The sequence below is a fragment of the Clostridium sp. C1 genome (assembly GCF_018223625.1).
Classification (GTDB): domain Bacteria; phylum Bacillota_I; class Bacilli_A; order Erysipelotrichales; family Coprobacillaceae; genus Allocoprobacillus.
Window position 1 is genome coordinate 1,438,574 of record NZ_CP073631.1, and the last position, 230,686, is coordinate 1,669,259.

A 230,686-nucleotide genomic window follows, 5' to 3' on the forward strand; every position below is an offset into this window, starting at 1 on the left:
ATTTGCCTTATTTGTCGCAAACCGCATAGACCAGCCACAATCCGCACACTTGACAAGCCCTGCAAATATCGGCGTTGCTTTTTCCTTTGTCTGTCTACGCCTTGATTTTATCTGTTCCTGCACACGATAGAATACTTCTTTGTCAATAATCGGCTCATGCGTGTTTTCTACTCGAAACCATTCACTTTCGGGTTTTCGTACTTTCTTCTTGCTTTTGAAAGAAATAGTTGACTGTCGATTATGAACGCTGTTGCCGATATAGACTTCACTTTTTAAAATTGCCTTAACATGAGCAATCGTCCATTCATAACGCTTGCTGTCGGGCTTTCCCTCAAAGATATGTGCAAAAGTACCATACCTTGTAAAATTCAGCCAAGACGCTGTCGGAACTTTTTCTTCTCGCAGTACCTTTGTGATTTTGGCACTACCGTAACCTTGATAGGCTAGGGAGAAGATTTTTTCAACAATCCATTTTGTTTCCTCATCAACCAGCAGTTTTCCTTTGATGTCGGGGTGTTTCTTATATCCTAACGGAGCATAAGCCCCATAATACGCACCCTCTGCAAATTTTGTCTTAAATGCAGATTTCACTTTACGGCTTGTATCTCTTGCCACCCATTCATTGATGATATTCTTAAATGGTGCAATCTCACTTTCGCCTTTTTCGCTGTCTACACCGTCGTCAATCGCTATGTAACGGACATTATGGCTGGGAAAATACAATTCTGTATATTGTCCTGTCATAATATAATTTCTGCCAAGTCGGGAAAGGTCTTTCGTTACAACACAGTTGATTTTTCCTGCCTCTATATCGATAAAGTCCGTATAATTGTGTAAAAGTAAAAAGGCCATATAACAGTCCTTTTACGGTACAATGTTTTTAACGACAAAAACATACCCAGGAGGACTTTTACATGACCCAAGTACATTTTACACTGAAAAGCGAAGAGATTCAAAGCATTATTGAATATTCTGTAAAGGATGACGTTTCTAAAAATATTTTAACAACGGTATTTAATCAACTAATGGAAAATCAACGAACAGAATATATTCAAGCAAAAGAATATGAACGAACAGAAAACCGACAAAGTCAACGAAATGGCTATTATGAGCGCAGCTTTACGACACGTGTAGGCACGCTAGAATTAAAAGTACCCAGAACACGTGATGGCCATTTTTCACCCACAGTGTTTGAACGTTATCAACGAAACGAAAAAGCCCTCATGGCTTCAATGTTGGAAATGTATGTATCAGGCGTTTCAACTCGTAAAGTATCAAAAATTGTGGAAGAACTTTGTGGTAAATCCGTCTCTAAGTCCTTCGTTTCTAGCTTAACAGAACAGCTAGAACCTATGGTTAACGAGTGGCAGAATCGTTTATTATCAGAAAAAAATTATCCTTACTTAATGACCGATGTACTCTATATAAAAGTACGAGAAGAAAATCGAGTACTCTCAAAAAGCTGTCATATAGCGATTGGAATAACCAAAGATGGCGACCGTGAAATTATCGGCTTCATGTTTCAAAGTGGCGAAAGCGAAGAGACCTGGACAACATTTTTTGAATACCTAAAAGAACGCGGTTTACAAGGTACGGAACTCGTTATTTCTGATGCGCACAAAGGATTAGTCTCTGCCATTAGAAAATCCTTCACCAACGTAAGTTGGCAAAGATGCCAAGTTCACTTCCTAAGAAATATCTTTACCACCATTCCTAAAAAAAATTCAAAATCTTTCAGAGAAGCTGTTAAAGGAATTTTTAAGTTCACAGATATTAACTTAGCGCGTGAGGCTAAAAATCGATTGATTCATGATTATATCGATCAACCAAAATATTCAAAAGCTTGCGCATCATTGGATGATGGATTCGAAGACGCCTTTCAATATACCGTACAAGGAAATTCCCACAATCGACTAAAGAGTACCAATCTAATTGAACGACTGAATCAAGAAGTACGCAGAAGAGAAAAGATTATTCGCATCTTCCCCAATCAAACATCAGCCAATCGCTTAATTGGAGCCGTTCTTATGGACCTACATGATGAATGGATTTATTCTTCAAGAAAATACATCAATTTTGATAAGTAGAAATGGTAAAAACATTGTATAGCATTTTACACAGGAGTCTGGACTTGACTCACTTCCTTTATTATTTTTCATTTTTTTAAACTATTTAATACTAATGTCTTTTATAATAGCTTTTCATATATTATATAATCAATCTTTATAAGTCCTTTTATAAATTTCTTTTCTACCATTTTCGATAAATTCCTGTTTAATATTTTTAATTCCATAAACAATAGTTTCAATAGGATAATATTCTTCAACTATATCTTGATATTCTTTTGCTTTCTCAATATCTATATTTCCATACATTCTTAATATATCTTCTCCAAAATTTGTTCCTATTTCTTCTTCACTATCTTCAAGTAAGTATATAAAATCACAATATTCATCTATAATTCCAGAATCTCCAAAATCAATTATTCCAGTTAATCTATTATTGCCATCTAACAATAGATGATTACAACTAAAATCATTATGGCATAAACACTTTTTACCCTCAAAAACTGTTGTTGCATTTAGTCTTTCCATAAAACTTTCTATATAATCTTTTTCTATATCAGTTAAATCATTATAAATAGTTTCACGCAACAATATATACTCTTCTAATACATTTTGTTTATTATCAATAGTACATTCACTAATATCTGTATAATCTAAACCGTGCATTTGTCTTAAAAAACTGGCAATATCTCGTTTTAACAAATTTTGTTCTTCTTCTGACATAGTAGAATAAATTTCTGGTGTTAAAAAAGTTCCTTTAATTTCTTTATAACCTAGTATAGATAATTCATCACTAATATACGAATATTCAATATTAGGAATTTTTACATTAGTTTCTAAATTTGTATTTAAAAAATTATATATTGCTTTTTCTTTTGCATAACCTTTTTTCTTATTAGTACTAAATTTTGTTTTAAAAATGTATTCATTATTAACTAAATATGCCACACTATCATAACCACTACCGATTATTTCAATACTATCTACTTTGAAATTATCAAAGTAATGCTCAATTAAATATTTCATTGCCTTAACATTTGTGGCATTATCATCATATCTATATTCCATTAAATAACAATCTTCTTTTTTGCCCTCGTGTAATTCATGTTCTGGCAAATCTTCAATAATTCTAAAACCAGATTTTTGGTATGCCCTTATTGCTCTTGGATTATTTTTATGAGGGTCTAAAATAACTGCATTAGCATTTCTTTCTTTTTTCAAAAATTCAAAAATCAATTTAATATATCTTGTACCAATTCCTTTACTCCAATAATTTGGCTCTCCTATAAATTGATCCATACCATAGACTATCTCATCAGTTTTTGGATAATGATAATCAGTATATAACTCATCATACATTTTATATATTTGTCCATATCCAATAGGAACATTGTTATATTCAATAATTACTCTAAAAACTTCATCTTCCCAAGGCTCTGTATAATGTTTTTTTAATGATTCTAATGTATATTTTTTATCTCTACCACCATAAAATTCTAATACTCTTTCATCAGTTAACCATTTTAACATCAAAGGAAAATCATCATCTATTAAAGTTCTTATACATATTTCATTTTCAACTATATTCATTTATTTATCACCTTTTTCATAATCATATACATATACTATTTCATCTTTATAATCATTTTTACCACCTAATTTTTCATATACATGGCAAGCTCTAGGATTACCTTTATCAGTTATTAAAAACATTTCAGAACAACCAATCTCTTTAGAATATTCCTTAATAAAAGATAATAATTTTGAACCATAACCTTTGTCTTGATAGTTAGGTAACATTCCTATTGAGTGTAAATAAAACATTGTTTTTCCATCAGGTCTTAAAAGTGTATAGCAATATGCAAATCCTATAATTTTATTATTTTCTTTAGCTATAAACCCAAATGAACTGGTATCATTAAGAAATCCTTTTAAATTATCAATATCAAAAACCATATTATCATCAATTAAAACTTCTTCCATAAACTCAGTCAAGTCCAGACTCCTGTGTAAAATGCTATACAATGTTTTTACCATTTCTACTTATCAAAATTGATGTATTTTCTTGAAGAATAAATCCATTCATCATGTAGGTCCATAAGAACGGCTCCAATTAAGCGATTGGCTGATGTTTGATTGGGGAAGATGCGAATAATCTTTTCTCTTCTGCGTACTTCTTGATTCAGTCGTTCAATTAGATTGGTACTCTTTAGTCGATTGTGGGAATTTCCTTGTACGGTATATTGAAAGGCGTCTTCGAATCCATCATCCAATGATGCGCAAGCTTTTGAATATTTTGGTTGATCGATATAATCATGAATCAATCGATTTTTAGCCTCACGCGCTAAGTTAATATCTGTGAACTTAAAAATTCCTTTAACAGCTTCTCTGAAAGATTTTGAATTTTTTTTAGGAATGGTGGTAAAGATATTTCTTAGGAAGTGAACTTGGCATCTTTGCCAACTTACGTTGGTGAAGGATTTTCTAATGGCAGAGACTAATCCTTTGTGCGCATCAGAAATAACGAGTTCCGTACCTTGTAAACCGCGTTCTTTTAGGTATTCAAAAAATGTTGTCCAGGTCTCTTCGCTTTCGCCACTTTGAATCATGAAGCCGATAATTTCACGGTCGCCATCTTTGGTTATTCCAATCGCTATATGACAGCTTTTTGAGAGTACTCGATTTTCTTCTCGTACTTTTATATAGAGTACATCGGTCATTAAGTAAGGATAATTTTTTTCTGATAATAAACGATTCTGCCACTCGTTAACCATAGGTTCTAGCTGTTCTGTTAAGCTAGAAACGAAGGACTTAGAGACGGATTTACCACAAAGTTCTTCCACAATTTTTGATACTTTACGAGTTGAAACGCCTGATACATACATTTCCAACATTGAAGCCATGAGGGCTTTTTCGTTTCGTTGATAACGTTCAAACACTGTGGGTGAAAAATGGCCATCACGTGTTCTGGGTACTTTTAATTCTAGCGTGCCTACACGTGTCGTAAAGCTGCGCTCATAATAGCCATTTCGTTGACTTTGTCGGTTTTCTGTTCGTTCATATTCTTTTGCTTGAATATATTCTGTTCGTTGATTTTCCATTAGTTGATTAAATACCGTTGTTAAAATATTTTTAGAAACGTCATCCTTTACAGAATATTCAATAATGCTTTGAATCTCTTCGCTTTTCAGTGTAAAATGTACTTGGGTCATGTAAAAGTCCTCCTGGGTATGTTTTTGTCGTTAAAAACATTGTACCGTAAAAGGACTGTTATATGGCCTTTTTACTTTTACACAATTATACGGACTTTATCTCTATATCTTCAATCATTCTCTGGAAACTCGGTCTTTCAAAATTTGTTCCCGACCAGCCGTCATCAATATACTCATCAATCACATTCAAATGATGTTCTTTTGCATATAGACGCAACATACTTCTTTGTGTGGTAATGCTGGAACTTTCGCCCTGTAATTCATCATCTCGGCTTAACCTAAGATAAAGTGCAGTATTGTAAATCTGTTGTTTCATTGTCAGTTATCCTCCTTTATAACTAACCCGTGTTTACAATACCTGCTTGCAAGTAAAGTATAACACGGGTACTTTTTGTCATTCAATCTATTTCTTACAACTGCACCGATTTTATGCGATTGTCTGCTTTGCTTTTTCCAGCATAACATCCGTCAGAAGTTCTTCCATTGTCTTTCCCTTTTCGGAAAAATGCTCTTTTACAACAATCTTTGTTTTTCCTCTGTTGCCAATGCCACGCTTATTATCTGTCTTTTCCTGCCTTGTTTTTACAATATCAGCAATAACACATACCCCCTTTCTGTAAAAATCTTTTCTAAGCAATTCAACGGCTTTTGTCATAGCCCACAGGAGTTCCACCTCTGCATAGTTCTTATGTAGCCGTACCCATTGCGTGCGACGCTCTGAACGCTCAAGCTGTGGCTGTACGGGAGTATCATTATCAGACAGGACAGGTCATGGCGGTAGGAAAGGACAAGTTTCTTACAGGAACACAGATAAGGCTCGCTCACTTTAGCAGGGAAAAGGTCATGGCGTATCTGTTTCAACGGCTCGCTGTCTGTCAAACGTATTAAATTGCTTTATTCAGTTGTCAAAGAACATGAAAGAAGAAAATCGTCTTTCCTAATATACCGCGTTGGAAAAGAGCAGAAGCGTAACCAATCTTCAAAACTTTTCTCTTTTCCTGCACCATATAGGGAAAGAAAGTGTCATTCTGCTAAGTTGGTGATGAAAAAATCTGATTTTCTTTTCACACCCTAACTACCCATGCAACACTATTACTACCAACTATGGAATGAAAGATTTTCTTTGCTCCATATAGGGAACGGAAACTACGGATTGTTAAGTTGAAATTGAAAATCGTTTCTTCTTTCACATCATATAGGGACAGCAACCACCGATTTAATGACCTGTTTTCAAAAAAAGTCAGATTTCCTTTCCTTGCACCATATCTGTACGCAAGTAACCGTTTTGTTGCAGATTTTTTGAAGAAATTAAAAAATACCGTCATTCCCTTGTGGAACAGCGGTATCTTTCTCAATCATATCTGCTATGTCTGTTGTCATTTGTTTGATTTTTAATTCCTGCTTTTCTGTTAGTCTTGTATGTCTGTCGATTTCTTCCAGATAATTTGCCCCTGTTTTCTTTTCAATCTCTTTTATCATCAATAAAGAGGGCATTACCTGTCTTTCTAACCAGCGTTTTGTTTTATCCATATTGACTGCGACAGGTGTCATAACAAATGGAAGTGAAGTCATTACATTATCTAAAAATATATCCCATAAAATATAATCGGGAAAATCTATCTGTGTGAGAATAAGGTTCGCTATGGTCTGTTCGGGATTTCTTGAAAAAACAAATTGTTCTATCGTTTGTCCTGCTTTTTCATTTTTCAAACGAATTTCAAAGCGGTTCTTAATGTCTGTTTTTATGCCTTTGCTTTTTTGTTCCTTTTCTTTTTCATATAGGCAAAAGTAGATAGAACTATTCTTTGAACCGATATAAAAAGTTTTTGCAGTATCTCCATTTGTACCCGATAATTTTCCGCTGTCTACTGCTTCATGGGTTCTTGAACGTTTCCATACCTTGTTGGCATAATAGCGTTCTCTTAGAATTTCTATATCCAGCAATCCACCCATATCATTGACTGCCAAATCTATGCGTTTAAAAACACCTTGATAATCTATACAACAGCTTAAAAAGCAATACCAGTCTATCCCTCTTGCCTGTAAAACATATTCCAAGTTCCGACACCCCATACCTCTTAATTCCAATAAAACACCCATAGAACTATCTTTAGAAGCATTTACACTAATATCCCCATAGACATACTGTTCTTCATAACCATACATTCCATAATCTTCATGGATAAAATATTCGCTCTTCATTGCCAGTATATTTTTTATAATTTCCAATGCGTCTGTGGTAGGAAAACGAACACGCAGATAGTCAATCGTTAAAGTGAAAAGCTGAGTACAATTACAATAATCAAGATAATGCAAAAGTATATGTTTCATTTCTTTACTGGCTTTTGTTTTTCCGTTTTCAATTTCATTTAAGTTCTGCCTGCTGATTTGTAGTTCCTGTGCCAGTCGTGATTGCGAGTAATCACAGGCATTTCTCTTTTGCTTTAATGTTTCAATAAATTTTATATCATTCATGCTTTATTCCTCCAATCAAAAAAAGGCATATACTCATAGGAGCATACACCTTGTATCTTATATTTATTTTCTATTGATATGCTGTTTTAGACCTGTCGGGTAGAAAAAATAGGGTGTGAAGTGAAATAAGTTCTTATAACCTTATAAATCGTTGCATATCAGCAGTTTTGTATTTGTTTTTGCTCTTGTCTTTTGTAATAGTACCCCCCTGTTAGATAACGGGGGCTTTGAACGGCTCGCAAGCTCGCCGAACCGCCGAAGCGAACCGCCCCCTTGCAAGCATGGCGGAAAAATCTTAAGGATTTTCCCGCCAACGTGGTCGGATCGCTCCGTCGGTTTAACAGCTTTTCTGTTTCTCTCTAGTTATCTACGCATATAAATCAAATCGGTTATTCCGTTATAAGTCTGTGTTTTACAAAGCCTTAACTTTATTTCCCTGTCTATGTTGCCCAAAAGACGAACCCCATTTCCTAACAGAGTAGGAATAACAGAAATGTAATATTTATCAATCATATTTTTGCTTACCAACTGCTGAACAAGATTTGCTCCGCCACAAATCCAAATATCCTTTCCTGCTTCTTGTTTTAGCCGTTCCAATAATAAAACAGGATTTTCACTTGTAAAATGAATTTGTTGGGAAGAATTGCACTCTTTATGTGTTAATACATAAGTTGTAAATTTATTATATACCCATTCTTGCGGAGAAAGTTCAGTAACAACCTGATGAGAAGTATTCCACCCCATTAAGACAGTATCTATATCTTTGGTAAATTCTGTATAAGTGTCGATGTTTTCATTGTCATTTCCATGACCATTTAGCCAAGCTACTCCACCATTACCGTCCGCAATATATCCGTCAAGGCTCATGGCAATAAATAAAACTACTTTTCTCATTTTTTCTCTTTTATAAATACAAACAGGAATTTATTTCTCTTTTTTACTCATAAGGGAACAACTGATTGCTACAAATAAACCCATTAAAATCCATGGAAATGCTGCTCTTATAAAATCACTAACCATACTTTATTCCTCCTTAAATTCCAATTTCCTTAGTTCTACAAACTGAAATTTTTGCCTATGAATGTATCTTGTTCTTTATACGCAAACAGGCTTCTGTGTGCATAATCCAATGTCTTGAAAATGGCATTTGAATTAGTCCACAAATATCTTTATTACACCAATAATCAATCAGCCAAATTGCTTTTTCATTGTCGTTTACTACATTCAACGATTCTAAGTATCCTTTTCTTTCTTTCGGTATTTTTCTTTTCAATTCATCATAAGATAACCGTTCAAGCATTTTCTCAGTGCTTTCCCATACTTCGAAAATATATAAATATAATTCTTCCAGATTAAGCTGTTTTGAAAAGTCTGCAATCTGCTGTTTCATGAGTTCATTTCCTGTTGTAATGATAGGTGAATTGATACGCTCTTGATAATTGCCTGCAAAAAATACTTGTTCATCTTCATTTATCACTGTATGCACAACTATATCTTCAATGCGGAAAATATGCCAAATAGAATAAGCAATCGTCTTACTATGATAACCATCAGCGTTTATGAAGGGGATTGAGTTAAAATCTTCTCTGCATAATTCTTCTTTGAAAGATACTAAGGTTTGTATTAACTGACTTCGTAAAGTAAGTAAAGTATCAATACCCCTCTTATAAGTATCTTTCTTTTTTATTTGTGCCTGCATTGTTTTATTAAGTTCAGACCATTCCTTATTCATATTCAATCCTCTCTCAAATTCTGATTTTATCGCCCCATACAAACTGGAATTTGTCTTACAACAATTTATATATGCATAAAAAGCAATATATTTATGAAAACACCCTAAATCCAAAATTTACTCAATTCATTTTTTCCTTACATAAAATGTTCTCGTATATTTCACTTCCTCACCAAGTGTTTCCCCTATCAAAACTTCAAAATCATTGATATCAAATTCTGGAAAGAATGTATCTCCATCTTCAATATTTAAATCTACTTCTGTGATATACATTTTATCTACTATTTGCAAAGCTTCCTTAAATAGTCCATATCCACCAGATATGTATACATCTCGTCCTTTAGCCAATAATAATGCATCTTCTAATGATTTAACTGAAACTAAATTATCTCCTTGATACTCTGTTGTGGTGGAAACAACAATATTCATTCTATTAGGCAACGGATGACCGATTTCTTCATAAGACTTTCGCCCCATAATAACCACATTACCCGTTGTTAACTCTCTAAATTGCTTTTGTTCTCCCTTTATTTTCCATGGTATATTACCATTCTTGCCTATAACATTATTCTTTGACCTCGCAACAATCAAACCTATCATCTATTTCATCCTCCATAATATGATGTCGTACCTGTGATTCCATCAAGTGCACCACATCTTAACAAACTCAAAATTATCTCGAACTAACCAGCTCGACAAATTCCTTTTTTGTCTTCATCTGCATTATATCATATTGTTATAAGCATTGCCATTTCTTTTCTGCTTTTGAAAAGTTACTTATCAGCCTATGTTTTGTAAAGGGTGATATTCAGCATTTCTCACGCAACAAGCCCTTGACAAACCATAGACTAATAAGTTTTAAGGTAATCAAGCAGAAATGAAATAGTCTGCTGTTTCACGGCAACAAAAAAGAGATACCAACACACTTATGTAGTATCTCTTAGTCTAGTAGCAATATTCTTTTGTTTGCAAGCAGGTAAACATGGGCTGTTTCTTAATATCTTTTTGTTTGGGAAACACCGGTTTCCCATCTGGATACTGTTCTACTAGATACATTTAGTGTTTCTGCTAACACTTCCTGAGTTATATTTTTTTCTTTACGCAGTGTTTTCAAAAACTGACCTATTTTTTTCTGATCCATTCACTATACCTCCTCTATCAACAGATTAAGCTAACAGTATGTATATTTACACGACATAAAGTGAGAAAATGTCATATTTTTCAATCCGACATAGTTGTCTAGATTAGATAAAGAATAAATTCCTAAATTATAATAAAATGATGTTTATTATAAAATCATTAAACTTTTTTTCTTTGAATCAATAAGTTAATACCTAACACAAATACAAAAGCTCCTAGTAGAATAAAGAATGACCATATAAAATTCCAATATATTGAATTCACGTCAAACATCCATAATAGAAGTTTATTCCAAAATTCTAAACCAGTTGCAATAGCAAATAAATCAAATAGTAAATATGAACCACCAAATAAATAAATCCATCTCCACCAGTAGTTATTATGTAAATTACGGAAGAATGTAATTATTCCTAATATACAAAGAATAATTAGTATTCCTGATAATATAAAATAAAACAATCCTTTATTTTCTAATATACCTATCCAAAAAGAAGCATAGGAGTTTCTATCAATTAATCCCCATATCCTATGCATATGAAACAGACCAAATGCGATAAAAAACCAAGGCTCCCAAGCTAATATTATCTTTTTCATTTTCAACCTCCAAAGCGTACTTGTTATTAAACTATAATATATTAAACAAGATACTATTATAGAATTTAATATATTTATCTTTTGACAACCATTTTATATATGCCAGAGATAAGTGAAAAGCATCCCAATAAACCGATTATAATTCTCCATGTCACACTATGAACACTTGTTATAATATATGGGGAAAATATGGCAAATAAAATTATAATCAATCCAATTATCACTAATATAATGTTAGATTTAAACATGCTATCATCTCCTTAATTCTAATTCTTAATATACAACATCACAATTAATTTAGATTTTAAAATTAACTACATCTTAACTATTTTTTTAACTGTGTTCGCTGTTCTTATCGTTAACTTAGAACTAATATCTGCACTTGCTGTCTTAGCCCACCAATTTGTTTTTTGATAATCTTTACGACTAAAAGACCAGAATATCACATTCTTATATTCCTGTATCCTTTCTAATTCTTTGTTAGGTTCACCAATCTCGTCATATACATCTGCAAATCTTGCTGGAGGTATGATAAAGATTAGATTATCATAGATTTCTTTATTTTTATCCCCCCACCATTCAGGTGCATTGTTTAATATTTCTTCTAGCTGTTCTCTTAATAGAACAAAAACTGGTATGTCTAAATCAAAGTGTTCTTTTATCATTTTTTCAATCATGCTTGTTAATTTCATTATATCCTCATCAGCACTTGAAAAAATAACATTGCCACTATTAAGATATGTTTTTACTTCTATAAATTTAAGATTTTCAAAGCCATTTTTTAACTCCACCATTGGGACTTTATTTTTTCCACTTATATTAATTCCTCTTAAAAATGCTATATATCTTTTCATTTTCTGCAATCTCCTTAAGATTATATAATATATAACTACACATTTAGGATTTATCTTACTTATCCTTGAAATCATCTCTGCCTGGTAACGCTAATAAAAACGAAATAACAACGATAGAAAGAGTTGTAGCTGAAACAGATGACATATAATAATCTACTATTTTTAATCCGAAACTGGTTGCAATAGTATCTAAAGTTAAATACAAGATAAGTGCATCTAGCTTACTTATTCTTTCAAGTTCATATAGCGCTTTTGGTAATGCACCGGCTATCAAATTTAACGGGAACGACATTATTGTTGCTATTATGAAAAATAGTATAATACTACCAATAGACTCATATTGAAATCCAAACAACTTCATTACAGTACCACTTACTAATGCAATAATTGATAGCATTCCTATAAAAATCGTTCCACAGATTATGGATGTTATAATTTTTTCTTTATTATCAATCCAAAACTTTTTCAAATATTTTCACACCTCTCCTTAAACTTACTTGAAACAATAACTTAAGATTTGTTTTTTTTGATTAAAGCTCCTATTCCTAAACCAATACATAAGCCTATACTTATTCCAAAACATATACAGACAGGAATATTATCAGTAAGCACTCCTATAATCACTCCTAATGATGTTCCAATACACATTCCTATTGACATTCCCTCTAACATATATGTTTTTGTTTCATCTTTAATTTCTTGCTGATTAACTTTTTTATTTTTCATAATATTTTCCCACTTTCAAATTTCATTTTTTGCTCTACAACTTAGGATTTACTTATATCTATTCCTATAAAAGTGTCAATATATATCCGTCTATCAGAGCAATTAGCAAATACATAATAAAGGCTCTGATAAACGCTTCTATATGCTTTTTCGGATTTTGATACAATTCCTTTTCTGGTATTTTTCTTAAACGAACACGCTTTGTATTCCGCCACCATAAAAGGTCTACAATAAATAAGTCAAAGATATTCAATCCCTGTCCTATAATACATAAACAAAGAAAATTATGTGTGAAGCCATTTTCTTTGATAAACAACCCTAATATAAATAGTACGAACAGAAATAACAGAAAATTGGATATAAATGTAACCACTTTATTGCTTTCCTTAAATTTTCCTTGATATTCTGCAATACTCTTTATTCGATTTTGCACTTCATCTGGATAAGATGAATAGCTTTTTAAATTTTTGTTATCTGTACCTGTTCCCCAAAAACATATTAGAAAAAACGCGATACATAAAATTACGGTTTCGATTATTATAATCATTCTGTTTCACTCCAAATTCCAATTTAACGCTGATATTTCATAGGTGTATATCTCATACCATCAGATAATTGCTCAGTATTCGTGTCTACAAATCCCAATTTATGATAAACAGGAACTGCATATGGGGAAGAGTTAACTGTTATGACTTCTTTTTGACTATTTTCTAGAAGATATTCCCACAACTTTCTACCAATACCTTGTCTTTGATATTGAGCCTCAACAAAGAAACAACAAATATGTTTTCGATTTTCATTTGTGGCAATAACTCCTTTTAACTTCTGATTGTCATATGCTCCCCAGAATTCCAAAGTATTAATTATCTCTTTGTTTTCAATAAAATCTTTAAATGACTGAATACCTTCATCAGAATAATCCGGTGCTTCAAACTGTAAAAATGTTGTCCAAATAAGATCAATAGCATTATCCATTTGAGCTTGATCTATTTTTTTGATTTCCATACAATTCACTCCCTCTGATTTTCGTTTATCTCAAACAAGCATTTACAAATTTCATAGGTACATTCATGCGTTCTGCTACTTGTTCTGGTGTCATTCCACTATTTAAGAAACGCTTGCATACAACTTTTAGGTTTTCTCCAACTTCGATAACATGCTTATCTGGATCATAGAATCGAACTACACGTTGTCCCCATGAATGTTCTGTAACAGGATGTACATATTCAATGTCGCATTCCTTTAATTTATCAATAAACTTATCAAAATTATCTTCTTCAAAATAAATTTCAAAATTATTACCTCCAAAGGAAATTTCACTTTTACTGATAAATTCTTTATATGTTTCAACTGTCTGTAAAGCCAAACCACCAGTTAAAGTTTTATTTGCTCCAAAATCCATAATAACATGAAGTCCAAAGACCTTTTTATAAAACTCAACTGATTTATCTATATCAGTGACTACCAACATTGGATTCTTTAATTTCATTTTCATTTCCTCCTTTAATAGCATGTACTTGATATAATTATTATCCCATTATAAAAAATGTTTTACAATAATTAACTATATTCATGCTTATGTTTTTCTTCTAAACAAAATCAGTTCTAACAAAACGAACTAATCCTATTACTTTAACCGGTATTTCTTCAACTTCCTGCATTGTGAAGAATTTTGATTCATATTTAGGATTAGCTGCTTCTAAAATCATAAGCTCATTTTTAAAATAAACCTTTTTTATAGTTGCTTCATCGCCAATCATCACTACTGCGATTCTTCCAGATTCAACTGTACTGCAGCTTTGCACATAAACCAAATCTCCATCATAAATGTGTGCACCTTCCATGGAATCACCAACTACACGCAAAAAATAATCTCCTTTTTGAGCATCAGCTTGCCCTAGCTCTATATATCCCTCAATATCCTGCTCAGCCCAAAGATCGTAGCCCGCTTTTACATTTCCTAAAATAGGTTTGATTCGATTTGTTTCTTCGATGACTTCTTCAATATCACAATCTAAGACTTTAGATAATTTTTGAATTGTTGTTTTCTTTAATTTTGTGCTTTCTCCACTTATCCAACGATAATATGTAGATAAAGACACTCCTACTTCTTCTGCTACTTCTGCATGACTTAAATTATTCTGTATCTCATATTGAACTAATAATTCTTTTAAAATCATATACATCACTCCACATTACAATAATATCAGAAATAAATGGATTTTGATAACTTTAATGATAAATTAAATAAGAAATTCCCAAATCTATATTGTTTTAGAAATCATAATAGATATAATATGAACTCACAAAGGAGTGATACAAATGAGTAAAATTTATTTATGCATTGATCTTAAGTCCTTCTACGCCTCCGTAGAATGTGTGGAGAGAGATTTAGATCCATTTAAAATTAATCTGGTCGTTGCTGATCCTACTCGAGGTGGTGGTGCTATTACTTTAGCAGCTACACCTGCTATTAAACGATTAGGAGTACCTAGCCGTGGAAGAATATTTGAAATTCCAAAAAATATCGAATATATCATTGCCCCGCCAAGAATGAAACTGTATATGGAATATTCTGCTAAGATTTATAAAATATTTTTAAAGTATATTTCAAGTAACGATATCCATGTATATTCAATCGATGAATCATTTTTAGATATAACACCTTATTTATCGTTATATTGCATGAATCCAAAACAGATAGCAAAAATGATCATTGATGATATCTATAATACAACAGGTATAACTGCAACCTGCGGTATTGGAACGAATTTATTTTTAGCCAAGATTGCATTGGATATCACTGCAAAACACTCTAAAGATAATATGGGTTATCTAGACGAAGATCTTTATAAACAACTACTATGGCATCATACACCACTTACGGATTTTTGGATGGTTGGTCCAGGAACTTCAAATCGTTTAGCAATGCTAGGAATTAACGATATGTATGGAATTGCTCATTATCCTGAAAAAATATTATACAAACTCTTTGGAGTTAACGCTGAATATTTGATTGATCATGCCTGGGGAAGAGAACCAGTAGAAATATCTGACATCAAAGCTTACAAGCCAAAAGCAAATTCAATATCCAATAGTCAAATTCTTTTTGAAGATTATAATTATAAAGACGCTTACCTTATTATGAAAGAAATGGTAGAAACAAATGTATTATCCCTAACAGAAAAACACCTAGTTACTAATCACATCAGTCTATTTATTGGTTACTCAAAAAATGTAATCTCACCTTCAAGAGGAAGTTGCAAAATCACCGTTACAACAAATTCATATAGACTCCTACTGGAAGAATTCAAACGATTATATAAACGTGTTGTCAATCCCAATTATCCAATAAGACAAATTGTCATCAGTTTTGGGAATGTTATCAATGAAGCATATGAACAATACGATCTATTTACAGATATAGAGGATATTGAAAAAGAGAAAAGAGTACAGGAAGCTCTTGTAGAAATTAAAGCAAAATTCGGTAAGAATTCAGTTCTTAAAGGTATGAACTACTTAGAGAAAGCTACTGCAAGAAAAAGAAATGGTCTGGTTGGTGGACATAATGCATAATGAAAAAAACAATATAAAAAGAGCTCATATCTTCCAATCGTTCGATGCCCTTAAAGGATTTCGAGAAATATTAAGGGAACAGGAAAGAATTGTTGTGCCAAAAAAAATATTAAGCGAAGATGACCTTGATATTCTTGATCGAAAAATTCATTGCGTTCGTCCTGGCATGATAATTACAGTTATTTACTATGACAAGGGACAATACGTTCAACTAGAGGGAAGAGTTATCAAGATTAATCTAGATACAAAGGTCTTACAGATAGTTAAATCAAAAATCAATCTGAAATCAATTGTAGATATCAGAGGAAATGATAATCTAGAAGATCAATTATAAAAGGCACTTTATTTCAGTGCCTTTTATAATTTGCTTGAAAACAGACATTAATATGAAAATTTAAAGCGATGATCCTCCTTATAAGGTTTTCTTGACGGATTACCTTCAACTCTATATATTTTTTTATTTTTAACATCATAGACTACGGACCATACAGTATCTGCACCTTTCCTTCTATCATACTGACACATAAATCCATGCTTTCCAGATAATATATTAAAAATAAGTTCCATTGATAAATCGTTATTTTTTAATGACTGATGAGCAATTTGATTTCTTAATGATGAATTCCAGTCATCAATATTATGTTCATTATACTTTTTCATTGGTAAAGAATTAAAGTTATTAGCTGTAGCAACGAAACTTTCATTATCCAAAGGATAAATGACCTCAACATTTTGACTATTACATTCTACTATCGCAATATTTCCTAAAACATCTGCTATTGTTATTGTTTGATTAGAAGCAATGGGAACTGACTTTATAAATTGAATAGCTTCCTGTAATGTTTGACATTTTTCTAAAATATAACGAACAATCATTCCTGCATTCATTCCCAGCATGATATTCTGTGGATAAATAAAAGTCATTCCTACTGCTAAGCCGTATTCATTGATACCATCTTCCATTTCAACAAACGCTGTCGTATTTCCATTAAATGAGTAGCAATTATCTAAATTATACAAACAGTTCATATAAAGTTTCTCTAATTCAACTAAAAAATCACTGTTTCTTCCTAAGATAATTTGATTTTTATCACTGATTGCCATACACGTACATTTATTATTGAATTCAAAACAGTACATACTCAATAAAAAAGTGAGCATATCTTCATATGACGTTTGCTGTCCATCAGCAATCCCTTTTATTTCATCTAGAATTTCTGGATAATATTTTTCATAAATAGGTATACATTTTTGAGTATACACCTTTCTTTCTTCACTGATAACAAATGTATGCTGATTCGCAATAATTTTATTATTTTTTCTTAATAAAGTTCCCCAACGAAAACCACAATCATAGTGACTACCTTTGAATTTTCCATGATACATTTTATTTTTCCTCCTCGTTTATTTCGAGCAAGATCTTCCTCAATTTCAATCTTAATTGAATAAAAATTTTATGTCAATGAATTAAAATTTATATTGAAATATAGATATTTAAACCCATTATTTAGTCTACGATATATGCAAAAAAATAAACAAGTATGTTTCAAAAAAACTGCACCTTTTACTAGGCACAGTTTTAATTCATATGTTCAATTAAGATACCTTTTTGTTGAATGAAATATTTAAACAAAATATATGTTCCCCATACACCCCCTACTAGCATTACTTCAAATATTCCTAATATGTGAATCAAATATTTAAAAGTGAAATTCATTAACAACGAAATAAGATGATTGATTCCAAGTAACCAGCAGAGTATTACTGATTGTATAACTAATATTTTTATCATTTCTGTATTATTGCTTCTTAAAGCAATTACAATTGAAACAATAATCGCTATATTCCATAACGAAATTTCACGTTGCCAGCCAACAGACATGCCCCAATCTGTAAATGCTTCTCCTATTTGTGGTAAATATAATTGCCATATACTTGCACCAGTACATGCAACTAGCATAAACATTAAATAGTATCTGCTGATTTTTAGCATCCTCTTTTTTGCCATAACCTTATGCTCCTTTTGGATTACTGACACTTCATTTGACCTATTATTCCTGTACTGAATAATTTGAATACATTAATAAATTCTATCTTCGCTTGTTCAATATCCTCATATTCTATTAGAACATGTCTTAAACAATCTGCTAATACATCTATTATCAATTTTGAATAATGCCCATTTTCTTGCATATGAAAATGTAGCTGTATATGTTCTTGTAATTTTTTTAATAGTTTTTCTTTTCTCTCTAGCAAAGAAGAACTTTCTAAATTCAAAATGATGACGACTTTTTTATCAAGAAAACACCTTAACTCACTTTGTTCAAATAATTCTTCTAGATAATCTGCATACGCCATTGCTTCATCTTTCGTTAGCATATTATCTTTACTATTGTTTATATGCTGATCCATCATATATTCAATATTTTCTAATGTTGGCATAATAATTGTTTGTAATAAGAGTTCCTTGTTTTTAAAATAATGATATATATTTCCGAGGCTAGTATTTGCTTTATATGCAATGACTCTCATTGAAGTGTTCTCGTATCCTTTTTTCATGAATTCATCTGTTGCTACTTCGATAATCCTCTGTTCTATATCTTCTTTTTTTGTTTGCATTTTTATCTCCTCCATATTTATAGAATATGGCAAGGGCAATCATAATACAATAGATAATCATCATAAAAAATCATAAATTAAAATGCGTTCATTTTTCAAAATTATCATTGTTTATATTAAGCATAACCCCATATTAAGGATGTGCTATATTATCTTATTTTCGGCTAAAATTATGCGATATCTACTTGAAACCAATATTGAAAAAACTGTACCTTTTTTACCAGGTACAGTTAAATAATGCCTAATTCTCTTTTTCAAATATCAAATCAATTTTTCTTAAGCATCCTTTCGCATCAATTAGCTTTGGAATGTATCCTACATAGGAATATCCTTTTTCTGCATATTCATTGATGATTTTCTTATAATCAGAAGTCATGAAAAATAATACATCTTTAGCTTCATATTTTAATTCTACATATTCATACTGTTTCATATGATTTCCTCCCTATAAATCTTTTACTAACAATACCTTTTTAGTAAGAACCCAAGATACAATGAAAGCAGCCAGTGATACAACCAAAATGATCACATATGTTGATAAGTGATTTCCTAAAAGAAAGAACAAACCAATGAACACACCGGCAGAAACAGGATAAGCAATAATTGAACCTAGAATACTTTTTGTTTCATCAGCAAGGAAATAGAATGGTAGAATGATTCCGCCTGCAAGCAATGCCATTGCGACACTGACACATACAAATACCATTGCTCCATCGTTGTTTTTGCCAACAACAGTTGAAGCGATATATCCAAAGATGATTCCAAATACTAATCCGATTAAACTTAATCCTAAATAAGAAATGTATTTACTGTCAGCATATGCTCCTCTGGAAATCTTAGTCGTTAGGACTGTTTTGATCCAGCCTGATGTCTTATCCATAGTAATCGTAGTTGCAACGATCATTCCCAATAATACTGTTGCTAATACGGTTAACACCCATGGTGTTGAAAGATAAGATAAGCTTGCTCCAATAATAACAAATACGACTGCTAAGATAAGCAAACTGCTTTTGATAATGTAATAATCTTTTAATAATAAACCTTTCATCTAGTTCGCCCCCTTTACATACATCAGCATGATTTCATCAATATTTGCAGGTATGACCATAGCTTTTGGATATTTCTTTTCTGCTTTCTGTCTGTCAGCTACCAATACCTGCCATTCATAATCCTGTTTTCTATAGGCAATAACTTCTTCCTTGTCCAATGCATCAAATTGAGCTGCACCGCATTTAATAATGCCATATTTTTCTAACAGTTCATCTTTTGGTTTTGAGAAAATGATCTTACCTTCATGAATGAATACAATATAATCAGCTATTTTTTCTAAATCGCTTGTGATATGAGATGAAACCAAAACAGAATGTTCTTCATCCTGGATAAAGTCTAATAGCATGTCTAATATTTCATCTCTAATGATAGGATCTAAACCACTTGTCGCTTCATCAAGGATCAATAGTTTTGAATGATGTGAAAAAGCAACAGATATGGAATATTTCATCTTCATTCCTTTAGAGAAATTCTTGATCTTTTTGTTCATTGGCAATTTGAATTTTGTTAGCATTTTTTCATATGTGTTCATATCCCATGTACTATAGATATTTGCAAACACTTTTCCAAGCTGTTTTGGATTGAGGACATCCGGATAGTTGTTTCCGTCAAACACAACACCGATTTCATCTTTAGAGACTTCATCAATATTGGAACTTCCTAGCATTGTAATCGTTCCACTATCTTTTTTAGTCAAACCTAATATAGAATTAATGGTTGTACTTTTTCCTGCTCCATTTTCACCAATCAATCCTACTATGCTCCCCTCAGGAACGCTAAAAGAAATGTTGTCTAAAGTAAAGTCTTTATAATGTTTTGTAACACCATCAAGTTTTAACGCTAATTTCTCCATAATCTTAATCCTCCTCATATAACAAAGATAATAAAGACTGTAGTTTATCAAGTTTTATTCCACTGACTTTTGCTATTTCTATAGCTTCTGTGAAATGCTCTTCAATCCTTTTTTGTTGCTCCTCTAAATAGAAATCCTGGTTTTGTGCAGATACAAAACATCCTTTTCCAGCGGTTGTTTCAATAAAACCATCTGCTTGAAGAGAATCATATGCTTTCTGTACGGTTAAAACACTAATATGCAATGATTTTGCAAGTCCTCGAATAGAAGGAAGTGCTTCGCCAGCTTTCAGATCTCCGCAAATGATCAGTGCTTTTATTTGTGAAGATATCTGTTCATAGATAGGAACACTCGCATGATTATTTATTAATATTTCCATTCGATCACCATCCTTTTGTATTATACTGTATTACCTCTACAAGTACAGTATAATACTGCGATATACACTTGTCAATAAGTATTTTTAAACAAATTTAAAAAATTACATTTCTCTAACAACACTAAGTATTAAAAAAGATGCACATCAAAGTGCACCTTTCTTAATTCATATATTCGATTGAGATACCTTCATTCTCATTGAACTCGTCTATTTTTTCCTTTGCAAGGTAAGGCTTAAAGAATTACTAAATACCTCTAACCATTTTTCCTTCATCAAAAGCTGTTAGTATATCATGTCCTAGAACACTCATATGCTCGCTAATTGCTTCATTTATATATTTATCATCTTCTACAATTAGAATAGTTGCCTTATATTCAACTCATCTTTAATATTATAATAAAAAATCATGATCTGAACTCCACAAAATGAATTGTGTACAACAGTCATGACTTTTAATTTTATTTTTAAACCATATTATCTTAAAAAGCGTTCCATAGAAATATGAATGCGAAGACACAGCCCCAAGCATTTTTATTTTTATCTGCACAACTTACCATACCATAGATAAATATGAAAGTTACAATCATTTCAAGTATCCCCAAGAATGATGTACTAAATGGATGAAATAAGATACAGATAAATGCACATATTACCGCTCCAAGATTAATTGTGCTAGGATATCTTTGATTGATTACTCTACTGACAATATAATAATTAAATCCTTCAAAAAATCCCCAAAAAGTTCCAACCATAATTAATCCTAATGCTTTACAAACAATATTGCTTGCAAGTATATTATAAGTTATTAAAACAGAAAGTGGCATATATCCATCAAACTGTCTGGAAATAAGTAGATAAATGACATATGGTATAAAGAACAGTACAGATCCGATGATAGCTTTTAGTGCGCCCTTTTTCCTGAGTCCCATTTTTGCAAATGTATCTTTACGAATTATACATACGATTGAACTCCCTAGACCTGCAATTGAAAACTGCATTAATCCAGTTACTATAGTACGAAGTAAAATATGAATTTCATCGTTATTAATAAAGTCGTTAAGATATTTACTTAATGACATATATAAGATAAATCCTGCTAATGTTGTCAACGCTATGATCCAAATATCTGTATCTAGTCTTTTTTTCTACTGTTAATTCTTTTTTCATTGTTACTATCCCCTTATCATCAACAAGGTTTTCAATAAAATACAATAGAATTATTATAATGTTCTAAATTATTTTAATTCTGTACGACGAATAACTGCATAAGAACCAATTCCTAATATTGCTACAATTACAAATAATGTTAGAGCAGGGAATATATAATTAATTGTTCCATCAGTCATAAAGCCCATTGCTTGCATCAAAAATTCCACAATATCCCTAACCAATTCAGCAGAGAATACATATCGGAATAATGCAATAATTAATAGGATCACTCCACCAAAAGCAAGACCTAAATATATTGATACATTCTTTCCCACTCTGTTGATTACAAGAATAATCAGATAAAGTAAACTGCAAAGTACTACATAAAGAAGAAATAGCCATAACCAATTCATAAACAGGTTATCATAACCATACAAACCTCCATATAATGACGAATAATTACTATTGATTAAATGCATCATATTTCCTACTACTGTATCAACGAATGCCATTGTTCCAGATATAAAGCAGAACATTGCAATAGTTGCAATATATATATATTTACGAGTGAATCCATTTTGAATCAGCATTTTAAAGTCTTCCTTAAATCCTAGAACTCCTAATATACTAATATAAACCAATGTATTTAACTCTAAACAATTAGTGCCTACATCTTCAAAAGTTCCCATTACCAATCCGATAGTAATTGTTATTAATCCAACGATAGCATACTGTATAGCATAGAAGATCCAGATATACTTAAATGATGTCATACATTCGTATTGAATAATAGATTTAAGAGTTTTCATATTATTGGTCTCCTTTCTCGGTCAATTTGACAAACAGTTTTTGTAAATTCATGACAGATAGTGATAAATTACCTGTTTTAGGAAGAGGAGTTTTTTCACCTAATACATATGCAATTTTAAGGTTACCTAATTCATCGTATCCGATAACATTTTTATCAGCACAATAAGCATCTACTTCGTGTGCAAGTCCTGATACACTAAATCCTGTTTCCAATAACGAACTTACATTATCTTGAAGAAGTACCTTTCCTTTATCAATTAATACGACTTCCTCAATGATATTAGCTACTTCTTCAATAAGATGTGTCGCTATAATGATAGTTCTCTCGCTATTTTCATAGTCTTTTAATAACAAGTCATAAAACAATTCTCTATGATTCGCATCCAAACCAAGAACCGGTTCATCAAAAATAATATAAGGAACATTCAAAGATAAAGCAACTGTTAATTTGAAGATAGACTGATATCCTTTTGATAATGCCTTGAATTTCTTATTAATATTAAGATTAAATTTGTTTGCTATTTCCATAGCCTTTTCCTTATCAAAATCATCATAAAAGCGATCGATCCATTTAAATAAATCTCTGATTTTTAAATTTGTTTCATACAAATCCGCTTCACTCATGCAGAAGATCTTATCATGAACTTTCATGTTTTCTTTTGCTGGAATATCATCAATAAGAACTTCTCCACTATCAGCAAAGATACGATTGGCAATAATATTGATTAGTGTAGATTTTCCAGCTCCATTTCTTCCTAAAAATCCGTAGATTTTTCCGTGTTCAAATGAAAAGGAAACATTATCGAGTGCGATAACATCTTTATACTGTTTTGTAACATTCTTAATTTGAATTGCTTTCATTGTCATAACCCCTTTCTATGAGTTTAATTATTTCATCTTTAGACATATTCAGTTTGTTCGCTTCTTCTATCAGTGTTGCTATGAACTGATCGTAAAATTGACCCTGTCTTTTTTGTCGGATTTTTTCCACTGCTCCTTCTTTTACAAACATTCCTAAACCTCTTTTCTTATAAATGATTTCATCATCAACAAGTAAATTCATTCCTTTCAAAACAGTATGTGGATTGATATTCAACAACGCAGAAATTTCATTTGTTGATGGAATTTTCGTTTCCTCTGGATATATTCCTGTGAATATTGAATCCTCTAACTGCTCTGCAATCTGAATGAATATAGGTTTTTCTATATTAGTATTTATATTCAACCAACATCACTCCTTTATAGTTTGTTAGTAGAGTAACTAACTACCTTACATCTATAATATAGATGATAATCACAAGGTTGTCAATAATTTTCTTTAATCAGAAAAAATAAAAGTACTATTTATAATAAATTCACTAAATAGATTAATGCGAATAATGGAAAAAATTGTAAAAAATAACATTTTAGGGGCTAAAAGTACATTTTATTATTAAAAAGTATTGGTTATAATGTATTTTGCTTATATTAATTTACAACTTTATCTGATCAAAGCCATTAACGTAGAAGGGAATACTGTTATTGACATCGGACATGAGCTGAATTTCTTTACTGCACAAAGTTGAGGGGGAATTCAGATGCTCACTATCTGCGTCTATGCATATCGGGTTAGTCGCCGACATTGTATTATTATAATTCCATATCTACATGTAATTCAGTGCTGTTGTATTGGATACTCATTTAACGTATATAAATATATCTCTTTTAACTATGAAGAAATTGATAGATTGTTTTCGTACTATTCTATTAATTTCTTCTTTTTTTATGCTCGACCGCCTCCCTCCTCTCTTTGAATTCAAATTCAAAGAGAGGAGAAACAAAATGAATATATTTGATTATAAATGAAGAGATTTTAAAGAAATAAGAACTGATAATAATAAAAAGAAATATTTTGTAAGAATAGGAAATGAATATATAGAAGTGCCGAAAGAAGTATATAGAGTCTACAAAGCGGATTACCTGAGAACATATAGATCTTACAAACGAAAAGAAGATTATGCACATACCACTTATGAAGAAGACCGAACGATAGATAAAGATAAGCATATTTTAGATATGGATCACTACCATATCGAACAAATTGATAAAAAAGAATCAATACATAGTCTATTAGAAGCGATGAAACAATTAGACAAGGAACAGTACTTTATCATTTATTCAATATATTTTAAGGGAGAAACCGAATCATCAGTCGCAAGAAAATTAAATATAACTCAACAAACATTGAACTGGAGAAAGAAAAAAATATTACTTTTTCTTAAAAACATTCTGTTAAAGCCATAAAACTGAAATATCTCCGATTGAGAAGGATATTCTCAGAAAGGAGACCATCTAGATATGGCAAAAACAAAAGTACTTGTGCTTGTTAAAGCAAATCCATCACCATTCGCAAAGGAGGTTCTTCTTTATCAGGAAGAACAAATCATGCAGAGCATTGATTTATCCAATGTAACGATGTGTGGTATCTATCGTTTTATAGGAAAGGAGCTAAATTATAACGCATTCAAAGAAACAAGTATCATTCAGAAAATTAGGACTAGTTCAATAGATCAGGTATTGGTCATTTCAAAAAATGTTATTTCATCTGATATATCAATATGCAATGATTATGAATATTTCTGCAACTACTATGGTGTAGCTTTAGTAGAGATATCTCCCCTTTTTACACTGATTGATGAAATCAATAAGATTTCTAGGTAAATAACCATGAGTTATGACTATAAAAACGAATACAAGAAATGGTATGCCTGGAAAGAAAAGGAAGAAGAACTGTTAAAGGAGCTTAATGTTCCTCAGCATCTTATCGAAGAACTTAGAAAATATGATTATGAACAGTTCAAGGCAGAGAGAAGATATAAAACAAGACATCTTCTCTTTGATGATAACTTTTTTATGAATCGTCCTATCTATGATAAAAAACAGTATTCGTCATTTAAAGATTTGTTAGATGATATTGAAAATGAAGCATTATATGAGCATCTGAAGAATTCTGAAGAAGAGATATTGCAGATCATCATGCTGAAGATACAAGGTTATTCCATCAAAGAGATATCCCAAATAACCGGTCTGACAACCCATCAGATATATAAAAAAATAAAAAAAATTAAAAAAGTTTTATAAAAGTGGCGAAAAATGGCTTCTCAAAACGCATATATAGTGAGGGGGTAATTAATTACTCCTAAATATATAGCTCTTTGAAAACCGAATAACACCTATTGGATACGTTCCCATCCTATGAGCTATTCATTGGATACGCCATGACCAATATGGAAGAATAACTATAAAGCAAACAGTAAAGATATTTATTATAGTATTCTTACCTTAGCGAGCGAACAAATATCTCAGTGTAAAAATGACTGGCAATCATTCAGCCATGACATAGGATGAGGGATCATGATACTCCTGCACTGCAGTTGTGTGAGATACCACACGAAGATGAAATTTCTGTGAAAGATATTAGCCACATCTTGTCCAATAGGACTCCCACGTTTTCGGGTTATCAGGGATAAATAGAAAACACGATGTATAACTAACTGATCCATACTAGATAGCTTCGGCTATCTAGTTCTTACATAAAATACAAGGAGATGATAGAATGCGAAAAATCAAACGTGGTGAAATATACCTTGCCGACTTAGATCCTTGCATTGGTTCAGAGCAAGGTTCTACAAGACCGGTACTAATTATTCAAAACAATAGAGGAAACAAATACAGTCCTACTACTATAGTTGCATGCATAAGTGCTAAATTAGTTGAAAAAGCTCAATTACCAACTCATTATATAATTTCAGAAAATACGGGTGTGAAAACTAAATCACTTGTCATGCTAGAACAGATAAGATCAATCGATCAGTCACGTTTACAAAAATATATTGGTAAAGTGCCTAATCATGTTATGTATCACATAAATAAAAAGATCGTTATCAGTTTAGGACTCAATCAAAAAATAAAAAGAAAAAGAAGAGGTAAATATGGAAAGAAAAATGTTTAATGACTATCCAGATGTTGTCAACGTCACACAGATGAGAGAAATGCTAGGTGGTATGTGTACTCAGGTAGCAACTAAACTTCTCAAGGAAAATAAAATCAAACATATGAAGATAGGCAGAAGATACTACATACCTAAATCTAATATCATTGATTTTATTGAAGCAGAATCAAATAAAGAATAATTATTCGAATTTGTCGAATGTGTAAAATTATATTTTGCACATTCGTTTTTATTTTCTTTAAGTGTTATTCTGTAATCGTGAAATAAATAGAGAGAAGGAGGAAATATGGAAGAAAAAGAATTAGCAGCCGCCTGTCTTAGAACTAAAAGAGATTATTTTCATATAATTCTAAGTTACACTCAAACAGATGGAAAAAGAAAAAACATTTCATTTTCTACAGGACTTAAAGCCCGAGGAAACAAAAGAAAAGCTGAAAATATCTTAAATATGGCAAGAAACAGTTTTGAGATTCCTCAAACTGAAGAAGCTTTAGAAATGGAAAAGAAGAAAATAAAACTACTCATCAAAAAGCAAATCAATGGTACCGAAACCGTCGAGGAAGTAAAACCACTAAATGGGAATGAAAACACAAAGTATAGATCAGAACATAAGAAACCAGTAGCTAATGAACTTCATAAGGATATGCTATTTTCCAGTTATCTGTACTACTGGCTAGAGAATGTTGAAAAATACATGATTGAAGAAAATACTTATGCCACATATTATACTAACATTATATGTAGAATTATTCCTTATTTCGAAAATACTCTTGTCACTTTAGGAGAGCTTTCATCTATTGACATACAGACTTATTATTCAAGATGTCTCGAAGGTTATAAAATTGGAAAGAAAAAATACAGTCCTGTTAAAGCAGCGACTGTCAAAAGAAGACACTCCAATATAAGAAAAGCTTTGCAATATGCCTATGAAATGGAACTTATTCAAAAGAATCCAGCTGATTTTGTAGCATTACCCAAAATTGTAAAATATGAAGGAAACACTTATAAAAAAGATGAGCTTGAAGAACTGTTTGAAATTGTAAAAGACTCAAAAATTGAATTCGCAGTTTTGGTTGCAGCTTTCTATGGATTACGCAGATCAGAAATAGTAGGACTTAAATGGGATGCTATTGATTTTGAAAACAAAACTATCAGTATCAAACATACTGTGACAGAATACACCCTCAAAGGTGAGATGAAACGAAAAGAAAAAGATAGAACAAAGAATAAATCAAGTGTTCGTACACTTCCATTAGTAGAACCATTCGAAAAACTATTGCTGAAACTTCTTGATCAGAGAAGCAAAAACATGAAAATGTTCAAAACTTCCTATTCAAGAAAATATATGGATTATATCTATGTTGATGAAATGGGTGAAAGAATCAAGCCAGGATATGTAACTCAGACATACCAAAAAGTATTGAAAAGAAATAACCTCAAGGTTATTCGTTTCCATGACTTGCGCCACAGCTGTGCTACATTGCTGTACAACAACGGAGTTGATCTCAAAGATATCCAGCATTGGCTAGGACACTCTACGATTACAACAACAGCTAACATCTATACTCATTTTGATTACAGTAGGAAAATTGACTCTGCAAAAATCATGATGAACACATTACAGGGTATAAACAAAAATATTTAAAAAAATTAAATCTATTTTTCAAAATCATGTATTTTAAGCATAAAAAAGAGGTTCGTGTTGGACATTTTCTGCACGAACTCTGCAGAAATGTTGGACATTTTTGAATTTCAGCAAAAAATCAAGTAAAAAGAAACAGTAGAAAAAAGTAAAATAAAGCAATGAAAATTAATCACAAAAATAGTGTTGGACATATCATTGACAAAAAACTAGTTCGCTTTACTATTCATGTAAAGTAAAAAAAACTCTAAAACCCTTATAAATAAAGGCTTTAGAGCAATTAACAAATGGTGCGAGTGACAGGAATCGAACCTGCACGCCAATGGCGCTAGATCCTAAGTCTAGTGCGTCTGCCAGTTCCGCCACACTCGCATTTATTAAGTTTTTCATATATACAGGTAACTAGCGCAGTACATCCTAAGTCTAGCGTGTCTGCCAGTTTCACCACATCCGCATATAAATGGTGACCCGCAGGCGACTCGAACGCCTGACCCTCTGATTAAAAGTCAGATGCTCTACCTACTGAGCTAGCGGGTCAAAAACATGGTGCCGGCTAAAGGACTTGAACCCTCAACCTACTGATTACAAGTCAGTTGCTCTACCAATTGAGCTAAGCCGGCATAAAAAAATGGTGGAGGTTAACGGGCTCGAACCGCTGACCCTCTGCTTGTAAGGCAGATGCTCTCCCAACTGAGCTAAACCTCCATATGGTGACCTGTACGGGATTCGAACCCGTGAATGCATGCGTGAAAGGCATGTGAGTTAACCGTTTCTCCAACAGGCCACAAAAATGGCGCTTGAAGTAGGACTCGAACCTACGACCGATCGGTTAACAGCCGATTGCTCTACCAACTGAGCTATTCAAGCATTTCTTGTTGCTTAAACATAATAGCATATCCATATATCGAATGCAAGTCTTTTTTTCAAAATACAATAAAAAAATATAGAAGTCAAAATGACTTCTATAAGTATTCACCATTTTTACCCCAATTTTCAAATTCTTCAATAGAAAGATATTGTTGTTCTACAGGTATTTTGGTAATACGTTCAACTTCTTTCAACAGTTTTTCAGCAAATTCTTTTTTGTGTGCATATTCTGTTGTATGAAACAATTGACAAGATATTTTCATACATTCCATTTCTTGTCCTCTAAAATACATCACTTGGTTATCTTCTATATGAATCATTAAGTTTTCTTCTTTTTTATGAGGTAAAATAGAAATAAGTTGACCTGCACTTTCTTTGAGTGCTTTTTCTTGATTTAAAGTTAATGTTTTTGTTGTTGTAAAAGTTATAAATGGCATACAATTTCCCTCCCATTTATCAATTATATATGATAACATTCAAAAATAATGACGAACTTTATAACATTTCATATGTTATTTGACCTAATATTTTGACTCCCTCAATAATTTTTTCATCAGTTGGTGTAGAGTAGTTCATTCTAAAACTATGGCATTCTTTTGTATCATCATCTAAAAAAGCATTTCCCGGTACAACAGCCACATTTTTTTCTAATGCCTTTTGAACAAACGATAACATATCAACATGATCAGGCAATGTCACCCATATAAACATTCCACCTGTTGGTATTGTATATTGAACATCAGGATGAAAATGCCTTTTCATTTCATCCAGCATCAAATGACATTTCTTTTTATAAATTTTTGAAATACGATCAATATGTTCATTCATATCATAATCACGAAGATAACGGGCCATAACTTTTTGTGCCCATAAATTAGAATGAACATCACTTGCCTGTTTAGCGACAACCATTTTTTGAATGATGTCACGAGGTGCAATACAACATGCTACACGCATACCTGGTGCAATAATCTTAGAAAGACTGGCAGCATAAATCACCAAACCATCTTCATCTAAAGATTTCATAGAAGGAACAGCTTCTCCTCCAAATCTTAAATCACCATAAGGATTATCCTCTAAAATCAATACACCATATTTTTTGGCCAGTTTTAAAACTGCTCGTCTGACATCCAATGACATAGTCATACCTGTTGGATTTTGAAAATTAGGGATTAAGTACATAAATTTAGGTCTAGGCTCCATTGATAAAGCTGCTTCAAGTTTTTCTAAATCTAACTGTCCATTATGATATGTAATCCCTCTCAACATAGCTCCTAGTGATTTAAAAGCATTTAAAGCACCTAAAAAACTAGGATTTTCACAAACAACAACATCTCCTTCATTGCATAAAATCTTTGCTGCAAACTCCATGATTTGTTGTGACCCTGAAGTAATCAACATCTGATCTCCATCTTTCGTCACTTGCTCATGACGATTAAAAAATGCTGTGGCCTGTTTAATTAATTCCTGATCTCCTTCAGTAATTCCATACTGTAAAACACTGATAGGCTGATTGGCTAATAAATCAGCTGATATTTTTTCAATTTCTTTTACAGGAAAGGCTTCTGTCGAAGGATTTCCACCTGCAAAACTTATCACATCCGGATTCGCTGTTGCTTTTAATATTTCTCTAATCGCTGATGCTTTAACATTTAACATACGATGAGCAAATTGATATTTCATGATTAAAACCCCCTTACCATATGTTTTATTATAAACCAAATTCGTGAGAATAACTAGATATTTATCAAAACAAGAGATATAATAGACTTAGGTGGTGATAAATATGCAGGTTATTGTTGTTGTTTTAAATAAACTTGATTGCTTAGATGATTTGCTTGCGAACTTAAAAAGAGCAGGTGTACGTGGAGGAACTATTATTGAATCAACCGGTATGATTAAAACGATTGATGATTCTGATGAAAGTTATCTTTTAGGATCATTACGTCTATTCCTTGAAAATCCACGTCCAGAAAGCAAAACCATCTTCTTTATTGTTGATGATAGTCAAGTTGATCTTGTCCGTAAAACTGTGGATGATTCAGTTGGAGGTATTGACAATCCAAATACTGGTATCGTTTTTGGACTTCCACTATCATTTGCTGATGGTTTAATGAAAAAATAAAGCTTCGGCTTTATTTTTTTATAAGCCGAAACATTGAATCATAATAAAGATGCAGTTCTTGACAAACTCTTTGATTGAGTTCCATAAGGCGATGATAGTATCGATCATATTCATCAGATAATTCACACATGGCAGGTATCAAAATATCATAATAACCACTATCTCTTAATCTTATTTTCATCTGACGATTTGGATAACTCAATATACGATACCACCATTTTTGTTGTAACTCATAGTTTTTGATAACCATTTGCTTAATGGATTCATAGGCATCTTCTGAGTCTAACAATTGATTTTTATATACATTGACATCATGCCATACTTGTTTCAACTGTTTACGATTCATTCTAGACATCAACATCAACAAACGATAGGAGAAAGGTATTTTGATATGGAAATGATCCCAAAAATCAATCATACAATCATAAGCTTTCTGCTGTTTTTGCGTATGAATACGAATATGGAGATAAGGTAAAAAATGCTCATAAAACATATCAAAGAATGGTTGAGGAATATTATCGGACATGATCTGATATATATCATCCAGTGAAAAAGAATTTTCCATGTTATCACTTTCAATAAAACAATGTAATTGTTTTAAACTTTCTTGTTGATAAGAAAGTTCTTTTTGTCTTTGTTTATAAATCTGTTGAAGATATTCTTTTTTCTTATCAATATCTAAATCTAGTAAATAACGGATATCTGCAATAGAGATAGACCAGCTACGATACATCATAATTTCTTTTAATCTTTGAATATCTTCGTCATTGAATTCACGATATCCATTTTGATTTTTATAAACATGAAGTAACTGTTGTTTTTCATAATAATAAATGGCTTTTTTTGTCACATGACATTGACTGCAAACTTCCTGTATTTTCATATCTCATTTCATCTCCCATTTTCATCATAAACTATCCCCTTAGGTCAATGTCAACAAAAAAAGTATCATTTCTGATACTTTATCCATTTGCTTTTAAATAACGTTTTAAAAATGTTCGTGTACGTTCTTCTTGAGGATGTTCGAAGATTTGTTCAGGTGTTCCTTCTTCTGCAATCACACCCTGATCCATGAAAACAACACGTGTTGATACATCTTTTGCAAATTCCATTTCATGAGTGACAACAATCATTGTCAAACCTTCATCAGCGAGTTCTTTCATAATATTCAAAACATCACCAACCATTTCTGGGTCTAATGCACTTGTTGGTTCATCAAAAAGCAAAACTTCAGGACTCATACATAACGCTCTCGCTATCGCAACCCTTTGTTTTTGCCCACCTGATAATTGTACACTGCTTTTATTTGCAAAAGCACTCATACCCACTTTTTCTAAATATTTGAAAGCCATTTGTTTCGCTTCTTCTTTATTTCTTTTTAAAACCTTGATTTGTCCAATCATACAGTTTTCTAATACTGTTAAATTGTTGAATAAATTAAATCCCTGAAACACCATGCCAACTTTAGAACGATAGGCATTGACATCAAAATGATGACCTAAAATATCTTGTCCATGATATAAAATATGTCCATCATCTAATCGTTCTAATAAGTTAATACAACGTAATAATGTTGATTTTCCACTTCCACTTGAACCAATAATTGTCACAACTTCACCTTTATGTATATCAAAATTGATATCATGCAAAACTTCTAATTGTTTAAATCTTTTCTTTAAATGTTGTACTTGAATAATTGCATCCATAATATCTCCTAACTGCAAAAGTCCTTGCTTTGTTTTTCAGAATTCAATCTTTTTTCGATATAATTTAAAATAAAGGTACTGATTGTTGTTAAAAATAAATAGATTATTGCAGCAATCAAGAAACATTCAATATATTTCATATTTGATCCTGCCACAGATGTTGTTTGAAAATATAATTCTGTTACAGAAATAACATTCAACATAGAACTGTCTTTAATATTGACAATTAACTGATTCCCAATTGATGGAAATGTATTTTTAATGGCTTGTGGGAAAATCACTGATATAAGTGTTTGACTTGTTGTCATTCCTAAACTCTTTGCAGCTTCACTCTGTCCTGCATCAACAGATTGAATACCGGCACGAATGATTTCAGCCATATATGCTCCTGTATTAATAGAAATAATAAACAATCCAGCAACTAAAGGAGTCCAATTGAAAGCAGGCTTTAATAAATAATATAAGAACATGGCTTGAACCATCATTGGTGTTCCTCTAAAAACCCAGATATAAAAACCTGTAATCAGTTTTCCAAAACGTTTAAGTAATTGACTGAATGGAGAATCATAGTCATTGATTTCAATAGCTCTAATACCACCTACAACTAACCCTATAAGAAAACCACAAACTGTCCCAACAATGGCATATAATAAAGTAATTTGAATACCATAAGTAAACAAAGGAATATTTTCAATAAATATTTCCCATGCTTTTACAAAATCAATACTCATAAATTATTCTCCTGCTGGCTGTCTATTCACAGCTTCAGTCATTAATTGTTTTCTTTCTTCTGGAGTAATTTTATCTAAAGATGCCTGTACCTGTTTAAAGAATTCACTATCTCTTGTTCCTTCTTTTAAACCAATAGATACTGTTGTATCACATTCAAAACCTTTTCCTTCATCAAAATGTACAATTGTTAAATCTTTATTGGCTGAAACAACACCTTCAGCAACAGCCATTTCTGCAGTGATTCCATCAACATCTCCCTGTTGTAAAGCAACAACCATTTCAGGATAAGTGGCTTTTGCTGTAGCATGATGAACACCTTTGATCTGATCAATGACATCATCATAATTTGTTCCTTTTTGCCCAACAACATTTTTACCACTGAATTGTTGAATATCTGTAAACTTAGCTTCTTCACCATCTTTACGTACAATCATAATCATACCTTCACTATCATAATATGGTGTTGTAAAATCAATACCTTCTTCTCTTGTTTCATTCGCTGTCATTCCTGCAATAATGGCATCAATTTCTCCAGATTCCAAAGCCACTGATAATCCATCCCATGAAATTTTCTTAATCACCAATTCTTTTCCTAAATCATCAGCAATTCTTTTAGCAATCTGTACATCATAACCATCAGCATAACCAGCATTCCCCAATGATACAGTTGTTTCACTTTCTTGACTTGTCTGCCAGTTAAATGGTGCATAGGAACATTCCATTCCTACCACAAATTGTTCACTCTCAGCTGTTTCCTGTTGTTGACCACCACATCCAAACAACAATGAAACCATCGCCATAGCTATTAAAGTTTTTCCAATCTTTTTCATTTTTATCTCTCCTCTATTCTATTTAAAAATAAAAGTCGTGCTATTAACACGACTATTGATCATATTAATAGCGCCTCTCCACCTCGATGAAGGAGTGTTATAAGTCTTTCCTATAACCCCAAGATAATTATTTGCCAATAACTACCTTTCGGCAATGATTACCTTTCCCATTGTTCACAGTCTGCCAACTCCCAATGGTACTCTGATGCATTGCTGCCTCTAATTCTTTTATTTTCTTTTTTATCCTATACCGTTTTATGATTCATGTCAACGTTTTTTCACATGTTTTCACTTATTTTATGACACACTCATCTGTTTTTCTTCAATCAATTCTTTTAAAACTTGTAAACGTTCAATACTTTCCTGAGTAAAAATGTTCTCTGGATCAGCTGATCCCTCATTTGCCAGCATCACCAACGAAATCCAAATCAAAACATTGTAGATATTAATTTTTTGATGCTCTTTATAATTTTCAATTCGTTCACGAGAAAGCCATTCAATCTCTTTAAGATGATTTTCCACAAAATCATCTAGTTCATTAATATAGGTATATCCCATATAATGAAATCTTTGAACAATACGAGATTGTGAAATCAATTCAGAATCACGTTCAAACTGAAATTGAAATTCTGTATGCAATTTTTCTAAAATATTATTAATACGTGGTGATGTATTGACATATTGAGCTAAAGAATTAGCATTAATATCCGTCTTTAAAACTTTTTCAATATGTACAATTCCTTTATTATATTCATCCACTTCTTTTGCAATCTGTACAAATTCTTCATCTAACAATTCTAATGATGCTGAAAGACGTGTTAATCGTCTACGAATATCTTTAGGAATCTCATATTGTGATTTATATCCTAAACCATGTTCAATTTCAGCCCATGAATGTTGTAATGTTGTACGAATTTGTAATTCAAAGACAATATCCTGATAAGCTGAATACTCTATGAGCTGACATCTTTCATCATTAAATTTAATCAATAAATGTAAAGAATTGTATCCAAAATCAATACGATCATCATAATTCTTTTTTCTTTTATCATTATATTCAACAATATCAAAATTATCCTTAACACATTCATAAATACGATCAACATCATTTTCAAACAAAGTAATGATTCGACATGCAACAACATCAGTAATCTGTGAAATATCCTGATATTTATTCTTGTAAGTAATCTTTTTCATCAAAGCATCTTCACTTTTAATTCTAATAGCCATATTAGAAATACGAAAATGATGCGTTTCAATAATACGTGTAAAAATATCTTCTATATCATGTTTTAAAGAACGATAAACCTCCTGATTATCATGATATTGTTTAATAATCTTCTTTGCAGAGTTATGCATAAAATCACCTCATATTTTGATTATACGCTCTTTATATGAAATATTCATGAACAATAGAAAAAAGAAAAAAATGTGAATCACTCCACATTTTTATCAATATAACTGATAGGTTTTCCTTTGAAATGGAGATAAAGAATACCACCAATACCAACGACCACAAAAACAACCGAAATCAGCTGTGCCATACGAATCGGTCCAAACATCAAACTATCAGTACGTAATCCTTCCACTGGAAAACGAACCAATCCATAAAATAAGAAATAACTAAAGAATTGAATACCAACATGCTTTTGAAAACGACGAATGACAAAAACAATCAAAACAAAAGCCATTAAATTACCAATTGATTCATACAGAAAGGTTGGATGATGATAAGCTCCTTGAATATACATTTGATCAATAATAAATTGAGGAAGATGTAAGGACTGTAAAAATTGTAAACTGACTTCTCCTCCAAAGGCTTCATGGTTGAAAAAATTACCCCATCTACCAAAGGCCTGTGCAATTAATACGCCCGGCATAATTGCATCACCGGCAATGAAAAAGGGAATATCATGCTTTTTAAAGAAATAATAACTATAAATCAGTCCGGCAATAATACCTCCTTGAATAGCCAAACCACCATGCCATATCGCAAAAATCTCTAAAGGCGAAGTGGCATACATTTCATTAAAAGTAAAAATAACGTACCAGATTCTTGCTCCAGCAATACCAATCAACAATAAAGCAAAGAAATAATCAGATAGAATAGATGAAGCATAGCCTAACTGCTTAAAGCGATATTGACCTAGAAAATAGGCAATACAGGCTCCTGTGAGAATACATACCGCATACCATTGAATGTGAATCGGTCCAATGGATACAAACGTTGAAAAATCTTCAAAAAATGTCATGACGATTTATTTTTGATATTATCAAGAATACGATTCACAAATTCTTTACTTGAATCAAATCCAGAATCTTTTAATTGCATATTCATCACAGCAGCTTCAATAATGGCCGACATACTTCTTCCACCAGTGACTGGCACGACAATTTTAGGAATTTGTATTCCTAAGATTTCTTCCATCACATCATCTTCTTCCATCCCAATTCTCGTATATTCACGTGAAGGTAACCAGCGTTCTAACTGAATAATCAAATCAACATTATCCTTTGGTAAAACAGATGCCACCCCAAACATCTTAGAAACATCAATGACACCAATCCCACGTATTTCTAATAAGTTTCGTAAGACTTCTGGTGCACGTCCCACAATACCTTGACCAATATGATAAAGTTCTACAGCATCATCTGCAATTAGAAAATGTCCACGCTTAATTAGTTCTAATGCAATCTCTGATTTCCCAATACCACTATCACCACGAATCACAACACCTTTTCCATAAATATTTAAGAAAACACCATGCATCAATGTTTCAGCAGCTAAAGCTTCATCCAATGTTCCTGTTAAATCAATGGAAACACGTCCTGTCGCCTGTGTTGTTTCAAAAATTGGAAAATTTCTTTTGATGGCTATATTTTTTAATATTTCTGGACATTCATACCCTTTCGCAATAATGATACAAGGTGTTTCATCATTAGCCAGTTTAGAAAAACAAGCTAACTGTGATTCTTTACTCATTTCTTTCACGAAAGAAATCTCTTTTTCACCAAATAATATAATTCTTCTAAAATCAGTGTGCTTGAAAAATCCTGCTAATTCAAAACCAGGACGATTCATTTCTGGCACAAAAACCTCTCTTTCCAACGCTGTTTCATCCCCTGATACTTGATGAAACAAAGTCGGTTTTAATAGATCTTTGATTTTGACTGACTTTCCCATGATTTTCCTCCTATTCCAGAACCATTTTCAAAAAACGTCCTGTATGACTTTTTTGGCAGGCAGCAACTTTTTCTGGTGTACCTGATACAACAATTGTACCACCATTATCGCCACCTTCCAATCCTAAATCAATAATATGATCAGCAACTTTAATCACATCCAGATTATGTTCAATCACAATCACAGTATCGCCCTGATCAACAATACGATTTAAAACTTCAATTAAACGTGCCACATCATGACTATGTAAACCAGTCGTTGGTTCATCTAAAATATAGACCGTTTTTCCTGTAGCTTTCTTTTGTAATTCACTAGCCAGTTTGACACGCTGTGCTTCACCACCGGACAATGTTGTTGCACTTTGTCCTAATTTAATATAACCTAACCCTACATCATAGATTGTTTGTAATTTAGAACGAATACGAGGTAAATTATCAAAGAAAGACAATGAATCCTCAATCGTCATTTCCAAAACATCGTAGATTGTTTTATCCTTATATGTAACTTGTAAAGTTTCTTCATTATAACGCTTACCACCACATTCCTCACATGGAACATAGACATCTGGTAAAAAGTGCATACTGATACGTTTGACCCCGTCACCTTGACAAGCTTCACAACGCCCACCTTTCACATTGAAAGAAAAACGTCCTTTATCATATCCACGCATTTTGGCTTCCGGTGTCTTCGCAAATAATTCACGAATATCATCAAAGACCCCTGTATAAGTGACTGGATTGGAACGTGGTGTACGTCCAATAGGATCTTGTGACACTTCAATCACTTTATCAACATTTTCCAGTCCTAATATTTCTCTATGTTTACCGGGCTTTTCTTTAGAATGATACAATTTGGCACGCATCGCTTTACATAAAATCTCATTAACCAATGTTGACTTTCCACTTCCTGAAACACCTGTCACACAAACAAATTTTCCTAATGGAAATTTCACATTGATATTCTTCAAATTATTTTCCTTAGCCCCTTTGACTTCTACAAATAAGCCATTTCCTTTACGACGTTTTTTAGGAACTGGAATCTTATATTCACCAGAAAGATATTTTCCAGTAATAGAATTGGGATTCTTCATCACTTCTTCTGGGGTTCCAGCAGCCACAACTTCTCCACCATGAACACCTGCTCCCGGACCAATATCAATAATATAATCAGAAGCACGCATCGTATCTTCATCATGTTCAACAACAATCACACTGTTACCTAAATCACGCATATTGCAAAGCGTTTTAATTAACTTTTCATTATCCCTCTGATGTAAACCAATTGATGGTTCATCTAAAACATAAAGAACACCTGTTAAACGTGAACCAATCTGTGTTGCTAAACGAATACGTTGCGCTTCTCCTCCAGACAAACCACCTGCTCGTCTGGATAAAGTCAAATATCCTAAACCGACATCATTTAAGAAAGTCAAGCGATCTTTGATTTCTTTGATGATTAATCTGGCAATATTTGTTTCCGTTTCATTCAGTTTTAAGTTCTGTACAAAGTCCAAAGCTTTTTCAATGGACATATCTGTAAATTCACTGATGTTTAAACCACCTACCTGAACACTTAAAACCTGTTCATTTAAACGTTTACCTTGACATGTCGGACAAGTATGTTCAGCCATAAATGACGCATACCATTCTTTAGACCATGACGATGTTGTTTCTTCATAACGTCTTTGAATCAATGTTTTCACACCTTCAATAGGTTTGGTTGTTTTAGAAACATTACCTGAACTTGATTGTAATGTATATGTAATAGGTTTATCAGAACCATATAAAATAATATCTAATTCTTTCTTACTAAAATCTTTAAGTGGTTTATCTAAATCAATATGATATTCTCGACATAAAACCAGAAATCTCTGCCATTCAATACGATCAGTTCCTACTGATGTCTTAAAATAACGAATACCACCTTGATTAATACTTAATGACCAGTCTGGAATCAATAAATCATTATCAACTTCATTTTTCACACCAATTCCTTTACAATCTGGACAAGCACCTAAAGGGTTATTAAAAGAAAATAAACGTGGTTCTAATTTAGGAACACTAAATCCACAATAAGGACAAGCCAAATGTTGAGAAAAAAGCTTTTCTGTTTTTTCATTCAAGTTTTCAACAATTACTTCTCCCCCTGTTAATTTTAATCCTGTTTCTAAAGAATCAGCCAAACGTGAACGATATCCTTCTTTTTTAATAATACGATCCACCACAACATCAATATTATGTTTTTTATTTTTATCCAAAACAATATCTTCATCTAAAAGACGCATTTCTCCATCCACTTTGACACGCAAAAATCCATCTTTAACAAGCTGTTCAAATAAATCCTTATGCGTTCCTTTTTGATTACGACACATTCTTGCCAAAACTTGTAATTTTGTGCCATCTTCATACTGATCAATGGTATCTACCATCTGCTTAATCGTCTGTGATTCAATCAAAACATGATGAGTTGGACAATAAGCATGACCAACTCTGGCATAAAGGAGTCTTAAATAATCAAAAATCTCTGTCACCGTTCCAACTGTTGAACGTGGATTGTTAGAAGTTGTTTTCTGATCAATCGCAATGGCAGGAGATAAACCATCAATACTATCGACATCCGGTTTTTCAATTCCACCTAAAAATTGTCTGGCATAGGCACTTAAAGATTCTACATAGCGTCTTTGTCCTTCGGCATAAATCGTATCAAAGGCTAAAGAGGTTTTTCCACTCCCTGATAATCCCGTCATAATTACCAATTGATCACGTGGAATTTCAACATTTATATTTTTTAAATTATTTACTCTTGCACCTTTGATAATAATTTTATCTTTGTTCATACTTTTTCAAACTCCTTAATATCTTTTCCTTACTATAACCCTGTAACTGTAAATTATAAGCTTCTTCCAGCATATCTTTAAAACATTGATGATTATGGAAACCATATTCAATCAAATCATGACCATCTATCAAAGCAGGTATCGCCTGGCACCCTAAGCGCTGTTGTTTATCCTGAATAAAAGTCCAAAAAGCATCATATTGTTCTTGGGCAACTTTTCCTCTACCTAACTTATCACAACAGCTGATATAAATCAAATCATTCATTGAAACTTTCCCATCAATTTTCTTTAATAACCTTAAATAAGATATATCTCTGGCTTGATGACGTGACATATTCATTAAATGCATATGATACATAATCATTGTTGAAATATATTGTCTTTCTTTTTTAGAAGTAATCAAAGGCACACCATGAAAAACTTGAACACCTGCTTCATTATGTAATGGCGCATGACCATCACTTGTTGTGACAAGTGGCTTACCAATATCATGTAATAAACATGCCCACATAAACCATAAAGGATGATCAGTTTTTTGCTTGACATGACTAGCTACATCAATGACTAGCATGGTATGCGTAAAGACATCACCTTCAGGATGATAATCTAAGCGTTGATGCGTTGTTGTGAGGGCTTGTAAATAAGGTGGTAAGGCCCCGATTTCTTTTAAAAACTGAAATCCAAGTGAAGGCATGTCTGTCATAAGGATTTGACAATATTCTTGATAAATTCTTTCAACAGACAAATGATCTAACATATGTTGAGAAACCATTTGTCGACAAAGCTCTTTAGTTTGGCTATCGACTTGAAATTGTAGCTTTGCGACAAAACGAGCCACTCTTAAAACACGTAATGGATCTTCAATAAAACGTGAAGCATCAACACAACGGATGATATGATGTTTGATATCATCTAAACCATGACATAAATCAATAATCTTTTTTTGTTGATAATCATACATTAAAGCATTAATCGTTAAATCACGTCTTAAAATGGCTTTTTCTATTGGTAAATTTTGATCAATCATTGTTTCAAAATCTTGATGTTTGACACCTGTTTTCTTTTCTTGACGTGGTAAAGCAAAATCATAATGAGGTAAAGTATCCAATTGAACAATCGCAAAAGACTGACCAAAAGTATTGACTTGCCCATATTTTTGTAAAATATCACAAAGTTGTTGATATGAAATATGATAAACTTCTACATCTATATCATGAAGATCCTGACATCCCAGGACATCATCACGCACTGATCCGCCTACAATATAAACTTGACCACCATGACTTATAATATCATCAAAAACAGTTTTTGCGAGAACATCTATTTTCATGATTTTTCACCTTTAAGTTCTAAAATAATATCTCTTAATTCCATTGCACGTTCAAAGTCAAGAACTTTCGCCGCTTCTTTCATTTCTTTTTCTAAATCATCAATCAATTTCTTTTTCGCCTGTTTTGTCGCTTTCTTACCTTTTTGAAGCAACGATGAAGCTTCCTCCATTGTTTCCTTTCCTTGAATCAAATCATGAATTTCCTTATGAATTGTTTGTGGAATAATATGATGTTCCTTATTATAAGCTTCTTGAATCTGACGACGACGATTGGTTTCATCAATTGCTTTTTGCATAGATTCTGTTATATGATCTCCATACATAATAACCTTTCCATTCGCATTTCTAGCCGCACGACCAATCGTCTGAATCAAAGAACGTTCACTTCTTAAAAAACCTTCTTTATCAGCATCCAAAATACAGACAAGTGAAACTTCTGGCAAATCTAAACCTTCTCTTAATAAGTTGATACCTACTAAAACATCATATTTACCAAGTCTTAAATCTCTTAGAATTTCCGTTCTTTCTAAAGTCTTCGTATCTGAATGTAAATAAGCCACCTTTAACCCTACTTCTTTTAAATAGGCACTTAAATCCTCAGCCATACGTTTTGTCAGTGTTGTAATAAGCACACGTTCATTTTTTTCAATACGTTCATGAATTTCATCAATCAAATCATCAATCTGATTTTTTGTTGGACGAACATCAATAATTGGATCTAATAATCCTGTTGGTCGAATAATCTGTTCAGCATATTCTCCATGAGTTTTTTCTAATTCATAATCACCCGGTGTTGCTGAAACATAGATGACTTGATGAATAATATCTTCAAATTCTTCAAAGCGCAATGGTCGATTATCCAAAGCACTTGGTAAACGAAAACCATATTCAACCAACGTTTCTTTTCGACTGCGATCCCCATTAAACATCCCTCTCACCTGTGGTAACATCACATGACTCTCATCAATAATCATCAAGAAATCATCTGGAAAATAATCAATCAGTGTATAAGGTCGCTGTCCTGCCAGACGTCCATCAATATGACGAGAATAGTTTTCAATACCGGGACACATTCCTACTTCTCTTAACATCTCAATATCATGTCTGGTACGTTGATCAAGACGTTCATATTCCAAAGGTTTCATCGCATCTTTAAAATATTGTAGACGCTCCTTTAATTCCTCTGAAATCGTGTCACAGGCGCGTAACATCTGTTCTTTTTTCGTCACATAACCATATGCTGGATAAATCGTATATGTTTTATAACGTCCTAAAACCTTTCCTGTTAAAGGATCAACCTCACTGATTCCTTCTACTTCATCCCCAAACAGTTCAATACGAATCAACCAGCTTTCTGTATGTCCGGGTACAATTTCAATAACATCTCCACGTACTCTGAAAGTTCCTTTAGACTGTTCAATATCATTTCTTTGATATTGACGATCAACAAGATAAGTCAACAGTTCACGACGATCAATCTCTTGTCCTACACGTAAAGAAAAAATCATTTCACGATATTGTTCTGGATTTCCCAATCCATAAATTGAAGCCACTGAAGCCACAACAATGGTATCCCTTCTTTCTAACAAAGAATTCATTGCTGCGGAACGTAACATTTCAATTTCATAATTTGTCTTTGCATTTTTATCAATATAAGTATCACTTTTAGGAATATAAGCCTCTGGCTGATAAAAATCGAAATTAGAAACAAAATACTCTACACGATTTTCCGGAAAAAACTCTTTCAATTCCGAATACAGCTGCCCTGCCAAAGTTTTATTATGAGCCAGAACCAGTGTCGGTTTATTCACCTGTGCAATCACATTAGAAACGGTAAAAGTTTTTCCCGTTCCTGTTCCCCCTAATAAAACCTGTTCTTTTTTACCAGCTCGTATACCTTCGACAAGTTGCTTAATAGCTGTAGGCTGATCTCCCATTGGAGAGTACTGCGAAACCAATTTAAATTTTTCCATTCTTATCACCTCCTATTGAATCAATTGATTCATTTTTTGTAAATAAGCATCCTCTTTTTCTTGATATAAATGATAAGTTAAAGCACTCAATAAAATAAATCGGTCATTGGTAGAATACACACCATCCTGTGTTAAATGATAATCTTTTTCAAATGCCTGTAAGGCTTTTGTTGTTTGTTTTGAAAAATATCCATCCTGCCGTTCTACAGGATACCCTAATGCTTTCAACATTTCTTGCATATATTGAATATTATCATCAACATCATCATATTGATAAGATGTTGTCATTTCACCAAAATGAAAATCTTGAATACTTGTTGTACTAACCTCATAATCCGGTTTTAACCCTGTTCCATTAATCCATGTCCCATGTGGTGTCAACCATTTTTCATGAGTATATTTTAAAACTGCTGATTGAGAGAGAGTCACCTGTGTTTGCGCAACCCCTTTTCCATAAGTTGTTTCCCCAACCAGAAGATAACCCAAGTTTTCCTTTAATCCAGCACTCAATACTTCTGAAGCACTTGCTGTTTGATCATTGACAAATATATAACCCTGTTCAAAAACATATTTTTCCCGACTTGTCGCTTTATATTCTTTACTCTCTCCATCCTTATCTTCCAAAGAGAAAAGAATCTGCCCTTTAGGTATAAACAAGTCTAAAATTTCTTGTGCCGCATTTAAATAACCACCACTATTATCTCTTAAATCAATAATGATTTTTTCAACATTCTGTGCCTTCATCTCCTGCAAAATCTTTTCTATATTTTCACTTATATTCTCACCAAAAGTCACAATACGCAAATAACCAACTGATTGATGATTGATTGTCATAATGGAAGAAGCAACAGAAGTATCCACATTTTGGCGAACTGCTGTCACTTCATGAATTTTTCCATTTCTCAACAAACGTAACTTGACTTGACTCTGCTTTTCCCCTTGAATCATTTCTTTGACTTTATCAGAACTATATCCTGCAATAGATGTTCCTTCAATATGAGTGATGATATCACCACTTAAAATTCCTGCTTTTTTAGCAGGTGTATCTTGATAAACATCTAAAACAATAGCCCCATCATCAACCATTGTAAAAGTAATACCAATACCTTCAAATGTCCCATTAATAGATGCATTTAAAGATTGTGATTGTTCTAATGATAAATAAGAAGAATAAGGATCTCCTAAAGCTAAAACCATACCACTTAGCATACGTTCCTGCAAACTCATTTTGGAATCACTGGTATCCAAAAAATCACTTTCAATAATTTGAGCAATTTCATTATAAATATCACTCTCATCGTGATGATAACTCATTTGAAAGCCATGTATAAAATAGCCAGCAACTCCACCTATCATTAAACATATGATACACATAAGAACACATATAGGTCCTTTTTTTAATCTTGTTTTCTTTTTTTGATCATACTCAAACTGAAAATCATCCATATTTCCACCTCATTTTCTTATTCTACCATAGATTCATCATTTTTTTAACTCACAAGCCACTATTTTCTTGAAACAAAGAAAAGCAATCCTAAGACTGCTTCTTTAAAAAATTTTGAATACATTGTTGTGTTTCATCACTAATAATATGTTCAATACGACAAGCATCATCTTCAGCTTGTTTATCGCTTACACCAATAGAAATCAAAAAAGCCGTTAAAATCTGATGACGATTATATACTTTTTCTGCAATACGACGTCCTTCATCAGTAAAATCAATATATCCCTTATCATCTACAACAATCAATTGAGATTCTTTTAAAAATTTGATTGCACGTGATACGCTTGGTTTAGAAAAATCCATGGTATGTGCAATATCAATAGAACGGACATATTCATTTTGTTTCTTTAAAATTAAAATCGTTTCTAAATACATTTCACCTGATTCATGCAAGTCCATTTTTGTCACCTCATATCAATTTATATCATTATAGCACAACTCATCAGCCTAATGCTACATCTAATATCATCATGATAACAAAACCAATCGCAAAGCCAATTGTCGCAATATTTGAATGTGTACCTTGTGAACCTTCAGGAATCAGCTCTTCTACAACGACATATGCCATTGCGCCAGCGGAAAAAGATAACAGATAAGGCAAGATCGGCACAAAAAACTGTGACAGGACAATCGTTAATATAGCGCCCATAGGTTCAACAATACCTGATAAAGTACCATACATAAAGGCTTTTCCTTTAGACACTCCTTCACTTTTTAACGGCATAGAAATAATAGCCCCTTCTGGAAAATTCTGTATCGCAATACCCAATGATAAGGCAATTGCTCCAGCAATAGAAACATCACTATTTCCCATCAAGGCTCCTGCAAAAACAACTCCAACTGCCATCCCTTCAGGAAAATTATGCATTGTGACTGCTAAAATTAACATTGTTGTACGTTGCAAGTGAGATTTCTTTCCTTCTACCTGATGATCCAAATGCATATGTGGAATAGTACGATCTAAAAATAATAGAAAGAAAATTCCCAATAAAAAACCAACTGCCGCAGGTATAAAAGATAATTTTCCTAAACTTGCTGACATATCTAAAGCTGGAATCAAAAGTGACCAGACTGAAGCAGCAATCATCACTCCAGAAGCAAATCCCAGCAGAACTTTTTGAACACGATTATCCATTTTTTGTTTCATAAAGAAAACACAGGCCGCACCTAATGTTGTCCCAATAAATGGGATCATAATACCAATCAAAACAGATGTATTCATGTTTTAACACCTCTTTTCTTTAGGCATTATCTTACTATATATCATTTTATCTTTCAAAATATATGATAAAAAATATCTGACATACATTTGTTAAAAGACTCAAATCATCTTTTGACATAAAAAAATCTTGGGAATACAATGTACTCCCAAGAAGTTTCTAAATTATTTAGTTAATTCAGCGAAATATTTAATAGTTCTAACCATGTTAGAAGTATAAGAATTTTCGTTGTCATACCAAGCAACAGTTTGAACTTCAGTAGTTCCGTTATCTAATGCTTTAACCATAGTTTGAGTTGCATCAAATAATGAACCATAAGTCATTCCAATAATATCTGAAGATACTAATGGTTCTTCAGTGTATCCAAATGATGGAGTTACAGCTGCTTTCATAGCTTCGTTAACTTGTTCTACAGTAACTTCACCTTCAACAACTGAAGTTAAGATAGTTGTAGATCCTGTAGGAACAGGTACACGTTGAGCAGAACCGATTAATTTTCCATTTAATTCAGGGATAACTAAACCGATAGCTTTAGCAGCTCCAGTTGAGTTAGGCACGATATTGACTGCAGCAGCACGTGCTCTTCTTAAGTCACCTTTTCTATGAGGTCCATCTAATACCATTTGGTCACCAGTATAAGCATGTACTGTTAACATGATACCAGATTTGATTGGTGCTAATTTGTTTAATGCGTTAGCCATAGGTGCTAAACAGTTAGTTGTACAAGATGCAGCTGAAATGATTGTATCATCAGCAGTTAATGTTCCTTCGTTTACACCAAATACAACAGTTGGTAAATCATTTCCAGCTGGTGCAGAAATAACAACTTTTTTAGCTCCTGCATCAATATGAGCTTGAGATTTAGCTTTAGAAGTATAGAAACCTGTACATTCTAATACTACATCTACTCCTAATTCTCCCCAAGGTAATTTAGAAGCATCTGCTTCTTTGTAGATTTCGATTTCTTTTCCATCTACTACGATTGAAGATTCTTTAGCTTCTACTGTATCAGCTAAAGCATATTTACCTTGAGCTGAATCATATTTTAATAAATGTGCTAACATTTTAGGATCTGTTAAGTCGTTGATTGCAACTACTTCATATCCTTCAGCTCCAAACATTTGTCTGAATGCTAGACGTCCAATACGTCCAAAACCGTTAATTGCTACTTTTACTGCCATTTTTATGACATCCTCCTTACTAATAATTTATGTCTATATTATAGTCCACAAACCCAAATAAATCAATAAAAGTTGTACGCTTTATATAAATTTTTTCACAAGAGCGAAAATCTTTTCTTGTTTTTTAACTTTGCTTAACTCTGTATTAACACAAGAAAAAATCAATTTTCTATGAATAATCCAACACAAATTTCTCTATAATGAATTATGGAGGTAACTTTATGCATTTTATACCCACAGTGATATTAAAAAAGAATTCTAAGGAGTATGCCTATGATATTTTTTCCAGATTGCTGGAAGATCGTATTATTATGCTTTGCGGTGAAATCAATGATGAAATGGCCAGTTCTATTGTTAGTCAGCTGTTATATTTAGAATCCCTTGATCAACAGGCTGATATTGATATGTATATTCATTCACCAGGTGGTAGTGTATCAGCTGGATTAGCCATTTTTGATACAATGAACTTTATCAAATGTGATGTGTCAACAATTAGTATTGGTTTAGCAGCAAGTATGGGTGCTTTTTTATTAGCAGCTGGAAAAAAAGGAAAACGTTATGCTTTAGAAAATAGTGAAATCATGATTCATCAACCACTAGGTGGAGCACAAGGTCAAGCCAGTGATATAGAAATTTCTACACGTCATATCTTAAAACAAAAAGACAAATTAAACCGTCTGCTATCGCAAATGACATCTCAATCCTTACGTCGTATCAAAAAAGATACTGATCGTGATTATTTCATGAATGCTTATGATGCTTTAGAATACGGTTTGATTGATGAAGTTTTAAAAAACAATCAAAGTGTTTCACTTTGATTGTTTTTTAATAGAATAGATAAATATCCTTCTCCCATATGCATTTGTTGAATAGGTAAAGCTATTTGATATTGAATTTGATTGTCTTGAAAGATTATATGTGAATCTTTCAAGAATGATTTCAAAAAACTTATAATTGGAAATTGTAAAAACAGGTATTCTATTTTGCCATGAATATTTTTAAAAATAAAACTTTGATTTTCATATTGTATTTGAAAATCACAAACAACATCTACATGATATTGATTATACAATAGAACAGCATTCATCAATAGTTTTTCATCAGCTAATTTGATATGCATTTCCTGCATCACAATATCATATTTTTTAAAAACATCTTTTAAAACAAACGATAACCCTGTTTGTACTTCTTCTTCATTTAAAATCACTTTATCACCCCTACATACTATGCAGGGAATTAAAAAATATGTGTTGCATCTAAAACAGGATACTGACCAAAAAGATCAAAAGCTTGAAAATATTGATTTTCAAGTGGTATCCACTTATTGATAAACATCTCTATTTTTTCTGGATTTCGCTTTAACAAACGTTCTTTTTGTGTATCGGCTGATATTTTTAACACAACTGCATGAGTATAATAAGACTGCAGACTGGGATGCAAAGCATAGCTACCCTCAACAATACAAAAAGGGCAATAAGATTTATGTTCACTCTTTTTCAAAGTCATCGCTTGACAATCAAAGGGCTGATAATCAACATCCTGCTGACAAGAAAGAGGCTTTAAAACAGTTTCTAAAAAACGCTCATAATGAACATTTCCGCCCGATTGCTGTAATCTTTCAGGTGTACGCATTTCTAATGGCAAAAAGAAATCATCCATATGAAAAACTTGCGCATGAAATTTCTGTGCCAAATGATGAGCTAAAGTTGTTTTCCCACTTCCACTCATGCCATCAATAGCTAGTAGAAATGACGATTGTTGAGATAAATCATGAATAAGTTCTTCTAATGTCATTAAATATCCTCCTTTTGATTTTGAGCTTTAACTAATATAAAAGTAGAGAATAAAACAAGAATACAACCAATAATCTTTAATAATGTTAAACTTTCATTCAACCAGACAACCCCCACAACAATGCTTGTGATAGGTTCTAATGTCGATAAAATAGCTGTCAAAGAAGCCCCTAAACAATAAATACCTTTTTGAAGTAAAACAACACCAACTAAAGATGTTAAAACTGCCACAACTCCCGAAAGAATATACGCTTGGATGGGTAATATTGTTATACGTCCAAGTAAGAAAGCCAAAATAAAAATAACAATGGAATTCATCAAAACAAGATAAAAATTAAAAACATACGGACTCATATAACGAATCGAAGAATGGTCCATTCCTACCATATAGTATGCAAAAAAGACACCGGATAAAATTGCTAATAAAGCGCCCATCAAGGATGATGAAGATGAGTCCATAAAACAAAAGATTCCAATAATAGCTAAGACCAGACAACATAATTGTTGTTTATTTAATTTTTGATGATACAAAACAAAATTCATACAAACAACAAAAAGTGGATATAAAAAATGTAAAACCGTAGCACTTCCTACACCAATATATTCATAAGAAGAATATAACATCACAATTGTTAATGTATTACCAAAAAAAACCTACTTTAAAAACATCCAGCCATTGTGATTTATTTAATCGAAAAGATTGCCCTTGATAAACCACAATAATAAAAAAGAGTGGCAATACAAAAAGATGTCTTAAAAAAGCCAGTTGAACACCATTATTCCCCATTGCATAAGTTAATTTTCCAACTGCTGGTGTGATGCCAAATAAAATCGTCGCAATCATTGTAAAAATGATTCCTTTTTGTTTAGTATTCATTAAATAACTCCTTTATTTTGTCTAAATCATGAGTATATGTGAGAGCTAACATCAATAAAACTCTCGCTTTTTGTGGTGTTAATGTATTACCCGGAATACAACAGTGATGGGGATCAAAAACCTCATCATCAAAAACAATTCCTTGTGAAACTCGTGAACAACGTACAAATATAATACCTCGCTTTGATAAGTCCTCAATAGCATGTAACCAGTCTTGACTGTAATTTCCACTTCCTGAACCCGTTAAAATGATTCCCTGATGATTCAAAGCCAAAGAATAAAGAATTTCATGACTTGCACCCGCATAAAAGTAAGCAATTCCTACTGCTGGTAAATCATGATAATCAAATGATGAGAATAAGGAATGTATGGTGTGCTTTTTAAATGTTTTAGAAAAGAAATGAACCTCATGATCTTGCATATAGCCTAAACATCCGAAAGCTTTTTGTTCAAAAGCATCGACTTTATAGTTATTCACCTTTTGGATATCTCTACCAGAAAATATTGTACTTGAAAAAAGTCCCATAACACCTTGATTTCTTGCTTCATCATGAGCAGCCAGACAAACAGCCTGATATAAATTATAAGGTCCATCTGCACTAGTCGCTGTAGCTGGTCGCATCGCCCCTGTAACAACAACAGGTTTAGATGTATGTAAAGTTAAGGTTAAAAAATAAGCCGTTTCATCTAAAGTATCTGTTCCATGAGTGACAACGATACCATCAATATCATCTTGTCTTACAAGTTCATTAATTTTTTGAGATAAAACAAGCCATCGCTGTGGTGTCATTTCATTACTATCAACATTCATTAACTGATATTCTTTAATATGTGCAACTTGATTCAACATGGGAATGGATTGAATAATTTCATTGACATCCATTTCACCTGCATGATAGGCAACAGCTTTTCCTATCTGTCCCCTACCAGCAATTGTTCCTCCTGTTGCTACAATTGCAATTGTTTTCATATTTCCTTCACCCATTGCACATTTTAGCATTTTCTTTTTCATGAAACAACAAAAAAAGCCACCAAACGTGGCTATTCAATCTCCTTAAGTAAATAACTTTGATCTAACAGAGGTTTAAAACTTAAACATGTTTTTTGACTTGTTTTTTGTGAAATCTCTGATAACAAAATAGGAGTATACTCATCATTTAAGACAGTATGAGGATTATCTTTGATTAAATGTAAAATAATCTTTAAATCACCATCTTCAATCACAATATCATGACGATGACAAAGATTCTTTAAAATCTTTAAAGTCATCTGTTGTAGACGATGGTTCAAGCGATAAAAATTCATCATAAGCATTCCTCCTTTTGACGTATATTACAAAATTCTTATATACTTTTCTTATTTAAATATATTATAATAGATTTAAAATATGTATACAATGTACACATATTCATGATTTATACAATATTAGACACATTGGTTCAAACTGTCCAATATTGAAGGAGGGGATTTGAATGAGAACTGAATATCGTAACGCAACACGTTCAAAATTATTAATAAAAAAAGCTTTTATTGATCTTTTAAAAGAAAAACCTGCCAGCAAAGTGACAGTCACTGATATTGTTCATGAAGCCAATATTAGTCGTGGGACATTCTATGCCCATTATTTAGATACAAAGGATTTACTAGAGAGTTTTCAACGTGAATTCATTGAACAGATTTTATATTTTACACGTAAAAATCATAAGCTGACATTAGTTGAACAGCTCAATACATTATTAATGAAAATTTTAGATATTTTAAAGAATGACTATGAAACATACTGTATTTTATCTAATCAGGATTTTACATTTGAATTTTATAATGAAATGAGAGATGCAATGATTCAAGAATTACAACAGGAGTTTTCTCTTTCTCCAGAAACCAAAAGAAGACTTCATATATTCATTGGTGGCTTTATGATGTTATTAAGGGAATGGCTGCAAAAAGGGAATTTTGAATCTATGGATGAGTATGCACAAACATTGTCTACATTGATTACAGAGAATTTGTAGGAGTTTTTTTATGAATAATCAATTAACACAGGGTTCTATTACAAAATCATTAATTTTATTTTCTATTCCTATGATTATAGGAAATTTATTACAACAGTTCTATAATGTTGCTGATACATTTATTGTAGGACAATTTTTAGGTTCTGATGCTTTAGCCGCAGTTGGATCTTCTTTTACTTTAATGACTTTTTTAACATCTATTATTTTAGGATTATGTATGGGAAGTGGTATTTTATTTTCAATGTACTATGGTGGTCAACAAATAGATAAAATGAAAACATCTTTTTTTATTTCTTTTATTGGTATTGCTGTGTTTTCTATTTTATTAGAAATACTTTGTCTACTTTGTATCCACCCTATTCTTCATTTCATGAATATTCCTCAGGATATTTATCAACAAAGCTATGATTATCTTTTTATTATTTTTATTGGTTTCTTTTTTACTTTTCTTTATAACTATTTTGCATCTTTATTAAGAGCTTTAGGTAATTCAAGAGTTCCTCTTTATTTTCTTGCTGTGGCAACTTTAATTAATATCTTTTTAGATGTTTATTTGATTGTATCATTTCATATGGGTGTTGGTGGTGCAGCTCTAGCCACCATTATTGCTCAAGGTGTCAGTGGCTTTGGTATTATGATTTATGTTTTTATAAAACAAAAAGATCTTTTACCAGCACGTCAGCATTGTTATTTTGACTATGATATTTTTATGAAAATTAAAGATTACTCTCTCCTCACATGTATTCAACAATCTGTTATGAATTTTGGTATTTTAATGATTCAGGGATTAGTCAATAGTTTTGGTGTCATCACTATGTCTGCTTTTGCTGCAGCTGTAAAAATTGACTCTTTTGCATATATGCCTGTACAAGATTTTGGTAATGCTTTTTCTACTTTTATCGCTCAAAATCAAGGTGCTCATCAACAACAACGTATTCAAAAAGGATTAAAATCCGCTGTTATTATTTCAGGAATTTTTTGTTTGTTGATTTCATTGATTGTCTATATATTCGCTCCAACATTGATGCTTATTTTTATTCATCCAGAAGAAGTAGAAATTATTCGTCAAGGTGTACAATATTTGCAAATTGAAGGTATGTGTTATTTAGGTATTGGATGTTTATTTTTACTTTATGGTTATTATCGTGGGATTGGAAAACCAGGTATTTCTGTTGTTTTGACAATTGCTTCTTTAGGAACACGTGTTGTTTTAGCTTATGCTTTTGCACCATTATGGGGAACGGTGGCAATTTGGTGGGCCATCCCTATTGGCTGGTTCTTAGCTGATGCTATTGGCATTATTTATGGTATAAAAAAAGAAAATTGGTTAGAGAATCAGCAACAATAAAGAAAGGATTTTTTAAACCCTTTCTTTATTGTTTTTATAGCATGTTATAAGCAACTTAAAGACATCTTGTTCATTATGTATTTGATGAATATGCATACCTATAACCTGTAACATATGTTCATCACATTGTTGAATACGTTTTTTGATTTCCGGTGTCAACTGTCCAAGTACATTTTGCAGTAAATGAAGAATCAACATCTGTTGTCCTTCTCTACGTCCTGTTTTAATTCCTTCTTCTTTCCCCTTTTTTCTACCATCTTCCATTCCTATATGAATGGCATCTTTCCATAATGAATACATTTCCATTTTTCATCTTCCTTTTAACAACTCATTATCCAAAATACCCCATCTTCTTGCAAGTAAAGAATACTTAAACATCATTTCCTTTATCCATATCAGATAAAATCACTATGCAACAACTCACATCAAAAGTTTTAAAACATCTTGTTCATTATGTATTTGATGAATATGCATACCTATAACCTGCAACATATGTTCATCACATTGTTGAATACGTTTTTTGATTTCTGGTGTCAACTGTCCAAGTACATTTTGCAGTAAATTAAGAATCAACATCTGTTGTCCTTCTCTACGCCCTGTTTTAATTCCTTCTTTCATTCCTTCTTTAATTCCTGCTTCACGTCCTGTTTTAATTCCTTCTTCTTTCCCTTTTTTTCTACCATCTTCCATTCCTATATGAATGGCATCCTTCCACAATGAATACATTTCCACTTTTTCTTCACCTTCCTTTTCAATAATTTCAACCAATTCTTCCTGCCCCGTTAAAGTTGCCAATACCTTAGCAACTTCCTTTGTAACAACCATGTTTTGAAGCCCTGCTACATTCTTTTTCCAGATCAATTGTAACCCCTTGATCAGCTGCCTGTTCTCCTGATTTCTAAAAAGATGATAATCCAATTCTTTAAGATCAACAACCTTTATTTTCCAATCATTACCTAGTCTTTTAAGATATTCTGGTGCTTCAATACGATCCATTAATGATGTCAAAGCTTTCCATTTTCCTTCACCATGATACAACACTAAACTTATAACAAGCATGAAACGACAACCTTTTTGATGCTTATCCTGCAAAGCATAATTAAGAGCATCATACAATAAAATTCTCGAAGTCATTGTATAATCTGATTGACTTTGTGCTTCCATGTTAATAAGAACCTGCCAGAATCCTGTATCCCATTTCATTGTGATATCATTTCTTTTTTCGATTGAAAAATGATAATCTGCATAAGTTTTATCATTTTGGTATGGAAACAGGTATGAAGCATCAACGACCTTTTGTCCATCAAAAAATAAAACATTTAAAAAATCAGCAAAATGACCCGGATGTCCAAAAAAATCCCTCATAACATGATCTTTCTTTAAAACAGACATTATTCATGTTCCTCCCTTAGGAAGGTCTATAAAAATTATATCATTTTATTTGCTATAAGTAAATATTTGTAAATTTTTATTTCCCTCCCTAATTTATATATACGCAAAAAAGACTTCATTTTTCTTTTTTTATTTCAAATTTTTTTAATTTATCAAAACAAAAAAAGAAGGAAATTCATTCCTTCTTCATGTTTTAATCTAAATCTTCACCATTAGAAGCAATTACTTTCTTATACCAGTCATAAGAATCTTTTTTGCTTCTTTCTAATGTTCCATGTCCTTCATTATCTCTATCGACATAGATAAATCCATAACGCTTCTTCATTTCTCCTGTTGTAAATGATACACAGTCAATACATCCCCATGGTGTATAGCCCATTAAATCAACACCATCTTCTTCGACTGCTTTTTTCATTTCCTGAATATGCGCTCTTAAATAATCAATGCGATATGGATCATGACATGAACCATCAGCTTCTTTGACATCAATCGCTCCAAATCCATTTTCTACAATAAATAGTGGTTTTTCATATCTTTCATAGAAAATATTCAAAGCATATCTTAACCCTTCTGGATCAATTGCCCATCCCCAGTCAGATACTTTGATATATGGGTTTTCTACACTGTATTCACTTGAACCATCAGTTGCAGTAGAAACATCTTTATGTGCTGTAGAATCAACAGTATTTGTCATATAATAACTAAATCCAATATAATCCACTGTTCCTTCAGCTAGAATTTTTTTATCTTCTTCTGTTATATCAATATCAAATCCTTTTCTTTCAAACATCTTCAATGCATATGCTGGATAATGTCCTCTCACTTGTACATCACAGAAGAACCAGCGATCATGCATCATTTGTGTTGATAATACCATATCAGCAGGTCGACAAGAATATGGATAAATAGGAACCATTGCTATCATGTTTCCAATCTTGAAATTAGGATTAATTTCTTTACCTGCTTTGACAGCTAGTGCACTGGCAATAAGAGTATGATGAGCGCATTTATACATCGCTTCTTCTGGATTATCATAATTTCCAAAATGAACTCCACTGTTTGTCCATCCAAAGATATCATTCTTGTAATTCATCTGATTGTTAATTTCATTGAAAGTCATCCAGTATTTGACTTTATCTTTATATCTTTCAAAGCAGACTTTTGCAAACTTCACAAAGAAATCAATAGTCTTTCTGTTCATGAATCCACCATATTCTTTAGCTAAATGATAGGGCATTTCAAAATGAGATAATGTAATAACGGGTTCAATACCATATTTCAATAATTCATCAAACACATCATCATAGAACTGTAATCCTTCTTCATTGGGTTCATCTTCATCACCTAATGGAAAGATACGTGTCCATGCGATAGATGTTCTAAAACATTTAAAGCCCATATCCGCAAACATAGCAATATCTTCCTTGTAGTGATGATAGAAGTCAATCCCAACATGATTAGGATAATAGTTACCTTCAATCACACCATCAGTAATCACTCTAGGAACACCATGTGCTCCAGCAGTCATTACATCAGCAACACTTAAACCCTTAGATGTTTCAAGAACACCACCTTCAAATTGATGGGCAGCTAAAGCACCACCCCATAAAAAATCTTTACTTAAAACCATATTACGCCTCCTTTATACTTATAAATTTATTATATAAAATTCACTTTAAATGAACAATAATATATTTCTATTATATTTAAAATTGAAACAATTACAGAATGAGAACTTACAAAACGTGAAAATATTGTTGAAAAACTTTTTTTAAAGATAAAATCATCACAATTATCGAAATCATTATTTGAACAATTAATAATATAGGGTTTTCTATACAATATTGAATACAATTTAACATTGGATAAAAAGATATATCTTTGAAACAATCTATCTGATTATAAATAAGAAATAAAGGAATAACAAACAGACATAAACTTATAAATAATGTTGTCATAGTATGTCTGGCTTTCACACTAATCATCAATAAAAAACTCGTTAAGCTCATGCAAATAATAAATTTAATCAACCCATCTATAAGAAACAAATGACCTAAAGTCAATACAGAAGGTAAAGATCGAAAAGTTGGTATAGAAATGACAGATGCTCCTAAAGATGAAAAACCATAGACACTATGTAAAAAGATAAGAGGTGTTCCATAAAAAATGCTCATCCCTATTCCTATTATAATAACACATCCTATAATTTTTAATTCTAGGATTCTATGATTTCCATTAATTGTTATTTGACTAACTTCATTAACATGATTTTCATATTCAATATTAATAACTTGATATAAACTTAGTGACAAGAAAATCATCAGCATTAAACTAGGTGCTAAACTCCATGAAGAAGATAAAAAATATTCCTCATACGGGCGTTCATAAACAAATTCAGCTTGGGGATGTTTTTGAATCCACTCATATTGTTCCTTGACATCATTAAAAACATTCTCTCCTATCAACTTCATAGAAATATTTTCTTTAAGAGATTGCTTTTTTTGTGATGTGAGATTGATATTATTTTCAATTTTTTCTATTTGTTGATGCAATGAATCAAAATAATCCTGCTGTTGTTCAATCCATTTTATTTTGTCATCAGTAAGAGGTCCTTGTAAATATTGCATATAACTTTGATAAATAGAAGATTCACTATCCATATAAACAGAAACATGATGATATTGATAATATTGTAAAAATAAACTTAAAATAATGAGAAAACCAACTTTTTGTATTTTTATCATCTTATAAAATTCAAAACTGCATAAAGAAGACAAATGAAGACAATGTTTAAATACAAAATGAGCATTTCTCAAAGAAAAATCTCTTTTACAAACATAGATACATATACAACTTATACTCCCAAAAATCAGTCCAGCTATTATAATAAAAATATGTAAATGATAAAGAGTTGTTGGCAATCCAAAAACAGATATATATCGATATGTTTTTAAATAAATATCTGTTTGTAGAAATGAAATCATATTGATATACTTCAATAAATAAAGTGAACTTAAGGGATGAATCATCAAATAACTGAAAACTTCTACTACAAAAAATACCAATATAGATATCCAAGATAAAATTCTATTTTTCAATACCAAACATAAATTCATCATTATTATACCTAATAATGATAATACCAATATTTTAAATCCTATCATCAGACCAATCCACTGTTTGACATTCATTTGTAAAGGACATTGTCTATAATGAGCCATTGACTGAATACTACGCGACAAATCTCCCAATCCACAGTTCCATGCCATATAACCTAATTTTCCTGCATATACCAAAAAACAGATTATACTCGTTATCAAAAACATGACAATGAACTTTGCTATAATTACTTTCATATATCCATTTTGACTTAATTTCAACAAATTCATCAATCCATTTTCTCTTTCTTCCATAATCAGATAATAGGATAAACTCAAGACAATAATCACTAAAAACAAACTCGTAAAATCAAATGAAAACACCATTTCTAGAGGATATTGGATATCATATGTCACTTCAACATGGGTTAACTTTTGAAAATCTTTAGCACTTCTTTCTATTTCATTTTGATTTTGATGACTTTGAAAAATAGAAATTCCTGAAAGTTGTTGAGCCTGTTGTTGAATATCTTTAATATATTGAAAATAAGTCTTTAATTGTGTCATTTCGTCAAACATCATTTCTAAAAATTGAGCATCTTGTTCTAAAGACGATGTATATTGAGGCTGATGATTACTGATATACTCTTGTTGATAATTTTCAACATTAGGATTCTCTTGTAAAAGTTCTTCGATAATTGAAGCATTTTTTTGCTCATTTTGACGTAATTGCGTTAACTGTTCCAAAATCATAAATGACTGATATTTTTCATACTCTTTTTTTGTAAATTCATAACGTTTTTCATTAGGCAAGGAAAGTAAAGTCTGATGAAATTTTTGATAAGCAGATAAGGGAATCTTTTGATTTAAACTTACTGAAAAAAGAAAAAATTGACTTAACAAAAGCAAAATAAGAATAACAATAAAGCTTTTACGTCCTCTCATTTTTATAAATTCATACTTGATTAAAGGCATCATATATCATCACCAAAAATCTTTAAATAAACATCTTCTAAGCAATGAACTTGAAATTGTTTTAGCAAATCTTCTTTTTTTCCTTTTCCAACAATGATACCATCTTTTAAAAAAACAATTTCTTTCGCAAGATTTTCTACATCAGAAACAACATGAGTTGCAATAAAAACAATATGATCATTTGATAGATGAGATAAAACATTTCGTAGTGATACACGTTCTTTGGGATCAAGTCCTGTTGTTGGTTCGTCAAGCAATAAAAGTGATGGATTATTCAAAAGTGCTTGAGCTACTAATATTCTTTGCTTCATACCACCTGAATATGTCTTACATTTTTGTTTGAGAAATTTGTCCATATTCACCAATTGAGCAACTCTATTCACTTCATTTTTTAATTTCTTTTTCTCTATCCCTTTCAACAAAGCCATATAAGTTAAAAATTGTAATCCTGTCATATCTTCATAAAGTCCTTGTTGCTGTGGAGCATAGCCAATATCTAGAAAATAATGTTGCCCCCAATCATCTATTTTCTTATGTTTCCATAAAATTTGTCCTTTTGTTGGTTTAAGCTGACGGCATATAAGTTTCATTAATGTTGATTTCCCTGAGCCATTAGGTCCCAATAATGCATAAATACCTTCATCCAAACAAAGATCAACGTGTTTTAAAACTTGATATGTTCCATAATTTTTATATACATTTTTCATTTCTAACATACTAATCACCTATCTGCTTTATCGTTTGATATTCATTTTGATCGTTGAGAAAATCTTTTTTAGAAATACAACCAATAAATGTCTTATCAACCTCGAATTGCATTGTTCCTGCCCATGTCTTTTCATCATGTCCAATACGATCATATTGGACTAATAGATTATCATGCATTTGAGCTAAAATCGTTACTGCTTCTGTTGGTTTTCTAGTATAATGATGTAATTCAATCATTTTGGGTGAATGAACATCAATGGCATACATATGTGAATAAACTTCATTTTCATCATCATATTCCATCAATACGATATAATCATCCACTATATCAGAGAAATAATATTGATGATTTTGTGGTAAACTCATCAATGTTTTTATTTCCTGTGTTTTTATATCATACATATTTAATTTTTCACCATCACGATAATATATTTTTTTACCATCACATAAATCATAATCATCAAATTTTTGTGATACTCTATACATATCTTTTGTATCAACATCAACACTTGTAAAAATAGTCTTTGCATTCATACATATTTCATCATATTTTTGAGTATTCCCTTGTTCTAGATATTCGGTTATATTTTCAGGATAATCAAAGCCTTCTAAAATAAGTTTTCTACCATCAACACCTGCAATCATCATATCTGGTGCATCACATACTTTTTCACACTTTCCACTTTCTAAATGGATACGATACAACCCTCTTGCTTCATCTGTAACAATAGTATTATCTCCATTCATCTTATATTCTTTTTCCTTTCCCATAATGACATAAACATATTGAGAATCAAAAGCACAATTTGTATCCACAAAATGATAACCATCTTGACAATGATATAAGACTTGGCGATTTTGACCATCTAAATCCATTTTGGCCATTTGTGGTCCTGTTCGTTGACTTTCTCCTAAAGCATTTATTTCCATAGATCCGGTACTATTCATCATATATAAATGATTCCCATACACAAATAAAGAGCTCATAGAATCAAATGGTGAAAGATAAGATGTACAGTTTTCATCTTTGTGTTCACAGCCTGATTGCTTACATAAATAAACTTCCTGATGTGTTTGATAATCACAATAAGCTAATCGACTATTTTCACCATCATTATGAATACGATAAAAACCTTTGTCATTTCCATCACCATATGTTGTATATCGCCTATCTTTCATCGTTAAATTTTCTTTTTGGATATTCGTTTTATGGTCAGTTCCTATTTCATTTTGCTGACATCCGCATAACAATATAAAACATAAAATCATTAATATCTTTTTCATACTTTTTCACCCCACATTCATCATAACAATAAGATGTATCTAAATTGTAAAAAAAGAGTTCTTTTCAATGTTGTTTTAAAAGAACTCCATAATTCATATCTTTACTTAATATTTATAATAGTTTCAGGTGTTCCCAATAATTGAACACCTATTGATAACTGCATTGATTCTGGTTCTTGATCATTTTGACAATAAACTCTTATTTTTAAAATCTGTGACTCATAACCATATTGGTTGTATGACCAATCTTCAATATCATCCAACTCTAAATACTCAATCATATGCCAAGCCATATTTTGACATTGCTTTTCAGTATAATTTTTCCCATTTGCATCTACTACCATAATACTATCAATTTTTTCCGTATCTTTTTCACATGAAAAAGATATATTTTTATAATCTTTATCCATCCTTAAAAGCTGATCCAAATAAGGGTCTTTTTGATCATAAATTGTTCCAAAAGTAATAGGATATCGATCTTGACTTGTTTCTAGTATATCCTGATCAATCACTTTGTATTGCATTAATTTTTCAATTTCTCTTGAAAAAATATTTTGTAACTCTGTGATTCTCTTTTGAGCAGACTGACTATAAAGTTCTTTATTTTTCACAACGTATTGTGGTGAATTCTCATTATGATCATTGGAATAATAATCATTATAGATAGCTTGCACTATAGGGTGATTTTCAATAATTTTTTTCAAATTTGTTGTTTCTATTGTTTTAATATGTGAAAAATCATAATAATCTATGCTATAGACAACAATATAAGGCATAGCCAGTGATAATGATATAATAAGAAAACATATGATTTTGATTTTATATTTTTTCATGATTGACCTCCAAAGCAAAAGACATCGTTGTTCCATTATTAAGCTGCGATTGAATTTGCAAGGAACTATGATGTAATTCTAGAATACGTTTGACAATGGTTAATCCTAATCCTGCACCACCCATAGAGCGAGAACGAGATTTATCTGCCATATAGAATGGTTCTGTTGCCTTTTCTATCGCTTCTTGACTCATACCAATCCCCTGATCACGAATAGAAAAAATAACATGCTGTTGACACTTGTGAATACTCACCTTAACATATTGATTATCTTGACTTGCTTTCAATGCATTATCAATCAAGTTTCTCAACAATACAAATAATAACTCTTCTTGTGATAATACACAAACATCATCATAGTCTATGATTAAACGCTCTTGTTTATTTTGACCGAGATAATAGTTTTTAATTTGTTTTATCACATCTTTTATTTTTACACATTGCCATTGAATCGTTCGATTATTTAAAGCTAATAAATCCATTAAAGTATATGCTAAGCTTTCTAGACGTCTTCCCTCATGATAAATATATTGAGCTGCTTTTTGTCTTGTTTCCTCATCACAATCACAAGTCCTTAATAAATCTGCAAATCCTAAAATAGCTGTCATTGGTGTTTTAATTTCATGAGAAAAACTTGCCATAAATTCTTCTTTTTGAACAACATTATCTTGTAATTGTTGAATGCGTTGTTCATTCATTTGTGCCATATAGTCAAAACTCTGTGATAACTCACCAATCTCATCTTGACTTTGAATACATGTTCTTTCACTATATTGCCCACTTGCTATTCTTTTTGATACTTCATTCAATTTTAAAATAGAACGTGTTAAATAATGAGAAAGAACTTTTAAAATGAAGGAAGCCCCAATAAGCAAGAAACATCCAATGATTAAAAAACTTTGTAATTGTCTATCTCTTTCCTTATATACAAAAGACATATCATAGCACGTTTCAAGATAATAAATATCTGTCCCTACAGTAAAAGAAGAAGTCACAAACATATATTGATTCTTTTGTATTGATTGCATAAAATAGGTGTGATTATGTTCTGATGAAATATAAGGCTTCAAATTTTCATTCATATCTGTATATAATATTTGATTATTATCATGTATCAAAGCATAATATCCATTTTTTTCAACATCTTGAAACTGTTGAACATAATAAATCATCTTATTTTGAATTTGCTGGTTATCTTTTGAATAATATCCTTGAAGACTTATACTATCCTGAAATAGTCTTGATTCTAATGTGTAAAGCTCAATTTGATGGTGTGATAAATATTGATCACGTGTTGTTTTTAAAAGCGTTACATGATTTTGATAAATCATCAATAACATTCCTATTGAAAACATGATTGCTAAAATTACCAGACAGCTATATATAATTTTTTCAGAAAACTTCATTGTTGTACCTCCAACATATAGCCTATACGATAAACTGTTTTAATAGCATGTTGCCAGTTTAATTTTTTACGTAATCTTTGAATATGTAAATCTAAAGTTCTTGTTTCTTCCTTATCATCATTCCAGACTTTTTGATATAATACATCTCTATATAATGCAATATTTTTATTTTGAACTAAAAAAAGTAATAATTCATATTCCATGTGTGTTAGATAGATTCTCTTTCCGTTTTGTATCACTAGTCTTTGATTAAGGTCAATTGTAATATCTAAAACTTTTATCTCATTTAAGCTTTTATGGTAACGTCTTAAAACACTTTCCACTCTTGCTAGTAGCTCATCAATAGAAAATGGTTTTACCAAATAATCATCTGCTCCCATTTTTAATCCTTTTACTCTTTCTTCCACTGTTGATTTAGCACTGATAAAAATGACGGGAACATTTTGTGGCTTAATATACTGCATCAATTCGTATCCATCAATAAAAGGTAACATAATATCTAATAAAATTAAATCATAGTGGTGATAATCAATCAGTATAGACCCTTCTTTTCCATTTTGAGCATAATCGCATTGATAACCCGCTCTTGTTAAATTCATTCCAATTAAATCTCTAATCGCCATTTCATCTTCTACAATTAATATTTTCAATATCATCACCCCTCACATAAAATCATATCAAAAAGTTGTATCATTATTGTATCATAAAAAAAGCTTACGACTGAGCGTAAACTTTATTGAATAACAAATTCACTATAATATGCTTTTTCATCATAATCACTGCCACCTCTAAAATCCTGTATTTCCTTACCAATACGATATTCACCATTTGACAAAGAACCATAGAGATCTTCCCATTGGATATCCCAATGTGTAAAATCCTGTTTTTGAATAGTGTAACTCACATCTGACCAGACAGGTTTTTGAGGTGTAGGAAGTTCCTGCCACTTTCCATCTCTCTTTTCTTCAACCCAATACTTCTCTCCCGTTTGCAAATCTCCTGTGACTTCTCCACCATTTTGACTACAAATCAACGTTAAACCCGTATCTGTTACATTGTCAACATTAAGAACAATGCCCCAAGAATCATCTGTTTCCACTAATTGTAGCGATGATTCTGACTTAGAGACAGATGACTTTTGTGTTTCTTGACATCCTACAATCATTAAACATAATAAACATACAATTAAAATTTTTTTCATAAATACTCCTATTTAAATAAACATGTTGCCGCAATTGCTTTTTGCCATTGTTGATAATATTGTAAAGCTTTTTGAGAATCCATTTGCGAATGATAAGTCTTTGAAATGAGATGTCTACTTTTAATAGCTTCTTGACTTTCATAAAAACCAATCGCTAATCCAGCCAGATAAGCTGCTCCTAAAGCTGTTGTTTCTTTGACTTGTGGTTTCATAATATCAATATTTAAAAGATCACTTTGATACTGCATTAAAAACTCATTGTCAGTTGCTCCACCATCAACAGATAAATGTGTTAATGTCAGATGTGCCTCTTTTTTCATGACTTCTATCACATCACGACTTTGATAAGCAATGGATTCCAATGCTGCACGAACAATATGCTGACGTGTTGTCCCTCGTGTTAAACCAAAAATTGTGCCTCTTACATCATTATCCCAGTATGGTGTTCCTAGTCCAACAAACGCAGGTACTAGATAAACACCCTCATTATCATCTAGAGATTTGGCCATCGCTTCTGTTTCACTGACATGAGCAAATAACTGTAAACCATCTCTTAACCATTGCATCACACTACCACCAATAAAAACTGAACCTTCTAAAGCATAAGTCATTTGACCATTCATTCCCCAAGCAATCGTTGTGAGTAAACCATGATGTGAAACGACCGGTTTTTCACCTGTATTCATTAAAATAAAACATCCTGTTCCATAAGTATTTTTGATGTCACCTGATTGAAAACATGTATGTCCAAACAAAGAAGCCTGTTGATCTCCTGCTACCCCACAGATAGGCGCTCTAAAATGTAGACCACTTAATAACGTTTCATCACTATACCCATAAATACAAGATGATTCTTTGACTTCTGGTAACATTGTTTTAGGAATATCAAAGAGTTTCAATAAATCATCATCCCATTTTAAATCATAAATATTATAAAGCAAAGTTCTTGATGCATTGGTATAATCTGTCGCATGGACTTTTCCTCCCGTTAATTTCCAAATCAGCCATGTATCAATTGTCCCAAACAAAAGATGATCTTTATTCATATTTTCAACATGATCTAAAATCCATCTTATTTTACTGGCACTAAAATAAGGATTAATGATCAAACCTGTTTTATCTTGAATCATTGGACTATAGCCATCTTTAATCAGCTGATTACAAATATCCTGTGATTGTCGTGATTGCCATACAATTGCATGATAGACAGGTTCACCTGTTGTTTTATCCCATACAACCGTTGTTTCTCTTTGATTTGTAATACCAATGGCTTTAATTTGACTCGAGCGAATATTATAGATTGTAAATAAAGATTGCACAACTTCTACAACCGAATTCCATATTTCCTTAGCATCATGTTCTACCCATCCTGAATGTGGAAAATATTGTTTAAATTCTCTTTGTTGCATATAACATAATTGTCCATTTTGATCAAACAATATGGCTCTGGTACTCGTTGTACCTTGATCAATTGCTAAAATATATTCTTCCATAAGCTAACCTCCTACATCTATTGTATCAAATCTGATAATAAAAAACGACTGATTCTACATCAATCGCTCATTCCATGAAAATATTTTCATCATTGAATTTGTTCTTTTTTGACACGTTTTAATATTTCAATGGCAACTAATCCTGTCAAAATCCCTGTAGGGATGGATGTTATCAACAAGGGTATAACATAAATCATAATACCTGCAAAAGAAAATATAAAAGATACGACGGCCACTTGTCCGATATTATGAAAAATAGCTGAAACAATAGATGTAGATACCATTGGTAATTGAATAAATTTATAAATAATTGCTAAAGCTAAACTACTTAAAAAGACTCCACCACAACTAATAAAGAAAGGATTTTGCATAAATATACCAGTTAATAAACTAGAAACAAAAACTCTAAAAATATTAACAATAAACATTTCTTTGACACCATAAAGATGAACAACAACCAATGAAATAATATTGGCCAGTCCTAGTTTTGCTCCTACTGGTAATGGAACAGGAATCATCGCTTCCACTGTATGTAAAACAATCGCAATAGCACTTAATAAAGCCAAATAGATCATTTTTCTTGTTTTTTTATGATTCATACTACATTGTTACTCCTTTTTTGAATATAATCTAAAGCTATTTGTTTTAATGTCATATATTGTTGATAAACATGAGGATTGACTGGTGATAAACGATCAAAAGAACGCTCAACCCAATGATATTCTTGAATATATTGAACAGAACATGGATAATACAAATCAAAGATAAAGGCAATGTAAGATAACCACATATCTATATGTGTCTGTCGGTCAGGAGCATATATCAATTGTTCATGTAAAAATTGTTGATAAATCTTATCTGAAATAGATTCCTGATTGACCTGTTCTAAACTGACATATAAAAGATCCTCTATTCTTTCTTCTTCCTTGACCCTAAAATTATCTAATTTATCTCCATCTCTTATTAAATGAATAAATAATAATGTACGCTCATCAAAACCATCTTCTATACGATAACGATTATGCTGTTCTATTGCATTTTTGATAATGTCATCATATTGAGAGTCAGAAATAAATTCACGAATCAATCCTTTACCAAATAATAACTGACTTGAAAATAAAGCATGATCAATGGTTTTATGATCAGCAAAACTTTGATATTGCATCCATTGTTCAAAACGTCCAATATCATGCAATAAAGCAATCAACATCGCTAAATCTGTATCTTCTTTAGACAAATGTAAATGTTGACATAAATATTCACAACATTCTACAACTTTATATGTATGCACGACTTTCAAACGAATAGAAGGAATGGTCATATCATAAGAGCTAATATAATTTTGAAAAGCTTTTTGAGCCTGAATAAAATCAATCATGATGAATAACCTCCAATAAAGTCTGCATATCTTCTAAAGTGAGTTGTCCCGGTGCTGAAGATTGTCCTACACTGGCAAAAGTAATAGATGAACCAACCAGTTCTCCCACAATTCTTGTGATTTTTCCGATCTTTCCCATTGACATTGTCACAAGTGGTCTTGTGAGCCTTTGTGACATTTCCATTGTTGTATTCAGTAACTGAATCACATCTTTATAAGAAAAAGGCATAACAGCTATTTTACAAATATCTGCTCCCATAATTTCCATCTTTTCCAGACGCTCTTTCATTTCCATCACAGCTGGTGTTTTTTCAAAATCATGGTAAGACATCAACACCTTCACATGATTTTGATGAGCGATTTCAACCAACTGATAAACTAACATATTCCCACTTTCCAGTTCAATATCTACAATATCAATACACCCACTTTGACAAGCTGTTTGAACCAGTGATAAATATTCTTGATCACTCAGTTGAATGTGTCCACCCTCTTTTAAAGAACGATACGTCAATAAAAGTGGTAGATTCGTCTGTTGTCTTACCTGCAATAATAATTCATGAACTTGTTTCAAATCATGGATGTTTTCATAAAAATCAATTCTTAATTCAATAAGATCACAATTTTGTAGTTCTTGTATTTGCTGGATGATCTTTTCTGTTGTTGTTTCAACAACAGGAACACAAATTTTAGGTTTTCCTTCACCTATTGTTAATTGGCGTACCTGACATATTTTCATGACTTTCCTCCTGATGACAAGCATCTAAAAATAAACAAATTTCTTTCATCGTTTCTAAAAAAGAATCTCGTAATAAAAAATGATTGCCATGTTTTATTATTTTTTGAATACCATAAGGCAATGCTTTTGCTATTTGTTTTGTATCATATTCTTTAATCATATCAAATTCACCTGCCAAAACAAGAACAGGGATACGAATTTGATGTAATTGTTGATATTCAATCTGTGGTTGTGTTAACATCAATCGATACAACTTCAATGTGAGTCTAGCTTTCTTTTGATATAATGCAAAAACAGCTAAACAAAGCATTTGTAAATAAAATGTTAATCGATAAAAAGATTTGATATAGCAAGGTTTGGTATTCGCCCCAATACTCACAACATGTTTTAAACGTAAATCACATTGAGCTAATAATAAAGCAATAATAGCTCCATCACTAAATCCAATGATATCATAAGCTTCCAATTTTAATTCATCTACAACACCCATTACATCTTTAGCCATTTGTTGATAGGATAATTCCCCAGCGTGAATACTTTGACCATGATAACGTGAATCAATACAAATACATTGATACTGTTTTGATAACTGTAAAACAGCCTGATCAAATATATGATGGTCTTCCCCATTGCCATGTAAGAATACAATAGGAAAACCTTCTCCACTAATTTGATAATAAATATCTTTCATTTCTATTCACCTTTTATCATTATAATCATTTTTTCTTGTTGAGTAAAACACTTTCTTTAAAACAAGTCAAATGAGATAGAAAAAACTGAGAAAACACGGACATTTCTCTACATATAACTTTTCGTTTCGGTATTTTTGATACTTTATTTGTTATCATTTTATGTCATGTTTTTCATTAACTTAACCACTTTTATACTTTTAAAAATTTAAAAAAAACATCTGCATATTTTCTATTATTAACACAGTTTTAAACGCCGGGTTAAAAGAACCAGAGTTTATCGGTGGAGATATTGACTTAAGAATTAATATTTATAGAAGTCAAATTCATGATACTGACCTTAATGACCTTAATGTTGACCTTGATTATCAATCAATGAACCTATTAAAACTTATTCATAAATATCCAACATTGACTTATAAAGAATATGTATTTCTGAAGCAACCGTAAAAAGATTATTTAATAAATTGAAATCATCTAAGATAGTCAAACGTGAGGGTTCATCTCGAAACGGAAAATGGACCATCAATAAGAAATCACTTTCATTTTATAAAGAACCACATTATTTAAATACTATGATAATGTAGGTTCTTTTTATATAAATTAATGAAAGTATAAAATAAATATTTATCAGCTTCGTTAATATGTTTATACAGACAAGCATTCTTACTCACTTGCTTACATAATTCCACTGTATGTTAGTTTCCAGACTGCATTTCTATTATACAAGATGTTTTCACATAATCCCTACAGTCAATCTTTTTTGATTATAGACCATCTATATAGATTTTATTGCACACAAAAACAAGCTCAGAAGAGCTTGTTTAATTATAATCATCTTCAATTAAACCATCGTCACCATCATCATCTGATGTATCTTCTTCATCATCTGCATAAATATCATTCATATCAATATGCACTTCATCAAACTTATGACGACTTCTTAAATCCCAGCGATTTTCTCCTACTGTAATAAAACGTCCATCTAACGTTATATTTGTATAAAACAATGATTCATTTTCTTCCTGATCATTTTGACCAAAACCTTTAATTTCAGAAACTTCCTGCCATAATTTATAAAAATCTACCGGTTTTTTCTTTTTTGTCATCAAATCATAGGCAACATCTACCATTGAACTCTGTTTATAATCAACCATAATATCCTCCTACATTTTTTCTGGTGCTTCAACACCAATTAAATTTAATGCATTCTTTAAAGTGATTTGTGTTGCTTTTACTAAAGCTAATCTTTGTGATGATAAATCTAAATGATTTTCATCAATAACATAACAATCATTATAGAACGAATGGAATAATTGTGCAAGTTTTTGAATATAATTTGCGATTTTATGAGGTGCTCTTTGTTTTGCACTTTCAACAATTTCATTTCTAAATTCATTGATATGTTTAACAAGTTCAATTTCTTTTTCATGGACAAGTAATTCATAATGATCAGCCATTTCAATTCCTGCCTGAGCTGCCTGTCTTTCAATAGAGCACATTCTAGCATGGGCATATTGTGCATAATAGACAGGATTATCATTGGATTTTGACTTAGCAAGTGATAAATCAAAATCAAATGGTGAACTTGCTGCTTTAGATACAAAGAAATAACGTGTAGCATCCACACCAATATCTTCAATTAAATCCTTAATTGTCACTGCATTTCCCGTACGCTTACTCATTTTCACAACTTCTCCATTTTCAACCATACGAACCATCTGCATAATATCAATGTTTAACTGATCAGCATTATATCCTAAAGCTTGAATAGCTGCTTTCATACGTTGAATATAACCATGATGATCAGCACCTAATAAATCCACCAAATATTCATAACCACGATCTAACTTATTTAAATGATATGCAATATCAGGTGTTAAATATGTATAACTTCCATCACTTTTAATAAGGACACGATCTTTGTCATCACCAAATTCAGTTGATTTAAACCATAAAGCACCATCACTTTCATAAGTATATCCTTGATCTTTTAATTTTTGAATGGTTGGTTCAATCTTATTATTTTCATATAATGAAGTTTCACTAAACCAGACATCATGAACAACTCTAAATTCTTTTAATATATCTTTAATTTTTTGTAATTCATGTTCTGTTCCAATTTTTCTAAAATAAGCAATGGCTTCTTCTTGAGAAACATTTAAAAAACGATCACCATATTCTTCCTTTAAGTTTTCAGCAATCTGTATAATATCTGCACCATGATATCCATCTTCAGGTAACTTGGCTTCTTTACCAAAAGCCTGTAAATATCTGGCATATAAAGACAACGCTAAATTCGTAATCTGATTTCCTGCATCATTAATATAATACTCACTTGTGACATCATAACCAGCTGCTTTCATGATACGACAGATACTATCACCAACAGCAGCCCCCTTCGCATGTCCTAAATGAAGATCTCCAGTAGGATTCGCTGATACAAATTCAATATTATATCGAATACCCTGTCCATAATCAGAACAACCAAAATGATCCTGTTCAGTTAAAACTTCCTGAATAACTGAAGTCATTGCATCTTTTCTTAAAAACAAGTTAATAAATCCCGGACCTGCCATTTCTACATGTTCAATATGTCCTGCTTCTAAATCTAATGCATCAATCACAGCTTGTGCAATCTCGCGAGGATTTCTTCTTAACACTTTTGTAAGTTGCATCGCAATATTTGTCGAATAATCACCATGTGCTTTATCTTTAGGAATTTCTATTACAATTTGTTCAAGTGGATAATCTTCCACAAATTTTAAATCAACAACCGCTTTTTGTATGACCTTCTTTAATGAAAGTTCTATTTTATTAATTGCCATGGTACCCTCCTTCTTCCATACTTTTAATACAATATCATATTTAACGATATAGTCAACATTTTTTCTACATTAAAGGTGCAAATAATCTTAAAATAGCTTCATATATTCCTTTGAAACGACGACTCTCACTGAGTGTGACTTTTTGTGATAAGGCAAAGGTTTCCTGAAAATCACGTGAAATCTCTTGAATGACAGACTTTTGTGTCAACATGATGTTACATTCAAAATGTAAATAAAGGCTACGATAATCGAAATTAATCGTTCCAACAGTGGCAATTCTCTGGTCACATAAAACCATTTTCGCATGTAAAAAACCTGGTTGATATTCATAGAATTCTACACCAGCTTTCATTAAAGAATAATAAAAAGAACGTGTCACGTGATATACATTTTTCTTATCAGGAATACCCGGTGTAATAATATGAACACGAACACCTTTTTTTCTTGCCAATAAAAAAGCCTTCATCATCGTATCATCAATAATAAAATAAGGTGTCATAATCCATATCTCATTTTGTGCCTGATTAATCATATTTAAATAAATATGTTCTCCCGTTTCTTCATGATCCACAGGTGAATCACCATAAACAACCACATAACCATCATTTTGGATGGGTGGTAAAATCTCTGGAAGATAAAGCAAATAATTTTGATCTTGATGTCGATAAGCATTCCATGTTGATAAAAACATCGTTGTCAGATTCCAGACACCTTTTCCCTCTAAACGCATTCCTGTATCCTTCCAATGACCAAAACGCATTTTCACATTGATATACTCATCAGCCAGATTAAAACCACCACTATAACCAATATATCCATCAATAATACATATTTTACGATGATCACGATGATTCATCGCAACCGATAAAAAAGGAACAAAAGGATTAAAGACAACACATTGTATACCCATCTTTTCCAGTTCTTTTTCAAAATGATAAGGCAAAGTTGTCAAACTTCCTACATCATCATATATCAAACGAACTTCAACACCCTCTTGAACCTTTCTTTTCAGTAAATCTAAAATCTGTTGAAACATCAAACCTTGAGAAACAATAAAATATTCCATAAAAATATATCTTTTCGCTTCTTTAATATCCTTCAACAAATCCCTATAACAATAATCTCCTAAAGAATAATAACGACATTGTGTCTGTAAATATGTTCCATATCCTAAATCAGATAAATAATGCAAACCATCTTTTTTATCTGGATCTAAACAATCACAGACATCATCTTCTAAAATCATATAAGGACGCATTTCATCCATAACAGGTTCTAACATTTTTCTAATCTTTCTCGATGGTTTCTTATTTCCAATGCATAAATATAATAATCCTCCAAACATAGGAAACAATAAAATGACAATAATCCACACTGTTTTATATGAAGGATTTTCATCTTTACTCACTAAACCTAAAACCACAAGAAAACTGATAATATACATCAAAGGATAAATCCATGAATAATGTGTCCATAATTCCCTGCCTGCAAAAATTATCCAAATCATCTGTAGAAAGATACATATACTAAAAATAAAAATACGATTTAAAAAAATCTTGAGAAACTTCATGCATCCACCTTTATGGGATAATCTTTAAGTGTAATCATGATATAAACCATAGAAATCATTCCTTGATGATCATATAAGGCATATTTCATTTGAATCATCTGTGAAGATGCTTTAAATTTCAGAAGTTCTGTTTTTAATTCCACTGTTCCATAAGGTAATTGATAATGATTCCATACCTTCTTTTCCTTATGAAATCTTAACAGTGAATCTCCATTTTGTAGATGAACTTCAACCTCATCAAAAGAAATTTGAATCTTTCCCTGATCTGTTTGAAAATATAGTCTTGTTTTTTGACCATAATCAATCCATCCGTCCACTTTATATTCTATAGTCTGTTTTTCATCACCTTGTTTAAAAATAGCTTTATAATGAACTTGTTTTGTTTGATTCATTTTTATCACCGCCTCCATTATATCAAAATCTGAAAAGAAAAGTCACGTTTTATTTCTCCAATGAATAGAATGATCTTTTTCGGCAAGAATGAAAGAATGAGGTGATGGACATGAAAAAAATAATCAAGTGGTTAAGAAGAATTGTCATTGCAGGTTTTGTTTTTATGATCTGTGTTTATTCAATCAGTTATTTCATTGAAGCCCCCGATTTAAATGGTGGCCATATTATCAGAATGTATGATCAAAATCAAAAATTATTTTATCAATCTCAACAACAAAGCAATGATGTCGCCTTAAAAGATGTATCACCTTATTTTTTAAAAAGCATTGTCGCCATTGAAGATCATCGTTTTTATGAACATCGTGGTTTTGATCCAGTTGGTATTTTACGTGTCATAAAAGCCAATATCAGTGCTAAAGGTCATGTCGAAGGAGCCAGTACACTATCCCAGCAATATGCTCGATTAATGTTTTTAAACAATGAGAAAACATGGTCAAGAAAAATACAAGAAGCCTTCTTAACAGTTCGTTTAGAAACCCATTATAATAAAGATACTATTTTACAAGGCTATATCAATACTGTTTATTTTGGTCATGGTATTTATGGTATTCAAAATGCCAGTCTTTATTACTTTAATAAAAAACCTATAGACCTAGATTTAAATGAAGCCAGTATGTTAGCAGGTGTCATTAATGGTCCAGAATATTATTCACCTTTTAAAGATTTAAAAGCAGCCAAAGCAAGACAAAAAATCGTTTTAGATGCTTTAGTAGAAGAAAATCAAATTACGCAACAAATTGCGAATCAAACATATTCAACACCATTTCAATTGAATCCCCACCCATCTTCTACTATTCAATGTCCCTATCCCTATTATCGAGATTGTGTAATTAATGAATTAAAAACACTGGGGTTTTATACTGATGAATATGTCAATCAAGGATTGAATATTCAAACAACATTAGATACTCAAATTCAACAACAACTCAATGATGTTGTAGAAAAACAAATGAAAGATCGTGATGAACTAGAAGTCGCCAGTATTATCCTTAACACCCAAACATCAGGTGTTTTGGCTTTGGTTGGTGGTAAAGATTATGCGACATCACAATTCAATCGTGCAACTCAGGCTTCTCGTCAAGTTGGTTCAACCATGAAACCTTTACTTTACTATATTGCTTTAGAAAATGGCTTTACACCGACAACCAAATTCAAAAGTGAACCGACAACATTTCAATTAGAAAATGGAAAAACATATACTCCTACCAATTTCAACAAAAAATATGCCTATGGTGATGTTACAATGGCACAGGCAATCGCTCTTAGTGATAATATTTATGCAGTTAAAACGCATATGTTTTTAGGAGAACAGGCACTCGTTAATACACTCACATCATTTGGATACCAGCATATCTCTCCTCATCCCTCACTGGCCTTAGGGACACTTAATACCAATATCTATGATTTTTCATCCATTTATACAACATTGGCTCATCAAGGCATTTATAATGAAGTTCACACCATTACCAAAATCACCAATAACAATGGAGATGTCTTATATGAATATGAGCCTCAAAACAAACAATTACTTCAACAAGATACTTGTCTTATGATTAGTCAATTACTAACTGCTCCCTTTGAAAAATCATTTCAATCCTATGCCAGTCCCACAATGATGAATTATCCTGTTAAAACAAAGTTTGCTGTCAAAACTGGTTCTACACCTTACGATTCTTTATGTGCCGGTTACAATCCTCAATATACCCTTTTAAGCTGGGTGGGATATGATGATAACCGAGAAATGAATATGACTTCAGATACCCGTATTCCTAAAGTCATTTTCCAGACAATGGCAAATGAGCTGCAAAAAGAAAATCTATGGTATGAACCAACGGACACACTTCAAGTCAAACCTATCAATCCTATCACTGGCGATTATCAGGAAAACGGTCTTGTTTTCTGGTTTAAGGAATCCTCTTAAACACAAATAAAAAAGATGTTTTTTGATTTTCTATTTACATATTTTGACGAGTATGTTAATATAATGGCAATGAGGGAGTAGTCTCACAATATGTGTGATGTAATCAACAATCGCGAATAATTTATTATTCTGGTGCATCTTAAAGACAAGACTCGTTAAAGAATACAATCTTTAGCGAACTTGTCTTTTTTGTTTGTTGAAGATGATGAATGGAGGAAAAAATATGTATTATCAAAAAAGTATTGAAGAAACATTAAAAGAAACCCATACAACTGTGGAAGGCTTATCTTCACAAGAAGCAAGTCATCGACAAGCTAAGTATGGAAAAAATGAACTTGCTGAAAAGAAAAAAGAAAGTCCGTTTTTGATTTTCTTAAAACAGTTTCAAGATTTACTTGTTATTATTTTAATTATTGCAGCGATTATTTCTGGTTTAAGTGGACAGCTGGAAAGTACTTTTGTTATTGTGGCAGTGATTATTGTCAATGCGATTTTAGGAACTGTTCAGACATTAAAAGCTGAAAAATCATTAGAAAGTTTAAAGAAGCTTTCTATTCCTAAAGTCAAAGTTTTGCGTGATGGACAATTATGTGAATTAAATTCTAATGAATTGACAATTGGCGATATTGTCCAGATTGAAGCGGGAGATGTTGTTAGTGGCGATGGACGTATTATTGAATCAGCATCTTTACAGATTAATGAAAGTGCATTGACAGGTGAAGTGGATAGTGTTGACAAAACGATTGATACGATTCATGAAGAAGTCATTGTGGGTGATCAAAAAAACATGGCTTTTTCTGGAAGTTTAGTCACAAATGGAACAGGTCGTTATATTGTCACAAGTATCGGTATGGATACAGAGATTGGAAAAATTGCATCTATGCTTAATGAAGCCAAAGATCGTAAAACACCTTTACAAAAGAGTTTAGATGATTTTAGTGGAAAATTATCTATTGCAATTATGATTATTTGTGCCATCGTTTTAGCATTAAATCTATTTCTAGCTCATGAATCATTATTAGATGCTTTAATGATTGCGGTCGCTTTAGCCGTTGCGGCGATTCCAGAAGCTTTAAGTTCAATTGTAACGATTGTATTATCAATGAGTACTCAAAAGATGGTCAAAGAAAATGCAATTATTAAAAATTTAAATTCGGTTGAAAGTTTAGGTTGTGTATCTGTTATCTGTAGTGATAAAACAGGAACATTAACACAAAACAAAATGACACCACAAACACTTTATTTAAATCAAAAATTATTAGAAATCAATGAATTAGATAGTCATCAACATGATCATGAAGTTCTTTTAAAAGCTTGTTTATTATGTAATAATGCAGTTATCAATGGTGATCAAAGAATTGGTGATCCAACAGAATTAGCTCTCATTGATTTAGTGCATATGCATACTCAAAACAATTCTGAATTTACAAATTCAGCAATTCGTCAAAATGAATTACCTTTTGATTCTGATCGTAAACTGATGAGTGTTTCATCACTTCACCATCTTTATACAAAAGGAGCTCCAGATGTTATCTTACAAAGATGTTCTACTATTTTAATCAATGGACATAAAGAAACATTAACTGAACGTTATAAAAATGAAATTCTACAACAAAATCAAAATTATGCCAATGAAGGTTTACGTGTATTAGGTTTTGCATATAAAGATTTTCAAAAAGATGAAATCACTTTAGATGATGAAAATAACTTAACATTTGTCGGTCTGGTTTCTTTAATGGATCCACCAAGAGTTGAAAGTGCTGATGCTGTTGCAAAATGTAAAATGGCTGGTATTAAACCGATTATGATTACCGGTGACCATGTTGTGACTGCAAGAAGTATTGCTAAAAAGATTGGTATCTATGAAGATGGCGATTTATCTATTGATGGTCAACAATTAAATCAAATGAGTGACGAAGAACTGGATGAAAAATTAACACATATCAGTGTCTATGCCCGTGTTGCTCCTGAGCATAAAATTCGTATTGTCAAAGCATGGCAAAAACGTGGTGACATTGTCGCAATGACTGGTGATGGTGTCAATGATGCCCCTGCTTTAAAACAAAGTGATATTGGTGTTGCAATGGGAATTACAGGAACAGAAGTATCTAAAGATGCTGCCAATATGATTTTAACAGATGATAATTTCTCAACAATTGTGAAAGCTGTTATTACAGGGCGTAATGTTTATAGAAATATCAAAAATGCTATTAACTATTTATTATCTGGTAACTTTGCAGGAATTATTTGTGTCTTTATTGCTTCTTTACTATTATTACCAACACCATTTTTCCCAGTACATTTATTATTTATGAACTTAATCACTGATTCTCTACCAGCTATTGCGATAGGAATGGAAGCTGGTCGTAACGATGTCTTAAGAGAAAAACCTCGTCAAGCAAATGATTCTATTTTAAATAAAGCGACATTCTTACAAATCAGTTATGAAGGAATTGTCATTGCTATATGTACAATGTGTGCTTACTTAACAGGATTAAAAGGTGATCCTTTAACAGCATCAACAATGGCTTTTGCAACAATTTGTTTAGCACGTCTATTACATGGTTTTAATTGTCGTAGCCATCAACCTCTTACAAAAATTGGTTTCTTTACAAATCGTTCAAGTATTATAGCCTTTATTATTGGATTTGGATTACTTCATTTCATCCTATTTGTACCTGCAATGCATGGATTATTCATGATTCATACTATTTCTTTTACACAATTATTCATCATTTATGGTTTTGCATTATTACCAACAATTATTATTCAAGCAAGAAAAATGCTTACAAAATAAGCAAGTCAAATCGACTTGCTTATTTTATTTCTCCACATTTCTTTAGAATCTTTTCAACAATAGCACAAGCTGGACAATCACAATATTGAGCCCCTTGTGCTTGAATTTCCTTACTATGTACTACAATATCTTTTGCAGTTTTTTCACCAAAATAATCTTGTCCAGCCTTAGAATCAGCAAAAGCAATTAAATTTTCGATAGGCATAATATCTTCCTTTAATTCAGCAACATACTTTTCAGTCATTACTTTTTCATTTTCACTACCAATAGCATTTAACCATTCATTTGCAACATCCTTTAATTCTTGACAACATGTTGGTGTCTTCAATAATTCATGAGAAAACTCTACAACTTCATTTAAAATTTCTTTATTCATATTCCTAAATTCTCCTTAAACTCATTTTACACTATTTCTATCAATAAAACATCCAACAAACAAAAATATTTATAAAATCATCACCACCAAATCTTTTATAATTTGTTCAATACTAAGGAATAATTATTGATCATATCAAAGGGACTTAAAGTCCCTTTGAACGTTATGAATGAATTAATTGATAAAAATCATTATAACTTATATTTAACAAGATATAATCATCAATCTTTTCTAATTGTGTCTGACTGCAATCTTTAATCCATTCAAGGTTTTTATTTGGAAATTTCTTCAACAGTATTTTCATCAACTTCTTGATTTCTCCTTGTTTCTCACCTATTAATTTTCCACGTTCTTCGCCTCGTTTTTCACCTATTAATTTCCCACGTTCTTCTCCAATTTCTTCACCTTCTTTTTTAGCTTCATTCACTAATTCTTCTAATGCTTCACACATAATCTTCTTTCCTCCTTCGCGTTTTTTAAAATAACTCACTCTTTTCCTTAAAACCTCATAATACATGTCATCTGGATCATTGCACAACATATCATACATTAGCTTCCCTAATGGTGTATCATCCTGCAAAGATGCATTTAAATAAATGATATGTAGCTTGTCTTTAAACTGTTCATGTTTATCAATATAGCGTTCAATATGACTCACTAATTGATTTGTTTTCAATACATCTTCCTCACATATAAAGACAACATACATCTCTGGAAAATGACTCCATTTCTCTCCTGGATAGGACTGATCACAATCCAGTACACTGGCATGATATCTTGCTCTTAATGGTGAGGCATTATCCTTGCTTTTTTCAACCTCTATACCTATGATGACTCCTTCATGCGTATACAAAACAATATCCAATGCCACCGATCGATAACCCACCTGCTTATGGTCTTCCTGTGTTTCAAATCTCTTGAGTGAAAACTGGTCACCAAAGATAATCTTCATCAACAGTTCAACACATTGATAATCCCTGAATATCATTCTCATAAAAGTATCATCAATAGGTCTTAATTTATTTAATACTTCTAAATATCTTTCATTCATTGATCGTTCCTCCTTTTTGATTTTTATAGTTGATTAAACTTTCAATATTTAGGGAACGATTATTTATCTTATTAAAGGGATTCAAAGTCCCTTTGATAGTCATGAATGAACTAATTTATAGAAATCACTGTAGCTTATATTCAAAAAGATATAATCATCAATCTTTTCTAATTGTGTCTTACTACACTCTTTCACCCATTCAAAGTTTTTATTTGGAAATTTCTTTAACAACAATTTCATTAATTTTTTAATTTCTCCGTATTCTTCACCTATTAATTTTCCACGTTTTTCACCAATATCTTCTCCTTCTTTTTTTGCTTCAGTAATTAATTCTTCTAGTGCTTCACACATTGTCCTCTTTCCTCCTTCTTGTCTTTTAAAATAACTCACTCTTTTTCTTAAAACCTCATAATACATGTCATCAGGATCATTGCACAGCATATCATGCATTAGCTTTCCTAATGGTGTTTCATCCTGCATTGATGCATTTAAATAGATGATAATGTAACTTATCTTTAAAAACATTGCCATCTTCTCGATATCTTTGTATATGGTCTAGCATTTTACCATTTTTTAATACATCTTCCTCACATATAAAAACAACATATATCTCTGGAAACTCTTTCCATCCTTCTTTTGGATAAGACAAATCACAATCCAATATACTGGCATGATATCTTGCCCTTATAGGTGAAGCATTGTCTTTGTTTTTTTCTACCTCTATACCTATCACTGCTCCTTCATGCGTATAGACAACAATATCCAATTCTACCGATCGATAAACCACTTGCTTATGGTCTTCCTGCGTTTCGAATCTCTTGAGTGAAAACTGTTCACCAAAGATAATCTTCATCAACAGTTCAACACATTGATGATCTTTGAATATCATTCTCATAAAAATATCATCAATAGGTCTTAATTTATTTAATACTTCTAGATATCTTTCATTCACTAATATCGCCCCTCATGTGATTTTTATAGTTGATTTCATCTTCAATATTAAGGAACGATTATTTATTATATCAAAGGAACTCAAAGTTCCTTTGATAGTTATGAATGAATAAGCTGATAAAATTCTTCATAATTCATATTTGCTAATATGTTATTTTGAATTCTTTTAATTTGTGTTTCATTACATTTCCATACCCACTGTAAATCCATATCTGGAAACTTATTCATTAAAATATCGATAAGTGATGCAATTCTACCTCGCTTTTCTCCGTATTCTTCACCTATTAATTTTCCACGTTTTTCACCAATATCTTCTCCTTCTTTTTTTGCTTCAGTAATTAGTTCTTCTAATGCTTCACACATTGTCCTCTTTCCTCCTTCTTGTCTTTTAAAATAACTGACTCTTTTTCTTAACACTTCATAATACATCTCATCAGGATCATTGCACAGCATATCATGCATTAGCTTTCCTAATGGTGTTTCATCTTGCATTGATGCATTCAAATAAATGATATGTAACTTATCTCCAAAGACATTACCATCTTCCCGATATCTTTGTATATGGTCTAGCATTTTACCATTTTTTAACACATCTTCTTCACATATAAAAACAATATATCTCTGGAAACTCTTTCCATCCTTCTTTTGGATAAGACAAATCACAATCCAATATACTGGCATGATATCTTGCCCTTATAGGTGAGGCATTGTCTTTGCTTGTTTCAACCTCTATACCTATCACTGCTCCTTCATGCGTATAGACAACAATATCCAATTCCACCGATCGACTGCCTACTTGCTTATGGTCCTCCTGTGTTTCGAATCTCTTGAGTGAAAACTGTTCACCAAAGATAATCTTCATCAACAGTTCAACACATTGATGATCCCTGAATATCATTCTCATGAATGTATCATCAATAGGTCTTAATTTATTTAATACTTCTAAATATCTTTCATTCATTGATCGTTCCTCCTTTTTGATTTTTATAGTTGATTAAACCTTCAATATTTAAGGAACGATTATTTATCATATCAAAGGAACTTCAAGTTCCTTTGATAGTCATGAATGAATTAACTTATAGAAATCATTGTAGCTTATATTCAAAAAGATATAATCATCAATCTTTTCTAATTGCGTTTTACTACACTCCTTCACCCATTCAAAGTTTTTGTTTGGAAATTTCTTTAACAGCAATTTCATTAATTTTTTAATTTCTCCTCGTTCTTCACCTATTAATTTTCCACGTTCTTCTCCACGTTTTTCACCAATATTTTCACCCTCTTTTTTTGCTTCATTAATTAATTCTTCTAATGCTTCACACATCGTCCTCTTTCCTCCTTCTTGTCTTTTAAAATAACTCACTCTTTTTCTTAAAACCTCATAATACATGTCATCAGGATCATTACACAGCATATCATGCATTAACTTCCCTAATGGTGTTTCATCTTGCATTGATGCATTTAAATAGATAATATGTAACTTATCTTTAAACTGTTCCTGCTTGTCAATATAGCGTTCAATATGACTCACTAATCGTTTTGTTTTCAATACATCTTCCTCACATATAAATACAACATACATTTCTGGAAAATGACTCCATTTCTCTCCTGGATAGGACAAATCACAATCCAATATACTGGCATGATATCTTGCCCTTATAGGTGAAGCATTGTCTTTGCTTTTTTCAACCTCTATACCTATCACTGCTCCTTCATGCGTATAGACAACAATATCCAATTCCACCGATCGACTAACCACTTGCTTATGGTCCTCCTGTGTTTCGAATATCTTGAGTGAAAACTGTTCACCAAAGATAATATTCATCAACAGTTCAACACATTGATGATCCCTGAATATCATTCTCATGAAAGTATCGTCAATAGGTCTTAATTTATTTAATACTTCTAGATATCTTTCATTCACTAATATCGTCCCTTCTTATAATTTTTATAGTTGATTTCATCTTCAATATTAAGGAACGATTATCATATCAAAGGGACTTCAAGTCCCTTTGATCGTTATGAATGAATTAATTTATAGAAATCATCATAATTAATATTTGTCAGTATATTACTTTGAATTCTTCTAATCTGTGTTTCATTACATTTCCATACCCACTGTAAATCCATATCTGGAAACTTATTCTTTAAAATATCAATAACTGATGCAATTCGTCCATGTTTTTCACCAATATCCTCTCCTTCTTTTCTTCCTTCATTTTTTGCTTCAGTAATTAATTCTTCTAATGCTTCACACATCGTCCTCTTTCCTCCTTCTTGTCTTTTAAAATAACTCACTCTTTTTCTTAAAACCTCATAATACATGTCATCAGGATCATTACACATCATATCATGCATTAACTTCCCTAATGGTGTTTCATCTTGCATTGATGCATTTAAATAGATAATATGTAACTTATCTTTAAACTGTTCCTGTTTGTCAATATAGCGTTCAATATGACTCACTAATCGTTTTGTTTTCAATACATCTTCTTCACATATAAAGACAACATATATCTCTGGAAAATGACTCCATTTCTCTTTTGGATAGGACTGGTCACAATCCAGTACACTGGCATGATATCTTGTCCTTAATGGTGAGGCATTATCCTTGCTTTTTTCAACCTCTATGCCTATGACTGCTCCTTCATGCGTATAGACAACAATATCCAATTCCCCCGATCGACTACCTACTTGCTTATGGTCCTCCTGTGTTTCAAATCTCTTGAGTGAAAACTGTTCACCAAAGATAATATTCATCAACAGTTCAACACATTGATGATCCCTGAATATCATTCTCATGAAAGTATCATCAATAGGTCTTAATTTTTTTAAAACTTCTAGATATTTCTTATTCATTGACCGTTCCTCCTTTTTGATTTTTATAGTTGACTTCATCTTCAATATTAAGGAACGATTCTTTATCATATCAAAGGAACTCAATGTTCCTTTGATCGTTATGAATGAATTAATTTATAGAAATCATCATAATTAATATTTGTCAGTATATTACTTTGAATTCTTCTAATCTGTGTTTCATTACATTTCCATACCCATTGCAAATCCATATCTGGAAACTTATCCATTAAAATATCGATAAGTGAAGAAATGCGTCCCTGTTTTTCACCTATTAATTTTCCACGTTCTTCTCCACGTTCTTCACCTTCATTTTTTGCTTCATTAATTAATTCTTCTAATGCTTCACACATAGTCCTCTTTCCTCCTTCTTGTCTTTTAAAATAACTCACTCTTTTTCTTAAAACCTCATAATACATGTCATCAGGATCATTACACAGCATATCATGCATTAACTTCCCTAATGGTGTATCATCCTGCATTGATGCATTTAAATAAATGATATGTAGCTTGTCTTTAAACACATTGCCATCTTCTCGATATCTTTGTATGTGATCAAACATTTTCTCATTTTTTAATACATCTTCCTCACATATAAAGACAACATACATCTCTGGAAAATGACTCCATTTTTCTCCTGGATAGGACTGGTTATAAAAGTTAAAATAAGATTACCCAAATTGTTGCAGATAAGTGGTTACACTTTGCATTAATCAGGGTAATCTTTTTTGATATAATTCTTTCCTGTAAAGGAGTGAATTATATTGAATACAGCAGTCATTAAAATAAATAATTTGGATCAGGCTTTAATGTTAAGCAGAGCCTATAAGGAAGGAGAAATTAAATTGAATGTTTCTAAACTTGCAAGAGAATTAAACTGTAGCCGAAAAACACTAAGCAGAAGGCTAAACGGTATCGCACCTAAAAAAACAAGAAACAGAAAAAGATATTTAGATGATTATAAAGATCTTATATACAAATATTTGTGTGATGAACAGAGAAATTTTGATTATATCGATCATATTTATTATTTTATGAAACGTGAACATGGTATCACCTGTACACGTTCGACATTTTCAGATACATTAAGGATAACGAAGAGCTCAATAGTAAATTTAAAAATAACAGAACCGATTCTTTTATCGAACGTTTTGAAACCAATCCTGGTCAACAGGCTCAGTTCGATATGAAAGAAAAAGTTAAACTTACAGATAAAAATGGCACGCAGACAGTAGTATATATTCCTACTCTGACTTTATCATGGTCAAGATATAATTACAGGCAGGTAATATTAAAACCTACAACTGATAACCTGTTAATATTTTTAGCCCAGGCATTTGAAGAAATCGGTGGTGTTCCTAAAGAACTGGTCATTGACAATCTTAAAGCATTTGTAGAAAAGCCTCGTAAATCAGCTGATGATAAAGCTTTATTAAACAGTAAATTTGAAGAATTCTGTAAAGATTATGGAATAACACCTATGCCATGTATGCCATATAGACCTCAAACCAAAGGAAAAACTGAGACACAAAATAAAATAGTGGATCAGCTTAAAAATTATAACGGTTATTATAGCGGATTATCTGATATACATGACAAACTGGAAATAATCAATAACGAGGATAATGAACGTTCCTCACAGGCAACAAGGCTTCCTAGAAATTTTCTTTTAGAAAGAAAAGGTGATCTGCTTCCGTTACCCAGCAAAGAAATCAGAAGCAGGTATCACCTTAAATTAAATGAAGTCTATGTTACAAATGAATCACTATTCCAGTATAAATACAATAAATATTCCCTACCACAAGAATATATTGGAAAACGTGTCGGACTAGTGGTCCAAAACAAAGAACTTCTTATATATTATAACGGAAAAATTATTGAAAAACATCCTATTACTAATAATAAATTTAATATAAAAGAAGAACATGAACTTTATTATAAGAAAACAGATAAGCAGGCAGTTAAAGAAAGCAATCAAATAATATTAAAAGAACTGGAGAATATAATTTATGACAATGACTAATGATGTACTGGAACAATTGAATTATTTAAAACTGAAATCAGCATATTCATATTTAAATTCATTAGTAATGAATAATGAAATAGCTGAAGAAGAACTGCATGTAATGCATAAGATACTGAATAAGGAAGTGATAGCTAAAGAGGAGAATAACAGACTTTATAATGTAAAAGTAGCAGCATTTCCTTTTCTAAGAAAAGTTGATGATTATGATTTTAATTTTCAGCCAGGTATAAAAGAAGAAAAAATAAGATCTATTATTGAATCGGATTTTTATGAAAATGCTACAAATATCGTATTTGTAGGTAACCCTGGTACTGGAAAAACACATTTGGCAATAGCAATTGCATATACAGTAGCTATAAGAAGAAATAGTGTATATTTTATTAAATTTAATAAATTAATCAATATACTAAGACAGGCATATAATGAGGGGACATTAGAAAGAAAACTAAGACTCTTTTATAAGTATAAGCTGCTAGTCATTGATGAAGTTGGATTTAATGAAATAACACCACTGGAAGCTAAATTATTTTTTCAATTGATTGATTTAAGATATACTAAACGATCTACTATTTTTACAAGCAATATTTCATTTGATAAATGGTCACAGATATTAGGAAATGATGAAATGATAACTAAAGCCATATTAGACAGGATTCTTCATTATTCATATTTATTTAATATCACAGGTCCATCTTATCGAATCAAAGATAAATTAAATCCTAAAAAAACTGAGAACACTTAATTGCAACAAATTGGTCAAATTATCTTGACTTTTATACTGGTCACAGTCCAGTACACTGGCATGATATCTTGCCCTTATAGGTGAGGCATTGTCCTTGCTTTTTTCTACCTCTATGCCTATGATGACTCCTTCATGCGTATATACAACAATATCCAATGCCACCGATCGATGACCCACTTGCTTATAATCCTCCTGTGTTTCAAATCTCTTGAGTGAAAACTGTTCACCAAATATGAGTTTCATCAATAGTTCAACACATTGACAATCCTTGAATACCATTCTCATAAAAGCATCATCAATAGGTCTTAATTTTTTTAAAACTTCTAGATATTTCTCATTCATTGTTTCTTCCTCCTTTTTGATTTTTATAGTTAACAACAACTTCAATATTTAAGGAGTGATAAAACAGTTCAAGAAATGTCCCTCTATTATATATATACGCATTAAATGCTTCATTTTACTTCTTGTTTAGACAAAAAAGTTAAAAAATCTTTTTCTAAGACAAATATAGCACAATATTTGCTTATTGTAAATATTGTGCTATATCATCTTTGCTATTATGCTTCATACATCCTTTGGTAAGCTTTTATCTCATCTTATGCACTTTCTACAAATAACATATCCATTCTCTTATCTTTTCTATACTTCCTTTCTTTATACAGCTTCAAACAACCTTTATTCATTCTTTATTTTTGTATTTCCTTATTCATTCATAATAAATAAACTCTATACATCTCATAGCAATAACCTTTTTCTCAAAACCAACGCTAATAAAGCACTACGATAAACATTATTAATGACACATGATCAATTATCTTTATAAATAACGTCTTGGTTATATCCTTTTCTACTTAAATCCAATAACTGCACCACTTTTACCATTTATGATTAATTAAAAAAAATAGTTATAGTCACATAGTCAAATATACCTATTTGATTTTCCACTATAAATCTATATATATCAAAGTTTATTTTTTGTATGACATTGTTTCAAAAAATAATTTTTTATTTCAATTGAAAGCATAAAAAAAGAGAGCTCTCCTTACTAAATTAAAACCATTTAATATAAATGCTCACTTTCAAAGACAAAATAAACTCATATATAATTTTAACAATAGAAAAACAAGACATAATCTCACATCTATCAAATATCAATTCATGTATTGTAAACAATAAATTATTTATTAAAAAACTTTTCTCACGAGTCGATTTTCAACCATTTCTTTTCTTTCTTGTACAGCATTATAATCTAGTACTTTACGATGTCTAGATATATTAACAGTATATTTTTTTCTTGTAAAAGGTTTACTTTTTACTTGTTTTGCCCGATTCATCACATACATATCAAATCCACTCCTTAAACAAAAAAATTTCAGTTATATTATAACATATTAATTTCCATAATGCAAATACGAATCATTTTGAGTGGTAGCAAAGGAATCAAAGGAATTATTACCTCAGTTATTCATGATTATGCAATACTATGAATAACTGAGGCTAAAGCTTAACCGTTCTTCAACTATAAAATCAAATATCTTTCAGTTTTAATCTCAATTTTCCCAAAAAAGAAATCGCATCTTCTTTAGTAATTTCTTTATTAGATAGGAATGTCGAATAGTGACTATTGCTTCTAACAAAATTTAACCATTCGTTAATCTCTTTTTTAGAATAGCCCATATTAGTGAATTGTGCCTCTAGCAAAGAAAACTGAAAAACAAGATCAGTATTAAAAATAGCAGGATCATCTGTATTAATCGTCATCAATACATTTTTACTGGCATCTTGATCAAATCCAATAGTATCCATATTTAAATATGGTAATAACGTGACATCGTCCACATCGCCTACCAAGCTATTAGAAACAGGATTAATTTCTACTATGACACCTTTATTTGAAACTTTCTGCCTAACGTTTTGTTGCAATACATTATATAAATCATAGTCAAACATATTTTCTTGAATCAAAACTGTTTCATTCATTTTTCTAACATAATACCAACAATTATCAGCAACTAATAGTTCTTGCAAAGACCACGTTCTTTGTTTCTCTTGTACATTTTTGTCATTGCATATATGTTTAAAACAACAACCATCTTGATCAGCTAACATTTTAACATATTTTTTATCTACACAAGTAAAACTATAAAGATACCAATCAATCAAAGTATGAATATCAACTGTACTATCACTATTTTGAGAATATATTGATCGGAAAACATTTAATATCTTACTTCTCAACTCACTCTCAATAACATTAAGTTGAAGTCCATCTCTAGAGATTTTCATATAAATCCAAATAAGATTTTTTAAGTACTCACCCTTTTTGATTTGAGTCACTTTCTTATCTCTTAAATACCTCTTTAAATCAATTGCTAAAGCTAATCCGTGTCCAATACGATCTCCCTCTACATAATTAAAATATGTTATGACTTCATCAATATGCCTTAACCCACTGACAATGCTTGAAAAAACTTCTCCTACATGATAAGTAAGCCCTAAATCTTTAATAGGAAACATCGTATATTGATTATACAATTCCATTAAAGCAGGATTTTGTGACTCTTCCATAATTTCATGATATGGATTTGTAACAAAGCGATAAATAGGTGCATATACATACGGTTCACAATAATATTCATTACCAGCAACATCTATACCAATTATTATCTTTTCCAAGCCATCGACTTTATTTCTTAAATGTTGAACAGCCATCATCGTTGCTAATGTTTGTATTTGTAAGTTTCCATAACTTAAATGGGTATAATCATTATTTTTTTTAAACTTTTCAAAACAAATTTTTTGAGACATATCAGCCTGTTCTTTTTTAAACATCAAAATATAACCTAACTTCGTAATAATACTATGATCATCCAACTGCTCACACCATTTATAATAATAGTTAATGAGATCTTGAATTTGTTTACTATAACTTCCAATCATTCCAGAAAAACTTTGACAAGAAGAAGCAGAAACTTTTAATTCTACACCCTTAATCAATTCAGAATGATGATAATGGTTTAATACTACACTCACTTTTTCTTTAACAGATAAACATTTATTTGAATTTGAAGCATGATAAAACTCTCTAAAATAGGACAAACCTTTAATAGAATACGTTTGAACTTTTAAAGAAAAGAAACTATTTTTTATACGCACATATTGAAAAAATGCTTTTGTTAATAAATTTTTTTCCTCAGTGTCTTTCAATTCTCTTAAAAAACGTATACAGTGAAAAATAAATACATTTTCATATTGTTCTTTTTCTACATCACCAATAAATACACCTATATAATCTTCATATTCTGCATTTTTTCTCTTAATTTCTTTATCAATTTCATTGATCATATAGTTTAATTGACGAATACTTTCTCGTGAAAAGTTTACATCAGCATATTGACAAATAAATTCTTTATGCTCATAACTTATATAATCTAAATACTCTCGGTTGTTTATACTATGATTTCTCTCTTTTTCTTCTTTATAGAAGTATATTATTTTCATCATAACATAGCGATAAATAATCGAAGCCATCATATAGACATCATACTGAAAGCTATCAGTTTTTAAGCCATTTAAACTACTTAAAGAATCTAAAACATCTCTTGTTGTTTTACTATATGGAAATTTTCCTACAATTGACCACCATTGAACATTAAAACCTATAGCTCCACCAAAATGAACATGTGTTTCATAAAAACCATCTTGAAACATGTGTGATTGATAATGATTCAATAAATGAACATGTATTCCATTTTTGCTTCTTACAAATGCATCAATACATTCTATGTATTTTTGTAAATGATTGATAATAACCAATCCCATATCCATAAACCTTGATAAATAGTACCAAATTAAAATACGTTGATTTTCATTATATAAAGCAAAAAGATCATTTTTAACATCTATATATTCCTGATTCAAAAAAACTTTATAATCCTTTATCAATAATAAAGATTTTCCTAATTGTTCCAATAATCCAAAATAGAACTTCCAAACCTTATATGCTTCATCTTCATTTCTGTCATGTCTATGATACTCATCTACATATATTTCGTCATCTTCTCTTCTAGGAAAGATACTCTCCAAAATCAATATAAATTCATCTGAATCTCTAATATAAAACTCAGTATTAATAATATTGAACATTGCATAAATAAAATCTTTATATGTTATATTTTTAATACGATACTGATAATAATAGTCCTCTTTTATAAACTGATAATGGCGAAAAGGCAACGTCATTAATGCTATCTTAATAATTAAATTATAATTATTCATTTTCTAGTCCCTCATTAATAACTCCTAATAAGTTCAAGAAAAATTTCTTTTCAGTAATATTATTTGTACAATTCAAATCATACAAATAAGTACTCACAATATAAATAGGTATGAGATACATATAAAATTGACTCTGAGCTAAAATGAGATCTCTATTTACGTTATTTGCATCTTTTATAGCATCAGCAAATATATTAACTTGCTCATATACATAGTTACAAATTTCATCTATTACATCCATATCATTTGTAGAGTGTAAGAGGTACGTTTGCATTTCTTCCATAAAATGATTGCTTATATTTCTTCCATAAGATGTATGCAATAATTCATTATAAACACATTTTTCAAAATCAAAGTTATTCATACTTGTTCCTATCATCACCATAACATTATTAATTAATTCATTAAAAAATTCATTCAATCTATTTTCTGAATATTCAGTCAGGACTTTTTTAAGTTCTAACTCTAAATAATCAAGTACCATCTTTGTAGATAAAAATATCTTCTCAAAAGCATGACTTTCTAAATTATCTTGGATAAGCTCAATATAAACCTCTTTTTGATTTATAAAATTATATTCAGAAAACTTTTCAATATTCAATTTCGGTAAAGGATTATTATAATATATATCTGCTATGAGTTTACAATTTTCTAAATCATAAACAAAGCGAGGAACAGTAGAACTTTCTTCATAAGATATATTTTCAATCTTATTACAATAAAAATTTAATACTTCCTTATAAAATTGATTGATGTCTTTTGTGTTGCCTTCATTAATATATGAAATTAAATTTTTATCATTAAAGACATCTTTAAGCATCTCACAAAAATCTATGACATCTTGCAAAGACTGAATATCTTCATTCTTATCATATATACTATAAAGCACAGCATACATTGGTTCTATTTTTTCATAAAATTTTGTATAAGGATAGAGATGAGATGATAAAGATAAGTTATTTATGATAAGATTTCTTAAATATAATAACCATGCATAGCTTTTATCTTTATACTTCTCAATTAAAAGTCCCATAATCTTTTCTTCACATGTCAATCTGTTAGAAACATCACCATACAAAGCATTATCATATTGAACAGACAGTTGTTCTGATTCCTTTTCACCTTGCTTATCAAATATATTTGTAGATATTTCACCTTCATATATTTTAACTATTGCTTTCATAATTTGCACAAGATACTTTTTATCATTATTTTCATTATAAAGGGCTGTTTCTTTTCTTGTATGATTAACATCACCATTCATAGCATGTATAGCTTCCATAGACATTCTTGTTGTAATAAAAGAATAAAGCAATAAAATTTCTTCTAAGTCTAATTGACCAGGTAAAAACATAGTTATATTTTTATTAAAATGATTAACAAACTCATACAATATGATATTTTTCACTTTATCTCTTATACGTTTATAACGATTTTCATATTTATTAAATAACTTGTTCTGGAGTTCATTCATAAATAATGGTAACATAATTAATGCTTGAATTTCGTCTTTGACTTCATCAGTTATATATGGATGATGATTTTCTTTTTGTGCTTCCTCTATTTTCAATTTAATAATTTCCTTAAGTTCTTCACAATCAATCCTCAATCTTTTATATTCATCATTCTTTTCACCTTTTTTAATATATAAGTATCTTGAAATATTTTTGAGATTCTTACGATACGTATTTTTAGAATTCAAAAGAACCTGTAAAAATTCTTCCATAAATTTTAATTTCTTCTTATTATCAACTTGTTGTATATTGGATAATGCATTAATTTGTCCCACTAAATATAAATAAACATTTATAAAACCTCTAACACTTCGACTAAAAACAGAATAATATGGAAAGATATCTATATGTTTGTATACCAAAAAATCATTGTCTTTACCTTTTTCTGATAATTTATCAATTACCTCTTTTAATAAATATTTAATGGGTTTATCTAACCATAAGTTTTCTCTGTTCGTATTTGATTCATACTTACTATATTTTATTTGACTTTTCTTTTCATTATCCAACCAACGTATTTCAAAACGATACATTGGAGGCAATACTTTCTTTAAAAAGGATTCAGCTCTTTTTTTGATTAATTCAATAGCTTGATACTGTTTTTCAGTTTTACCAAATAAATATATATTATCAAGTCCATAATGATATATTTTTTCTTTTTCTAACAATTTAAGTGTCACTGATTGTAAAAACAAATCATAATCACCACTTATAAAAGTCACAATATGAGCATTAGATAAAAACGTTAAAAATGTTTCAAAAATACCTTCACAATATTGTGCTGTGACATCAACATCATCAAAGAAAAAGAATATAAGTGGTTCATCATCACATCTATATAATGAATGATTAAGATATTTTTTATAATTTATCATTGCATCAATTAAATGATTAAAAGAATCAACAATTTCTAAATCTTGTTGTTGGATTAATGTTGCTTCATCTATATATTCAACATCACTACGATATGTTTTATCAACAATAGTCTTATATGATTCCTTACGATGATGATAATTTCTTTTCAGATTATGTAAACAATCCATAACCAACTCTTCATGTTTATTAATTTCACTATCCCTATTCAATAAACAAGATGTTGTATTATAAACTTTAAGTTGACGATAAAACATATTCTCCAATGTCACAATAATCCAACCTAAAATATCACTATTATCACTCATATCATCTGGAACAAGTAATGGAGCAATCAAATCAATAACTTGATCTTGAGCTTCTCCCTTATCACAAAAATAATGTCTACTCTTTATTTCATCAATAATTGTCAACATAATAGAAGTTTTACCTAAACCCCTATCTCCTAAAATAGAAATAAAATTGTCATACTTTTCATAATATAACTCTTTTAAATGTTGATGATTCATATAGGAATTTTTGGCACTATTTCTAAAACTATCAATATAATCCCTAATATTTTCAATATAAGGTAACATTAACTTAACATTCTCAATTTCAAGTTTTCTTGCTCCTAAATGAGCACTATTATGTTTATGATAATCCATTTTATGATTTCCTCCCATCATGATTATTGATATTTAAGTTTAAATCAAATTGATTTGTATTGTAATTTGAATCTTTATTCTTCTTATTTTCTAAGAAATCTAAATAATACGTTACAATTAAAACTTCCATTTTCTTTTTAAATCTTTTATATCTTTTCTGCATTGCAACAAAACTAAATAACAAAAAAAGAATACCTAAAGTATAAACAACAGCAAAACAAATATCTTTTGAATTATAAAACAATTGATATAATAGAATACCTATCCAAAATAAACAAACAGTCCCCATATTTTTAGAAAAAGACTTAGAAGAACTATAGTTATGTAATCTATGATATTTATCATCAGTTTGAATTAATAAATCAGCTGACTCTGCCATCACTTCAACCTTTTTAATAATATCAGTTTCACCTTCCATTTGTTTATCAAAACCAGGATATTCCTCATTTAAATATCCATAGCATTTTTCCATTAAAATACTATATTCTTTATCATATTCATCCTTTTTCTTTTGATTTTTTTCTTTATCTTTCAAGGACTTCCAATAACAGCAACTTATAATGAATAAAATGAAATTCAAAACAATGATTCCAACTAATATTATTTTAATAAAACAAGAATAAGAACGAAAATTCATTTGACTCAAAGCATAAAACATACCAAAATCAACTAAAAAAACAATACCCCAACTTACACATAATCCTTTTTTACACTTTAAATTCACCTTTATAATACATTTAGAAATCTCCGATATAATCCAACCCACAGAATAACTTACACTTATCCCTATCACAAATATAAACCATGAATTATCAACACTTACCACGAATTGATGAACTGTACCCGGAATAACTAAACAAACACCTAGCATCACTAAAAAACCAGGTATCGTCATAGAAATAATGTCATATAAAGTGAACTTCCCAAATAAATTCCCCATAACCATATCCTTCCTTTTTGTTGCAATCGCTTACAATTCTAGTTTAAAAAAAGCACTTCAACCCATAAGTCAAAGTGCATACTTGACCATATCTACTATTTACAAATATTGTCAAATAACTACATATTTATAATACAATAATCAGGTCACATAATTGTCACATATTTTGACATTTATTCTAATTCTACTTTTTATTATTTTCTATATAGTCTATTAAAAACATCAAACTTATTCTATTCACTATTCTTTGATAAGAATTATAACTTTTTATCATAACGAAACATCCATTTAAACTAAATATAAAGCCTATAAAATACAAATAATTAACATTCGTTTCACCGAAAATAAAATAATAACTAAAAATACCACTCCAAAACAAACAAACAATAATCATATTTTTATACAAAGAAAGAAAAGTAGTATATTTTTTTATTGTTGTTTGATATTTATGATCAAGTTCTATCAGTGGATACATTATATTTAATATTTCATATACTATATTTTCTGACAATTCTTCTCCATATATGCTTTTTAAATTTGGAAATGCTTTCTGTAAATACCTATAACAAATATCTAACAAAATTTTAGATCTATTGCTTTTCAAATCCTCTTCTTTTTTTCTATATTTTGAATAATAAAAAATTAAAAATATACTGACACTATCAAATACTAGAATAAAATTAAAAATAGTATTAAAACAACATAAAAAATAAGTTCCCACATTTATCAAAATCATTAATAAAATAAGTAATAAGAAAAAAATTTTCTTCATTACATCATTAAAATTTAATACCATAATTAATGAAATAATCTTTGACAAAATAATACCAATATAATAACTAACACATATTACAGTGATGATTGTAATCCATATATTATTAACATTCCTTATAAAATCAATCATAATATTTGGAACTAACGAATATACACCTAATAAAATCATAAATCCAGGTATGATTATAGAATAAATATCAAATACACTCAGTTTTTCAAATATATAATCTGCATTCATTTTCGTTCACTGTTATATAAAATTTTTATAATGCAATCTAATAAAATATAAAAATGGGGTTTTACAACCCCATAATTCTATTTTTTTAATTTCCTTCATTAGTTGTTAAATCAACATATTCTTGAATTTGATCATTACCAATTAACCAACCATTAATATTTCCATCTCCGTCAGTTACTAATGAACTTTCAAAGTTATCAGCTTGAACAGCTTCAGCATCAATGACTATTTCAAAATCAGCATTAACATAGTCATTGTTCAAATTTGATGGAATAGTAATTTCACTAAATAGTGCTGTAGTAGATTCACCAGCATTTAATACTTTTTGATAATAATAATTTCCATCTCCTGATGCAACCCAATTTTCATTATCAAATTTAGGCAAGAAATTTTCTAAATCTCTAGTTTCTGTTGTTCCATCTTGTTTAGTAATTTTTACATCAACATCTTTAATTCTCACGTATGCTGGTGCACTATCACCAGACAAAGTAATAGTAGGATCTTTTTCAAAAGTATCTCCTGGCATATATTCTTTACCATTATTTTGTAATTCATCATAACGAGGTTCAGTTAATGTAATATCAATATGCTTAGTACTAAAAGTATTTGTTCTACTTTCAGTATCAGTAAACCAAGCTAATGATCCACCAATTCCAACAACTCCAACTAATGCTAAAGCAACTAATCCAGTTCCTAGTTTTTTCTTATTCATTATTTTTCCTCCTTTAAAATGTGATTTATAATACACATATATCATACAATTTTTAAGTCACACAGTAGTCACATATCAAATAAATTTTACTATTTATTATGCTTTTTAAAATAATCAGATAAAAACCATAATGCAAACACCATAACAATTGCTCCTACACCAGCAATAATACCATTTGTAGATTGAATAAAATCAGCAATATAACCAAGCATTGGTATACATAAAACAACCTTACCAATCAATCTTTCAAATGATACTGGTGATGAATCAACAGTATCATTATTATCACCTTTTGTAGTAAAGGTTTCTTCCTCACTATTAATCTCTACAACTCTATGGGTTGCGACAACATCTGATCCAGCCGCCATATTGAAAGTAATAACATCCCCTACTTCAATGTTATTTGCTTCTTCATGTTGTACATATATAATACTTCCAATAGGATAATTCGGTAGCATACTACCACTCAATATCCCATAAACTTCATAACCAAATACCTTTGGTAACATAATCACTGCACATAATGCAACGATAAGTGCAATGATTATGTTTGCTAAAATATTAAATACTTTTGATAACTTCACATTCATCATCCTTTATCTAGATTATCATATGATTTATCATATCAATAATCTGTATTCTTCTATATATATATTAAAAAATGAGGTAAAACCTCATTTTTTAATAATTTAAATAGTAAACATTCCTTCTGCTTGTGTTACAGCATTCGTATAAGAATTATTTTTTGCTTGAACAGCACATGCTTCAACCTTAATTTCACCAATTGGAGTTCCTTTTGCAGGCATTTTAGTTATATTGTTATTTGGTAACAATTTTTCAAAAATTGCTTCTAAATTATAATATTCAACTTGATGTTTATCTTTATTTGTTAAAGATACATTTGTTTTATTAATTACTAATCCTTCTTCATCAGATTGAGAAGCAACATAAGTATAGATTCCATCATATTTTCCTGTGTTATTTATTTTTTTCCAATGTTCATTAATATAACCTTCTTCTTTATCTAAATAATAACCAGTTCCTAATAAATCATCCAATCCAGTAATCTTTACAAAGAGATAACTATCAACTGAATCTGCTCTTAAATGAACAGTAGGATCCTTTTCATATGTTCCTCCTGGAATAAATTCATATGCATTACCACTTATTGTTCTACCTTCAAAGTTTGACCATTTTTCATCTTCTTCAGTACTAGTATTCTTTTCATCAAGTACTAAGGCTTGTGACATATCATCATCTACATATCCTTCACCAATTGTAAATGTATTTTTAACAGGATCAGTTTTATCTGTTAAATAAGCTAAAGTTGCACCAACACCAACTACTCCTACAAGCAATAAAGATATTCCTGCTTTAACTAATTTTTTATTTTTCATCGTTATCCACCTCTTTAAATATTAATCAATTTTTACTCAACCAATAGTGTAACCATCAACAAAAGCAGGAGGTATATTTTCTGCATTAAAAGCCACTTCTACTTCTGTACCATCATTATAAGTAACTGCTTGCATTGCACAAACTGACAAAGTAATATCGGTAAAAGAAGCTTCTCCTTGTGGATTTCTATCAATGTCATCACCAACTAAAATTTGATTAAACAATTTTTCTTCAATATGTGTGCCACCGTTTACAGTTGTTTTATATTTATAAATACCATCTAATCCTTCCTCTGTACTAATTTTTGTCCATGCATCATGAATTCCATTACTATCAACATCATCTTCACTATTAGTAACTTTTGGTGTTAATTTATCTACATTAGCATCTAACCCTTCAATTTTAACAAGTATATAACTTTTAACTGAATCTGCAACCAAATGAACTTGTGGGTCTTTTGTTAATGTACCACCTTCAGAAACATTAGTATACTCATTTCTAGTTTTAGTTCTACTACCATCTTTTGCAGCAATATCATATTCATCAATGTAAACTGAATTAATTCCTTCTGGATATCCATCACCAGAAACAAAATTATTTGTTACAGTATTACCAGTAGTAGCCAAATAAGCTAATGTTGATCCTACCCCTACTGTACCAACTAAAGCTAAACTTAAAATTAATTTTTTTGTACTCTTTTTCATTATTTTCTACCCCATTTCTTATTTTGATATTATTATTATAATATCAATTAGTAACACAACGGTCACATAAATATATAATTTCAATAATTTTATTCTTTTTCTTCATTAAAAATTTCTGGAATATAATTTAGCAATAAAATAACAAATATAACAGCACAAATCATAGCAATACCCAAAGGCGTTTTAATATTCATGCTAATATAACCTAAGAATGGAAGAGAAAAAACAACTTTTCCAATAATATCACTATATAATACTTTTCCTCCATCATTATCATTATTCGCATCACCCTTTGTCGTAAAAGATTTGTCATTATCAGTAATCTCAACAATTCTATGAGTAACAATGTTATCACCTGAATAAAAAGTAATAACATCTCCTTCTTGAAGTTCATTAAATTCAATTTCTTTTGCATAAACAATTGAGCCCACTGGAATATTAGGTTCCATACTACCACTAACTACTGCAAAACTCTTATAACCAATAATCTGTGGAACAATAAATAATCCAGCAGTAATCATTAAAATTATGATAATTATACTCATCAATATATTACATACTTTACTTACCATCATTTAAACTCCTATCTTTTATAAAAAAAGAAACTGATGAGTCAGTTTCTTTAATTTTTCTGTTGATCAAATATACTCCATAATTGTCGAGTAGTATCATCATTGATATCACCAGTTGTTGCTTTAATTTCAACATCATTTTCACCACGAGCAACACTTTGTATTGAATCATAGTAAACAGTAATTTCTAAACCTTCCAATTCAGAAATAAGACCATTGTTTCCAATAATATTATTACCTGTTACTTTTGTAAATAAAGGCTCAGTTCGTTCATTTGCTTCAATAATACCTGTGTAATACCAAAAACCACCACTATAAACCCAATAATCGTCTGTATTATCCCAATTATCTTCGCTATCATTATATTTATATAATTTATCATTGTAAACTAAATTGATACCATATTTGTTTATTAATTCATCTGGACTAATTGTCACTCTCATTCTAACTAATGCAGAATTTGTTCCAGTATTTTTAACATATGGTTTTTTATCAATATGATCACCATGAATGTTAGGCTTATCTTCATCAATTTCAGTTTCAACACTTCCTAATGTAAAACTATTTGTTAATTCATTACCAACCATAGATGTCAAAGCAAGAGTTACTCCTACACAAAGACAGAAGAATAGTGAACATATAACAATATATTTTTTATTTTTAATAATCTTATTTTTCATTATATATCCGCCTCCCTACTATCCTTCACTACTTTGATCCTTAACCATTGAATAAGAATCATCATCATTTTTGATAACTTTATTTACTAGATAACCATTGTCTGAATCATACTTTGTATCTTTAACTTCATTTGTATATACGTAAATTGCTTCAGGAGCATCGATGTCTAATGTAACAGTCTGTCCATCTTGTTCGTTACCAGTACCACTATTTACTTTAACATTAGCAAATTTATATCTCATACTAGGTAATTCTGTTACTTTATAAGTACCTTTTTCTAATCCTGTAATTTTAACTTCCTCAGGTAATTTCCATACACCATCATCTTTAACTAATTTAATTGTCTTAAAGTATGATTTTTCAACATCGTCTCCATTCATTTTATCAATTTGGAAAGTAAAAATTGGTGTACCATCACTCTCATCAACTTGTAATTTCCCAGATTCTGTATTTAGAATTTTATCAATTATAATTTCTCCGTCTTTGACATGAACTATAACATTATTGTTAGAAACATCATAATTGGTATCGGTGTCACCAACAACACTATCACAATTTTCTTTATATTTAGATACATCTGTAATTAAATAATCAGATCGAGAATTTGTTACAGTATACTTGAAATTATAGTTTCCTTCTTTAGAAGGTTTAAATGTATTATTACTAACATCTTCTCCGGAAACAGAATATTTCAATTCAGGAGCATTATTTTTAATACCATTATATGTTGGTACTACATCCTTTCCTTCATCAGTTAATGATTTCCATTCAGTTAAATTAATCATCTCATTATTAAATGTTACACTATCACCCAACATAATTTGATTATCATGGGAATCAATATATGGTATATATAAATATAATTTGGTATTCTCTGATTTTGTATATTTATTAATATCTAAATTATCATAATCATTATTTATAGCATCATATTTAGGAGTAACCTTAACATCAACTTCATAATCTTTATCACTATTAGAATCCATAAGACTATTCAAATATATGCTATCTACTTCACTTCCAACACCATTATTTCCTTCATTTATTTTATAAGTATAAACATCATTATCACCATCTTTAATGGTATAAACAATATCAACAAAGTTATTATTTTCTCCATTTAATTTATATTCAACATTATCGATTTTATAATATACACCATTATCCTTATTAATAGATTCAATAAATGTATCAAAGTCTGACCATTTATCACCAGCAAACATTGCCGCTTTATTAATTGTAGCATCATATTTAATTTCTACATCAACTTTTGGTTGTGCAAAAATAACATCACTAGATTCTACTTCTAATGGGTTAGAAGAATTAATATTTTCATACATTCCAGATCTACTTGAATTCGTTGGAACAGCATTTCCTCCAATAAATCCGTCAACTCTATCAACATAGAACTGAATCACTAATTTTTTTCCACTTGTAGAAATTGTCCCACTTCCATCGACTACTGCATTTTCTGTAAAATCAAATCCGTTAACATATACATAATTATCATTTGATGTAATTGCTATTTGATTTGTAATATCATCTTTATCATCTGAAAAGTTATTACTTCCAATATAGTCTTGTGTATAAACTTTTACTTCAGAGCTTTTATCTACCTTAAAATAATCTGACATAAAATCTTTTATAGTAGTTTCAGGTCCTAATTTTGCAGATGGTTGAATTTGATCAGCAATTTTCTCAAATATATCAGCTAAATCATCGCTATTAGAAGCAGATAAATAATACCCATTATTACCTCCTTCATAGCTACCCATCATATTTTTTGCTGTAGGATAATTACTTGAAACATAATGCATGAATCTATTTGCAGTAGAATCCCAAATATTATCATTTGGATCAGCACCTGAAAAAATACCTACTGTATATACAGTACTACCCATACCATATTCAGGATATCTATTTCCAACAATTACATCAGTTCCAGCTTTTAATTTATAAGATGCGTTTAAAGAATCTCTTCTTGCAGTACTGCTATCTTGTTCACCATCCGAAAACATAATAACAACTCTATTTCTTTCACCAGTCAGTGTATCATTTTTAAAATAATTATATGCTTTATTTAAACCTATAGAAGAATCAGTACCACCATTATGTTCTAAATTATCTAAAGTATCATATAGTCCATTTTTCCCAGTTTGATTATCTACATATTGAAAATCAATGCTCATATTATCTTTATTATAACCACTAGATGCATACGTTGCTATAGCAACTCTATGACGAGCAGTATCTGTTGATGAATCTTCTACACTATCGATAAATGTCTTACATACGTCTTGTAACATTTCAGTTCTAACAACATAATAATCACCATTATTTGGTGCAGTTTTCCAGCTATATACGTAACCTAATTCATCCCACGACCATTCTGCATCGTAATATTGCCATCCAAGTCCTTCAACGTATTTTAAATCTTCAAGATTTGTACTAGTATCATCCCTTTCACCATAGCAATAATATCCTTCTGGTTTTGTTTTATCCAATTCAGATAACTTTAAAGCATCACCAAAAGTATAATTCATACTTCCTGAATCATCTAAGACCAATACAATGTCTGTCGGTACAACATTGCCAGTTTTTACAGTTCCAGTCGTATATGCTTCTAGTGTAATCTCATATTTACCCTTATTGATACCAGAATCCACATATTTTGCTTTTTTGTCAAGAACTAAACCACCATCTGCATATGATGTTGTACTTGTATATCCATTAGTATTCTTTGACATTCTTGCCATTTTAACTTTTTGATTACTTGATATAAAGACTGGATCCATAAAAGGACCTACATCTGTAAAACTAACTATATTATCATTATCAACATTAGCTGTTTTATCTATGTTCTCATCAGTCGCATTAACTGTACTACCTGTATATAGTAGTCCAATTGCCATAGTCAAAGCCAAACCAATAGCAGCTATCTTTTTAAACTTTCCTATTTTCATAGTTTATCCTCCTATCTTTTATTTATATATTTATACATAATATCTCTTTCCATGTGACTATTATATAACTTATAAGTCACATAACAGTCACAAATAGAAAAGATATGTCTAAATTTCTAATCTTTATTCAGCTTTTTTTCTTTTGCTTAATAGGTAAGCAACTATGGCAATAAGAATAACAGCTCCTGCTCCACCTGCAATATAGATTGCATTGTTTGAACCAGAGTCTTTTGCTCCAGCTTGAGGTGTTTCGTTATCTTCAATAGTTGTTTCTCCATCTGCACCAGCTTGTGGTGTTTCATTGTCTTCAATATCAGTTGTTTCACCAGCGACAGCTTGATCTCCACCAGTTGTTGTTCCAGCTGTTCCAGCAGCTCCACCAACACCAGTTCCTGTACCAACTGTTGTAGCCGTTCCTGCAGTGGCAGGTACTGTCACTACTTCATCAACTGTATTTGTCACATATTCAGTGACATATTCTGTTTGAACTTCATCTTCTGGTACTGTATAAACAAACTTAATTTCGTTTGTACCATCTGTTAATTGAATAGTTTTTGTACTTTGATCAACTGGCCAGTCATTAATTGTTTTAGCTGTGACTGTTACTGATGAACCGACATTACCAATGGCAAGTCTAGGTGTCACAATATCAACATCATTTTGATCAACGTATCTGATTTTATATTCTACACCATCTACTAAAGGTGTGTATTTTGCGACTAATACAGTTTTTCCTGTCACTGTTTCTGGCATCTCTTCATTCCATCCTGTAAAGATATAGCCATCATCAACAGCTAATTCATTTTCATAATATGGATCATCTGGAAAAGCTGTTCCATATTCTTTTTCAACAACATATTTTGATTCACCATTGAATGAACCATGTGCTCCAGCTCTAAAAATCACATCATATGAAGTTGCAGCTTTTACATTATTCAAACAAGGTAAACAAAATGCAAACATCAGAGTTAGACTCAAGATGATTTTAGATAATATCTTAGTGAATCTCATTTTGATCTTCCTCCTTTTTCTTTCTTGTTGCTACTAAATAAACAATACCAACAACACTACCACCTAATAAAACACCAAATAATCCTAGTGTTGCAGGATCTCCTGTTTTGACAGCTTTTTCAATTCTATTTGTTACAGTCTGTACAACAGTATTCACAACTCTTTGAGGTGTTTGTGCAGCAGCTTCATCATCATATTCAACACTAAATGTATATTGAACTAAACCAGTAGCATTTTGATAAGTGTTATCCATTGTATCTCCATCAGCTGTTACACTCATCTGTAATGTTGCACTTTCTCCTTTAGCTAATGTTGCGATAAGGATGTTATCTTCCATCATTCCTTCACCAACATTATTTTCTCCACCTACTAAACCATCAAATAAATCTTCACCATTGATTTTAAAATTAAAATCATAAGCCATATTTCCAGTAGATGTTTCATTTCCAAATTCATCTAATATTTTAGAATTCATATAGAAATTCATTTCTCTATAATCATTATTTACCAATGTCAATGTTTCTGTTCTTGTTTCACCAGGATACATTCCTTCAAGATTAAAAACTTCTCCTTCATTATTTGTATTAATGAATTTTTCAGCTTCTCCATCAAATGTAATCACTGAATTTCCAGCTGCATGAACTGAATTAATAGTCGGAATAAACAAAGAAAACATGACTAATAATGCAGATAATTTCTTCATCTTTTTCTACTCTCCCTTCTATTCCTCAACTTGAGTGATCATTCCATTTTGATCAAATGCCACTTCTAATCCCCATTCAGCTAAAATTGCATCTTGAGCTGCATATTGTTGAATTGCATCAACTTCTACATCAACCTTAGCTTTTAAGTTTGTATAGCTGTTATCTAAATCAGCACCACTTTGAGCAATCTTCACTTGATTCAAGAAATTCGTTGTCACTTCACCAGTTTCAATAGGTGCTTTATAATACATATAGATGACTTCATCATTAGCCTCATCTCTTTGAACAATCCAATTTGTTTCATCCAAAGGATCTACAATAATCTGTTCAGCTGCTTTTTCTGGTAACTTTACACCATCAGCATCTTCCCAGTATTTTGTAAGTGTCACTCTAATATAAGAAGGACTCTCTTTGACATTTTCTACATACAATTGTTTATCAATAGTCGCTCCCGGACTCACATTATCTAAAACAACTGTTCCATCACTTAATGTCTGTGTTCCTTCTTCTGTTTTTCCCTCCATCAATTCAATTCCTAAATTTGTAGAGCTCATTGGACTTGTTGCATTTGTTTCAGCTCTAAAAAATGCAATAGACCCACCAACAACTAAAACGGAAACAAAAATAACCGCCACGCATAATTTCACTATTCTATCTTTTTTCATTTCTATCAAGCTCCTATCTTTCAATTTAAACATAGATTAAACTATTCTATCTCTAGTATAAACTTTGATTGTCACACATAAGTCACATAGAAATATTTTTTTAATAATTTTTACAAAAAATCTATTACCTAAAAAAGGGGCTGTAACGAAATAAATATTCGTAAGGTCACCTAAAAAAGAAAACGACAATGATTATCTTTAATGATTATCATTGTCGTTTTTGGTATAATTAGATTATGGAATCTTTAAATTTTATGCAATCTAATTACACTGATAATTATAACGCAATTCAGTTATCTTTGCCACTAGATTTGGGTATAAAAATTAATCCTGACGATGAGGTTGTTTCTTTCTTAAAGGCGCTGGAAGGAGTGAATCTTAAGAAATATCTAAAAAGAGATGAGCGTCGTGGTAGAAAGGGATATGATAACGTATTGCTTCTTAAGGCTGTTCTCCTTGCAAGAATGGTCAGTGACTGTGATGTAAGAAATCTAGAATCTTTATGCAAACATGATATTAGATTTATGTATATCATGCAGGAGGCAACTCCTAGCCATATGACTTTTGAACGACTCATGAAGAATTATCTTATTGATGATATTGACCATATCTTTTTTGATATAGTCAACAATATCTGTAATCTCATGAATGTTGACAAATCAATTCAATATATTGATGGTACCAAAATAGAAGCCAATGCAAACAAATATTCTTTTGTATATAAGGCAAGAATCCTCAATGCAAGAATGAAACTGTTTTCTAATATAACAGATTCAATCATTCAGATGAACATGGAAAGAGGATTTGACTTTCCATATCATTATTTTTACTGTGCACAGGAGATAGGCTATATAGTACAGTATCTTATGGAAACGATGATTAATGATGATATAAAAATGGTATATGGCAGAGGGAAAAGAAAGACAGAAATTCAAAGATGGTATGACCTGTTTCTTGGATATTATACAAAGCTGGATGAATATGAATTCTGGCTTTTTATCATAGGAAATGATAGAAACAGCTGTTCTAAGATAGATCATGATGCGACGATGTGTGCAACTAAGATAGATTTTTACTGCAATACGGGATTAAGCAGACCATGCTATAATGCACAGATTGGTGTCAGCGATGGCATTATAGTAAATGCAGATCTATTCCAGCGACCAGGAGATACCAAGACATTCATACCATTCATGGAAAGATATAAGGATTTCACAGGAGAGCTGCCACTTTATCCAATGGCAGATGCAGCTTATGGAAGTTACGACAACTATATGTATTGTTTGTCAAATGGAATGAATCTCTACATGAAATATTCAATGTATGCCAAAAAGAATGAAAAGGAATTCAGGAATAAAAAATTCAACACATTGAACTGGGAAAAAGATGGAAAAGGAAATAGGATATGTCCAAACGGTCATGTATTTGATCAGAATATAGGAGATATTTATGATGAAAGAGGAGAATATCTGCAAATCAAACAAAAAATGACAAGTGATGAAGGTTGCGAAGGCTGTCCATTCATTGATGAATGCTGTAAAAACAAGAAACATCAGAAAATCCTGACAAGAGATGCAGTGCTAGATGAATTCTATGCAGTTGTAGATGAAAATCTGTCAACGGAATTTGGAAAAGAATTAAAGAAACAGAGAAGCATACAGGTTGAAGGGGCATTTGGAGTCATCAAGCAGGACATGAAATTCACAAGATTCACGAGAAGAGGACTGAAAAATGCAAAGATGGAATTTCTCATTGTGTGTCTAGGCTATAATTTAAGGAAATATCATAAATATCGCCTGAAAAAGGAGAAAGAAGAAAAGGAAAAATTGCTTCTCAATTAAAAAGATATGCACATGAAAAAAACAAATTTTGAGCGATATAGGGATATTGCGCCCAAAAACAGGGAAAACAGAAGAAAAATCAACAAAAATATTACATCTTGAAATCAGAAGAAGAGAAAAGATGTTTTTTTATTGCCTAAAAACAGAAAAAGAAAAGAGCTGAAACAAAATCAACTCTTTAAAAAGTTATTTCGTTACAGCCCCTTTTTTAATAAAATATATAATTCATCAATATTATTTACTTCGATAATAAATCACTCATCACTTGATTTAAGACTTTCATACGAATAGGTTTTGATACATGCGCATTCATCCCTGCTCTTAAAGCCTTAGAAACATCCTCTGAAAAAGCATTAGCCGTTAAAGCAATAATCATGACAGTTTTTGCATCGGGACGATCTAGCTGACGAATCGTTTCTGTTGCCTGACAGCCATCCATCACAGGCATCTGCATATCCATTAAAATCATATCAATGGAAAAGAGTGGTGATGTTTCAAACACATGGAGAGCTTCCTGCCCATTTTTGGCAGTGATGACTTCCATATCATTCATTTTCAACATTTCACTGGCAATCTCCATATTTAAATCATTATCTTCTACCAGCAAAACACGTTTCCCTTTAAGAAGGGATACATCACTTTTAGAAACTGGAATGTCCTCTTGTTTTTGAACAATCTCAAAAGGAATCATCACTGTAAACTTTGTTCCTTTCCCCAGTTCACTTTCTACAGTGATTTCACCACTCATCTGTTCCACCAGACTTTTGACAATCGGCATTCCTAACCCTGTTCCTATTGTTGACTTCACACTAAAATGTGTTTCTCTGGCATAAGGTTCAAAAAGATGTTCCAAAAATGGTTGTGACATACCTATTCCCGTATCTTCAACAACAAACTGTATTTTATGATGATTTTGATAAATCATCTCTTTTACATCTAAAGTAATTTGATCACCACTTTCACTATATTTCACAGCATTCGATAATAAATTATTTAATATCTGATGAACCTTAAATTCATCACCTATAACCATTGTATTTTGTATATCTATATGTAATTGAAATACTTTCTTTTCTTCAATCATACGTTCTTCAAACAATCCCCATGTTTCATGAATCGCTTTTTCTATATCAAAAGTCTTATAATCTAAATGTCTTTGTCCTGCTTCCATCTTTGATAATTCTAATATATCATTGATCAATGCTAATAATTGATTTCCAGAATAACTGATTTTCTTTAAATAATCTTTGATTTTATCTGATTCATCAAGATGTTTTAAAGCCAATTTAGAAAAACCAATAATGGCATTTAGAGGTGTTCTCATATCATGACTCATATGATTAAAGAAAGCTGTTTTGGCTTCAATATTCTTTTTATTTGTTTCCAATGTTCTTTGTAATAAAAGCATATGTCCTAATTCTTGACGTTTTTCCACATCCACATCCTTAAAACAAAGAATCACTTCATCCCTTGATATTTTTTGATTATATAATGTTCTGACATTCACCCAACGATAATCATCTTCAAAACGTCTTTTAAAATCCCCACCATAATCACTGATTCCTTCTTGTACACGTCCTCGAATACTTTCTAAAGAAAAACACATTGAAAACTCTTGAAAAGCTCCTTGTTCTACAACAGTCCGAACGGTTTTTAATAATTGTTGATAAGGTCCTGTTTTTGGCAAATCAAGCTGATATGCTGGTGATGTTTTAATCACTTCATATGTTCCATTATGGATATGGATACGATACATAGCATAATAGGATTCTGATAAGATTTGAATGATTTGATCAAAACGACGAATCTTTCTTAATTGTCTTACATTTTTAATAATCATAATGAATAAAATGATAATAAAAATGATTCCTGTCACCACTAAAATATAAATAAGGAAATTGCTTTCATCCATTAATAAATCTTGAAAAGGAATGGTCATAATGGCTATCCAGCCATTATCCATCTGATAATAATAAACACCTATCTGCTTTCCTTCTTGATTGACATAATAATCATCATAATGTGCATATTCTCCTTTTTGAATGCTGGTAAATAAATCATGATTATACTCCTGTAATTGTGATTGCTCCATTTCATAAGGTGTCAAAGCATAAATCAGTTGTCCTTTAGAATCACTCATATAAAAGAAACTATTTTGATAAGCACTTTGAATCTTCTTTTGATCAGCAACAATTTTAGAAGGGTAGATATCCATTGCCAGAACATCACCTTCATTTTCTAAAGCAATACTTGCTGTAATAATCGTTTCATTTGTAATGACATCTTGATAAGCATCTGTAAACATAATTTGGCCCGGATTTTCAAGAGCCTGTTGATACCATCTCGTATCTTGATAACGATAAGTCTGATCACCTGTCCATGCTTTTTGAGCAATGATTTTTTCATCAATAACCGCATAAGGATCAACAATCTTTTCTCCCAAAATATGTGTCAATTTACTAAAATAATCTTTCATCCACAATTGAATTGTTTGTTCACTATTTTTCTTTTCACTCAATTCATTAACATATTGTGATCCCATATCTAAAAAATCTTTAAACATCGTAATCGTTGTTTCTTCTTCCATAGCATAACTTTGGACAAGTGCCATCCCCATATCTTGAGCATTTTTTAATAACTTATTTCTCACCAGAAAAACTGAAATTGTTATAATGGCTATGACGATCAATAATGTTAAAGAACTCATGATAATCGATAGAGTTGATTGATTTTTACGCAAAACTCCCACCTCTTTTATAACAATTTTTGAGCATTTTCAATAATCCATTGATATTCCTGTTTGAAAGCTGGTAAAAGCTTTTTAACTTCTTGAAAAGCACCTGCTTTTAATAATTCTGTCATCTTTTCACTTTGTTTTTTTAATTTCACAAAACCCATATTATCACAGATTCCCTTGAAAGTATGACTGGCTCTTATAGCTTCTTGAACATCATGATTTTCCAATGACTGCTCTAACATATCAAAGGTTGGATCTTCAATAAACTTCTTCACAAATTTCACAACCAGACTTTCCATCATAAAACGATTGAAAACATCTTCATAATCTTCTCCAATAACTTCATAAAATGTTTGAATTGTCATGATTTTTCTTCCTTTCCATAATGAATTTTAACACTGTTACGATGAATTTTCGCCTGATACATCATCTTATCCGCCTGTTTTAATAATGATTGTTGATATGTGCCACAGGCACATCCTATTGTACATGTGACTTTTAAATGAGGATAATCCTGAATACCAAGACTTTCTACTTCATGTCGAATATCATTCAATCTTTCATTAAGAATACTTTCTGGCATTTGATGGAATAAAATAATAAATTCATCTCCACCATAACGAATCACCTCATCCTTATCACGTACATTTCTCTTTAAAATATGTGCCACTTTTTGTAATACTTTATCTCCTGCCAAATGTCCAAACTGATCATTCACTTCTTTAAAACGATCCAAATCAACCATAGCTAAAGCCGTTATATCTTCTTTTTGAAACATTTCATCTTCCAAATAACGACGATTATAAACTTCTGTCAATCCATCTAAATACATACTTTCCTGCATATAATTCAATGTTTTCAACATATTTTGGTACTGTTTATCATTTTTAAAAATATCATCATGCATTTTTAATTTATATTCTAGAACATATCCCTGTCCTTCTACTTCTACATATTGACTGATTGCATAATAAATACGCTGAGGCTGATAATCAAAATGAACAATTTTAGAACGATGTCTAAAAGCCTGTACACAAGCACTTTCGACTGACATATCATGGTGTTTCCACAAAGTATCATGTTGTAAAAACGACATATGATCAATGATAGATGATGTGATCTTCACAGATTTTCCTAATAGGATATCAATAAGAATGATCTTATCAAAAATCTTATCAAGTTCACGTAATAATGTTTGAAATTGGACTTTCTTAAAACAAGAGATTTCTTGAGGATGTTCATCCTCAAATAATTGTTCCTTATCTAAAAATCCCATAAAACCTATAAAGCGTGAATCTTTAACACCTAACCAGATAGCGCAACATTGGAAATGACACAAAGAAGCTTTTCCATCTATATCAAAAACAAATTCATATTCAAAAAATGGATTTTCTATAGATGTTTCTTTTGCTTTATGGCTTAATTTTGTTAATCTTATTTTTAAACGATCTTGATCATCTCTTTCCATCGGACTCATTATCGTTTCGGGAAGTTCTAAGCGTTTAGCGGCATTATGTGATAAATACATAATGTCTAGTGTTTCATTATAAATAAATGCTAATTGTTCCTGTTTATCAAAGAAAAACTGAGATTTGATTTTTTCAATATCCAACTGATCTAAAACTTGTCTAGTCACAGTCAAATCATCATATTGTCCTAATTCCTGAACAACTTTTTGTGTCTGCCATGTTTTTGGCATTCCCATCATTTCATCAGATGCAAGTGAAATATCTAGAAGTTCATCTTCAATATCAAGCAAACATTCTAATAACATAGGTTGAAATTGACCACATTCCCCATTCATAATCATCTGTATCGCTTTTTTATGAGGAATAGCCTTCTTATAACATCTGTCACTTGTTAAAGCATCATAAACATCAGCAAGAGAAACAACTTGTGCTGATAAAGGAATCTCATCTCCCTTTAATCCATCAGGATAACCCCTGCCATCCCATCTTTCATGGTGCCAACGACATATTTCATAAGCCACTTTAAGTAATGGATCATTTTGATCCCATTGTAAACCTCGAATAATATCACCACCAATAGATGCATGTGTTTTCATAATTGTAAATTCTTCCGGTGTTAAACGTCCTGGTTTATTTAAAATCTTATCTGAAATAGATATCTTACCAATATCATGTAGTGAAGATGCCATTGTGATCAATGAAATATCTTGTGATGTCAATGAACATGTAGGATCTTTTCTTAACAAAGCATACAATAATTTTTCTGTAATCATATTGATATGAATGATATGTAATCCACTTTCTCCATTTCTAAATTCAACAATATGACTTAATACAGAAATCATGAGATTACTACGACTTTCTTTTTCATAAACCTGTTCAGTCACAATATCCTTTAAACGACGTTGTTTAGAATAAAGAGATATAATATTAGATACACGTTTTTGAACAATATTCACATTAAAAGGTCGACTGATAAAATCACTTGCCCCTAAATCATAAACACGTCCAATATATTTTCCAGAATTTTCTGATGAAATAATCATTACAGGTATATCATGTATCCATTGATACTTATTCATATAAGTTAAGACTTCAAAACCATCCATTTCTGGCATTATTAAATCCAGTAATATTAAAGATAATGATGAAAGATGGTTTTTCATCAAAGAAATGGCTTCAACTCCATTTTCTGCTAGAATAATATCATAATCATGACATAAAATTTCTTTTAAAAATTCTCTATTCATTTGAGAATCATCAACAATTAATATTTTATCTTTCATATCTGTCCACTCATTTCATTTTATTTCTTTCATTATATATGAATTTTAGACCTTTATAAAGTCTTTCATTTCCTATCATATCGACACTTTCTATTGTCGTCAAACAAAATGAATCTTATAACGCCAAAAAAGAATGAAAGTTTTCTTTCATTCTTTAATACAATCGATATTTATTTCTTTTTGGATTTGTTTTATATACATGATTCTGGCTTTTTGATATAAACTCTTATCATGAAGTAAATTCTGACAATACTTATTTTGATGATGTAAATATTTTAAATTCACCCAATGACAAGAAAAATCCTTCTGATTCATTGTTGGATATAACCAGTTTTCATGTAATACAATAGCATTCTTGTATCCCTTTTTAATTCTTTTTTGTTGAAGATAGCTTTGAATATCTTCAAACAAGACCTCAGTATGTCCATCATCATAATAAACACGTATATAATGCTGGAATCTTTCTACTAAGATCACCATCTTATTTACAAGCAATAATCTCTACTTCTATAAGTGCACCTTTAGGTAAACGTCCTACTTCAACAGCACTTCTGGCAGGATATGGCTCTACAAAATATTGAGCATAGATGCTATTGACAGTATTAAAATCATCCATATTGTCTAAAAAGACAGTTGTTTTCACAACATGAGAAAAATCTAACCCTTGACTTTCTAACAGTCCTTTGACATTTTCTAAAGCTTGTTTTGTCTGTGCTTCAATTCCTTCTGGCATTTCACCTGTTTCTGGATTCAAAGGAATTTGTCCAGAAAAGAAAATGAGATTACCAATATCAATTCCTTGACTATATGGTCCAATAGCACCCGGTGCTTTTTTTGTTTCTACAACTTTTTTCATTATCACAACCTCCTTATTTTTATTAAAATATTATACCAAACTTTTATTTTATAAACTACTGTTTATATCAAATATTGTTGTGATGCCCATATACATTTTCAGTATTATCAAAAAAAGAACTTTATGTTCTTACATAAAGTTCTTAAGCATTTTCACTATTGACTTCTTCAATCATTTCTGGTTTTACCATTTTCATCGCTTTCATGGCTTCTCTGGCCTTATAGAAACCTTTGGCTATATTTAATCCATGATCCCCTATTCTTTCAAAGTCTGTTAAAATCTTTGTATACACAACACTATTCTCTGTTGTACATCTTTTATCCTTTAATCGGCTTAACTGATTTACTGAAAACTGATGATGTGTCTTATCTATATTTTCTTCTATCACATCAACCTTATCTACAATTCCACTGAACTCATCATAGTTCATAATCTTTAACTCATCAAGTATATTCACACACAAACTACTCATAATTCCAATTTCATCCATCGCTTCATGTGAGAAATGCTTATTTTCCTTATATAATCTTTCTGCTCTTTGAGCAATGTTCATCGCATGATCTCCAATTCTTTCAATATCTGCTGATATTTTTAAGAATAATCCTATTGTCTGTGACCCTTCTATTGGAAATTCTGTTGAAATCGCACTGGTTGTAAATTCTACAATATTCTTATTAAGAAAATTAATATATTCCTCATTTTTCTGTAACTTTTCATATTTATCTTCCTTGAACTCTATCAAAAGTTCAAATGATTTTCTGACATTATCAATTGCTACATCCAACATGTTTTGTGTTTCATTGAATAATTGTGTATTCGCTATTGCACTTGTCCCAATATGATAATCATTTGTAAAGATACCAAAATCCAGATATTTCAACTGCATCTTTCCTTCCAGTTCTGGTTTCTCTGGTAAGATAATAAATGATAAATCTACTAATTTTGTTCCAATTGGCAACAAGATAATTGTTGTCACAATATTGAATAAAGTATGTACATTGGCAATTTGAGCCGCTGGATTGGTAGGTGTCAATGATGCCATAAACGATGCAAATGGTGTCAACATACTAACAATCACAAAAATAATTGTTCCAATGATATTAAATGATAAATGAATGATTGTTGTACGTTTCGCATTACGATTAGCACCAATTGAAGCCAATACAGCTGTGATACATGTTCCAATGTTTTGTCCAAATAAAACATAGATTGCTGATGGGAGTGTGACAACGCCACTCATCGCTAAAGCCTGTAAAATACCAACTGATGCTGAAGATGATTGAATGATTGCTGTAAAGACTGCCCCCACAAGAATACCAATCAATGGATTCTGGAAGTTTGCAACAATATTAGCAAATTCTGTTGATTCTCTTAATGGAATCATTGCTGTAGACATCATTTCCATCCCCATAAATAAAATACCTAAACCAGCAATGATTTCTCCAAAAGCATCAAGTTTCTTGCTTTTAAAGAATGCTATCAAAACAACCCCAACAAAAGCAATAATCGGTGCTAATGCTGTAATATCTAAGGCAATCAGCTGCCCTGTAATGGTTGTTCCAATATTAGCTCCCATAATCACCCATACAGCATTTGTTAATTGCATCAATCCTGCATTCACAAATCCTACAACCATGACTGTTGTTGCTGAAGATGATTGAATAATCGCTGTAATTAAAGCTCCTACTCCAACTCCTAAAAAACGATTTGTTGTCAATTTTTCCAAAATTGACTTCATCTTATTCCCGGCAGCCAGCTCTAAACCATTTGACATCATTGTCATCCCATAAAGGAATAGAGCTAATCCCCCAAGTAAAGAGAATATGTTCGTCAGTTCCATCATGTCCCTCCTCGCTTATACACAATAAAAACTTAACATATTCCTAACTTAATGTAAACATTCTTAACATAATCTTAACATTTTATATACATTTTTTGACAATGAAATCATGAAATGATTCTCTCATAAAGCTCTGGATAACCAACACTCAAAGCCTTTTGAAATTGTTTGATATCCTTATTCACCATATTGATTTTCACATAAATACAGATCAAAACACACATAAGCGTCGTTACCAGCATCGCTCCTAAATAGATGAGCATGATCTTTTCATCCACTTTTAATAACCCCAGTAATCCCACAACAATCAAAATCACACTCACCATAATTATAGCTATGATCCATGCTCTTTGCTTTGCCTGATAATGACGATAAATCCATTGATATAAATATTCAATCTCATCATGTGTGTATTCTCTATTTTTAATCTTCTTTAACTGTTCTTTAGGTAACCCTGTATGATAAATACGATACATCTTAACCATCTCCTTATCTTTTATTGTACTCCACTACACACATTAGACAACCTTTTTATTTCAATATTCAAAAACAAATAAATACAATTATTGATTTTAAATCTCATAAAATAAATATGACTTCCGTATTTGGCTTCATTTTACTTCCCTGTTTGGCATTGTTTTACTTCCGTATTTGGCATCTTATACAAATTTCATAGACAAGTTCTAAAAAGGATAATGAAAATCAATTCATTACCCTTGTTAAACTATTTCATTTTTGCCAATTCACTTGCTTTTCCAATATAAGAAGCAGGTGTCATATTCACTAAAGTTTCACGATCTTCATCAGATAAAACATCTAAACTTTCCGCAAATTTCAAAATATCTTCTTTAGAAATACTCTTTCCTCTTGTTAGAGCTTTTAAAGTATCATAAGCATCTGGGACACCATATTTTCTCAACATTGTTTGAATAGGTTCAGCTAAAACTTCCCATTTTTCATTGAGATCAGCTGCTAATTTTTCTTTATTAACAACACATTTTGCAAGTCCATTTAATGTTTCATTCATAGCCTGTAAAGAATAACCAAAGGCTAATCCTAAATTTCTTTGACTTGAAGAATCAGATAAATCTCTTTGCATACGAGATTTAGGTAATTTGTTAGACAATGCAACACAAATATGATTAGACATATCCGCATTCGCCTCACTATTTTCAAAACGAATTGGATTGACTTTATGAGGCATTGTACTACTTCCAACTTCTCCTTGAACCGGAATCTGTTTAAAGTATTCCATAGAAATATATAACCACATATCCACATCTAAATCCATTAACACATTATTAAAATGACGAATACCATCTAAAATATGACATGTATAATCATGACTTTCAATTTGTGTTGTGAATGGATTGAAAGTTAAACCTAAATATTCTTCAACAAATCTTTTAGCCATAGAAGGCCAATCTATATTAGGGAAAGCTGTTAAAATCGCACTATAATTTCCTGTTGCACCATTGAATTTGGCTTTGATTTGAATATTTTCAACGTTTTCAATACTAGAAGCAAAACGATAAGCATAAACTTTAAATTCCTTACCAATTGTTGTTGGTGTGGCAGGTTGACCATGTGTATGCGCAAGCATAGCATCATCACTATGTTCACTTGCCCATTTATTCATTGCATCTACAACTTCATTCGCTTTTTTTAACCAGACATCTTTTAAACCATGTTTGATCATACAAGCATAAGATGTATTGTTAATATCTTCTGAAGTACATCCAATATGCACAAAGCTGATTAAATAATCATATCCCATCTCTTTTAAAGTATTACCAATATAATATTCTACAGCTTTGACATCATGACGTGTTGTGGCTTCAATCTCTTTAATCTTCGCAAAAGCTGCTTCATCAAAATCATTGGCAATGGCTTCAATTTGATTCATCTTTGATTGATCAAATCTCTTTAAGATGTCATTATCAATATTTTCAATTAAAAATTTCAACCATTGAATTTCAACAAATACACGATATTTGACTAAAGCATATTCACTAAAATAAGGAGCCAAAGCATCTTTAATCCCTGCATAACGTCCATCTATTGGACAAAGTGTCATACTTTCAAAAACTTGTCTTTCCATTTATTTACCACCTTTAAAATAATTTACACCAGCTTCAAATAATTTCTGATCCATTTCACCATAAATATTCTTATTTCTATTTTCTCCTTGACGCTTCACTATGTGCCATCTTACCTAAAACATGTCCATCACGTGAAATAATACCTTCAATAGCCATCATAGAACCATTAGGATTATATGGTGAAACCATTGTTGGTTGATGATGAGAATCAACATATTGACTAAAGACTTGTCCATTTTCAAAGAGTTCTTCAATCACTGCTTTTGGTGCCACAAAGCGACCTTCCCCATGAGAAATAGGAACCGTATGAATATCACCAACGTTTACACCTGCAAGCCATGGTGATTTCACAGAAGCAATTCTTGTATCTACCATTTGAGATAAGTGACGACCAATTGTATTAAATGTTAATGTTGGATCATTTTCATCCATATCTTTAATATGACCATAAGGCAATAATCCTAGTTTAATTAAAGCCTGGAATCCATTACAGATACCAATCATCAAACCATCACGATTGTCTAATAAATCATCAATCGCTTCTTTTAACTGTGGACTTCTTAATACCGTTGCAATAAACTTACCAGAACCTTCTGGTTCATCCCCGGCACTAAATCCACCCGGCAACATCATGATTTGTGATTGTCTGATAGCTGCTTCTAATTCATCTACAGAATCTTTCATTTCTTTGGCTGTCTTATTACGCATTAAGACAAGCTGAACAGTCGCTCCAGCACGTTCAAAAGCACGTTTTGAATCATATTCACAGTTTGTACCTGGAAAAACAGGAATCACAACTTTGACTTCATCATATGTTTGTTTGGCTTTTAATTCACTTCTTTGATGACAATCTTTCACAATGATATCTTGAGTTGGTGCTTTTTCTGTTGTTGGATAAACATCATCTAAAACAGATTCATAGACTTGATAAGCTTCATCTAATGATAAAGTTTCATCATGATATATCATAACAGAATCTTTTATTGTATGTCCAATGATTCTTGTATGTGGTAATGTCACGACTTCATCATTTTCAACTTCTAAGATAATATGTCCATAATCTTTTTGAATCAATGAATCTAATTCTAAATCATTATTAAATTGAACCCCTACAGCATTTCCAAATGCCATTTTATAAACAGCTTCAATGACACCACCATCTTTCACTGTATAGGCACTATATACTTTTTTCTCTTTCATCAATTGCATGATACCATCATATTGTGCTTTTAAAACATCAAAATCATAAATATGATATTGATCTTTTGGTAACATCACTTCGACTAATGTATGTCCTGAAGCTTTTAATTCTGGTGTCATCACATCTTCTACTTCACTACCTGTAATCGCAAAGGATACAAGTGTTGGTGGGACATGAATATCTTCAAATGAACCAGACATAGAATCTTTTCCCCCAATTGAAGGTAATTTCATTTCAGATTGCACACGATAAGCACCCAATAATGCAGCAAATGGTTTTCCCCATTTTGCTGGAACATCTAATAGTTTTTCAAAATATTCCTGGAATGAAAAACGAATAGTATGATAATTTCCACCCATTGCGACAATTTTCGCAATTGATTCTACAATCGCATAAACAGCTCCATGATATGGTGACCATTTAGAAATCAATGGATTATATCCATAACTCATTAATGAACATGTTGTTGTTTCCTTATTTAAAACAGGAATCAAGGCTGCCATACCTTCTGTTTCTGTTCTTAAAGTTTTTCCACCAAATGGTGATAAAACAGTTCCATTTCCAATTGATGAATCAAATCTTTCAACCAAACCTTTTTGACTACATACAGATAAACGACTTAACACTTCTTTTGATGTTTCCACAAAAGATTGTTGTGGTTTGACCATAAATGGTGTATGTACAAAGTCTGGTAAATCAACATGGACTTTTTGATAACGAGAAGCCCCATTTTTATCTAAGAAATCACGACTCAAATCAACAACTGTCTGATTCATATATGTCATGACTAAACGATTTTGATCAGTCACTGTTGCGACTTTGACAACTTCCAGATTTTCTTGATCACAGGCTGCTTTGATAAAAGCTTCATCACTTGGATCAATGACAATAGCCATACGTTCCTGTGATTCTGAAATGGCTAATTCTGTTCCTGTTAAACCTTCATATTTTTTCAAAACAGCATCTAAATTGATATCTAGTCCATCAGCCAGTTCTCCGACAGCGACACAGACACCACCAGCACCAAAGTCATTACAACGTACGATACGTTTTGAAACTTCTGGATTTCTAAATAATCTTTGAATTTTTCTTTCTTCAACAGGATTTCCTTTTTGAACTTCTGCTCCAGCTGTCGTTGTCGTTTTGAGCTCATGAGATTTTGATGAACCGGTTGCTCCACCAATTCCATCACGACCAGTTCTACCACCAATTAATAAAACAATATGTCCTTTTAATGGTTCTAAACGTTTGACCTGATCTTTTGGAGCGGCGGCTACCACAGCGCCAAGTTCCATACGTTTTGCAAGGAATCCATCATCATAGACTTCATGAACAAAACCTGTTGTTAAACCGATCTGATTTCCATAACTTGAAAATCCATGAGCTGCTTCCTGACAAATTTTACGTTGAGGCAGTTTTCCTTTCATGGTTTCATCCAATGGCTGTCTTGGATCACCAGCACCTGTAATACGCATAGACTGATAAACATAGGCACGTCCTGAAAGTGGATCACGAATCGCTCCACCTAAACAAGTCGCTGCTCCTCCAAATGGTTCAATTTCTGTAGGATGGTTATGTGTTTCATTTTTAAACATCAATAACCAGTCTTCATCACCATCACTGGTATGAACAGTTAATTCTACGGAACAGGCATTGATTTCTTTTGATACTTCCATATCATCTAAATAACCTGTTTTTCTTAACTCTTTCATTGAAATGGTTGCTAAATCCATTAAAGTTAATGGACGATCTGTATTCACACCATAAACCAAATGACGTGATGTTTTATAATTTTCAACATCTTTTTCTAAGATTTCTTTAAAAGCTCCATTTTCAATATCTAAATCTGTAATAATAGTCGCAAACGTTGTATGTCGACAATGATCAGACCAATAAGTATCCAATACTTTTAATTCTGTTTCTGTAGGATTACGTTTTTCTTCATTCTTAAAATAATCTTGAGTGACTTTCAAATCATCCTCATTCATCGCCATTCCATTGTCTTGAATGAATGCCTTTAACTCATCATCACTCATATCTATAAATCCATCAATAACAGGTACAGGATCAATATGCACATCTTCATCATTCAAATGTTCTGGTTTATCCAATGAAGCTAGACGTTGATCCACTGGATTAATTAAATACTTTTGAATACGTTCAATATCCTGATCAGTGAGGTTTCCTTGTAAAACAATAAGTTTTGCACATTTGACTTTCACATTTTTCTCACCTGTTAAAACTTGGAAACATTGTTCACAGGCATCTGCTCTTTGATCATATTGACCAGGTAGAAATTCAATCGCAAATACTTTTGCATCACTATCAACAGGATAATCTTCTAAATAAACATCATCAACCATTGGTTCACTTAAAATCGTTGGAATTCCCTGTTTCAAGACATCTTCACTCACACCTTGTAAATCATAACGATTAACAACACTGGCAGCTGTCACATTTGACATCTTTAATTGGGTTTGAATATTATTTAATAGCTCATTAGCTTCCACCCCATAAGCTTTTTTCTTTTCAACATATACACGATAGACTTTACTCATCTTTTCACCTCAATTTAATCCAATATCTTTACGATAATATTTACCATCAAAATCAATGATTGTGGCAGCTTGATAAACCTTTTGTCTTGTTTCTTCCAATGTTTGACCTAAAGCACAAATATTTAATACACGTCCACCATTTGTCACAAGTTCCCCCTTGTCATTTACAGCTGTTCCTGCATGGAAGACAATCATATCATCATCAAGCTGATCAAGACCTGTAATGACTTTACCTTTTTCATAACTTCCAGGATATCCAGCACTTGCTAGAACAAGACAAGCCACCTGTTCATCTTTCCATTTTACTTTTACATCTTTTAATGTTTTTGTACTCACAGCATACATAATATCAAATAAATCTGTATCTAATCTTAATAAGATGGATTGTGTTTCTGGATCACCAAAACGCACATTAAATTCCAACACTTTTGGTTGTTTGTTTTCAATCATTAACCCAATAAAAACAACCCCACGATAATCCATATGATCAGCTTTTAATCCAGCCATAAATGGTTCTAAAATATCTTTCTGGAAAACTTCATCCATACCTTCTGGTAAGAAAGGATTAGGTGATACAGTTCCCATACCTCCTGTATTAGGGCCTTTATTTCCATCATAGATCTGTTTATGATCTTTAGCACTCACCATTGGAACAATAGTTTCACCATCTGTAAAGCAAAGTAATGAACATTCAAAACCTGTTAAAAATTCTTCTAAGACAACCTTTGACCCAGCACCATCTAAAGCACCATCAACCATCATCTCTTTTAAGGCCTGTTTGGCTGTCGCTTCATCTTCACAAATGATAACACCTTTCCCTGCCGCTAAACCATCAGCTTTCACAACAACCGGATAATCAAATTGATTTAAAGCTTGGATAGCTTCTTGATAAGAATTGACTTCCTGATACGCTGCTGTAGGAATATGATGTCTTTTCATAAAATCTTTGGAAAAAGCTTTACTTCCTTCTAATGTTGCTGCTTGCTTTGTTGGACCAAAAACCTTATGACCATGACTTTCCAATAAATCAGCCAATCCCATACACAAAGGCACTTCAGGTCCAATCACTGTCAAATCAATTCCATAGTCTTCAACAAACTTTAAAATACCATCTAAATCTTCAACACTTCCTGAATGACAAGTTCCAATTTTAGCAATACCTGGATTACCGGGTATCGCATGAATCTCACTGACACGAGGACTTTTTGATAAAGCATAGGCAATCGCATGTTCACGACCACCACTCCCAATCACTAATACTTTCATATATATCTCCTTTGATGATTTCATTATAAACTTATAGGAGGCATATCATAATAGATATGCCTGATGATATTAATGTCTAAAATGTCTATATCCACTAAAGACCATTGGAATATTCTTTTCATTACATAAATCAATAGAATCCTGATCTCTGATACTTCCACCTGGTTGGATAATGGCACCTACCCCAGCTTTAGCAGCGACATCGACACAGTCATTGAATGGGAAGAATGCATCACTGGCAAGAACAGAATCTTTAAAGTCTTTATCTGGATTATTTCTAATCGCATTTTCCAATGCCCAGACACGTGAAGTTTGTCCACCACCAATCGCTAATGTGACACCATTTTTCACAATACAGATGGCATTTGATTTGACATATTTAACGACTTTCATACCAAATTCCATATCTGTCAATTGTTCTGGTGTTGGTTTGGCTTCAGTGACAACTTTCATTTCATCAATCATCTTTGTATTTAATTCTTGAACCAAAACTTTTCCTTCAAGATATTTAATATCATATTTGGCATCTCTGGCATCTAAATTCTTTAACTTTAAGATACGTAAATTTTTCTTTTTCTTTAAAACTTCCAAAGCATCCACGTCAAAATCAGGTGCAGCTACAATTTCTAAGAAAATCTTATGCATCTGCTCAGCTGTCTGTTTATCAATTTTATAGTTCACAGCTACAATACCACCAAAGATAGATTGTGGATCAGCTTCATAAGCTTTCATATAAGAATCATAACCTGTTTTTCCAACAGCCACTCCACAAGGTGTAGAATGTTTAATAGCCGCTGTGACAATCTGATCACCAAATTCTCTCACTAAAGCCACAGCTCCATATAAATCATTCACATTATTAAAAGATATTTCTTTACCATGTAATTGTTCATAATCCAATAATGATTTTTGAACATAACTGTCTTCATATTTATTAGCAGCCTGTTGAGAGTTTTCCCCATAACGTAAATGTTCCACTTTCTTTAAAGAAATATTTAAAGTATCTGGGAATTCATCATGGCATACATCCGCAAAATAACGTGAAATCATCGCATCATAGGCTCCAGTTGTACTAAAAGCTTTATAAGCTAAATGTAATCTAAAATCATAATCATCTTGATGATTTTGAATCGTTTCTAAAACTTTTGTATAATCACGAGGATCAGTGACAATCAAAACATCTTTAAAGTTTTTAGCTGCACTTCTAATCATAGAAGGTCCACCAATATCAATATTTTCAATCATATCTTCCATGGGTTTACCAGCTTTTAAAGCTTTTTCAAATTCATATAAATTCACACAAACCAAGTCAATCGGTTGAATATTGTGTTCTTGAATTGTTTTGACATGTTCAGGATTATCTCTTTTAAATAACAATCCACCATGAACTTTAGGATGTAAAGTTTTCACTCTCCCATCTAACATTTCTGGAAAACCAGTCACATCATCAATCGCAATACAGTGAACACCATTGTCTTCTAAAACTTTCATTGTTCCACCTGTAGAAACAATTTCAAATCCTAATTCAACCAAACCTTTCGCAAAATCCACAATACCATCTTTATTCGTTACAGAAATCAAAGCTCTTTTCATTTAAATCACCTTTACCCTTCCATTTTCAATTTGTATTCTTCCATCACAATATAATCCTACAACTTCAGGTAAAATTTGATGTTCAATCTCTAAGACTCTTGCCTGAATATCCTCAGCTTTATCTAAATCAGAAATATCACAAGCCACCTGTTTAATAATCGGTCCACCATCAATTTCACGGCTGACAAAATGAACAGTTGCTCCACTGACTTTGACACCTCTATTCAACACAGCCTCATGAACATGTATCCCGTACATCCCAGCTCCACAAAAAGAAGGAATCAATGAAGGATGAATATTGATAATCTGATTTGGATAAGCATCAATCAGTTCATCTGTTAAAATGGCTAAATAACCAGCTAAAACAACCAAATCAATCTGTCTTTCCTTGAACATGGAAACAATCAATGCATCATTCTTTTTGACAACAGCTGTTTCAATTCCTGCTTTTTGAGCACGCTCTAAGCCATATGCCTTTTGACGATTAGAAATAACAAGTTCAATCTGTCCATTGATTTTTCCTGCCTGACAGGCATCTATAATTGACTGTAAATCAGTTCCTCCCCCAGAAATCATCACAGCAATCTTTAACATAATTGAACTCCTTTTTGTCCTGCTTCAATATGTCCAACAACATAACCATAATCACCAGAAGCTTCAATGGCTTTTAAAACTGTATCAACATCCTCTTTATTCACTGCAATGACCATACCAAGACCCATATTGAAAGTATTATACATCATCTGTTCTTCAATCTGTCCTTGTTTTTGAATTAAATCAAAAATAGGTGGAATTGGATAACTGTTCTTTTCAATCACAGCCAAAGCATTTTCTGGTAACATTCTTGGTACATTTTCATAAAATCCACCACCAGTAATATGAGAACATCCTTTAATCTTCACACCTGCATTTTTGATATTCTTTAAAGCTTTGACATAAATTCTTGTTGGTGTTAATAAGACTTCACCCAATGTTCCCTTTAATTCATCATAATATGTATTTAAAGATGCTTCACTCATCTCAAAAACTTTTCTGACAAGAGAAAAACCATTACTATGCACACCACTTGAAGCAATACCAATTAAAACATCGCCTTCTTTAATTGTTGAACCATCAATAATATCTTTTTTATCCACGACACCGACTGCAAAACCAGCTAAATCATAATCATTTTCTGGCATTAATCCCGGATGTTCAGCTGTTTCACCACCAACTAATGCACACTCAGACTGAATACATCCTTCAGCCACCCCTTTAACAATCGTCGCAATTTTTTCAGGATAGTTCTTTCCACAAGCAATATAATCCAGGAAAAATAAAGGTTCTCCTCCACTACATGCAATATCATTAACACACATAGCGACTGCATCAATCCCAATCGTATCATGTTTATCTAAGATAAAAGCTAATTTGACCTTTGTTCCACAACCATCAGTTCCTGACAACAAGACAGGGTCTTCCATATTTTTAATAGCACTTAAATCAAAGGCACCGGCAAAACCACCTAATCCTCCAAGCACTTCTGGACGCATTGTCGCTTTGACATGTTCCTTCATCAATTCCACTGATTGATACCCAGCTTCAATATCTACACCCGCTTTTTTATAATCCATATTTATACTCCTTATTTATTTTCCATTCTTGCTAGTACTGCTTTATAAGTTTCAATTAAATCTCCAATATCTTGTCTAAAGACATCTTTATCATATTTTTGATTTGTATCCACATCCCATAAACGACAAGAATCAGGTGAAATTTCATCAGCTAATAAGATTTGACCATCTTCTGTTTTTCCAAATTCAATTTTAAAATCAACCAATTTTAAATTTAACTTCAAGAAGAATGCTTTTAATAATTCATTAATCTTTAATGTTGTTTCACGGATATATTTCAATTCTTCACGTGTTGCTAGTCCTAATGCGACTGCATGATCATCATTAATCAATGGATCACCATAATCATCATTTTTATAACTTAATTCGAATATTGGTTCATCTAAAACAATACCTTCTTTAGCCCCTAATCTTTTACAGAATGATCCTGTTGTAATATTTCTAATAATAACTTCCAATGGGAAGATTTCTACTTTTTTCACACGAATATCTCTTTCATTGATTTTTTCAATCATATGTGTTTTGATTCCTGCTTCTTCTAACATATCAAAGATAATACAAGAAATTGTATTGTTTAAAACACCTTTTCCTTCAAACTGATCATGTTTCACTCCGTTACCAGCTGTTGCATCATCTTTATAATGAATAATGTATTCATTTGGATTTTCTGTTTCATAAACTTGTTTTGCTTTTCCTTCATATAATAATTTTGCCATTGTTTGATTCTCCTTTATTTATTGATATTTTTCCATAATTTCCTGATTTGCTTTCATTGCCTGTTTTTCATTGTCCTGACGGAAAGCTAATAATTTTGCCTTTAATTGTTCATGATGAACAGCCATCATCTGTAAAGCTAAATAAGCTGCATTTTTACTTCCATTAATAGCGACTGTCGCAACGGGAATACCAGAAGGCATCTGGACAATTGATAATAAAGCATCCATACCATCTAATGTCGCCCCACTTAATGGAACACCAATGACAGGTAATACGGTTTGAGAAGCGACAACACCTGGAAGGGCTGCGGCCATTCCAGCCGCTGTAATAATCACTTCTGTACCATTGGTATTCACTTCTTCCATAAAGGCACTTAATCCTGCATGTGCACGATGAGCAGATAAACATCTCACCTGTACATCGACACCATAATCTTTTAAAATCTGAATCGCTGGTTCAACTTTAGGTAAATCACTTGTTGAACCCATAATCACTGCAACTTTCATTGTTTCATTCCTTTCCTTAAAATAATCCCACAATTTTTCCATCTTCATCTATATCCATATTCACTGCTGCAGGTTGTTTAGGTAATCCCGGCATACGCATAATATCACCACTAATCGCAACTAAAAAACCTGCTCCTGTGTTAGGAATCAAATCATTGATTTTAACTACAAATCCACTTGGACGACCAAGTAAAGTTGGATCATCAGAAAGTGAATATTGTGTTTTTGCAATACAGATTGGTAACTTTCCTAATCCTTGTGCTTCATATTTCTTCATTTTATTGATGACTTTCTTTGTGAAAGTCACATCATTAGCACCATAGATTTCTCTTGCAATGACTTTGATTTTTTCTTCAATAGATAAATCCAAATCATATAAAGGCTCAAAATCAGCTGTCTGTGTATCTAAAACATCCAACAATTTTTCAGCTAATTCAATACCCCCATCAGCTCCCTTTGCCCAAACTTCACTGATAGCGACATCAACACCTTTTTGTAAACAAATATCCTTCAACAACTGAAGTTCAGCTTCTGTGTCTGTTGGAAAAGCATTAATAGCCACAACACTAGGTAAATGATATTTATGAATATTTTCAATATGTTTTTCTAAGTTTTCAATTCCTTTACGTAAAGCTTCTAAATTTTCTTCTCCTAAATCCTTTTTCGCAACACCACCATGCATCTTTAAGGCACGTACAGTCGCCACAATCACAACTGCATCAGGTTTTAATCCTGCTTGACGACATTTAATATCTAAGAACTTTTCAGCCCCTAAATCAGCTCCAAATCCTGCTTCAGTAATCGCATAATCACCTAATTTCATTGCTAAAGTGGTTGCCATGACAGAGTTACATCCGTGAGCGATATTGGCAAATGGTCCTCCATGAACAAAAACCGGTGTATGATCTAATGTCTGGACAAGATTTGGTTTAATCGCATCTTTCAATAATAATGTGACGGCTCCTGTTGCTTGAATATCATCAACAGTCACTGGTTCACCAGCATGATTATAAGCCACAATCATACGTCCAGCACGTTGTTTTAAATCTTCTAAAGATGTTGCCAGACATAAAATAGCCATGACTTCACTTGCCACTGAAATATCAAAACCATCTTCTCGAGGCACACCATTGACTTTACCACCTAATCCTACAACGATATGTCTTAAAGCACGGTCATTTAAATCGACACAACGTTTCCAGACAATCTGACGTGTATCAATATCTAACGGATTGCCTTGTTGAATTGAATTATCCAGCATAGCTGCAATCAAGTTATTCGCTGTGGTAATCGCATGAATATCACCTGTAAAATGCAAATTAATGTCTTCCATTGGCACCACTTGCGCATAGCCACCACCAGCAGCTCCACCTTTAATACCAAAACATGGTCCTAGACTTGGTTCACGCATAGCGACAACTGATTTTTTCCCTAACTTATTTAAAGCTTGAGATAAACCAATCATTGTCGTTGTTTTTCCTTCTCCGGCAGGAGTTGGGTTAATGGCTGTAACTAAAATTAATTTGCCATTATCTTTTGATTGAAGCTGATTAATAGCTTCTAAAGAAATTTTTGCTTTATATTTTCCATAAAGCTCTAAATCATCTTCATTCAATCCTACTTTTTTCGCAATTTCTTGAATTGGTTCCATTACTGCACTTTGTGCAATTTCTACATCTGTTAACATCATTAACACCCTTTCTGTTTTGATTTTATGACCTCTTGACACTTTCTTTATATCATAAATTCATCCTTTTGACTATTGATATCGCTGTCAATTTATGAAAAACCAAAAAAAGAGTCTAAACATCCGGTCATTTGCCCAGACGGTCGACTCTTTCCCATTATACTTCCATGTGGTCCTTTCCACTTCCGTCAGTTGTATAACTACATGAATAATATCATTTCTACTCTTTTTTTTCAACATTTATTCACAATTTTTAAAGACTACTCACAAAAGATTGAATCGCATCATTAATGACTTCCTTATTCATAATTGAAGTCGGTACACAATCCCCATTACACATCTCCAGTTCTCCATTTCGAATCAATAAAATATGATGCATATTAACAAAATAATGAGGATGCATCTGAAAAAAAGAATAATTCATTAATTTTTTCTTTACGCGACTTAAATCATGAAAATGACCATAAAAATATTGACTTTCCGTAACCACCTTAGTTTGAAAACGTCCACACTCAATATACACAATTTCACTTGGTAAAAAACGTCGTGAACCCCCTTGATCTAAATAAAATAAAACTTGGTGATGTAACTGCTGATAATGTGTCCATATCCTTTGAAACTCACCATTAAATAAATCATAGAGTTCTTTTTTCAAAAACATTCCAAAACCAAATGCTCGAAAACTCTCATGCATATGAGAATAATCATTTCCAATATAAATAATTAAGCATTCTGGATTCACACAATGTAGCTCACGTCCCAGTTTAAACCCACTGTTTCCATCAATATAATCACTAATAAAAGCGACATTATAACTATCTTTTAATGGTGAACGTAAAATCTGAGGATACTGAGTATAACTATCAATCATCATATTTTCATCAATCTTTGTCTGATATAATAATTCACTTAAATTTTCAATACAATCTTCATCATCAATACAAATAAAAACTTTCATAACTATCACTCCCTAGCATTATTTTACCTACCCATTTTGAAAGAAAAAATGCCACTTTTACTCCTACTTGTGCATTTTTAGCACAATTTTGATTTATTTTTACATAAATTTGTTAAGGTTATACCGCAATAAACGAAAGGAGGAATTGCATTTTATGAAAGAACATCGTTTCTTATGGAAAGCATTTCTTTATAAAGAAAAAATATTTTTAATTGTGATTGTATTTATATTGATGTTGATTTCGATGTTTTATAGTTTTCAACAATCCATTTTTTCCTCACCGGGCTATCAACAGGCTTATCCTAATGCCGGATTAGAATTCTTTTATAGTCTATTTCGCATTGGAACCAATCCCTTCATCTTTATTTTAATGATGTTGGTGTTGCCTAATATTATGTCCTATGATCTCTTAAACATGCATCAAAATCACGCTGTCTACCCTATTGAAACCCGTCTGACAAGACAAAGATTTTATCAAGAAGTCTACATCAAAAATATGATTTCTTCTTTTCTGGTTGTCCTTTGCTTGCAACTTGGATTATTGCTAGTCAGTCATATGATGTTAGCTCCCATCCATTTTCAAAGCATGACCTATCCTGAAGGTTACTACATCACAACGCAATTATTATGTCCCAATGAATGTTTGAATCTTATTTTCTTTTTACTTTTGACATCACTTGGTTATGCGTTAATCTCAGGACTGCTCTTTTCTTTACAAAGCAATATAACCAACAAATATGTTTATCGTTGTTGTGGTGTGATTATTGGTATTCTGCTTGTTTTATTCCCAGCTTTAATACAAGGCTATCTTCCTTATCCCGATAGTGCTTTTATTATACAAATCAATAATCTCGTTGCCTTAGGTTTAGAACATGTCAGAGAAAATCCTTTTGGATTATCCCACTGGTCGCTTTATATTCTCTGTTTTTTGATTTATGCAGGAATCTGTTATCTTTGTTTTCAAGTTTTATTAAAAAGGAGAGAATCTCATGATTAGAAAATGGTTTTCTCTGTTAGATCAAAGAGTTGTTATTTTATTAATGGCGATGCTCATCGCATCACCTGTCTTATGTGGTAAAAATACTTATACCATCTGTTTAATTTATTCCCATTATCTTGCTGTGTATATGAATAATGTTTTTTTATTAATGATTTATCAATGGATTGCCAGAATGAATCAATTATTATTACCTGTTCGTATAAGAGTGAATGAACAAACAACCTATATCACAGCCTATTTATTTTTAATACTTATTTCTATTTTATACACATCAACCATTTATATCAGTTATTATTTCTTCTTTGGTAGTATTCCTGTCAATGATTTAGGAATCACAGTTACCTTTATGATTATTAATATGATGATCACATTGATTGAAGCAACAATTATTTATTTACAGATTGGGCATAAGAAAAACTTTCTTTATTTAGCTTTACCCGTATTTATTAATTTTTTATTTCATCTTGTATTTACAAAACTATTTTAAGGAGGCATTATGTTAGATATTAAAGATTTAAATAAAGACTTTCATAAACACACAGTCTTACAACATCTTTCTTTACATTTAGAAGGCAATGAATTGATTTATATACATGGAATTAATGGTTCAGGTAAATCAACATTATTTAAACTGATTTGTGATATCTTAAAACCGACATCAGGAACTATAGAAAAGAAAAAAGACTTACAAATTGGTGCTTTAATAGAGAATCCTGGATTTTTAGAAAATGAAACACTCGCCTATAATCTTCGCTTTCTTGCATCGTTAAACAATCATTATGATCAACAATATATTGAAGAACTCTGTCAACAGTTTCACTTAGATTTTCATAGTCGTATGAAATTGAAAAACTTTTCGGTAGGAATGCGTCAAAAAGCTGGAATCATTCAAGCAATCATGGAAAAACAAGAATTGATTTTATTAGATGAACCGACACGTGGTCTAGATCAGGAATCTATTCACATCTTTTGTCAAATTATCAATCAATTACATCAACAAGGTCATACGATTATGATTGCAGCTCATGATTACTTACCAGATATTCACTATACCCACATTTATCATTTAGAAGGACAACTTTATTTAGATGAAATGGATTAAGTTTTCACTTTTTTATAGTTGTCTAATCTTCATCATCAATCGCCTTTATACCACACTCACACCCTATATTCTTTTTCATTATCCTTTCTTTGATTTTCGTTATCTTATCTTTATTCTCATTCAAATTATCTGGAGTCTTCTTTTTTATCAGATTGTTTACCAGTATATCTGTTTAGATACTTTTATCAAACTTCGTTTATCACTATTTCAACGTAGTTTCTTCTTTTTCAAACAATGGTTTTTCTATCTTAGCTTTTATACCATCATTCATCTTCTTTTGATGTATCTTTTAGCCATACCAATTCCCTATTATTTTCTTGGATTACAACTATGTCTTTGGAGTCTTGTCTTTATCTTTTCACTTGTATTTCATCACATTTCGAGTTATCATTATGTTTCAATGATATTGATAATGATAAGTATACATTTATTTTTATAGGAGGGTGAATATGGAACGTTTAAATCAAGCCAATGAAGCGATTTATCATGCATTAGAAAAACTTCTTGAAATTTCTAAGGATGACAGCATGACTGATCAACAACGTAAAGCAATTTATGATGTCATTGATGATATTGAAGAAACACGTCATGCTTTATATGAATTAAAAAATGAAATGCGTACACAACAATCTTAATAGATGTTTTCAAACATCTATTTTTTTGTATAACGTTCAATAAATTGAAAGATCGTTGAATAATAAGTCTTGGGATCTGTTGAACAGCTTTGAGCATGTCCTGCTCCTTCAATAATCAGTTTCTCTTTAGGACAGGTTGCACTTTGATAAAGTGTATTCACCATTTCACATGGAACAAAATCATCTTCACTGCCATGAATAAATAAAATCGGAACGTGACTCTTTTGGACCTGTTTTAAAGGACTCACGTCTTCTAAAGCATATCCAGCACGTATACGTGTGACTACACTTGCCATATGCAGGGCAATTTCACTTTGCCATTTTTCCATAGGAATATGATATTGAAAAACATCCCAGACACTCGTATAGCCACAATCCTCAATAACTGCCTTGACTTGTTGAGGCAAAACTTCACCAGCTACATCCATAACTGTTGCCCCACCCATTGAAACACCGTATAAAATAATTTGAGCCTTACTATCTTTAGCGATAATATAGTCAATCCATCCCATGATATCATAACGATCATCCCATCCCATTCCAATATAATCCCCCTCACTTTGTCCATGCCCTCTTAAATCTGGAATCAAAAGATTATATCCTTGCTTATAAAAACGCTTAATGGGTGAAATAATACTTGCACCTGTCCCACGATAACCATGAACCATAATCACATAAACAGAAGTATCCTGTTCAATATAACTAGCATGTAAAAAAAGATCATCATGACTTTGAATAGATACATTGACACTATGCGTATCCAACCACTGTGTAGAATCAGATGTCTTTGGTGATGGTACATTTTCAAAAAGTGTATGGTTAGATACAGGATTTAATGTATAATCATACAAATAATTGCCAACATAAAAAGTGATTCCTGTTAAAAAAATTATACAGATAATAATGATACATAGAGAAATTTTTAATAATTTTTTCATTTTCATGGATTCACCTCTTATATTTTTATTTTGTGCATATATTATGTTATAATCATGAAAAGGAGGAAAAATGATGGCTTTTCAAAAAATAGATATTAAAGATTTAGATATGAATGTTTTTCAGACCATTGGTCAAGACTGGATGTTGATAACTGCGGGAGATCAACAAAAAATCAATACAATGACAGCTTCATGGGGTGGCATGGGTGTGTTCTGGGGTGAAAATGTTGTTCATGCCTATATTCGTCCTCAACGCTATACAAAACAATTTGTTGATCAACAACCATGTTTTTCGCTATCATTCTTTGATGGCTATAAAAAAGAATTATCCGTCTTAGGAACGGTTTCTGGTAGAGATACTTGTAAAATTGAAGATGTTCATTTTCATCCTACTTTTATTGATGGCGTTCCTGCTTTTGAAGAAGCAAAGCTTGTCTTTATTGTAGAAAAAATTTATGAAGATTCTGTGAAAGCTGAAAACTTTATTGATACTTCTCTTGATGAAAAATGGTATCCAGATAAAGATTATCATCATATCTATATCGCAAAAATAAAAGGTGTTTACCAAAATAAACTGTACCCTGTAAAATGGACAGTTAAATAAAAAGGTATCACTCTAAAATGTGATGCTGAATATTTAACCGACTCTGTTTTACAGGGTCTTTTATTTTGCTTATAATATGATTTGATGAAAGGATTGATTGGAATGGGTGTAAACTATTTTACTGATGAACAAATTAAAATACTCAAGGATAATCCATATATTGAAAAAATATCTTACAAAAGCATTAAATACTCCCAAAAGTTTAAAATGGAGTTCTGGTCACGCTATTCACAAGGAGAAGCCCCTTCTTCCATACTTTCTTCCTTTGATATTGATCCACATATTCTTGGACCAAAACGCATAAGTAATATTGTTCAACGAATAAAGAAGGAAGCAGAACGCTTAGAAGGATTTGAAGATACCAGAAAACACAATGCAGGTCGCCCTAGAACAAGAGACATGTCCCCCGAAGAAAAGATTGCTTATCTTGAACATAAGATTGCCTATCAAAAACAGGAAATAGAGTTTCTAAAAAAAATAAGATCACTGGAGAGGGAAGCCTATTGGAAACTGCAGAAGAAAAATACAAAATCATCGAAGAAATGATTTCTCGAGATGACAATCTTCTCAACATTACCAGATTATGTGAAATTGCAGAAGTTTCCAGAAGTGGCTTCTACAACTGGAAAAATAACTGCAATAAGCGTCAGCAGAAAGAACAGCGGGACAAGAACGATTTTGAACTCATATTGAAGGCATATCAGTACAGAGGATATGATAAAGGAGCAAGAAGCATTCACATGCATCTGCTGCACATGGGAGTAAGGATGAATATCAAAAAAATAAGGAGGCTCATGAAAAAATATGGACTTTTCTGCAAAATAAGAAAAGCCAATCCATATAGAAGAATGGCAAAAGCAATAAAAACAAATAATATTGCCCCCAATGTTGTCAATCGTGATTTCATACAGGAGCCAAGAATAGTCATATTAACCGATATTACATATCTCTTTTATGGGAAAGAAAAAAGAAAAGCATATCTATCGGTCATGAAGGATGCATTTACCAATGAGATACTATCATATGTTGTCAGCGAATCATTGGAGATTGACTTTGTGTTAATGACTGTAAAACAACTGTTTGAAAAGCATGGAGCGACAATCAAAACAAACAAGACGATATGCCATAGCGACCAGGGCATTCATTACACCAGTATAGATTTTCAAAAGCTGCTCAAGGACAAAGGATTGAGGCAATCAATGTCAAGAAGGGGCAACTGCTGGGATAATGCACCACAGGAATCCTTTTTTGGTCATATGAAAGATGAAATAGATATAAGCAGGTGCAACACTTTCAATGACCTTAAAGCAGTTATAGATGATTATATAGATTACTACAATAACGAAAGGTATCAGTGGGACCTGGCAAAACTGTCACCTTCAGAATATTATCAGTACTGGCTGTCAGATATATATCCAATAGATATAAAAAAATGATACTATTCAAAAATAGTATCATCATATTGAAAACGCATCATATCATGATATTGGTTTCTTTCATCCAAGAGTTCTTCTTCAAGGTCAATATTAAGCTGAGATTCAAAACGGGTCTGCATATCAATCATCTGATAGGATAAGACTTCACATTGATTTTCAAGCCAGAAGATATATTCGCGAGTGGACATGAACTTATAACCATCAGTGTAGGACTGATAGTCCTGACTGAAAAGATCCTTAAGCTCACTAATGGTCATAAGCACAGTTGACACATCGAAATCATTGTGGAAAACATTGAAAAGCTGTTCCTCGTTCCAAAAGGAATCTGAGAAATCGGCGAGTTGACAGGACGTGTTAAGTGAAGGAAAAGCAATCCAGTTATAATAGACACCTTTAGAAAGGATTCCTTCAATAACATTACCATTTCTGTTGACCTTAAATTCAATACAGTTGTCATACTTGACACAAACAAGTTTAAACTTTTTAGAATCATTAAAAATATACATAATCATCTTAAACACAAAGCCACTGATCTTGACCAGTGGCTTAAGACTGTGTCATTCCTCCTTGACACAATCATATAAGATAATATTCGTTAAAAATATACCTTTTTATTTAATTGTCCTTGACATAGGGTACACTTTAAAGGTATAAACACCTTATTATTTTATCCTCATTTTCCTATTCTAATCATGATGATTCATCTTCTAAAATCACAGCTGTTCCCATTAACATAGGTTTTAATGTATCTCTTAAATCAAAACATATACCTAATACAGCATTCGCCCCTTTTTCTTGAGCTTTTTCACTTAAACGTTTGAGTGCTGTTTCCAGATATTTTTCCATATTCATCGCTAATCTGGTCGGCCTCACAGCATCATCATAAGCAAAAACAATTCCTAAATCTTTCACGACTTTTTTTCCTGGATAAGTTGATAATGTTGTTGTAATCATATCGCATCCTCCTCTCATATCATTCAACAATATTCATATATCTTATTTATAACACATTCATATGAAAAACATATGAAAAAAAGATTAAGATTTCTCTTAACCTTCCATTTTTTCTTTATATTCTAAATATTCATCATAAGTTGATAAACGATCAATACATCCATCTTCTTTTAATTCAATAATTCTATTGGCAATCGTCTGTACAAATTGGTGGTCATGAGAAGCAAAAAGCACATTTTCTTTAAAACGAATCAACCCTTCATTTAATGCCTGAATAGATTCCAGATCCAAATGGTTTGTTGGTTCATCTAAAACCAAGACATTGGCATTCGCCATCATCATTTTTGCTAACATACATCTCACTTTTTCTCCACCAGATAAAACATTGGCTTTTTTCAATGCTTCTTCACCAGAGAATAAAACACGTCCAAGCCATCCTCTTAAATCTTGTTCATAAGCATCTTCTCCAGCATATTGTCTTAACCACTCTACAAGAGATAAATCACAATCATCAAAATATTCATTATTATCTTTTGGAAAATAAGATTTTGAAGTTGTTACACCCCATTGAAATGAACCTGTATAATCAGTGATTTCTCCCATGATAATCTTAAAGAAAGATGTAATGGCTAATTCATGATCAGAAACAAAAGCAACCTTATCTTTAGGTGACAATGAAAAAGATACATGATCAAATATCTGTTCACCATTTTGTTTGTAACCCAAATCTTCTACTGTTAAAACAATATTTCCAACTTCTCTTTCTGGTGTAAAACCAATAAAAGGATATCTTCTCAGTGATGGTTTAATATCCACCATTTCTAGATTATCTAATAATTTCTTACGTGATGTTGCCTGTTTTGCCTTAGAAGCATTGGCACTAAAACGAGCAATAAATTCCTCTAATTCCTTTTTCTTAGCTTCTGCTTTTTTATTGATTTCTTTCGCCTGTTTTATCATCATCTGTGAATATTCATACCAGAAATCATAGTTTCCAACATATAATTGAATTTTACTATAATCAATATCAGCAATATGTGTACAAACCTTATTTAAAAAATGTCTATCATGGGATACAACAATGACTGTATTAGGGAAGTTTAATAAGAAATTCTCTAACCAAGTGACACTTTTTAAATCTAAATGGTTTGTTGGCTCGTCCAATAATAGAATATCGGGATTACCAAACAAAGCTTGAGCTAGTAAAACTTTGACTTTTTGTTGATCACCCAGTTCTTTCATCAATAAATGGTGATATTCACTTGTAATCTGTAATCCATTTAATAAGATTTCTGCATCCGTTTCGGCATTCCATCCATCCATTTCCATGAATTCACCTTCAAGTTCAGCTAACTCAATACCATCTTCATCATTAAAATCAGCTTTACTATACAATTCTTCTTTTCTTAACATAATTTCATAAAGACGTTTATTTCCCATTAAAACAGTCTTTAAAACTTCCTGATCATCATAGGCAAAATGATCCTGCTTTAATACTGAAAGTCTTTGTCCCGGTGTGATTACCACTTCACCTTTATTCGGTTCAATTTCACCAGCTAAAATTTTTAAAAATGTTGATTTTCCTGCCCCATTGGCACCAATAATTCCATAACAGTTTCCTTCTGTAAACTTAATAGAAACATTTTCAAATAAGGCACGATCACCATATCGTAAAGATACATTTTGCGTTGCTATCATATTCATTCTCCTTTAACAAATCCACTCTATTATACATGAAAGATCTATTTTTGCAAACAAAATAATGCCATGATTAAACGGCATTATTTTGACATATAATATTCCATTTCATCCAAAATATTATCAATCATTGGTAAGGCAGTCATATATATCTTTGTTCCACAGACCTCACAAATAGAAGATAAGGCACAAAAGACTCTAGGATTTCTAATCATAATCTCTGTAGGTTTTCCATAATCTTCTAATAATTCTTGAAACATATTCAGACAGGCTTTAGATTGTTCTTCTTCAACCTTTAATAAATTCATGTAAACAATTTCTTGTGATTCTAATTCCATCGCTAACAAAACAAGTCCACTGATAGGACGATCATAACCGGCTTCAACGATACCACCTTTAAGATAGGCTAAATCAATGATAAACTGACGAAAGCTTTGAGGAATGGTTTCAAGATTTCCCTTATCAGTGATAGTTAATGTTGGAAATTTATCTTTCACTGGTGGTAAGGCTCTCGCTTCATAAATCCCATCATGGGTATACAACATCTCATCTTGATCAAAATCCACAACAACTTCTTTATTTATATAAGCTTTCATTAAAGGAATCAATTGTTCTAAGACTTGAATCATGATTTTGGCTTGATAATCATTGATTTCATAAGGATAAAATCTTGATTGAAATGATAAAAAGTAAGGCCAATTCCCCTTCCCACGATATTTGAAGCCCAATGTTTTCATCATCTGTCTTTGACTTGAAGGAACTTCTTCACGATCTCCCATGTAGAAAGTCAGACACGTCTGATCAAACATCATATACTGTATCACACGGTCCTCCTCGTATTCTAATGAAATACTATTTAAATCTCTGTAACCTTGTTCACCTTCATAAATAGAAAAACCAATACAATCTCCTAATTGTCCCATAATTGTACAATAATAAGTTGTTCCATTGATTTCTAATCCTACAAAATCATTACTTCCAATAAACTTCCATGCTTTAAGCTGAATCCACTCATTAATGAGTGAATATAATTGTTTCCAAATATTTTTATCCATATCATCTTCTCCTTATTTCTATCATACATAAAGCCACAACAAAAAGAAACCTTTATTTAATTAAATGACGAGGATTTTTATGCATCATAATCTCTTTTTGTCTTTGTAGAGAAGCATATGCATAAATACTCGTTGTCGTAATAGAACTATGTCCTAAGATTTTTTGAATATAAGTAATATCTACATCCTGTTCCAACAACATAGTCGCAAAAGTATGACGAAACATATGAGGCGTAATATGATAGCCATGTGTATAATGATTAATAATATGACGGACAGATTGATCTGTTAAGCGATGATACTGATTATTCATAAAGAAATAATCTTGTTGATGAATATAATCATAGAAAGTTAATTCATAATTTTTAAGAGCCTTACAAACATCATCTGTTAAATAAATGACTCTTTCTTTAGCGTTCTTTCCATAAATAATTAAATACTGATCTTTTAAATCAATATCTTTTCTTTTAATGGCACACAGTTCTGAAACTCTAATTCCTGTTGAAATCAATAACTCAATGACTGCTTTATCTCTTTGAATAAAAGCATGATGTTCATGATTTAAACATCTAAATAAGTCTTGTAATTGATGATATTGAATAATACGGGGTAATGTTTTTTCTTCTTGAATCTTATACCTGATTTTATGCATTGGATTATCTTGAAGTATTTCATTAAAAACCAGTTCTTCAAAAAATGCATGAAGTGATGCCAGTTTTCTTTTGACTGTCTTTGGTTTAAAATGTTCATTCAAATAATGAATATAAGATGATATTTCCTGTTTATTCATCTCTTTATTTTTCATAAATACATAAAATTGTTTCAAATCAATGCGATAAGCTTTTAAAGTATGTTGACTAAGTCTTTTATTTTCACATTGATGGAAATAAAATGATAAATGTTCTAATGTTAATTGCATAATGAATCCTCCTTTTATTCATTATGACATATCCTATCCATTTAAGAAAAAAAGAATAGTTTTTCACTATTCTTGAGATACACGTTTTTCAATTTGAAAAATATCTGCTTTATAAATCAAAATATATAAAATCACTGCCAGTAAAGATGCTCCAACAGCATCTAAAAAAGAATGTTGTTTAATAAACATCGTTGATAATGTAATCATGACAGCAGAAACAATCGCAAAGATTTTGATTGTTTGATGATGACTGATATTTTGACATTTCATAAGTGCAATAGCACAACCAATAGAATTATACACATGAATACTAGGAAAGACATTTTGACTTTTATCAGCTTGATAAATGAATTGAACAAGATTCATTGATAAAGATTGTCCTTCAATGACTGGTCGATGATCAAAACTTGTTGGATAAACTGTAAAAATAATTAAACAGATTGTCATACCTATAAACAAAAAAGCAACACATTTGTAGAAATCACGACGATGTGTAAAAAACAAATAACCAATCGTTCCAGCCACAAAAAGAAACCAGTAGATATAAGGATAGATAAACCATGATATAAATGGAGTCATAGCATCTATCCCTATATAGACATCATGAAATGAAATCTCTCTTAACTGTAAGCCAAAATACCAAGGTAAATAAATAATAAAATATGTAAATACCCAAGCATGACGATAGCGATATAAGAAACGTTTCATTAATTAAATCCAAATAACTTTCTAGAAATAGCATATCCTGTTGTAATAATCTTTTTACCAACACGTCCATCCATTTCCATCATTGAACCTAATAGTGTATGTTTGACAGCTTTATAAAGCTCTGGATTTTTATTTTTCAAATAATCCCATAATTCATTTTTCTTTTGAAGATTTTCAGCAGTTCCTGATTTAATCATTAAAACAGTAGATACTGTTGTAATCATTGTTAAATATTTAATCATATAATTTCTTAATTTACGACTTTTTAATTTCATCACATCACAACAATCAATCATTAATTTATTCACTTTAATCTGCTGATCAATACGTGAAATCATGATTTTTTCATTCACTGACTGATCTTCTCTACCAATATAATAACGATATAAATCTACATTTAAATAATAAAGTGTATTCACATAAGGTAAAGGTTGATAAACAAATAAATTATCAACATAGAAAGTATGTTTTGGTAATTCTAGATTACAGTTTCTTAATAATTGAGTACGATAGATGACACTATGCATTAATAAGTTTTGTTGAGGATAAAAATGTTTTAAATCATACCATCTAAACGTTCTATTTTGTGGTAAAGCATTTGTATATTTAATCACACTTGATTTATTAGCACTTGGTTTTTCATAAACGTAATTCGCAATAAACATATCTACATCTTCATCTTTTGCATGAAGTTTTTTTATTGTTTCAATCACTTTTACAAGAGATGAACGATCAAACCAATCATCACTATCCAATACCTTAAAATAGAGTCCTGTGGCATTTTTTAACCCCGTATTAACAGCCTGTCCATGTCCACCATTTTCTTGATGCACACATTTAATTGTATCTGGATATAAAGCTGCCCAGTCATCACCTTTTTTGGCAGTCAAATCTGAAGAACCATCATCAACAATAATAATTTCAACATCATCTTTTAAAATCAGACATGATTCAATGGCTTTATCCATATATTCCTGTGAGTTATAACATGGGATTGCAATACTTAAATATTTCATAACTTCCTCCTATAATGTTTCAGCCAGTTTTAAGGCTTCTTCAACAATTCCATCAATATTATAATATTTATATTGAGCCAGACGACCTAATAAATAAAACTGTGAAAAAGGTTTGACATAATCTACATATTTTTGATACATCTTTAAATTTTCTGGTGACAAAATCGCATAGTAAGGGACTTGTCTTTCATCATGATAAACCTCAGGATATTCTTTAACAATCGTTGTTCCAGAAATGTCCTGTCCTGTCAAATATTTAAACTCTGTAATACGTGTATAATCTTCACTGACTGTATAATTAATGACACCATGACTTTGATAATGATCTTGAGGATAATGCTCATAAACAAAGCGTAATGAACGATAAGGCAATCTTCCTAAACAATGATCAAAGAAAGTATCAATAGCTCCAGTAAAAATAACTTTGCCCTGCCATAGTTTTCCTTGATAAAAGATTTGTTTCTTTTCAAAATCAAAAGTCAAATCCTCTTTTGCGTCCTTGTTCAATTCTACTTCAATATGATCATGATCCAACATCTTTTCAAATAACTTTGTATAACCCTCTAATGGCATACCTTGATAAATATCTTGAAAATAACGATTATCATAAGAAATCAAAACCGGTACTCTGGCAGTGACGCTTTGATCAACTTCTTCAGGTTTTTGATTCCATTGTTTCATCGTATATTTCAAAAAGATATTTTCATACACATATTGAGCGACTTCCTGTATACCCAAAGAAGGATTCTTCTGTAATTCTAAAATAGGAACACGGGCATTTTTGCCATATGCAGCAATCAATTCCTGTTTTAAGCGTTCTCCTTTTTCCTTTCCAAAAACAATCATTAAAGTATTTAAGTTAAAAGGAATCGGTATAATCTTTCCATAGACATTTCCAGCTACTTCATGACGATAATCATACCATTTTGTAAAACGTGATAAAAAGTCAAAAACTTCCTTATTATTCGTATGAAAAATATGAGGACCATACTTATGAACCAATATACCATATTCATCATATTCATCATAACAGTTTCCACCAATATGATTTCTCTTTTCAATAATTTTGACTTTTTCTCCTTTTTCAGCTAAAACTCTCGCTACAACACTTCCTGCAAAACCACTCCCAATAATTAATGTATCCATTCTTTCACCTCATTTTATTTATCATATCATAAACCTAAACATGATTCAATTTGTTCTCTTGTCAAGGATGAAAAAGGAATAATTGGTTGAACATCATCTTCATTACCAATTGTTTTTTCCATCCATACAATATCATGCCATTGATGAAACTTATACCCTGCATGATGAAAACAACCAATATATTGAAAACCAAAAGCTTCATGAAATTTTTCACTTTTTATATTGGGATGAGTAATACAAGCATAGACATGTTGTATGTGCATAATTTTTAAGATATGCAACAAACTTTGATAAAGCTGTCTTCCAACGCCTTGACCATGATAGTGAGAATCAATATAAATAGAAAGCTCACTGCCCCACTGATAAGCAGCCCTTGAAGCAAATGCAGAAGCATAGGCATAACCGACAACACGGTCATTGTCTTTGGCGATAAGATAAGGATATTGGCTTAGTGTCTGTGCAATACGCTGTTGCATTTCTTCTAAGGAAGGAACATCATATTCAAAAGTAATGTTGCTAGATTGCACATAAGGTGCATATATATTTAAAATATCTGCTCCATCATCTATGGAAGCAACTTTTATATTTATAGACATTCTTTTCTCCCTTCCAAGAGTTTTAAATATTCTTTTTCATGAATAATTCTTAAATCCTGTCCCTGTTTCATCAGATGTAAAGCTTTCTTCACTTTTTTATTCTCTTTACCAAAACGTACTTTATGATAACCTCTACCACCAATCACAAGATAATTTGTATGCGTACTGACTTGATTGGTTGATAATGCACAAGCCTCTTTTGTCTTTTCTTCTAAGACTTCTCGAGGCATATAGAGTTTTCCTGTAAAACAGACTGATTGATGATACAATAAAGCATCTTCTCTTTGATTCATTTCTAATAGTTGAACAACTGATTCAGCAGAAATGATATTACGATAATAGTTTTCTTTCATTTCACCAAATTCTAAATGAAATTTTTGATGTAAATCATACAAACTGGAAACATCTTCTTGTTCTAGCATTTGCATTAATAAATAAGCACAAGCTTTGGCATCTTCTAAAGCATGATGTGCCTGAAATTGAAAACCATTCATAATGGATAAATCTTTTAAATTATATTTTGAAAGTTTTGGATAAACAAGATGTGCTAAAACATTGGTACATGACATCATTAGGCGTGGATAAGTCATATGATACTGTTTTAAAGCAGCCCTTAAATTCATCATATCTCCTTGAATATCATGTGATACAACAATCGTATTTTCAAAATAATGATGAATGTCTTTCCACACTTCTGGAAATGCTTTTTCTTTATACAATGATTGAGGACGAATCTGATGAACTCTAAAACGATAAGGATCAAAGCTTAAATTCTTGGGTTTTATTAATGAATAATAGGTTGATACAACTTGTAAATCTTGAATTTGTACAATACCAATCGCACATACACTGGCAGGATCTTGATTTAAAACTTCTATATCAAAAACTGTTATCTTTTCACTCATGCTATTCCAACCGCCTTTTTAGCCAGAAGATCAGCCATTTCATTATACAAATCCCCACTATGTGCTAAAACTTTCATAAAATGTATCTCAATCTTTTGACGACTTTCATCAATAAAAGTTTGATAAGCCTGTGTTCCTTGACGACGTGCCATCCATGTATGATTAGCCCATTTTTCAATTCCCTCATAATCATAATAAATACAAATCATAGGATATTGATGTTCTATCGCATAACAGATTGCCTGATGAGCTCCGGCAATTTCACCAGCTACATTTCGCATACTGACATAATCAGGATGTTTCCCTTTTCCATTGATTTTTAAAATGACTTGTTGTCCATCAATCAAAACACAGCCATAACCATATTCACCCGTCTTTTGATTAAAACTGCCATCCACATAAGCAATTAATCCCTGCTCATGAAAAGATGGTATTTGTTCATTCAAATAGTTTTGTGCATCTTCTAAAGATGAAAATGATTTATACAAAGCTCCTTTAAACCCTTTGACCATCGATTCACATTCTTCCCAAGTTGAAAAAATACCGATCTTTCTTCCTTTTTTCACTGCATAATATTTTGCCATCTTTTTAACCTCCGCTCCCTATTATAATCATAAACATGACATTTGGCTAGTAAAAAATATAAGCGATATGGTATAATCATGAGTGAAAGAAGGTATTATCATGAAAATTGAAAATCGTTTTTTAAAATATATAAGCTTTAATACACAATCCAATCCTTATTCAACTGTTTCACCTTCGACAACTGGTCAAAAAGAATTTGCTCAATTTTTAGTTGAAGAAATGCGTATTTTAGGTCTTAAAGATGTACAAATGAGTGAATATGGTGTGGTCTATGGAAAAATTCCTGCTAATAATCAACATCAAGGTGATGTTATAGGGTTGATTGCTCATTTAGATACATCACCCGATGCCAGTGGTCAAGATATTCATCCCCAAATTATTCGTCATTATGATGGTAAGGATATTTCATTAAAAGAAGAACGTTTATTATCACCAAGAGAGTTCCCTGATCTTCAAAAAGTGATAGGACATGATTTAATCACAACGGATGGCACAACGCTTCTTGGTGGCGATGATAAAGCAGGTATTGCAATCATTATGAGTATGGCTGAATATATGTATAAACATCCTGAATTTTTACATAATGATATTATGATTGCTTTTACACCAGATGAAGAAGTAGGACGTGGAACTGAACATTTTGATTTAGATATTTTTCAAGCTGATTATGCGTATACAATTGATGGTGGTGACATCAATCAATTCCATTTTGAAAACTTTAATGCCTACCAAGTGCTTGTAGACATCATAGGTCAAAGTATTCATCCGGGAAGTGCTAAAAATAAAATGGTCAATTCTCAAGAAGTCGCTATGACATTCCATTCTATGTTACCTGCTGGACAAAAACCACAATTGACTGAAGGTTATGAAGGTTTTCACCATCTTGTTCATATGCAGGGAACATGTGAAAAAACACATTTAGAATATATTGTCCGCAATCATGATTATTTAGAACTGAAACAACAACTCAATGACTTTTCTCGTATTCAATCTTATTTAAATAGTTTCTATGGCTATGAAGCGATTGATATTACCATGCATGAACAATATCTTAATATGAAAGATATTATCAAAGACCATCCTCATATCATTGAACAAGTTGAAACTGCTATGGAAGATGTTGGATTACGTCCAGAAATTACGCCAATTCGTGGTGGTACAGATGGTGCCCGTCTTTCTTTTAATGGTCTTCCCTGTCCTAATCTAGGAACAGGTGGTTTCTATTGTCATGGTCCTTATGAATTTGTTTCTATTACAATGATGAAAAAAGGTGTAGAACTCCTTTTAAGATTAGTGAGAAATAATGTCTATGCTCATGAAGATATACCATTTTAGGTTTATCTTCTTTTTTAAGGATGGTAAAATAAATATAAGGAAGTGTTCACTATGAAATGTTTATTTATTATTAATCCAAGTTCAGGAACAAAAACCATTCAAAAAAATCTTGATCAGCTCATTGGTCAACTGATTTTAAAACAAATTGTTCATACTGTTGACATCTTTTATACTCAAAAGAAAGATGATGCCTACAAGCGTAGTTTAAAGATTCAAGATGGAGATTATGATTTTGTTGTGAGTGTGGGTGGTGATGGAACTGTTAATGAAATCATTAATGGCTTTATTGAAAATCACTTACTGACTCCTCTTGCGATATTACCTGGTGGTACTGTTAATGATTTTGCAAATCACTTACATTTACCTCATAATACTGATGATTTCATTCAAATGATTCAAGACTTCCAGACAATGAAAGTAGATATTGGTAAAGTCAATGAACAATATTTTGCTAATGTTATTGCTGGTGGCATGTTTAGTGACATCAGTTTTCAAGTATCTAAAAATGATAAAGAAAGATTTGGTCCTTTAGCCTATTATATTAGTGGCATTCGACAATTACCATCACAATTACACACATCATTACATTTAAAAGTGGAAGCTGATGGACAACATTTTGAAGAAGATGCAAAATTATTTATGATTACTAACACTTCTCAAGTGGGAGGCTTTAAAGATATCACACCTCATGCTAATATCCAAGATGGTCAATTGGATTTATTGATTATCAAAAAGTGTTCAGCAACTGACTTAATTTCTCTATTCAAAGATTATACTTTAAACAGTCATGAAAAAAGTCCTTTTATCACTTATATTCAAGCTAAAGAATTAATCATTGAATGTGATAAAAATATTATCTATGATGTTGATGGTGAAAAAGGAACAACCTTCCCTATTCATGTCACGGTTGAAAAACAATCTTTATGTGTCATTATTCCTAAAAGTCTAGAATATAAAGAGAAGCTATGAGTACAATAATACACATAGCTTTTTCATTTATTTGATTGTCATAAAAATGATTTTTGAAATATATACTTCATTTTTATATTTTGGTTCTCAAATCATATTATTGATTACGTTTTTGAATAAAGAATAGATATATGATTGGAATATAAAGTATGATTCCAAAAGGTATTATTTTTAAAAAATAAGATTGCAAAAATGTGATTGAAGATAACCTAAGAGTTAACTGAGCTAACTCACCAGAAAATTCATAAAATGAGAATCGAGTAGTCAATGTTATCATAAAATATATAAAATAATAAAGTAAAATGAATATATCTAATAATGTGACAGTAGATAAAAGAACACTCATTCTATAATAGATAAAAAATAGAACAAGTAATAATAAACTGCTTACTATAAGAACCTTTGAAAATTCATTAAATTGAAGGATAGTATTCGTTTGGTCGAAAGCTCCTATTGGGGCTATATACCCCAAAAATTGATTTGTCTTTAAAAATATTGAAACAAATATAACAACAATAAAAAAACATATTTTCGTCAAAAAGTATATTTTTCTCTCCATAAAAACACTCCTTATTCCGTTTACAAAATTGATAATAACATGAATCAATTTTCAATGTTTTAAGATTTTTTATGATTTCTTTTAAAATTTCTTAATTTTCTTTAAGAACTGTTTTATTTATCACAAAAACATGTCATAAAATAATGAATAAAGAAGTAGAACTTATCAAATATTATGATTTATGTAAAAAATGCATATAATATATCGAAGAAGAAAAATAAAGGTTTTTGTAGGGCTATGCTCTACTTTTTATATTATATAAAATAAAGATAAAAGGTTGGAATCTATAATGATTTCAACCTTTCTTTTATTGATAAGGGTTTTTAGGAATAATAAGCACTGCTATTAAATAAGCAAGAAGTCCTGAACCCCAACCTAAAATCAAAACAACAGCTATCAATCTTACAATTGTAGGATCAACATCAAAATATTCTGCAATTCCTCCACAAACTCCTGCAATCATCACATCACGTCTTGATCTATATAATCTTTTTCTCATTAAAATTCCTCCATTACCTAGATTATATTGATTAAAGCATATGATTGTCAATAGACTTCATAAGAAAAAGGGATTTGAGTATCCCTTATCTTTCTTTTGCCATTTTGGCTAGTGCTAAAGCACCACAAACACCAGCATTATCACCTAATCCTGGATAAACAACATAATCTTTAATGGCATCTGTTGTAATTTCATCTTTTTGAATATAACCATTTAATCTTTCTTGAAGATATTTATGAATGAGTGGGAATAATTGTTTTTGATGCATAACACCACCACCTAAGATAATTTTCTTTGGTGATAAAGTTAAAACATAAATAGCTAATGCTTGAGCAATATACCATGCTTCTAAATCCCATGCAGGGTGATCTTCAGGCAATTCGCTTCCTTTGATTCCCCATCTTTCTTCAATAGCTGGACCTGCTGCCAAACCTTCAAAACATGTTCCATGATATGGACATTTTCCTTTATAAGTATCGTCTTCTCTTTGTTCTAGAATCATGTGTCCCATTTCTGGATGTAGTAAACCATGAACAAGGTTTCCTTCCACAATGGCTCCTCCACCAATTCCAGTTCCAATTGTTAAATATAAAGCACTATCTAATCCTTTGGCTGCACCAAAGTATGCTTCACCAAGTGCCGCACCATTCACATCTGTATCAAAACCAATTGGCAAATCAGGGTAATGTTCCTGTAAAGCTCCTACAATATTATAGTTTGTCCACCCTGGTTTAGGTGTTGTTGTAATATATCCATATGTTGGACTCTTTAAATCAGGATCAATAGGTCCAAAACATCCTAATCCTAAAGCTTCAATGTTCTTTCCATCAAAAAATTTAAAAATATTTTCAACTGTTTCTTGTGGTGTTGTTGTTAGAAAAGCATCTCTTTCTAAAACATTTCCATTTTCATCTCCAATCGCAACAACAAACTTTGTTCCACCGGCTTCAATTGCACCTAATCTCATTTTTCTCCTCCTTATTATCTTCTTTTATTTTATCACAACTTGTTTCTAGTCAAAAGTTATTTCTTCATTGTAAGTGATAATTGTAATGACTGTGAAGACTCTGTTTCTTTTAACATACTTTCTAAATACTGTTGATAAAAACTTAAATCTTCATTTTGTAAATATTGATAACCATCGCTAGAGCGAAGTTCATCTACATATTGATTGATGTTACCAGTAAAATAGTAACGATTGGCTTTCACTAATACATCTTGAATAGCCTCTCTTTTTTGAGTATCTGATATCCCCTGCAAAGATTCACCGAATTTATTTGCAGAAACTGTATCAAAATACTCATCTGCATTGACTGAAATTGATAATGACTTTGTATGATAGTTCATTTGCTGCTGATTTAATTCAATAATACCATATTGAAGTGGAGCATCCAATAATGATGAAGATGCAATATCATAGATTCCCTGAATCGTTTTGATATTTTGACAATGTATATGTCCACTTAATACAAATGGAACATGATATTGAGAAAAGAGTTTTGCAATCTTCTCATGATCATTAATGGTATATCCATTATTTAACAATTCATTATGGATTGCTAAATTATGATGCATCGCAATAAGAGGTATCTTCTTTTGTTTTTGTATATCTTGGAGTTGTTCCTCTAACCACTGCATTGTTGACTCTGTAAAAAAACCACTTGCTCCTAGCATCATTTCTGTTTGTTCATGTGCATTAGAATCCATCATCAACAAACTATAATCTTCATTCAAATCAATACGATAACTTAAAGATTCATCATGTTTCGAAGTTGCCAAATGATAACCTAAATCTTGATAAATATCTTGAAAAGTTTTAGCATCAATATTCTCTACATCAAAATAATCATCTTTGCCATATCCCTTTGTATAAATATTATCAATATCATGATTTCCCGGTATAACAGCAACCTGAATATTCTTTTCTCTTAATTGTTCTAGTTTTTGAGCTAATTGTTGATGACTCCCCTTTTCACCATTAAAACTTAAATCACCTGTTAAAATGACCAGCTCTGGTTTTTCATGAAGAACAGCTGATATAAAAGCATCTACAATTTCATCACCATAAGTGACCATTTTCCCATCACCATATAACATAGATTCTTCAAACCAGTCACAGTCTTGATAATAATCTTTTAAAAAATAATGTAAGTCACTAGCAACAATGATTTTTAAATTGTCTTTATCGCACACAGTTTTTTTCTGGCATCCCATCAAACAAAGACAACAAATAATCCCATATATTATTTTTTTCATAAATGACCTAAAAAGAATGGATAGCGAAGCTATTCATTCTTTCACATTTCTATTATTTTTGATAAGCTTCATAAGCCATATCAAAAATCTTTTGTGCATTGAAATTCTTAAAATCATCATCACTAATTAAAATAACTGGTTTATCAGGGTTATCTGCTTTGATTTTTTCATATGATCCTTTTAATTGAGGTTCTACAAGAATCACATCAGCAAGATTACTTGAATATTCTACTGCATGTTCAGATGCAGACCAAACAGTAGCGTCTACTCTCTTTCTTGAAGCAGCATCTTTTAATTTTGTAGAAAACAAAGTAGATGTTACACCAGCTAAACAACATAATAAGATTTTCATGATTATATTCCTCCTTCTTAGTTCCCTACATCTATTTTATCACAATTTTATAACGACTTCTATTGCTTTTGACTTTCCTTCATAAAATTATTTGCTTCTTCTAAGGAAGAATAACCATAAGCCTTAACAGTATTTGTTAAAATCTTTTCAATCAGATTTTCTTGATTCTGGACCATTCTTAAAACCATCTGTCCATATAGATAAAGTGTTTCATCACTATAAGTCATTAACTCTCCTCTTAAGTAAGTTTCAAAAGATGTATCGTCTTTTTCATCCTCTAAAGTATGAGTTAAACGTGCCTGTGCTAAAAGATATGGATATTTTTCATTCATATCTTCACGCATAGATACTTCAATTTCACATAAAATCTGAATGAACGCTCTTTTTTGTGGATCCACTTGTGGCAATTGATCTTGAATCGTCTGATAATAATCAGGATCTGTACTTTCCATCATATAGGCATACTTTTCCATCACTGGATTTCTTCCCATCTGTTTGGCTACTTTTAAATCTTGTAGACAGGCTTGTTGAACATCTTGATCAAAAGCATCAAATTGACTCTTTCTTTGTAAGTAAAATGTTTCAAAGTCATCCTGACAACTTGCACGTCCATCAATATGTTGTACATGCTGAAAAAACTCCCATTCTAACTGTACAATATCATCACTCATTTTTATCCCTCCATCACATGTTTTAAACGAATATGCTGATCTTGAATATGATTCATGACAAGATGTGCATGTGTATCTAAAAAATCATCTTGACTATCAGAAAGTTCCTGTCGCTGCAATTCACCAATCACCATCTGACATATCTTTTCAATCACAACAACCTTCGCATCATCTAAATTGATACCACCTTGAAAATGTTTCCATTGAAACAATTGAGATGGCAGTTGTACCAGTTCCAACAGTAAATCTTGGACTTGTTGTAAATAAAAGCAATCTTTTAATCCATAATAACTCCATTTATAATAAGGTTTATATTTTTTATTCAGTAAATAAACAACAGATAATGTCTGATCTATAAATTCATGAAGTGCCAATGAAGCAGCCACCTCATCGCCTCTTTGCATACATCTTCCATAATTATACTGTCCAGATTGTGCCATTTTCGCAAGAGCACGGGCTATCTTCTTTATTCTAATATCTTCTGGATATGTTTTGAGATATTCTCTGATCTGTGTGACTTTTCCATAATCATCTTCAAATATACGACCATTTGTACAAGCTAATAAAGCATTTTCATCAACGTAAAGCCATTCATCTAAAGTTTCGGGAATTTTTCTTAAAAACTGTTCAAAAAAGCTTTCAATTTCAAAAACCCCAACTCTCCCAGAACCATGTAAAGAAGTTAATCTTTGAACACCCATAAATTCTTGTGGGAGTTTTTGATAACTTTCCTGTATTTTTTGACCATATTGTTGATAAATATCACGAGGTACCCAAATACAAAATCCCGGTCCAAAATCATGATCATGAGAAATCTCATCATCATACCCCAAACAATCAGAACCCATTCCCATAAGTCCAATCGCCATATAAGGACGAATAGAGGCAAATTCTTGTTCAATCATAGCACGACCATATTGGTTATAAAAAGCTTCACATAAATCTAGTCCTTTGACTGTTTTCATCTCACTTAAAACTTTTTCTTTATTTTTTAAAATTGTTTGATAATCTTTATTTTTTCCATATACACTTTCAATAAGTATTAAAACTTGATCATAAATCGCAATAGCCTGAGAAAAGTTTTTTTGTAAGTATTCTAACTGAGCCAATGAAGCAAGAGTTGCAAAATAATGAGGATCATCTGGGGCATACTGTTGAAATAAAGTCACTGCTTGATGAATACATTGTTTAGCTTCTTCATTTTGATGAAGTGTTAAATACATTTGAGCCAAATTTGTATACGTAATGGCTTCTTCTTCACGATAGTTTTCTAATCTTTGGACTATCGCAAGTGCTTTTTTCTCTGTTTCTATAGCCAAAGTCGTAGACCCCATTTCTTGATACAAAAGACTCAAATTATTATAAAAGGCACTATACAATTCATCATCTGGAGATAAATAATGATGATAAATTTTTTCTGTTTTTTGATAAAGTTCCAATGCTTCCTGATATTTTCCCTGTGCTCTATAAAAGGTCGCAATATTAATATAAGAGGTAGCTCCATCAATTGTATCTTCAAGTCCACACATATTTAAAATATTCAATATTTGAACAGCAATCTGATTTCCCAGTTGAAACTTTGATGTAACACGAAAATAACCTATCATTTCATTTAGTAAAAACAATAAAGCTGGATTGTCCTGTTTTTCCATTGCTATGCGAACCTGTTCCATTAAAAAAGTATAGGCATCATCTAATGCATTTTGGGCATAGAACTGATCTAGTTTTTCTTGTAGTTCTTGTATAGTCATGATTTTCTCCTTTTAAAAATAAATAGACACAAAGTGTCTATTTATGATTTAATGCATCTTTCATTCCTTTTAATACGACTTCTCTGGCAGCAATGGCATCTTTTTTATCTAAAGGTGGAATGCCTTCAAGAGGATAATCCATGCCTAAATTCTTATATTTCACAACGCCCATCGTATGATAAGGTAAAACATCTAATGCTTTCACATGTTTCAAGGTTGCGATAAATTGACCTAGACGATATAAATATTCATCATTTTGTGTAATTGTTGGGACAACAACATGACGAATCCATATATCAATACCTTTGTCATCCACATATTTCGCAAATTTTAAAATCATATCATTAGGTTGTGCTGTTAATTTTTTATGTTCTTCAGGATCAATATGTTTAATATCCAGCATAACCAAATTTGTTGAAGCCAATAAACGATCAACTTTCTTTAGATATTCAGGATTTTCATTAAAAGTTATACCTGAAGTATCTAAACATGTATGAATATTTTCCTCACGACATTTTTCAAATAACTCTGTCAAGAAATCAATTTGCATCATTGGTTCTCCACCAGTACAAGTGATTCCTCCATTTTTATAAAACTCTTTTTTCGTATTATATTCTTTCAAAATTTCATCAACTGTCATCTGTGTTCCAGTATGTGGTTTCCAAGTATCAGGGTTATGACAGTATTGACAACGCATAGGACACCCTTGAAAGAAAACAACAAAACGAATTCCTGGACCATCAACAGTTCCACAACTTTCTAAAGAATGAATATACCCTTTCATATTCTCACCAACTTTCTTTATTATTTTAACATATTTTCTATAAAATATCATTTTATATGTACTATTTTTTACAAAAAGAAAAGGTGCCTAAGCACCTTAATCCTCATTACATTGATTCATGGAATGTACGAGAAATAACATCATCTTGTTGTTCTTTTGTTAATTTAACAAAGTTAACAGCATATCCAGAAACACGAATTGTTAATTGTGGATATTTTTCTGGATGTTTTTGAGCATCAATTAAAGTATCTCTGTTTAAAACATTAACATTTAAATGATGTCCTCCTTTTGTAGCATAAGCATCTAACATTCCAACTAAATTTTCAACTTGTTGTTCACTTGCAGCCATAAATTTCTCCTCCTTTAATATTGGTCATCGTCATCCATTGGCAAATTAGGAATCTTACAAGCAGTATCACCACTATCACAATCCATCTTTGACACAACAGACACTTCTTCCATTTCAATATGAGCATCTTCATTGACCTTCAAATTAATATGTCCAGCCCCTGCACTCATACGTCCATCTAACATTTTGACTAAATCATCAATTTCTTTTTGAGTAGCCATCATTTCACTTCTTTCTATTAATCAAGATTTCCTTCTTTGATTGAATCAATATCTAAGTCACCAGCGAAAACTTGATCATCTTTACCTAATGCACCAGGAATGACAGTAAATGTATTTGAAATACCATCTTGTGCATCTTTGAATGGTAATTTAGCAACTGAAGATAATGAAGAAATAGCACCATGAGAATCTCTACCATGCATTGGGTTAGCACCTGGAGCAAATGGTTGACCAGCTTTTCTTCCATCTGGAGTATTACCTGTTGCTTTACCATATACAACGTTAGAAGTAATTGTTAAGATTGAAGTTGTTGGATAAGAATCTCTATAAGTATGATGAGAACGAACCATATCCATGAAAGTTTCAACTAACCAAGTTGCAATTTCATCAACTCTGTCATCATCATTACCATATTTAGGGAAATCTCCTTCTACTTCGTAATCAACAACAATACCATCTTCATCTCTAATACATTTTACTTTAGCATATTTGATAGCTGATAAAGAGTCAGCAACAACTGATAAACCAGCAATACCTGTTGCAAAATAACGTCTTACTTCTCTATCATGTAAAGCCATTTGAATTCTTTCATAAGCATATTTATCATGCATATAATGAATGATATTTAACGCATTAACATAGACACCAGCTAACCAAGACATCATATCTACAAATTTAGATTTAACATCTTCGTAATCTAAGTAATCACCTTCAACTGGTCTATATTTTGGTCCAACTTGTTTCTTAGTTTTTTCATCAACACCACCATTGATAGCGTATAATAAACATTTAGCTAAGTTAGCACGTGCACCGAAGAATTGCATTTCTTTTCCAACTCTCATTGAAGATACACAACATGCAATAGCGTAATCATCACCATGAGTCACTCTCATTAAATCATCATTTTCATATTGAATTGATGAAGTTTCAATAGAAGTTTTTGCACAGAATGCTTTGAAGTTTTCTGGTAAACGAGTTGACCATAAAACTGTCATATTTGGTTCTGGTGCAGTTCCTAAGTTAGATAATGTATGTAAATATCTAAATGAAGTCTTAGTAACCATATGACGTCCGTCAACACCAACACCACCGATTGATTCAGTTACCCAAGTTGGATCTCCTGCGAAAATTGAGTTATATTCTGGAGTTCTTGCGAATTTAACAATTCTTAATTTCATAATGAAATGATCAATAAATTCTTGGATTTGTTCTTCAGTGAATAATCCTTTCTTTAAATCTCTTTCTACATAAATATCAATAAATGTAGAAGTACGTCCTAAAGACATTGCTGCACCATTTTGTTCTTTAACTGCACCTAAATATCCAAAGTATAACCATTGAATAGCTTCTTGGCAGTTTGTTGCTGGTTTAGAAATATCAAAACCATATTTTGCAGCCATTTCTTTCAATTCACCTAAAGCTCTAATTTGTTCACTTAATTCTTCACGTAATTGAATAACTTTAGAAGTCATTCTCTTTTGAGTTGTCGCAAATTGATTTTTCTTATCTTCAATTAATTTATCTACACCATATAAAGCAACTCTACGATAGTCACCAATAATACGTCCACGACCATATCCATCTGGTAAACCAGTGATAATATGTGCTGAACGACAAGCTCTGATTTCTGGTGTATAAACATCAAATACACCTTGGTTATGTGTTTTTCTATATTCTCTGAAAATATAAGAAACTTCTGGATCTACTTTATATCCATTTGTTTCACAAGCTTGTTCTGCAATACGGATACCACCAAATGGCTGTAAAGATCTTTTGAATGGTTTATCAGTTTGAACACCAACAATTTTTTCTTTAGATCTATCTAAGTATCCTGCATCATGTGAAGTTAAAGTAGAAACAATTTTTGTATCCATATCTAAAACTCCACCAGCTTCTCTTTCTTGTTTAGTTAAATCCATAACTTGTGCCCATAAATCTTTTGTGTTTTGAGTAGGACCAGCCAAGAAAGAATCATCACCATCATAAGGTGTGTAGTTTAATTGAATGAAATCTCTTAAATTCACTTCCTTGTTCCATTTACCTGCTTGGAAGCCATCCCAAGCATCATTCCATTTTTCTTTAAATGTCATTTTCTAAACCCCCTGTTTGTTTATTTCTCATTCATTATAGCACTAATAGACTACTGAAACAATAAAATAGCTTGTTTTTTTTCGCAATTTTCTGCCATAAAATGAATCGCCGGAACTTGACAGCTTCAATATAACAGATTCTTTTTTGAATTACCAATTATATGCTTCAAAAAACACTTTTTTTACCAAATCTTAACAAAAAAAGATATACAGACTATCCTATATATCTCCTTAAATCAGCTGCAATATTTTCTGACTGTCGCCCAAAAATCATCGCCAGACTTGAAGCACCTTCTACAATACCACTTGCGCCCAAAGCTTTAATTTTATCAATATCAACAAGCTGTTGATTAGCCAAAACAACTGTGACCTTAGAGGCACTGCTACGTACTTCTTTGATATTTCCTTGACCACCCAATGCTTCAATCAATTCCTGAATAGGAAGGGTTGATTGAAATTCCTGATTCAAACGCTTATTCTTAATTAAATGAATAAACCCTAGATAAAGGAGTATCAAAGCAACGATAATCGCTATAACAACAAAAATATATTGAACATCCATATTTTCACATCCTTTTTTAATTGAAGTATTTCTTTTTTATAGTATACTATAAGAAGATAAAAAAAGAAAGGAGCAAAGTCATGGAGCGAATCAAAAAACTCTGTTATGAACAGCCCTTGATTTGTATCATTTGCGTACTTGCTGTGATTAGCTGTTTTGCTATTTTAAGTGCTACGCCTATGATTTCTAATAAAGTTGGAAATCCTGAAACATTATGGTTAAAACAAGGCGCTTTTTATATAATTTCTGCAGTTATGGTTTTTATTATATATAAAATAGGGAAAGATCAGATTTATGATAAAATATGGATTATCTATTGGATATTGATGGTTCTTCTCATTATTTTAGCCATTGAACATTTCATTTATACAAGATTATGGCCAGGCCATCATATCATTCCTCTGGTTAATACGGCTGGGGGTGCAACCGCATGGTTTAACTTTCCATTTTTAAGTTTACAACCATCAGAATTTATGAAAATTGCCATCGTTATCGCCTTAGCGAGAGTCACTAAAGAACATAACGATTACTATCTGATTCATACGACTGAATCTGAACTTCAATATATCTGGAAATGTATGAAAGTTGTTGTACCACCCGCTTTATTAGTATTATTACAAAATGACACTGGAGTGGTTTTGATTATTCTAGTCGGTGCTGCCTTTGTTATATTTTCTAGTGGTTTAAGAAATCAGTGGTTTATCTTTGGGTTAAGTTTAGTTGCTGTGATTCTTATTATTGGAGCTTATCTCTTTATCTATCAGCCAGAAATCTTTGAAAAACTCTTAAGTTCTCATCAAGTCGACCGTTTTTATGGCTGGCTGGATCCAGAAGGAACCTATAATAAAGAAGGCTTTCAGCTTTTTAACTCTTTATTATCTTATGGAAGTGCTGGATGGTTTGGACATGGTTTCCAATCTGTGATTAAAGTCTTTCCAGAAGCTCAAACTGATTTTATCTTTGCTGTTATTTTAACAAACTATGGTTTTGTTGGAGGTTTTATAACAATCGCAGCTATTGTTGCTTTAGATATTATTATTTTAAAAATCGGTTTAGATTCTACCAATGCCCAAGATAAGTTTATGACCATTGGTATTATTGGCATGTTGTTATTTCAACAGATATGGAATATGGGAATGATTTTAGGTTTATTACCAATCACAGGTATTACTTTACCTTTTATTTCTTATGGTGGTTCATCTTTACTTTCCTATATGATTGCTATCGCATTATTTATTGATATTAATACACAAAATAATATTATGAAAAACAGATCTGTCATTCAATAGATCTGTTTTTTGTAATCGTTATGATTTGTTTTGTAATAGGGTGAATAAATCCCAGTCTATAGCTATCTAAATCAAAATGGCCTAAACCATCTCCATAAAGTGAATCCCCAACCAGAGGATGACCAATGGACGCCATATGTACCCGAATTTGATGTGTTCGTCCAGTTTCCAGCTTAAACCTTACAAAAGTACAGTCATGACGAACATTTTGAACCCAATAATGTGTACAGGCCGCCTGTCCTCGTGAATCAATCACACGTTTCATCATATATGGTTCCTTATAAATCGGCAAACGAATCGTCCCATTATTTTCAATAATACCTTGAACATGAGCTTGATAATATCGATCAATATGTCCTAAATCCTTCATCATACGATCATGAATATAACGATATTTAGCTACAATCATTAAACCACTTGTATCCTTATCTAAACGATTCACTAAATGTATGGTTGAAGATAAATGAATCTGCTGATAATAATAAGTTAAAGCATTGGCTAAAGTATTAAGAGGATGCCTTCTTGTAGGAATGGAAGGTAACCCGGCTGGTTTATCCACAACCAGTAAGTAATCATCTTCATAGATAATTTTTAATGGAATATCAACGGGTGTCAACTGATTATTTTCTGGTGGATAAAAGATGGTTAAAACATCATCTGGCTGCAGTAGATAACGCACTGTCTGGTGCTTTCCATTAACCAGAATTTTCCCTTTCATCTTAATATCTTTGATGGCCTTTTGACTGATTCCTTGAGATAAAAGAAAATCACCAACACCGATAACATCTAAAATATACCATTGACGTTTCATGAACGTAAATAAGCTCGCTTTAAACGTTTTGTAAAAGGGACTTGTTTATATTGTAGAAAACGAGCGGTCTTGGATGCCATCTTAATACTGATACAATCATGTTCCTGTAAATCAACCACAAGATGATCAATACCTAAAATAGCCCCTTGATAGCTTTGAGATTGAAAACGAATAGTATGAGATTTATCTAAAATTAAAGATGAACCCAACGAACGATAAGCATTATGATGAATTCCTGCAATCTCGCTTAACTGCATCAGTTCTGCTCCCGAATTAATAACTGCTCCACCTAATGATTTATTATATGCTGTTGAACCTGAAGCTGTAGAAACACAAAGTCCATTCCCCCTAAATGTTTCAAAGCAATCATCATTAATATAGACATCAATCACCTGTGAACGGCGATTATTTTCAACACGTACTTCATTTAAAGCTAGAAATTTTCCTTGCAAAGAAGTCACTTCCAGTAAATGTCGTTCATAAATATGATATTCACCTTTTTTGATATCCGCTATTAATTGCTGATATTCATCACGCTGATAATCTGTTAAAAAACCCAATGTTCCAGTATGGATTCCAATAAAAGCAACATGCTCTAGCATATGAATATATTTATGAACACTATATAACATCGTTCCATCTCCACCAATACTAATCACCATATCTGGACTGATTTCTTCATATGTTAAAAAAGTATTGAGTTCTGATTTGATTTTTTCACTCAAGATGATGGATTCCTGATCTTGTTTACAGACAATTGCATATGTTTTCATAACTTCACCACCTATGCATTATATTATATAAAAATTGCAATGGAATGCAATACAAGATAAAATAAGGTGAGGTGATTTTTTATGCAACAATTAGAAATAGAATACAAAATCTTATTAACACATCAAATTTTTAATCAAATTTTAGAAGATTATCATGATGCCATCACAAAAGATTATATCCAGACAAATGATTATTTTACCCATCCCTTATTATCACAAAAAAAATATATGTTACGCATTCGTACAAAAAACAATCAATATGAACTCACACTCAAAAGACCTTATCAAAATCATCAATTAGAAACAAATATTCCTCTTACCAAGAAAGAAAAAGATTTATTTTTTCAATTTCAATTAAAAAATGAAATAACGGATATCCTCGAACAAGAAGGAATTCCCCTTCATGAATTGGCTCATCTTTTCTCTCTTACAACCCATCGTTATGATATTCTTTTACCAGAAGGAACACTATCATTAGATGAAAATACTTATCTGCATCAACATGATTATGAATTAGAATTTGAAGTTCATCATGAAAAAAAAGGTTATCAACAATTTCTTAAAATCATTGAACCTTATCATTTACAATATACTCACAATTGTCCAAGTAAAGTCACACGTGCCTTTGAAGCGTATCTTAAAAGCAGTCATCAAAAATGACTGCTTTTTATAACATCAAGAAGTGTTTTCACCAATTCTTCACTGACGATTTCATAATCATTTTCATGAGGAAATGGAGCATAAGCAAAAGAAACATCATGCATAGATGTTGTAACATCTTCAATCCAATCTTTACAAGAACTATGCACCTGATGAACTTTTGTTTTATCTAAGATTTCTAGCACATTCTCCTTATTCACACCACTACCCACTAATATTTCTATTTGATTTCCATATTGTTGTTGAAGTTTGGATAAAAGTTCCACTGCCTCAATGGCTTTAGGTTTTAATCCACTCGTTAAAACACGATCCACTTGCAAATCAATCAGTTTTTCAATCGCTTGAAAAGGATCATTGACACAGTCAAAAGCACGATGGAATACAGCTTCCTTATGATAACGATGAATCAACTGCACAAATTCTAAAGTACGTTTTTCATCTATCATTCCCTGTTTATCTAAAAAGCCAAAAGCTAAACCATCGACACCATGATCCAGCATGATCTTCGCATCTTCTTTCATGATTTCGTATTCTTCATCACTATAACAAAATCCTGCTCCTCTTGGTCGAACCATCGCAATAACTTTTAAAGATGTGTCCTGTTTGACCTTGATTAATGTTGCCAGTGATGGTGTCAGACCACCTAAAGATAAAGCGCTATTTAATTCAATACGTGTTGCTCCTGCATGAGCAGCTGATAAAGCATCACTGTAGCTGCCACAACAAATTTCCACAATCGGTTTCATTATTCATCCTCACTTTCTGTCAACGGTACCATACGTGTATGCATATACTCATCCATCCATTGTTGACTGGCAGGAGCATAAACACATTGATTTCCTTGACGTTCAACTAAATACACAATAGGTGACTGTTGAGGCAGACAGACAACAAATGAAAAAACATCAATGTTAGTAGCGACTCCAAATTCTCCTCGATGATTCATCGCTACAACAGATAAATCTCCTGCCTCACCACGTCGTTGTTTTAATTTTGCTTCTAAATCAAAAACAGCTTTTTCACATGCCTGTTGAGGATGCATTCCTTTTGCCATGAGTTGAACAATTTCATAAGAAATACAACCTTTCATCAAATCTTCTCCTAAACCTGTTGCACTGGCACCACCAATATCAGAATCAACATAAAAACCAGAACCAATGATAGGAGAATCACCAATTCTACCCTTTTTCTTCATAAATAATCCACTTGTCGATGTCGCTGCAGTCATTTTTCCTGTTTCATCCAAACAAACCATACCTACAGTATCATGTCCAGTATAAGGTTTAAGTTGCTGTGATGACTCTTTGATACGACGACGATAATGAATCCTCGCACGGTCTGTCAACATATTTTTACGTTCAAAACCTTCTTTATGAGCAAATTTTTCTGCCCCTTCTCCCACCAGAATACAGTTGACTTTTTCATGAGATAAACGTCTGGCAATGGAAATAGGATTAGCAAAATCTTTGATAGCTCCAATAGCTCCGACACTTAAAGTGTTCCCATCCATATAAGCCGCATCTAATTCTACTTCCATTTCCTCATTAGGCAATCCCCCATAACCGACAGATTTATAATAAGGAAAGTCTTCTACTGCCTGTATAGCCTTTTCAATAGCATCTCCAGCATCTCCATGATGACTCAAAATATCTTGTGCTATTTCTAATCCTTCTTTAGCCATGCGCCATGTCGCAATCATACCCCACATCTCTATTTTTCCTTCCTTTCTTCCATATAACGCTTATCAAAATCTTCCTGACTGATTGGTCGACTATAATAATAGCCTTGTCCTAAATCACAGCCAAATGATTTCATTAAATCATGATATTCCTTTGTTTCAATACCTTCAACAACCGTAGAAATAGCTAATGTTTTTGCTAGTTTAATAACTTCTTCAAGAATAATCTTTGCTTTTTGATTATCACTATCAAAAATTTCCTGTAAAAATCCTCTATCAACTTTCAATTCATCAATATGAAGTTTTCCTAAAATATTCAGTGAAGAATAACCACTCCCAAAATCATCCATTGAAACCCTAAAACCAATCTGATGTAATAAATGAATTTTATCATTGACTTCATTCACATTATCAGCAACCAAATCTTCCAATATCTCTAATGTTAATAATTGTGGTGATACTTGATATTTATTGACAATCTGTTTTAAACAATCCACATAATCAGCTTCATAAAACAATAATTTAGATTGATTAACAGAAATACCAATCGGTGCTATGCCTTGATCCATCCATTTTCTCAGCTGTAAACATGCCTGTTCAAACATAAATAAATCCAGCTTCTTACAAAAACCACTGTTTTCAAAAATAGGAATAAACTGATTTGGAAACAACATTCTTCCATCATGCGTCTGCCATCTTACCAGTGCTTCACTGCTTTTTAACGTTCCATCTTTTAAATCTATTTTAGGCTGTAAATAAAGCTGAAATTCACCATCTTTTAAAGCCTGATCCATATGACTTTCAACATAATTATCCATTTTTTCCTGTTCATGCAATTCAATATCATAAAACCAGATATTCGTTAAAATGCTTTCTTTTGCCTTTGCTAAAGCAAACATAACACGAACCATTAAACTATCAAAAGAATCATCCACAATAAATTCCAAGCTGGAAATAGCCACTCCACAATGAATCTTTAACTGATAATTTGTATGTAACAAATCCACATATTGAATAATTTCAGACATGATATTTTCAATTCTTTTTTGTAAGATATCCTTTTGTGTATCTTTTAAATAAATATAAAACTGATCAGCCCTATCTCGACAGAAAAACTCTCCCTCTTTTAAATGTTTTTGAATCACATTTCTTTCATAAATCAATAACTGATCTCCTTGTTCATGACCAAAAATTTCATTAAAAAACTTAAACTGTCTAATATTCAATACAGCTACACTACAATAAGGTTGTTCTTTAAATATTTCCTTTCCTAAAGATACAAAATAAGAATAGTTATATACTCCTGTTAAAGAATCATAATAAGCAAAATGCTTCAATTCACGATTATTTTTCAACATGAAACGATAACCAAGAATCAATAAAGCAACAAATAATCCCACCATAAATAGAAAAATCAAACCAACAATACGCATATTTTCATTTGTAAATAAATGCGAATCATCAATCATATTAACACTATAAATATACCAGTTATTAATGCCTAAAGGCTTTAATACACCATGATAAGATTGTCCATCATATTGAAAAGAATGTGTAAAATCATGCTGCATCTGTAATGCATCTTCTAATTCATGATAATCTTTTTGTTGGAAAAAAGGTGATGCAAAAAGGGTTGTCTGATGAAATAAATCATACTGAGAATTGACAAGAATTTGACCATCTTCATCCACCAGATAAGCATAAGTGTCACCACCTAAAACACCAGTACCAGCTCCTGCATCCATCCATATTTCAACATTTTTAGTAGCCAGTAAAACCCCAACAACATGGTCTTTTTGATAAATAGGTATACCATAAGCATAAACATGTTTTTGTGAAATACGACTTTTAAAAATATCAGAAATCGTTCTTTTTCCAACAAAACCATCCGCAACAATCTCTTGAATTTCTTGTTGAATCATAGATAATGATTGATGTTCTTTAACCTCATTATCTGAATTGGCAATAACACCTTCTTTTGATTCATCAAAATACATCATGGTTGTAAAATCATTTTGTTCATTAGCATCTGATAAAACTTGTGGAAATTGTGGATTATCCACAATGTTTTCCATTTCTAAAACACTGGCAAATGAATCTAAAATCTGAAAATCATTATCAATTTGTTGTTGGAGAATACTCATATCTTTATCAATCTCATCTTCGATTTGATGCACTTTATTATCTTCTACAATATTATTTAAATGAATACGTAAAGATACGGATACACAAAGAAGACTCACAGCAATAACAAAAACAACAATCATCATTTTTCTAATTCTTCTTTCAAATACATCTTTCATCATTGTTAGTCCTCCTTGCTTATATTCCATCATATTATACCACTTTTAAAAAAACTATAAAATAAAAATCGTTTCTATATAGAAACGACTTCAAACTATTCACAACCATCTTTACATTGATGATCTTGATAATACTGTTCTTTAATATCCGTAAATTGAGGACAGAAATCACTATTACTGCATTCCTGTAAACGACGCAACTCACGAGGAATAAAAGCACGAATTTCTTCAGCATTATAACCCACTTGAAAACGTCTTTCATCAATGATAATAGGTCTTTTCAGTATAGATGGATTCTTTTGAATAAAATGAATCAATTCGTTAATAGACATCTCATCTATATCTATTTTATTTTCTTTAATAATCTTAGATCTTTTAGATATAATATCATCTGTTCCATTTTCACTTCTTTCTAGAAGTTCTTTTAACTCAGTTTCACGTAGTAATGTAGAAAAAATATTCTTTTCTACATAAGGAATCTGATGTTCTTTTAACCATGCTTTGACCTTACGACATGAAGCACAACTTGGTGCAGTATAAATTCGAATCATTACATCATCTCCTTGCTTCATCATTATACATCATTTTTATCAATTATGAAATTATTTTTTATGATTCTATTGATTTTACATCTTGACCGTTCTATAATAACCTTACAGCAATGAAGGAATGGAGTAGTTATCACTTCATGTTTTAGAAAGTCTGTGGTTGATGAAAACAGTCCATGAACGATAATGAATTGGGATTCTGGAGCTAAAAATGGCATCAGTCATTTTTCGTTTGTTGCGTTAAGACAAGAGTGCATATCGGTAGATATGAATAAAGGTGGTACCGCGTTATAACGTCCTTTTTAAAGGACGCTTTTTTTATGAGAAAGGAAGGTTTATATATGAAAAGAATGTTAAGTGGAATTAAACCAACAGGTCGTGTGACTTTAGGCAATTATATTGGTGCTATTAAACCATTTGTGTCTTATCAGGATGAATATGAAATGTATATTTTTATTGCGAATCTTCATTCAATGACAATTTATCAAAAACCAGCTGACTTACGTCAAAATACAAGAGATTTAATTGCATTATATATTGCTGCTGGATTAGACCCAGAAAAAGTGACTTTATTTTTACAATCCGATGTTTTAGAACATGCTCAACTAGGATGGTATTTAGGTTGTATGGTTTCTATGGGTGAACTTTCTCGTATGACTCAATACAAAGATAAAAAAGCAAAAAACGAAGTCATTGGTGCAGGTATTTTTAACTATCCTTCATTAATGAACGCAGATATTTTAATGTATGATCCAGATTATGTTCCTGTTGGTGAAGATCAAAAACAACATGTAGAATTATGTCGTGATATTGCAGAAAGATTTAATTCACGTTATAGTGAAACATTTAAAATTCCTGAACCTTTAGTCACAAAAGTGGGTGGACGTATCATGGATTTACAAAATCCAACAAAGAAGATGTCAAAGTCTGATGAGATTGGAAAGGGAACAATTTATATCTTGGATGATATTCAAGTTTCTAAAAAGAAAATCAAATCAGCTGTAACGGACAGTGATGGACATATTCACTATGATCCTGAAAATAAACCTGGTATTTCTAATTTACTAGAAATCTATTCCATCCTTGTAAATCGTTCTATTGCTGATTTAGAAAAACAGTATGATGGAAAAGGTTATGGCGAATTTAAAAATGATTTAGCTGAAGTCTTAGGTGAAGAACTTGAAAAGATTCAGACACGTTATCATGAAATCATGAGTGGTTCTTATTTAGATGATGTCTTAGAAAAAGGCGCTCAAAAAGCCAGAATCATTGCCAGAAAGAAATTGGCAAAGGTTGAACGAAAAATTGGTATTACAATTAGAAAAAGATAAAAAGCAAACTTCGGTTTGCTTTTTTCATTCCTTTTGTACTAATTCTTTATATAACAGTTCATGTAAAGACGTATATCCTTTTTCAATCTTATGTTTTAAAGCTAAATATTTTTCACTGGGATTGTTTCCCTCAATATGCAATTGTTTACATATTTCTACAAATACATCATATTTAACAACAAAAATCTCATCAATCATTTCTTCCAGACACATTTTCTTTAATCGTTCATGTCGTGTTAAACCAAATTCTTTATCATAAGCTTCTTCTTTCATTTGATATTGAAAAAAAGTCACTGGTTCTCTTTGAATCAAAGCATTCATTTTATCACTTTGCTGCCATGACAAAGTGCCACGTCTAACAAGACAATGTTTTTGAATATCCACCACAAAGCAATAATGTCCATCTCCTACCAGCATATAACCATCCTGCCAAAGAGGCTGATAAACTTTCGCATATAAAAAGTCATGAAGCTGACTGGTTGATACATGGTAAATAGGAACATTTTCAATTTCTTCAAAATTATCATCTTCTTGCCATTCATAGGGTTCCAATAATTCTTCATCATCATATACAAAATTGACCAATAACATAATAACCCCCTGTCATCATCATATGCTTATTATATCTCAAAAGAACCCTTTCTAATCATAAAAAAAACTTACTTTATCAGTAAGTCTAAGTTTGAGAATCATTTTCCACAGCTGAATCAATAAGTTTGATCATTTCTAAGGCACTACGAAAATGCTGCTTCTTATTCTGGTCCAGCCACTCAATCGTTCCCTGCCATGAAGCATTCTGTGTGTCTTTGATGACAATCATAAAACTTTTATCTTTTTTTGATTGTTTCATACTCATTCACCCACCTATATGCTTTAAGTATACACCATAAAAGTCACACCATAGTCATATCTGGGCTTTTTTACTAAGATTTATGATTTTTTTAATAACTCATTTATCTTTTTATCAATAATTTTAATCATTTCCAATACATCCTGAAAAACAATCTCCTGTCCATCAAAGAATAAAGAACCCTGCCATGTTGCCTGTCGCCTTGATTGAACAACAATATCAAAGTCTATAATCTTCCCTCTTTTTTTTGCAATCGTTTCCCAATCACATAAAACTTCTGGCTTATTTTGATAACGCCCAACTGCTTCTTGTTTCATAAAGCTTCGTGATAAATGAGAAGATAAGGGATTTCCATTTTTATTAAAAACTTCTTCAAAACGTAAAATAATTTCATGGATATCAAAAAATTCAATAGGTGATTCTATCGTATTATTGTATGCATAACCTTTCATCTGAAAATGATTATACTCATCAATACATACATGAATCATATTAAAAGGAATACTTTTTGCATATTTCAACATGTTCATCACCTATTGTTTAGGTAAGATTTCATCAACCATCAAATCAATATTTAAGGTTGTATGATTTAAAGAATATCTTATTTTACGTAAAACTCTGTTCATAACACTAATGGCATTTTCATAATTACATGATGGTAATAAAACAACAAATTGATTCACATTCAATCGAGAAACAACATCACCAATACGAAGTCCTTTTAATAAGGCTTCCTGAACTTTGTTCATGACTCTTTCTACCGCTTTTTTTGAATAATCATCTTCAATCATAGAATGATCCATCACCGATACCAAACATAAATGTGAACAAATACCTAATCTTCCAATCGTTCTTGTCTGCATAGCATATATTTCTCTAAATGTACCATATTCACACAGAAAAGCCCCCTGTGTTTCATCATTTGCCAATTCCTGTTGAACTTCCATAATATCTAATTCATCATCATGTGTTTCCTTTTTAATCATTTCATAGAGTTCTAAAAGTGACTGCGAAGGTTTCACACCCAATGTCTGATAAAGTAAATCTGTTGTTGTTTTATATGTGTCTTTTGCTTTTTTATATTGTTTCTGGAAGTATAGAGAACGAATAAGAATTTCATAAATACATTCTTCAAGATTATCAATAGCGATAGCTTGACGAGCAATTCTTTCCATTTTTTCATATTCTTTCTGTTCTTCTAACAACATAGCATATTCAATTGTTTTATCCATAAAGAGCGAATGATAATACACACGTTTTGATAAAACACTGTGATCCTCTTTAATTTCCATCAAATACTTTCCAGTATATGATTCAAGTAAATGCTCATAATATTCTGGCTTTTGTGAAGTTTTCAAAAGTGCTTCATATTTTTCAAATATAACTGTATCTATTTGTAAATGATAATTTGGATTAATAGAATAAGAGCCTTTCCCCGTGATAATAAAATCCGTTAATCCAAATTCTTTCTTTAATAAAGTTCTTAATCTGTATATTAAATTTTTTAATGCTCCAATTGGATTATCGACATCATCAAGATACCACAAGACATCCACCAGTTCACTGGAAGGAACAGTTCTTTGATAATGTGATAAAAGATAGGCAAACAATTTGACAAGTTTCTCAGATTTCATTGTTTCACTATCAATTTCACGTTCATGATAGGAAAATGAAAATTTATGAAACATTGTGATAATGACGCAATCTCCCATTGAAGTCAAACCCCCTCCTGACAAAAAACTTTTGTCTTATCTTTATTTTAATGTTTTTTCAAACTTTTCACAAGAACTTTGTACAATTCCCTCGCAATTTTATAAAGCGTTTACATTTTTAACCAAATACTTGTTATTTTTGGTTATTTTTTGATTTTATATTTTCTCTTTATCAAATTCACTGTATAATAAAAACGAAATGAGGTGAGTCCAAATGCCCATAACAAAACGTTGTTTGATGCTATGCTTAAGCATTGCTTTTTTACTCACCGGCTGTTCTTCCCCAAGTCATAAAGAACCTCCTTCAAAAAAAGGAACGCGTGATAATACACCGTACGTTTTACAGCCTCAGGCTTCTGGTGAGAAAACCATTGGCAATTCAAAAATCACCTTTGATTTATCCCATAGTGAAGATGGCTATACAATGGTTGAATATCATGGTCATAATTCTAAAGTTAAAGTACGTATTCAAAATCCAGATTCACAGGAATTTTACACTTATGATATTCATGAAGGATATAATACTTTCCCTTTAACTGGAGGTAGTGGCAGCTATACTTTTATTGCTTATGAGAATATCTCAGGTACAAAATATAGTCAACTCTTTTTAAAAGAAGAAAATATCCAAATACAAAATGATTATATATCTTATCTTTACCCTAATCAATATGTTTCTTTCGACAAAAACACCCAAGCCATTTCCCTAGCTCAAGAGATTGTTGTTGGTGCCAACAATGATTTAGAAGCCGTCAGTTATGTTTATGATTATGTAATTGAACATATCAGCTACGACGATGAAAAAGCAACACTTGCTAAAGAAGGGAAAATGGCTGGTTATCTTCCAGATGTGGATGAAACTTTGCAGACAAAAACAGGAATCTGTTTTGATTATGCTGCTCTTATGGCAACCATGCTCCGTACGCAAAATATTCCTACCCGCATGGAACTGGGTTATGTCACAATGGAAGATGAAACCATTTATCATGCATGGATCAGCGTCTATATTCATGATATTGGGTGGATTGATGATTTAATTCATTTTGATGGTAAAAACTGGTCTATGATGGATCCCACATTGATTTCTGATGGTCACAACAGTTCTAAGGTGAGATCTCTCATCAAAGATCAAAAAAATTATACAACAAAATACCTGTATTAAGGAGGCTTATTTATGCAACAAAATCTATTGACAAATCGTGAAATTGCTGTTTTTACATCACAAGTAGAATTAATTCTTCACGCTGGTATATCACCTTATGAAGGTATCATGATCATGAATGAAGATCAAGATGATGAGAAAATGAAAGTTATTCTCACAACAATTGAAGATGAATTAAGTGTAGGTAAACCTTTCTATGAAGCCCTTGAAACATCAAAGGTCTTTCCCGATTATTTATTAAATATGGTAAAAATTGGAGAAATCGCTGGTCGTTTAGAAGAAGTCATGCACTCATTATCTATTCATTATCAAAGATTATATGAAACAAAACAGAATATTAAGAGTGCTATTGCTTATCCGATTATTATGATTATGATGATGTTTGTTGTGGTTATTGTCTTAATGACTCAAGTGCTTCCTATTTTTAATCAAGTTTTTATTCAATTAGGAAGTACAATGACTGGTTTTTCACAAATGGTATTACAGCTAGGTATGACACTTTCCACTTATTCGTATGTATTCATTGGTATTCTTGTTGTGATAATTATATGTGTTTTCTATTTATTAAAAAGTTCTCGTGGCAAAAAAAGACTTTATCATTTCTTAACACGTTTTTATGGAGCACGTGATATCACATTAAAAATGGCTTTATCTCAATTCACAAGTGCTATGTCCATTGCCTTAAGCAGTGGTTTAGATATAGATCAGAGTTTACAGATGTCTAAGGCATTGGTTGAACATCCAGCTTTAAAAAAGCGTATTGATCAAGCTGAAAGCATGTTAGATCAAACAGATTTAGTCAATGCTTTAGTAAAAAGTCAGGTTTTAACAGGTATGTATGCCAGATTATTAAAATTAGGTCATCAAACAGGACATGTAGATACAATCATGAAAAATATCGCTGATCATTATAATGAAGAAACAAATGAAAGAGTAGAACATCTGATTAGTATTATTGAACCAACATTGGTTATTGTTTTATCCCTCTTTGTTGGTATTATTTTATTAAGTGTCATGTTGCCACTTATGGGCATCATGTCAAGTCTATAGATGAAACTCATTCGTCAATATTGGTTATCTATTCTTTCATCATTTTTCATTTGTATTCTTATGATCAGTGGTTTCCAGTCGATTTCACAAAAAACATTTCAAAATCAAAAAGAAAGTCTGGAAAAAGCCTTAAAGCGAGGAATCATGCAATGTTATGCATTAGAGGGCAGATACCCCGCATCTTTAGAACAACTCATATCTGATTATCATATTATATATAATCAAGATCTTTTTGATGTGCAATATGAAGTTGTAGCCAGTAATATGATGCCCTCAATAACAATTATTGTTAAGGAGTAGGAGGGATTATATGAAAAGACATCATTCCATTGATTTTGTTTTTGTTCTTTTACTCTTTAGTTTATTTGTTATGGGTTCACTGGCATTGATTTCAATTGGAAGTCGTGTCTATTCATCTACTGTAGATACGCTCGAACAAAATTATACTCAATATACCATTCTGGATTATATCCAGCAAAAAGTCAGACAAAATCTATCAGTGAATCAAATTGAAATTCAGACATTTGATCATCAAACTGTTTTATGTATTCATGAAATCTATCAGGATGTTCCTTATACAACATATATTTATCATGACCAGAATGCATTAAAAGAACTCTTAATTGATGATAAGCAGTCTTTTGATAAAGATCGTGGTGAAACAATTATGGAAGTGGATGCTGTTTCTTTTGATATTTCTCAAAACATTTTAACAATCACTGTTGAAAATAATCAAGAAAAACGACAGACAAGTCTGGCTTTAATAGGAGGTTCATCATGAAACATAGTAAAACAAGTCTTTTTCTGATGGAATTTATTATTGGTATTTTATTTTTTTCGCTGGCTGTAGGGCTTTGTGTGCAAATCTTTGTAAAAGCTAAAGCAATGAATGATGAAAGTGTCAAAAGAAGTCAAGCTCAATTGATAGCGACTTCTATTATTGAAAATGCAAAAGCAAATCATGACATAGATTCTCTTTTATATTTTGATGAACAAGGATTACCTGCTTCCAAAGAAAACCATCAATATCTTGCTAAAATAGATCAACAAAATCACTTATTCAAAATTTCTATTTGCTATCAAAATCATGAAATCTATACGATTGAATACTACCATTATCATCAACGAAGATGGGAGGCATCCTCATGAAACAAAGAAAACTTACAATGAATATTGGGATTATTTCCTTTATAGTTATTTTTGTCATTTTATGTTTAATGACTTTTGCTATTCTTTCTTTATCCAGTGCCAAATCAAATGCCCAATCTGTTGAAAACAGTATTAATCATGCCAAACAATATTATCTTCTTTCAAGTCAAGGCGAAAAAACATTAGAAACTATTGATAATTATTTATATCAATATTATCAATCAAGTACAAATAGTGATGATTATTTTACCCATATCCAATCTTTAACTCAGATCATTCCTGATAGTTCTATTCATCAACATCTTTTGACATATACATTACAAGATCAAGAAAACACTCTTTATGTTGAAATAGAAATTCTCTATCCCGGTTCACAACTCTATCAAATCAAAACATGGAAAATCACTCCATCCAATGAATGGGATATGGATCAAAGTATGGACATATTATAAAGGAGGAGCCTATGAATATTCAAAATATACTTCAAGAAGCTGTCAAACAAAATGCAGCTGACATTTTCATTATTGCCGGACAACCTGTAACAATCAAAGTCTTTAATCAATTAATTCCCTTAAATGAACAGAAAATTATGCCTGATTCAAGTTATGAATTAATTCAACAAATCTACGAACTGGCAAATCACCGACAAGATGATATTTTAAAAAACAAAGGCGATGATGACTTTTCCTTTTCATTACGAGGACTTTCAAGATTTCGTGTCAGCACTTATAAACAACGTGGTACTTATGCCGCAGTAATTCGTGTCATTTCATTTGATTTACCACACCCCGAAGATATTGGCATTCCTTCTCATATCATTGAACTTGCCAATATCAATAAAGGTTTGATTTTAGTCACTGGTCCTGCCGGAACAGGAAAAAGTACCACTCAAGCATGTATGATTGATTATATCAATCAAACCCAATCCAAACACATTATTACATTGGAAGATCCTATTGAACATCTTCATTCCCATCATCAAAGCATTGTTTCACAACGTGAGATTTCCATTGACAGTGAATCTTATGTGAGTGCCTTAAGAGCAGCTTTAAGACAAGCCCCCGATGTTATCTTATTGGGTGAAATGCGTGACTATGAAACAATTAATATTGCATTAACAGCAGCAGAAACAGGACACACTGTTATTTCAACATTACATACTTTAGGAGCTGCCACAACGATTGATCGTATTATTGATGTTTTTCCTGCGAATCAACAACACCAAATTGCCTTACAGTTATCTATGACTCTAGAAACCGTCATTTCTCAACAGCTCATTCCAACTGTAGATCATAAACTTGTTCCTGTGTTTGAAGTCATGATTGCTACACCAGCCATCAGAAATCTCATTAGAGAAAACAAAGTTCATCAAATTGACGGAATCATCGCTTCTAGTGCCAGTTCACATATGATCAGCATGGATAATAGTTTGCTGAATCTTTATAAAGAAGGAAAAATCACACAAGAAACAGTTTTACTTTATGCAACAAATCAAGAACTGATGAAACGAAAATTGAATCTAAAATAAAAGATGGAAACCTTAAAGAGTTCCATCTTTTTATTATGAATACATTTTCATATATTTTCTTTTATTCAGCTTTACCAATGCATCCAAATAATTCCATTTTTTCTTTAACACAAGTTTTAATAGCTTCAGCACCTGGAGCTAATAATTTACGTGGATCAAATCCTTTTCCTTCTAAGTCTTTACCTGCTTCAATATATTTACGAGTTGCTTCTTGGAAATATAATTGACATTCAGTATTAACGTTGATTTTTGAAACTCCTAATGTGATAGCTTTTTTAATCATATCTGCAGGAATTCCTGTACCACCATGTAGTACTAATGGTAAAGTTCCTGTTTCTTGTTGAATAGCATCTAATGCGTCAAAATCTAAACCTTCCCAATTTTCAGGATATTTACCATGAATGTTTCCAATACCTGCTGCTAAGAAATCAACTCCTAAATCAGCAATCATTTTACATTCTTTAGGATCGGCAACTTCACCTTTACCAATAACTCCGTCTTCTTCTCCACCAATTGAACCAACTTCTGCTTCAACTGATACACCTTTTGAATGACATAAAGCAACGATTTCTTTTGTTTTTTCAATATTTTCTTCGATTCCATAATGAGAACCATCAAACATAATTGAAGAAAAACCTGCTTCTAATGCTGCTTTAGCTCCTTCATAGCTACCATGATCTAAGTGTAAAGCAACTGGTACTGTAATATTTAAAGATTCAACCATTGCTTTCACCATAGCTGCAACTGTTTTATAACCAGTCATATATTTTGCAGCTCCTTCAGAAACTCCTAAAATAACTGGTGCTTTTAATTCTTCTGCAGTTAATAAAATTGATTTTGTCCATTCTAAGTTGTTGATGTTAAATTGACCAACAGCATAGTGACCTGCTTTTGCTTTATCAAGCATTTCTTTAGCTGAAACTAATCCCATAATTCAAATCTCCTTTACATTTTTTTTACAAATATATCATACACTGATTTTCAATAAATTTCCATAATAATTCTCTTTTTTATCATTCTTTTATAGCTTTTTCTAATTGTTCCAGGGCTTGTTTTAATACTGAACGAGGGCAGGCAACATTAAATCTTTCAAAACCATCTCCACCAGTTCCAAAAATATAACCCTCATCTAACCATAGGTGTGCCTTTTCTAACATCAATGTTTCCAATTCATCTTTATTCAATCCTAAACTTCTCATATCTACCCAGACAAGATATAATCCTTCTGGTGAGATCACCTTTAACTGTGGTAATCTTTCTTTAAAGAAATCTTTCATATATTGAATATTATCAGCTAAGTAAACTAATAATTCATCAACCCATTTAGCTCCAAAAGTATATGCAGCCTCACATGCTTCTAAACCAAAAATATTAGGATCACTCATACCAGAAGCATTTTTTTCATCTTGAAACTTTTCACGCATATCTTTATTTTTGATGATAATGTTTGATGTCTGTAAAGCTGCTAAATTAAATGTTTTAGATGGTGCACTGCAAATAATACTAAAATCACCAAAAGCAGGATCAACATTATAAAAAGGAATATGTTGATGTCCTGAATAGATAAAATCCATATGAATTTCATCACTGACAACATAGACATGATGTTTTTGACATATTTTCCCTATTTGATAAAGTTCTTCTTTTGTCCATACCTTTCCAATAGGATTATGTGGATTACATAAAATAAACATTTTGACATCATGATCAATAATCTGTTTTTCAAAAATATCAAAATCACATTCATAATGATTTTCCTTTAGTATTAATGGACATTCAATAACACGTCGTCCATTCAACTGAATAGATGCATCAAAAGGATAATATACAGGTTTCATAACCAAAATCGCATCATCTTTTTGTGTTAATGCTCTAACTGCCAATTTTAAAGCACCTACAACCCCAGATGTTGTCACAATCCAATCTTTTTCAACATGGAATTGATGGCGTGTTTCCATCCAGTTAATGACTGCCTGATAATAACTTTCTGTTGGCGTAGCATAACCAAAAACACCATGACTGGCACGACGCACTAAAGCCTCTTTGACTTCAGGCAATGTTTCAAAATCCATATCTGCTACCCACATTGGGATGATACGTGGATCTTGAGCTTTTTCACGATCATACTTAATACTGTTTGTTCCTTTCCTTTCAATCACTTTATCAAAATCATACATTTTCTTTTAATACCTCTTTTCCTTCCCATTGTTCTTTTGAAAAATGAAATAATGCGATTGTCAAAGCCATAGATAGATTTAATGAATCAATATCCTCACTATGAGGAATAAACACACTTTGACCATAATTTAAATAACGATCATCCAATCCATGACTCTCATTACCAAAAATAAGACTATAAGGCTTGACAGCCTTCACTTGATGAATGTTTTGTGCTCCTTTCAACATAAAAGGATAAAATTCTCGTTTTGAAAATTGGGTATGATAATCTTCAAATGTATCATAAAAAGCAATATTCAAATGAAAAATAGCTCCCATTGAAGCACGAATCACTTTGGGATCAAAAATATCTACTGCCGGTTTAATAATGACTAAATCTTTATATCCAAAGCCAAGCATTGTACGCATAATTGTTCCCATATTTCCCATATCCATAGGATGTTCTAAAACAACATGATTCCCATTGTGTAATAAAGATGTATAAGTTTGAAAAACACCTATCGCATAACAATTATTTTTAGGACTTAATTTTTCAATAGTCCGATCATGAACATCTATTTGAATATGATACTTTTCACATAAGTCTTGAATAACTGGATAGCCTTTATTTTGTTCAATAGATGAATGAACAACAACTCTTTTGACCATCTCTGGTTTTTGTATTAATAATTCAATTGTTGGAAAAACACCTAGAGTATAAGACGTTTCATCTCCTTTTTTATATAATTTCATATGCTTTTTCTTTCCCCTCCTTAATCATTTGAGCTTGTTGATAATAAGAGAGTGCATAACCATGATGCTTCTTGACATAACGTCCCAGTTCATAAAATTGACTCAACAATAAACAGGCTTCATAACTATTTAATCTTGCTGCCTGATGTAAATATTGAAGGGCTTTTTTGACATCTTTTTTCAACGCCACACCATCAAAATAAAGCATAGCCAGTTCATAAGCACATTCTTCATGTAAAAGATAATATCCATATGTCAAATAATGAATAGCATCCTCCATATTCAATTCCACACCTAATCCCAGTTTCAACAACAAACCTGTTTTATATAAACAATCTTTTTGAAAACATTTAGCTCCTTTTAAATAAGCTTGAAAAGCAGATGAATAGTCTTTTTGTCTTTCTAATAAAATCCCCTGATACAAATAAGATTCCTTTTCATGACTATTCAAAAAATAATGCATCGCCTGATTGCTATCTTGTTCAACATATTGCCCATACATATAAAATAAGCCCAGTCTTAATGATGATTGACTATCACATTGTTCACGATAATAAGCCAGTGCCTTTGCGATATCTTGTTCAACTCCATCACCATGTTCATACATATATCCCAGATAATAACAGCTTTCTAAAATACCATTGTCATGCAAATACGAAAAGATTTCAAAAGCCTTTTCATAATCCTGTGTGACTCCAAATCCTAAAAAATAAGTTCTTGCCAAAACATAAAGATGAGAAAAATTTTGTTCTTGATAAGCCTGTCTTAAAAAGTTTTCAATATCAGGAATCTCAAAATAATAACCAATACTTTCTATTAAGTGTGCATAGACACTCACCATAAATAAAGCTTCTTCTTCCTTTAATGAAGCATACTGACATAAATAATCTACATATCTGGACATTTCAAAATCTTCATCAAAAATCATAGCTTCAAAAACACCCAGCTTCATTCCCAAGACAACAAGATAGCACTCATCCATCATATTAAAAGCTAAATCATTTAAAACTTCTTCAAAACGTTCAATATCAAATCTAATTGTATCACCATACTGATTAAAGACATCTATTACTTTTTCAATAATTTGAATATTCATCTATGTATTCATTTCATTGATCTGATGAATTGATTGCAGTTCTTTTATTGCATTATCTTTTAATGCTTCAAAATGTTCTTTATCAAAATGAGCACCCTGATCAATCAATTCAATCAATTCACGATATTTTTCAACAATGACTTCATATAAAGATTCTTTAATCACATAGTCCATTTCCTGATGAGCCTGTTGTGTTAACTGATTCACAGATTTATATTGTTCCTTAAAAACAGCATCATAATCTATAACTGTTTTTTTCTTTTTAAATAATCCCATAATATACTCCTTTCTTCCTTATCATTATTCTACTTGATTTTACTCAAAATGAAAATCCTTTTCCTTTATCATTTGTTATAAAAAGTTCATTATTTTTTCTCATTGATTCATGATTGATGAACTTTATTTTCAAAATCGTCTTGTTTATTTATCTTTTATTGCTTTTATGTCATAATTCTATTGAGGTGATGAAAGATGGAAGAACTACTCCAATTAGAAAAAGATTTATCTTTTATATCTTTTGATCATGAAGATGCTTATCATTTAGGACAAATGCTTGTTGATAAAGTCAATACACAAAACTTAAAACCCCTGCGTATTCGTATTGTCTTAAACCATGATATTGTATTTCAGTATTTGATGAATGGAAAAAATGGTGAGGAATGGTTAAATCGTAAACAAAAAACAGTTGAGATGTTTGAACATTCTTCCTATTATATCTGGACTTGTCAGGAAACAAACCATCAATATGATAAGTATTTAGATGATGATTCAATGGCTATATGTGGTGGTGGTTTTCCTCTTATAGTGAATGATGAAATCATAGGTTGCTGTATCGTATCAGGATTACAACATGATCAAGATCATCAAATCATTGTTGATTGTTTAAAAGAATTAAAAAGAAAGAAGGAAGATTTATGAAACTTGGTATTTTAGGAACAGGTATGATTGTTAAGGATTTAATGACAACTTATCAAAAACTTCATATTGAAAAGACATATCTTTTAGGAACATTAGAAACCAAAGAAGAAACAGAACAATTATGTCAAAAGTATCATCTTGATCAGACATTTTATGATTATGATGAACTTTTAAAAAGTGATGTAGATACAATTTATATTGCTTTACCTAATCATTTACATTACAGTTTTGCTAAAAAGGCCATAACACATCAAAAACATGTGATTATTGAAAAACCAATATGTGCCAATACACAAGAATTACAAGACTTAATCACTTTAAGTCAACAATATCATGTGATTGTCTTAGAAGCCATGAATATCCATTATTTACCTGCTTATCAGTCACTTCAAAAAACACTTTCAAAAATAGGACAAATAAAAATCTTAAATTTCAATTATAGTCAATATTCTTCGCGCTATAATGCATTTAAGCAAGGACAGATTTTACCAGCTTTTGATTATCATAAAGCTGGAGGTGCTTTAATGGATTTAAATGTCTATAACTTACACGCGATTATCGGACTATTTGGAAAACCTGTAGACAATCATTATTATGCTAATATTGAAAAGGGTATTGATACAAGTGGCATTATGGTTTTAGAATATCCTCATTTCCAAGCTATTTCGATTGGTGCTAAAGACTGTAAAGCTCCTATCACTTCTACGATTCAAGGTGATTTAGGTGTCATCGTCATCAATACTCCAATGAATCAGCTCACTGAATATACGCTTATTGATAATAATGGGTTAAGTACAAAATATGAATTTTCTAAAGATGAACATCGTCTTTATTATGAATTCCAAGCTTTTCAAAGAATAATTGATGAAAAAGATTTTGATAAAGCTCAAAACATGTTAAAATTGAGTTTAGATGTAGCCAGTGTTATGGAAAAAGGTAGAAAACAGGAAGGAGTTGTTTTTGATAGTGATCAACAATAAATTAGTACTCGGTTATGTTGGAAATGGAAAAAGTGCAAATCGTTACCATATTCCTTTTGTTTTACAAAGACCAGAAAAGTTTATCATCAAAAGAATATTTGATATTCATGTTCACCATGATTTATGGGAAGCCATTGATGGTGTAGAATATACTGAAGATGTGAATGAATTACTTCATGATACTGACATTGATATGATTGTTGTATGTACAACTCATCATTTTCATTATCAATATGCTAAAATGGTTTTAGAAGCAGGTAAGCATTGTTTAGTAGAAAAGCCATTTATGGAAAATAGCCAACAGGCACAGGAAATTTTTGCTTTGGCTAAGCAAAAAGGATTATATTGTTCAGCCTATCAAAATAGACGCTATGACAGTGACTTTTTAACAGTTCAAAAAGTGATTGAAAGTGGAAAACTTGGTGACTTATTAGAATTAGAAATGCATTTTGATTATTATAGACCTGAAGTTCCTGAAAAGGCACATGAATTTGACCCAGCAAATTCTTATTTATATGGTCATGGTTGCCATACTTTAGATCAGGTGATTTCTTATTTTGGAAAACCTGATGATATTCATTATGATGTCAGACAATTACTTGGTGATGGAAGAATGAATGATTATTTTGATTTAGACCTTTACTATGGAACTTTAAAAATTTCTGTAAAATCAAGTTATTTTAGAATTAAAGAAAGACCAAGCTTTGTTGTTTATGGAAAAAAAGGAATGTTTATCAAACAAACAAAAGATCGACAAGAAGAACATTTAAAATTATTCTATATGCCAGATCATGCAGATTTCGGAAAAGATTTGCCTATTCATTATGGTGTTCTCACATATATTGATGATAATGGTCAATACCATGAAGAAAAAGTCCCAACAGTGGCGGGTGATTATGCCAGAGTTTATGATGGAATTTATGATTGTATCGTCAATGGACAACCTCAAATCATTACTCATGAACAAACACTTTTACAAATGAAAATCTTGGAAACAGGTGTTCAAAACTTAAAATAAATCATTTTTCTTTAAGAGCATATCTTTGTTCTTAAAGAAATTTTTTATTATCATATATGCTTTAAGCAATTTATGTGATATAATGTTTATAAAGATAAAAAAATTGAAAGTAAAAAAAGAAATCTGTCAAAAAAATGCGTATATATATAATAGGAGGGCTATTTTATGACGGATTTCAAGAATCTTTTTGACATACGCATTTACAACTATTTTCTCAATCATGAACGTCTGGCTGATTTTTTGAATGTTGTTCTCTTTGATGGACAAACGATGCTTGACACTCAGGATATCATTATCCTTGATTCCAACAGCAGTGGTGTTTTCCTGTCCAATGGTCAAACAATCAAGCGTACAAGAGATCATCTGCTTCTTGTGAGCCTGAATGGAGAGCAATGCATCATAGGACTGGAACATCAGTCCTATGCAGATAAAGGGATGTTTCAAAGAATCATGGAATATGATTATCTCAGCTATCTTAGACAGTATCATATCTATGAAAAGAACATTCATGAAAGAATCAATGGTGTCATGACTTTGGCTATCTATTATGGCGAAAGGAAATGGAACTATGCCAGAAGCTATAAGCAGATGATGAATCGAAGTATCAGACACTTAAGACGTTACATGAATGTTGAATTTCATCCGCTGGTAGAAATGGTAAAGCTGGATGAAACAAGATTTCAAAACAAGGACAATAAAGATCTGATTACAGGACTGAAGGTTCTTTATGCAAAGAAGAAGGTACCAGAAAAGTTTATAGTCAGCCATGAAGTAGCATGTCTATTAGGGACATTGATTCATGATGAACGTATTTATCAGTTGATTGAAAAAAAGAAAGGGGCAACGAATATGAGTGACTATGTATTAGGAATTAGAAAAAAAGGACGAAATGAAGGAAAAAGAATTGGACGTAATGAAGGAATCATGACGACACTTATTAAACAATTGAATCAGAAGTTTGGAAATTTATCAAAAGATACTATTAAAGAAATCAAACGAAGCAACAAGAAACAACTTAATTCTTTAACATTACATATCTTTGATATAGAAAAAGAGGAAGATATTAAAGAAATTTTACATCAATCGTTTTAAAAGAAAATAGATATTGTGTCTATTTTCTTTTTTGATGTCTTTTATACAACAAAGAATAAAGTATACTCAAAACATATTGAAAAGATATTTGGGAGTAGAATGTCGCTATTTTTTCATTATTTTCTTTATGTGGTATCAATATATGATAACGGCTATATTGAAACAAGATATCATCAGCGTTAGATGTAATCGTAATGATGGGAACATGATTATATAATAATGTTCTTAATGAATCACGATAAACATCCTGTTTAGAATAAGTAATAAACAATGCCACATCTTGAGGAGTTGCTGCCATTGAAAAAGAAATTTCTTCTCTATTTTCAGTTGCAATATAAAAGAACTTCCCAATTTTAATCAGTTTATTTGTAAAACTCATAGCAGTAATTTTTGAATCACCAATCGCATAAATAAAAACTCTTTGCGCTTTGTCTAATAAATCAACAATCTGTTCTAACTCATCAATATGAAGCTCACTATTAATAAGATCAATACTTTCTTTATAGACATTAGCAATATTATTAATAATCTGCCATGTCGGTTCATCATTTTGAAATGGGAATGAAAAATCAATATCTTGTTTAACATACTTTAATGATTCTATATGTTTCATAAAATCTATCTTGAAATCTCTAAAACCATGATAACCTAACTTTCTACATGTTCTTATAATAGTAGCATTAGATGAGTATGTAGCCTGTGCCAGTTCACCAATGGTCATATGAATAATAGATTGTGGATTATTTTTAATATAGAGAATAATTTCTAATTCTGTTTTTGTATATAATGTTTCATTTTCTAATTGATCACTCAGTCCCATAGTATCCCTCCTATTCTATTATTATATCATCTCTTTTTCATTCATACATCCTCATATTCTCTTGTTGAAAGCTTTTTATTTCATCAAAAACATGTTATAATGCACAAAAAAAGGAGGAAGTCTATGCATTATCTTGCTTGTCCAAAATGTCATGAACCACTTACACTTGATGGGAAAAGTTATCGTTGTCACAATGGCCATTGTTATGACATAGCCAAACAAAAGTATATCAATCTTTTATTAAATCCAGATAAAGCAACGAATAATCCCGGTGATAATAAAGAAAGTCTACTTTGTCGTCAACAACATCTTAATAAGGGATATTATGATGGTATTTTAAACGAGGTGATTCGCTGCATTCAAAAATATACTCATTCCCCTCGTCAGCTTTTAGATTTAGGATGCGGTGAAGGATATTACACATATCGTATGAAAGAAATGCTTCATGATCATTCTACAATCTATGGTCTAGATATATCTAAAGTAGGAATACAAATGGCCACAAAATATACCAAAGATATCTATTGGATTGTTGGAAACTCAAAAAATATTCCTATCTTTGATCATTCATTAGATGTCATTACTGCATTATTTACGGTTGTCAACATTCAAGAATTAAAACGTTGTTTAAAAGAAAAGGGATATATTATTCATGTAACTGCCAATCCTTATCATTTAGTTGAATTTAAAAAACTTATTTATGATGAAATCAAAATCAAATCTGATCAATATATTCGATTACCCTTTTCAATTGTAGAAAGCTATGACTATCAACAAACAATTCATTTAAAAAATAGAGAAGATACTTTAAACCTTCTCCAAATGACCCCACACTACTATCATATCAAAAAAGAACGTCGTCATGTTTTAGAAACTTTAGGTGAATTTGATGCAACAATAGATATTCGTATTACAGTTTATCAAGTTTTATGAAATATCAAATTCGCCACTCTGATTTAACTCTGTTTATTGATTCACCTATATCTATTCTAGAATTATTTCAACAGTTCCATTTATCCAAAAAAACAATCCATCTAATGAAACAAAATAAATTATATCTTGTCAATAATCGCTATGTTGCCCCATCTACAGTTCTCATTAAAGGTGATCAGATAACTTTCTTAGAAGCTTTTTCAAAAGATGACGGCATGTATGCTCCCGTTTATCAAGATTTAGATATTATTTTTGAAGACGAATTTTTGTTGATTGTCAATAAACCTCCCTTTTTACAGGTTTTTCCTGCTCATCAAGAAGATATAAATTCTTTAGCACATCGTGTCAGTGGTTACTATCATCAACAAGGTTACAATCTTCCTGTCCGTTTCATTCATCGTCTTGATTATGAAACAAGTGGACTGATGATTTTTGTGAAATGTCATTTTATTCAGCCTTTATTAGATTATCAACTTTCAGTCAAGAAAATTAAACGTCATTATCTGGCAATCGTAGAAGGTCAATTTAAAGATTATCAATGGCATACGATTCATCAGGCCATTGGACGTGATCGTCATCATCAACAACGTATGATTGTTCATCCTCATGGTAAAGATGCTATAACTCATTATCGTGCTATAAGCTGTCAAAATCACCTTTCACTCGTTGAATGTGTTTTGGAAAGTGGAAGAAAGCATCAAATTAGAGTCCACATGGCTTCTATTGGGCATCCTATTTTAGGCGATCGACTCTATGGTCATCCTTCATCACTTATCAATCATCAGGCATTACATGCTTATCAAATAGAAATGATTCATCCTATAACACAAAAAAAACTTTTATTCACATGTCCTCCATGTTTGGATATCAAACAAATCATTCAAAAAATAGATCCTCAATTTTGAGGATCCTTTTTCATTGTAACCATTTTCAATACATTCACATCATTAATATCAAATAAAATATGAGCATCAATTTCACGTCTTTGACCACAATCAGAAAAAATAATCATTTCTTGATCATCATCTTCTTTATAACCTGTAATACAGACCCAATGCCAATTATCATCTTCTAATTCAGGAGCCTGATGAAATAAAATTAATAAACATACTGGATGATGATCATCAATACTCTTTTTTACAAAATTCATTGCCTGTTGATAGGATTGAGGTTTTTTTAAATATACAGGTTTTAAATCAATATGTTGCTTTTGCATCACTTGACAAAAAGTTCTCGCAAATTTATATAAAAATGGATATCCATGTCTTCCCGGTGTAAAATACGAATACATAATATTCATGATTTTTAAAAATTCCTTTTTAGAAAGCCTATGCAAAGATAAGTAATAAGTATAAAGATGACTTGCTAAAACACTGGCACATCCTGCTTTTTGTGCCCATGAATCTTCAAACCATTCCTGATTGCCACCATATCCAATAAGCTGATTGTTTTCATAAATGTGAATCATTGAAAGTTCTTTTTCCATCATTTCTCCTCCCCATTCATTGTAACATAGCGATGAAATATTGTATAATAAAAATAGTTTTCAAAAGATGGGAGGAATTATATGTCAAAAAATTTTACTGAAGTCATAAAAAATCAAACAATTCTGACAAAGAAAGAAAAAATAAATATCATCATTCAATTAAGTATTCCTACCATTCTCTCACAAATATCATCTATTCTTATGCAATATATCGATGCTGCAATGGTCGGTCATCTGGGACCTAATGCTTCAGCTTCGATTGGCATTGTTTCCACAAGTAGCTGGTTGTTAAGTGGATTATGTTCTGCTATGGCAACAAGCTTTGCAGTGCAGGTTGCTCAACTCATTGGAGCTAATCAAAATCAAAAAGCACGCAGGACTTTTCGATTAGCAATTATAACGTCATTGATTTTTTCTTCTATTCTTTTAGGATTAGGAGTTCTAGTCAATCATAGCTTATTAAAATGGTTAGGATGTGATCCTATCATCTTTAATGATGCTTCAGCTTACTTTCTTGTTTTTACTTTAAGTCTGCCTATTCTCCAAATGAACAGTTTATGCTCATCCATGTTACAATGTAGTGGGAATATGAAAATACCAAGTTTTCTCAATGCTGCGATGTGTGGTTTAGATGTTATCTATAATTTGATTTTTATTCATTACTTCGGCGTCGTTGGAGCCGCTTTAGGAACAGCTTTTGCCCAACTCACCATTGCGATTATCAATTTCTGGTATACGACATCTCGCTCTCCTCTATTACAATTCAAGAAAAATGAACCTTTCTTTTTAGAAAAACACACCCTTCAAAATGCTTTTTCAATCGGCACACCTTTGGCTTTTGAACATATTGCTATTTGTGGAGCTATGATTATGTCTACAAAAATTATTGCCCCATTAGGAACAATTGCAATAGCTGCCCATTCATTCGCTGTCACTGCCGAAAGTCTTTGTTATATGCCCGGTTATGGTCTTGAGGCAGCCGCCACAACATTAGTTGGTCAATGCATGGGTGCGAAAAGAAAAGAACTCGCTAAATCCTTTTCTAATTTCACAATCGCATTTGGTGCCATCATTATGGGTATAATTGCGATTATTATGTTCTTTATTGCTCCTTTTGTTTTTCAAATCTTAACTCCTGATTTGCAGACCCAAACTTTAGCGACCAATGTCTTAAGAATTGAATTATTAGCTGAACCTCTTTATGGTGTATCCATTGTCGCTTCTGGAGCTTTACGTGGAGCTGGTGATACACTGATTCCAAGTTTACTCAATCTATTGAGTATCTGGGGCGTACGTTTAACCTTATCCGTTATTCTTGTGCAAACAATGGGGTTATATGGTGTCTGGTTAGCAATGTGTATTGAACTTTGTGTGAGAGGACTCTTATTACTTTATCGTCAACAACGTGGAAAATGGCTACATAAAGATTTATCGTAGAAAAAAAGTTGTCACAATGACAACTTTTCTTTTCTATTTGTATTCTTACGGGAAAACGAATACGATTATAGATATTTGGGACATGCTTATCATACCATAAATAAATGAAAAATGTTTTCATATTATGAAAATTATCTATCAAAAAAATAAATTTCTATCGTAAAATAAACATCATCCTGTTCATTTCTACCTTCAATCAAATAACGATGATCATCTTCCCCCATAAAAAGTTTAACCATTTCACGAGGTCTAATTTCTTTACGATATTGGATATTGATATCACGGATATAACATTGGTGATGTTTATCAAAATCAATCAAATCCAATGCCCATTGAATATAACGTGTATTGTTCATATGTTGATTGATATCAACATCACTATATAAAACTTCACGATCTTTGATATATGTCATTTCCAGATTTTTTTGAATCATTGGTGGTAAATCTAATAATGGTTCTTTAGAAACTTCGGGAAAAATAATACCAATCTTTTGTGGTGATACCATTCTTCTTTTTTGAATGTCTAATAATGTCCAGACAGAAGAACATGTTCCTATCACTTTTTGATTCTTTTTTATATAATAATATCTTGGAAAAGATACAAATGATCCTTTTGAAATTGTTGTTGATAATTCAATTTCATCCTGATAGCGAATAGGTTCATCTAAATGTAAATATTGTTTGGCGACCACCCATCCATATTGGGACATCATCGCTTGATTCCAGACACCAATTTTCATTGCATTCACAGTCGCAATCTGAGAAAAAAGATTCAAAAGATGATGAAAAAAGTATTCTCCCATATCATCTACTTCATTGATTTCTATTGTTTTCTTTTCAGTACTTATTAAATTTTGATCCATAATTTCACTTCCTTAGTGTCTATTATAATAAAAATTCATAAAGATTTCACATATTTTCATTTTTTCCTAGTCGAAAAGCAAAATTATATGTATAATAGAGAGGTATGAAAGGAAGTTTGAATTTATGCTTGATGTTGTTTCATTAATCTTATCATTTATCTTAGGACTTGTTTTTTTATGGTTTACATATTCTATTGTTAATATTCTTGTTACATTTTTCCGTTGTCGTAAACAAGATCATTCTTTAGAACTTTGTTTAAATACGGGAGGATATATTTTTTATACTATTCTCACACTTGTTTATCTTATCGCAACTGTTGGTGGAATCATTTTAATCATTTATGGTTTAATAACTTCTAATATGAGTTTTTTCCATAATGGTATAAATATTATTGCATTCATCTCTGTTGTTTATGCTTACTTTGCTTCAACGATTGTCCTCGTTGGACGTAAAAACTTGATGGTTGGAAGAATGTTAATAGATTATCGTAAACTAAAAAAAGTCAATTATACCTACAACAACAAAGTAACCTTTGTCTATGCTCAAAAAGATTATAGTTTTCCTACAAGATTTATAAATAAAACCAAATTAAGAAAAATGATTTCTCGATAATAAAAACACGATTTTTCGTGTTTTTATTTTTGTATATCAAATTGACTATAATATAAATGATGATAAAAACCATGTTGTTCCAATAATTCTTCATGTTTTCCTTGTTCAATAATTTGACCATGATTCATTACTAAAATCTGATCTGCTTTTTGAATCGTTGACAAACGATGAGCCACAATAAAAGTTGTTCTTCCTTTCATCATCAAATCAAAGGCTTCTTGAATCTGTCTTTCTGTACGGGTATCAATAGAACTTGTGGCTTCATCTAAAATCAGCATAGGTGGTTTAACAAGCATAATACGGGCAATACAAAGAAGTTGTCTTTGACCCTGAGAAAGATTTCCTCCATCCTCACTAATGAGTGTATCATAACCATCTTTTAATTGAATGATGAATTTATGAGCATGTGCTTTTTTAGCAGCTGCAATAATTTCTTCATCACTGGCTTTTTGACCATAGGCAATATTCTCTTTAATCGTTCCTTGAAACAGCCATGAGTCTTGTAAAACCATCCCATAAAGACTGCGTACATATTCACGACTCATATTTTGAATATTGATTCCATCAATCAGAATTTGACCTTGTTGGGGTTCATAAAAACGCATCAACAAATTAATCAATGTTGTTTTTCCACAACCTGTTGGTCCAACAATCGCAATCGTTTGACCAGGTTTAGCTTCAACATTTAAATTTTCAATCAATGGTTTGTTAGGATCATAGGAAAAAGCAAGATTTTGAATTTGAACATGACCTTCTCGATGAGCAAGAGTCTGTGTTTTTGACTGCTGAGGCTCTGATGGTGTATCAAGCAAATGAAAAACACGTGTGGCACAGGCAAGAGCTGTCTGAAGTTCAGTAAACACGTTAGAAATTTCATTAAATGGTTTGGTATACTGATTGGCATAACTTAAAAAACTTGATAAAGCTCCTACTGTCATATATCCTGCAATCACGTATAAAGAACCCGCTATACAAACACTGGCATAGACAATATTATTCACAACTCTAGTACTTGGATTGGCTAAAGCCCCTAAAAACTGTGATTTGACACCACTCACATAAACACGTTGATTAATTTCTTCAAAACGTTCCTGATTTTTTTGTTCATACCCAAAAGCTTTAATCACCTTGACTCCACCTATCATTTCCTCTACATAAGCACCCAGTTCTCCTCTTAAAGCTAGTTGTTCCTGAAAAAACTTATATGTTTTATTGGCAATAATTGTAGCAACAACAAGCGATAAAGGTGTTAATACAATAACAATCAAAGCAACTGTTGTTTGAATATATAACATAAAACAGATTGTCCCAATAATTGTCGCAATACCATTAAACAAATGAGTAAAGCCTTGTAATAAACCATCGCCAATTAAATCAATATCATTAATCATACGACTTAATAAATCTCCATGTGCATGTTGATCAATATATCGTAAAGGTAATGTTGAATACTTTTGAAATAACTGATCACGTAAATCTTTGGTGATAGAATAGGTCATACGATTTGATAATCTGACAACCATCCAGTCGAATATTTCAGCAATGATTACACTCATCAAAATCCATAACATCTTTTGAAAAAGCAAATCAAACTCAACAAGCCCCTTTCCAATAATATGATCAACAGCCTGACCAATAAATACAGGAATCAACAATGTAAAAATAATCTGTCCTGAAGAACAAATCAACGCAAAATATAAATATTTCATATAAGGTCGGCAAAACGATAGTAAACGACCTATGGTTTGACGATTCATGATGCCACCTCCTTTGATAACTGAGAATGAACGATTTGTTGATAAATTTCACAGTTTTCCAATAATTCATCATGTTTTCCTATTCCTACCAATTCTCCATGACTTAACACAAGAATCTTATCTGCATACATAATGGCACTGACACGCTGTGATACAATAATTGTTGTTTGTGGTAACGATGCAATGGCTTTTCTTAAAGCAGCATCTGTCGCAAAATCCAACGCACTGGCACTGTCATCAAGAATCAAGAGTTCAGGATTTCTCACTAATGCTCTCGCAATTGTTAAACGTTGCTTTTGCCCGCCAGATAAATTATGACCACCTTGTGTGATATGACTATAAATACCATCTTTCCACTCTTTTACAAATGATGCCTGTGCCAAGTTTAAGGCTTCAATGATTTCATCATCACTGGCATCTTCTTTTCCAAAGCATATATTATCTTTAATTGTTCCCGTAAAAAGCAATGCCTGTTGTGGTACAAAACCTATCATTTGTCGTAAAGATTGTAAAGAATAATTTTGAATAGGCCTATCCTTAATATAAATCTGCCCCTGTGAAGCTTCATAAAAACGGGGAATTAAATTCACCAATGTTGACTTTCCAGACCCTGTTCCCCCAATAATTCCAACAGTTTCCCCTTTTTCAATAGAAAATGATAAATCACTTAAAGCATGGCTTCCCTGATAAGAAAAACTGACATGATCAAAAGTCACCAATGCTCCTTCATGATGATCCATTTTCTGCAAACCATCTTGAATAACGGGTTGAATAGACAATACTTCTTTCACACGTTTATAACAAGCTGTCGCTTTGTTATAAATGACAATAACATTTGCAAAGGCAAACATAGATAATAAAATCTGATTCATATAATTGATTAATGCAATGACTTCTCCCTGTAAAAGTGTTCCACTATTGACCTTTAAACTTCCTACATACAAAATCATTAAAATCGCACAATTCACAATCACACTCGTACTAGGATTGAGTAGTGCTGATAATTTTCCTACACGCATCTGCATATCTTTTTGTTTTTGTGTAGCTTGATGAAAACGTTCTTTTTCTTGATTTTGTTTAGAAAATGCACGAATCACACGTATTCCTGCTAAATTTTCACGACAAATCAATGAAACATGATCTAATTGTTTTTGAATCTTTAAATACAAAGGTAAAGAACGTGACATCACAAGATAAATAGATAAAGCTAACAAAGGCGCTGCACAAATAAAAATCAATGACATTGATACATTAATACGAAAAGCCATGATTAATGAACCTATAATTAAAAATGGTGAACGTGAAGCTAGACGAATCGTCATCGCAACAGCTAATTGTAATTGATTCGTATCATTGGTAATACGTGTCATCAATGATGGAATTCCAATTTTATCTATATTTTCATAATCATAAGCATTAATTGCTTTAAACATATCATTTCTTAAATATGTCCCAAATCCTTGAGAAGTCTTTGAAGCAAAATATTGACATACCAAAGCACAACTATATCCTGAAATAGCCAAAATAAATAATAGAATCCCTTTATGTAAAATATATTGTTGATCTTTAGCCGCAATCCCATAATCAATAATATCGGCAACGACAATAGGAACAATCAATTCAAAAAAAGCCTCAATTAATTTAAATAAAAAACCAATAATTGCCTGTTTACGATAAGGTTTTAGATATTTCATCCACATCTTGATCATCCTTTCTTGATTTATTATAGCGAAAAATGTATTATATGTATAATATATATAAAATATAATTTTTATACTTTTAAAATATGGTGATAACATGGATATTAAACAAATGATTTATTTTAAAACAATTGTTGAGGAAGGTACCATTTCCAAAGCTGCCCAAACTTTACATATGGCACAACCACCTTTATCTATGCAGCTTAAACAATTAGAAGATGAATTAGGTGTGACCTTATTAAAAAGAGGACATCGTAAGGTTGAATTAACACAGGCAGGTAAGATTTTTTATAAAAGAAGCTTACAAATGATTTCTTTAAATGAAATGACCTTTCATGAAATTCAAGATATGCAAAATGAAGTCCTAAGAGTTGGCATTACTTCTTCCAACTCCAGCATTCTTCCTATATATCTTTCCCAGAATCCTTCTCTTTTTCAACTTTCTTTTCGCATTTATGAAGGGAGTACCTATGAAATTATTGATTTATTATTATCACATCATATTGATTTAGGGATTGTACGTACGCCTTTTGATCAAAGTCAACTTGACTGTCAGCCCTTTTTAAGAGAACCAATGGTAGCCATAGGGAAATCAACCTTGTTAAATCCAGAAATGACACATATGTCTGACTATCAAAATAAACCACTCATTATTCATCAGCGTTATCTTTCACTCATTACTGATTATTGTTTAAATTTGCATTTTCATCCTCATATTCAAGTCACCTGCGATGACTCCAGAACCTCCTTGCAATGGGCCAAAGCAGGTCTAGGCATTGCGATTGTTCCCCAAAGCATTTTATCATTTTTATATGATCCTCAACTCATCAATGTTATTATTGAAGATGACAATTTAAAAACAGATTTAACAATGATTACAAGACAGAATGAAATTCTAAACCCTTCTATTCAATCATTAATACAACTCATTCATCAAAAAGGAGAAAATATATGCATATCGCACAATTTATAAAATTAGAGATTATTATTTTACATCTTTTAAAACAACAAGATTTATCTAGTGATCAGATCTATGATATTCTTAAAAAGCATTTTACAGTTATTGAAGGAGAACTTTTAACTTCATTGTACTTTCTCAGTCAAACACAGATGATTTCTATTCATAGCTATCATCAGCAGCTCATCTATCATATCGAAGAAGCTGGTTGTTCGCGTTATACAACATTAAAAAGAGAGTATCAGCATATTCATCAAGAAATGGAGGTTTTATTTCAAAATGAAAAAACAGAAATTTAAAAATCCTATCACCCAAAAATATTATCACCAACTTTATAAATCTTTCCCACTACATAATCTTCATGAAAAAGAATTTCTTAAATTAATAAAGATCAGACTTCACGAATATGAAAACTCTCATTTAGAAGCCACGTATCAAGATTATATTGAACGTTTTGGTCTTCCTGAAGATATTATTATTTTCTTTTATCAGCATTATGATGACCACTATGTGATTACACATATGAAATCACGAAAGATTATTAAATACAGTTCTTTTATCATCGTTCCTCTCATAATTATAAGCCTTGTTTATGTATTATGGACAACATATCACTACTATCAAGATTATAAAAATATGATGGAAAGTTTTCCTGCTTATGAGGAAGAAATTATTTATGATTATGGAACAATCTCAATGGATGAATAAACATTGAGATTGTTTTTATATGAAGAATAAGAATTTTGTTATTTTCCTTGCTTTAATGCTTTCCACTCATCTTCTAAAATAGACATTATAATATCATCCGCATAACTATCACCATCCATAATAGCATCTCTTAAAACACCATCTCGCTTAAATCCTGCCTTTAAGTATACTCTCTTTGCTCTAGGGTTAAATGAATACACATCTAATTCTAAACGATGTAATTTCAATTTTTCAAAAGCAAAATCTCGAGTGATTTCTGTTGCCCATGTACCAATGCCTTTTCCTCTTTCTGTCTGTTGATAAAGAGCAATTCGAAAATTAGCACACCTCAAATTCCAATCAATTTCATTGATTACACTTTCACCTATGATTGCTCCATTGGGTGCTATAATTAAAAAGAAATATCTATCATCTGCTTTGATTGATTTTAGAAAAAAAGATATGACTTCTTCTTTTGTAAATTCTTCTTTACACCCTGTCAATCGTGCTACTTCCTTATCTAATGGACAATAATTTTGTTCATAATAATTGATTGCATCATCCTCTTTAGCTAAACGTATAACAAAACCATCCTTTTTATCAATAATATCTGTATTCATATAAACCATTTCTCCTTTACAATGCTCACTATTAACTTCGTTTGAAATTATATTATCAAAATCATTCACATTCATTTATTAAAAAATATTCATCAAAACTGATATAAGTCGTTATCTTATTTGTTATAGACCTATTAACTTTTACTTGATTTAAAAACAGCAATAAAAATATTGCTGTTTTATAAAATATGATCTCTTTTTTGTTTATCCAAATCAATATTAGGTAAAGTAAATCCTCTACCTTTGACACTATGAATTTCACTACCAATAATAAATGCTGTTGGATCAATAGTCATGACCAAATCATTAATCACAGGATATTCACGATTATTGACAACACAAAGAACAGCTTTTTGTTGGTCATGGAAATATCCTGTTGTCACATTGACAAAGGTGCATCCCCTATCAATTTCCTTAAAAATAGCTTCTGCAATTTCTTCATGATGTGCTGAAATCACCAATACCTGTAAATTCTTTTCACCAAAGATAGTGACCTTATCTAAGACAATAGCTGTAATAAAGACGGTAATAATTCCATATAAGATACCTTCAAAGCTTGTAAAGAAAGCTTGTCCTAATAATACAACAACATCAAACAAGTAAACACAGACACCTAACGAAATATGAAATTTCTTATTAATAATAATGGGTGGTATATCTGTTCCCCCAGTACTATAACCAATTCTAAAAACGATACCACATCCCAGTCCGGTAAATAATCCAGCATAAATTGTCGATAATAACATATCTGATGTCAAGTGCTGTAATTGTGGCATAGATTCAAACATCGCCAGAAAAAACGGAAATATAATCGAACTTAAAATCGTTCCTGCAGCAAATTTTTTACCTAAAACAATAAATCCAAGTAACAACATCGCCATATTGATGACAAAGACAACTGTAGCATAATTGACCGAAATAAATTCACAGACAATCAAAGCAATCCCAGTTGCTCCAGCAACAATTAAATCTGAAGGGACTGCAAAAACTGCAACACCAAAGGCAAGTATCAAATTTCCAATAATGACAATGATTGTATCACGTAAAAGATGCTTTGCCTGATGCATTAGTCATCCTCCTTTACTTGTGATTTTAAATAAGCATATATACAGTCATCTAAATCTCCATCTAAAATGGCTTTAGGATTATTTGACTCATATTGACTACGATTATCTTTTACCATCGAATAAGGATGTAAAACATAAGAACGAATTTGACTACCCCACTCAATCGCTTTTTGTTCTCCTTTAATCTCACTTAGCTCCTGTGCCTGTTTTTCTAACATTAACTGATATAATTTAGATTTCAACATAATCATCGCCTGTTCACGGTTTTGAATCTGTGAACGCTGTGATTGACATGTCACAACAATATGTGTAGGAAGATGAGTAATACGAATCGCTGAATCTGTTTTATTAATATGCTGTCCTCCAGCCCCAGAAGCACGATAAGTATCAATACGAATATCATGTGGATCAATTTCAATTTCGATATCGTTATCAAATTCTGGCATCACATCAACCGAAGCAAATGATGTATGACGGCGTTTGGATGCATCAAATGGTGAAATACGTACCAGACGATGAACACCTTTTTCAGCTTTAAGATGCCCATAAGCATTATAACCTATCATACGTAAACTTACTGATTTTAATCCTGCTTCTTCACCATCCAAATAATCTAAGACTTCTATTTTCCAACCTTTTTTATCTGCATATCTTTGATACATACGCATTAACATGGCAGCCCAATCCTGTGACTCTGTTCCCCCAGCACCAGGATGAATTTCTAACAAGGCGTTATGATGATCATATTGACCAGAAAATAACAATGTTTTTTCAAAATCATTCATTTCTTTTTCAAAAACACCATAATCTTCATCTAAAACAGCCTTAAAATCAGCATCATCATTTTCTTTGACATACTGGTAGGTTTCTTCTAACTCATCTAAAGTTTTTACCAAATACTCATATGTATCAACTTTCTTTTTCATTTCATTTAATTGATCATATATCTTTCTGGCATGATCTTGATCATTCCAGAAATTCTCATCCATTGTTTGTACTGTCAAACCTTCAATTTCTCTTTTCAAACCTTCAATATCAATAGAAACAAAAAGTTCCTTGAGTAAAGAACGGGCTTTTTCAAGCCCATCCTTCATTTCATATAATTCCATTAATCTGCTTTAAACTCCAATTCAATTTGCACTGATGGAATCTGTTTTTCCTGTTCACTACCAGGAGCAATACCCATATGAACAATGTTTCTTGTAATATCTTGAGAAATTGATTTTGTCATTTCTTCAAACATATAAAAGGCTTCTTCAGTATATTCTTGAAGTGGATCTCTTTGTGCATAAGCACGTAAGTAAATTCCATTTCTTAATTTTTGCATAGCATCAATATGATTGATCCATGTATGATCAATGACACCTAATAAAATTCTTCTTTCATAATCTAATTTAATTTCAGCTGGTAAATCTTTATTAAATCTATTTTGATACTGCAAATAAACAATTTCAGATAAACTATTTGTTAATTTTTTAGCATCTTGTTCTACAACATCTTTATTTTTAGCAACTAAAGTAGCTAATAACATATAGTTTTTAGAAATATAATTTAATGCACCATCAACATCAACATGTTCTTTTTTACCATCATGTTTTGTAAACTGACGAACAGTATTTTCCACCGCCTGTTCAAACATTCCTTTCACAATTGGACCTAAATCAGTCTGTGACATAATATCATCACGTTCTTTATACATGATTTCACGTTGTTGTCGCATCACATCATCATATTGTAATAATTGCTTACGAATATCAAAGTTCTGTCCTTCAACACGTTTTTGAGCATTTTCAATTGATTTTGTTACCATCTTACTTTCAATAGCTTCATCTTCTAAGAAAGAACCCATTCTTTCCTTCATCTTTTCATTCGCAAATCTTTGCATTAATTCATCTTCAAATGAAACAAAGAACAATGAACACCCAGGATCTCCTTGACGACCAGAACGACCTCTTAACTGATTATCAATACGTCTTGATTCATGTCTTTCACTACCAATAACCATCAATCCACCTAATTCCGGTACACCTTCACCTAATTTGATGTCCGTACCACGACCAGCCATGTTTGTCGCAATAGTGACTGCACCCATCACACCTGCTTTTTCAATAATCAAAGCTTCTTTCGCATGATTTTTTGCATTCAAGACATTATGCTTAATTCCTCGTTTATTTAACATCTTACTTAATAATTCAGAAGTTTCTACTGAAACAGTTCCTAATAACACAGGTTGACCATAGCTATGTCTTCTTTCTACCTCATCACAAATTGCTTTATATTTAGCAGATTGTTTTGCGAAAACCAAATCTGGTTTATCATCACGAATCACAGGTTTATTCGTTGGAATTTCTACAACACGCATATTATAGATTGTTCTAAATTCTTCTTCTTCTGTTTTGGCAGTTCCTGTCATCCCTGCTAATTTATTGAATAAACGGAAGAAGTTTTGATAAGTGATAGTTGCTAGAGTGACAGTTTCCTCTTTAATAGGAACACCTTCTTTAGCTTCAAGTGCCTGATGCAACCCATCACTATAAGCACGACCTGGCATCACACGACCTGTAAACTGATCAATAATCATAATACTGGCATTACGAATATCATGACTTCCATCTTCTGTCGCAATCATATATTCAACATTTAAACTCATTGTATAGTTAGCTTTCAATGCTTGATTGATATGATGAACTAAAGCTGTATGTTCAGGATCATATAAATTTTGAATTTTAAATGCCTTTTCTGCCTTATTAATTCCTTCGGCTGTTAAAGCGACTGTTTTACTTTCAATATCAACTTCATAATCTTTTTCTTCACGTAAAGATTTTACAAATTTATCAGCTTGAACATATAAAGCAGCTGTATTTTTCTTACCACCAGAAATAATCAATGGAGTTCTTGATTCATCAATCAAAATAGAGTCAACCTCATCGACCAACGCAAAATTCAATGGTCTTAAAACCTTATCTTCCAAACGTGTGACCATATTATCTCTTAAATAATCAAATCCAAGTTCAGCATTTGTTGTATACGTAATATCACACGCATGTTGAGCTCTTTTTTCATCTTTTGTCAGTTCACGTTTGTTAAGTCCTACTGTTAAACCTAAAAACTCATAAACTTTTCCATTATCTGTTTTATCACGTTCTGCCAGATAATCATTGACAGTCACCACGTGAACTCCTTCTCCAGTTAAAGCATTTAAATAAACCGGAAAAATAGATGTTAAAGTTTTACCTTCACCTGTTTTCATTTCCGCAATATCACCATTGTGTAAAGAAATGGCACCCATCAGCTGCACTTTAAAAGCTTTTAAACCTAAACGTCTATATGCTGCTTCACGTACTGTTGCAAAGGCTTCAACCAAGATATCATCCAATGTTTCTCCGTTTTTTAGGCGTTCTTTAAAAAGTTCTGTTTGATGAGCCAATTCTTCGTCACTCATCGCCTGATATTGAGGTTCCAGATCCATAATCTGTAAAGCCTGTTTTTCAAGTTTCTTTAATATTTTATTATCCTGTGAAAAAGCCTTTTTGATAGAACCAAATAATCCTTTTTTCTCTTTTTGTGGTGTTGTTTTAAATTCAATAGGCTGTTGTGGTTTTTTCACAACATCATCAAATGTTTCAACAACAACATCTTCACCTAAATCATCATTTAAATCCACAATTTCAGCATTCGGATTTAATCCAAGTTCTTCCAATTCTTTGGCTTCTTTCTTTTTTATTTGTTTTCTAATTTCTTGTTTTTTACTTGCCATGAATAAATCTCCTTTCATGCATACTGAAACATTTCACATTATAGCATATAATCTACAGAAAACAAAGTAAATATCACGTAAAATTATTCTAACGAAAAAAAGGATATGCCAATGCATATCACCCTTTCATCAAATCTTTACGACATGTCTAGCTTGTAAGCCACGCTCTGTCGAATAGAGTTCAAACTCTACGAGTTCACCTTCATTTAAAGATTTATATCCATCTTGTATAATTTGACTATAATGAACGAAAACATCTTTTCCTTCACCACGATCAATGAATCCAAATCCTTTTTCAGCATTAAACCATTTGACTTTACCCTGCATAATCACAACTCCTTTACTTCATGGTTGTATCCATTATAGATGATGCTAATTAAGAAAGAACGCATTTTCTGTCGAGCCAATTTCTTTTTTTGTTTTATTTCCTAGGAAATATATCTTTTTTTGACGAATCAATATAAAAAAATGCACACTTCATAAGCGAAATGTACATTTATAATGTCATAAAACTCTTAGTTGATAAAACAAGCAGTTCTATCTTTTGGGGATGACACTTTTCAATAAGTGATAAACAAGTGGTTAAGGTTGATGATGAAGTTATCACATCATCAAAAATCAATACCTTTTTTCCTTTAAGAACTGTTTCATTTTGAATACCAATTTTGTCTTTAACCCTTTTTCTTTCAGCAAATGACAAGTCACTTTGTTTATACATTTCTTTCTTATAAAGTCCTGTAAAAACATGTGATGAAAATGAATAAGCAATACTTTCCATAGGTGCAAAGCCACGTTTTTCATTTTCTTGGAACGAACTGGGAGCTACTGCAATGATATAATCTTGATATTGTATATGAAAACAGGACTGATAAGAACATAAAAATGCATCTTTTAAAGCATAGTCATAAAGTCCCTTATATTGATAAAGAAGTGATTTAAAGAAATCATCATATTCATATAAAATTCTTAAAGGATGGTGATGAAAAGTTGTTTGAATATCTATAATATGAAACTGAGATAAACATTTCTGACATAGTGGCAGAGTATAGAGAAGATGGGCTAAGGATATTTGTTGCAGAAGCGGTGTGTGACAAATTAAGCATTCATTTTGTTGAGGTCTTTGATGGTATGAATACATTGCTTGATAGATGCGGTATGTTCATTGGATAAAATATAAACATGCCCTTGAGGATGAGAGATTTTACGTCCTACACGCCCTGCTATTTGAATTAATGTTCTACGATCAAACAAATCATTTTCACCATGATAGATAATCACCTGAACATCTTCTACAGTAATTCCACGTTCCAGTAAAGTTGTGGAAACAATCACATCAATGTCGCCTTTTTTCAATGCCTCCAGTTTTTCTTGATTATGTTCATGTATAGAAGAAACACCTTGAACTTTAAGACCATGTAATTTTTGGACAAGTTTATCAACATCTTTTACATAGGGAACAAAAATAATCACTTTCTTCTTCCATTTCCAAAGGAGTAAACGAATGAGCCATATCTGTAGCCAATGAGGACAAATGATTAATTGAGGTACTGGAAGATCATAGCCATGGTATCTGCGATTCATAATTAGTAATTCTTCTCCATGTATATCCTCTTTGACGAATGTTGCGCTCAACTTGACATAATGGCCTCTACAACAATTCATAAAAATTTCCTGTAAAACTTTGTTCCCATAAAATGGAAAGGCATCTACTTCATCCCCGATAATTAAATCAAAACCACTTTGTTCAAAGCGATATAATTGATGCATCGTACAAATAACCATCTGTGCATCCATATTTTCGTTATGTCCACCATAAACCAAACCAATATCCAGATGATCAAATGCTTCTTGAATCCTTTGATATAATTCTTTCACTAATTCTTTTCGAGGAATGCAAAAACAAACACGATGACCAATCTGTAAAGCATACTGAATTAACTCAAATACGATTTCTGTTTTTCCAGAACCGCAGACTGCCAAGACGGCGGAATGTTTATGACTTTGATAATTTTTAACAAGCTGTCTGGATATTTCCTTTTGAGTTGGAGATAGTTCAAAATCAAGATGATATTGAACTTGACATGCAGGATATTGATGATTTTCCTGTTGACATGTTTCATCAATCCAGACACGATGGAATTGGATGCACTCACGACAATAATATCTTCCATTTAACTCATATAAACGCTCTATATTTTGATTATGACATCTTGAACATTCCACTTTTCATCACCCATAGCTATCATACCACAAATCAACACCTCTAAAATCTCAACTTTGTCTTATCTTTTTCTCATATTTCAAAAAACATTTCATACATTGTATGGGGTGAAATCTATGTGTGGAATTATCACAATTTGTAATTATTCAAAACATTTACTTGATTATGATGAAAAAATCATGACAATGACAAAGCTCTTACAAAAGCGTGGGCCTGATCATATGGGTTATTTTATGACACCACATTGTCTTATGGGACATACACGTTTAGCTATTATTGATTTAAAGAATGGGCAACAACCTCTTTTATATACGCATCATGAGCGTACTTATCGCATGACATATAACGGTGAGATTTATAATATGACTGAAATCAAAAATCATTTGATTGAGTTAGGTTACACATTTCAAACAATGAGTGATAGCGAAGTTGTTTTGGCTGCTTATATAGAATATCAGGAACATTGTCTTGATTTATTTGAAGGTATTTTTGCATTTGTAATTGATGATGGTGAAAAATTATTCGCTGCAAGAGATCCTCTTGGTGTCAAACCATTATATTATACATTACATGAAGGAACATTGGTTATTGCCAGTGAAATCAAAAGTCTTTTAAGCTATCTTGGTCAGGCTATTGTCGATGAAAAAGGTGTCAAAGAACTCTTAGGACTGGGTCCAAGTTTAACACCCGGTCAAACAGTCTATAAAAACATTTATTCCTTAAGACCAGGCTATTATTTATACTTTCAAAAAGAGTTACACATTCAATGTTATTGGAAGCTACATGATCAATCTCATGACGAAAATCTGCCAGAAACGATTCAGCATGTGCGTCATCTTGTTATAGAGAGTGTTCAACATCAATTGTTAAGCGATGTTCCTTTATCAACAATGTTGTCAGGTGGTTTAGATTCCAGCATTATTACAGCCATTACTTCACAATATGTGTGTCCACTTTCTACCTATAGCGTCACTTATGAAGATCAAGAGCAATACTTTCATGCCTATGATTACCAGACAACAATGGATGATGACTATATTCATCAGATGGTCACACGTTACACACCACATCATCACAATATTATTTTAAAGCAAACAGATTTAATAGATGCTTTAAAAGAAGCCTTAATTGCCAGAGATATGCCAGGTATGGCAGATATTGATGCAAGTTTTCTTTTATTTTCTAAAGAAATTGCTAAAGAACATAAAGTCACATTATCAGGTGAATGTGCTGATGAAATCTTTGGTGGTTATCCTTGGTTTTATAAAGAAGAACTCTATAACCAGCCTTATTTCCCTTGGATGCGTGATTTAGATCAGAGATTAAGTATGTTTAATGAAAAAGTTCAAAAATTAAACCTTAAAGACTATATTATTCAACGCTATCAAGAAAGCTTACAAGAAATTCATACTGACAATCGTAAAAAACAGCTTATCTATCTCAATACACAATGGTTTATGCAAACACTTTTAACACGTGCTGACAGTCAAACCATGCGTGCTTCATTAGAAGTCCGTGTCCCTTTTGCTTCTACAAAAATACTTCAATATCTTTATAATATGCCCGAGGACTATATGTTTTTTCAAGGTGAAGAAAAAGGTATTCTTCGTCAGGCTTTTCACGATTTTTTACCAGAAGATATTTTACATCGTAAAAAGAATCCTTATCCTAAGACCTATTCTCCACTTTATGCTCAACTTATCGAAAACAAATTAAAAGAATCCTTAAAGGATCCTTCTAATCTTTTATTTCAATTTTTTGATTATCAAAAGCTTAATGGTTTTATACAATCTCATGGTCAAAGTCTAACTGCTCCATGGTTTGGACAGCTTATGATGGGACCCCAACTCATGGCTTATTTCTATCAAATTTATTTATGGGGAAAAATTTATCACATTCAACTTGAATTTTAAGCAGGTCACCCTGCTTTTTTATATTTGATCTTCATAATATGAATGAGGATGTTTTTGTAGATAAGCATCAATAGCCTGTCTTCCTAAATCGGGATCATTAGTAATAATTCCACTTACTCCCATATCTAAATACTGTTTCATTTTCTTTTCATTATCTACTGTCCATATGTAAATAGGAATCATTTGTGAAATAGCTTTTTGAATTAAAGAAGTACTTGCTCGATTTTCTTCAATAGCTAAAAAGTCAATATCCATATTCCATATACTTGCATCAATATCTCCAATACTTCCATAAATACAGTATCCAATCCACCATTCAGGATAAAGATGATGTAAATAAGATACAGTCGGATAATGCAGGGACATAAACATTGTTTGTGAACCCATATGATATTGATTGACAATTTTCACCACCTGATTGACCATTTCACGGTAATTTTCAGGATCAGCTTTGAATTCTATTAATAATTTGATATTGAAATGATGATCTTGCATCTTTTGAATCAAATGTTCTAATGTCGTAGGTTGAGCTGTATAATTTTCATATTGTAATGTTGTATCTTCAAATTGTTGGGCAGTCATTTGTGAAACGGATGTAGATACATGGGATAGACGTGACATTGTTGTATCATGATATACAATTGGAATACCATCTTTAGATAACTGAATATCAATTTCTGCAAAATCACTACCATAATCATTAGCTTTTTCTACAGCTTCAAAAGTATTTTCAATAGCGTACCCTGAACCACGATGCCCTATTACATAAGGCTTATGCAATCTTAAATCTTGATGAAAATAAACAATCCCTACAATAAAAATACAAATGATACAAATAATACGTAAATATTTTTGATAAGTACGTATCCATTGTATTTGTGAAAAATATTGTTTTAATTGACATAAGGCGTATCCTGTTGTTTTTTGGCAATGACTGATCAATCGTTGCAAACGAATGGTATCTAAATTCTGTTGTTGAATGGTCATGATTTCTTTTTCATACTGACAAAATAATGACACAAGATAATTCAAAAAGAAAGTCATTGCGATAATCTGTAAAAGATAAATGATGATATATTGAATAACACTATAACGAAAAGATGCAAAATGCATGAGATATTTTACAAAATAAATATTAAAATCTCGATTATGTAAAAGAGGGTATGGTAAGATATGTATGATACTATTTTCTACGATCACCCACGCTATGATACTCATCAACAATCTTATTTTTTGTAAAAAAGTGATTGTTTTTAGTAAATGGCATCCTTTTTTTATAGCTTGTATCAAAGACATTTGTTTTAAAAATAAATAAAGTGGAACAAAAATCATCATAATATATAAACCATAATAAAATAAATAAATAAGACCAATCAAAATTTGGCCTTGAAGGGTTAATTGAAGTTCATTTAAAATGAAAGATGGAATATCCCATCTAGGGACATAATTATTAATATACCCTACATGAACTAAAGGTAACAATAACAACATATAAAGACCACTTAATACAAAAGTTGGTTTATGAATTGTTTTTAAATTGATGATACTTTTTAAAACAATCTCTTTCAATTGATAAGATTGTTTTTGATGTTCTAAGGTGATGATTTGTATAATCACATACAGATTGTAATAAATCAAAAGCATCATCGTCAGTACTAAAATCAAAAATATAATGATTCCCGGTAATGATAAAAAAACTTCTATCATATTTTGATTAAAAGCAATACTGACTGATGCCTTCTTTAAATATTCCTTTAAAATAAGTCTGAGTATCGGACTTAAACAAAAAAGAATGATCAGCTTATAAATAATTGTAAACTGTAAAACATTCTTAATGAAAGATCCATATTTTTTCATCACACTGACCATCCCCTTTAGCTACTATGATACATAATCCTGCCACTTTGTCAAATCTCTTTTCCAAAAATAATATTTGTAAATGAGAAAAGTTGCGATAGTACTCATAAGGGCAATATAAAATTGAGGATAACAAAGTTCTAAACTTAAACGTAAACTGAATACCCCAGAAAATGGGAAAATATGCCATGTCAAAAACTCATAAATCTCCATTGCAATAATCCCTATTAGTCCAATACAGCATAGTATATAACTTGTATATCCCCAATGCATCCAAATGCTAAATATCGTAATCATCATGCATGTAACAGCAATGGGATTATTCATTAAAATAAACCCTGATACATCCTGCACTCCCTTATATCCACCAAACCAGGTCATAAACATCGTTGATAAACTGAATATAAAAATGATTGTCATAAGTATTTTTCTTTTCATATTGATCACCCACTTACAGTATAGTGGATTATACGCAAAACTTTCTTAATAAATTCTTAATATTCTATAAAAGAAAAACAAGATCATTCAAGACCTTGTTCTTTCTTTAATCTTTCTTGTTTATTTTTTTGCGTTTTGATGACTTTTTGACGAGAGAATTCTTCTCTATCTTTTTCATCTAAAGATTCACTAATGAATTTCACTGTTCTTTCAAATTCAGGAATAGAAATGTTTTGCAAAGCATTAGCTCGTTTTTGTGTTTTACGAATAGCATTGGCTAAACGATAAACAGCGTTTTCTATTTCTGCTAATTTCACAGTTAATTCTTTAACATGATAGAAACATCTATATGCATAATCCACTTTAGAGTTTGCTCTTTCAAAACCATATCCTAGACGAAGAGGTGTTTTTTCATAGCTTACTTTTGGAATTTCGACTCCCATAACGCTTCGATAAGTCACACTCAATCCTTCATCAATAGGAACAGCTTCAACAATATCACTGATAATACCAAGTGACATGTTCGCTTCCTGAAGAGCATAATAAGCTTTTTGATAAGAATCTGTAATATCATCTCTGATCAATTTGACATCATCTAATAAATTCATCATTTCCTTGATGAGAACATTTCTTTTTTTATCCATCAAGTCATAACCCAAATATGCGAGTTCTAATGACTTTTTGGTAGCAATCAAATTCCCCTTTGTTGGAAAGACCTGATTAGCCATTATCTACTGCCTGCTGTAACTCTTTAATCATTGTATCTTCTTGAAGATCAAATTGAGCTACTGCCTTTTCATGATCATAGAATTGTTCTAACACCGCATTATCAATACGATCTAATTCATTCTTAGGAAGAACAGATAATAAAGTCCATCCTAAATCTAATGTTTCTTCAATAGATCTGTTTGTATTGAAACCTTGGTTAAGGAAATGTTGTTCAAATAAACGTCCAAATTCCATATATTTTCTATCAACAGGTGTTAATTCATCTTCACCAATAACTGATGTTAATGATTTAACATCCTGAACATGTGCATAAGCTGCAAATAACTGGTTAGATACATCTGAATGATCAGCTCTTGTATATCCTTCACCAATACCATCTTTCATCAAACGAGAAAGTGATGGAAGCACACTGACAGGTGGATAAATACCCATTGAATTCAATTCAGAATCAAGTGTAATCTGACCTTCAGTGATATATCCAGTTAAGTCAGGTACTGGGTGAGTAATGTCATTGTTAGGCATTGTTAAAATTGGAATTTGTGTCACTGATCCTTTTGCTGATTTAGAAATACCAGCTCTTTCATATAATGAAGCTAAGTCAGAATATAAGTATCCTGGATATCCTTTACGTCCAGGAATTTCTCCCTTACTTGAAGAGAATTCACGTAAAGCTTCACAATAAGAAGTGACATCAGTATAAATAACCAAGACATGCATATCATGTTCATAAGCTAAATATTCAGCTGCTGTTAAAGCACAACGTGGTGTTAATGTACGTTCAATGATTGGGTCATTAGACAAGTTCAAGAACATAACAACTCTTTGCATAACCCCAGCTTCTTCAAAAGAACGTCTGAAGTATTCAGCAACGTCATTTGTAACACCCATTGCCGCAAAGACAACTGCAAATCCACTACCATCATCATCTTTAACTTTGGCCTGTTTAACGATTTGTACAGCTAATTGATTGTGTGGTAAACCTGAACCTGAGAAGATTGGTAATTTCTGTCCACGAATCAAAGTTGTTAAACAGTCAATAGATGAAATACCAGTGTTAATATAGTTTCTTGGATAAACACGAGCAACTGGATTTAATGGTTGACCGTTAATATCCATAGATTTTTCTGCATAGATTTCTCCAAGACCATCAATTGGTTTTCCTGCTCCAGAGAACACACGTCCTAAGATTTCCTTAGATACAGGAAGTTCCATTGGATGACCTAATAATCTTGTTTTTGTATTGGCAAGAGATAAAGAGTTTGTTCCTTCAAAAACCTGTACAACAACTCTTTCTCCTTCAATTTGAACGATACGTCCTAAACGAGTTGAACCATCTTTTAATTGTAATTCGACCATTTCGTCATATGAAGCATCTTTAACATGATCTAATACGACTAATGAACCATTAATTTCGTTCAACCCTACATATTGTAGACTCATCACATTTTCCTCCTTTAGTCAATAGATGCAACTGCTTCATCAATTTCTTTATAATAATCATCAAATAAAGCTAAATTATTGTTAGGAACATCATATTTCATTTTGACAACTCTATCAAAAATACCTGTTTCCAAAATCAAACGAATTGGTTTTCCAGCACTGACAACTTCTTTACCACGTTTATATAAGTATAAGATGACTTCCATCATCTTTAATTGTTTTTCTAATGGTACATAAGTATCATCTGGATGGAATGCATTTTGTTGTAAGTAACCAACACGTACTAATTTAGCAACTTCAATCACTAATTTCTGATCATCTGGTAAAACATCAGAACCCATTAATTTGACAATTTCCATTAATTTTGTTTCTTCAGCTAAAATACTTGATAATTCCTGACGATCTCTTAAGAATTTTGGATCAACATTTTTATTGAACCATCTTTCAAGATCAGGAATATATTCACTATAACTTTGATTCCAGTTAATCGCAAAATAGTGACGTGCATAAGCTAAAGCTTTATCCAATGCCCAGAAAGTACGTACGAAACGTTTTGTATTTTGAGTGACTGGTTCAGAGAAGTCAGAACCTTGTGGTGATACGGCACCAATGATTGTGACTGAACCTTTTGTTCCATTTAAGTTATTCATATATCCAGCACGTTCATAGAATTGTGATAAACGTGATGGCAAGTATGCTGGGAATCCTTCTTCAGCAGGCATTTCTTCCAAACGTCCAGAAATTTCACGTAACGCTTCTGCCCAACGAGAAGTTGAATCTGCCATGATGGCAACATGATATCCCATATCACGATAATATTCAGCAAGTGTGACCCCTGTATAAATAGAAGCTTCACGAGCCGCAACTGGCATGTTAGAAGTATTAGCAATCAATACTGTTCTGTCTGTTAAAGGTTTGTTAGATTTAGGGTCAATCAATTCTCTAAATTCTTCAAGAACCTGAGTCATTTCGTTACCACGTTCTCCACAACCTACATAAACGATAATATCGGCATCACACCATTTTGCTAATTGGTGCTGAGTCATTGTTTTTCCAGTACCGAATCCTCCTGGAATAGCAGCTGTTCCACCTTTAGCAATTGGGAACAATGTATCAATAACACGTTGTCCTGTCACTAATGGCATTGAAATTGGTAAACGTTTTGTAACCGGTCTTGCCTGTTTGATTGGCCATTTTTGTGTTAATGTACATTCCACAATTTCACCATCTGCCGTTTCAATTTTCATGACAACATCATCAATTTTGTATTGTCCAGATGGAGCCACTTCAATAACTTTTCCTTTTGTATATGGTGATACCATACATTTATGAGTGATTAAGTCAGTTTCAGGAATTGTAGCATAAATATCTCCACCTTTGACTTCATCACCGACTTTTGCAACCATTGTGACATCCCATAATTTATTTTTATCCAATGGATCAACATGGCTACCAGTTGGAATGAAAGCACCAGATTCTTTTGCAATTTCTTCTAGTGGTCTTTCAATACCATCAAAAATATTTCTTAAGATACCAGGACCTAAAGTAACAGAAATAGGTTGTCCAGTTCCATACACAGGTTCTCCTGGTTTTAATCCTGTTGTTGTTTCATAAACCTGAATTGTTGTTAATTCTTTTTTGATAGAGATAACTTCTCCAATCAATCTCGCATTACCAACATAAACCATTTCTAACATAGAAAAGGCATCTGTATCTTTGACTGTAACAACGGGACCATTGATTGAATAAATTACATTTTCATTCACACTCATACCTCCCGTTTCTATCTAATAATTAATCCAGAATTTTTATTAAACCAATCTTTTTGATTATTTAAAGCAAAATCTAAAGTTTCATCAACAACTAAAGAAGATGCTTTATTTTCAAGAATAAATCCACCAATTTGAATATCATCACTTGCTTGAACTTCAATATCAGTTCCAAAAGCTTTCACAAACGCATCTTTGTTTTTGAAATCATCATGAGATACATACATGATAGACTTAGAATCTTTAAAATCAGCAGCAACTTTCTTTATTTTTGCTTCTACAAAAGGTAAATATTCATCACTTTTGACAAAAGCTTTTAATTCATCACGTGCCTGATCAAAGATGTTTTTCACATATTCATCTCTTTTTTCAATTAATTTTTTTGTTCTTTCAATATGACTTTCAGAAATTTCAGCAGAAGCATTAGAACTCATTTCTTCTTCTTCCTGTTTCAATTTTAAGTCAGCATCTCTTTTGGCTTCAGCTTTCATAGATTCATAAGCTTCATCTTCAAGAGCTTTCACTTCATTTAAAATTGCCTGTTCTTCGCTTTTTGCCTGTCTTTCAATTTCATCTTTCATATAGAGAAATACTTGATCAATATTTTGCATAATCTATCTCTCCTATAATTTCACTCCAATAGCTTCAGATACATAACCGTCGATTGTTTCACCAATCTTAGAATTTCCATGACGGTCAGGTATTTCTGTAATGAGTGGTTTTTGTTGTTTTAATTTAATCTCTGATATAATATCTGGACACATATCAACTAATTTTGTAGTCACTAAGATAATCGCAATAGATGAATCTCTCATCTTTGTCTGTAAAATTTCCAGAAAATCTTTTCTTGTATGCACAACGACACCTTCAATACCTACAAGTCTTAGTCCCATTAATGTATCAATATTATCGCTGATTAAGAAAAATTTCATATAATCAGACCTTTCTTATAAAATTATAAAGCGTTGATAATTAAGATAGAAATTAATAACCCGTAGATAGCAACCCCTTCACCTAAGGCAACGAAGATCAATGCTTTACCGAAGTTGTTATCATTTTCAGAGAAAGCTCCAATAGCAGCAGGAGCAGCAGCAGCAACGGCAATACCTGCACCTAATGCAGAACATCCAGTTGCTAATGCAGCAGCTAGAAATCCCATACCTTGAGCAACTGTACCAACAATAGAAGCACCTTCAGCGGCAAATGCTGAACCCATTGATAAACATAAAGTTAAAGCAACAGCTCCAAAGAATCCTCCAACATGAGTTAATAAACGCCATTTTGCACTTTCTTTGCTTACTTTAGAAGTAAACATTTTGACTAATGGTAAAGATAATAAAACAACAGCAATAGCAGGTAAAATAAACATCATTAAATTCATAATTTTTTTCCTCCAAATATTTCTTTTTATTTTTCTTGAATTGAATGGAAAGGTTTTCCTTTTCCTTCATAATAACGTGAGAACATTTCATAGAACTCTAAACGTAAAACCTGAATACCAACAATCATACCTTCCAAACACATAACGAAGATATTACCAATAATAGCTACTAAAATATATCCAAAGTTAATGATACCTGGACCTCCAGCAACCATTTCAGCTAATGTGTAAACAACCATCATCATTCCGGCATGTGATAAAACGAATCCACCTACACGTAAGAATGACATCGTATTAGCAATGAATGTCAGCATAACTTCAAATAATTCAAAGAACGCTTCTGTAAAGAAAGCCCCAAAACCATGTGGGAACATCTTTTCCCCTTCAAGTTTATGACATAATGGTTCTTTTAGGAAAATCATCACCACTGGCATTGCAATCAATAAAACAATATAGACTGGTCCACCAAGAGGTAAATTCATTCCCACAAGCATATTGGCAACTAATAATAGAACTGATACATAGAATACAAGTCCAGCGACACCATTTTGTGAGAACAACATTTCTCCCCAGTTTTTCTTCTTAATATTCAAGAAGATATTAAATGCGATAGAAATGATAATCAATACAACCCCTGTCGCAATGGCTGCCATTAATAATGTCATCGTATTTTCTGATTCCATTGGTAAAAACATTGGTTCCATAAAATGTTCAAACAATGCTTCACTACCAAAAATTGAACCAAAGACAAATCCAAAGATCGTACTTGAAATACCTAAACGCATTCCAACTGCTCCAAGTTGCATACCTTTCCATTTATAGAAGAAGTATCCAACAAGTGATAAAACGATCCCTTGTCCAACGTCACCAAACATCATCCCGAAAAGGAATGTATAACTGATTGCCACTAAATTTGTTGGATCAAAATCGGTATATGATGGTACACCATACATTTCAACAAACATTCTAAATGGTTTTGAGAACCAGTTATTTTTAAGTTTTGTTGGTGGTGTCAAACGAGAGTCACTCATCGCTGAGGCAATTTCAACTTTGACATCATCTAATTGCTCAAAATCAGCTTTGATTTTTTTAGCATCTTTGTCTTCCGCAAAACCATAAACGGCGGCATTCTTACCAAAGACAACAACATATTTTTGAGCATCATATGTTTCATTCAATTTTTTAGAAACTGAATAAATATGATTCATTTCTTCAATATTTTCACTAAACAATTTTTCAATTCTTGAATCAAGAACCTGAATATATTGTTTAGCTGTGTCGTCTTCTTCTTTTAAAACTTCTAATGCTTCGCTAGGTTTACCATGTACGAATTCAGGAATATGAATACGTTCAAAATACAATGAAGAAAAGATGTTATCAATTTCAGGAGCATTATCTGCAGTTGCAATATAACTACAATATGTTTCCTTTGTTCCTTTATGTAAAACTTTAAATAAGAATTTCTGTTCTCCATAATATTTTAATTTATCTAAATTCATTGTTGGTAAACGCCCAAAACGAATCTGTAAATATTTACAAGAGAATAATCTATCAAAATCAATATTTGCATCAATCATATGCTCTAATTGAGCAATCGTTGCTTCATTCTCTTGAATCATCGTTAATAAATCTTCTTTGACTTTTTCAATCTGTGCAGCTTTTTCTAATACATTACAGAAGAATGTATCAGCTTGAATAATATTCATACGAACATTATCAACATCTGTGCTTTTTAATTGAAGACGATATTTATCCCTCGCTTCTTCCATTCTTGCGATTAAATCAGCATAAGGATTTTCACGATTTAATACTGATAATCCCTGTACTGAATCAGCAAATTTAGAAGCAGGTTCAGGATGAAAATTGTCAAGATTAATCAGCTTCAATAATACAGCATCATATTGCTGTGCTGGAAATTCAATTTCCAGAAGCTTTAATTTTGCTATTGCCATATATTTCTCCCTTCCTTATACTGCTTTCTTCTTTAAAATTGATTTTGCTAAAACAAACACAAGGCAAGCAACAATCACAATAGCAAATGGCATAATTGGTAAATTGATATGTGCTTCATATACACAACCAAAATACACTAAAATTGCATAAACAATAATCAAACCACAAATTCCCTTCATGGAAAGGACTTTTTCCATTGTTGAATTTTCTAAATACATTTTCTTAAATGCACCAATTGTATAAGTTCCAACAATGAGAAGAAGTATTCCATCAACAAGTTTATAAACTGTTGATAATGGTAATGCTATTGCTGGATAGAGGCTAATTGTATAGAAAACATCTCCATAAATAAGTCCTCCAAGCAGTGTCGCTACACCAAGTGATAGAAGTAAACTTCCCATTTTTTTCTTTCTCATAAGAAGTCCAAGCAGTGCTAATACAGCTCCAACTCCTAAGTCCCCCAAGAAGATAATGAAAATAATATAATAAAGTGCTGCCACAGCAATCGTTGTATCAATGATATCTGTTTGTTTCACCTTACTTAATATTTCAAACGGTCTGACAATTTTCGCATTATGCACAACTGTTGGTGCAATGATTTCCTGATGATCTAAAATATCTGCAGGTAATTCTTGATATTCCATACCGTGAATATGTTTTAACATATCCTTAAATTCACCAATCATACGTTTTGGAATAAATCCATAAATCGCACATTTGCTTTGGAAATCCACTACAAAAGTCTTAAATGATTCAATTCTTTGTAAGAACAAAGCAGTTGAATATAACTTCAACAAATCAACTTTGTGTGTTTCTCTTAAAATTGTCATTTTCTGATCCATACGTAAGATATATTCTTCCATCGCATGAACTTCTTCTTCTAATTCCTTTTTTGCATCATCAACTTTACCATGTACAAATGAAGGAATCACAATTTCTTCAAACCCTAACGCTTTAAATATATTGTCAACTTCCAGTAGTAAACTGTTTGTCACAATATAACAACAATATACATACTGACGATCTTCACCTAATTTATTAAAAATAAATGGTCGACCCTCATAATATTTAATTTTATCAAGATGTTGTCTGTGAAAACGTCCAAATCTGGCTTTCACATATTGACAATCTAATAAATGATCAAGATTGACTTCACTTAAAGTCATTCTCTTTAAGATTTCCAATGTTTTTTCATTTTCATCTTTTTCCGTTATTAATTGATCTTGAACATCTTTAATCTTTTTAATTTCAGCTTCCAATTCACTTAAATATTGATTTGTTTTATCAAAATTTAATGTTTTATCAGGAGCTAAATCTTTATTCAAATCCAACTTCATATCAGATGCAACCTGAATCAAACGATCCAATAATTTTGTATAAGCACTATCTTCAAATAATGCATGAACACCTTTTACATTATTGACAATCTTTGAAGCAGGTTGAGGATAAAAGTACTTGGAATCTTTGAGTGTAAATAAGACTTGATCTAAATCACGACGATCAAAAGTCATATTTAACAATATCATTTCTTCTATAGCCATATCTTGTCCCCCTAATAGATGAGCATCGCTTCAATTTGACTCGGTGCCTCTCCATATCTTAAACCTTCAATAATATGTTTAAGATTATCAATTTCAACTTGATATACAATTTTATATGTCATATAAACCAATGCACTATCTGTTGAAAATCTCATGAAACGTCTTGCTAAATTATATCTGATCTTTTCTGTATAATATTCAATATATACAAATTCCTGATCATCAACATATAATTTATAAGGTGATTCAGATAATTTCTTTAAAAATTCACTGGCATCCTTTGTTTCAATGAGTTCAAACATAACACTCTTTGGAATACGACTATATTCCATAAATAATGTTTCTCTAATTTGATCTGGCGATGCATTGAAATATTTCTTTAGACGATATATCTTTGTAATATTCTGTAACTCTATAGATGTATTGATCATTGTTAATAAATCTTTACGTTTCTTTCCTTTATACAGCTTATTAACGACATCAACATACTCGGCATAATAAATATGCTTTAATTCTAATTCCAATAAGTTTGAATCAAATCTTTCATCTTCTTCTGGTTTATATTTAAGTAATGCATCATAATACTTTGTACCTTTCAACAAAAACAACAAACTATCATAATCATTAATTGCCAATAAACCATAAAGATCAAAACTCGCATATTTATTCAAATAATCAGGAATTTCAATTTCATAACCCGTATAGTAATCTGAAACAATTAATCTTGCTTTTGTTAAAATTAATTGAATTTCCAGTTCCATTACACCTAAGCGATAAAATTCTAATTCCTTTTTAGAAGCAAAACGCATCAAACGATCAAGTCTTAAGAAGATTTCTTTATTTAATAAAGCTTCCAATTGACCACGATGAACATTCACTTCTTTTAAATCAGCTAATATATCACTATAAGCTGTTTCACTTTTCAAATAAGCAACTAAATCATTAATGCTTCTTCTTTTCAAAAGCTCCTCATAATTTTGTTCAGTTAATCTATGTGAATACATAGAACGTGCTTTTGCTAGAATTGCATTGGATGAAAAAGAACTCATACGCTCACCTCTCTCTATATTTCTTTACAACGATTAACAATGGTAGAAACCCATTCATCTTTATTCTTTTCGTAAAGACTAGAGAGCTGATTTAGTGATTCTTTGTACTCTTGTTCATTTTTGACTCTAGTTTCTTGAATCTTTGCTTCTAATTCTTTTTTATGAGCATCAATTTTGACTTGATATTCTTTCACAAAAGAATCATAGATTTCTTTCTTTTTTGCATTCATATTGGCTTGAACATCTTGCTTTTTCTTTTTTGCTTCTTCAACCCTTTTTGAACACTCCAAATCTATTGAAACAATATCATCAATAATTTTGTCCAAAATAATCCCTCCTCACTTTAATCATTTATTCTCACATAGTTTACTCCTATTTTTTTAACATTTCAAGAAAAATAGCACTTTATGAAAAAGAACCAAAAATACTTTGATTAAAAAAAGAAAAAATAGAAAATATCTCTATTTCTATCTTTTCATTTTTATAATCAAAAAGATTGATAAATACATATCTTTTCTAATTTACGTACTGCTGTTCCTCTAAAAAACAATTGTCATCCTAAAGTCATAGGAAAATTAACAAACATTGCCTGTAACCATAAAGCAATCACTTGATTTCCAGCATTTTGAAATAAAAGAGTTGCAATAAAACTCATGATGGGACACATCAAACAGACAATCATTGTACAAATCGTCATTTGAAAAATTTGTGGTGATGTTTCCTGTGAACTGAATCTTTTCATTGTTAAAGCGACAGCCCATTTTTCTACAAAACATAATTCAATAATCACCGCAATGGGCCACATAATCCATAATTCATGAAACGCCATGACAAAAGCCATAGCTATAGTAAATAAAAAGTGATGTCATTTTGATTCCATTCATTTTGTCCTCCTTCTTTTCGCACAAAAAACATGTGTGTTGTTCATAATCATGATCATTGCACATGTACCATTTCCAATATCACCATTGTTTCTATATGCAATTTTTAACGGGACTTAATTTAACATATTAAAAAAAGATGTAAGTCTTTTTTTAAAATTTATATTTTATGTTATAATAACATTAGGAGGTACTCATCATGTCATATCAATTACAAAAAGCCCATCCACAAGATGTTCCTGTTATCTTTGAAATGATATTAGAAAGAGATCAGTGGATGAAAGAAAAAGGCATTACTCAATGGCAAGACACACATTATCTTGATATCTTCCCACTTTCCTACTATCAACAGGAACAAGAAAAGGGAAACTTATTTGTTCTTACCGATAACAAACACAATATTATTGCCAGTGCGGTTGTCAATGACTATGACAGTAATTGGCATGATCATCAACCTGCTCTTTATATTCATCGTTTAGTCAGTCGTCCTCATTTACAGGGTGGTTCTTATTTTTTGAAACGTATTGAAGATTATGCCAGACAACTGAATAAACATTATATCAGGTTAGATTCTATGACAAGTAATCAACCATTAACACAATACTATCAAAAACATGGGTTTATTGCTGTGGGGGAATGTGAAGAAGGATTATATCAAGGAACATTAAGACAAAAAGCAATATCACCACAAAAGAGAGTGTCAGTTTAGGCACTCTCTTTAATAATAATTTCAAATTCATCATCTTCATCAATATGATCAAATATAATATATCCTTCTCCACCTTCTTCAATGATTTCATCAGGTAAAATTTCCTGTCCGTCTTTCATAAGTATAAAAGAATAATTTTTCAATAATTCTGGATGAACATATAAATCTAATTCATGATCTTGATAGCCTATACCAATCTGATTCATATCCACATCTTCTCCTCTTGCAAATGACATTCTATAAGTAGAAACAGAGAATGTTTTTTCTATTTGACCCTGCACTTTTACTTTTAGCTCCTGCAAAGTATTTTCTATAATTTCTTGAATAGAAATAGTCTGCTTTTGCAAAAAAGTAGTTGGTATATTGGCGATAGCTAATTTTCTTTGAATCAAAACTTGATATTGAGGATTTTTTTCAATTGCAGACTGATATTCCTGAATCATTTTTCTTTGTGTGGGTGTTGGTAAAAAAGCTGTCAAAGCCTGAACATAATCATCGATGTCTTCAAGTGTAAGTGTCTGTTTCATTCTGCCACCTCCCTCTCTATATTTTGAATGAGTTCAATCCATTGATTGCTCATCAGCATATCTTTATAAACATTTTCTGGATGATATGTATGATATAAGAAATATTTGATATTATTAGGAGCATTAGAATGTCCAAATGCGACTTTATAAATATCTTTATGTTTTGAAAATTCACCCCAATAATATTCTAATAAGTTGACATAATCTTTAATTTGTGATTTTTGTTGTTCATCAAAAACATAATCTAAATAAGGACTTTCAAGTGCCGGTATATAATAATATTTCAATAAATGAAAAGTATCTGTAAGAATTTTTCTAATCATCTCATCTTTATTTAATTTTTTGTTTTGACGTATATAATTTTCAAAACCCTTTTTAAATATTTGTCCTTCACTTTCATTTTGATTCATTTTCTGACTTGTTTCACCAATCATGACAATATCAATACGATAGAAAAGATAACCCATATGCCATAACTGACCTTTTAAAATACGAATAATTTCTTTTTCCTTTTGTTTTTGATCTTGAACATGAAGATATTCATAATGAAAATCATTGAGTTCTTCATAAAAATCTCGCATTAATGTAAAAACATAGAAATCTAAAAATGATATCAAAGCCTGTGCATATTTAACGTTTTGTATTTTTAAAATTGACATATTCATATAACTGAATGTTCTTAAATAATGATTTTCAAAGTTCTGCATCATTTTTTCTGTCAATTCTATTTGATCCAAATGACGATAATCTTTCAATGAAGAATGTTTTTTTCTAAAAGATGTCCACTCACGTGTCAAAACAATTGCATAATCCGAACAAATCCCCTTAAGATTACAAAATTCTTCTACATCATCATGTATTCCTTGTGATAAAGTATAATTGGTATCATTATTATATGTCTTTTCATTATGGAACTGAATATCTGTATCTATCTGAGTCATTGATAATTCCTCTTGCGTATGTTCATGAGGTTTTTTATTGGCTGATCTATAAATACCATCTTCATCCTTTTGAAAACCATCGTTCTCTTGGCAATCATGACTCTCTTTTGTTGATGAAAAATTGACTCTATTGACAATAGATGCATAAATATATCCACTTAAAGAATGATTGAATTTTTCCACGATCTTTTTGCTTTCATTTTTCCAGTGTCTTGAAGCATAGATTAAATATAAATCATATCCAAAACCATTTGCCATCTCCTCCACCATATTTTCAGGTAAATCAATGCTTTGAAATGCTTGTTTATATCGCAACTGTAAATCTATTTTCACATAGAGAAGCATAAAAAGCCAACGATAAATCTGATAAAAATATTGGTAAACTTGTTTCGCACTTAAATGATTATAAGGTTGAAAGACAAGATATTTTGCTGAGCGATCCGTTGCACGTTTAGAAGTATAATCAGGGCAATTCGTAATATAAGGCTTCACTGCATCAAAGAATTCTAAATCTTTTTTAAAAATATGATTGCCTGATGATCCTCCTGCATCTTTGACTTTTGTTAGAGAATAATACTTCATTTCCAGATGAGGTTTATATGTAACCATTTCATCAAACATTTCCTGTAAATGAGCAATAGATTTTAATCCTATCTTGTCTAAATAGTCTTGAAAGGTCATCTTTCCTTCCATTTTCATATCATGTGGAAAATGAGCAAAAACAATTGCTTTTAAAAGATGGAATAATTGTTTCTCATCTTCTTTTAGAATTCTATTAAGTTCCACTTGTTTTTTGATAAAAATATCATGTTCATCATCTAAATCATGATTAAAATGATGATCTTCTAAAAACTTCTTAAAAGCTTCTGAAGTTGTACAAAAACATTGTCCTTGTTTAAATAGTTCTTTATATTCCTTATCGTTAAGACATACAAGATAAGGTGAAAGTTCATTTCTTAAATAAAATAAACGTATGATATTTTCAAAAAATTCCTTCATATGAGATGGATCATCATAATAATTGATATTTTGATTTTCTAAAGCCTCATTCATATAATTGATTGTTTTTTGAATATCTTCTTCAATATGTTGAGGATGAACAACGATTTCATCGACATCAATATTCAATTTCAATAAAGGTTCTATATCAAATAAATCAATAGCTTGTCGTAAAGATGTTTGATTATCTACATTTTCCATAATTCATGACATTTATACATATATAAATGCCTGTCACCTCCTTATATACTATATCAATATTCTAGCATATAAGCTAAAAAGTGACATCATTTTCCTACCTATTGTGTAAAAATAATGTCACTCTATAATATCAAAATCTATGACAATAATTTCCAAATAACAATAAGTAAGAATCCTATCATTTCAATCAATATCAATATGACTTGTATTAACTGTTTTCCTATGAAATCATCAATATTTTCTAATAAATATTGAATAAAGATATTTTGTTCTAATGTCTCATTTTTTATAACCATACGTTTGATGTCTTCATATCTTTCTTCATTCATCGTTAAAATCTCCTTTAATAAAAAATGGCATATACGCAAATGAGCATTAAGAAGACTGCATTAAAAACAACATATCTTAAATAAATAGATTGTTCTTTCACTAATTCATCAACTAATTCTTGAATAAGTTCTTGTTCATTTATGATCACTTGTTCCATAGAGTTAATCCTCCTCGTCTTTGCGTTTAAGCAAGAATTTGAATTCTTGTTCAGATTTTTCTTGTTGTTTTATTGTTTTTTCGAAATATGTATTGTAACGATTCTCTAAAAATCTCAAATCACATCCATCAAGGCTGTAATAAAAACACAAATGTCGTCTTATGTCATTAAAACAACTTAATATCATTTGACATAAAGAATAAGCCTCTCTATTGATTCTTAAAGCTTTTTCATAATCAAGTTTTTTATCATAAGGATCTCCATTTAAAAGAAAATCCAATCCTCTTTTATCTCCTTTTTCATATTCTTGTTTTGCAAAATCAAAACATTGTTGAAATATTTCTAAAGCATTTTCATAATTTTTTTCAGCATAATATTTTCTTGCTTGTTTCATTGCGTTGTATAAATCCATTGCATTAACCTCCATTTGTTCAAAATTGTATTTTGTCAGGTATTCCTAAGTCTTTTTATAAAGACTTAGGAATAAAATACTTTTTGCCATTCATGAAATAATCATGCATGACTTTTCATGTTAATCAATTGGTATAAAACGAGAACAATAATGATTTGGACCGACTCTTTTATCATCAATATCACAGCGATGAGCATCTTTAAAATATGCATAATGTCGACAATATTGACAAACTTTATCACTATCCCATAATGAACAGTCTTGACATTTTACTTTACACATAACTTTTTCCCTGGTATATTATAATTGACTCATTTATCAGTCATTAAAATATACCTTTTCCTTTCTATCAACTTTATTAATACGTAGTTGATGACGTTTAGGTTTATATGTAAAATTGAAATATGTGTTTGTGGATTTGTATTTTTCCGTGTGGCTTTGACTACTTCAAGGAGGTTTGGACCACTCACTTATTCCTCAATAACGATGAGTTAGATGAGTCTTTGAATTCGCATTTTGAACCAGGTTTTATGGTCTAAGTGTTGTGGGTACCACTTCACATGAAATTTATTTGAAAGGATGGTTTTTATGAAATTAGTTGGTATTGATATTGGAAAGCACAAGCATTTCGTCAGTATCGTTGACAAGTTGACTGGTGAAATTATTCTTCAGCCTGTCGCTTTCTCTAATAATGCTCAGGGTTTTGAATTCCTTATCTCTCAGATCGCTCTCTATCCTGTTGATAGCGTTCTTATCGGTATGGAAGATACTGGTCATTATCATTTCGCTTTATTGCGCTTTCTTTTACAGAAGAACTACAGCGTCGCTTTGATCAATCCTAAAACTACCGATCTCAATCGTAGAATGGATGGTGGCATCACTAAAAACGATAAACTTGATACTCTTAATATATGCGATATATTAAGCTCAAACAAACTCAAGAAACCTTATCGTTTGACGTCATCTAAGAAATTTGACCTTTATGAACAGAAGCAGCTGACTAGGTTGCATCATTCCCTCAAGGAACAGATTAATGTTCTTTCCAATCGTCTGCAGAAATGCATAGATCTTGTTTTCCCTGAATATAACGCACTTTTTAAATCCAAGTATGGAAAAGTCTATATGTCTATTCTTAAACAGTTTGGCAGTGCAAAGGCCATTGCACAGGCTGACATCAGAACTTTACGCAAATGCTTTGATATTACCGGCAGAGGCAATCGCATTTCTCTGACTGCTGAAAAGCTAAAGGAAAGTGCAAAAACATCTGTTGGCATTTCTTCGTTGGCAGATGAAATGCAGATCAAGCATTTGATAGCTCATATCGAACTGCTTAACGATCAGCTCAAAGAAATAGATAAAAAATAGAAGAGTTTTCCACTGACTTAAACTCTCCTATCATCTCCGTACCAGGAATTTCGCATTTCTCTGGTACATCAATTCTAGCAGAATATGGAGATATTTTCAACTATTCTAAGCCTTCAAAGATAATAAAGGCAGCGGGTGTCGCCCCATTTCACTACGAATCAAGTCAGTACGAAGCCAAGCATAGTGCCATAACCAAGCAGGGATCGAGCTATTTAAGAAAGACGTTATATCAGGTCATTGTGCCAGTCATCAGGTTCAACAAGGTCTTCAAGGATTACTACGACCTTAAACGCTCACAGGGAAAAAGTCATCGCTGTGCGCAGGGACATTGCATCAGGAAGCTGTTGAGAGTCATCTATCATCTGGTAACGACAAATCAGCAGTTTGATGCATCGTTACTGAGATAGAAAGAAAATGAAACCGTATTCAAAAAAGTCTATTCCATAGGCTGTTTTCGTCATGCCCAAAAACACAAATCGTATTCACATTTCAAAGATCTTACATATTGATGAGCTACCATAATCAAATCATTTAACATTTTCAAACTTTTTTCATCAAATGACTTGAATTTTATATAGTTAGCTCCTTTCACTTATTAAGATAAATACATGTAGGAATTCCCATTTTTACTATAAGTTTACATGTTTTATGCTCATTCTTTTAACCTTTAAAGTATTTACAATAATGATTTGGACTCACTCTTTTATCATCAATATCACAACGATGAGCATCTCCAAAGTATGCATAATGTTGACAATATTGACAAACTTTATCACTTGCCCATAATGAACAGTCTTGACATTTTACTTTACATATAACTTTTTCCCTCCTTTCACTTATTAAGGCAACAACAAATAAAAAATCCCATTTTTATTTGGGATTCTTTATTTCACTTCATTTACAATTTCAAAATCATCTGGTAACTGTTCCAGTAAAGGAACATTTTCATATTTTGATACAAAATCAGCAATATCACGATGAGATTCATCTGTCATCTTTGCACATGACAAAATGATATTTTCTAATACTGCTCGACATTCTTGACAAATAGGATGACAAATATCAGCCCATTGATCATCTTTTATTTTTTTAGAAGGCATCGCTATAAATGCTTTTTCTTCATCTTCAATCACCTTGATATCATGTACTACAAAAATATGATCAAAGACAATACTTGCAATAAATTTTAATCTTGTTTCATTATTCAATTTTTTAATACGTACATTTGTAATCATTTTTTCCACTCCTTATCTTATTTTTCCTTGAATAATAAATCCATTCCAGTCTTCTTTATCATTTTCATTTCTTAAAAGATAACCTTGACTTTGACATAAATGTAAATAATTTTCTAAATGTCGTTTGATAAAACGATATGACTTTGGATAAACTTTTGATACATATTCTGGAAATTCATTGGCATAAATCTGTAATTCTTTTAAAGCCTGTCGATCATCTCTTAAATATTTTTTTGTTTCTAAAAAGGATTGATAAACATTTTTATTTTCACAATATTTTCGATAAAATGTTTTCATAAAAATAGCAGCATTATGATCATTAATAGCTTCAACTGTTAATATCATAGTTTTCACCCCTGCTAATTCAAATGCTCTCCTTAATCCATAAATACCTTCTCCAGGCAATACATCTCCTTTTGCGGTTAGACATGCTGATAAAACTAAAAGATTTGTATTTTTTAAATCCATTTCTTTTTGAATATCATTAGCAGAGACATAACCTTTTTGATATTCTTCCTTATGATTTGTCTGATTATATCCAGCTAAACATAATCTTCCTCTCTCCATTATGTTTTGTTCATCTTGCAAATATTCTCCATGCGTTGATACATGTAATATGGAAGGACTATGAACAGCTAAAAATTCTGTTACATTGGCCTTCTTTCCACTGTAAATCTTAGCTTCAGGAAAAACACTTTGAATATAATGCCCTTCGACAAGACTTCCCGGAAGTGATGATTTCTTCCCTTCACCTCTTGTTTCGTCAAAACCATCGTCAGCTAATGTATCATCAAAATCTGGTGATACAAACGATACAATATCATCATGATTATGAATATTCCCTTCATAAAACAATCCTTTGGGTGAAGAAAGATAACTGATATCTTTATCAATGAATCGTTCAAAAGATACATGATACAAATCACCATCTGGACATATATAAATATGTTGAATATGGTTTAGATGCTTTTGAATCTTATCTATTCCATAATCATCAACAATATAGCTTTCAAATAAATCTTTGCCTATGACAACCAAACCATATTGATGCTGATTTAACTGATAATAATCCAATAACAAATCATTGTCCTGTAAATGACTGACTATCATAGAATCATTCATATTCAACATCAGCTGATCTTGATATTGTTTCATCATTTGTTTTAATTCTTCATGTATCTTTTCTTTTTGTTGTTGAAGATGAAGAATAGTGCGTGTATCTACAGTTTGATGTATCTGTTTTTCAATATGATTCATATGATTGATTTTTTGAGTATATTGAGGAATTTGTTTTAAACGACTGCGTAAGACTTCAATATCTTGAATGATATTTTTATAGGATACAAGATATTGATAATCTGTTAAATTTCTATGGTGATGAAAATAATATGATTGATATATTTGTATAACACCAACCAAGGATAATAGAAAATTTTTATGTGAAGCTTCGCTTAATAAATAATATTGATAAATCTGCTGTTTCATATCTTCTAAAAAACGTTTCGCATACATTTCAAAAAGATTATCAATATGAAGTTTATGATAAGATAAAACCAATTCCCCTAAACAAAGTAATGTCGTCATATGTTTTGGTCCTAAAACTTTATGATATAATTCATAGGCATCTCGATATAATTGATTGGATTTTATTAAATCTAAAGATTCATAAGCTTGAGCCATAATATGTAAAGCATTTATTGTTTCAGAATGTGATGGTCCTTTGACCAGTTTTAATTGTTGATAATACTGTTCCAACAACTCAATGGCTTGAGGTGATTGTTTATGATTTTGTAACATTGAAGATATAAATAGCAACATCATCTGTGAAACTTGTGTAAATTGGCTTGTATTCATATTCTTTAAATGTTCTTCAATCTTGGCATAAAGTATGGGAGATTGATGATTGTTTTCTTGCGTTGTTATGAGGTGGTCTATTAAACTATCAACAACATACATATTGATTAAAGACTCTAGAACCTCAATACTATTTTCACCAAAGACTTCTTTTTGTAAATTGTAACATCTTTCATATTTTTTGAATGCTTCTTTATAGTTAGCCAATTGAAAATATATCAGTGCTAATTGACTTAAAGTATTAATAAAAGTTTTATCTTTTTCACCAAATAACTTTTCTTCTATTTCATAAGCTTTTAAACAATAGGATAATGCCTGTTCATATTGATCCAAATCAATATAAATGTCTATGAGTTGATTTAAACTATTTAATGTATCTCTATGCGTTTCACCCAAGACTTCTTTTTGTAAAGCATAACATTTTTCTTCTAATTCAGTAGCTTTTAAATTTTTTCCCATCACATAATATAAATAACTTAAATCGTGGAGTGATTGTAGTGTTTTTGGATTATTATATCCATACTTCTCTTTTTTGAGAAGATATAGCTTATCTTGAAAATCTATAGATTTTTCTATATCATTATTTTTTTGTAGACAGCGAATATAATTTTGTAACATATCTAAACAATGATTATATTTTTCTCCATAAGTTTCCTTCATTGTTATATAAGCTTTTTTAGCTAATTCTAAGCTTTTTTGATATTCACCGATCTGATAATAAACAGTACTTAAATCACTCAAAGTGATGAGAGTATAAACATGTGTTTGCCCTAATCGTTCTTTACGTATTTGATAAACATCTGATAAAACTTCTTGAGCCTTTGCATATTCTTTCAAATTCAAATAAAGTTTACCTAAACAAGAATAAACCGATATTGTTTCGTTATGATCTTTTCCATAATATTTTTTGAACATATCATAACAATTTTCTAAAATATTGACAGCTTCTTGATGGAACCCTAATTGATTGGCTATTATGCCTAATTCTTTCATACTTTTAAGTGTATCAATATCTGTTTCACCTAAAATACTTTTTTGCATATAATAAGCTTCTTGAATCATATCATAAGCTTTTCGATTATCTCCAATATCATTATAAGCCATACCAAGACTATATAAATACAATAATGTATCTCTATTTTTTAAACCATAATTTGTTTGTGATAAATCATAACACTGCTTATACATTTCTAATGCTTTTTGATAATCAGAAACATCATGATAGGACAAAGCAAGATTATAACAAATCACAATAAATTCTTGACTTCTATGACTCAAAATATCTTGTGTATGATGATAAACTTCTAAAGCTACATCTAATGCATGAAAATAATCCCCTGTATCTGCATAAGTTCTTCCTAAATTATTCAAACAAATAAGACTTTCTATAGCATATCTCCCATATAAATCACATGCCATTTCATAGCACTTTTTGTGCAGCTTCAATGCTTCAAAATATTTCATTTCCTGTTTATAAAGATTTGCCTGTCGATCATAATCAACAATTTGATTTTCATAAAACTGTTTTCTTAACTTCATTTGACTTTTTTTCAAAAAATTCATTCCTATCACATCCCAGCTTTCCTATTCAAATACAAGACACTATCTGACTTGTCTTTATTATAAATATTTATAAATCAGTATGAAATAAAAATTTCAACTATACAATAAAATAATTCATGAAAATCGAAAGATGACTAAAAATTCCAGTCATCTTTCTTTCTACTTTAACCTTTAAAACGATAACAATAATTGTATGGACTGACTCTTTTATCATCAATATCACAACGATAAGCATCTCTAAAATAAGCATAATGATCGCAATATTGACAAACTTTATCACTCGCCCATAATGCACAGTCTTGACATTTAACTTTACACATAACTCTTACCTCCTTTCACTTTATAAGATAATAACAAGTCATAAATCCCATTTTTAATTAAGTTGTTGATGATGACGAAAAGCAATATAACATTTTCCTTCAAAATAACTGAGATGATTATTGAAAACATCTTCAAAAAAGGATATATCATTTTCAAAATAAGCTAGAATAACATCTTCTTGATTGAAATGCTTTTTTTCAAGTTGTCTATTGATATAATCATCAAAAGATAGTTCAAAAAAACATCTTTGATCTGATGATATTTGTTTACCTGTTATTTGAAGATTCAAAATATTCGCAATATAATCTGTTAATAATTCATTAGTTATATTATAAATAATATGATGTTTTTTATATTGATCTTGATTATTGACATAAATATACGAATTGATTCCTACTTTTCTTATTAATAAATCACCATATATATGATAGTGACAACTTGACAACAAATGAACAAGTTCATGAATAATCACATGAGATATCTGTGGAGAATCCATGTTTGATAAAAAGATAATAGATTTCAGTTCTTCATATTTGCCATTTATCTTTTCTGGTGGAAAATGACAATAATGCGTTCTCATTATTGGATTGACTTCTCTTATTTGATGCGTCATGACACTCTCAGTTATATAGGATTGATGTAAATTGTTATGAATTTGATAAAACAAAACATTTTCTTTTAAATATTGGAATCTTTTGATGGTATCTTCATGGCATATAGGAGTTAATAGACAGATAAGCTGATCTAATAACCCCTTTGCATAATTCACTTCATTCATCTTTTTCATTACCTCACCATATTTAAAGATAATAATATTCTTTTCTTTTTTCTTTAAAATCTTTTTCAGAAATACTCAATAAACAATATTCATCTATGAGAATTCTTTTCATGTTCAATTCCTCCCTTCACCTATTAAGACAAATACATTGAATAATTCCCATTTTCTATCATTAAAAACTTTCCTTACATAAAAATGGGATATAACTTTTAAAGCTATATCCCTTATAACAACTTTTTAAATTTTGATAAAAAATAAAGAACAGGAAAAAGTTACTTACACCTTGTCTGTTATAAATGATTATAAAAATGGAGCTAAATACATAGGCATAAATTGTTTACCCTTTTCCTGTTTATAGTCTTTTTGCGAAAAAATATAATAATTTTTATATGTTTAGAATATTTTTGCAAATTCACATAGAGAATCATGTTTACCTAATCCTGAGGATTTAACCTCAATAGCTGAAATTTTACTTCCTTCAGAAATTAAAAAATCTATCTCATAATAATGAGTGCTATTTTCTTTTTCCTGTGTATGATAATATAATTCTCTATCCTTTGAAACTAATAACTGTGCCATTGAGTTTTCATACAAATAACCTAAATGAGCTGGTAATTTATCAGAAAGTCATTTAGCATATACCTCATTTTCTATAATAGGTCGATCTATAAACATAAGTGTTACAAATAATCCTGTATCAGATAAATAGAGTTTATAACTATTGAAATCTTTTGATGAGTATAGACTCACTTTAGGATCAGTTGAATTATAGCATGGTAATACGGTCTTAGAATCAAATAAATCAAATAATAATAATTCTTCTTTCTCTCTTTTTAAGTACAGAGGACATACGATATTTTTTTGACCTTTCGCTAACTGAGCGGGAATTGAATGATAAAGTGCAGATATTTTTCCAGAAGGATCTATTTTTTTGAAATCTTCTTCATAAAGATAAATAATCTGACGTTTTACATTCTCTATAGTAGAAAAATTATTTCCATTTACATACGCTTCAACAGCTTGAAGCATACCTCCGACTGCCATATAAATTCTCATATCTCTCATAAGTTTTCTATTCACTTCTTGACCAACAGCTTTTTTCATATCAAACAATTGCTTGATTAAATGATAATTATTTCCTGTTGCATTGCAGAATTCTTCATAATCCATAGAATAAACTGTTATTTTCATTTCTTCAGAAGGAATGAGGATATCTTTCACGTTCTTTTTAATAGAGGTTTCAATGTAATGATATTGTCCGTCTTTTACCAAATGTTTAATGGCCTGTAATCTTAAAAAAAACATATCCAAATGATTGATATCATCAAAACAAGATAATATATCAGTTGAAGCAATTGAAAAATCTATTAAAATATATAATTTGTATTCATTTTCAGCAAATAATTTAGCAATTGTTGTTTTCCCTATACGCCTTGCCCCTTCTAACAAAACAGCATAATTTAATTTCTACTCTATTAATTTATCATAAGCTTTTCTTTTAAAATACATGATCATAACTTTTTACATTTCTTCAATATTATTTTTCTATAAATCATACATTTCTTCAAAATTATAAAATTTGATATATAAAATCTATATTTTATATTATGATTGACATGATGATGATTATTCATTGATATTTTATTTTTTGATTTATCATCATATAGCTGCTTTAGTCAGCAACATTTTTATGATTCAAAAATTCATACAACAACAATATCAATGATTATGATAGTATGACAAAAAAAGAGAAGCAGATTGAGTAATCTACATTCTCCTTTTTATGACATCAATCATTGTTCATATTTTGAATATATAACTGATATTAAACAAAATTCATTTTACAATAGAGGAGCTGATATATATTTTTAATGTTTAATATTATTATAATGCTTTAAATGATGAACAATATCCATTAAGGTTAATTTTTTTACTGTCTTTTATACAAATATGATTATAATCTTTGTATCTGTAATTTTGACAATATTGACAGACTTTATCACTATCAGATAATAAACAATCTTGATACTTTGCTTGACACATTATTTTCACCACCTTTCCTTTTAGAATTGTGTTGTTGATTTGACGAAGATAATCAAACCTGCGGTAATCTATAGATTACCGGTTTTCTTTATTTTTCATAGACGTTGCCTCCTTTCTTCATGAATGTTGATAAAAACATTGTCCTCCTTTCTTAAAAAAACTATCAACATCACTTTTTTTGTTTATTTCATCAAACGTTTATAAACTTCTCTAGCTGTAAAAATAATCAAACTGATGATTATTATATTCTTTATAACATTCATTGATATTTCCTCACTTTTCATCAATTTATTGATTCTTCCATTGAAGATACACCCTATAATAAATCATGCAATAATCATGAAAGTTTCTTCCTAAGGCTTGTAAATCAAAGATTATTACTTTTAAATCATCTAAAATTTCTATAATTGATAATTAGTTGATCAAGCTGTAAACATTTAAAATTGCATTCTCATGCTTTTTCATATAATCTGGCATTTTTAGCAATGGATTGTATGTAAATGAAGCAAACCATCGACCTTGATTATTTCTTTATGCTGACCATAAATTTGATACAATGATTGATATCATTCTTAACTTTTGATAACTTGTTACACGACAAATATGTTTCTACTGCTGCTTTAATTTCATTATTTAAATCTATTTTTCATCACCTCATATCATTTTCAATATCAAAAATTATTTCATTTTTGTTAACCTCCCTTCGCCTATTAAGACATTAACATTAAAAAAATCCCATAAAAAAACCACAAACAATTTTTCCATTGTTTATGGT

General features: G+C 31.4%; 236 protein-coding genes, 6 tRNA genes, 5 pseudogenes, 2 riboswitches and 1 other annotated feature (1 of these 250 only partly in view). Of the genes and pseudogenes, 52 read left to right on the top strand and 195 right to left on the bottom strand.

Translation table 11 applies throughout. The annotated features are described in order from the left end of the window. Positions 1 to 852, bottom strand: the 5' portion of a protein-coding gene (locus KEC48_RS07835; protein ID WP_052465179.1) for a recombinase family protein. 594 nt of this gene lie to the left of the window's left edge; the window shows 852 of its 1,446 coding nt (coding positions 1–852); the start codon lies at positions 850 to 852; its stop codon lies beyond the left edge, outside the window. Between the two features lie 62 nt (positions 853 to 914). Here KEC48_RS07835 and KEC48_RS07840 point away from each other — a divergent pair, with 62 nt between their 5' ends. Next, on the top strand, positions 915 to 2,087 hold the full coding sequence (locus KEC48_RS07840; RefSeq protein ID WP_211965260.1) for an IS256-like element IS256 family transposase: 1,173 nt from the start codon (positions 915 to 917) through the stop codon (positions 2,085 to 2,087). Positions 2,088 to 2,216: 129 nt separating this feature from the next. On the opposite strand, the gene aph(2'')-Ia is transcribed toward KEC48_RS07840, so the two are convergent. From aph(2'')-Ia to KEC48_RS07930, 18 genes and pseudogenes are all read right to left on the bottom strand, one after another. Further along, positions 2,217 to 3,656, bottom strand: coding sequence for an aminoglycoside O-phosphotransferase APH(2'')-Ia (aph(2'')-Ia, locus tag KEC48_RS07845; RefSeq protein WP_001028144.1), 1,440 nt, complete (start codon positions 3,654 to 3,656; stop codon positions 2,217 to 2,219). After that, positions 3,657 to 4,049: a GNAT family N-acetyltransferase gene (locus KEC48_RS07850; RefSeq protein ID WP_000393259.1), complete on the bottom strand. Its 393-nt coding sequence runs from the start codon at positions 4,047 to 4,049 to the stop codon at positions 3,657 to 3,659. Positions 4,050 to 4,105: 56 nt separating this feature from the next. Next, entirely contained in the window at positions 4,106 to 5,278 is a 1,173-nt protein-coding gene (locus tag KEC48_RS07855) for an IS256-like element IS256 family transposase (RefSeq protein ID WP_000195429.1), read from the bottom strand. Between the two features lie 100 nt (positions 5,279 to 5,378). Beyond that, a pseudogene (locus KEC48_RS07860) lies at positions 5,379 to 5,594 on the bottom strand (recombinase family protein); the annotation flags it as partial. 111 nt (positions 5,595 to 5,705) lie between these two features. Continuing rightward, positions 5,706 to 5,920, bottom strand: a pseudogene (locus KEC48_RS07865) (tRNA wybutosine-synthesizing protein 3-like protein). A gap of 666 nt (positions 5,921 to 6,586) precedes the next feature. After that, positions 6,587 to 7,753, bottom strand: a complete 1,167-nt coding sequence (locus tag KEC48_RS07870; RefSeq protein WP_211965262.1) for an XRE family transcriptional regulator — start codon at positions 7,751 to 7,753, stop codon at positions 6,587 to 6,589. 363 nt (positions 7,754 to 8,116) lie between these two features. Then, positions 8,117 to 8,647 carry a dihydrofolate reductase family protein gene (locus KEC48_RS07875; RefSeq protein WP_002303421.1) on the bottom strand — a complete coding sequence of 177 codons (531 nt, stop codon included), beginning with the start codon at positions 8,645 to 8,647 and terminating at the stop codon, positions 8,117 to 8,119. A 181-nt stretch (positions 8,648 to 8,828) separates the two neighbouring features. Beyond that, positions 8,829 to 9,485, bottom strand: a complete 657-nt coding sequence (locus KEC48_RS07880) for a hypothetical protein (RefSeq protein WP_002303420.1) — start codon at positions 9,483 to 9,485, stop codon at positions 8,829 to 8,831. Positions 9,486 to 9,589: 104 nt separating this feature from the next. Beyond that, positions 9,590 to 10,085: pseudogene (dfrF, locus tag KEC48_RS07885) on the bottom strand (trimethoprim-resistant dihydrofolate reductase DfrF). Between the two features lie 394 nt (positions 10,086 to 10,479). Further along, positions 10,480 to 10,626, bottom strand: a complete 147-nt coding sequence (locus KEC48_RS07890) for a helix-turn-helix transcriptional regulator (RefSeq protein ID WP_349291051.1) — start codon at positions 10,624 to 10,626, stop codon at positions 10,480 to 10,482. 158 nt (positions 10,627 to 10,784) lie between these two features. Continuing rightward, on the bottom strand, positions 10,785 to 11,219 hold the full coding sequence (locus KEC48_RS07895; protein WP_211965263.1) for a hypothetical protein: 435 nt from the start codon (positions 11,217 to 11,219) through the stop codon (positions 10,785 to 10,787). Between the two features lie 314 nt (positions 11,220 to 11,533). Further along, entirely contained in the window at positions 11,534 to 12,073 is a 540-nt protein-coding gene (locus tag KEC48_RS07900) for a DUF1697 domain-containing protein (RefSeq protein WP_211965264.1), read from the bottom strand. Positions 12,074 to 12,128: 55 nt separating this feature from the next. Further along, positions 12,129 to 12,542: a regulatory YrvL family protein gene (locus KEC48_RS07905; protein WP_211965265.1), complete on the bottom strand. Its 414-nt coding sequence runs from the start codon at positions 12,540 to 12,542 to the stop codon at positions 12,129 to 12,131. Between the two features lie 41 nt (positions 12,543 to 12,583). After that, positions 12,584 to 12,799 carry a DUF2700 domain-containing protein gene (locus KEC48_RS07910; RefSeq protein WP_211965266.1) on the bottom strand — a complete coding sequence of 72 codons (216 nt, stop codon included), beginning with the start codon at positions 12,797 to 12,799 and terminating at the stop codon, positions 12,584 to 12,586. A 64-nt stretch (positions 12,800 to 12,863) separates the two neighbouring features. Further along, positions 12,864 to 13,346 (bottom strand): ABC transporter permease, encoded by a 483-nt coding sequence (locus KEC48_RS07915; RefSeq protein WP_087297376.1) that lies wholly within the window; start codon positions 13,344 to 13,346, stop codon positions 12,864 to 12,866. A 23-nt stretch (positions 13,347 to 13,369) separates the two neighbouring features. Further along, positions 13,370 to 13,804 carry a GNAT family N-acetyltransferase gene (locus KEC48_RS07920; RefSeq protein WP_211965267.1) on the bottom strand — a complete coding sequence of 145 codons (435 nt, stop codon included), beginning with the start codon at positions 13,802 to 13,804 and terminating at the stop codon, positions 13,370 to 13,372. Positions 13,805 to 13,829: 25 nt separating this feature from the next. After that, entirely contained in the window at positions 13,830 to 14,288 is a 459-nt protein-coding gene (locus tag KEC48_RS07925; RefSeq protein ID WP_211965442.1) for a VOC family protein, read from the bottom strand. A gap of 100 nt (positions 14,289 to 14,388) precedes the next feature. Further along, a complete protein-coding gene (locus KEC48_RS07930) occupies positions 14,389 to 14,979 on the bottom strand; it encodes a S24 family peptidase (protein WP_211965268.1) in 591 nt (196 codons plus the stop codon). Positions 14,980 to 15,121: 142 nt separating this feature from the next. Between KEC48_RS07930 and KEC48_RS07935 the strand changes: the two genes are divergently transcribed. Continuing rightward, positions 15,122 to 16,375 (top strand): DNA repair protein, encoded by a 1,254-nt coding sequence (locus tag KEC48_RS07935; RefSeq protein ID WP_211965269.1) that lies wholly within the window; start codon positions 15,122 to 15,124, stop codon positions 16,373 to 16,375. Further along, positions 16,368 to 16,709 carry a YolD-like family protein gene (locus tag KEC48_RS07940; protein WP_211965271.1) on the top strand — a complete coding sequence of 114 codons (342 nt, stop codon included), beginning with the start codon at positions 16,368 to 16,370 and terminating at the stop codon, positions 16,707 to 16,709. The genes KEC48_RS07935 and KEC48_RS07940 overlap by 8 nt, the downstream gene beginning before the upstream one ends. A 47-nt stretch (positions 16,710 to 16,756) precedes the next feature. On the opposite strand, the gene KEC48_RS07945 is transcribed toward KEC48_RS07940, so the two are convergent. From KEC48_RS07945 to KEC48_RS07995, 11 genes are all read right to left on the bottom strand, one after another. After that, the gene (locus tag KEC48_RS07945; RefSeq protein ID WP_211965272.1) at positions 16,757 to 17,761 is read right to left on the bottom strand and encodes a C45 family peptidase; all 1,005 of its coding nucleotides are present in this window, start codon (positions 17,759 to 17,761) and stop codon (positions 16,757 to 16,759) included. A gap of 193 nt (positions 17,762 to 17,954) precedes the next feature. Next, positions 17,955 to 18,383 carry a hypothetical protein gene (locus KEC48_RS07950; RefSeq protein WP_211965274.1) on the bottom strand — a complete coding sequence of 143 codons (429 nt, stop codon included), beginning with the start codon at positions 18,381 to 18,383 and terminating at the stop codon, positions 17,955 to 17,957. Between the two features lie 20 nt (positions 18,384 to 18,403). Then, the gene (locus tag KEC48_RS07955; protein WP_211965276.1) at positions 18,404 to 18,994 is read right to left on the bottom strand and encodes a TetR/AcrR family transcriptional regulator; all 591 of its coding nucleotides are present in this window, start codon (positions 18,992 to 18,994) and stop codon (positions 18,404 to 18,406) included. Positions 18,995 to 19,235: 241 nt separating this feature from the next. Beyond that, on the bottom strand, positions 19,236 to 19,427 hold the full coding sequence (locus KEC48_RS07960; RefSeq protein WP_211965278.1) for a DUF4177 domain-containing protein: 192 nt from the start codon (positions 19,425 to 19,427) through the stop codon (positions 19,236 to 19,238). Positions 19,428 to 19,439: 12 nt separating this feature from the next. Continuing rightward, positions 19,440 to 20,042 (bottom strand): ABC-2 transporter permease, encoded by a 603-nt coding sequence (locus KEC48_RS07965; RefSeq protein ID WP_211965280.1) that lies wholly within the window; start codon positions 20,040 to 20,042, stop codon positions 19,440 to 19,442. Continuing rightward, positions 20,043 to 20,897 carry an ABC transporter ATP-binding protein gene (locus KEC48_RS07970; protein WP_211965282.1) on the bottom strand — a complete coding sequence of 285 codons (855 nt, stop codon included), beginning with the start codon at positions 20,895 to 20,897 and terminating at the stop codon, positions 20,043 to 20,045. Between the two features lie 4 nt (positions 20,898 to 20,901). Further along, positions 20,902 to 21,276 (bottom strand): GntR family transcriptional regulator, encoded by a 375-nt coding sequence (locus KEC48_RS07975; protein WP_211965284.1) that lies wholly within the window; start codon positions 21,274 to 21,276, stop codon positions 20,902 to 20,904. Positions 21,277 to 21,755: 479 nt separating this feature from the next. Continuing rightward, on the bottom strand, positions 21,756 to 22,385 hold the full coding sequence (locus tag KEC48_RS07980) for a hypothetical protein (RefSeq protein ID WP_211965285.1): 630 nt from the start codon (positions 22,383 to 22,385) through the stop codon (positions 21,756 to 21,758). A 126-nt stretch (positions 22,386 to 22,511) separates the two neighbouring features. Further along, positions 22,512 to 23,234 (bottom strand): hypothetical protein, encoded by a 723-nt coding sequence (locus KEC48_RS07985; protein ID WP_211965286.1) that lies wholly within the window; start codon positions 23,232 to 23,234, stop codon positions 22,512 to 22,514. Position 23,235: 1 nt separating this feature from the next. Next, positions 23,236 to 24,096 carry an ABC transporter ATP-binding protein gene (locus tag KEC48_RS07990; protein WP_211965287.1) on the bottom strand — a complete coding sequence of 287 codons (861 nt, stop codon included), beginning with the start codon at positions 24,094 to 24,096 and terminating at the stop codon, positions 23,236 to 23,238. Further along, positions 24,077 to 24,460: a GntR family transcriptional regulator gene (locus tag KEC48_RS07995; RefSeq protein WP_211965288.1), complete on the bottom strand. Its 384-nt coding sequence runs from the start codon at positions 24,458 to 24,460 to the stop codon at positions 24,077 to 24,079. The genes KEC48_RS07990 and KEC48_RS07995 overlap by 20 nt, the downstream gene beginning before the upstream one ends. A gap of 695 nt (positions 24,461 to 25,155) precedes the next feature. On the opposite strand from KEC48_RS07995, the gene KEC48_RS08000 reads away from it, so the two are divergent. The 6 genes from KEC48_RS08000 (at position 25,156) to KEC48_RS08025 (ending at position 28,871) form a co-directional block, all read left to right on the top strand. Next, positions 25,156 to 25,518 carry a sigma-70 family RNA polymerase sigma factor gene (locus KEC48_RS08000; RefSeq protein WP_211965289.1) on the top strand — a complete coding sequence of 121 codons (363 nt, stop codon included), beginning with the start codon at positions 25,156 to 25,158 and terminating at the stop codon, positions 25,516 to 25,518. Positions 25,519 to 25,572: 54 nt separating this feature from the next. Next, on the top strand, positions 25,573 to 25,935 hold the full coding sequence (locus tag KEC48_RS08005; RefSeq protein ID WP_211965290.1) for a hypothetical protein: 363 nt from the start codon (positions 25,573 to 25,575) through the stop codon (positions 25,933 to 25,935). 6 nt (positions 25,936 to 25,941) lie between these two features. Then, positions 25,942 to 26,355, top strand: coding sequence for a helix-turn-helix domain-containing protein (locus KEC48_RS08010; protein WP_211965291.1), 414 nt, complete (start codon positions 25,942 to 25,944; stop codon positions 26,353 to 26,355). Positions 26,356 to 26,830: 475 nt separating this feature from the next. Further along, positions 26,831 to 27,226, top strand: coding sequence for a type II toxin-antitoxin system PemK/MazF family toxin (locus KEC48_RS08015; protein WP_211965292.1), 396 nt, complete (start codon positions 26,831 to 26,833; stop codon positions 27,224 to 27,226). Then, positions 27,207 to 27,407, top strand: coding sequence for a helix-turn-helix domain-containing protein (locus KEC48_RS08020; RefSeq protein WP_211965294.1), 201 nt, complete (start codon positions 27,207 to 27,209; stop codon positions 27,405 to 27,407). The genes KEC48_RS08015 and KEC48_RS08020 overlap by 20 nt, the downstream gene beginning before the upstream one ends. 105 nt (positions 27,408 to 27,512) lie before the next feature. Continuing rightward, the gene (locus tag KEC48_RS08025; RefSeq protein ID WP_211965298.1) at positions 27,513 to 28,871 is read left to right on the top strand and encodes a site-specific integrase; all 1,359 of its coding nucleotides are present in this window, start codon (positions 27,513 to 27,515) and stop codon (positions 28,869 to 28,871) included. Between the two features lie 285 nt (positions 28,872 to 29,156). Here KEC48_RS08025 and KEC48_RS08030 read toward each other — a convergent pair. From KEC48_RS08030 to KEC48_RS08065, 8 genes are all read right to left on the bottom strand, one after another. Further along, positions 29,157 to 29,240 (bottom strand) — tRNA-Leu (locus tag KEC48_RS08030). Between the two features lie 89 nt (positions 29,241 to 29,329). Next, positions 29,330 to 29,405 (bottom strand) — tRNA-Lys (locus tag KEC48_RS08035). A gap of 7 nt (positions 29,406 to 29,412) precedes the next feature. Then, positions 29,413 to 29,488: transfer RNA gene (locus KEC48_RS08040), tRNA-Thr, on the bottom strand. Positions 29,489 to 29,497: 9 nt separating this feature from the next. Beyond that, a tRNA-Val gene (locus KEC48_RS08045) sits at positions 29,498 to 29,573 on the bottom strand. Between the two features lie 3 nt (positions 29,574 to 29,576). Further along, positions 29,577 to 29,652, bottom strand: a tRNA-Glu gene (locus KEC48_RS08050). A gap of 7 nt (positions 29,653 to 29,659) precedes the next feature. Continuing rightward, positions 29,660 to 29,735 (bottom strand) — tRNA-Asn (locus KEC48_RS08055). Between the two features lie 95 nt (positions 29,736 to 29,830). Continuing rightward, positions 29,831 to 30,172, bottom strand: coding sequence for a hypothetical protein (locus KEC48_RS08060; protein WP_087358147.1), 342 nt, complete (start codon positions 30,170 to 30,172; stop codon positions 29,831 to 29,833). 58 nt (positions 30,173 to 30,230) lie between these two features. After that, positions 30,231 to 31,418 (bottom strand): PLP-dependent aminotransferase family protein, encoded by a 1,188-nt coding sequence (locus KEC48_RS08065; protein WP_211965300.1) that lies wholly within the window; start codon positions 31,416 to 31,418, stop codon positions 30,231 to 30,233. A gap of 103 nt (positions 31,419 to 31,521) precedes the next feature. Between KEC48_RS08065 and KEC48_RS08070 the strand changes: the two genes are divergently transcribed. Next, complete coding sequence (locus tag KEC48_RS08070) at positions 31,522 to 31,860, top strand: hypothetical protein (RefSeq protein WP_205089272.1); 339 nt, start codon at positions 31,522 to 31,524, stop codon at positions 31,858 to 31,860. A 10-nt stretch (positions 31,861 to 31,870) separates the two neighbouring features. On the opposite strand, the gene KEC48_RS08075 is transcribed toward KEC48_RS08070, so the two are convergent. The 14 genes from KEC48_RS08075 to gap form a co-directional block, all read right to left on the bottom strand. Next, entirely contained in the window at positions 31,871 to 32,743 is an 873-nt protein-coding gene (locus KEC48_RS08075) for a MerR family transcriptional regulator (protein ID WP_211965301.1), read from the bottom strand. Between the two features lie 79 nt (positions 32,744 to 32,822). Continuing rightward, positions 32,823 to 33,566, bottom strand: a complete 744-nt coding sequence (locus KEC48_RS08080; RefSeq protein WP_283092229.1) for an amino acid ABC transporter ATP-binding protein — start codon at positions 33,564 to 33,566, stop codon at positions 32,823 to 32,825. An 8-nt stretch (positions 33,567 to 33,574) separates the two neighbouring features. After that, positions 33,575 to 34,297: an amino acid ABC transporter permease gene (locus tag KEC48_RS08085; RefSeq protein ID WP_211965302.1), complete on the bottom strand. Its 723-nt coding sequence runs from the start codon at positions 34,295 to 34,297 to the stop codon at positions 33,575 to 33,577. Between the two features lie 3 nt (positions 34,298 to 34,300). Beyond that, entirely contained in the window at positions 34,301 to 35,128 is an 828-nt protein-coding gene (locus KEC48_RS08090; protein ID WP_087358141.1) for a transporter substrate-binding domain-containing protein, read from the bottom strand. A 60-nt stretch (positions 35,129 to 35,188) separates the two neighbouring features. Then, a riboswitch (Lysine riboswitch) is annotated at positions 35,189 to 35,358 on the bottom strand. Between the two features lie 67 nt (positions 35,359 to 35,425). Next, positions 35,426 to 36,487 (bottom strand): hypothetical protein, encoded by a 1,062-nt coding sequence (locus KEC48_RS08095; protein WP_087358140.1) that lies wholly within the window; start codon positions 36,485 to 36,487, stop codon positions 35,426 to 35,428. A gap of 77 nt (positions 36,488 to 36,564) precedes the next feature. Further along, on the bottom strand, positions 36,565 to 37,380 hold the full coding sequence (lgt, locus tag KEC48_RS08100) for a prolipoprotein diacylglyceryl transferase (RefSeq protein ID WP_211965303.1): 816 nt from the start codon (positions 37,378 to 37,380) through the stop codon (positions 36,565 to 36,567). Further along, positions 37,377 to 38,312: an HPr(Ser) kinase/phosphatase gene (hprK, locus tag KEC48_RS08105; RefSeq protein ID WP_087358138.1), complete on the bottom strand. Its 936-nt coding sequence runs from the start codon at positions 38,310 to 38,312 to the stop codon at positions 37,377 to 37,379. The genes lgt and hprK overlap by 4 nt, the downstream gene beginning before the upstream one ends. A gap of 10 nt (positions 38,313 to 38,322) precedes the next feature. After that, complete coding sequence (uvrA, locus tag KEC48_RS08110; RefSeq protein ID WP_205089275.1) at positions 38,323 to 41,148, bottom strand: excinuclease ABC subunit UvrA; 2,826 nt, start codon at positions 41,146 to 41,148, stop codon at positions 38,323 to 38,325. Further along, complete coding sequence (locus KEC48_RS08115; RefSeq protein WP_211965304.1) at positions 41,135 to 42,478, bottom strand: HD domain-containing protein; 1,344 nt, start codon at positions 42,476 to 42,478, stop codon at positions 41,135 to 41,137. The genes uvrA and KEC48_RS08115 overlap by 14 nt, the downstream gene beginning before the upstream one ends. Next, positions 42,475 to 44,451: an excinuclease ABC subunit UvrB gene (uvrB, locus tag KEC48_RS08120; protein WP_087358135.1), complete on the bottom strand. Its 1,977-nt coding sequence runs from the start codon at positions 44,449 to 44,451 to the stop codon at positions 42,475 to 42,477. The genes KEC48_RS08115 and uvrB overlap by 4 nt, the downstream gene beginning before the upstream one ends. 12 nt (positions 44,452 to 44,463) lie before the next feature. Next, positions 44,464 to 45,897 carry a S41 family peptidase gene (locus KEC48_RS08125; RefSeq protein ID WP_211965305.1) on the bottom strand — a complete coding sequence of 478 codons (1,434 nt, stop codon included), beginning with the start codon at positions 45,895 to 45,897 and terminating at the stop codon, positions 44,464 to 44,466. 88 nt (positions 45,898 to 45,985) lie between these two features. After that, on the bottom strand, positions 45,986 to 46,354 hold the full coding sequence (locus tag KEC48_RS08130; protein ID WP_211965306.1) for a metal-dependent transcriptional regulator: 369 nt from the start codon (positions 46,352 to 46,354) through the stop codon (positions 45,986 to 45,988). Between the two features lie 43 nt (positions 46,355 to 46,397). Next, positions 46,398 to 47,177, bottom strand: coding sequence for a ZIP family metal transporter (locus tag KEC48_RS08135; protein WP_087358132.1), 780 nt, complete (start codon positions 47,175 to 47,177; stop codon positions 46,398 to 46,400). A gap of 162 nt (positions 47,178 to 47,339) precedes the next feature. Then, positions 47,340 to 48,356 carry a type I glyceraldehyde-3-phosphate dehydrogenase gene (gene gap, locus KEC48_RS08140; protein WP_087358131.1) on the bottom strand — a complete coding sequence of 339 codons (1,017 nt, stop codon included), beginning with the start codon at positions 48,354 to 48,356 and terminating at the stop codon, positions 47,340 to 47,342. Between the two features lie 221 nt (positions 48,357 to 48,577). Between gap and KEC48_RS08145 the strand changes: the two genes are divergently transcribed. After that, positions 48,578 to 49,174 carry an ATP-dependent Clp protease proteolytic subunit gene (locus KEC48_RS08145; protein ID WP_211965308.1) on the top strand — a complete coding sequence of 199 codons (597 nt, stop codon included), beginning with the start codon at positions 48,578 to 48,580 and terminating at the stop codon, positions 49,172 to 49,174. Here KEC48_RS08145 and KEC48_RS08150 read toward each other — a convergent pair. Genes KEC48_RS08150 through KEC48_RS08175 form a run of 6 tightly spaced genes read right to left on the bottom strand, consistent with a single transcriptional unit; the run spans position 49,156 to position 52,334 of the window. Further along, positions 49,156 to 49,563, bottom strand: a complete 408-nt coding sequence (locus KEC48_RS08150) for a hypothetical protein (RefSeq protein WP_211965309.1) — start codon at positions 49,561 to 49,563, stop codon at positions 49,156 to 49,158. The genes KEC48_RS08145 and KEC48_RS08150 overlap by 19 nt on opposite strands. A gap of 29 nt (positions 49,564 to 49,592) precedes the next feature. Then, positions 49,593 to 50,150 (bottom strand): hypothetical protein, encoded by a 558-nt coding sequence (locus tag KEC48_RS08155; protein WP_087358128.1) that lies wholly within the window; start codon positions 50,148 to 50,150, stop codon positions 49,593 to 49,595. Continuing rightward, a complete protein-coding gene (locus KEC48_RS08160; protein ID WP_211965310.1) occupies positions 50,150 to 50,773 on the bottom strand; it encodes a DMT family transporter in 624 nt (207 codons plus the stop codon). The genes KEC48_RS08155 and KEC48_RS08160 overlap by 1 nt, the downstream gene beginning before the upstream one ends. Before the next feature lie 16 nt (positions 50,774 to 50,789). Beyond that, a complete protein-coding gene (locus KEC48_RS08165) occupies positions 50,790 to 51,026 on the bottom strand; it encodes an EamA family transporter (RefSeq protein WP_211965311.1) in 237 nt (78 codons plus the stop codon). Next, positions 51,016 to 52,038, bottom strand: a complete 1,023-nt coding sequence (locus tag KEC48_RS08170) for an asparaginase (RefSeq protein ID WP_249191423.1) — start codon at positions 52,036 to 52,038, stop codon at positions 51,016 to 51,018. The genes KEC48_RS08165 and KEC48_RS08170 overlap by 11 nt, the downstream gene beginning before the upstream one ends. A gap of 29 nt (positions 52,039 to 52,067) precedes the next feature. Beyond that, positions 52,068 to 52,334, bottom strand: a complete 267-nt coding sequence (locus tag KEC48_RS08175) for a DUF2624 family protein (protein WP_087358126.1) — start codon at positions 52,332 to 52,334, stop codon at positions 52,068 to 52,070. A gap of 164 nt (positions 52,335 to 52,498) precedes the next feature. On the opposite strand from KEC48_RS08175, the gene KEC48_RS08180 reads away from it, so the two are divergent. Together KEC48_RS08180 and KEC48_RS08185 are read left to right on the top strand one after the other, a co-directional pair. Beyond that, the gene (locus KEC48_RS08180; RefSeq protein ID WP_087358125.1) at positions 52,499 to 53,038 is read left to right on the top strand and encodes a TetR/AcrR family transcriptional regulator; all 540 of its coding nucleotides are present in this window, start codon (positions 52,499 to 52,501) and stop codon (positions 53,036 to 53,038) included. Between the two features lie 10 nt (positions 53,039 to 53,048). Then, on the top strand, positions 53,049 to 54,386 hold the full coding sequence (locus KEC48_RS08185; protein WP_211965312.1) for an MATE family efflux transporter: 1,338 nt from the start codon (positions 53,049 to 53,051) through the stop codon (positions 54,384 to 54,386). A gap of 12 nt (positions 54,387 to 54,398) precedes the next feature. Here the strand turns inward: KEC48_RS08185 and KEC48_RS08190 are convergent, their stop codons facing one another. From KEC48_RS08190 to KEC48_RS08280, 19 genes are all read right to left on the bottom strand, one after another. Beyond that, a complete protein-coding gene (locus KEC48_RS08190) occupies positions 54,399 to 54,692 on the bottom strand; it encodes a hypothetical protein (protein WP_087358123.1) in 294 nt (97 codons plus the stop codon). A 114-nt stretch (positions 54,693 to 54,806) separates the two neighbouring features. Next, the gene (locus KEC48_RS08195; RefSeq protein ID WP_211965313.1) at positions 54,807 to 55,778 is read right to left on the bottom strand and encodes an Rpn family recombination-promoting nuclease/putative transposase; all 972 of its coding nucleotides are present in this window, start codon (positions 55,776 to 55,778) and stop codon (positions 54,807 to 54,809) included. A gap of 193 nt (positions 55,779 to 55,971) precedes the next feature. Beyond that, positions 55,972 to 57,408 (bottom strand): 6-phospho-beta-glucosidase, encoded by a 1,437-nt coding sequence (locus KEC48_RS08200; protein WP_211965314.1) that lies wholly within the window; start codon positions 57,406 to 57,408, stop codon positions 55,972 to 55,974. Between the two features lie 106 nt (positions 57,409 to 57,514). Beyond that, positions 57,515 to 59,854, bottom strand: a complete 2,340-nt coding sequence (locus KEC48_RS08205; RefSeq protein ID WP_087359299.1) for an ABC transporter permease subunit — start codon at positions 59,852 to 59,854, stop codon at positions 57,515 to 57,517. Further along, on the bottom strand, positions 59,851 to 60,567 hold the full coding sequence (locus KEC48_RS08210) for an ATP-binding cassette domain-containing protein (protein WP_087359301.1): 717 nt from the start codon (positions 60,565 to 60,567) through the stop codon (positions 59,851 to 59,853). The genes KEC48_RS08205 and KEC48_RS08210 overlap by 4 nt, the downstream gene beginning before the upstream one ends. 1 nt (position 60,568) lies before the next feature. Next, entirely contained in the window at positions 60,569 to 61,843 is a 1,275-nt protein-coding gene (locus KEC48_RS08215; protein ID WP_211965316.1) for a hypothetical protein, read from the bottom strand. A 101-nt stretch (positions 61,844 to 61,944) separates the two neighbouring features. Beyond that, positions 61,945 to 62,676, bottom strand: a complete 732-nt coding sequence (locus tag KEC48_RS08220) for a hypothetical protein (RefSeq protein WP_087359305.1) — start codon at positions 62,674 to 62,676, stop codon at positions 61,945 to 61,947. Continuing rightward, on the bottom strand, positions 62,663 to 64,081 hold the full coding sequence (locus tag KEC48_RS08225) for a HAMP domain-containing sensor histidine kinase (RefSeq protein ID WP_087359307.1): 1,419 nt from the start codon (positions 64,079 to 64,081) through the stop codon (positions 62,663 to 62,665). Before KEC48_RS08225 ends, KEC48_RS08220 begins: the two co-directional genes overlap by 14 nt. Next, positions 64,078 to 64,731, bottom strand: coding sequence for a response regulator transcription factor (locus KEC48_RS08230; RefSeq protein WP_087359341.1), 654 nt, complete (start codon positions 64,729 to 64,731; stop codon positions 64,078 to 64,080). The genes KEC48_RS08225 and KEC48_RS08230 overlap by 4 nt, the downstream gene beginning before the upstream one ends. An 83-nt stretch (positions 64,732 to 64,814) precedes the next feature. Next, the gene (locus KEC48_RS08235; RefSeq protein ID WP_087359309.1) at positions 64,815 to 65,282 is read right to left on the bottom strand and encodes an immunoglobulin-like domain-containing protein; all 468 of its coding nucleotides are present in this window, start codon (positions 65,280 to 65,282) and stop codon (positions 64,815 to 64,817) included. 8 nt (positions 65,283 to 65,290) lie between these two features. After that, positions 65,291 to 66,775 (bottom strand): glycerol kinase GlpK, encoded by a 1,485-nt coding sequence (gene glpK, locus KEC48_RS08240; protein WP_211965318.1) that lies wholly within the window; start codon positions 66,773 to 66,775, stop codon positions 65,291 to 65,293. Between the two features lie 89 nt (positions 66,776 to 66,864). Beyond that, positions 66,865 to 67,374, bottom strand: coding sequence for a Gx transporter family protein (locus tag KEC48_RS08245; protein WP_087359313.1), 510 nt, complete (start codon positions 67,372 to 67,374; stop codon positions 66,865 to 66,867). Beyond that, positions 67,371 to 68,153: an HD domain-containing protein gene (locus tag KEC48_RS08250; protein WP_087359315.1), complete on the bottom strand. Its 783-nt coding sequence runs from the start codon at positions 68,151 to 68,153 to the stop codon at positions 67,371 to 67,373. The genes KEC48_RS08245 and KEC48_RS08250 overlap by 4 nt, the downstream gene beginning before the upstream one ends. Beyond that, positions 68,146 to 68,892, bottom strand: a complete 747-nt coding sequence (gene aroD, locus KEC48_RS08255; protein ID WP_211965320.1) for a type I 3-dehydroquinate dehydratase — start codon at positions 68,890 to 68,892, stop codon at positions 68,146 to 68,148. The genes KEC48_RS08250 and aroD overlap by 8 nt, the downstream gene beginning before the upstream one ends. Further along, the gene (locus KEC48_RS08260; RefSeq protein WP_205090643.1) at positions 68,855 to 69,583 is read right to left on the bottom strand and encodes an alpha/beta hydrolase; all 729 of its coding nucleotides are present in this window, start codon (positions 69,581 to 69,583) and stop codon (positions 68,855 to 68,857) included. Before KEC48_RS08260 ends, aroD begins: the two co-directional genes overlap by 38 nt. Positions 69,584 to 70,405: 822 nt before the next feature. Further along, complete coding sequence (gene rpoE, locus KEC48_RS08265) at positions 70,406 to 70,738, bottom strand: DNA-directed RNA polymerase subunit delta (protein ID WP_211965322.1); 333 nt, start codon at positions 70,736 to 70,738, stop codon at positions 70,406 to 70,408. A gap of 9 nt (positions 70,739 to 70,747) precedes the next feature. Beyond that, positions 70,748 to 72,409, bottom strand: a complete 1,662-nt coding sequence (argS, locus tag KEC48_RS08270) for an arginine--tRNA ligase (RefSeq protein WP_205090645.1) — start codon at positions 72,407 to 72,409, stop codon at positions 70,748 to 70,750. A 64-nt stretch (positions 72,410 to 72,473) separates the two neighbouring features. Then, positions 72,474 to 73,979 (bottom strand): cardiolipin synthase, encoded by a 1,506-nt coding sequence (cls, locus tag KEC48_RS08275; RefSeq protein ID WP_211965324.1) that lies wholly within the window; start codon positions 73,977 to 73,979, stop codon positions 72,474 to 72,476. Then, on the bottom strand, positions 73,976 to 74,371 hold the full coding sequence (locus tag KEC48_RS08280) for a DUF1934 family protein (protein ID WP_211965326.1): 396 nt from the start codon (positions 74,369 to 74,371) through the stop codon (positions 73,976 to 73,978). The genes cls and KEC48_RS08280 overlap by 4 nt, the downstream gene beginning before the upstream one ends. Before the next feature lie 110 nt (positions 74,372 to 74,481). On the opposite strand from KEC48_RS08280, the gene KEC48_RS08285 reads away from it, so the two are divergent. Together KEC48_RS08285 and KEC48_RS08290 are read left to right on the top strand one after the other, a co-directional pair. Beyond that, positions 74,482 to 76,353 carry a PBP1A family penicillin-binding protein gene (locus KEC48_RS08285; RefSeq protein ID WP_211965328.1) on the top strand — a complete coding sequence of 624 codons (1,872 nt, stop codon included), beginning with the start codon at positions 74,482 to 74,484 and terminating at the stop codon, positions 76,351 to 76,353. A 223-nt stretch (positions 76,354 to 76,576) separates the two neighbouring features. Beyond that, complete coding sequence (locus KEC48_RS08290; protein ID WP_211965330.1) at positions 76,577 to 79,150, top strand: cation-translocating P-type ATPase; 2,574 nt, start codon at positions 76,577 to 76,579, stop codon at positions 79,148 to 79,150. Positions 79,151 to 79,169: 19 nt separating this feature from the next. On the opposite strand, the gene KEC48_RS08295 is transcribed toward KEC48_RS08290, so the two are convergent. The 9 genes from KEC48_RS08295 to KEC48_RS08335 all read right to left on the bottom strand — a co-directional run bounded on the left by KEC48_RS08295 (position 79,170) and on the right by KEC48_RS08335 (position 84,947). After that, entirely contained in the window at positions 79,170 to 79,526 is a 357-nt protein-coding gene (locus tag KEC48_RS08295) for a molecular chaperone Hsp90 (RefSeq protein WP_211961923.1), read from the bottom strand. A gap of 163 nt (positions 79,527 to 79,689) precedes the next feature. Next, the gene (locus tag KEC48_RS08300; RefSeq protein ID WP_211961924.1) at positions 79,690 to 80,577 is read right to left on the bottom strand and encodes a PD-(D/E)XK nuclease family transposase; all 888 of its coding nucleotides are present in this window, start codon (positions 80,575 to 80,577) and stop codon (positions 79,690 to 79,692) included. Positions 80,578 to 80,676: 99 nt separating this feature from the next. Further along, positions 80,677 to 81,057, bottom strand: a complete 381-nt coding sequence (locus tag KEC48_RS08305) for a hypothetical protein (RefSeq protein ID WP_211961925.1) — start codon at positions 81,055 to 81,057, stop codon at positions 80,677 to 80,679. Next, the gene (locus tag KEC48_RS08310; RefSeq protein WP_211961926.1) at positions 81,047 to 81,529 is read right to left on the bottom strand and encodes a PD-(D/E)XK nuclease family transposase; all 483 of its coding nucleotides are present in this window, start codon (positions 81,527 to 81,529) and stop codon (positions 81,047 to 81,049) included. The genes KEC48_RS08305 and KEC48_RS08310 overlap by 11 nt, the downstream gene beginning before the upstream one ends. A 98-nt stretch (positions 81,530 to 81,627) precedes the next feature. Further along, positions 81,628 to 82,209, bottom strand: a complete 582-nt coding sequence (locus tag KEC48_RS08315; RefSeq protein WP_211961927.1) for a hypothetical protein — start codon at positions 82,207 to 82,209, stop codon at positions 81,628 to 81,630. Further along, positions 82,127 to 82,489, bottom strand: coding sequence for a hypothetical protein (locus tag KEC48_RS08320; RefSeq protein ID WP_211961928.1), 363 nt, complete (start codon positions 82,487 to 82,489; stop codon positions 82,127 to 82,129). Before KEC48_RS08320 ends, KEC48_RS08315 begins: the two co-directional genes overlap by 83 nt. Positions 82,490 to 82,588: 99 nt before the next feature. Beyond that, entirely contained in the window at positions 82,589 to 83,452 is an 864-nt protein-coding gene (locus KEC48_RS08325; RefSeq protein WP_211961929.1) for a PD-(D/E)XK nuclease family transposase, read from the bottom strand. 95 nt (positions 83,453 to 83,547) lie between these two features. After that, on the bottom strand, positions 83,548 to 84,387 hold the full coding sequence (locus KEC48_RS08330) for a PD-(D/E)XK nuclease family transposase (protein ID WP_211961930.1): 840 nt from the start codon (positions 84,385 to 84,387) through the stop codon (positions 83,548 to 83,550). Between the two features lie 98 nt (positions 84,388 to 84,485). Beyond that, positions 84,486 to 84,947 carry a hypothetical protein gene (locus tag KEC48_RS08335; protein WP_211961931.1) on the bottom strand — a complete coding sequence of 154 codons (462 nt, stop codon included), beginning with the start codon at positions 84,945 to 84,947 and terminating at the stop codon, positions 84,486 to 84,488. A gap of 201 nt (positions 84,948 to 85,148) precedes the next feature. Here KEC48_RS08335 and KEC48_RS08340 point away from each other — a divergent pair, with 201 nt between their 5' ends. Genes KEC48_RS08340 through istB form a run of 3 tightly spaced genes read left to right on the top strand, consistent with a single transcriptional unit; the run spans position 85,149 to position 87,152 of the window. After that, complete coding sequence (locus KEC48_RS08340) at positions 85,149 to 85,574, top strand: hypothetical protein (RefSeq protein WP_211961932.1); 426 nt, start codon at positions 85,149 to 85,151, stop codon at positions 85,572 to 85,574. Next, the gene (locus KEC48_RS08345) at positions 85,571 to 86,407 is read left to right on the top strand and encodes a DDE-type integrase/transposase/recombinase (protein WP_211961933.1); all 837 of its coding nucleotides are present in this window, start codon (positions 85,571 to 85,573) and stop codon (positions 86,405 to 86,407) included. The genes KEC48_RS08340 and KEC48_RS08345 overlap by 4 nt, the downstream gene beginning before the upstream one ends. Beyond that, on the top strand, positions 86,394 to 87,152 hold the full coding sequence (gene istB, locus KEC48_RS08350; RefSeq protein ID WP_211961934.1) for an IS21-like element helper ATPase IstB: 759 nt from the start codon (positions 86,394 to 86,396) through the stop codon (positions 87,150 to 87,152). The genes KEC48_RS08345 and istB overlap by 14 nt, the downstream gene beginning before the upstream one ends. Here the strand turns inward: istB and KEC48_RS08355 are convergent. From KEC48_RS08355 to KEC48_RS08430, 16 genes are all read right to left on the bottom strand, one after another. Beyond that, on the bottom strand, positions 87,123 to 87,494 hold the full coding sequence (locus KEC48_RS08355) for a hypothetical protein (RefSeq protein WP_211961935.1): 372 nt from the start codon (positions 87,492 to 87,494) through the stop codon (positions 87,123 to 87,125). The two genes, istB and KEC48_RS08355, sit on opposite strands and share 30 nt — an antisense overlap. Before the next feature lie 842 nt (positions 87,495 to 88,336). After that, positions 88,337 to 88,486, bottom strand: a complete 150-nt coding sequence (locus KEC48_RS08360) for a hypothetical protein (protein WP_211961936.1) — start codon at positions 88,484 to 88,486, stop codon at positions 88,337 to 88,339. Between the two features lie 193 nt (positions 88,487 to 88,679). Continuing rightward, positions 88,680 to 91,430 carry a hypothetical protein gene (locus KEC48_RS08365; protein ID WP_211961937.1) on the bottom strand — a complete coding sequence of 917 codons (2,751 nt, stop codon included), beginning with the start codon at positions 91,428 to 91,430 and terminating at the stop codon, positions 88,680 to 88,682. Next, entirely contained in the window at positions 91,423 to 94,464 is a 3,042-nt protein-coding gene (locus KEC48_RS08370) for a hypothetical protein (protein WP_211961938.1), read from the bottom strand. The genes KEC48_RS08365 and KEC48_RS08370 overlap by 8 nt, the downstream gene beginning before the upstream one ends. Position 94,465: 1 nt before the next feature. Next, positions 94,466 to 95,404 carry a hypothetical protein gene (locus KEC48_RS08375; protein ID WP_211961939.1) on the bottom strand — a complete coding sequence of 313 codons (939 nt, stop codon included), beginning with the start codon at positions 95,402 to 95,404 and terminating at the stop codon, positions 94,466 to 94,468. 184 nt (positions 95,405 to 95,588) lie between these two features. Further along, positions 95,589 to 96,416 (bottom strand): hypothetical protein, encoded by an 828-nt coding sequence (locus KEC48_RS08380; RefSeq protein ID WP_211961940.1) that lies wholly within the window; start codon positions 96,414 to 96,416, stop codon positions 95,589 to 95,591. Positions 96,417 to 96,501: 85 nt separating this feature from the next. Beyond that, positions 96,502 to 97,164 carry a TasA family protein gene (locus tag KEC48_RS08385; protein ID WP_211961941.1) on the bottom strand — a complete coding sequence of 221 codons (663 nt, stop codon included), beginning with the start codon at positions 97,162 to 97,164 and terminating at the stop codon, positions 96,502 to 96,504. A gap of 53 nt (positions 97,165 to 97,217) precedes the next feature. Next, positions 97,218 to 97,712 (bottom strand): signal peptidase I, encoded by a 495-nt coding sequence (locus KEC48_RS08390; protein WP_211961942.1) that lies wholly within the window; start codon positions 97,710 to 97,712, stop codon positions 97,218 to 97,220. Between the two features lie 105 nt (positions 97,713 to 97,817). Continuing rightward, on the bottom strand, positions 97,818 to 98,525 hold the full coding sequence (locus KEC48_RS08395; protein ID WP_211961943.1) for a SipW-dependent-type signal peptide-containing protein: 708 nt from the start codon (positions 98,523 to 98,525) through the stop codon (positions 97,818 to 97,820). A gap of 36 nt (positions 98,526 to 98,561) precedes the next feature. Then, positions 98,562 to 99,230, bottom strand: a complete 669-nt coding sequence (locus KEC48_RS08400; protein ID WP_211961944.1) for a hypothetical protein — start codon at positions 99,228 to 99,230, stop codon at positions 98,562 to 98,564. 89 nt (positions 99,231 to 99,319) lie between these two features. Beyond that, entirely contained in the window at positions 99,320 to 99,802 is a 483-nt protein-coding gene (locus KEC48_RS08405; protein WP_205090502.1) for a signal peptidase I, read from the bottom strand. 50 nt (positions 99,803 to 99,852) lie between these two features. Then, complete coding sequence (locus KEC48_RS08410; protein WP_211961945.1) at positions 99,853 to 100,482, bottom strand: hypothetical protein; 630 nt, start codon at positions 100,480 to 100,482, stop codon at positions 99,853 to 99,855. A gap of 18 nt (positions 100,483 to 100,500) precedes the next feature. Continuing rightward, entirely contained in the window at positions 100,501 to 103,446 is a 2,946-nt protein-coding gene (locus KEC48_RS08415) for a vWA domain-containing protein (RefSeq protein WP_211961946.1), read from the bottom strand. 123 nt (positions 103,447 to 103,569) lie between these two features. Beyond that, positions 103,570 to 104,457, bottom strand: coding sequence for a MucBP domain-containing protein (locus KEC48_RS08420; protein WP_211961947.1), 888 nt, complete (start codon positions 104,455 to 104,457; stop codon positions 103,570 to 103,572). Beyond that, complete coding sequence (locus tag KEC48_RS08425) at positions 104,444 to 105,160, bottom strand: sortase B protein-sorting domain-containing protein (RefSeq protein WP_087358263.1); 717 nt, start codon at positions 105,158 to 105,160, stop codon at positions 104,444 to 104,446. The genes KEC48_RS08420 and KEC48_RS08425 overlap by 14 nt, the downstream gene beginning before the upstream one ends. 18 nt (positions 105,161 to 105,178) lie before the next feature. Next, on the bottom strand, positions 105,179 to 105,826 hold the full coding sequence (locus tag KEC48_RS08430) for a hypothetical protein (protein WP_211961948.1): 648 nt from the start codon (positions 105,824 to 105,826) through the stop codon (positions 105,179 to 105,181). Between the two features lie 236 nt (positions 105,827 to 106,062). On the opposite strand from KEC48_RS08430, the gene KEC48_RS08435 reads away from it, so the two are divergent. After that, on the top strand, positions 106,063 to 107,667 hold the full coding sequence (locus tag KEC48_RS08435) for a transposase (protein ID WP_211961949.1): 1,605 nt from the start codon (positions 106,063 to 106,065) through the stop codon (positions 107,665 to 107,667). 238 nt (positions 107,668 to 107,905) lie between these two features. Here KEC48_RS08435 and KEC48_RS08440 read toward each other — a convergent pair whose 3' ends face one another. The 17 genes and pseudogenes from KEC48_RS08440 to KEC48_RS08515 all read right to left on the bottom strand — a co-directional run bounded on the left by KEC48_RS08440 (position 107,906) and on the right by KEC48_RS08515 (position 130,056). Then, the gene (locus tag KEC48_RS08440; protein WP_211961950.1) at positions 107,906 to 110,407 is read right to left on the bottom strand and encodes an ATP-binding protein; all 2,502 of its coding nucleotides are present in this window, start codon (positions 110,405 to 110,407) and stop codon (positions 107,906 to 107,908) included. A 14-nt stretch (positions 110,408 to 110,421) separates the two neighbouring features. Continuing rightward, positions 110,422 to 110,769: an Hpt domain-containing protein gene (locus KEC48_RS08445; protein WP_211961951.1), complete on the bottom strand. Its 348-nt coding sequence runs from the start codon at positions 110,767 to 110,769 to the stop codon at positions 110,422 to 110,424. Then, complete coding sequence (locus tag KEC48_RS08450; protein ID WP_211961952.1) at positions 110,766 to 113,159, bottom strand: diguanylate cyclase; 2,394 nt, start codon at positions 113,157 to 113,159, stop codon at positions 110,766 to 110,768. The genes KEC48_RS08445 and KEC48_RS08450 overlap by 4 nt, the downstream gene beginning before the upstream one ends. Before the next feature lie 147 nt (positions 113,160 to 113,306). After that, positions 113,307 to 113,639 carry a hypothetical protein gene (locus KEC48_RS08455; protein WP_211961953.1) on the bottom strand — a complete coding sequence of 111 codons (333 nt, stop codon included), beginning with the start codon at positions 113,637 to 113,639 and terminating at the stop codon, positions 113,307 to 113,309. A gap of 1 nt (position 113,640) precedes the next feature. Next, the gene (locus tag KEC48_RS08460; protein ID WP_283092238.1) at positions 113,641 to 114,018 is read right to left on the bottom strand and encodes a RidA family protein; all 378 of its coding nucleotides are present in this window, start codon (positions 114,016 to 114,018) and stop codon (positions 113,641 to 113,643) included. A 139-nt stretch (positions 114,019 to 114,157) separates the two neighbouring features. Then, positions 114,158 to 115,855: a Na/Pi cotransporter family protein gene (locus KEC48_RS08465; RefSeq protein ID WP_211961954.1), complete on the bottom strand. Its 1,698-nt coding sequence runs from the start codon at positions 115,853 to 115,855 to the stop codon at positions 114,158 to 114,160. Positions 115,856 to 115,962: 107 nt separating this feature from the next. Beyond that, positions 115,963 to 116,331 carry a hypothetical protein gene (locus KEC48_RS08470; protein WP_211961955.1) on the bottom strand — a complete coding sequence of 123 codons (369 nt, stop codon included), beginning with the start codon at positions 116,329 to 116,331 and terminating at the stop codon, positions 115,963 to 115,965. A 248-nt stretch (positions 116,332 to 116,579) separates the two neighbouring features. Then, on the bottom strand, positions 116,580 to 117,956 hold the full coding sequence (gene purB / locus KEC48_RS08475; RefSeq protein WP_087358254.1) for an adenylosuccinate lyase: 1,377 nt from the start codon (positions 117,954 to 117,956) through the stop codon (positions 116,580 to 116,582). Next, positions 117,957 to 121,716 (bottom strand): annotated as a pseudogene (locus KEC48_RS08480) (phosphoribosylformylglycinamidine synthase). Positions 121,717 to 121,725: 9 nt separating this feature from the next. Continuing rightward, the gene (gene purD, locus KEC48_RS16190; RefSeq protein ID WP_087358252.1) at positions 121,726 to 122,982 is read right to left on the bottom strand and encodes a phosphoribosylamine--glycine ligase; all 1,257 of its coding nucleotides are present in this window, start codon (positions 122,980 to 122,982) and stop codon (positions 121,726 to 121,728) included. A gap of 69 nt (positions 122,983 to 123,051) precedes the next feature. Continuing rightward, the gene (gene purH, locus KEC48_RS08485) at positions 123,052 to 124,575 is read right to left on the bottom strand and encodes a bifunctional phosphoribosylaminoimidazolecarboxamide formyltransferase/IMP cyclohydrolase (protein ID WP_211961956.1); all 1,524 of its coding nucleotides are present in this window, start codon (positions 124,573 to 124,575) and stop codon (positions 123,052 to 123,054) included. Continuing rightward, positions 124,576 to 125,169 (bottom strand): phosphoribosylglycinamide formyltransferase, encoded by a 594-nt coding sequence (gene purN / locus KEC48_RS08490; protein WP_205089354.1) that lies wholly within the window; start codon positions 125,167 to 125,169, stop codon positions 124,576 to 124,578. Beyond that, positions 125,163 to 126,188 carry a phosphoribosylformylglycinamidine cyclo-ligase gene (purM, locus tag KEC48_RS08495; RefSeq protein ID WP_211961957.1) on the bottom strand — a complete coding sequence of 342 codons (1,026 nt, stop codon included), beginning with the start codon at positions 126,186 to 126,188 and terminating at the stop codon, positions 125,163 to 125,165. The genes purN and purM overlap by 7 nt, the downstream gene beginning before the upstream one ends. An 11-nt stretch (positions 126,189 to 126,199) precedes the next feature. After that, positions 126,200 to 126,904 (bottom strand): phosphoribosylaminoimidazolesuccinocarboxamide synthase, encoded by a 705-nt coding sequence (gene purC / locus KEC48_RS08500; protein ID WP_087358248.1) that lies wholly within the window; start codon positions 126,902 to 126,904, stop codon positions 126,200 to 126,202. Between the two features lie 18 nt (positions 126,905 to 126,922). Next, entirely contained in the window at positions 126,923 to 127,453 is a 531-nt protein-coding gene (gene purE, locus KEC48_RS08505; protein ID WP_239480080.1) for a 5-(carboxyamino)imidazole ribonucleotide mutase, read from the bottom strand. Further along, the gene (locus KEC48_RS08510) at positions 127,428 to 129,098 is read right to left on the bottom strand and encodes a formate--tetrahydrofolate ligase (RefSeq protein WP_211961958.1); all 1,671 of its coding nucleotides are present in this window, start codon (positions 129,096 to 129,098) and stop codon (positions 127,428 to 127,430) included. Before KEC48_RS08510 ends, purE begins: the two co-directional genes overlap by 26 nt. A 126-nt stretch (positions 129,099 to 129,224) precedes the next feature. Beyond that, positions 129,225 to 129,304, bottom strand: a riboswitch (ZMP/ZTP riboswitch). Positions 129,305 to 129,351: 47 nt separating this feature from the next. After that, positions 129,352 to 130,056 carry a LytTR family transcriptional regulator DNA-binding domain-containing protein gene (locus tag KEC48_RS08515; protein WP_211961959.1) on the bottom strand — a complete coding sequence of 235 codons (705 nt, stop codon included), beginning with the start codon at positions 130,054 to 130,056 and terminating at the stop codon, positions 129,352 to 129,354. Positions 130,057 to 130,210: 154 nt separating this feature from the next. Here KEC48_RS08515 and KEC48_RS08520 point away from each other — a divergent pair, with 154 nt between their 5' ends. The 4 genes from KEC48_RS08520 to KEC48_RS08535 all read left to right on the top strand — a co-directional run bounded on the left by KEC48_RS08520 (position 130,211) and on the right by KEC48_RS08535 (position 132,793). After that, entirely contained in the window at positions 130,211 to 131,053 is an 843-nt protein-coding gene (locus KEC48_RS08520; protein ID WP_211961960.1) for a hypothetical protein, read from the top strand. After that, a complete protein-coding gene (locus tag KEC48_RS08525; RefSeq protein WP_205089357.1) occupies positions 131,046 to 131,543 on the top strand; it encodes a hypothetical protein in 498 nt (165 codons plus the stop codon). Before KEC48_RS08520 ends, KEC48_RS08525 begins: the two co-directional genes overlap by 8 nt. A gap of 9 nt (positions 131,544 to 131,552) precedes the next feature. Beyond that, positions 131,553 to 132,158 (top strand): ABC transporter ATP-binding protein, encoded by a 606-nt coding sequence (locus tag KEC48_RS08530; protein ID WP_087358243.1) that lies wholly within the window; start codon positions 131,553 to 131,555, stop codon positions 132,156 to 132,158. Between the two features lie 449 nt (positions 132,159 to 132,607). Further along, positions 132,608 to 132,793, top strand: coding sequence for a hypothetical protein (locus KEC48_RS08535; RefSeq protein WP_087358242.1), 186 nt, complete (start codon positions 132,608 to 132,610; stop codon positions 132,791 to 132,793). Positions 132,794 to 132,810: 17 nt separating this feature from the next. On the opposite strand, the gene KEC48_RS08540 is transcribed toward KEC48_RS08535, so the two are convergent. Next, positions 132,811 to 133,737, bottom strand: a complete 927-nt coding sequence (locus tag KEC48_RS08540; protein ID WP_211961961.1) for an alpha/beta hydrolase — start codon at positions 133,735 to 133,737, stop codon at positions 132,811 to 132,813. A gap of 67 nt (positions 133,738 to 133,804) precedes the next feature. On the opposite strand from KEC48_RS08540, the gene KEC48_RS08545 reads away from it, so the two are divergent. The 3 genes from KEC48_RS08545 (at position 133,805) to KEC48_RS08555 (ending at position 135,771) form a co-directional block, all read left to right on the top strand. After that, positions 133,805 to 134,335, top strand: coding sequence for a flavin reductase family protein (locus KEC48_RS08545; protein ID WP_211961962.1), 531 nt, complete (start codon positions 133,805 to 133,807; stop codon positions 134,333 to 134,335). A 102-nt stretch (positions 134,336 to 134,437) separates the two neighbouring features. Then, positions 134,438 to 134,881: an HTH domain-containing protein gene (locus tag KEC48_RS08550; RefSeq protein ID WP_087357186.1), complete on the top strand. Its 444-nt coding sequence runs from the start codon at positions 134,438 to 134,440 to the stop codon at positions 134,879 to 134,881. Then, positions 134,839 to 135,771, top strand: coding sequence for an IS3 family transposase (locus KEC48_RS08555; RefSeq protein WP_087357187.1), 933 nt, complete (start codon positions 134,839 to 134,841; stop codon positions 135,769 to 135,771). Before KEC48_RS08550 ends, KEC48_RS08555 begins: the two co-directional genes overlap by 43 nt. Positions 135,772 to 135,773: 2 nt before the next feature. Here KEC48_RS08555 and KEC48_RS08560 read toward each other — a convergent pair whose 3' ends face one another. From KEC48_RS08560 to KEC48_RS08610, 11 genes are all read right to left on the bottom strand, one after another. Continuing rightward, entirely contained in the window at positions 135,774 to 136,277 is a 504-nt protein-coding gene (locus KEC48_RS08560; protein ID WP_211961963.1) for a hypothetical protein, read from the bottom strand. Positions 136,278 to 136,461: 184 nt separating this feature from the next. Then, positions 136,462 to 136,725, bottom strand: coding sequence for a heavy metal-binding domain-containing protein (locus KEC48_RS08565; protein WP_087358240.1), 264 nt, complete (start codon positions 136,723 to 136,725; stop codon positions 136,462 to 136,464). A 96-nt stretch (positions 136,726 to 136,821) separates the two neighbouring features. Next, positions 136,822 to 138,423 carry an ATP-binding cassette domain-containing protein gene (locus KEC48_RS08570; RefSeq protein ID WP_205089360.1) on the bottom strand — a complete coding sequence of 534 codons (1,602 nt, stop codon included), beginning with the start codon at positions 138,421 to 138,423 and terminating at the stop codon, positions 136,822 to 136,824. Between the two features lie 83 nt (positions 138,424 to 138,506). Next, positions 138,507 to 139,478 (bottom strand): hypothetical protein, encoded by a 972-nt coding sequence (locus KEC48_RS08575; RefSeq protein ID WP_211961964.1) that lies wholly within the window; start codon positions 139,476 to 139,478, stop codon positions 138,507 to 138,509. Between the two features lie 52 nt (positions 139,479 to 139,530). Continuing rightward, positions 139,531 to 140,397 carry a tyrosine-type recombinase/integrase gene (locus KEC48_RS08580; protein WP_087358237.1) on the bottom strand — a complete coding sequence of 289 codons (867 nt, stop codon included), beginning with the start codon at positions 140,395 to 140,397 and terminating at the stop codon, positions 139,531 to 139,533. Between the two features lie 66 nt (positions 140,398 to 140,463). Beyond that, positions 140,464 to 141,105, bottom strand: coding sequence for a phosphatase PAP2 family protein (locus tag KEC48_RS08585; RefSeq protein ID WP_211961965.1), 642 nt, complete (start codon positions 141,103 to 141,105; stop codon positions 140,464 to 140,466). Next, the gene (locus KEC48_RS08590; RefSeq protein WP_211961966.1) at positions 141,105 to 142,121 is read right to left on the bottom strand and encodes a glycosyltransferase family 2 protein; all 1,017 of its coding nucleotides are present in this window, start codon (positions 142,119 to 142,121) and stop codon (positions 141,105 to 141,107) included. The genes KEC48_RS08585 and KEC48_RS08590 overlap by 1 nt, the downstream gene beginning before the upstream one ends. A 9-nt stretch (positions 142,122 to 142,130) precedes the next feature. Next, positions 142,131 to 143,267 carry a UDP-galactopyranose mutase gene (glf, locus tag KEC48_RS08595; RefSeq protein WP_087358234.1) on the bottom strand — a complete coding sequence of 379 codons (1,137 nt, stop codon included), beginning with the start codon at positions 143,265 to 143,267 and terminating at the stop codon, positions 142,131 to 142,133. A 26-nt stretch (positions 143,268 to 143,293) separates the two neighbouring features. Beyond that, complete coding sequence (locus KEC48_RS08600) at positions 143,294 to 143,863, bottom strand: GNAT family N-acetyltransferase (RefSeq protein WP_211961967.1); 570 nt, start codon at positions 143,861 to 143,863, stop codon at positions 143,294 to 143,296. Beyond that, positions 143,854 to 144,768, bottom strand: coding sequence for an exonuclease domain-containing protein (locus KEC48_RS08605; protein WP_087358233.1), 915 nt, complete (start codon positions 144,766 to 144,768; stop codon positions 143,854 to 143,856). The genes KEC48_RS08600 and KEC48_RS08605 overlap by 10 nt, the downstream gene beginning before the upstream one ends. Beyond that, positions 144,765 to 145,352, bottom strand: a complete 588-nt coding sequence (locus KEC48_RS08610) for a ribonuclease H family protein (RefSeq protein WP_087358232.1) — start codon at positions 145,350 to 145,352, stop codon at positions 144,765 to 144,767. The genes KEC48_RS08605 and KEC48_RS08610 overlap by 4 nt, the downstream gene beginning before the upstream one ends. Positions 145,353 to 145,452: 100 nt before the next feature. Between KEC48_RS08610 and pepT the strand changes: the two genes are divergently transcribed. Together pepT and KEC48_RS08620 are read left to right on the top strand one after the other, a co-directional pair. Then, complete coding sequence (gene pepT / locus KEC48_RS08615) at positions 145,453 to 146,688, top strand: peptidase T (protein WP_205089368.1); 1,236 nt, start codon at positions 145,453 to 145,455, stop codon at positions 146,686 to 146,688. 51 nt (positions 146,689 to 146,739) lie between these two features. Then, a complete protein-coding gene (locus KEC48_RS08620; protein ID WP_205089369.1) occupies positions 146,740 to 147,657 on the top strand; it encodes a diacylglycerol kinase family protein in 918 nt (305 codons plus the stop codon). Between the two features lie 866 nt (positions 147,658 to 148,523). Here the strand turns inward: KEC48_RS08620 and KEC48_RS08625 are convergent. The 11 genes from KEC48_RS08625 to KEC48_RS08675 form a co-directional block, all read right to left on the bottom strand. Continuing rightward, positions 148,524 to 148,715, bottom strand: a complete 192-nt coding sequence (locus KEC48_RS08625; protein WP_087358939.1) for a PspC domain-containing protein — start codon at positions 148,713 to 148,715, stop codon at positions 148,524 to 148,526. Between the two features lie 85 nt (positions 148,716 to 148,800). After that, entirely contained in the window at positions 148,801 to 149,682 is an 882-nt protein-coding gene (locus KEC48_RS08630; protein WP_211961968.1) for an ROK family protein, read from the bottom strand. 56 nt (positions 149,683 to 149,738) lie between these two features. Beyond that, entirely contained in the window at positions 149,739 to 150,971 is a 1,233-nt protein-coding gene (locus KEC48_RS08635) for a metallophosphoesterase (protein WP_211961969.1), read from the bottom strand. A 52-nt stretch (positions 150,972 to 151,023) separates the two neighbouring features. After that, the gene (locus KEC48_RS08640; RefSeq protein ID WP_087358944.1) at positions 151,024 to 151,323 is read right to left on the bottom strand and encodes a hypothetical protein; all 300 of its coding nucleotides are present in this window, start codon (positions 151,321 to 151,323) and stop codon (positions 151,024 to 151,026) included. A 59-nt stretch (positions 151,324 to 151,382) separates the two neighbouring features. Then, a complete protein-coding gene (locus KEC48_RS08645; RefSeq protein ID WP_087358946.1) occupies positions 151,383 to 151,994 on the bottom strand; it encodes a DUF4125 family protein in 612 nt (203 codons plus the stop codon). Between the two features lie 2 nt (positions 151,995 to 151,996). Then, complete coding sequence (locus tag KEC48_RS08650) at positions 151,997 to 153,745, bottom strand: DUF4037 domain-containing protein (protein WP_211961970.1); 1,749 nt, start codon at positions 153,743 to 153,745, stop codon at positions 151,997 to 151,999. Between the two features lie 37 nt (positions 153,746 to 153,782). After that, the gene (gene pflA, locus KEC48_RS08655; RefSeq protein WP_087358950.1) at positions 153,783 to 154,529 is read right to left on the bottom strand and encodes a pyruvate formate-lyase-activating protein; all 747 of its coding nucleotides are present in this window, start codon (positions 154,527 to 154,529) and stop codon (positions 153,783 to 153,785) included. 106 nt (positions 154,530 to 154,635) lie between these two features. Then, complete coding sequence (gene grcA3 / locus KEC48_RS08660; protein ID WP_205089374.1) at positions 154,636 to 154,878, bottom strand: autonomous glycyl radical cofactor GrcA3; 243 nt, start codon at positions 154,876 to 154,878, stop codon at positions 154,636 to 154,638. Positions 154,879 to 154,892: 14 nt separating this feature from the next. Continuing rightward, positions 154,893 to 155,102, bottom strand: a complete 210-nt coding sequence (locus KEC48_RS08665; RefSeq protein WP_211961971.1) for a hypothetical protein — start codon at positions 155,100 to 155,102, stop codon at positions 154,893 to 154,895. Between the two features lie 14 nt (positions 155,103 to 155,116). Further along, positions 155,117 to 157,189 (bottom strand): formate C-acetyltransferase, encoded by a 2,073-nt coding sequence (gene pflB, locus KEC48_RS08670; protein ID WP_087358956.1) that lies wholly within the window; start codon positions 157,187 to 157,189, stop codon positions 155,117 to 155,119. A gap of 214 nt (positions 157,190 to 157,403) precedes the next feature. Beyond that, complete coding sequence (locus KEC48_RS08675) at positions 157,404 to 157,751, bottom strand: PTS transporter subunit EIIB (protein WP_211961972.1); 348 nt, start codon at positions 157,749 to 157,751, stop codon at positions 157,404 to 157,406. Between the two features lie 80 nt (positions 157,752 to 157,831). Here KEC48_RS08675 and KEC48_RS08680 point away from each other — a divergent pair, with 80 nt between their 5' ends. Next, positions 157,832 to 159,040 carry an FtsW/RodA/SpoVE family cell cycle protein gene (locus KEC48_RS08680; RefSeq protein WP_211961973.1) on the top strand — a complete coding sequence of 403 codons (1,209 nt, stop codon included), beginning with the start codon at positions 157,832 to 157,834 and terminating at the stop codon, positions 159,038 to 159,040. On the opposite strand, the gene KEC48_RS08685 is transcribed toward KEC48_RS08680, so the two are convergent. Further along, the gene (locus KEC48_RS08685) at positions 159,030 to 159,851 is read right to left on the bottom strand and encodes an RluA family pseudouridine synthase (RefSeq protein ID WP_211961974.1); all 822 of its coding nucleotides are present in this window, start codon (positions 159,849 to 159,851) and stop codon (positions 159,030 to 159,032) included. The two genes, KEC48_RS08680 and KEC48_RS08685, sit on opposite strands and share 11 nt — an antisense overlap. After that, positions 159,848 to 160,624 (bottom strand): NAD kinase, encoded by a 777-nt coding sequence (locus tag KEC48_RS08690; protein WP_087358964.1) that lies wholly within the window; start codon positions 160,622 to 160,624, stop codon positions 159,848 to 159,850. The genes KEC48_RS08685 and KEC48_RS08690 overlap by 4 nt, the downstream gene beginning before the upstream one ends. A gap of 81 nt (positions 160,625 to 160,705) precedes the next feature. Between KEC48_RS08690 and KEC48_RS08695 the strand changes: the two genes are divergently transcribed. After that, positions 160,706 to 161,284, top strand: coding sequence for a CYTH domain-containing protein (locus tag KEC48_RS08695; protein WP_087358966.1), 579 nt, complete (start codon positions 160,706 to 160,708; stop codon positions 161,282 to 161,284). On the opposite strand, the gene KEC48_RS08700 is transcribed toward KEC48_RS08695, so the two are convergent. The 4 genes from KEC48_RS08700 to spx all read right to left on the bottom strand — a co-directional run bounded on the left by KEC48_RS08700 (position 161,275) and on the right by spx (position 165,816). Further along, positions 161,275 to 162,030, bottom strand: coding sequence for a copper homeostasis protein CutC (locus tag KEC48_RS08700; protein WP_087358968.1), 756 nt, complete (start codon positions 162,028 to 162,030; stop codon positions 161,275 to 161,277). The two genes, KEC48_RS08695 and KEC48_RS08700, sit on opposite strands and share 10 nt — an antisense overlap. After that, the gene (locus KEC48_RS08705) at positions 162,030 to 162,992 is read right to left on the bottom strand and encodes a N(4)-(beta-N-acetylglucosaminyl)-L-asparaginase (protein ID WP_211961975.1); all 963 of its coding nucleotides are present in this window, start codon (positions 162,990 to 162,992) and stop codon (positions 162,030 to 162,032) included. Before KEC48_RS08705 ends, KEC48_RS08700 begins: the two co-directional genes overlap by 1 nt. Positions 162,993 to 162,994: 2 nt before the next feature. Then, a complete protein-coding gene (locus KEC48_RS08710) occupies positions 162,995 to 165,268 on the bottom strand; it encodes an EAL domain-containing protein (RefSeq protein ID WP_211961976.1) in 2,274 nt (757 codons plus the stop codon). A gap of 92 nt (positions 165,269 to 165,360) precedes the next feature. Continuing rightward, positions 165,361 to 165,816: a transcriptional regulator Spx gene (spx, locus tag KEC48_RS08715; RefSeq protein WP_087358973.1), complete on the bottom strand. Its 456-nt coding sequence runs from the start codon at positions 165,814 to 165,816 to the stop codon at positions 165,361 to 165,363. 101 nt (positions 165,817 to 165,917) lie between these two features. Further along, positions 165,918 to 166,117: a binding site (T-box leader), on the top strand. 37 nt (positions 166,118 to 166,154) lie between these two features. Between spx and trpS the strand changes: the two genes are divergently transcribed. Continuing rightward, complete coding sequence (gene trpS / locus KEC48_RS08720) at positions 166,155 to 167,144, top strand: tryptophan--tRNA ligase (RefSeq protein WP_087359014.1); 990 nt, start codon at positions 166,155 to 166,157, stop codon at positions 167,142 to 167,144. 24 nt (positions 167,145 to 167,168) lie between these two features. Here the strand turns inward: trpS and KEC48_RS08725 are convergent, their stop codons facing one another. The 4 genes from KEC48_RS08725 to KEC48_RS08740 all read right to left on the bottom strand — a co-directional run bounded on the left by KEC48_RS08725 (position 167,169) and on the right by KEC48_RS08740 (position 169,706). Then, positions 167,169 to 167,735 carry a hypothetical protein gene (locus KEC48_RS08725; RefSeq protein ID WP_211961977.1) on the bottom strand — a complete coding sequence of 189 codons (567 nt, stop codon included), beginning with the start codon at positions 167,733 to 167,735 and terminating at the stop codon, positions 167,169 to 167,171. An 85-nt stretch (positions 167,736 to 167,820) separates the two neighbouring features. Further along, on the bottom strand, positions 167,821 to 167,994 hold the full coding sequence (locus tag KEC48_RS08730; protein WP_164483543.1) for a hypothetical protein: 174 nt from the start codon (positions 167,992 to 167,994) through the stop codon (positions 167,821 to 167,823). 80 nt (positions 167,995 to 168,074) lie between these two features. After that, positions 168,075 to 168,518 (bottom strand): hypothetical protein, encoded by a 444-nt coding sequence (locus KEC48_RS08735; protein ID WP_211961978.1) that lies wholly within the window; start codon positions 168,516 to 168,518, stop codon positions 168,075 to 168,077. Positions 168,519 to 168,527: 9 nt separating this feature from the next. Next, a complete protein-coding gene (locus tag KEC48_RS08740; protein WP_211961979.1) occupies positions 168,528 to 169,706 on the bottom strand; it encodes a BTAD domain-containing putative transcriptional regulator in 1,179 nt (392 codons plus the stop codon). Positions 169,707 to 169,920: 214 nt separating this feature from the next. On the opposite strand from KEC48_RS08740, the gene KEC48_RS08745 reads away from it, so the two are divergent. From KEC48_RS08745 to KEC48_RS08775, 7 genes are read left to right on the top strand one after another with little or no spacing between them, the layout of a single operon-like run. Further along, a complete protein-coding gene (locus KEC48_RS08745) occupies positions 169,921 to 170,865 on the top strand; it encodes a transglutaminase-like domain-containing protein (RefSeq protein ID WP_211961980.1) in 945 nt (314 codons plus the stop codon). A 12-nt stretch (positions 170,866 to 170,877) separates the two neighbouring features. Continuing rightward, a complete protein-coding gene (locus tag KEC48_RS08750) occupies positions 170,878 to 171,915 on the top strand; it encodes a type II secretion system F family protein (protein ID WP_211961981.1) in 1,038 nt (345 codons plus the stop codon). Beyond that, the gene (locus KEC48_RS08755; protein WP_087358987.1) at positions 171,916 to 172,215 is read left to right on the top strand and encodes a hypothetical protein; all 300 of its coding nucleotides are present in this window, start codon (positions 171,916 to 171,918) and stop codon (positions 172,213 to 172,215) included. Positions 172,216 to 172,225: 10 nt separating this feature from the next. After that, positions 172,226 to 172,696 (top strand): DUF4860 domain-containing protein, encoded by a 471-nt coding sequence (locus KEC48_RS08760; RefSeq protein WP_087358989.1) that lies wholly within the window; start codon positions 172,226 to 172,228, stop codon positions 172,694 to 172,696. Further along, on the top strand, positions 172,693 to 173,064 hold the full coding sequence (locus KEC48_RS08765; protein WP_211961982.1) for a hypothetical protein: 372 nt from the start codon (positions 172,693 to 172,695) through the stop codon (positions 173,062 to 173,064). The genes KEC48_RS08760 and KEC48_RS08765 overlap by 4 nt, the downstream gene beginning before the upstream one ends. Continuing rightward, the gene (locus KEC48_RS08770) at positions 173,061 to 173,516 is read left to right on the top strand and encodes a hypothetical protein (protein ID WP_211961983.1); all 456 of its coding nucleotides are present in this window, start codon (positions 173,061 to 173,063) and stop codon (positions 173,514 to 173,516) included. Before KEC48_RS08765 ends, KEC48_RS08770 begins: the two co-directional genes overlap by 4 nt. Before the next feature lie 11 nt (positions 173,517 to 173,527). Then, complete coding sequence (locus KEC48_RS08775) at positions 173,528 to 174,592, top strand: PilT/PilU family type 4a pilus ATPase (RefSeq protein WP_087358995.1); 1,065 nt, start codon at positions 173,528 to 173,530, stop codon at positions 174,590 to 174,592. A 61-nt stretch (positions 174,593 to 174,653) separates the two neighbouring features. On the opposite strand, the gene fba is transcribed toward KEC48_RS08775, so the two are convergent. The 5 genes from fba to KEC48_RS08800 form a co-directional block, all read right to left on the bottom strand. After that, positions 174,654 to 175,523, bottom strand: coding sequence for a class II fructose-1,6-bisphosphate aldolase (fba, locus tag KEC48_RS08780; protein ID WP_205089388.1), 870 nt, complete (start codon positions 175,521 to 175,523; stop codon positions 174,654 to 174,656). A gap of 82 nt (positions 175,524 to 175,605) precedes the next feature. Beyond that, positions 175,606 to 176,769: a MalY/PatB family protein gene (locus KEC48_RS08785; RefSeq protein ID WP_211961984.1), complete on the bottom strand. Its 1,164-nt coding sequence runs from the start codon at positions 176,767 to 176,769 to the stop codon at positions 175,606 to 175,608. After that, on the bottom strand, positions 176,762 to 177,502 hold the full coding sequence (locus KEC48_RS08790) for a TrmH family RNA methyltransferase (RefSeq protein ID WP_087359004.1): 741 nt from the start codon (positions 177,500 to 177,502) through the stop codon (positions 176,762 to 176,764). Before KEC48_RS08790 ends, KEC48_RS08785 begins: the two co-directional genes overlap by 8 nt. After that, complete coding sequence (locus KEC48_RS08795) at positions 177,489 to 178,598, bottom strand: tetratricopeptide repeat protein (protein ID WP_205089390.1); 1,110 nt, start codon at positions 178,596 to 178,598, stop codon at positions 177,489 to 177,491. Before KEC48_RS08795 ends, KEC48_RS08790 begins: the two co-directional genes overlap by 14 nt. Further along, a complete protein-coding gene (locus tag KEC48_RS08800) occupies positions 178,599 to 178,874 on the bottom strand; it encodes a hypothetical protein (RefSeq protein ID WP_211961985.1) in 276 nt (91 codons plus the stop codon). Positions 178,875 to 179,069: 195 nt separating this feature from the next. On the opposite strand from KEC48_RS08800, the gene KEC48_RS08805 reads away from it, so the two are divergent. From KEC48_RS08805 to KEC48_RS08820, 4 genes are all read left to right on the top strand, one after another. Further along, positions 179,070 to 179,516: a heme-binding protein gene (locus KEC48_RS08805; RefSeq protein WP_087359010.1), complete on the top strand. Its 447-nt coding sequence runs from the start codon at positions 179,070 to 179,072 to the stop codon at positions 179,514 to 179,516. Next, a complete protein-coding gene (locus tag KEC48_RS08810) occupies positions 179,513 to 180,496 on the top strand; it encodes a Gfo/Idh/MocA family oxidoreductase (RefSeq protein WP_211961986.1) in 984 nt (327 codons plus the stop codon). Before KEC48_RS08805 ends, KEC48_RS08810 begins: the two co-directional genes overlap by 4 nt. After that, complete coding sequence (locus KEC48_RS08815; RefSeq protein ID WP_249191434.1) at positions 180,480 to 181,514, top strand: Gfo/Idh/MocA family oxidoreductase; 1,035 nt, start codon at positions 180,480 to 180,482, stop codon at positions 181,512 to 181,514. Before KEC48_RS08810 ends, KEC48_RS08815 begins: the two co-directional genes overlap by 17 nt. 165 nt (positions 181,515 to 181,679) lie before the next feature. Beyond that, positions 181,680 to 182,606, top strand: a complete 927-nt coding sequence (locus tag KEC48_RS08820) for an Rpn family recombination-promoting nuclease/putative transposase (RefSeq protein ID WP_211961987.1) — start codon at positions 181,680 to 181,682, stop codon at positions 182,604 to 182,606. 19 nt (positions 182,607 to 182,625) lie between these two features. On the opposite strand, the gene KEC48_RS08825 is transcribed toward KEC48_RS08820, so the two are convergent. Further along, positions 182,626 to 183,426, bottom strand: coding sequence for a MurR/RpiR family transcriptional regulator (locus tag KEC48_RS08825; protein ID WP_087358370.1), 801 nt, complete (start codon positions 183,424 to 183,426; stop codon positions 182,626 to 182,628). A gap of 123 nt (positions 183,427 to 183,549) precedes the next feature. Between KEC48_RS08825 and KEC48_RS08830 the strand changes: the two genes are divergently transcribed. After that, a complete protein-coding gene (locus KEC48_RS08830; protein WP_087358371.1) occupies positions 183,550 to 184,359 on the top strand; it encodes a putative RNA methyltransferase in 810 nt (269 codons plus the stop codon). Continuing rightward, a complete protein-coding gene (locus KEC48_RS08835) occupies positions 184,356 to 185,264 on the top strand; it encodes an RluA family pseudouridine synthase (protein ID WP_087358373.1) in 909 nt (302 codons plus the stop codon). The genes KEC48_RS08830 and KEC48_RS08835 overlap by 4 nt, the downstream gene beginning before the upstream one ends. Here KEC48_RS08835 and KEC48_RS08840 read toward each other — a convergent pair. Beyond that, on the bottom strand, positions 185,255 to 185,845 hold the full coding sequence (locus KEC48_RS08840) for a hypothetical protein (RefSeq protein WP_205089565.1): 591 nt from the start codon (positions 185,843 to 185,845) through the stop codon (positions 185,255 to 185,257). The two genes, KEC48_RS08835 and KEC48_RS08840, sit on opposite strands and share 10 nt — an antisense overlap. An 81-nt stretch (positions 185,846 to 185,926) precedes the next feature. Here KEC48_RS08840 and KEC48_RS08845 point away from each other — a divergent pair, with 81 nt between their 5' ends. Continuing rightward, complete coding sequence (locus KEC48_RS08845) at positions 185,927 to 187,282, top strand: MATE family efflux transporter (protein ID WP_087358378.1); 1,356 nt, start codon at positions 185,927 to 185,929, stop codon at positions 187,280 to 187,282. Positions 187,283 to 187,413: 131 nt separating this feature from the next. Here the strand turns inward: KEC48_RS08845 and KEC48_RS08850 are convergent, their stop codons facing one another. After that, positions 187,414 to 188,145, bottom strand: a complete 732-nt coding sequence (locus KEC48_RS08850) for an acyl-ACP thioesterase domain-containing protein (protein ID WP_211961988.1) — start codon at positions 188,143 to 188,145, stop codon at positions 187,414 to 187,416. Positions 188,146 to 188,269: 124 nt separating this feature from the next. Here KEC48_RS08850 and KEC48_RS08855 point away from each other — a divergent pair, with 124 nt between their 5' ends. After that, on the top strand, positions 188,270 to 188,758 hold the full coding sequence (locus KEC48_RS08855) for a hypothetical protein (protein WP_205089562.1): 489 nt from the start codon (positions 188,270 to 188,272) through the stop codon (positions 188,756 to 188,758). A 23-nt stretch (positions 188,759 to 188,781) separates the two neighbouring features. Here the strand turns inward: KEC48_RS08855 and KEC48_RS08860 are convergent, their stop codons facing one another. Both KEC48_RS08860 and KEC48_RS08865 read right to left on the bottom strand, forming a co-directional pair. Next, a complete protein-coding gene (locus tag KEC48_RS08860) occupies positions 188,782 to 190,515 on the bottom strand; it encodes an ABC transporter ATP-binding protein (protein WP_087358384.1) in 1,734 nt (577 codons plus the stop codon). Continuing rightward, entirely contained in the window at positions 190,512 to 192,224 is a 1,713-nt protein-coding gene (locus KEC48_RS08865; RefSeq protein WP_211961989.1) for an ABC transporter ATP-binding protein, read from the bottom strand. The genes KEC48_RS08860 and KEC48_RS08865 overlap by 4 nt, the downstream gene beginning before the upstream one ends. 88 nt (positions 192,225 to 192,312) lie before the next feature. Between KEC48_RS08865 and KEC48_RS08870 the strand changes: the two genes are divergently transcribed. Genes KEC48_RS08870 through KEC48_RS08880 form a run of 3 tightly spaced genes read left to right on the top strand, consistent with a single transcriptional unit; the run spans position 192,313 to position 193,881 of the window. Further along, entirely contained in the window at positions 192,313 to 193,188 is an 876-nt protein-coding gene (locus tag KEC48_RS08870) for a LysR family transcriptional regulator (protein ID WP_211961990.1), read from the top strand. Next, on the top strand, positions 193,167 to 193,472 hold the full coding sequence (locus KEC48_RS08875; protein ID WP_087358390.1) for a hypothetical protein: 306 nt from the start codon (positions 193,167 to 193,169) through the stop codon (positions 193,470 to 193,472). Before KEC48_RS08870 ends, KEC48_RS08875 begins: the two co-directional genes overlap by 22 nt. Continuing rightward, entirely contained in the window at positions 193,453 to 193,881 is a 429-nt protein-coding gene (locus KEC48_RS08880) for a DUF6120 family protein (protein ID WP_087358392.1), read from the top strand. Before KEC48_RS08875 ends, KEC48_RS08880 begins: the two co-directional genes overlap by 20 nt. A gap of 38 nt (positions 193,882 to 193,919) precedes the next feature. On the opposite strand, the gene KEC48_RS08885 is transcribed toward KEC48_RS08880, so the two are convergent. The 7 genes from KEC48_RS08885 to KEC48_RS08915 form a co-directional block, all read right to left on the bottom strand. Next, positions 193,920 to 194,480, bottom strand: coding sequence for a GNAT family protein (locus KEC48_RS08885; RefSeq protein ID WP_211961991.1), 561 nt, complete (start codon positions 194,478 to 194,480; stop codon positions 193,920 to 193,922). A gap of 179 nt (positions 194,481 to 194,659) precedes the next feature. After that, positions 194,660 to 195,547, bottom strand: a complete 888-nt coding sequence (locus tag KEC48_RS08890; protein ID WP_087358396.1) for a YitT family protein — start codon at positions 195,545 to 195,547, stop codon at positions 194,660 to 194,662. Then, on the bottom strand, positions 195,547 to 196,656 hold the full coding sequence (prfB, locus tag KEC48_RS08895; RefSeq protein ID WP_087358398.1) for a peptide chain release factor 2: 1,110 nt from the start codon (positions 196,654 to 196,656) through the stop codon (positions 195,547 to 195,549). The genes KEC48_RS08890 and prfB overlap by 1 nt, the downstream gene beginning before the upstream one ends. Then, the gene (gene secA, locus KEC48_RS08900; RefSeq protein ID WP_087358400.1) at positions 196,656 to 199,304 is read right to left on the bottom strand and encodes a preprotein translocase subunit SecA; all 2,649 of its coding nucleotides are present in this window, start codon (positions 199,302 to 199,304) and stop codon (positions 196,656 to 196,658) included. The genes prfB and secA overlap by 1 nt, the downstream gene beginning before the upstream one ends. Positions 199,305 to 199,433: 129 nt before the next feature. Then, positions 199,434 to 199,637: a cold shock domain-containing protein gene (locus tag KEC48_RS08905; protein ID WP_349291023.1), complete on the bottom strand. Its 204-nt coding sequence runs from the start codon at positions 199,635 to 199,637 to the stop codon at positions 199,434 to 199,436. Positions 199,638 to 199,800: 163 nt separating this feature from the next. Continuing rightward, positions 199,801 to 200,442 carry a phosphoribosyltransferase gene (locus tag KEC48_RS08910; protein WP_087358402.1) on the bottom strand — a complete coding sequence of 214 codons (642 nt, stop codon included), beginning with the start codon at positions 200,440 to 200,442 and terminating at the stop codon, positions 199,801 to 199,803. Then, on the bottom strand, positions 200,400 to 201,527 hold the full coding sequence (locus KEC48_RS08915; protein WP_211961992.1) for a DEAD/DEAH box helicase family protein: 1,128 nt from the start codon (positions 201,525 to 201,527) through the stop codon (positions 200,400 to 200,402). The genes KEC48_RS08910 and KEC48_RS08915 overlap by 43 nt, the downstream gene beginning before the upstream one ends. 114 nt (positions 201,528 to 201,641) lie before the next feature. Between KEC48_RS08915 and asnB the strand changes: the two genes are divergently transcribed. Then, on the top strand, positions 201,642 to 203,438 hold the full coding sequence (gene asnB / locus KEC48_RS08920; protein WP_211961993.1) for an asparagine synthase (glutamine-hydrolyzing): 1,797 nt from the start codon (positions 201,642 to 201,644) through the stop codon (positions 203,436 to 203,438). Positions 203,439 to 203,456: 18 nt separating this feature from the next. On the opposite strand, the gene KEC48_RS08925 is transcribed toward asnB, so the two are convergent. The 13 genes from KEC48_RS08925 to KEC48_RS08985 all read right to left on the bottom strand — a co-directional run bounded on the left by KEC48_RS08925 (position 203,457) and on the right by KEC48_RS08985 (position 216,436). Further along, complete coding sequence (locus KEC48_RS08925) at positions 203,457 to 205,295, bottom strand: glycerophosphodiester phosphodiesterase family protein (RefSeq protein ID WP_211961994.1); 1,839 nt, start codon at positions 205,293 to 205,295, stop codon at positions 203,457 to 203,459. A 24-nt stretch (positions 205,296 to 205,319) separates the two neighbouring features. After that, entirely contained in the window at positions 205,320 to 205,733 is a 414-nt protein-coding gene (locus KEC48_RS08930; RefSeq protein WP_211961995.1) for a hypothetical protein, read from the bottom strand. Positions 205,734 to 205,816: 83 nt separating this feature from the next. Further along, on the bottom strand, positions 205,817 to 206,461 hold the full coding sequence (locus KEC48_RS08935; protein WP_087244122.1) for a V-type ATP synthase subunit D: 645 nt from the start codon (positions 206,459 to 206,461) through the stop codon (positions 205,817 to 205,819). Continuing rightward, positions 206,454 to 207,902 carry a V-type ATP synthase subunit B gene (locus KEC48_RS08940; RefSeq protein WP_087244121.1) on the bottom strand — a complete coding sequence of 483 codons (1,449 nt, stop codon included), beginning with the start codon at positions 207,900 to 207,902 and terminating at the stop codon, positions 206,454 to 206,456. The genes KEC48_RS08935 and KEC48_RS08940 overlap by 8 nt, the downstream gene beginning before the upstream one ends. Positions 207,903 to 207,916: 14 nt before the next feature. After that, the gene (locus KEC48_RS08945) at positions 207,917 to 209,674 is read right to left on the bottom strand and encodes a V-type ATP synthase subunit A (RefSeq protein ID WP_211961996.1); all 1,758 of its coding nucleotides are present in this window, start codon (positions 209,672 to 209,674) and stop codon (positions 207,917 to 207,919) included. 11 nt (positions 209,675 to 209,685) lie between these two features. After that, a complete protein-coding gene (locus KEC48_RS08950; RefSeq protein ID WP_087296816.1) occupies positions 209,686 to 210,282 on the bottom strand; it encodes a V-type ATP synthase subunit E in 597 nt (198 codons plus the stop codon). A 12-nt stretch (positions 210,283 to 210,294) separates the two neighbouring features. Then, a complete protein-coding gene (locus KEC48_RS08955) occupies positions 210,295 to 210,603 on the bottom strand; it encodes a V-type ATP synthase subunit F (RefSeq protein ID WP_211961997.1) in 309 nt (102 codons plus the stop codon). Positions 210,604 to 210,626: 23 nt separating this feature from the next. Continuing rightward, the gene (locus KEC48_RS08960; RefSeq protein WP_087358415.1) at positions 210,627 to 211,052 is read right to left on the bottom strand and encodes an ATP synthase subunit C; all 426 of its coding nucleotides are present in this window, start codon (positions 211,050 to 211,052) and stop codon (positions 210,627 to 210,629) included. A 26-nt stretch (positions 211,053 to 211,078) separates the two neighbouring features. Further along, complete coding sequence (locus KEC48_RS08965) at positions 211,079 to 213,004, bottom strand: V-type ATPase 116kDa subunit family protein (protein ID WP_211961998.1); 1,926 nt, start codon at positions 213,002 to 213,004, stop codon at positions 211,079 to 211,081. A gap of 15 nt (positions 213,005 to 213,019) precedes the next feature. After that, positions 213,020 to 214,546: a hypothetical protein gene (locus KEC48_RS08970; protein ID WP_211961999.1), complete on the bottom strand. Its 1,527-nt coding sequence runs from the start codon at positions 214,544 to 214,546 to the stop codon at positions 213,020 to 213,022. 11 nt (positions 214,547 to 214,557) lie between these two features. Next, on the bottom strand, positions 214,558 to 215,595 hold the full coding sequence (locus KEC48_RS08975; RefSeq protein WP_205089547.1) for a V-type ATPase subunit: 1,038 nt from the start codon (positions 215,593 to 215,595) through the stop codon (positions 214,558 to 214,560). A gap of 14 nt (positions 215,596 to 215,609) precedes the next feature. Further along, a complete protein-coding gene (locus KEC48_RS08980; RefSeq protein ID WP_087358423.1) occupies positions 215,610 to 215,921 on the bottom strand; it encodes a hypothetical protein in 312 nt (103 codons plus the stop codon). A gap of 227 nt (positions 215,922 to 216,148) precedes the next feature. Beyond that, positions 216,149 to 216,436, bottom strand: a complete 288-nt coding sequence (locus tag KEC48_RS08985; protein ID WP_211962000.1) for a DUF2798 domain-containing protein — start codon at positions 216,434 to 216,436, stop codon at positions 216,149 to 216,151. Between the two features lie 239 nt (positions 216,437 to 216,675). Between KEC48_RS08985 and KEC48_RS08990 the strand changes: the two genes are divergently transcribed. Beyond that, the gene (locus KEC48_RS08990) at positions 216,676 to 217,185 is read left to right on the top strand and encodes a GNAT family N-acetyltransferase (protein WP_211962001.1); all 510 of its coding nucleotides are present in this window, start codon (positions 216,676 to 216,678) and stop codon (positions 217,183 to 217,185) included. Here the strand turns inward: KEC48_RS08990 and KEC48_RS08995 are convergent. From KEC48_RS08995 to KEC48_RS09020, 6 genes are all read right to left on the bottom strand, one after another. Further along, complete coding sequence (locus KEC48_RS08995; RefSeq protein WP_087358427.1) at positions 217,182 to 217,712, bottom strand: hypothetical protein; 531 nt, start codon at positions 217,710 to 217,712, stop codon at positions 217,182 to 217,184. The two genes, KEC48_RS08990 and KEC48_RS08995, sit on opposite strands and share 4 nt — an antisense overlap. Next, complete coding sequence (locus tag KEC48_RS09000; protein ID WP_211962002.1) at positions 217,709 to 219,853, bottom strand: hypothetical protein; 2,145 nt, start codon at positions 219,851 to 219,853, stop codon at positions 217,709 to 217,711. The genes KEC48_RS08995 and KEC48_RS09000 overlap by 4 nt, the downstream gene beginning before the upstream one ends. 137 nt (positions 219,854 to 219,990) lie before the next feature. Continuing rightward, entirely contained in the window at positions 219,991 to 220,182 is a 192-nt protein-coding gene (locus tag KEC48_RS09005) for a hypothetical protein (protein WP_087358431.1), read from the bottom strand. A gap of 14 nt (positions 220,183 to 220,196) precedes the next feature. Beyond that, positions 220,197 to 220,340 carry a hypothetical protein gene (locus tag KEC48_RS09010; protein ID WP_211962003.1) on the bottom strand — a complete coding sequence of 48 codons (144 nt, stop codon included), beginning with the start codon at positions 220,338 to 220,340 and terminating at the stop codon, positions 220,197 to 220,199. 4 nt (positions 220,341 to 220,344) lie between these two features. Beyond that, positions 220,345 to 220,752 (bottom strand): hypothetical protein, encoded by a 408-nt coding sequence (locus KEC48_RS09015; protein ID WP_211962004.1) that lies wholly within the window; start codon positions 220,750 to 220,752, stop codon positions 220,345 to 220,347. Positions 220,753 to 220,872: 120 nt separating this feature from the next. Further along, positions 220,873 to 221,034 (bottom strand): hypothetical protein, encoded by a 162-nt coding sequence (locus KEC48_RS09020; RefSeq protein ID WP_205089541.1) that lies wholly within the window; start codon positions 221,032 to 221,034, stop codon positions 220,873 to 220,875. Positions 221,035 to 221,340: 306 nt separating this feature from the next. Here KEC48_RS09020 and KEC48_RS09025 point away from each other — a divergent pair, with 306 nt between their 5' ends. Then, positions 221,341 to 222,117, top strand: a complete 777-nt coding sequence (locus KEC48_RS09025; protein WP_211962005.1) for a transposase — start codon at positions 221,341 to 221,343, stop codon at positions 222,115 to 222,117. Positions 222,118 to 223,124: 1,007 nt separating this feature from the next. Here KEC48_RS09025 and KEC48_RS16195 read toward each other — a convergent pair. The 7 genes and pseudogenes from KEC48_RS16195 to KEC48_RS09060 all read right to left on the bottom strand — a co-directional run. Continuing rightward, positions 223,125 to 223,352 (bottom strand): annotated as a pseudogene (locus KEC48_RS16195) (SpoVG family protein); the annotation flags it as partial. Positions 223,353 to 223,364: 12 nt separating this feature from the next. Beyond that, a complete protein-coding gene (locus KEC48_RS09040; RefSeq protein ID WP_211962007.1) occupies positions 223,365 to 226,769 on the bottom strand; it encodes a CHAT domain-containing tetratricopeptide repeat protein in 3,405 nt (1,134 codons plus the stop codon). A 164-nt stretch (positions 226,770 to 226,933) separates the two neighbouring features. Continuing rightward, a complete protein-coding gene (locus KEC48_RS09045; RefSeq protein ID WP_162607660.1) occupies positions 226,934 to 227,089 on the bottom strand; it encodes a hypothetical protein in 156 nt (51 codons plus the stop codon). Between the two features lie 53 nt (positions 227,090 to 227,142). After that, complete coding sequence (locus KEC48_RS09050; RefSeq protein WP_211962008.1) at positions 227,143 to 227,877, bottom strand: hypothetical protein; 735 nt, start codon at positions 227,875 to 227,877, stop codon at positions 227,143 to 227,145. A gap of 384 nt (positions 227,878 to 228,261) precedes the next feature. Further along, entirely contained in the window at positions 228,262 to 228,462 is a 201-nt protein-coding gene (locus KEC48_RS16200; protein ID WP_283092183.1) for a DUF4143 domain-containing protein, read from the bottom strand. Positions 228,463 to 228,495: 33 nt separating this feature from the next. Continuing rightward, the gene (locus KEC48_RS09055; protein ID WP_249191336.1) at positions 228,496 to 229,317 is read right to left on the bottom strand and encodes a hypothetical protein; all 822 of its coding nucleotides are present in this window, start codon (positions 229,315 to 229,317) and stop codon (positions 228,496 to 228,498) included. Between the two features lie 435 nt (positions 229,318 to 229,752). Beyond that, entirely contained in the window at positions 229,753 to 229,911 is a 159-nt protein-coding gene (locus KEC48_RS09060) for a hypothetical protein (RefSeq protein ID WP_211962009.1), read from the bottom strand. Positions 229,912 to 230,686 lie beyond the last annotated feature (775 nt).

Coding starts and splice junctions, on each gene's coding strand:
- KEC48_RS07840 (WP_211965260.1), top strand. CDS start 915: ATGACCCAAGTACATTTTACACTGAAAAGCGAAGAGATTCAAAGCATT.
- KEC48_RS07850 (WP_000393259.1), bottom strand. CDS start 4,049: ATGGAAGAAGTTTTAATTGATGATAATATGGTTTTTGATATTGATAAT.
- KEC48_RS07855 (WP_000195429.1), bottom strand. CDS start 5,278: ATGACCCAAGTACATTTTACACTGAAAAGCGAAGAGATTCAAAGCATT.
- KEC48_RS07870 (WP_211965262.1), bottom strand. CDS start 7,753: ATGAATGATATAAAATTTATTGAAACATTAAAGCAAAAGAGAAATGCC.
- KEC48_RS07875 (WP_002303421.1), bottom strand. CDS start 8,647: ATGAGAAAAGTAGTTTTATTTATTGCCATGAGCCTTGACGGATATATT.
- KEC48_RS07880 (WP_002303420.1), bottom strand. CDS start 9,485: ATGAATAAGGAATGGTCTGAACTTAATAAAACAATGCAGGCACAAATA.
- KEC48_RS07890 (WP_349291051.1), bottom strand. CDS start 10,626: ATGGATCAGAAAAAAATAGGTCAGTTTTTGAAAACACTGCGTAAAGAA.
- KEC48_RS07895 (WP_211965263.1), bottom strand. CDS start 11,219: ATGAAAAAGATAATATTAGCTTGGGAGCCTTGGTTTTTTATCGCATTT.
- KEC48_RS07900 (WP_211965264.1), bottom strand. CDS start 12,073: ATGAAAAGATATATAGCATTTTTAAGAGGAATTAATATAAGTGGAAAA.
- KEC48_RS07910 (WP_211965266.1), bottom strand. CDS start 12,799: ATGAAAAATAAAAAAGTTAATCAGCAAGAAATTAAAGATGAAACAAAA.
- KEC48_RS07915 (WP_087297376.1), bottom strand. CDS start 13,346: ATGATTATAATAATCGAAACCGTAATTTTATGTATCGCGTTTTTTCTA.
- KEC48_RS07920 (WP_211965267.1), bottom strand. CDS start 13,804: ATGGAAATCAAAAAAATAGATCAAGCTCAAATGGATAATGCTATTGAT.
- KEC48_RS07925 (WP_211965442.1), bottom strand. CDS start 14,288: ATGAAATTAAAGAATCCAATGTTGGTAGTCACTGATATAGATAAATCA.
- KEC48_RS07930 (WP_211965268.1), bottom strand. CDS start 14,979: ATGATTTTAAAAGAATTATTAGTTCAATATGAGATACAGAATAATTTA.
- KEC48_RS07935 (WP_211965269.1), top strand. CDS start 15,122: ATGAGTAAAATTTATTTATGCATTGATCTTAAGTCCTTCTACGCCTCC.
- KEC48_RS07940 (WP_211965271.1), top strand. CDS start 16,368: ATGCATAATGAAAAAAACAATATAAAAAGAGCTCATATCTTCCAATCG.
- KEC48_RS07945 (WP_211965272.1), bottom strand. CDS start 17,761: ATGTATCATGGAAAATTCAAAGGTAGTCACTATGATTGTGGTTTTCGT.
- KEC48_RS07950 (WP_211965274.1), bottom strand. CDS start 18,383: ATGGCAAAAAAGAGGATGCTAAAAATCAGCAGATACTATTTAATGTTT.
- KEC48_RS07955 (WP_211965276.1), bottom strand. CDS start 18,994: ATGCAAACAAAAAAAGAAGATATAGAACAGAGGATTATCGAAGTAGCA.
- KEC48_RS07960 (WP_211965278.1), bottom strand. CDS start 19,427: ATGAAACAGTATGAATATGTAGAATTAAAATATGAAGCTAAAGATGTA.
- KEC48_RS07965 (WP_211965280.1), bottom strand. CDS start 20,042: ATGAAAGGTTTATTATTAAAAGATTATTACATTATCAAAAGCAGTTTG.
- KEC48_RS07970 (WP_211965282.1), bottom strand. CDS start 20,897: ATGGAGAAATTAGCGTTAAAACTTGATGGTGTTACAAAACATTATAAA.
- KEC48_RS07975 (WP_211965284.1), bottom strand. CDS start 21,276: ATGGAAATATTAATAAATAATCATGCGAGTGTTCCTATCTATGAACAG.
- KEC48_RS07985 (WP_211965286.1), bottom strand. CDS start 23,234: ATGAAAACTCTTAAATCTATTATTCAATACGAATGTATGACATCATTT.
- KEC48_RS07990 (WP_211965287.1), bottom strand. CDS start 24,096: ATGAAAGCAATTCAAATTAAGAATGTTACAAAACAGTATAAAGATGTT.
- KEC48_RS08005 (WP_211965290.1), top strand. CDS start 25,573: ATGGCAAAAACAAAAGTACTTGTGCTTGTTAAAGCAAATCCATCACCA.
- KEC48_RS08010 (WP_211965291.1), top strand. CDS start 25,942: ATGAGTTATGACTATAAAAACGAATACAAGAAATGGTATGCCTGGAAA.
- KEC48_RS08015 (WP_211965292.1), top strand. CDS start 26,831: ATGCGAAAAATCAAACGTGGTGAAATATACCTTGCCGACTTAGATCCT.
- KEC48_RS08020 (WP_211965294.1), top strand. CDS start 27,207: ATGGAAAGAAAAATGTTTAATGACTATCCAGATGTTGTCAACGTCACA.
- KEC48_RS08025 (WP_211965298.1), top strand. CDS start 27,513: ATGGAAGAAAAAGAATTAGCAGCCGCCTGTCTTAGAACTAAAAGAGAT.
- KEC48_RS08060 (WP_087358147.1), bottom strand. CDS start 30,172: ATGCCATTTATAACTTTTACAACAACAAAAACATTAACTTTAAATCAA.
- KEC48_RS08065 (WP_211965300.1), bottom strand. CDS start 31,418: ATGAAATATCAATTTGCTCATCGTATGTTAAATGTTAAAGCATCAGCG.
- KEC48_RS08070 (WP_205089272.1), top strand. CDS start 31,522: ATGCAGGTTATTGTTGTTGTTTTAAATAAACTTGATTGCTTAGATGAT.
- KEC48_RS08075 (WP_211965301.1), bottom strand. CDS start 32,743: ATGAAAATACAGGAAGTTTGCAGTCAATGTCATGTGACAAAAAAAGCC.
- KEC48_RS08080 (WP_283092229.1), bottom strand. CDS start 33,566: ATGGATGCAATTATTCAAGTACAACATTTAAAGAAAAGATTTAAACAA.
- KEC48_RS08085 (WP_211965302.1), bottom strand. CDS start 34,297: ATGAGTATTGATTTTGTAAAAGCATGGGAAATATTTATTGAAAATATT.
- KEC48_RS08090 (WP_087358141.1), bottom strand. CDS start 35,128: ATGAAAAAGATTGGAAAAACTTTAATAGCTATGGCGATGGTTTCATTG.
- KEC48_RS08095 (WP_087358140.1), bottom strand. CDS start 36,487: ATGCATAACTCTGCAAAGAAGATTATTAAACAATATCATGATAATCAG.
- lgt (WP_211965303.1), bottom strand. CDS start 37,380: ATGACATTTTTTGAAGATTTTTCAACGTTTGTATCCATTGGACCGATT.
- hprK (WP_087358138.1), bottom strand. CDS start 38,312: ATGGGAAAGTCAGTCAAAATCAAAGATCTATTAAAACCGACTTTGTTT.
- uvrA (WP_205089275.1), bottom strand. CDS start 41,148: ATGAACAAAGATAAAATTATTATCAAAGGTGCAAGAGTAAATAATTTA.
- KEC48_RS08115 (WP_211965304.1), bottom strand. CDS start 42,478: ATGAAAATAGATGTTCTCGCAAAAACTGTTTTTGATGATATTATAAGT.
- uvrB (WP_087358135.1), bottom strand. CDS start 44,451: ATGGAAAAATTTAAATTGGTTTCGCAGTACTCTCCAATGGGAGATCAG.
- KEC48_RS08125 (WP_211965305.1), bottom strand. CDS start 45,897: ATGGATGATTTTCAGTTTGAGTATGATCAAAAAAAGAAAACAAGATTA.
- KEC48_RS08130 (WP_211965306.1), bottom strand. CDS start 46,354: ATGGACTTGCATGAATCAGGTGAAATGTATTTAGAAACGATTTTAATT.
- KEC48_RS08135 (WP_087358132.1), bottom strand. CDS start 47,177: ATGAATACATCTGTTTTGATTGGTATTATGATCCCATTTATTGGGACA.
- gap (WP_087358131.1), bottom strand. CDS start 48,356: ATGGCAGTAAAAGTAGCAATTAACGGTTTTGGACGTATTGGACGTCTA.
- KEC48_RS08145 (WP_211965308.1), top strand. CDS start 48,578: ATGCATTTTATACCCACAGTGATATTAAAAAAGAATTCTAAGGAGTAT.
- KEC48_RS08155 (WP_087358128.1), bottom strand. CDS start 50,150: ATGACATTAGAAGAACTTATTCATGATTTATCTCAACAATCGTCATTT.
- KEC48_RS08160 (WP_211965310.1), bottom strand. CDS start 50,773: ATGTTATATTCTTCTTATGAATATATTGGTGTAGGAAGTGCTACGGTT.
- KEC48_RS08165 (WP_211965311.1), bottom strand. CDS start 51,026: ATGAATACTAAACAAAAAGGAATCATTTTTACAATGATTGCGACGATT.
- KEC48_RS08170 (WP_249191423.1), bottom strand. CDS start 52,038: ATGAAAAAGAAAATGCTAAAATGTGCAATGGGTGAAGGAAATATGAAA.
- KEC48_RS08175 (WP_087358126.1), bottom strand. CDS start 52,334: ATGATGAATTTTTATCGCTTGAACCATCGTCTACAACAGATGACTTTA.
- KEC48_RS08180 (WP_087358125.1), top strand. CDS start 52,499: ATGAGAACTGAATATCGTAACGCAACACGTTCAAAATTATTAATAAAA.
- KEC48_RS08185 (WP_211965312.1), top strand. CDS start 53,049: ATGAATAATCAATTAACACAGGGTTCTATTACAAAATCATTAATTTTA.
- KEC48_RS08190 (WP_087358123.1), bottom strand. CDS start 54,692: ATGGAAATGTATTCATTATGGAAAGATGCCATTCATATAGGAATGGAA.
- KEC48_RS08195 (WP_211965313.1), bottom strand. CDS start 55,778: ATGTCTGTTTTAAAGAAAGATCATGTTATGAGGGATTTTTTTGGACAT.
- KEC48_RS08200 (WP_211965314.1), bottom strand. CDS start 57,408: ATGGTTTTAAGTAAAGATTTTTTATGGGGTGGTGCTTTAGCTGCCCAT.
- KEC48_RS08205 (WP_087359299.1), bottom strand. CDS start 59,854: ATGATGCCTTTAATCAAGTATGAATTTATAAAAATGAGAGGACGTAAA.
- KEC48_RS08210 (WP_087359301.1), bottom strand. CDS start 60,567: ATGTTAGAAATGAAAAATGTATATAAAAATTATGGAACATATCAAGTT.
- KEC48_RS08215 (WP_211965316.1), bottom strand. CDS start 61,843: ATGAAAAAGATATTAATGATTTTATGTTTTATATTGTTATGCGGATGT.
- KEC48_RS08220 (WP_087359305.1), bottom strand. CDS start 62,676: ATGAAAAAATATAAAATCAAAATCATATGTTTTCTTATTATATCATTA.
- KEC48_RS08225 (WP_087359307.1), bottom strand. CDS start 64,081: ATGAAGTTTTCTGAAAAAATTATATATAGCTGTCTGGTAATTTTAGCA.
- KEC48_RS08235 (WP_087359309.1), bottom strand. CDS start 65,282: ATGAAAAAAATTTTAATTGTATGTTTATTATGTTTAATGATTGTAGGA.
- glpK (WP_211965318.1), bottom strand. CDS start 66,775: ATGGAAGAATATATTTTAGCAATTGATCAAGGTACAACGAGTACCAGA.
- KEC48_RS08245 (WP_087359313.1), bottom strand. CDS start 67,374: ATGAATCATAAAAAAACAAGAAAAATGATCTATTTGGCTTTATTAAGT.
- KEC48_RS08250 (WP_087359315.1), bottom strand. CDS start 68,153: ATGATTGATTTTATTCAGGCTCAAAAAGCTTTTCAAAATTATATTAGC.
- aroD (WP_211965320.1), bottom strand. CDS start 68,892: ATGAAAATATGTCAGGTACGCCAATTAACAATAGGTGAAGGAAAACCT.
- KEC48_RS08260 (WP_205090643.1), bottom strand. CDS start 69,583: ATGAAAGATATTTATTATCAAATTAGTGGAGAAGGTTTTCCTATTGTA.
- rpoE (WP_211965322.1), bottom strand. CDS start 70,738: ATGGTTGATTATAAACAGAGTTCAATGGTAGATGTTGCCTATGATTTG.
- argS (WP_205090645.1), bottom strand. CDS start 72,409: ATGGCAATTAATAAAATAGAACTTTCATTAAAGAAGGTCATACAAAAA.
- cls (WP_211965324.1), bottom strand. CDS start 73,979: ATGAAGTTTCTCAAGATTTTTTTAAATCGTATTTTTATTTTTAGTATA.
- KEC48_RS08280 (WP_211965326.1), bottom strand. CDS start 74,371: ATGAATCAAACAAAACAAGTTCATTATAAAGCTATTTTTAAACAAGGT.
- KEC48_RS08285 (WP_211965328.1), top strand. CDS start 74,482: ATGAAAAAAATAATCAAGTGGTTAAGAAGAATTGTCATTGCAGGTTTT.
- KEC48_RS08290 (WP_211965330.1), top strand. CDS start 76,577: ATGTATTATCAAAAAAGTATTGAAGAAACATTAAAAGAAACCCATACA.
- KEC48_RS08295 (WP_211961923.1), bottom strand. CDS start 79,526: ATGAATAAAGAAATTTTAAATGAAGTTGTAGAGTTTTCTCATGAATTA.
- KEC48_RS08300 (WP_211961924.1), bottom strand. CDS start 80,577: ATGAATGAAAGATATTTAGAAGTATTAAATAAATTAAGACCTATTGAT.
- KEC48_RS08305 (WP_211961925.1), bottom strand. CDS start 81,057: ATGCAGGATGAAACACCATTAGGAAAGCTAATGCATGATATGCTGTGC.
- KEC48_RS08315 (WP_211961927.1), bottom strand. CDS start 82,209: ATGCCAGTATATTGGATTGTGATTTGTCTTATCCAAAAGAAGGATGGA.
- KEC48_RS08320 (WP_211961928.1), bottom strand. CDS start 82,489: ATGAATGAAAGATATTTAGAAGTATTAAATAAATTAAGACCTATTGAT.
- KEC48_RS08330 (WP_211961930.1), bottom strand. CDS start 84,387: ATGAATAAGAAATATCTAGAAGTTTTAAAAAAATTAAGACCTATTGAT.
- KEC48_RS08335 (WP_211961931.1), bottom strand. CDS start 84,947: ATGTTTGATCACATACAAAGATATCGAGAAGATGGCAATGTGTTTAAA.
- KEC48_RS08345 (WP_211961933.1), top strand. CDS start 85,571: ATGAAAGAAAAAGTTAAACTTACAGATAAAAATGGCACGCAGACAGTA.
- istB (WP_211961934.1), top strand. CDS start 86,394: ATGACAATGACTAATGATGTACTGGAACAATTGAATTATTTAAAACTG.
- KEC48_RS08355 (WP_211961935.1), bottom strand. CDS start 87,494: ATGAATGAGAAATATCTAGAAGTTTTAAAAAAATTAAGACCTATTGAT.
- KEC48_RS08360 (WP_211961936.1), bottom strand. CDS start 88,486: ATGAATCGGGCAAAACAAGTAAAAAGTAAACCTTTTACAAGAAAAAAA.
- KEC48_RS08365 (WP_211961937.1), bottom strand. CDS start 91,430: ATGAATAATTATAATTTAATTATTAAGATAGCATTAATGACGTTGCCT.
- KEC48_RS08370 (WP_211961938.1), bottom strand. CDS start 94,464: ATGGATTATCATAAACATAATAGTGCTCATTTAGGAGCAAGAAAACTT.
- KEC48_RS08375 (WP_211961939.1), bottom strand. CDS start 95,404: ATGGGGAATTTATTTGGGAAGTTCACTTTATATGACATTATTTCTATG.
- KEC48_RS08380 (WP_211961940.1), bottom strand. CDS start 96,416: ATGAATGCAGATTATATATTTGAAAAACTGAGTGTATTTGATATTTAT.
- KEC48_RS08395 (WP_211961943.1), bottom strand. CDS start 98,525: ATGAAAAATAAAAAATTAGTTAAAGCAGGAATATCTTTATTGCTTGTA.
- KEC48_RS08400 (WP_211961944.1), bottom strand. CDS start 99,230: ATGAAAAAGAGTACAAAAAAATTAATTTTAAGTTTAGCTTTAGTTGGT.
- KEC48_RS08405 (WP_205090502.1), bottom strand. CDS start 99,802: ATGGTAAGTAAAGTATGTAATATATTGATGAGTATAATTATCATAATT.
- KEC48_RS08410 (WP_211961945.1), bottom strand. CDS start 100,482: ATGAAAAATAAGATTATTAAAAATAAAAAATATATTGTTATATGTTCA.
- KEC48_RS08415 (WP_211961946.1), bottom strand. CDS start 103,446: ATGAAAATAGGAAAGTTTAAAAAGATAGCTGCTATTGGTTTGGCTTTG.
- KEC48_RS08420 (WP_211961947.1), bottom strand. CDS start 104,457: ATGAGATTCACTAAGATATTATCTAAAATCATCTTGAGTCTAACTCTG.
- KEC48_RS08425 (WP_087358263.1), bottom strand. CDS start 105,160: ATGAAGAAATTATCTGCATTATTAGTCATGTTTTCTTTGTTTATTCCG.
- KEC48_RS08430 (WP_211961948.1), bottom strand. CDS start 105,826: ATGAAAAAAGATAGAATAGTGAAATTATGCGTGGCGGTTATTTTTGTT.
- KEC48_RS08435 (WP_211961949.1), top strand. CDS start 106,063: ATGGAATCTTTAAATTTTATGCAATCTAATTACACTGATAATTATAAC.
- KEC48_RS08445 (WP_211961951.1), bottom strand. CDS start 110,769: ATGACAATTCAAACATTTTATGAAGTTATTGGAGAAGATTATGAAGAT.
- KEC48_RS08450 (WP_211961952.1), bottom strand. CDS start 113,159: ATGAAAGATAAAATATTAATTGTTGATGATTCTCAAATGAATAGAGAA.
- KEC48_RS08455 (WP_211961953.1), bottom strand. CDS start 113,639: ATGGTGATCTTAGTAGAAAGATTCCAGCATTATATACGTGTTTATTAT.
- KEC48_RS08465 (WP_211961954.1), bottom strand. CDS start 115,855: ATGGAACTGACGAACATATTCTCTTTACTTGGGGGATTAGCTCTATTC.
- KEC48_RS08470 (WP_211961955.1), bottom strand. CDS start 116,331: ATGTATCGTATTTATCATACAGGGTTACCTAAAGAACAGTTAAAGAAG.
- purB (WP_087358254.1), bottom strand. CDS start 117,956: ATGGAAAGACAAGTTTTTGAAAGTATGACACTTTGTCCAATAGATGGA.
- purD (WP_087358252.1), bottom strand. CDS start 122,982: ATGAAAGTATTAGTGATTGGGAGTGGTGGTCGTGAACATGCGATTGCC.
- purH (WP_211961956.1), bottom strand. CDS start 124,575: ATGAAAAGAGCTTTGATTTCTGTAACGAATAAAGATGGTATTGTGGAT.
- purN (WP_205089354.1), bottom strand. CDS start 125,169: ATGTTAAAGATTGCTGTGATGATTTCTGGGGGAGGAACTGATTTACAG.
- purM (WP_211961957.1), bottom strand. CDS start 126,188: ATGGATTATAAAAAAGCGGGTGTAGATATTGAAGCTGGGTATCAATCA.
- purC (WP_087358248.1), bottom strand. CDS start 126,904: ATGGCAAAATTATTATATGAAGGAAAAGCAAAACAAGTTTATGAAACA.
- purE (WP_239480080.1), bottom strand. CDS start 127,453: ATGGAAAAATTGTGGGATTATTTTAAGGAAAGGAATGAAACAATGAAA.
- KEC48_RS08510 (WP_211961958.1), bottom strand. CDS start 129,098: ATGTTAACAGATGTAGAAATTGCACAAAGTGCAGTAATGGAACCAATT.
- KEC48_RS08515 (WP_211961959.1), bottom strand. CDS start 130,056: ATGAAAGTTTTTATTTGTATTGATGATGAAGATTGTATTGAAAATTTA.
- KEC48_RS08520 (WP_211961960.1), top strand. CDS start 130,211: ATGAAAGAACATCGTTTCTTATGGAAAGCATTTCTTTATAAAGAAAAA.
- KEC48_RS08525 (WP_205089357.1), top strand. CDS start 131,046: ATGATTAGAAAATGGTTTTCTCTGTTAGATCAAAGAGTTGTTATTTTA.
- KEC48_RS08530 (WP_087358243.1), top strand. CDS start 131,553: ATGTTAGATATTAAAGATTTAAATAAAGACTTTCATAAACACACAGTC.
- KEC48_RS08535 (WP_087358242.1), top strand. CDS start 132,608: ATGGAACGTTTAAATCAAGCCAATGAAGCGATTTATCATGCATTAGAA.
- KEC48_RS08540 (WP_211961961.1), bottom strand. CDS start 133,737: ATGAAAATGAAAAAATTATTAAAAATTTCTCTATGTATCATTATTATC.
- KEC48_RS08545 (WP_211961962.1), top strand. CDS start 133,805: ATGGCTTTTCAAAAAATAGATATTAAAGATTTAGATATGAATGTTTTT.
- KEC48_RS08550 (WP_087357186.1), top strand. CDS start 134,438: ATGGGTGTAAACTATTTTACTGATGAACAAATTAAAATACTCAAGGAT.
- KEC48_RS08560 (WP_211961963.1), bottom strand. CDS start 136,277: ATGTATATTTTTAATGATTCTAAAAAGTTTAAACTTGTTTGTGTCAAG.
- KEC48_RS08565 (WP_087358240.1), bottom strand. CDS start 136,725: ATGATTACAACAACATTATCAACTTATCCAGGAAAAAAAGTCGTGAAA.
- KEC48_RS08570 (WP_205089360.1), bottom strand. CDS start 138,423: ATGATAGCAACGCAAAATGTATCTTTACGATATGGTGATCGTGCCTTA.
- KEC48_RS08575 (WP_211961964.1), bottom strand. CDS start 139,478: ATGGATAAAAATATTTGGAAACAATTATATTCACTCATTAATGAGTGG.
- KEC48_RS08580 (WP_087358237.1), bottom strand. CDS start 140,397: ATGCAATTAACATTAGAACATTTATCATTTTATTTCCATCAATGTGAA.
- KEC48_RS08585 (WP_211961965.1), bottom strand. CDS start 141,105: ATGAAACGTTTCTTATATCGCTATCGTCATGCTTGGGTATTTACATAT.
- KEC48_RS08590 (WP_211961966.1), bottom strand. CDS start 142,121: ATGAAATATTTAAGTATTGCAATCCCATGTTATAACTCACAGGAATAT.
- glf (WP_087358234.1), bottom strand. CDS start 143,267: ATGGATACATTAATTATTGGGAGTGGTTTTGCAGGAAGTGTTGTAGCG.
- KEC48_RS08600 (WP_211961967.1), bottom strand. CDS start 143,863: ATGTCTATAAATATAAAAGTTGCTTCCATAGATGATGGAGCAGATATT.
- KEC48_RS08605 (WP_087358233.1), bottom strand. CDS start 144,768: ATGAGTGAAAAGATAACAGTTTTTGATATAGAAGTTTTAAATCAAGAT.
- KEC48_RS08610 (WP_087358232.1), bottom strand. CDS start 145,352: ATGGCAAAATATTATGCAGTGAAAAAAGGAAGAAAGATCGGTATTTTT.
- pepT (WP_205089368.1), top strand. CDS start 145,453: ATGAAAATTGAAAATCGTTTTTTAAAATATATAAGCTTTAATACACAA.
- KEC48_RS08620 (WP_205089369.1), top strand. CDS start 146,740: ATGAAATGTTTATTTATTATTAATCCAAGTTCAGGAACAAAAACCATT.
- KEC48_RS08625 (WP_087358939.1), bottom strand. CDS start 148,715: ATGAGAAAAAGATTATATAGATCAAGACGTGATGTGATGATTGCAGGA.
- KEC48_RS08630 (WP_211961968.1), bottom strand. CDS start 149,682: ATGAGATTAGGTGCAATTGAAGCCGGTGGAACAAAGTTTGTTGTTGCG.
- KEC48_RS08635 (WP_211961969.1), bottom strand. CDS start 150,971: ATGAAAAAAATAATATATGGGATTATTTGTTGTCTTTGTTTGATGGGA.
- KEC48_RS08640 (WP_087358944.1), bottom strand. CDS start 151,323: ATGAAAATCTTATTATGTTGTTTAGCTGGTGTAACATCTACTTTGTTT.
- KEC48_RS08645 (WP_087358946.1), bottom strand. CDS start 151,994: ATGAGTGATGATATTGTACAGTTAGAATGGGAGTTTTTTCAGCATGTA.
- KEC48_RS08650 (WP_211961970.1), bottom strand. CDS start 153,745: ATGACTATACAAGAACTACAAGAAAAACTAGATCAGTTCTATGCCCAA.
- pflA (WP_087358950.1), bottom strand. CDS start 154,529: ATGAAAGGGTATATTCATTCTTTAGAAAGTTGTGGAACTGTTGATGGT.
- grcA3 (WP_205089374.1), bottom strand. CDS start 154,878: ATGGCTGCAAGTGAACAACAAGTTGAAAATTTAGTTGGAATGTTAGAT.
- KEC48_RS08665 (WP_211961971.1), bottom strand. CDS start 155,102: ATGATGGCTACTCAAAAAGAAATTGATGATTTAGTCAAAATGTTAGAT.
- pflB (WP_087358956.1), bottom strand. CDS start 157,189: ATGACATTTAAAGAAAAATGGAATGATGCTTGGGATGGCTTCCAAGCA.
- KEC48_RS08675 (WP_211961972.1), bottom strand. CDS start 157,751: ATGGATGTTCAATATATTTTTGTTGTTATAGCGATTATCGTTGCTTTG.
- KEC48_RS08680 (WP_211961973.1), top strand. CDS start 157,832: ATGGAGCGAATCAAAAAACTCTGTTATGAACAGCCCTTGATTTGTATC.
- KEC48_RS08685 (WP_211961974.1), bottom strand. CDS start 159,851: ATGAAACGTCAATGGTATATTTTAGATGTTATCGGTGTTGGTGATTTT.
- KEC48_RS08690 (WP_087358964.1), bottom strand. CDS start 160,624: ATGAAAACATATGCAATTGTCTGTAAACAAGATCAGGAATCCATCATC.
- KEC48_RS08695 (WP_087358966.1), top strand. CDS start 160,706: ATGCAACAATTAGAAATAGAATACAAAATCTTATTAACACATCAAATT.
- KEC48_RS08700 (WP_087358968.1), bottom strand. CDS start 162,030: ATGAAACCGATTGTGGAAATTTGTTGTGGCAGCTACAGTGATGCTTTA.
- KEC48_RS08705 (WP_211961975.1), bottom strand. CDS start 162,992: ATGTGGGGTATGATTGCGACATGGCGCATGGCTAAAGAAGGATTAGAA.
- KEC48_RS08710 (WP_211961976.1), bottom strand. CDS start 165,268: ATGATGAAAGATGTATTTGAAAGAAGAATTAGAAAAATGATGATTGTT.
- spx (WP_087358973.1), bottom strand. CDS start 165,816: ATGATTCGAATTTATACTGCACCAAGTTGTGCTTCATGTCGTAAGGTC.
- trpS (WP_087359014.1), top strand. CDS start 166,155: ATGAAAAGAATGTTAAGTGGAATTAAACCAACAGGTCGTGTGACTTTA.
- KEC48_RS08725 (WP_211961977.1), bottom strand. CDS start 167,735: ATGTTATTGGTCAATTTTGTATATGATGATGAAGAATTATTGGAACCC.
- KEC48_RS08730 (WP_164483543.1), bottom strand. CDS start 167,994: ATGAAACAATCAAAAAAAGATAAAAGTTTTATGATTGTCATCAAAGAC.
- KEC48_RS08735 (WP_211961978.1), bottom strand. CDS start 168,518: ATGTTGAAATATGCAAAAAGTATTCCTTTTAATATGATTCATGTATGT.
- KEC48_RS08740 (WP_211961979.1), bottom strand. CDS start 169,706: ATGGGAGATTGCGTCATTATCACAATGTTTCATAAATTTTCATTTTCC.
- KEC48_RS08745 (WP_211961980.1), top strand. CDS start 169,921: ATGCCCATAACAAAACGTTGTTTGATGCTATGCTTAAGCATTGCTTTT.
- KEC48_RS08750 (WP_211961981.1), top strand. CDS start 170,878: ATGCAACAAAATCTATTGACAAATCGTGAAATTGCTGTTTTTACATCA.
- KEC48_RS08755 (WP_087358987.1), top strand. CDS start 171,916: ATGAAACTCATTCGTCAATATTGGTTATCTATTCTTTCATCATTTTTC.
- KEC48_RS08760 (WP_087358989.1), top strand. CDS start 172,226: ATGAAAAGACATCATTCCATTGATTTTGTTTTTGTTCTTTTACTCTTT.
- KEC48_RS08765 (WP_211961982.1), top strand. CDS start 172,693: ATGAAACATAGTAAAACAAGTCTTTTTCTGATGGAATTTATTATTGGT.
- KEC48_RS08770 (WP_211961983.1), top strand. CDS start 173,061: ATGAAACAAAGAAAACTTACAATGAATATTGGGATTATTTCCTTTATA.
- KEC48_RS08775 (WP_087358995.1), top strand. CDS start 173,528: ATGAATATTCAAAATATACTTCAAGAAGCTGTCAAACAAAATGCAGCT.
- fba (WP_205089388.1), bottom strand. CDS start 175,523: ATGGGATTAGTTTCAGCTAAAGAAATGCTTGATAAAGCAAAAGCAGGT.
- KEC48_RS08785 (WP_211961984.1), bottom strand. CDS start 176,769: ATGTATGATTTTGATAAAGTGATTGAAAGGAAAGGAACAAACAGTATT.
- KEC48_RS08790 (WP_087359004.1), bottom strand. CDS start 177,502: ATGAAATTATATAAAAAAGGAGATGAAACGTCTTATACTCTAGGTGTT.
- KEC48_RS08795 (WP_205089390.1), bottom strand. CDS start 178,598: ATGAATATTCAAATTATTGAAAAAGTAATAGATGTCTTTAATCAGTAT.
- KEC48_RS08800 (WP_211961985.1), bottom strand. CDS start 178,874: ATGGGATTATTTAAAAAGAAAAAAACAGTTATAGATTATGATGCTGTT.
- KEC48_RS08805 (WP_087359010.1), top strand. CDS start 179,070: ATGGAAGAACTACTCCAATTAGAAAAAGATTTATCTTTTATATCTTTT.
- KEC48_RS08810 (WP_211961986.1), top strand. CDS start 179,513: ATGAAACTTGGTATTTTAGGAACAGGTATGATTGTTAAGGATTTAATG.
- KEC48_RS08820 (WP_211961987.1), top strand. CDS start 181,680: ATGACGGATTTCAAGAATCTTTTTGACATACGCATTTACAACTATTTT.
- KEC48_RS08825 (WP_087358370.1), bottom strand. CDS start 183,426: ATGGGACTGAGTGATCAATTAGAAAATGAAACATTATATACAAAAACA.
- KEC48_RS08830 (WP_087358371.1), top strand. CDS start 183,550: ATGCATTATCTTGCTTGTCCAAAATGTCATGAACCACTTACACTTGAT.
- KEC48_RS08835 (WP_087358373.1), top strand. CDS start 184,356: ATGAAATATCAAATTCGCCACTCTGATTTAACTCTGTTTATTGATTCA.
- KEC48_RS08840 (WP_205089565.1), bottom strand. CDS start 185,845: ATGGAAAAAGAACTTTCAATGATTCACATTTATGAAAACAATCAGCTT.
- KEC48_RS08845 (WP_087358378.1), top strand. CDS start 185,927: ATGTCAAAAAATTTTACTGAAGTCATAAAAAATCAAACAATTCTGACA.
- KEC48_RS08850 (WP_211961988.1), bottom strand. CDS start 188,145: ATGGATCAAAATTTAATAAGTACTGAAAAGAAAACAATAGAAATCAAT.
- KEC48_RS08855 (WP_205089562.1), top strand. CDS start 188,270: ATGCTTGATGTTGTTTCATTAATCTTATCATTTATCTTAGGACTTGTT.
- KEC48_RS08860 (WP_087358384.1), bottom strand. CDS start 190,515: ATGAATCGTCAAACCATAGGTCGTTTACTATCGTTTTGCCGACCTTAT.
- KEC48_RS08865 (WP_211961989.1), bottom strand. CDS start 192,224: ATGATCAAGATGTGGATGAAATATCTAAAACCTTATCGTAAACAGGCA.
- KEC48_RS08870 (WP_211961990.1), top strand. CDS start 192,313: ATGGATATTAAACAAATGATTTATTTTAAAACAATTGTTGAGGAAGGT.
- KEC48_RS08875 (WP_087358390.1), top strand. CDS start 193,167: ATGCATATCGCACAATTTATAAAATTAGAGATTATTATTTTACATCTT.
- KEC48_RS08880 (WP_087358392.1), top strand. CDS start 193,453: ATGAAAAAACAGAAATTTAAAAATCCTATCACCCAAAAATATTATCAC.
- KEC48_RS08885 (WP_211961991.1), bottom strand. CDS start 194,480: ATGAATACAGATATTATTGATAAAAAGGATGGTTTTGTTATACGTTTA.
- KEC48_RS08890 (WP_087358396.1), bottom strand. CDS start 195,547: ATGCATCAGGCAAAGCATCTTTTACGTGATACAATCATTGTCATTATT.
- prfB (WP_087358398.1), bottom strand. CDS start 196,656: ATGGAATTATATGAAATGAAGGATGGGCTTGAAAAAGCCCGTTCTTTA.
- secA (WP_087358400.1), bottom strand. CDS start 199,304: ATGGCAAGTAAAAAACAAGAAATTAGAAAACAAATAAAAAAGAAAGAA.
- KEC48_RS08910 (WP_087358402.1), bottom strand. CDS start 200,442: ATGTATTCATACCATCAAAGACCTCAACAAAATGAATGCTTAATTTGT.
- asnB (WP_211961993.1), top strand. CDS start 201,642: ATGTGTGGAATTATCACAATTTGTAATTATTCAAAACATTTACTTGAT.
- KEC48_RS08925 (WP_211961994.1), bottom strand. CDS start 205,295: ATGAAAAAATATGGATCTTTCATTAAGAATGTTTTACAGTTTACAATT.
- KEC48_RS08930 (WP_211961995.1), bottom strand. CDS start 205,733: ATGAAAAGAAAAATACTTATGACAATCATTTTTATATTCAGTTTATCA.
- KEC48_RS08935 (WP_087244122.1), bottom strand. CDS start 206,461: ATGGCTAATCAGGTCTTTCCAACAAAGGGGAATTTGATTGCTACCAAA.
- KEC48_RS08940 (WP_087244121.1), bottom strand. CDS start 207,902: ATGAGTCTACAATATGTAGGGTTGAACGAAATTAATGGTTCATTAGTC.
- KEC48_RS08945 (WP_211961996.1), bottom strand. CDS start 209,674: ATGAGTGTGAATGAAAATGTAATTTATTCAATCAATGGTCCCGTTGTT.
- KEC48_RS08950 (WP_087296816.1), bottom strand. CDS start 210,282: ATGCAAAATATTGATCAAGTATTTCTCTATATGAAAGATGAAATTGAA.
- KEC48_RS08955 (WP_211961997.1), bottom strand. CDS start 210,603: ATGAAATTTTTCTTAATCAGCGATAATATTGATACATTAATGGGACTA.
- KEC48_RS08960 (WP_087358415.1), bottom strand. CDS start 211,052: ATGAATTTAATGATGTTTATTTTACCTGCTATTGCTGTTGTTTTATTA.
- KEC48_RS08965 (WP_211961998.1), bottom strand. CDS start 213,004: ATGGCAATAGCAAAATTAAAGCTTCTGGAAATTGAATTTCCAGCACAG.
- KEC48_RS08970 (WP_211961999.1), bottom strand. CDS start 214,546: ATGGCTATAGAAGAAATGATATTGTTAAATATGACTTTTGATCGTCGT.
- KEC48_RS08975 (WP_205089547.1), bottom strand. CDS start 215,595: ATGAGTTCTTTTTCATCCAATGCAATTCTAGCAAAAGCACGTTCTATG.
- KEC48_RS08985 (WP_211962000.1), bottom strand. CDS start 216,436: ATGGCTTTTGTCATGGCGTTTCATGAATTATGGATTATGTGGCCCATT.
- KEC48_RS08990 (WP_211962001.1), top strand. CDS start 216,676: ATGTCATATCAATTACAAAAAGCCCATCCACAAGATGTTCCTGTTATC.
- KEC48_RS08995 (WP_087358427.1), bottom strand. CDS start 217,712: ATGAAACAGACACTTACACTTGAAGACATCGATGATTATGTTCAGGCT.
- KEC48_RS09000 (WP_211962002.1), bottom strand. CDS start 219,853: ATGGAAAATGTAGATAATCAAACATCTTTACGACAAGCTATTGATTTA.
- KEC48_RS09005 (WP_087358431.1), bottom strand. CDS start 220,182: ATGAATGAAGAAAGATATGAAGACATCAAACGTATGGTTATAAAAAAT.
- KEC48_RS09010 (WP_211962003.1), bottom strand. CDS start 220,340: ATGGAACAAGTGATCATAAATGAACAAGAACTTATTCAAGAATTAGTT.
- KEC48_RS09015 (WP_211962004.1), bottom strand. CDS start 220,752: ATGGATTTATACAACGCAATGAAACAAGCAAGAAAATATTATGCTGAA.
- KEC48_RS09020 (WP_205089541.1), bottom strand. CDS start 221,034: ATGTGTAAAGTAAAATGTCAAGACTGTTCATTATGGGATAGTGATAAA.
- KEC48_RS09025 (WP_211962005.1), top strand. CDS start 221,341: ATGAAATTAGTTGGTATTGATATTGGAAAGCACAAGCATTTCGTCAGT.
- KEC48_RS09040 (WP_211962007.1), bottom strand. CDS start 226,769: ATGAATTTTTTGAAAAAAAGTCAAATGAAGTTAAGAAAACAGTTTTAT.
- KEC48_RS09045 (WP_162607660.1), bottom strand. CDS start 227,089: ATGTGTAAAGTTAAATGTCAAGACTGTGCATTATGGGCGAGTGATAAA.
- KEC48_RS09050 (WP_211962008.1), bottom strand. CDS start 227,877: ATGAAAAAGATGAATGAAGTGAATTATGCAAAGGGGTTATTAGATCAG.
- KEC48_RS09060 (WP_211962009.1), bottom strand. CDS start 229,911: ATGTGTCAAGCAAAGTATCAAGATTGTTTATTATCTGATAGTGATAAA.